At 46.4% G+C, this 230,686-nt stretch carries 236 protein-coding genes and 3 pseudogenes; 215 read left to right on the top strand and 24 right to left on the bottom strand.

Annotated elements, in window-relative coordinates; genetic code table 11:
* The first annotated feature begins 110 nt into the window (after positions 1-110).
* From speD to AB3351_RS10385, 6 genes are all read left to right on the top strand, one after another.
* Positions 111-512, top strand: a complete 402-nt coding sequence (gene speD / locus AB3351_RS10410) for an adenosylmethionine decarboxylase (protein WP_371147070.1) — start codon at positions 111-113, stop codon at positions 510-512.
* Positions 513-631: 119 nt separating this feature from the next.
* Entirely contained in the window at positions 632-886 is a 255-nt protein-coding gene (locus AB3351_RS10405) for a YlaH-like family protein (protein WP_371147069.1), read from the top strand.
* Between the two features lie 4 nt (positions 887-890).
* Positions 891-1,301 (top strand): hypothetical protein, encoded by a 411-nt coding sequence (locus tag AB3351_RS10400; RefSeq protein ID WP_371147068.1) that lies wholly within the window; start codon positions 891-893, stop codon positions 1,299-1,301.
* Positions 1,302-1,319: 18 nt separating this feature from the next.
* Positions 1,320-1,598, top strand: a complete 279-nt coding sequence (locus tag AB3351_RS10395; protein WP_371147067.1) for a hypothetical protein — start codon at positions 1,320-1,322, stop codon at positions 1,596-1,598.
* Positions 1,599-1,690: 92 nt separating this feature from the next.
* Positions 1,691-3,832, top strand: a complete 2,142-nt coding sequence (locus tag AB3351_RS10390) for a sigma 54-interacting transcriptional regulator (protein WP_371147066.1) — start codon at positions 1,691-1,693, stop codon at positions 3,830-3,832.
* Positions 3,833-4,273: 441 nt separating this feature from the next.
* Positions 4,274-4,729: a pyridoxamine 5'-phosphate oxidase family protein gene (locus tag AB3351_RS10385; RefSeq protein ID WP_371147065.1), complete on the top strand. Its 456-nt coding sequence runs from the start codon at positions 4,274-4,276 to the stop codon at positions 4,727-4,729.
* A 41-nt stretch (positions 4,730-4,770) separates the two neighbouring features.
* Here the strand turns inward: AB3351_RS10385 and AB3351_RS10380 are convergent, their stop codons facing one another.
* The gene (locus AB3351_RS10380) at positions 4,771-5,304 is read right to left on the bottom strand and encodes a YhcN/YlaJ family sporulation lipoprotein (protein ID WP_371147064.1); all 534 of its coding nucleotides are present in this window, start codon (positions 5,302-5,304) and stop codon (positions 4,771-4,773) included.
* Between the two features lie 267 nt (positions 5,305-5,571).
* On the opposite strand from AB3351_RS10380, the gene AB3351_RS10375 reads away from it, so the two are divergent.
* The 5 genes from AB3351_RS10375 (at position 5,572) to AB3351_RS10355 (ending at position 11,140) form a co-directional block, all read left to right on the top strand.
* Positions 5,572-6,906 carry a PhoH family protein gene (locus AB3351_RS10375; protein ID WP_371147063.1) on the top strand — a complete coding sequence of 445 codons (1,335 nt, stop codon included), beginning with the start codon at positions 5,572-5,574 and terminating at the stop codon, positions 6,904-6,906.
* A gap of 133 nt (positions 6,907-7,039) precedes the next feature.
* Positions 7,040-7,678, top strand: coding sequence for an MBL fold metallo-hydrolase (locus AB3351_RS10370; protein ID WP_371147062.1), 639 nt, complete (start codon positions 7,040-7,042; stop codon positions 7,676-7,678).
* Between the two features lie 140 nt (positions 7,679-7,818).
* A complete protein-coding gene (locus AB3351_RS10365) occupies positions 7,819-8,004 on the top strand; it encodes a cbb3-type cytochrome oxidase assembly protein (RefSeq protein WP_371147061.1) in 186 nt (61 codons plus the stop codon).
* Positions 8,005-8,113: 109 nt separating this feature from the next.
* Positions 8,114-9,640 (top strand): diguanylate cyclase, encoded by a 1,527-nt coding sequence (locus AB3351_RS10360; protein WP_371147060.1) that lies wholly within the window; start codon positions 8,114-8,116, stop codon positions 9,638-9,640.
* Between the two features lie 333 nt (positions 9,641-9,973).
* A complete protein-coding gene (locus tag AB3351_RS10355; RefSeq protein ID WP_371147059.1) occupies positions 9,974-11,140 on the top strand; it encodes a class I SAM-dependent methyltransferase in 1,167 nt (388 codons plus the stop codon).
* 44 nt (positions 11,141-11,184) lie between these two features.
* On the opposite strand, the gene AB3351_RS10350 is transcribed toward AB3351_RS10355, so the two are convergent.
* Together AB3351_RS10350 and AB3351_RS10345 are read right to left on the bottom strand one after the other, a co-directional pair.
* Positions 11,185-11,472, bottom strand: coding sequence for a DUF2626 family protein (locus AB3351_RS10350; protein WP_371147058.1), 288 nt, complete (start codon positions 11,470-11,472; stop codon positions 11,185-11,187).
* A 110-nt stretch (positions 11,473-11,582) separates the two neighbouring features.
* On the bottom strand, positions 11,583-12,287 hold the full coding sequence (locus AB3351_RS10345) for a helix-turn-helix transcriptional regulator (protein ID WP_371147057.1): 705 nt from the start codon (positions 12,285-12,287) through the stop codon (positions 11,583-11,585).
* Positions 12,288-12,513: 226 nt separating this feature from the next.
* On the opposite strand from AB3351_RS10345, the gene AB3351_RS10340 reads away from it, so the two are divergent.
* The 32 genes from AB3351_RS10340 to sigG all read left to right on the top strand — a co-directional run bounded on the left by AB3351_RS10340 (position 12,514) and on the right by sigG (position 46,449).
* A complete protein-coding gene (locus AB3351_RS10340) occupies positions 12,514-12,873 on the top strand; it encodes a Spx/MgsR family RNA polymerase-binding regulatory protein (protein WP_206246818.1) in 360 nt (119 codons plus the stop codon).
* 77 nt (positions 12,874-12,950) lie between these two features.
* A complete protein-coding gene (locus AB3351_RS10335; protein WP_371147056.1) occupies positions 12,951-13,838 on the top strand; it encodes a 5'-3' exonuclease in 888 nt (295 codons plus the stop codon).
* Between the two features lie 19 nt (positions 13,839-13,857).
* On the top strand, positions 13,858-14,619 hold the full coding sequence (locus tag AB3351_RS10330; protein ID WP_371147055.1) for an enoyl-CoA hydratase/isomerase family protein: 762 nt from the start codon (positions 13,858-13,860) through the stop codon (positions 14,617-14,619).
* A 138-nt stretch (positions 14,620-14,757) separates the two neighbouring features.
* Positions 14,758-15,429, top strand: a complete 672-nt coding sequence (locus AB3351_RS10325) for an RsfA family transcriptional regulator (protein ID WP_371147054.1) — start codon at positions 14,758-14,760, stop codon at positions 15,427-15,429.
* Between the two features lie 176 nt (positions 15,430-15,605).
* Entirely contained in the window at positions 15,606-16,952 is a 1,347-nt protein-coding gene (locus AB3351_RS10320; protein ID WP_371147166.1) for an acetyl-CoA carboxylase biotin carboxylase subunit, read from the top strand.
* Between the two features lie 13 nt (positions 16,953-16,965).
* Positions 16,966-17,181, top strand: coding sequence for an acetyl-CoA carboxylase biotin carboxyl carrier protein subunit (locus AB3351_RS10315; protein WP_371147053.1), 216 nt, complete (start codon positions 16,966-16,968; stop codon positions 17,179-17,181).
* Positions 17,182-17,194: 13 nt separating this feature from the next.
* The gene (locus AB3351_RS10310; RefSeq protein ID WP_371147052.1) at positions 17,195-18,133 is read left to right on the top strand and encodes a hydroxymethylglutaryl-CoA lyase; all 939 of its coding nucleotides are present in this window, start codon (positions 17,195-17,197) and stop codon (positions 18,131-18,133) included.
* Positions 18,108-19,664, top strand: coding sequence for an acyl-CoA carboxylase subunit beta (locus AB3351_RS10305; protein WP_371147051.1), 1,557 nt, complete (start codon positions 18,108-18,110; stop codon positions 19,662-19,664). The genes AB3351_RS10310 and AB3351_RS10305 overlap by 26 nt, the downstream gene beginning before the upstream one ends.
* A gap of 97 nt (positions 19,665-19,761) precedes the next feature.
* Positions 19,762-20,337, top strand: a complete 576-nt coding sequence (locus AB3351_RS10300; RefSeq protein ID WP_371147050.1) for a TetR/AcrR family transcriptional regulator — start codon at positions 19,762-19,764, stop codon at positions 20,335-20,337.
* Between the two features lie 162 nt (positions 20,338-20,499).
* On the top strand, positions 20,500-22,131 hold the full coding sequence (bshC, locus tag AB3351_RS10295) for a bacillithiol biosynthesis cysteine-adding enzyme BshC (RefSeq protein WP_371147049.1): 1,632 nt from the start codon (positions 20,500-20,502) through the stop codon (positions 22,129-22,131).
* A gap of 18 nt (positions 22,132-22,149) precedes the next feature.
* On the top strand, positions 22,150-23,412 hold the full coding sequence (locus tag AB3351_RS10290; protein ID WP_371147048.1) for an adenosylhomocysteinase: 1,263 nt from the start codon (positions 22,150-22,152) through the stop codon (positions 23,410-23,412).
* Between the two features lie 182 nt (positions 23,413-23,594).
* Positions 23,595-24,026 carry a division/cell wall cluster transcriptional repressor MraZ gene (mraZ, locus tag AB3351_RS10285; RefSeq protein WP_371147047.1) on the top strand — a complete coding sequence of 144 codons (432 nt, stop codon included), beginning with the start codon at positions 23,595-23,597 and terminating at the stop codon, positions 24,024-24,026.
* A 21-nt stretch (positions 24,027-24,047) separates the two neighbouring features.
* Positions 24,048-24,986, top strand: a complete 939-nt coding sequence (gene rsmH, locus AB3351_RS10280) for a 16S rRNA (cytosine(1402)-N(4))-methyltransferase RsmH (RefSeq protein WP_371147046.1) — start codon at positions 24,048-24,050, stop codon at positions 24,984-24,986.
* 13 nt (positions 24,987-24,999) lie between these two features.
* A complete protein-coding gene (gene ftsL / locus AB3351_RS10275) occupies positions 25,000-25,392 on the top strand; it encodes a cell division protein FtsL (protein WP_371147045.1) in 393 nt (130 codons plus the stop codon).
* Positions 25,393-25,403: 11 nt separating this feature from the next.
* Positions 25,404-27,587 (top strand): penicillin-binding transpeptidase domain-containing protein, encoded by a 2,184-nt coding sequence (locus tag AB3351_RS10270; protein WP_371147044.1) that lies wholly within the window; start codon positions 25,404-25,406, stop codon positions 27,585-27,587.
* Positions 27,588-27,726: 139 nt separating this feature from the next.
* Positions 27,727-29,640 (top strand): stage V sporulation protein D, encoded by a 1,914-nt coding sequence (locus AB3351_RS10265; protein ID WP_371147043.1) that lies wholly within the window; start codon positions 27,727-27,729, stop codon positions 29,638-29,640.
* Between the two features lie 87 nt (positions 29,641-29,727).
* Positions 29,728-31,209 carry a UDP-N-acetylmuramoyl-L-alanyl-D-glutamate--2,6-diaminopimelate ligase gene (locus AB3351_RS10260; protein ID WP_371147042.1) on the top strand — a complete coding sequence of 494 codons (1,482 nt, stop codon included), beginning with the start codon at positions 29,728-29,730 and terminating at the stop codon, positions 31,207-31,209.
* 31 nt (positions 31,210-31,240) lie between these two features.
* A complete protein-coding gene (gene mraY, locus AB3351_RS10255; protein ID WP_371147041.1) occupies positions 31,241-32,203 on the top strand; it encodes a phospho-N-acetylmuramoyl-pentapeptide-transferase in 963 nt (320 codons plus the stop codon).
* Complete coding sequence (gene murD, locus AB3351_RS10250; protein ID WP_371147040.1) at positions 32,203-33,624, top strand: UDP-N-acetylmuramoyl-L-alanine--D-glutamate ligase; 1,422 nt, start codon at positions 32,203-32,205, stop codon at positions 33,622-33,624. The genes mraY and murD overlap by 1 nt, the downstream gene beginning before the upstream one ends.
* Positions 33,625-33,712: 88 nt before the next feature.
* On the top strand, positions 33,713-34,804 hold the full coding sequence (gene spoVE, locus AB3351_RS10245; RefSeq protein ID WP_371147039.1) for a stage V sporulation protein E: 1,092 nt from the start codon (positions 33,713-33,715) through the stop codon (positions 34,802-34,804).
* 86 nt (positions 34,805-34,890) lie between these two features.
* A complete protein-coding gene (gene murG, locus AB3351_RS10240) occupies positions 34,891-35,991 on the top strand; it encodes an undecaprenyldiphospho-muramoylpentapeptide beta-N-acetylglucosaminyltransferase (protein ID WP_371147038.1) in 1,101 nt (366 codons plus the stop codon).
* Between the two features lie 97 nt (positions 35,992-36,088).
* Positions 36,089-36,997, top strand: a complete 909-nt coding sequence (murB, locus tag AB3351_RS10235) for a UDP-N-acetylmuramate dehydrogenase (RefSeq protein WP_371147037.1) — start codon at positions 36,089-36,091, stop codon at positions 36,995-36,997.
* Positions 36,998-37,011: 14 nt separating this feature from the next.
* Positions 37,012-38,265 carry a UDP-N-acetylglucosamine 1-carboxyvinyltransferase gene (murA, locus tag AB3351_RS10230; protein WP_371147036.1) on the top strand — a complete coding sequence of 418 codons (1,254 nt, stop codon included), beginning with the start codon at positions 37,012-37,014 and terminating at the stop codon, positions 38,263-38,265.
* Positions 38,266-38,368: 103 nt separating this feature from the next.
* Positions 38,369-39,142, top strand: a complete 774-nt coding sequence (locus AB3351_RS10225) for a cell division protein FtsQ/DivIB (RefSeq protein ID WP_371147035.1) — start codon at positions 38,369-38,371, stop codon at positions 39,140-39,142.
* Positions 39,126-39,881 carry a DUF881 domain-containing protein gene (locus tag AB3351_RS10220; RefSeq protein ID WP_371147034.1) on the top strand — a complete coding sequence of 252 codons (756 nt, stop codon included), beginning with the start codon at positions 39,126-39,128 and terminating at the stop codon, positions 39,879-39,881. The genes AB3351_RS10225 and AB3351_RS10220 overlap by 17 nt, the downstream gene beginning before the upstream one ends.
* A gap of 24 nt (positions 39,882-39,905) precedes the next feature.
* Positions 39,906-40,637 carry a DUF881 domain-containing protein gene (locus AB3351_RS10215; RefSeq protein ID WP_371147033.1) on the top strand — a complete coding sequence of 244 codons (732 nt, stop codon included), beginning with the start codon at positions 39,906-39,908 and terminating at the stop codon, positions 40,635-40,637.
* Positions 40,638-40,641: 4 nt separating this feature from the next.
* Positions 40,642-41,004: a small basic family protein gene (locus tag AB3351_RS10210; RefSeq protein ID WP_206246794.1), complete on the top strand. Its 363-nt coding sequence runs from the start codon at positions 40,642-40,644 to the stop codon at positions 41,002-41,004.
* Positions 41,005-41,125: 121 nt separating this feature from the next.
* Positions 41,126-42,406 carry a cell division protein FtsA gene (ftsA, locus tag AB3351_RS10205; protein WP_371147032.1) on the top strand — a complete coding sequence of 427 codons (1,281 nt, stop codon included), beginning with the start codon at positions 41,126-41,128 and terminating at the stop codon, positions 42,404-42,406.
* Positions 42,407-42,441: 35 nt separating this feature from the next.
* Positions 42,442-43,620 carry a cell division protein FtsZ gene (gene ftsZ / locus AB3351_RS10200; protein ID WP_371147031.1) on the top strand — a complete coding sequence of 393 codons (1,179 nt, stop codon included), beginning with the start codon at positions 42,442-42,444 and terminating at the stop codon, positions 43,618-43,620.
* Positions 43,621-43,885: 265 nt separating this feature from the next.
* Positions 43,886-44,812, top strand: a complete 927-nt coding sequence (gene spoIIGA, locus AB3351_RS10195) for a sigma-E processing peptidase SpoIIGA (protein ID WP_371147165.1) — start codon at positions 43,886-43,888, stop codon at positions 44,810-44,812.
* Positions 44,813-44,834: 22 nt separating this feature from the next.
* Positions 44,835-45,557, top strand: coding sequence for an RNA polymerase sporulation sigma factor SigE (sigE, locus tag AB3351_RS10190; protein WP_371147030.1), 723 nt, complete (start codon positions 44,835-44,837; stop codon positions 45,555-45,557).
* 115 nt (positions 45,558-45,672) lie between these two features.
* The gene (gene sigG, locus AB3351_RS10185) at positions 45,673-46,449 is read left to right on the top strand and encodes an RNA polymerase sporulation sigma factor SigG (RefSeq protein WP_371147029.1); all 777 of its coding nucleotides are present in this window, start codon (positions 45,673-45,675) and stop codon (positions 46,447-46,449) included.
* 54 nt (positions 46,450-46,503) lie between these two features.
* Here the strand turns inward: sigG and AB3351_RS10180 are convergent, their stop codons facing one another.
* Positions 46,504-47,277 carry a basic amino acid ABC transporter substrate-binding protein gene (locus AB3351_RS10180; protein WP_371147028.1) on the bottom strand — a complete coding sequence of 258 codons (774 nt, stop codon included), beginning with the start codon at positions 47,275-47,277 and terminating at the stop codon, positions 46,504-46,506.
* 179 nt (positions 47,278-47,456) lie between these two features.
* On the opposite strand from AB3351_RS10180, the gene AB3351_RS10175 reads away from it, so the two are divergent.
* The 20 genes from AB3351_RS10175 to AB3351_RS10080 all read left to right on the top strand — a co-directional run bounded on the left by AB3351_RS10175 (position 47,457) and on the right by AB3351_RS10080 (position 67,355).
* The gene (locus AB3351_RS10175; RefSeq protein WP_371147027.1) at positions 47,457-47,747 is read left to right on the top strand and encodes a YlmC/YmxH family sporulation protein; all 291 of its coding nucleotides are present in this window, start codon (positions 47,457-47,459) and stop codon (positions 47,745-47,747) included.
* Positions 47,748-47,812: 65 nt separating this feature from the next.
* Positions 47,813-48,640, top strand: coding sequence for a peptidoglycan editing factor PgeF (gene pgeF / locus AB3351_RS10170; RefSeq protein ID WP_371147026.1), 828 nt, complete (start codon positions 47,813-47,815; stop codon positions 48,638-48,640).
* Positions 48,641-48,649: 9 nt separating this feature from the next.
* Complete coding sequence (locus tag AB3351_RS10165) at positions 48,650-49,342, top strand: YggS family pyridoxal phosphate-dependent enzyme (protein ID WP_371147025.1); 693 nt, start codon at positions 48,650-48,652, stop codon at positions 49,340-49,342.
* A 28-nt stretch (positions 49,343-49,370) separates the two neighbouring features.
* Positions 49,371-49,811, top strand: a complete 441-nt coding sequence (locus tag AB3351_RS10160; protein WP_371147024.1) for a cell division protein SepF — start codon at positions 49,371-49,373, stop codon at positions 49,809-49,811.
* An 18-nt stretch (positions 49,812-49,829) separates the two neighbouring features.
* The gene (locus AB3351_RS10155) at positions 49,830-50,093 is read left to right on the top strand and encodes a YggT family protein (RefSeq protein WP_206246784.1); all 264 of its coding nucleotides are present in this window, start codon (positions 49,830-49,832) and stop codon (positions 50,091-50,093) included.
* A gap of 3 nt (positions 50,094-50,096) precedes the next feature.
* Positions 50,097-50,870, top strand: a complete 774-nt coding sequence (locus tag AB3351_RS10150) for a YlmH family RNA-binding protein (RefSeq protein ID WP_371147023.1) — start codon at positions 50,097-50,099, stop codon at positions 50,868-50,870.
* Positions 50,871-50,916: 46 nt separating this feature from the next.
* Positions 50,917-51,411, top strand: a complete 495-nt coding sequence (locus AB3351_RS10145; protein WP_371147022.1) for a DivIVA domain-containing protein — start codon at positions 50,917-50,919, stop codon at positions 51,409-51,411.
* A 171-nt stretch (positions 51,412-51,582) separates the two neighbouring features.
* Positions 51,583-54,354, top strand: a complete 2,772-nt coding sequence (ileS, locus tag AB3351_RS10140; RefSeq protein ID WP_371147021.1) for an isoleucine--tRNA ligase — start codon at positions 51,583-51,585, stop codon at positions 54,352-54,354.
* A gap of 30 nt (positions 54,355-54,384) precedes the next feature.
* A complete protein-coding gene (gene lspA / locus AB3351_RS10135) occupies positions 54,385-54,852 on the top strand; it encodes a signal peptidase II (protein WP_371147164.1) in 468 nt (155 codons plus the stop codon).
* Positions 54,845-55,774: an RluA family pseudouridine synthase gene (locus tag AB3351_RS10130; protein WP_371147020.1), complete on the top strand. Its 930-nt coding sequence runs from the start codon at positions 54,845-54,847 to the stop codon at positions 55,772-55,774. The genes lspA and AB3351_RS10130 overlap by 8 nt, the downstream gene beginning before the upstream one ends.
* Positions 55,775-56,040: 266 nt before the next feature.
* On the top strand, positions 56,041-56,592 hold the full coding sequence (gene pyrR, locus AB3351_RS10125; RefSeq protein WP_371147163.1) for a bifunctional pyr operon transcriptional regulator/uracil phosphoribosyltransferase PyrR: 552 nt from the start codon (positions 56,041-56,043) through the stop codon (positions 56,590-56,592).
* 62 nt (positions 56,593-56,654) lie between these two features.
* On the top strand, positions 56,655-58,028 hold the full coding sequence (locus AB3351_RS10120) for a uracil-xanthine permease family protein (protein ID WP_371147019.1): 1,374 nt from the start codon (positions 56,655-56,657) through the stop codon (positions 58,026-58,028).
* A gap of 222 nt (positions 58,029-58,250) precedes the next feature.
* Positions 58,251-59,549 (top strand): dihydroorotase, encoded by a 1,299-nt coding sequence (locus AB3351_RS10115; RefSeq protein WP_371147018.1) that lies wholly within the window; start codon positions 58,251-58,253, stop codon positions 59,547-59,549.
* On the top strand, positions 59,549-60,652 hold the full coding sequence (locus AB3351_RS10110) for a carbamoyl phosphate synthase small subunit (RefSeq protein WP_371147017.1): 1,104 nt from the start codon (positions 59,549-59,551) through the stop codon (positions 60,650-60,652). The genes AB3351_RS10115 and AB3351_RS10110 overlap by 1 nt, the downstream gene beginning before the upstream one ends.
* On the top strand, positions 60,636-63,863 hold the full coding sequence (gene carB, locus AB3351_RS10105) for a carbamoyl-phosphate synthase large subunit (RefSeq protein ID WP_371147016.1): 3,228 nt from the start codon (positions 60,636-60,638) through the stop codon (positions 63,861-63,863). Before AB3351_RS10110 ends, carB begins: the two co-directional genes overlap by 17 nt.
* Positions 63,856-64,653, top strand: coding sequence for a dihydroorotate dehydrogenase electron transfer subunit (locus AB3351_RS10100; protein ID WP_371147015.1), 798 nt, complete (start codon positions 63,856-63,858; stop codon positions 64,651-64,653). The genes carB and AB3351_RS10100 overlap by 8 nt, the downstream gene beginning before the upstream one ends.
* Complete coding sequence (locus AB3351_RS10095; protein WP_371147014.1) at positions 64,650-65,582, top strand: dihydroorotate dehydrogenase; 933 nt, start codon at positions 64,650-64,652, stop codon at positions 65,580-65,582. The genes AB3351_RS10100 and AB3351_RS10095 overlap by 4 nt, the downstream gene beginning before the upstream one ends.
* Positions 65,579-66,304, top strand: coding sequence for an orotidine-5'-phosphate decarboxylase (gene pyrF, locus AB3351_RS10090; RefSeq protein WP_371147013.1), 726 nt, complete (start codon positions 65,579-65,581; stop codon positions 66,302-66,304). Before AB3351_RS10095 ends, pyrF begins: the two co-directional genes overlap by 4 nt.
* Positions 66,294-66,935, top strand: coding sequence for an orotate phosphoribosyltransferase (gene pyrE / locus AB3351_RS10085; RefSeq protein WP_371147012.1), 642 nt, complete (start codon positions 66,294-66,296; stop codon positions 66,933-66,935). The genes pyrF and pyrE overlap by 11 nt, the downstream gene beginning before the upstream one ends.
* A gap of 243 nt (positions 66,936-67,178) precedes the next feature.
* Positions 67,179-67,355 (top strand): hypothetical protein, encoded by a 177-nt coding sequence (locus AB3351_RS10080; RefSeq protein WP_371147011.1) that lies wholly within the window; start codon positions 67,179-67,181, stop codon positions 67,353-67,355.
* Between the two features lie 37 nt (positions 67,356-67,392).
* Here the strand turns inward: AB3351_RS10080 and AB3351_RS10075 are convergent, their stop codons facing one another.
* From AB3351_RS10075 to AB3351_RS10065, 3 genes are all read right to left on the bottom strand, one after another.
* A complete protein-coding gene (locus AB3351_RS10075; RefSeq protein ID WP_371147010.1) occupies positions 67,393-69,396 on the bottom strand; it encodes an oligosaccharide flippase family protein in 2,004 nt (667 codons plus the stop codon).
* Positions 69,397-69,406: 10 nt separating this feature from the next.
* Complete coding sequence (locus AB3351_RS10070) at positions 69,407-71,134, bottom strand: Rqc2 family fibronectin-binding protein (RefSeq protein WP_371147009.1); 1,728 nt, start codon at positions 71,132-71,134, stop codon at positions 69,407-69,409.
* Between the two features lie 318 nt (positions 71,135-71,452).
* Positions 71,453-71,566, bottom strand: coding sequence for a putative holin-like toxin (locus tag AB3351_RS10065; RefSeq protein WP_371147008.1), 114 nt, complete (start codon positions 71,564-71,566; stop codon positions 71,453-71,455).
* Positions 71,567-71,895: 329 nt separating this feature from the next.
* On the opposite strand from AB3351_RS10065, the gene AB3351_RS10060 reads away from it, so the two are divergent.
* From AB3351_RS10060 to spoVM, 17 genes are all read left to right on the top strand, one after another.
* Positions 71,896-74,646, top strand: coding sequence for a cation-translocating P-type ATPase (locus AB3351_RS10060; RefSeq protein WP_371147007.1), 2,751 nt, complete (start codon positions 71,896-71,898; stop codon positions 74,644-74,646).
* Positions 74,643-75,479 carry a diaminopimelate epimerase gene (gene dapF, locus AB3351_RS10055; RefSeq protein ID WP_371147006.1) on the top strand — a complete coding sequence of 279 codons (837 nt, stop codon included), beginning with the start codon at positions 74,643-74,645 and terminating at the stop codon, positions 75,477-75,479. Before AB3351_RS10060 ends, dapF begins: the two co-directional genes overlap by 4 nt.
* Positions 75,480-75,498: 19 nt before the next feature.
* Positions 75,499-76,377 carry a YicC/YloC family endoribonuclease gene (locus AB3351_RS10050; RefSeq protein WP_371147005.1) on the top strand — a complete coding sequence of 293 codons (879 nt, stop codon included), beginning with the start codon at positions 75,499-75,501 and terminating at the stop codon, positions 76,375-76,377.
* Positions 76,378-76,436: 59 nt separating this feature from the next.
* Complete coding sequence (gene remA, locus AB3351_RS10045) at positions 76,437-76,697, top strand: extracellular matrix/biofilm regulator RemA (RefSeq protein ID WP_371147004.1); 261 nt, start codon at positions 76,437-76,439, stop codon at positions 76,695-76,697.
* Positions 76,698-76,713: 16 nt separating this feature from the next.
* Positions 76,714-77,331, top strand: coding sequence for a guanylate kinase (gene gmk, locus AB3351_RS10040; RefSeq protein ID WP_371147003.1), 618 nt, complete (start codon positions 76,714-76,716; stop codon positions 77,329-77,331).
* A 3-nt stretch (positions 77,332-77,334) separates the two neighbouring features.
* Complete coding sequence (gene rpoZ / locus AB3351_RS10035) at positions 77,335-77,529, top strand: DNA-directed RNA polymerase subunit omega (protein WP_371147002.1); 195 nt, start codon at positions 77,335-77,337, stop codon at positions 77,527-77,529.
* A gap of 114 nt (positions 77,530-77,643) precedes the next feature.
* Positions 77,644-78,852: a bifunctional phosphopantothenoylcysteine decarboxylase/phosphopantothenate--cysteine ligase CoaBC gene (gene coaBC, locus AB3351_RS10030; protein WP_371147001.1), complete on the top strand. Its 1,209-nt coding sequence runs from the start codon at positions 77,644-77,646 to the stop codon at positions 78,850-78,852.
* A 1-nt stretch (position 78,853) separates the two neighbouring features.
* Positions 78,854-81,283 carry a primosomal protein N' gene (gene priA / locus AB3351_RS10025; RefSeq protein ID WP_371147000.1) on the top strand — a complete coding sequence of 810 codons (2,430 nt, stop codon included), beginning with the start codon at positions 78,854-78,856 and terminating at the stop codon, positions 81,281-81,283.
* A gap of 59 nt (positions 81,284-81,342) precedes the next feature.
* Positions 81,343-81,801, top strand: coding sequence for a peptide deformylase (def, locus tag AB3351_RS10020; protein WP_371146999.1), 459 nt, complete (start codon positions 81,343-81,345; stop codon positions 81,799-81,801).
* Positions 81,802-81,849: 48 nt separating this feature from the next.
* The gene (fmt, locus tag AB3351_RS10015) at positions 81,850-82,794 is read left to right on the top strand and encodes a methionyl-tRNA formyltransferase (RefSeq protein ID WP_371147162.1); all 945 of its coding nucleotides are present in this window, start codon (positions 81,850-81,852) and stop codon (positions 82,792-82,794) included.
* Positions 82,787-84,178, top strand: a complete 1,392-nt coding sequence (gene rsmB, locus AB3351_RS10010) for a 16S rRNA (cytosine(967)-C(5))-methyltransferase RsmB (protein ID WP_371146998.1) — start codon at positions 82,787-82,789, stop codon at positions 84,176-84,178. Before fmt ends, rsmB begins: the two co-directional genes overlap by 8 nt.
* Before the next feature lie 94 nt (positions 84,179-84,272).
* On the top strand, positions 84,273-85,319 hold the full coding sequence (gene rlmN / locus AB3351_RS10005; RefSeq protein WP_371146997.1) for a 23S rRNA (adenine(2503)-C(2))-methyltransferase RlmN: 1,047 nt from the start codon (positions 84,273-84,275) through the stop codon (positions 85,317-85,319).
* Positions 85,231-86,070 (top strand): Stp1/IreP family PP2C-type Ser/Thr phosphatase, encoded by an 840-nt coding sequence (locus AB3351_RS10000; protein ID WP_371146996.1) that lies wholly within the window; start codon positions 85,231-85,233, stop codon positions 86,068-86,070. Before rlmN ends, AB3351_RS10000 begins: the two co-directional genes overlap by 89 nt.
* A gap of 16 nt (positions 86,071-86,086) precedes the next feature.
* The gene (gene pknB / locus AB3351_RS09995; RefSeq protein WP_371146995.1) at positions 86,087-88,081 is read left to right on the top strand and encodes a Stk1 family PASTA domain-containing Ser/Thr kinase; all 1,995 of its coding nucleotides are present in this window, start codon (positions 86,087-86,089) and stop codon (positions 88,079-88,081) included.
* Positions 88,082-88,096: 15 nt separating this feature from the next.
* Positions 88,097-88,972, top strand: coding sequence for a ribosome small subunit-dependent GTPase A (rsgA, locus tag AB3351_RS09990; RefSeq protein ID WP_371146994.1), 876 nt, complete (start codon positions 88,097-88,099; stop codon positions 88,970-88,972).
* 4 nt (positions 88,973-88,976) lie between these two features.
* On the top strand, positions 88,977-89,639 hold the full coding sequence (rpe, locus tag AB3351_RS09985) for a ribulose-phosphate 3-epimerase (RefSeq protein WP_371146993.1): 663 nt from the start codon (positions 88,977-88,979) through the stop codon (positions 89,637-89,639).
* Positions 89,640-89,798: 159 nt separating this feature from the next.
* Positions 89,799-89,876 carry a stage V sporulation protein SpoVM gene (gene spoVM, locus AB3351_RS09980; protein WP_139188865.1) on the top strand — a complete coding sequence of 26 codons (78 nt, stop codon included), beginning with the start codon at positions 89,799-89,801 and terminating at the stop codon, positions 89,874-89,876.
* Positions 89,877-89,986: 110 nt separating this feature from the next.
* On the opposite strand, the gene rpmB is transcribed toward spoVM, so the two are convergent.
* Positions 89,987-90,175 (bottom strand): 50S ribosomal protein L28, encoded by a 189-nt coding sequence (gene rpmB / locus AB3351_RS09975; protein WP_206246756.1) that lies wholly within the window; start codon positions 90,173-90,175, stop codon positions 89,987-89,989.
* A 214-nt stretch (positions 90,176-90,389) separates the two neighbouring features.
* Here rpmB and AB3351_RS09970 point away from each other — a divergent pair, with 214 nt between their 5' ends.
* The 4 genes from AB3351_RS09970 (at position 90,390) to recG (ending at position 95,535) form a co-directional block, all read left to right on the top strand.
* Positions 90,390-90,755 (top strand): Asp23/Gls24 family envelope stress response protein, encoded by a 366-nt coding sequence (locus AB3351_RS09970; RefSeq protein ID WP_371146992.1) that lies wholly within the window; start codon positions 90,390-90,392, stop codon positions 90,753-90,755.
* A 34-nt stretch (positions 90,756-90,789) separates the two neighbouring features.
* Positions 90,790-92,505 carry a DAK2 domain-containing protein gene (locus AB3351_RS09965; RefSeq protein ID WP_371147161.1) on the top strand — a complete coding sequence of 572 codons (1,716 nt, stop codon included), beginning with the start codon at positions 90,790-90,792 and terminating at the stop codon, positions 92,503-92,505.
* Positions 92,506-92,538: 33 nt separating this feature from the next.
* Positions 92,539-93,393: a DegV family protein gene (locus tag AB3351_RS09960; RefSeq protein WP_371146991.1), complete on the top strand. Its 855-nt coding sequence runs from the start codon at positions 92,539-92,541 to the stop codon at positions 93,391-93,393.
* A gap of 81 nt (positions 93,394-93,474) precedes the next feature.
* The gene (gene recG, locus AB3351_RS09955; protein WP_371146990.1) at positions 93,475-95,535 is read left to right on the top strand and encodes an ATP-dependent DNA helicase RecG; all 2,061 of its coding nucleotides are present in this window, start codon (positions 93,475-93,477) and stop codon (positions 95,533-95,535) included.
* Here the strand turns inward: recG and AB3351_RS09950 are convergent.
* Positions 95,532-96,059, bottom strand: coding sequence for an MgtC/SapB family protein (locus AB3351_RS09950; protein WP_371146989.1), 528 nt, complete (start codon positions 96,057-96,059; stop codon positions 95,532-95,534). The genes recG and AB3351_RS09950 overlap by 4 nt on opposite strands.
* A 103-nt stretch (positions 96,060-96,162) precedes the next feature.
* Here AB3351_RS09950 and AB3351_RS09945 point away from each other — a divergent pair, with 103 nt between their 5' ends.
* The 3 genes from AB3351_RS09945 (at position 96,163) to coaD (ending at position 97,472) form a co-directional block, all read left to right on the top strand.
* Positions 96,163-96,309, top strand: coding sequence for a hypothetical protein (locus AB3351_RS09945; protein WP_373270232.1), 147 nt, complete (start codon positions 96,163-96,165; stop codon positions 96,307-96,309).
* A 100-nt stretch (positions 96,310-96,409) separates the two neighbouring features.
* Positions 96,410-96,964 (top strand): 16S rRNA (guanine(966)-N(2))-methyltransferase RsmD, encoded by a 555-nt coding sequence (gene rsmD, locus AB3351_RS09940; RefSeq protein ID WP_371146988.1) that lies wholly within the window; start codon positions 96,410-96,412, stop codon positions 96,962-96,964.
* A gap of 19 nt (positions 96,965-96,983) precedes the next feature.
* The gene (gene coaD / locus AB3351_RS09935) at positions 96,984-97,472 is read left to right on the top strand and encodes a pantetheine-phosphate adenylyltransferase (protein WP_371146987.1); all 489 of its coding nucleotides are present in this window, start codon (positions 96,984-96,986) and stop codon (positions 97,470-97,472) included.
* 19 nt (positions 97,473-97,491) lie between these two features.
* Here the strand turns inward: coaD and ylbJ are convergent, their stop codons facing one another.
* On the bottom strand, positions 97,492-98,730 hold the full coding sequence (gene ylbJ, locus AB3351_RS09930; protein ID WP_371146986.1) for a sporulation integral membrane protein YlbJ: 1,239 nt from the start codon (positions 98,728-98,730) through the stop codon (positions 97,492-97,494).
* 137 nt (positions 98,731-98,867) lie between these two features.
* On the opposite strand from ylbJ, the gene AB3351_RS09925 reads away from it, so the two are divergent.
* Positions 98,868-99,647: a patatin-like phospholipase family protein gene (locus tag AB3351_RS09925; RefSeq protein WP_371146985.1), complete on the top strand. Its 780-nt coding sequence runs from the start codon at positions 98,868-98,870 to the stop codon at positions 99,645-99,647.
* Positions 99,629-100,744, top strand: a complete 1,116-nt coding sequence (locus tag AB3351_RS09920) for a SepM family pheromone-processing serine protease (RefSeq protein ID WP_371146984.1) — start codon at positions 99,629-99,631, stop codon at positions 100,742-100,744. Before AB3351_RS09925 ends, AB3351_RS09920 begins: the two co-directional genes overlap by 19 nt.
* 4 nt (positions 100,745-100,748) lie before the next feature.
* Here the strand turns inward: AB3351_RS09920 and AB3351_RS09915 are convergent, their stop codons facing one another.
* On the bottom strand, positions 100,749-101,993 hold the full coding sequence (locus AB3351_RS09915) for a nucleotidyltransferase (RefSeq protein ID WP_371146983.1): 1,245 nt from the start codon (positions 101,991-101,993) through the stop codon (positions 100,749-100,751).
* A 167-nt stretch (positions 101,994-102,160) separates the two neighbouring features.
* Here AB3351_RS09915 and AB3351_RS09910 point away from each other — a divergent pair, with 167 nt between their 5' ends.
* The 107 genes from AB3351_RS09910 (at position 102,161) to ppsA (ending at position 207,210) form a co-directional block, all read left to right on the top strand.
* Positions 102,161-102,679, top strand: a complete 519-nt coding sequence (locus tag AB3351_RS09910) for a YceD family protein (RefSeq protein ID WP_371146982.1) — start codon at positions 102,161-102,163, stop codon at positions 102,677-102,679.
* A gap of 110 nt (positions 102,680-102,789) precedes the next feature.
* Entirely contained in the window at positions 102,790-102,966 is a 177-nt protein-coding gene (rpmF, locus tag AB3351_RS09905) for a 50S ribosomal protein L32 (protein WP_206246745.1), read from the top strand.
* A 300-nt stretch (positions 102,967-103,266) separates the two neighbouring features.
* The gene (gene fapR, locus AB3351_RS09900; RefSeq protein WP_371146981.1) at positions 103,267-103,860 is read left to right on the top strand and encodes a transcription factor FapR; all 594 of its coding nucleotides are present in this window, start codon (positions 103,267-103,269) and stop codon (positions 103,858-103,860) included.
* Positions 103,857-104,861: a phosphate acyltransferase PlsX gene (gene plsX, locus AB3351_RS09895; protein ID WP_371146980.1), complete on the top strand. Its 1,005-nt coding sequence runs from the start codon at positions 103,857-103,859 to the stop codon at positions 104,859-104,861. Before fapR ends, plsX begins: the two co-directional genes overlap by 4 nt.
* Positions 104,854-105,873 carry a beta-ketoacyl-ACP synthase III gene (locus AB3351_RS09890; RefSeq protein ID WP_371146979.1) on the top strand — a complete coding sequence of 340 codons (1,020 nt, stop codon included), beginning with the start codon at positions 104,854-104,856 and terminating at the stop codon, positions 105,871-105,873. The genes plsX and AB3351_RS09890 overlap by 8 nt, the downstream gene beginning before the upstream one ends.
* Positions 105,873-106,820, top strand: a complete 948-nt coding sequence (gene fabD / locus AB3351_RS09885; RefSeq protein ID WP_371146978.1) for an ACP S-malonyltransferase — start codon at positions 105,873-105,875, stop codon at positions 106,818-106,820. Before AB3351_RS09890 ends, fabD begins: the two co-directional genes overlap by 1 nt.
* Before the next feature lie 12 nt (positions 106,821-106,832).
* Positions 106,833-107,573 carry a 3-oxoacyl-[acyl-carrier-protein] reductase gene (gene fabG, locus AB3351_RS09880; protein ID WP_371146977.1) on the top strand — a complete coding sequence of 247 codons (741 nt, stop codon included), beginning with the start codon at positions 106,833-106,835 and terminating at the stop codon, positions 107,571-107,573.
* A 49-nt stretch (positions 107,574-107,622) separates the two neighbouring features.
* Entirely contained in the window at positions 107,623-107,856 is a 234-nt protein-coding gene (locus tag AB3351_RS09875) for an acyl carrier protein (RefSeq protein WP_371146976.1), read from the top strand.
* A gap of 118 nt (positions 107,857-107,974) precedes the next feature.
* Positions 107,975-109,216, top strand: coding sequence for a beta-ketoacyl-ACP synthase II (gene fabF, locus AB3351_RS09870; RefSeq protein ID WP_371146975.1), 1,242 nt, complete (start codon positions 107,975-107,977; stop codon positions 109,214-109,216).
* Between the two features lie 25 nt (positions 109,217-109,241).
* Positions 109,242-109,937 (top strand): ribonuclease III, encoded by a 696-nt coding sequence (gene rnc / locus AB3351_RS09865; protein ID WP_371146974.1) that lies wholly within the window; start codon positions 109,242-109,244, stop codon positions 109,935-109,937.
* A gap of 10 nt (positions 109,938-109,947) precedes the next feature.
* A complete protein-coding gene (locus AB3351_RS09860; RefSeq protein ID WP_371146973.1) occupies positions 109,948-111,018 on the top strand; it encodes an elongator complex protein 3 in 1,071 nt (356 codons plus the stop codon).
* 265 nt (positions 111,019-111,283) lie between these two features.
* On the top strand, positions 111,284-114,844 hold the full coding sequence (gene smc / locus AB3351_RS09855) for a chromosome segregation protein SMC (RefSeq protein ID WP_371146972.1): 3,561 nt from the start codon (positions 111,284-111,286) through the stop codon (positions 114,842-114,844).
* A 25-nt stretch (positions 114,845-114,869) separates the two neighbouring features.
* Positions 114,870-115,877: a signal recognition particle-docking protein FtsY gene (gene ftsY / locus AB3351_RS09850; RefSeq protein WP_371146971.1), complete on the top strand. Its 1,008-nt coding sequence runs from the start codon at positions 114,870-114,872 to the stop codon at positions 115,875-115,877.
* A 98-nt stretch (positions 115,878-115,975) separates the two neighbouring features.
* Positions 115,976-116,320, top strand: a complete 345-nt coding sequence (ylxM, locus tag AB3351_RS09845) for a YlxM family DNA-binding protein (RefSeq protein WP_371146970.1) — start codon at positions 115,976-115,978, stop codon at positions 116,318-116,320.
* A 10-nt stretch (positions 116,321-116,330) separates the two neighbouring features.
* Positions 116,331-117,683 carry a signal recognition particle protein gene (gene ffh, locus AB3351_RS09840; RefSeq protein ID WP_371146969.1) on the top strand — a complete coding sequence of 451 codons (1,353 nt, stop codon included), beginning with the start codon at positions 116,331-116,333 and terminating at the stop codon, positions 117,681-117,683.
* Between the two features lie 102 nt (positions 117,684-117,785).
* A complete protein-coding gene (gene rpsP, locus AB3351_RS09835; RefSeq protein WP_371146968.1) occupies positions 117,786-118,061 on the top strand; it encodes a 30S ribosomal protein S16 in 276 nt (91 codons plus the stop codon).
* A 30-nt stretch (positions 118,062-118,091) separates the two neighbouring features.
* Positions 118,092-118,319, top strand: a complete 228-nt coding sequence (locus tag AB3351_RS09830; RefSeq protein ID WP_206246732.1) for a KH domain-containing protein — start codon at positions 118,092-118,094, stop codon at positions 118,317-118,319.
* A 79-nt stretch (positions 118,320-118,398) separates the two neighbouring features.
* Positions 118,399-118,809 carry a YlqD family protein gene (locus AB3351_RS09825; protein WP_371146967.1) on the top strand — a complete coding sequence of 137 codons (411 nt, stop codon included), beginning with the start codon at positions 118,399-118,401 and terminating at the stop codon, positions 118,807-118,809.
* 5 nt (positions 118,810-118,814) lie between these two features.
* Entirely contained in the window at positions 118,815-119,333 is a 519-nt protein-coding gene (gene rimM, locus AB3351_RS09820) for a ribosome maturation factor RimM (RefSeq protein WP_371146966.1), read from the top strand.
* A 17-nt stretch (positions 119,334-119,350) separates the two neighbouring features.
* Entirely contained in the window at positions 119,351-120,118 is a 768-nt protein-coding gene (trmD, locus tag AB3351_RS09815; protein ID WP_371146965.1) for a tRNA (guanosine(37)-N1)-methyltransferase TrmD, read from the top strand.
* 146 nt (positions 120,119-120,264) lie between these two features.
* Positions 120,265-120,612, top strand: a complete 348-nt coding sequence (rplS, locus tag AB3351_RS09810; RefSeq protein WP_206246728.1) for a 50S ribosomal protein L19 — start codon at positions 120,265-120,267, stop codon at positions 120,610-120,612.
* 79 nt (positions 120,613-120,691) lie between these two features.
* The gene (gene lepB / locus AB3351_RS09805) at positions 120,692-121,261 is read left to right on the top strand and encodes a signal peptidase I (RefSeq protein WP_371146964.1); all 570 of its coding nucleotides are present in this window, start codon (positions 120,692-120,694) and stop codon (positions 121,259-121,261) included.
* Between the two features lie 34 nt (positions 121,262-121,295).
* Entirely contained in the window at positions 121,296-122,195 is a 900-nt protein-coding gene (gene ylqF, locus AB3351_RS09800) for a ribosome biogenesis GTPase YlqF (protein WP_371146963.1), read from the top strand.
* 103 nt (positions 122,196-122,298) lie between these two features.
* Positions 122,299-123,072: a ribonuclease HII gene (locus tag AB3351_RS09795; protein ID WP_371146962.1), complete on the top strand. Its 774-nt coding sequence runs from the start codon at positions 122,299-122,301 to the stop codon at positions 123,070-123,072.
* Between the two features lie 84 nt (positions 123,073-123,156).
* Positions 123,157-124,668, top strand: coding sequence for a hypothetical protein (locus tag AB3351_RS09790; RefSeq protein WP_371146961.1), 1,512 nt, complete (start codon positions 123,157-123,159; stop codon positions 124,666-124,668).
* A complete protein-coding gene (locus tag AB3351_RS09785; protein ID WP_371146960.1) occupies positions 124,665-124,943 on the top strand; it encodes an EscU/YscU/HrcU family type III secretion system export apparatus switch protein in 279 nt (92 codons plus the stop codon). Before AB3351_RS09790 ends, AB3351_RS09785 begins: the two co-directional genes overlap by 4 nt.
* Positions 124,943-125,311 (top strand): YraN family protein, encoded by a 369-nt coding sequence (locus AB3351_RS09780; protein ID WP_371146959.1) that lies wholly within the window; start codon positions 124,943-124,945, stop codon positions 125,309-125,311. The genes AB3351_RS09785 and AB3351_RS09780 overlap by 1 nt, the downstream gene beginning before the upstream one ends.
* Before the next feature lie 220 nt (positions 125,312-125,531).
* Complete coding sequence (locus tag AB3351_RS09775; RefSeq protein ID WP_371146958.1) at positions 125,532-127,088, top strand: YifB family Mg chelatase-like AAA ATPase; 1,557 nt, start codon at positions 125,532-125,534, stop codon at positions 127,086-127,088.
* Positions 127,089-127,296: 208 nt separating this feature from the next.
* Positions 127,297-127,428, top strand: a complete 132-nt coding sequence (gene sda / locus AB3351_RS09770) for a sporulation histidine kinase inhibitor Sda (protein ID WP_371146957.1) — start codon at positions 127,297-127,299, stop codon at positions 127,426-127,428.
* Between the two features lie 182 nt (positions 127,429-127,610).
* Positions 127,611-128,771 (top strand): ADP-forming succinate--CoA ligase subunit beta, encoded by a 1,161-nt coding sequence (gene sucC / locus AB3351_RS09765; RefSeq protein ID WP_371146956.1) that lies wholly within the window; start codon positions 127,611-127,613, stop codon positions 128,769-128,771.
* A gap of 21 nt (positions 128,772-128,792) precedes the next feature.
* Positions 128,793-129,698: a succinate--CoA ligase subunit alpha gene (gene sucD / locus AB3351_RS09760; RefSeq protein WP_371146955.1), complete on the top strand. Its 906-nt coding sequence runs from the start codon at positions 128,793-128,795 to the stop codon at positions 129,696-129,698.
* A gap of 142 nt (positions 129,699-129,840) precedes the next feature.
* The gene (gene dprA / locus AB3351_RS09755; RefSeq protein ID WP_371146954.1) at positions 129,841-130,956 is read left to right on the top strand and encodes a DNA-processing protein DprA; all 1,116 of its coding nucleotides are present in this window, start codon (positions 129,841-129,843) and stop codon (positions 130,954-130,956) included.
* Positions 130,957-131,022: 66 nt separating this feature from the next.
* Positions 131,023-133,104 (top strand): type I DNA topoisomerase, encoded by a 2,082-nt coding sequence (gene topA, locus AB3351_RS09750; protein WP_371146953.1) that lies wholly within the window; start codon positions 131,023-131,025, stop codon positions 133,102-133,104.
* Between the two features lie 18 nt (positions 133,105-133,122).
* A complete protein-coding gene (gene trmFO, locus AB3351_RS09745) occupies positions 133,123-134,442 on the top strand; it encodes an FADH(2)-oxidizing methylenetetrahydrofolate--tRNA-(uracil(54)-C(5))-methyltransferase TrmFO (protein ID WP_371146952.1) in 1,320 nt (439 codons plus the stop codon).
* A 134-nt stretch (positions 134,443-134,576) separates the two neighbouring features.
* A complete protein-coding gene (xerC, locus tag AB3351_RS09740) occupies positions 134,577-135,479 on the top strand; it encodes a tyrosine recombinase XerC (RefSeq protein ID WP_371146951.1) in 903 nt (300 codons plus the stop codon).
* Between the two features lie 24 nt (positions 135,480-135,503).
* Positions 135,504-136,052: an ATP-dependent protease subunit HslV gene (gene hslV, locus AB3351_RS09735; protein WP_371146950.1), complete on the top strand. Its 549-nt coding sequence runs from the start codon at positions 135,504-135,506 to the stop codon at positions 136,050-136,052.
* A gap of 15 nt (positions 136,053-136,067) precedes the next feature.
* Positions 136,068-137,465, top strand: coding sequence for an ATP-dependent protease ATPase subunit HslU (gene hslU / locus AB3351_RS09730; RefSeq protein ID WP_371146949.1), 1,398 nt, complete (start codon positions 136,068-136,070; stop codon positions 137,463-137,465).
* A gap of 23 nt (positions 137,466-137,488) precedes the next feature.
* Positions 137,489-138,268: a GTP-sensing pleiotropic transcriptional regulator CodY gene (codY, locus tag AB3351_RS09725; protein WP_371146948.1), complete on the top strand. Its 780-nt coding sequence runs from the start codon at positions 137,489-137,491 to the stop codon at positions 138,266-138,268.
* A gap of 267 nt (positions 138,269-138,535) precedes the next feature.
* Positions 138,536-138,943 carry a flagellar basal body rod protein FlgB gene (gene flgB / locus AB3351_RS09720; RefSeq protein ID WP_371146947.1) on the top strand — a complete coding sequence of 136 codons (408 nt, stop codon included), beginning with the start codon at positions 138,536-138,538 and terminating at the stop codon, positions 138,941-138,943.
* A gap of 2 nt (positions 138,944-138,945) precedes the next feature.
* Entirely contained in the window at positions 138,946-139,407 is a 462-nt protein-coding gene (gene flgC, locus AB3351_RS09715) for a flagellar basal body rod protein FlgC (protein WP_371146946.1), read from the top strand.
* Positions 139,408-139,418: 11 nt separating this feature from the next.
* Complete coding sequence (gene fliE, locus AB3351_RS09710) at positions 139,419-139,724, top strand: flagellar hook-basal body complex protein FliE (protein ID WP_371146945.1); 306 nt, start codon at positions 139,419-139,421, stop codon at positions 139,722-139,724.
* A 29-nt stretch (positions 139,725-139,753) separates the two neighbouring features.
* Positions 139,754-141,340 carry a flagellar basal-body MS-ring/collar protein FliF gene (gene fliF, locus AB3351_RS09705; RefSeq protein WP_371146944.1) on the top strand — a complete coding sequence of 529 codons (1,587 nt, stop codon included), beginning with the start codon at positions 139,754-139,756 and terminating at the stop codon, positions 141,338-141,340.
* A 15-nt stretch (positions 141,341-141,355) separates the two neighbouring features.
* Entirely contained in the window at positions 141,356-142,369 is a 1,014-nt protein-coding gene (gene fliG / locus AB3351_RS09700) for a flagellar motor switch protein FliG (protein WP_371146943.1), read from the top strand.
* A complete protein-coding gene (locus AB3351_RS09695) occupies positions 142,362-143,180 on the top strand; it encodes a FliH/SctL family protein (protein WP_371146942.1) in 819 nt (272 codons plus the stop codon). The genes fliG and AB3351_RS09695 overlap by 8 nt, the downstream gene beginning before the upstream one ends.
* Before the next feature lie 5 nt (positions 143,181-143,185).
* Positions 143,186-144,496 carry a flagellar protein export ATPase FliI gene (gene fliI / locus AB3351_RS09690; RefSeq protein WP_371146941.1) on the top strand — a complete coding sequence of 437 codons (1,311 nt, stop codon included), beginning with the start codon at positions 143,186-143,188 and terminating at the stop codon, positions 144,494-144,496.
* A 13-nt stretch (positions 144,497-144,509) separates the two neighbouring features.
* Positions 144,510-144,959 carry a flagellar export protein FliJ gene (gene fliJ / locus AB3351_RS09685; RefSeq protein WP_371146940.1) on the top strand — a complete coding sequence of 150 codons (450 nt, stop codon included), beginning with the start codon at positions 144,510-144,512 and terminating at the stop codon, positions 144,957-144,959.
* Positions 144,960-144,969: 10 nt separating this feature from the next.
* Entirely contained in the window at positions 144,970-145,869 is a 900-nt protein-coding gene (locus AB3351_RS09680; protein ID WP_371146939.1) for a MotE family protein, read from the top strand.
* A gap of 65 nt (positions 145,870-145,934) precedes the next feature.
* Positions 145,935-147,221, top strand: coding sequence for a flagellar hook-length control protein FliK (locus AB3351_RS09675; protein WP_371146938.1), 1,287 nt, complete (start codon positions 145,935-145,937; stop codon positions 147,219-147,221).
* A gap of 39 nt (positions 147,222-147,260) precedes the next feature.
* Complete coding sequence (gene flgD, locus AB3351_RS09670) at positions 147,261-147,818, top strand: flagellar hook assembly protein FlgD (protein WP_371146937.1); 558 nt, start codon at positions 147,261-147,263, stop codon at positions 147,816-147,818.
* A complete protein-coding gene (locus tag AB3351_RS09665; protein ID WP_371146936.1) occupies positions 147,815-148,198 on the top strand; it encodes a TIGR02530 family flagellar biosynthesis protein in 384 nt (127 codons plus the stop codon). Before flgD ends, AB3351_RS09665 begins: the two co-directional genes overlap by 4 nt.
* Positions 148,199-148,282: 84 nt before the next feature.
* Positions 148,283-149,107: a flagellar hook-basal body complex protein gene (locus AB3351_RS09660; protein ID WP_371146935.1), complete on the top strand. Its 825-nt coding sequence runs from the start codon at positions 148,283-148,285 to the stop codon at positions 149,105-149,107.
* Positions 149,108-149,164: 57 nt separating this feature from the next.
* Positions 149,165-149,404, top strand: coding sequence for a flagellar FlbD family protein (locus AB3351_RS09655; RefSeq protein WP_371146934.1), 240 nt, complete (start codon positions 149,165-149,167; stop codon positions 149,402-149,404).
* Positions 149,397-149,852 carry a flagellar basal body-associated FliL family protein gene (locus AB3351_RS09650; protein WP_371146933.1) on the top strand — a complete coding sequence of 152 codons (456 nt, stop codon included), beginning with the start codon at positions 149,397-149,399 and terminating at the stop codon, positions 149,850-149,852. Before AB3351_RS09655 ends, AB3351_RS09650 begins: the two co-directional genes overlap by 8 nt.
* A 57-nt stretch (positions 149,853-149,909) precedes the next feature.
* On the top strand, positions 149,910-150,905 hold the full coding sequence (gene fliM, locus AB3351_RS09645) for a flagellar motor switch protein FliM (RefSeq protein WP_371146932.1): 996 nt from the start codon (positions 149,910-149,912) through the stop codon (positions 150,903-150,905).
* Positions 150,898-152,187 carry a flagellar motor switch phosphatase FliY gene (fliY, locus tag AB3351_RS09640; protein WP_371146931.1) on the top strand — a complete coding sequence of 430 codons (1,290 nt, stop codon included), beginning with the start codon at positions 150,898-150,900 and terminating at the stop codon, positions 152,185-152,187. The genes fliM and fliY overlap by 8 nt, the downstream gene beginning before the upstream one ends.
* A gap of 28 nt (positions 152,188-152,215) precedes the next feature.
* Positions 152,216-152,578 carry a response regulator gene (locus tag AB3351_RS09635; RefSeq protein ID WP_371146930.1) on the top strand — a complete coding sequence of 121 codons (363 nt, stop codon included), beginning with the start codon at positions 152,216-152,218 and terminating at the stop codon, positions 152,576-152,578.
* 38 nt (positions 152,579-152,616) lie between these two features.
* A complete protein-coding gene (locus tag AB3351_RS09630; protein WP_371146929.1) occupies positions 152,617-153,231 on the top strand; it encodes a FliO/MopB family protein in 615 nt (204 codons plus the stop codon).
* Positions 153,228-153,983: a flagellar type III secretion system pore protein FliP gene (fliP, locus tag AB3351_RS09625; RefSeq protein ID WP_371146928.1), complete on the top strand. Its 756-nt coding sequence runs from the start codon at positions 153,228-153,230 to the stop codon at positions 153,981-153,983. Before AB3351_RS09630 ends, fliP begins: the two co-directional genes overlap by 4 nt.
* An 11-nt stretch (positions 153,984-153,994) precedes the next feature.
* On the top strand, positions 153,995-154,264 hold the full coding sequence (gene fliQ / locus AB3351_RS09620) for a flagellar biosynthesis protein FliQ (protein ID WP_371146927.1): 270 nt from the start codon (positions 153,995-153,997) through the stop codon (positions 154,262-154,264).
* A 4-nt stretch (positions 154,265-154,268) separates the two neighbouring features.
* The gene (fliR, locus tag AB3351_RS09615) at positions 154,269-155,051 is read left to right on the top strand and encodes a flagellar biosynthetic protein FliR (RefSeq protein WP_371146926.1); all 783 of its coding nucleotides are present in this window, start codon (positions 154,269-154,271) and stop codon (positions 155,049-155,051) included.
* Positions 155,048-156,136, top strand: coding sequence for a flagellar biosynthesis protein FlhB (gene flhB, locus AB3351_RS09610; RefSeq protein WP_371146925.1), 1,089 nt, complete (start codon positions 155,048-155,050; stop codon positions 156,134-156,136). Before fliR ends, flhB begins: the two co-directional genes overlap by 4 nt.
* Before the next feature lie 26 nt (positions 156,137-156,162).
* Positions 156,163-158,196 (top strand): flagellar biosynthesis protein FlhA, encoded by a 2,034-nt coding sequence (flhA, locus tag AB3351_RS09605; RefSeq protein WP_371146924.1) that lies wholly within the window; start codon positions 156,163-156,165, stop codon positions 158,194-158,196.
* A complete protein-coding gene (gene flhF / locus AB3351_RS09600) occupies positions 158,196-159,461 on the top strand; it encodes a flagellar biosynthesis protein FlhF (RefSeq protein ID WP_371146923.1) in 1,266 nt (421 codons plus the stop codon). The genes flhA and flhF overlap by 1 nt, the downstream gene beginning before the upstream one ends.
* A complete protein-coding gene (locus AB3351_RS09595; RefSeq protein WP_371146922.1) occupies positions 159,458-160,345 on the top strand; it encodes a MinD/ParA family protein in 888 nt (295 codons plus the stop codon). The genes flhF and AB3351_RS09595 overlap by 4 nt, the downstream gene beginning before the upstream one ends.
* 19 nt (positions 160,346-160,364) lie before the next feature.
* Complete coding sequence (locus AB3351_RS09590; protein ID WP_371147160.1) at positions 160,365-161,504, top strand: protein-glutamate methylesterase/protein-glutamine glutaminase; 1,140 nt, start codon at positions 160,365-160,367, stop codon at positions 161,502-161,504.
* Between the two features lie 15 nt (positions 161,505-161,519).
* A complete protein-coding gene (locus tag AB3351_RS09585) occupies positions 161,520-163,601 on the top strand; it encodes a chemotaxis protein CheW (RefSeq protein WP_371146921.1) in 2,082 nt (693 codons plus the stop codon).
* Positions 163,602-163,615: 14 nt separating this feature from the next.
* Positions 163,616-164,092, top strand: a complete 477-nt coding sequence (locus AB3351_RS09580) for a chemotaxis protein CheW (RefSeq protein ID WP_371146920.1) — start codon at positions 163,616-163,618, stop codon at positions 164,090-164,092.
* Positions 164,092-164,712, top strand: a complete 621-nt coding sequence (locus tag AB3351_RS09575) for a chemotaxis protein CheC (protein ID WP_371146919.1) — start codon at positions 164,092-164,094, stop codon at positions 164,710-164,712. The genes AB3351_RS09580 and AB3351_RS09575 overlap by 1 nt, the downstream gene beginning before the upstream one ends.
* A complete protein-coding gene (locus AB3351_RS09570) occupies positions 164,709-165,191 on the top strand; it encodes a chemotaxis protein CheD (RefSeq protein ID WP_371146918.1) in 483 nt (160 codons plus the stop codon). Before AB3351_RS09575 ends, AB3351_RS09570 begins: the two co-directional genes overlap by 4 nt.
* Before the next feature lies 1 nt (position 165,192).
* Entirely contained in the window at positions 165,193-165,606 is a 414-nt protein-coding gene (locus AB3351_RS09565) for a hypothetical protein (protein WP_371146917.1), read from the top strand.
* 17 nt (positions 165,607-165,623) lie between these two features.
* The gene (locus AB3351_RS09560) at positions 165,624-166,412 is read left to right on the top strand and encodes a FliA/WhiG family RNA polymerase sigma factor (protein WP_371146916.1); all 789 of its coding nucleotides are present in this window, start codon (positions 165,624-165,626) and stop codon (positions 166,410-166,412) included.
* A 21-nt stretch (positions 166,413-166,433) separates the two neighbouring features.
* A complete protein-coding gene (locus tag AB3351_RS09555) occupies positions 166,434-167,864 on the top strand; it encodes a DUF342 domain-containing protein (RefSeq protein ID WP_371146915.1) in 1,431 nt (476 codons plus the stop codon).
* 29 nt (positions 167,865-167,893) lie between these two features.
* Positions 167,894-168,217 carry a hypothetical protein gene (locus AB3351_RS09550; RefSeq protein WP_371146914.1) on the top strand — a complete coding sequence of 108 codons (324 nt, stop codon included), beginning with the start codon at positions 167,894-167,896 and terminating at the stop codon, positions 168,215-168,217.
* A 32-nt stretch (positions 168,218-168,249) separates the two neighbouring features.
* Complete coding sequence (locus AB3351_RS09545; protein ID WP_371146913.1) at positions 168,250-168,756, top strand: DUF6115 domain-containing protein; 507 nt, start codon at positions 168,250-168,252, stop codon at positions 168,754-168,756.
* A gap of 177 nt (positions 168,757-168,933) precedes the next feature.
* Positions 168,934-169,644 carry a 30S ribosomal protein S2 gene (gene rpsB / locus AB3351_RS09540; RefSeq protein WP_371146912.1) on the top strand — a complete coding sequence of 237 codons (711 nt, stop codon included), beginning with the start codon at positions 168,934-168,936 and terminating at the stop codon, positions 169,642-169,644.
* A 118-nt stretch (positions 169,645-169,762) separates the two neighbouring features.
* Positions 169,763-170,650: a translation elongation factor Ts gene (gene tsf, locus AB3351_RS09535; RefSeq protein ID WP_371146911.1), complete on the top strand. Its 888-nt coding sequence runs from the start codon at positions 169,763-169,765 to the stop codon at positions 170,648-170,650.
* 117 nt (positions 170,651-170,767) lie between these two features.
* On the top strand, positions 170,768-171,490 hold the full coding sequence (gene pyrH, locus AB3351_RS09530) for a UMP kinase (protein ID WP_371146910.1): 723 nt from the start codon (positions 170,768-170,770) through the stop codon (positions 171,488-171,490).
* 5 nt (positions 171,491-171,495) lie between these two features.
* Positions 171,496-172,053, top strand: coding sequence for a ribosome recycling factor (gene frr, locus AB3351_RS09525; RefSeq protein ID WP_371146909.1), 558 nt, complete (start codon positions 171,496-171,498; stop codon positions 172,051-172,053).
* Positions 172,054-172,116: 63 nt separating this feature from the next.
* Positions 172,117-172,893, top strand: a complete 777-nt coding sequence (locus AB3351_RS09520; protein WP_371147159.1) for an isoprenyl transferase — start codon at positions 172,117-172,119, stop codon at positions 172,891-172,893.
* Between the two features lie 29 nt (positions 172,894-172,922).
* Entirely contained in the window at positions 172,923-173,699 is a 777-nt protein-coding gene (locus AB3351_RS09515; RefSeq protein ID WP_371146908.1) for a phosphatidate cytidylyltransferase, read from the top strand.
* Positions 173,700-173,743: 44 nt separating this feature from the next.
* Positions 173,744-174,892 (top strand): 1-deoxy-D-xylulose-5-phosphate reductoisomerase, encoded by a 1,149-nt coding sequence (locus AB3351_RS09510; RefSeq protein WP_371146907.1) that lies wholly within the window; start codon positions 173,744-173,746, stop codon positions 174,890-174,892.
* Between the two features lie 34 nt (positions 174,893-174,926).
* Positions 174,927-176,186 (top strand): RIP metalloprotease RseP, encoded by a 1,260-nt coding sequence (gene rseP / locus AB3351_RS09505; RefSeq protein ID WP_371146906.1) that lies wholly within the window; start codon positions 174,927-174,929, stop codon positions 176,184-176,186.
* Between the two features lie 235 nt (positions 176,187-176,421).
* Positions 176,422-178,131, top strand: coding sequence for a proline--tRNA ligase (locus AB3351_RS09500; RefSeq protein ID WP_371146905.1), 1,710 nt, complete (start codon positions 176,422-176,424; stop codon positions 178,129-178,131).
* A 204-nt stretch (positions 178,132-178,335) separates the two neighbouring features.
* A complete protein-coding gene (locus AB3351_RS09495; protein ID WP_371146904.1) occupies positions 178,336-182,643 on the top strand; it encodes a PolC-type DNA polymerase III in 4,308 nt (1,435 codons plus the stop codon).
* 187 nt (positions 182,644-182,830) lie between these two features.
* A complete protein-coding gene (gene rimP, locus AB3351_RS09490; protein ID WP_371146903.1) occupies positions 182,831-183,295 on the top strand; it encodes a ribosome maturation factor RimP in 465 nt (154 codons plus the stop codon).
* A gap of 27 nt (positions 183,296-183,322) precedes the next feature.
* Entirely contained in the window at positions 183,323-184,477 is a 1,155-nt protein-coding gene (gene nusA / locus AB3351_RS09485; RefSeq protein WP_371146902.1) for a transcription termination factor NusA, read from the top strand.
* Between the two features lie 6 nt (positions 184,478-184,483).
* Complete coding sequence (rnpM, locus tag AB3351_RS09480; protein ID WP_371146901.1) at positions 184,484-184,759, top strand: RNase P modulator RnpM; 276 nt, start codon at positions 184,484-184,486, stop codon at positions 184,757-184,759.
* Positions 184,756-185,055 carry a YlxQ family RNA-binding protein gene (locus AB3351_RS09475; protein WP_371146900.1) on the top strand — a complete coding sequence of 100 codons (300 nt, stop codon included), beginning with the start codon at positions 184,756-184,758 and terminating at the stop codon, positions 185,053-185,055. The genes rnpM and AB3351_RS09475 overlap by 4 nt, the downstream gene beginning before the upstream one ends.
* 17 nt (positions 185,056-185,072) lie before the next feature.
* Positions 185,073-187,544, top strand: a complete 2,472-nt coding sequence (gene infB, locus AB3351_RS09470) for a translation initiation factor IF-2 (protein ID WP_371146899.1) — start codon at positions 185,073-185,075, stop codon at positions 187,542-187,544.
* A gap of 41 nt (positions 187,545-187,585) precedes the next feature.
* Positions 187,586-187,948, top strand: coding sequence for a 30S ribosome-binding factor RbfA (rbfA, locus tag AB3351_RS09465; protein ID WP_371146898.1), 363 nt, complete (start codon positions 187,586-187,588; stop codon positions 187,946-187,948).
* Complete coding sequence (locus tag AB3351_RS09460; protein WP_371146897.1) at positions 187,945-188,943, top strand: DHH family phosphoesterase; 999 nt, start codon at positions 187,945-187,947, stop codon at positions 188,941-188,943. Before rbfA ends, AB3351_RS09460 begins: the two co-directional genes overlap by 4 nt.
* Entirely contained in the window at positions 188,940-189,875 is a 936-nt protein-coding gene (gene truB, locus AB3351_RS09455; RefSeq protein ID WP_371146896.1) for a tRNA pseudouridine(55) synthase TruB, read from the top strand. Before AB3351_RS09460 ends, truB begins: the two co-directional genes overlap by 4 nt.
* On the top strand, positions 189,876-190,820 hold the full coding sequence (locus AB3351_RS09450; protein WP_371146895.1) for a bifunctional riboflavin kinase/FAD synthetase: 945 nt from the start codon (positions 189,876-189,878) through the stop codon (positions 190,818-190,820).
* A gap of 129 nt (positions 190,821-190,949) precedes the next feature.
* Positions 190,950-191,219 (top strand): 30S ribosomal protein S15, encoded by a 270-nt coding sequence (rpsO, locus tag AB3351_RS09445; RefSeq protein WP_371146894.1) that lies wholly within the window; start codon positions 190,950-190,952, stop codon positions 191,217-191,219.
* Between the two features lie 140 nt (positions 191,220-191,359).
* Positions 191,360-193,486 (top strand): polyribonucleotide nucleotidyltransferase, encoded by a 2,127-nt coding sequence (gene pnp, locus AB3351_RS09440; protein ID WP_371146893.1) that lies wholly within the window; start codon positions 191,360-191,362, stop codon positions 193,484-193,486.
* Positions 193,487-193,602: 116 nt separating this feature from the next.
* Entirely contained in the window at positions 193,603-194,556 is a 954-nt protein-coding gene (locus AB3351_RS09435; RefSeq protein WP_371146892.1) for a polysaccharide deacetylase family protein, read from the top strand.
* A 75-nt stretch (positions 194,557-194,631) separates the two neighbouring features.
* Positions 194,632-195,894 (top strand): M16 family metallopeptidase, encoded by a 1,263-nt coding sequence (locus tag AB3351_RS09430; RefSeq protein ID WP_371146891.1) that lies wholly within the window; start codon positions 194,632-194,634, stop codon positions 195,892-195,894.
* Entirely contained in the window at positions 195,881-196,330 is a 450-nt protein-coding gene (gene dut, locus AB3351_RS09425) for a dUTP diphosphatase (RefSeq protein ID WP_371146890.1), read from the top strand. The genes AB3351_RS09430 and dut overlap by 14 nt, the downstream gene beginning before the upstream one ends.
* Positions 196,331-196,504: 174 nt before the next feature.
* The gene (locus AB3351_RS09420) at positions 196,505-196,756 is read left to right on the top strand and encodes a YlmC/YmxH family sporulation protein (protein ID WP_371146889.1); all 252 of its coding nucleotides are present in this window, start codon (positions 196,505-196,507) and stop codon (positions 196,754-196,756) included.
* Between the two features lie 158 nt (positions 196,757-196,914).
* Positions 196,915-197,826, top strand: a complete 912-nt coding sequence (gene dpsA, locus AB3351_RS09415; RefSeq protein ID WP_371146888.1) for a dipicolinate synthase subunit DpsA — start codon at positions 196,915-196,917, stop codon at positions 197,824-197,826.
* Complete coding sequence (locus AB3351_RS09410; RefSeq protein WP_371146887.1) at positions 197,810-198,409, top strand: dipicolinate synthase subunit B; 600 nt, start codon at positions 197,810-197,812, stop codon at positions 198,407-198,409. The genes dpsA and AB3351_RS09410 overlap by 17 nt, the downstream gene beginning before the upstream one ends.
* Before the next feature lie 76 nt (positions 198,410-198,485).
* Positions 198,486-199,541 carry an aspartate-semialdehyde dehydrogenase gene (locus tag AB3351_RS09405; protein ID WP_371146886.1) on the top strand — a complete coding sequence of 352 codons (1,056 nt, stop codon included), beginning with the start codon at positions 198,486-198,488 and terminating at the stop codon, positions 199,539-199,541.
* A gap of 22 nt (positions 199,542-199,563) precedes the next feature.
* Complete coding sequence (gene dapG / locus AB3351_RS09400; protein WP_371146885.1) at positions 199,564-200,790, top strand: aspartate kinase; 1,227 nt, start codon at positions 199,564-199,566, stop codon at positions 200,788-200,790.
* Positions 200,791-200,801: 11 nt separating this feature from the next.
* On the top strand, positions 200,802-201,671 hold the full coding sequence (dapA, locus tag AB3351_RS09395; RefSeq protein ID WP_371146884.1) for a 4-hydroxy-tetrahydrodipicolinate synthase: 870 nt from the start codon (positions 200,802-200,804) through the stop codon (positions 201,669-201,671).
* Positions 201,672-201,935: 264 nt separating this feature from the next.
* Positions 201,936-203,600, top strand: coding sequence for a ribonuclease J (locus tag AB3351_RS09390; RefSeq protein WP_371146883.1), 1,665 nt, complete (start codon positions 201,936-201,938; stop codon positions 203,598-203,600).
* Between the two features lie 270 nt (positions 203,601-203,870).
* Positions 203,871-204,245: a hypothetical protein gene (locus AB3351_RS09385; RefSeq protein ID WP_371146882.1), complete on the top strand. Its 375-nt coding sequence runs from the start codon at positions 203,871-203,873 to the stop codon at positions 204,243-204,245.
* 346 nt (positions 204,246-204,591) lie between these two features.
* Positions 204,592-207,210 carry a phosphoenolpyruvate synthase gene (gene ppsA, locus AB3351_RS09380; protein WP_371146881.1) on the top strand — a complete coding sequence of 873 codons (2,619 nt, stop codon included), beginning with the start codon at positions 204,592-204,594 and terminating at the stop codon, positions 207,208-207,210.
* A gap of 327 nt (positions 207,211-207,537) precedes the next feature.
* Here the strand turns inward: ppsA and AB3351_RS09375 are convergent, their stop codons facing one another.
* Positions 207,538-208,023, bottom strand: a complete 486-nt coding sequence (locus AB3351_RS09375; protein ID WP_371146880.1) for a DUF6022 family protein — start codon at positions 208,021-208,023, stop codon at positions 207,538-207,540.
* Positions 208,024-208,180: 157 nt separating this feature from the next.
* Between AB3351_RS09375 and AB3351_RS09370 the strand changes: the two genes are divergently transcribed.
* The 3 genes from AB3351_RS09370 to AB3351_RS09360 all read left to right on the top strand — a co-directional run bounded on the left by AB3351_RS09370 (position 208,181) and on the right by AB3351_RS09360 (position 210,638).
* Complete coding sequence (locus tag AB3351_RS09370) at positions 208,181-208,876, top strand: MerR family DNA-binding transcriptional regulator (RefSeq protein ID WP_371146879.1); 696 nt, start codon at positions 208,181-208,183, stop codon at positions 208,874-208,876.
* Positions 208,877-209,422: 546 nt separating this feature from the next.
* Complete coding sequence (locus AB3351_RS09365; protein ID WP_371147158.1) at positions 209,423-209,899, top strand: AraC family transcriptional regulator; 477 nt, start codon at positions 209,423-209,425, stop codon at positions 209,897-209,899.
* 94 nt (positions 209,900-209,993) lie between these two features.
* A complete protein-coding gene (locus AB3351_RS09360) occupies positions 209,994-210,638 on the top strand; it encodes a hypothetical protein (protein WP_371146878.1) in 645 nt (214 codons plus the stop codon).
* On the opposite strand, the gene AB3351_RS09355 is transcribed toward AB3351_RS09360, so the two are convergent.
* On the bottom strand, positions 210,624-211,448 hold the full coding sequence (locus AB3351_RS09355) for an MBL fold metallo-hydrolase (protein WP_371146877.1): 825 nt from the start codon (positions 211,446-211,448) through the stop codon (positions 210,624-210,626). The genes AB3351_RS09360 and AB3351_RS09355 overlap by 15 nt on opposite strands.
* A 457-nt stretch (positions 211,449-211,905) precedes the next feature.
* Positions 211,906-212,367: a macro domain-containing protein gene (locus tag AB3351_RS09350; RefSeq protein WP_371146876.1), complete on the bottom strand. Its 462-nt coding sequence runs from the start codon at positions 212,365-212,367 to the stop codon at positions 211,906-211,908.
* Positions 212,368-212,826: 459 nt separating this feature from the next.
* Here AB3351_RS09350 and AB3351_RS09345 point away from each other — a divergent pair, with 459 nt between their 5' ends.
* The 5 genes from AB3351_RS09345 (at position 212,827) to AB3351_RS09325 (ending at position 216,192) form a co-directional block, all read left to right on the top strand.
* Positions 212,827-213,378 (top strand): alpha/beta hydrolase, encoded by a 552-nt coding sequence (locus tag AB3351_RS09345; RefSeq protein WP_371146875.1) that lies wholly within the window; start codon positions 212,827-212,829, stop codon positions 213,376-213,378.
* Between the two features lie 182 nt (positions 213,379-213,560).
* A complete protein-coding gene (locus AB3351_RS09340) occupies positions 213,561-214,019 on the top strand; it encodes a GNAT family N-acetyltransferase (RefSeq protein WP_371146874.1) in 459 nt (152 codons plus the stop codon).
* A 138-nt stretch (positions 214,020-214,157) separates the two neighbouring features.
* Positions 214,158-214,529, top strand: coding sequence for a hypothetical protein (locus AB3351_RS09335; RefSeq protein ID WP_371146873.1), 372 nt, complete (start codon positions 214,158-214,160; stop codon positions 214,527-214,529).
* A gap of 168 nt (positions 214,530-214,697) precedes the next feature.
* The gene (locus AB3351_RS09330) at positions 214,698-215,297 is read left to right on the top strand and encodes a prolyl hydroxylase family protein (protein WP_371146872.1); all 600 of its coding nucleotides are present in this window, start codon (positions 214,698-214,700) and stop codon (positions 215,295-215,297) included.
* Between the two features lie 79 nt (positions 215,298-215,376).
* Positions 215,377-216,192, top strand: coding sequence for a collagen-like protein (locus AB3351_RS09325; RefSeq protein ID WP_371146871.1), 816 nt, complete (start codon positions 215,377-215,379; stop codon positions 216,190-216,192).
* Between the two features lie 237 nt (positions 216,193-216,429).
* Here the strand turns inward: AB3351_RS09325 and AB3351_RS09320 are convergent, their stop codons facing one another.
* Positions 216,430-216,720, bottom strand: coding sequence for a hypothetical protein (locus AB3351_RS09320; protein WP_371146870.1), 291 nt, complete (start codon positions 216,718-216,720; stop codon positions 216,430-216,432).
* A gap of 309 nt (positions 216,721-217,029) precedes the next feature.
* Positions 217,030-217,476: a hypothetical protein gene (locus tag AB3351_RS09315; protein ID WP_371146869.1), complete on the bottom strand. Its 447-nt coding sequence runs from the start codon at positions 217,474-217,476 to the stop codon at positions 217,030-217,032.
* A gap of 270 nt (positions 217,477-217,746) precedes the next feature.
* On the opposite strand from AB3351_RS09315, the gene AB3351_RS09310 reads away from it, so the two are divergent.
* Positions 217,747-218,145, top strand: a complete 399-nt coding sequence (locus AB3351_RS09310; RefSeq protein ID WP_371146868.1) for a DUF1259 domain-containing protein — start codon at positions 217,747-217,749, stop codon at positions 218,143-218,145.
* A 57-nt stretch (positions 218,146-218,202) separates the two neighbouring features.
* On the opposite strand, the gene AB3351_RS09305 is transcribed toward AB3351_RS09310, so the two are convergent.
* On the bottom strand, positions 218,203-218,550 hold the full coding sequence (locus tag AB3351_RS09305) for a zinc ribbon domain-containing protein (protein WP_371146867.1): 348 nt from the start codon (positions 218,548-218,550) through the stop codon (positions 218,203-218,205).
* A 311-nt stretch (positions 218,551-218,861) separates the two neighbouring features.
* Here AB3351_RS09305 and AB3351_RS09300 point away from each other — a divergent pair, with 311 nt between their 5' ends.
* Together AB3351_RS09300 and AB3351_RS09295 are read left to right on the top strand one after the other, a co-directional pair.
* On the top strand, positions 218,862-219,476 hold the full coding sequence (locus AB3351_RS09300; protein ID WP_371146866.1) for a hypothetical protein: 615 nt from the start codon (positions 218,862-218,864) through the stop codon (positions 219,474-219,476).
* A gap of 51 nt (positions 219,477-219,527) precedes the next feature.
* Positions 219,528-219,878 (top strand): annotated as a pseudogene (locus AB3351_RS09295) (DUF4241 domain-containing protein); the annotation flags it as partial.
* A gap of 138 nt (positions 219,879-220,016) precedes the next feature.
* On the opposite strand, the gene AB3351_RS09290 reads toward AB3351_RS09295, so the two are convergent.
* The 7 genes from AB3351_RS09290 to AB3351_RS09260 all read right to left on the bottom strand — a co-directional run bounded on the left by AB3351_RS09290 (position 220,017) and on the right by AB3351_RS09260 (position 224,831).
* Positions 220,017-220,235: a tautomerase family protein gene (locus tag AB3351_RS09290; protein WP_371146865.1), complete on the bottom strand. Its 219-nt coding sequence runs from the start codon at positions 220,233-220,235 to the stop codon at positions 220,017-220,019.
* Between the two features lie 133 nt (positions 220,236-220,368).
* A complete protein-coding gene (locus tag AB3351_RS09285; protein WP_371146864.1) occupies positions 220,369-220,500 on the bottom strand; it encodes a hypothetical protein in 132 nt (43 codons plus the stop codon).
* A gap of 176 nt (positions 220,501-220,676) precedes the next feature.
* The gene (locus tag AB3351_RS09280) at positions 220,677-221,480 is read right to left on the bottom strand and encodes a lipid II flippase Amj family protein (protein ID WP_371146863.1); all 804 of its coding nucleotides are present in this window, start codon (positions 221,478-221,480) and stop codon (positions 220,677-220,679) included.
* A 101-nt stretch (positions 221,481-221,581) separates the two neighbouring features.
* Positions 221,582-222,493 (bottom strand): LysR family transcriptional regulator, encoded by a 912-nt coding sequence (locus AB3351_RS09275; protein ID WP_371146862.1) that lies wholly within the window; start codon positions 222,491-222,493, stop codon positions 221,582-221,584.
* 295 nt (positions 222,494-222,788) lie between these two features.
* Positions 222,789-223,547, bottom strand: coding sequence for a 3-keto-5-aminohexanoate cleavage protein (locus AB3351_RS09270; protein ID WP_371146861.1), 759 nt, complete (start codon positions 223,545-223,547; stop codon positions 222,789-222,791).
* 341 nt (positions 223,548-223,888) lie between these two features.
* Positions 223,889-224,293, bottom strand: a complete 405-nt coding sequence (locus AB3351_RS09265) for a nuclear transport factor 2 family protein (protein WP_371147157.1) — start codon at positions 224,291-224,293, stop codon at positions 223,889-223,891.
* 73 nt (positions 224,294-224,366) lie between these two features.
* The gene (locus tag AB3351_RS09260; RefSeq protein WP_371146860.1) at positions 224,367-224,831 is read right to left on the bottom strand and encodes a DinB family protein; all 465 of its coding nucleotides are present in this window, start codon (positions 224,829-224,831) and stop codon (positions 224,367-224,369) included.
* A 764-nt stretch (positions 224,832-225,595) separates the two neighbouring features.
* On the opposite strand from AB3351_RS09260, the gene AB3351_RS09255 reads away from it, so the two are divergent.
* From AB3351_RS09255 to AB3351_RS09220, 8 genes and pseudogenes are all read left to right on the top strand, one after another.
* Positions 225,596-226,153: an NAD(P)H-dependent oxidoreductase gene (locus AB3351_RS09255; protein ID WP_371146859.1), complete on the top strand. Its 558-nt coding sequence runs from the start codon at positions 225,596-225,598 to the stop codon at positions 226,151-226,153.
* Positions 226,154-226,244: 91 nt separating this feature from the next.
* Positions 226,245-227,585: an MFS transporter gene (locus tag AB3351_RS09250; RefSeq protein WP_371146858.1), complete on the top strand. Its 1,341-nt coding sequence runs from the start codon at positions 226,245-226,247 to the stop codon at positions 227,583-227,585.
* A 188-nt stretch (positions 227,586-227,773) separates the two neighbouring features.
* Positions 227,774-228,172 (top strand): DoxX family protein, encoded by a 399-nt coding sequence (locus AB3351_RS09245; protein WP_371146857.1) that lies wholly within the window; start codon positions 227,774-227,776, stop codon positions 228,170-228,172.
* Positions 228,173-228,414: 242 nt separating this feature from the next.
* Positions 228,415-228,611, top strand: a pseudogene (locus AB3351_RS09240) (JAB domain-containing protein); the annotation flags it as partial.
* Positions 228,612-228,684: 73 nt separating this feature from the next.
* A pseudogene (locus AB3351_RS09235) lies at positions 228,685-228,995 on the top strand (IS1595 family transposase); the annotation flags it as partial.
* A gap of 71 nt (positions 228,996-229,066) precedes the next feature.
* Positions 229,067-229,261, top strand: a complete 195-nt coding sequence (locus tag AB3351_RS09230; RefSeq protein ID WP_371147156.1) for a glycosyl-4,4'-diaponeurosporenoate acyltransferase CrtO family protein — start codon at positions 229,067-229,069, stop codon at positions 229,259-229,261.
* A 395-nt stretch (positions 229,262-229,656) separates the two neighbouring features.
* On the top strand, positions 229,657-229,977 hold the full coding sequence (locus AB3351_RS09225; protein WP_371146856.1) for a PadR family transcriptional regulator: 321 nt from the start codon (positions 229,657-229,659) through the stop codon (positions 229,975-229,977).
* Between the two features lie 13 nt (positions 229,978-229,990).
* On the top strand, positions 229,991-230,686 hold a 696-nt coding region (locus AB3351_RS09220), incomplete at its 3' end, for a hypothetical protein (protein ID WP_371146855.1).

Here is a 230,686-nt window from a genome sequence, read left to right as displayed (position 1 = left end):
GGATTCACTTAAAGGGTTGGGATTGTATATCCCTCACTCGCCCCCGTGGTGAATGACGTAGGTCCTAGCGATGTTTACAATTACTCATCCTAGGAAGGGGGAGCTGGAAGATGGAATATTCAACTTTCGGCAGACATGTAGCGATTGACGTATGGGGAGTTGACTTTGATCGCCTGAATAGTGCGGAATTTCTGAAGAATCATATGGTAGAAGCGGCGGAAGCATGCGGAGCAACAGTGCTGTCAGTACAAGCGCAGCAATTCGAGCCGCAGGGTGCCACAGTTCTTGTGATGCTCTCAGAAAGCCATATCTCCATCCACACGTATCCAGAGCGCGGCTTTGCTGCCTTGGACTGCTACACATGCGGAGAAACGGTGGATCCACAGGTTGCCATTGACTATATGGTTTCAGTGCTTGCGCCGGAGAAGTATTATGTAAAGAAATTAATTCGCGGTGTCGGTGAGATGGAAGTTGTAACACCAGAAGTGAACCGCAATTATGTTCATGTGTGAACAATATGAAGAAGGAGAGGCCCTATGCCTCTCCTTTTGCTATTTCTGCGGTTGTTTTTTTCTGTCAATCTGTTTAATATGAGAGCATATATGAGTTTTACACAGGTAGGGGACAGGCAATGTATATAAAATTTTTTCTGATTTTTTTATTAACGGCTGTAACATATGAGTTGGGTTTTGCGCAACCGCTTCCGATTCTTAAGAAGGTTTTGGTATATGTTCTGCTGTTTATCGGTACATTTCCGTTAGCGATTCTTAATGCTATGGGATTGCCGATGATTCCGGCTTTGTGTGTAGCTGTTGTTGTGCTATTGTTCGCGCGTTTGCGACGCAAAGACGTCAAGTCGATGCGGGAGAAAGAACAAAGGGGATGAGCGCATGCTGTGGTTAACACCGGTACAGATGACCGAAGACGGTTGGATGCTGGGGAAGGCACGAGCAGCCTATGCAGAAGCGGATCTTCAGCCTATATCGTCTGTACTGCGTGAGATTCATCCGCGCCTGCTTCCTACAGTGAAAGCGGCCATTCTCCCGGATGAGCCGGAGGAGGAAGGGGCTGTAGCGTGCGGTACGGCAGCTGATTTTGATCTGTCTGTGCAAGGAGATATTGTATTTGATGGTAGGCTGTGGCAGTTGTCTCACTGCGGTGAGAGTTTTTTTCAGATGCTGCTGCCGCACGAGGAGGTCAAGGCGCTGTTCGCATCCGCTCCTAAGGTTAAAGTGGAAGCAATGGACCTGATAAGAAATTGGGTGGACAGTGGGTTGTATGCCGTCATCATAAAAGAATAAATGCGAGAGGTGGAAATATTGACGAAGCAATTTGAGAACGCACTGTTTGATTACCTGCAGATTAAGATTGTGTCTGATGCTCGACCGGAAGACAGTGCAGCAAAGAAAACAAGCGAATTTTTTTATTCCATTCTCGAAGAGGATTTTAAGTTAGAGGATGTAGAGTTTGTAAAAGACGAAACGATGTATCGTGTCAAATATACGGCGGATGGCAAGACGAAAACACAGTTCTATGATATCGACGCGCTCGAACAGCTGCTGTCCGCTATCGAAGCGGAGCCGCGCTACGGCCAGTAAGTGATATGGGGATAGGTAAGGTACGGAGGGCGCAGCTTCTCCGTACCTTTATTCTTATCGGCTTTAACTATGGACGAATAAGGAGCGTTTTGATGAAAGTACGGGACTACATGACTGCAAATCCGATTGTTCTATATAAAGAGGAGGCCATTAGCCGCGCTGCTTCCCTTCTATTAGACAATCGAATCGATGGATTGCCTGTCGTAGATGAAGCGTATAAGTTGATTGGCTTAGTAACGAAATCTCACGTATTCCGCGCGTTAAAAAACCATCTTCCAGAAGAGACGGCTGTAGGTACGCTAATGGAGACTCGGCTTGTGACATTGTACGATGATCAGCAGATCTACGAGGATTGGGATGAGGAGCTTGATGCGGGACGTCTTCCGGTTATCGACCGCTCGGGAACGCTTGTTGGAATTTTAACGCGGACAGATATTTTGCGTGCATTTGAGCATCAGACGCGAAAAACGATCTCGCAGTTGGATGCCATTCTGCAGTCCACCTACCATGGCATTGTAGCGATTGATCTGACTGGGCATGTCATGTCTATTAATCAGGCCGCAGAACGTCTTCTTGGCATTTCGCCAAACGATGTCATTCGCACCTCGATTGATGAACTTATCTCTGATCATGCCTTACTGGAACTTTTGCTTTCTTTGGAGAAGAAGCGGATGGTGCGGCTAGATTATGGCGGTCGTAAGCTATTGATTAACCATACTCCGATCGTAACGGATGAAGGCAAAAAAATCGGTATGGCAAGCGTCATGCAGGATATTACGGAACTTGAAGGGATTTCGCAGGAGTTAACCGCTGTCCAGAAGCTAAATCGAGAGCTTGATACGATCATTGAGTCTTCACATGATGGAATTGTTGTGGTGGATCGAAACGGAGTCATCCGGCATTTCAATCAAGCATTTAGCCGAATGACAGGTGTGCCGGCACAGGAGGCAATTGGTACGCTTGAAGAAGAGCTTGAGCGCAAGGGTGTTATCTCTCAGGCTGTCAGCAAGCTGGTATTAGAGAAGAAACAGCGTGTAAGCGTCATTCAGCATGTGGTGAATGGACGTGTACTGCTGTCGACGGGTACGCCGATTTTAGACGATGAAACAGGACAGATTCTTCATATTGTTATGAACTGCCGCGACTTAAGCCAGCTCAACCAGGTGAAAGGGGAGCTTGAAGAAGCGAAGCAGCTCTCTGAGCGTTATCACTCAGAATTAGAAGTGCTGCGTGCTCAACAGATGGAGATTGAAGGCGTCATTGCAGAAAGTGAAGAGATGCGCAATATCTTGCAAATGTGTATGCGTATTGCTCCGGTTGATACATCCATTCTGATTCTTGGGGAATCAGGGGTTGGAAAAGGAGTATTGGCCAAGCTGATTCATCAGCGAAGTGACCGGGCGCGGGGGCCGTTTATCTCCATTAACTGTGGAGCCATTCCGGGTAATTTGCTTGAATCCGAGCTGTTTGGTTATGCGCCGGGCGCTTTTACAGGAGCGCAGCAGAAAGGAAAACCGGGCTTGATCGAGCTTGCAGATGGGGGAACGTTATTTCTTGATGAGATAGGAGAACTCCCGCTTGACCTGCAGGTAAAGCTGCTAACGGTGCTCCAGGAGAAGCTTGTAACCCGCATCGGAGATATAAAGGAGCGGAGCGTTGATTTCCGCCTTGTCGCTGCGACAAATGCCAATCTCCTTGCCAGAGTGCAGGCAGGTACTTTCCGAGAAGACTTGTATTATCGCATTAATGTTGTACCGATTGAGGTGCCGCCGCTGCGCAGACGCAGGGAAGACTTATTTCCGATGATTCGCTATTTCCTTGAAAAGTTCAATGGAAAGCATCAGGTAGGCAAGCGTATTTCTTACGAAGCGTTGGAGCTGATGCAGACATATTCTTGGCCGGGAAATGTGCGTGAGCTAGAAAACATCATCGAGCGTTTGATTGTGACGACGGTAGATCCGGTTATTGATGTTCGTCATCTGCCGAGGACGATGCTGGGTGGACAGGTTCCATCGGTGGCTTTTCCGGCTGAAAACATGCAGCATCATGTAGGTAATGGCGTAGCTGCGATAGAAGAGAGGAAGTCTTCTGTGCCGCTTACACGAGCACAGGAAGAAGAACAGCTCCTTAGGCTGTATGAGCAGTATCAAAGCACCCGCAAAGTAGCACAAATCCTTGGGATTCACCAATCCACGGTTGTACGCCGGCTAAAAAAGTATGAGCAGAAAAAATAAACCGATGCATGTTTGATGCGTGATGCGTATATGATGCGTTTTAGATGCAAAAAGCGATGCGAATGCATCGCTTTTTTATATGATAAAGAGTAACGATCAGAATTTTCCTTGTTAAATAACTTGGCACGAAGCTTGCATTAGTAAATAAGCGGAGAGAATGAACTGATGAACTATCGCAAGCTTCCGGCGGGAGAGGCCGGATAAAGAGAAATCATACAACATAAAAAAAGATATATATAAGATAAATAAAGCAGGAAAAACCTGCACTAGAGTGGAGAGCAACCTAAATGAGCGGCTATTTTTTGTTCTTGCGATAGTTCATTCCCATTCCATCCGTTCCTTTGTTCTGCTGCATCTCCATGTTTTGCATATTGGTAGTTGAGGATATGCTTTTATTCGTTGTACAATAAGAATATCCTCAGATGTAAGGAGGTTTTGCTTATGGCAGAAGTTGTAGCACAATCTCTGAGCCAGGAGCTGCTGGCACTACTACAAGATGAGAGGTTTGCGATGCTGTCTTCGGTGAGCAAGGCATCAGGCGGGCCGTATGTCAGTGCGATCTCTTGGGTGTATGCACCGAATGTTTCTACTATCATGTTCGCTGTAAACAGCAAATCAGTTATTGTCGAGAACATCCAGCACAACAGCCATGTTGTGCTTAATGTGTTTGCGACGGGCTCTTTTTACTCCATTAGCGGACACGCGCACATCAAAGCCGAGCGGATGGAGCATGTACCATTGAAATTAACATTGATTGAAATGATGATTGAAGAAGTACGTGATGTGATGTTTTATGGCTCACGTATTGCAATTGAACCGCATTATGAGAAAACATACGATGCGCGTGCTGCGCAAAAGCTGGATAATCAAGTAATGCAAGCGCTTAAAAATGCCTAGTCGGATGACCAGGCATTTTTTTGTTTTTTGGAATGAAGTTTTTACTGGCCTTGCTTCGTAGGAGTCTGTGCAGGCGGTTGATTGCGTCTTGGTTCTGGATGTGGTGCTTGCGGAACCAGTCGGCCTGCGATGTCAGCTAATTCTTCTGCAAATCCAGAAACGGGTCGGCCGCGGCGAATGTCTTCATTCATTTCCCGAAGACGCTGTACAATATCAGGATCAGCGGTAACGAGAGCACGAGCTCCCTGCGGGTCTTCTCGCAGCGCTTCCGCAACAGAGTATTTAATCGTGCCGACGCGAGCGCGGTCAAGCTTGGCATCAACATTAATTCCTACGATGGCAACTTTCCCAAAGACAATAGCGGTAGCTCCTTGAACGCGAGGAATGTCTGAGGCAAGAGAAGCCAGTCGATCCGCCGTTGCTTTTGGGTTTTGTGGCTTGCCAGGTTCGGGTGCGGTTTGTTGTACTCGCTGGGTTTCGGTTTTATTAGTTGGCTGACCTGATTTGGCCGCATTGTTCTGCCCGCATCCGGAGACGATAAGAATAGCAAGCAGCAGTATAGAGCGCTTCTTCATTTTGTTCCATCCTTTCTGGCATTAACTGCAGTTCTTTATGCGTAGTGTGGCGCAAAAAGGAAGGAGGCATACATGATTTTTCCTTCTAGAATATTTTTTGTAACATACACTAACAACAAACCTCCATAAACCATAAAGTAAAGTAAAGCGAATATATTGCTGAACATTTCTTATCTGTTCTTTTATAAGCAGAAAGCTTTCGGCAATCGCATTCTGGCGTTTGCTAGTAGGATAAGCATCTATATATATTGCCCGGGAGGCGAGACATTGAAAAAAATCTATGTCTTAGATACGAATGTACTGCTACAGGATCCGCTGGCGATTTTTTCATTTCAAGATAATGATATAGTGCTGCCAGCTGTTGTGCTTGAAGAAGTGGATTCAAAAAAACGCTTAATGGATGAAATCGGCAGAAATGCCAGACATACGGCTCGCTTGCTTGATGGACTGCGGGCGAAAGGACATCTTCATAATGGGGTTGAACTTGAAAGTGGCGGGCATCTGCGGGTCGAATTGAATCATCGGTCATTTTCCCGCATGCACGAGCTATTCCATGATATGACCAACGATAACCGGATTCTTGCTGTCGCAATGAATCTTTATACAGAAGAGCAGCAGAAAGAATCGCCGCGCGCCGTGATTCTCGTATCGAAGGATGCGCTGTTGCGCGTGAAGGCGGATGCGCTCGGTCTTCCGGTGGAGGATTTTTTGTCTGACCGTGTGGTGCATGAGTTCTCCAGCCTCTACCAGGGTTATACAACCATACAGGTTCCAGTGAACGCGATTCAACAGTTTTATGGCACCGGATTTCTTGATTTGACGCATGTACTGCCTCACCATACATTTTTGCCGAATGAGTTTCTTATTCTAAAAGACGAGCTGGGCTCATCTTCATCTGCGATTGGGCGCATTAGTGGAGATGGAAAGCAACTCCTTCCACTCGTATTCGGCGATGAGATCATCTGGGGTGTAAAAGCGCGCAATGCGCAGCAAAAAATGGCGATGGAGCTTCTGTTGAACAAAGACATTCCTCTTGTTACGCTGACCGGTAAGGCAGGGACAGGGAAGACACTGCTCTCATTAGCGGCCGGGCTGATGCAGACAGAGGATGAGCGTGCTTATAAGAAGTTGCTGGTGGCGCGTCCGATTGTACCGCTTGGTAAAGACATTGGGTATCTGCCCGGTGAGAAGGAAGAGAAGCTGCGTCCGTGGATGCAGCCAATTTATGATAATCTGGAATATTTATTTAATACGAAGCAGTCTAAGGACTTGGATAAAATTCTGGCCGGGCTAGGAAGCATTCAAGTCGAAGCATTGACCTATATTCGCGGACGCAGCATTCCTGAGCAATTCATTATTATTGATGAGGCGCAGAACTTGACGAAACACGAGGTAAAGACGATCTTAACGCGGGTCGGTGAGAATAGTAAAATTATTCTAATGGGCGATCCGCAGCAAATCGACCATCCGTATCTTGATGAGGTAAACAACGGGTTAACCTATGTGGTCGAAATGTTCAAAAATGAAAAAATGTCAGGCCATATTACGCTTAAGAAGGGGGAACGTTCTTCACTTGCGCAGCTGGCCGCCGACTTATTATAAGGGAAGGTACATGAAGCTTCGCCTCGCTGTAGGTGAAGCTTTCGCTTTTCCTTTTTATAAAGAGTAGACTAGAATAGGAGATGGAAGAAAAAGAGGTTCCATATGAAATTTGATAAAAGATTTGGAGGGTTTATTGTTGCGTATTCATTCTTTTCCTTTGGGTCCATTACAGACGAATTGTTATATTGTAGCCAATGAGCAAACGAACGAAGCGATTATTATTGATGCAGGCATACAGCCAGGAGAGCTGCTGGATAAGGCGGCGGATTATCATATCCAAGGCATTCTCTTAACGCATGCGCATTTTGACCATATGGGTGGATTGGAGCAGGTTCGCAAAAAAACCGGAGCACCTGTATATATTCATGCGAGCGAGCAAGAGTGGCTGACCAATCCCGACCTGAATGGGTCTTCACGCTGGCCGATGATTGGCGGGGCGATGACGAGTGCGCAGGCAGAGCATGAAGTACAAGAGGGGGATGTGCTTTCGCTTGCCGGGCTGCGTATTGAAGTGCTTGAGACGCCAGGACATACGCCGGGTGGAGTGTCGTTTTTTATTGAAGGAGAATTATTCAGTGGCGATACGTTGTTTGCTCACTCAATCGGACGCACAGATCTGCCGGGTGGCAACTATGAACAGCTTATTACAAGTATCCGGAAGAAGCTGATGCCGCTGCCGGAAGAAACGCGTGTATATCCGGGGCATGGACCGGATACAACCATTGGTTTTGAGAAACTGCATAATCCGTTTATTGCAGAAACGCTGCGGTAATACTAAGGTTGTCACATATTTTTCACAGCCTGGCAATTTATAGGTCACACGCTGTGTTAAAACATTGCTAAACTAAGGGATAGAATGGAAGTCTAGTAGGGTATGGGGATTTTACTTTCAAGAAAAGGGATGATGAATCAATGCTATTTGGATTATCCATTGGAACATGGATGCTCATCACGATTATGATTTGTTTCTCCGGTTCAGCACTGCTTATCTGGTATGCAGCTAAAGAAAGCGGACAATTTGATGACGTAGAAGGTGTCAAATACCGTATGCTTGAAGAAGAGTCTGCGGTTGATGTGCCGATTGATGCCAAAAGATAAAAAGAAAGCATACTCGTCAGGAGTATGCTTTTTTTATCATTTCATATAGATGGATTCGGTGTACAATAGAATGAAAAAGACTGGATGAAGCTAGTATGAGGTGGTTATGGTGAGCAATAAGTTTTCCCGGAAACAGGCAGAACGGCATATTCGTCTGCTTCGTCTATTGAATGAGATGAATATTTATATAGCCGAGGCAACAGAACTTGAAGCCGCCCTTGCATTTGCTGGTCAGGTAATTGAACGCGCATGTGGTGCAGGCATCTGTGTTTCCCTTATAGAAGAGGAGGAGCAAAACCTGCAAGTATGGCTGGATACGGACCGGGAAGAAAGCAGATACTGCTATATACTTGCCCCCCATACGGCAGAGAAGCGAGCGCTAGAAGAGAGAGCGCTTCAGTTGCTGTATCCGAAAAGGGAGCAGACTCACTTCACCTTTCTTCCGCTGCAGAATTATGGAATGGTTTGTCTGCTGCCCATCTGCTATAAGGGAGAGCGACAGGGGATTTTACATGTATATCATCAAAAGGAAATCGAATTGGATTCTTACCTGCTTGAGTTTTTGGAAGGGGTAGCTATTCGCCTTGGAATAGCAGTGCGCAATTGGCAGCAACAGCAGGACTTACAATACCAGCGTCGTAAATTTCAGTTTCTGTTTGATATGATGGAGAGAGCAGTCGATGTAGACAGAGGACTTCATGACGTACTTGACCTTGTACAATACGAGATTGCAGGGACATTTGCTTGTTCGCGTGTCTTGATTGGTCTTGTGGATGAACAGGGGAAAAAGATTGTGCTTGCAAACATAAATGGAGAGAACGAAGCGGAGTGGGCGGCCTTCTTAACTCTTCCGCCGACTCCTGGCTGTGATCGCAGACATGAGGAGGCATTCCGAACGGGGATGCCGGTTGTAGTACAGAATGCAAGGCAGGATGAGCGTTGTGGGGATGCTGCACGTTTGCTTGCCTTATATAGCGGAGTCACGGTCCCTATTATGTATAAGGATAAACCTCTTGGTATCATTTATGCTGATAACAGTGATTATCGGCGCTTTACCGATATGCAGCTTCAATTTTTAATTGCAATTGCCCGGCAGTTAGGCACAATCATTACGAACGTGCAGCAGTATGAGCATATTAAGACGCTGGCGATAACTGACGGGTTAACCGGACTGCATACGAGGCAATATTTCGCAGAGCGGTATGCGGAAGAATATGCACGAGCAGTGCGTTACAACAGTCCATTATGTCTTATCATGATTGATATTGATGATTTTAAAAAAATCAATGATACATACGGGCATATTACCGGGGATCAAGTATTAGAAGCGGTGGCTTTAATGCTTCAGAACCAGGTTCGAGCATATGATATTGTGGCCCGTTATGGAGGAGAAGAGTTGATCCTGCTCCTGCCGCGTACGCGCTTAGAGGATGCGTTTCATATTGCCGAACGCATTCAGCGCTCCTTTCACTCTCTTGCCTTTCCATTCAAGATTACGGCAAGCATTGGGCTTGCTTCGTATCCTCAACATGCCAACGATAAGGAAGAACTTCTTATGCGGGTAGATGACGCGATGTACCGTGCTAAGCATCAAGGTAAGGATCAGATTAAGATTGCCCATGCTTTGACTGAGTAATCGAGCTAGTAGCTGCTGTACGTAAAAAATTTCTGTGGGCGGCTTCTTTGTTTGTGTGTAAATTAAATGCAGCCTCCTTTTCTGAATAGTAGTACCTTGTTAGCTATCAGAAAATAGTAAAACACCACCTTGGGGTAAAGGTGGTGTTTAGGGGGAGGATTAGAATTAGAGTTAAACTAATAGGGTGGGGCAATGCCCCTGGGTTTTACATATGGGATGTTACTTACATAATAAATCTATCTTTTAACTGTGTCAATGGTGTTAAAGAAAAAATTTTTCATTCAACAATCCATACTGGGATGCAGATGGAGAAAAAAGAGAGGAAGAAGCAATGTGGATGTCACTTACGCCATTCAACAGGCGATTCGGGAAGCGTCCCAAAAGAGAATTACATTTCATGATTATATGGCCTATGCACTGTATGCAAAAGAAGGCGGATATTACGAACAAAAAAAGCAGAAAATCGGCAAAGAGGGGGATTTTTACACAAACGCTTCCGTTGGATCGGTGTATGGAGAAGTAGTAGCTGACGTATTGTGTGAGATGCTGGGCAAACTATCTCACCACACTCCTATGCTTGTGGAGATGGGAGGCGGTACAGGGCAGTTAGGCGCTCAGATTCTGCACCGTTTACAGAAAAAAGGATGGCTGGAGGAGTTGGGTCTTCCCTGTACATACATCATGATTGAAGCTAGTGAGTACCATCGTAGCATACAGCAGGCGGTGCTTGCTTCGTTTCAAGATAGTGTCAAACTTGAATGGTATGAGAGCATTGACGAAGCGAAGAAGGCATATCCCGAGCTGTACGGTGTGCTGTTCTCTAATGAATTGCCAGACGCCTTTCCTGTACACCTGATTGAATATTGGGAGGGGAGATGGCAGGAGGTGTATGTAGCCGAGTCCGAGACTGACGGGGCGCATGCTTCGTTTGTGGAGCGCTTAGGTCCACTCTCTGATCCGGGATTATCTGAGTATATAAAAAAAGAGTCCATTCCACCGATTGAGGGATATCGGACCGAGGTGAATCTGAACAGTCTGAGGTGGTTGAGAGAGGCAGGGCAGTGGCTGAAGGAAGGATATGTACTAACCATCGACTATGGCTATGAACGCAATGCATTATATGCGCCTTCAAGGCAGCGAGGGACACTATTGTGCTATCGGAATCATCAGATGAGCGAGAATCCATATGAGGCTCCCGGTGAAACGGATATCACTTCCCATGTTAATTTTTCGGCGCTTATGGATTTAGGAGATCAGATCGATCTTACATTGCTCGGATTTTATACGCAGCAGGAGTTTTTGATGCAGGCAGGTATATTGGAGTATCTTGTGCCGCATGAAGGTGGAGACCCGTTCCGCAATGAGTCTGCAAAGCGGAATCGTGCCGTTCGTCAGCTCATCATGCCAGAAGGAATGGGACGGACATTTAAAGTATTGCTCCAAGGCAAGCAGGTAGATGCAGATCTGACATGCTGCAAGTCTTGGAAACCATCTATGTAAATAAAAGAAACGGAGCGGAAAATTCCGCTCCGTTTTGTTTGTAATTAGAGATATGAGGACACTGTGTTTACAACTGCGCTTGCATGATCGCCGTCTAGGTTCGTCGGATACTCGCCGAAGAATGCATAAAACATGAATCCAGTAAATGCCAACAGCAGATACGTCATAAAAATCATCATGTATGTTCTTTCCGAGAGATCGACAAAGCTTAAAGCGAGGAACATGCCCGTTTGAGCAAAGAATAATAATGCCATGCTTTGAAGTCCACCCCATAACCCCATTAGCGCAATAACCAGGCAAAAAAATGCCAATACGCGGTACATGCGTGCCATCTCTAATTCCCTCCTTTTACTGCTGTTATTAGATAAATGTGTCAATCATTCTTATTATAATAGAGCTGCCAAGTACTGTAAATGTCTAGGTTTGTCCAATATATGACACATCAAGATAAGCGCAAGAGCGTATAGTCGCATGACTTGCATCCTGCAAGCATGGAGTTCTCTTCAATTAAAGAGATGTCTTCGCCAAAATACGTTTCGAAGATACCAAGCAACAGTGCATGGTGCATCCGGCAGATACTTTCCGGATTTTTGACTGCTGATTCTTTGAATGTGCAGTTATATACACGGAAGCGAAGATTTTGCTCATCAAGAAGTTCGATTTCTGGATTCAGCCCTTGCGCAAGTACCAAGCGGTGGATCGAATTGATTTTTTCCTCCGGCTTCATCTCGGAGATGCCGGTACGTTCTCTTTCGATGGCCTGCCGTGCCGCTTCATGCCCGAATCTTCTTCCCATATCGTAAAGCGCTTTCTGTCCCATATCGCCTAAAGAAAGAAGCGTCTCAATAGCGATAGTAGCTAATAATTGATAATCCCGAGGCGGAAATTGAAGGCTGATAACCTGGTCGGATAATGAATACAAACGGCTGGGACGACCGCCTTTTCCTGTTTTCTCAGAGGTGGAATCTAGAAGATTCACATCTTCAAGTTTTGTCAGGTGAAGACGTGCGACATTTGGATGAATATCGAACTGTTCGGCCATTTCCTGCACGGTAACTGAGCTGTGTTTTGACACGATGTATTGGTAAATGGAAAAGCGGGTCGGGTCAGCGAGCACGCTCGTTAGTTTTAAAGTTTCATTTTCCACTGGTAGTCCCCCTCAAAATTCTTCTATCTGGAGTTAATTATAGTACAAATAAAGGAAAGGGTAAATGAAACTTTTGTAAACACTATTGACATAGAATAAAGCACAATAATATAATTAAGTTGATTTAGAAGATAGGGATTTTAAATTTATCTCACTTTAGTTTTTTTATAAGCTATATATTAGTTATTAATCTTAGCGGGATTAGTTGACAAGGAGATGACCGGGGATGAGTGATCACCATCTGACATTCTATACTTATCCAAGCTGCACCTCTTGCCGTAAAGCGAAAGCGTTCTTAAAAGAAAAAGGCATCGAGTATGATGAGCGCCATCTGTTCAAAAACCCTCCTTCATCTGAAGAATTGTTAGAAATTATAAAAATGACTAACAACGGAACGGACGACATCCTCTCAACACGCAGCCGTAAGTTTAAAGAGCTAGATAAGGATATTGAAGATATGAGCGTCTCTGAACTATTGGAGATGGTGAGCGAAGAGCCGAGATTACTTCGCCGTCCAATTATTTTTGACGGGGAGAATCTGATTATTGGCTATAATCGCAGTGCAATGCAAGATTTACTAGCATAATATTACATCAAACTACTGTGAGTAAAGGCCGACGGAATTTCCGTCGGCCTTTTATGCTACAATAAGAGCTGGAGGAGATGACGTTGCAACCACATAAAATTATGCTTGTAGACGGCATGAGTCTGCTGTTTCGCGGCTACTATGCACTGGTGAATCGTGGACCGATGTATGCGAAGAATGGTTATCCGACAAATGCGGTTTATGGATTCATGCAATATTTTTTTGATGCGATCGGCACTTTTGCCCCTACCCATATCATCTGCTGTTGGGATATGGGAGCGAAGACGTTTCGCAATGAGAAGTTCCCCGCATATAAAGCGAATCGGGGAGAGGCACCGGATGATTTACTGCCGCAGTTTGAATTAGTCAAGGACATGGTAGCATCTCTTGGTGTGCCGAATATAGGTGTTGCGGGCTATGAGGCGGATGATGTGATCGGTTCGCTAAGCCATGTCTTTGCTAAAGAAGCGCAGGTAATTATCCTTACAGGCGATCATGATGCACTGCAATTAATCGAAGAGAATGTCCATGTCGCCATCATGAAAAAAGGGCTCTCCAATTATAAAGTATATACCCTCGATGTTCTGCATGCGGAAAAGGGATTAAGCCCTATTCAAATGGTGGACGTCAAAGGACTGATGGGTGATGCATCCGACAATTATCCGGGTGTTAAAGGCATTGGGGAGAAGACGGCGATTAAGCTCATCAGCGAGTACGAGACGATTGAGAACTTACTAGTCAATATAGATAAGCTATCTCCAAGCTTGCGTAAGAAGATTACAGAAGGAATTGATATGCTTCATCTATCTCGTGAATTGGCCACCATAAAAAAAGAAGTGGAGTGCGGCATCCTGCTTGACGATTGCGTATGGTGTATCGATATGGAACGGGCGCAGAAGAAGTTTGCCGAGTATGAGATTCATCGCCTGCTCAACCGGCTGACTGAATATACGACAAATACATAAACGATAGAGGAGAGAGAGCATGAATACGATTTTGGTAGACAAACAGGATGGAATCGCTGTAATTACACTAAACCGCCCGGCTGTCCGGAATGCCATCAGTTTTGAAATGGTAGAAGAGTTGGATGAATGCCTTGATACGCTTGCAGCCGATGAAAGTGTAAAGGTTATTGTCTTTACAGGAGCAGGAGATAAAGCATTCGTATCCGGCGGAGACCTAGATCAGTTTCTGTCTGTACGTACGAAGGATAAGTCCTACCCGATGCTTATGCGCGTGGGTCGCCTGCTTAGCAAGATCGACCGCTACCCGAAGCCGACGATTGCAATGATTAACGGAGCTGCGATCGGAGGCGGATGTGAGTTTGCAGCCGCTTGTCGTTTTCGTATGGCGAGCGATCAAGCGAAGATGGGGTTTGTCCAGATTGGGATGCATATCATTACCGGCTGGGGAAGCGGCACGCGCTTGATGGAGAAGATTGGTACGAACAATGCGCTTACACTGCTGTTAACGGGCGATCTGTTCGATGCCGCATCAGGTAAGGAGATCGGTTTTATTGATCGTGTATATACTCATGATACGCTGCGCAGTGAAGTAATGGCATTTGCGGCTAAAATTGCAGATAAGCCGCTCGCTGGCATTGAAGCATATATGAAAGTGGCTAAAATGGTTGATTCCGGTCTTGCGCGAGAAGTCTGCATTGAAGAAGAAATCGATTTGTGCTCTTCGCTTTGGGGCTCTGATGCCCACTATGGCGTGGTTCAGAAGTTTTTGCAGAAAAAATAGACGACCCTCTAATTTCTCCGTTTAAATCTTTTAGCCGTTGGACATACTATTTTACTAGAAAATCATTCTATGAAATCTAGCAAGTGCATAAAAATAGTGGTAACAAGGCAATTGCGAAATAAACGGAGGGATTCGAATATGACGGCTACACGCCAAGATGCATGGTCGGCGGATGATGATCTGTTGCTGGCCGAAGTAACGCTGCGTCACATTCGCGAAGGCAGCACGCAATTATGCGCATTTGAAGAAGTGGGCGAGAAGCTTAGCAGAACAGCCGCAGCATGCGGTTTTCGTTGGAATAGTGCGGTGCGTAAGCGGTATGAGGATGCGATTCAGATTGCGAAGGCGCACCGCCAGGAGCGGAAAAAAGCGAAGCGAAAGCTAAAAAGTACGGCTCCTCTTACATTGGTGGAGGAGAGAAGTCTAGCAGACCAAGCTTCTGAGATTACAGAAGAGGTTATCGGTACATCGCGGGAGAGAGAATTGCAGGAAGAACTTTCGCTTGATACGGTTATCCGCTTTTTGCGCGGGCAGAAGGATACGTTTAAGCGTGTCAAGCAGCTAGAGAGAGAGGCGGAAGAAAGTCGTGCGGAGCTAGAGGTGCTGCGTGCGGAGAATGAGAGCCTCAGAGAAGAACTCTCTTTGATGAAATCGGACTATCAAATCGTCAATGACGATTATAAAGCGCTCATTCAAATTATGGACCGCGCGCGTAAGATGGCATTTCTCGGCAACGAAGAAGAAGTTGATATGAAGCATCGTTTCAAAATGGATGCGAATGGCAACCTTGAACGTGTAGATTTTAGATAAGACAATCGTACAAAGACAGAATAGAGGCGAATTGCGGATGCCATCTATTCTGTCTTTTTTTGTGCAGGTGAATTAAAAAAATTTCGAAAGTAAAAAGGGATTTGCAGACGTGTGTAGAAAACAACATACAGTGACTTATTTTTACATATTGCGCATGAGAGGGTGAACAAATGGAGATTAACACGGTTCTTATTGCGAATCGGGGGGAAATCGCCCGTCGAATCATACGAACATGCAAAGCGAAAGGAATCCGCACGATTGCCGTCCACTCGGAAGCGGATGCCTCCATGCCTTTTGTGCGGGAAGCGGATGTGGCACAACTTATTGGGCCGCCACCGGTTGCACAAAGCTATTTGAATATGGAAGCGATCCTTGCAGCTGCTAAAGAACATGGAGCTGATGCCATTCATCCGGGATACGGGCTGCTGTCTGAGAACGGTCGTTTTGCTAGACGCTGTGCGGAAGAGGGCATTGTTTTCATCGGTCCAAAACCAGAAGTGATGGAGGATATGGGAGATAAAATCCGCGCCCGCAGCAAGATGATAGCGGCAGGCGTGCCGGTGGTTCCTGGATATAATGGGAATATACCGGATGCGGATGAAGCGTGCCGCATTGCAGGTGAAATCGGCTATCCCGTTATGCTCAAAGCGAGCGCAGGTGGCGGCGGCATTGGTATGCAGGTATGCCAAAGTGATGAAGACGTAAGAAAAGCGTTTCAATCCGCTAAAGGACGTGCAAAAGCGTATTTTGGCAACGATGATATGTTTATTGAGAAATATATTGACAGTCCGCACCATATTGAAGTGCAGATTGCCGGAGATGAGCACGGGACGATTGTACATTTATTTGAGCGGGAATGCTCTGTACAGCGCCGCCATCAGAAGGTCATTGAGGAAAGCCCATCACCGTTTCTCGATCAGACTACACGGAAGAGAATTTGTGAGGCTGCGGTACAGGCGGCCCAAGCGGTGGCATATACAGGAGTAGGTACGGTCGAATTTATCATGGATGGAGAGAAGGAGTTTTTCTTCTTGGAGATGAATACGCGTCTGCAGGTAGAACACCCTGTCACTGAAGTGGTAACAGGCTTTGACCTTGTAGAGATGCAGCTCTCAATCGCTGAAGGGAAAGCGCTATCATTTGCCCAGGAGGATGTAGAACAGCGGGGGCATGCGATTGAACTTCGTATTTATGCGGAAGACCCGGTAACATTCATGCCGTCACCTGGTACGATTTCGCGCTATGAGCAGCCTGTGGGTACAGGTATTCGTGTCGATGATGCGGTTGAATCCGGCTTGGCAATTACTCCTTTTTATGATCCGATGATCGGCAAGCTCATCGTAAGCGGTGAGACGCGTGAAGCGGCAATGGACAGAGCGAAGGAAGCGGTTGCAGCCTATGTGATTGAAGGAATTAAGACGAACCTACCTATGCTTGATGAAGTATTGCATAATGAGGTGTTCCAATCCGGTATTTATACGACACAATTCATTCAGCAGATGAAGAGATTAACTAACAAATAGGAGGAACTTTAAGATGAAACAGATCGTAGCGAATATGGCAGGTACAGTAATCAACGTATTAGTGGGTCAAGGCGAAGAGGTACAGGCAGGTGCCGATGTAGTAATGTTAGAATCCATGAAGATGGAAGTGCCGGTTACAGCCGAAGCAGCAGGTAAAGTAGCGGCAGTAAAAGTAAATGTCGGCGATTTTGTGAATGAAGGAGACGTATTAATCGAGCTTGAAGGGTAAGGAGGGTGAGAGAATGGCCGATCAGGTTACCCTTTTTGAAGTTGGTCCGCGTGATGGACTCCAAAATGAAAAAGATATCATTGATACTTCCGTTAAAATCGAACTGATTGAGCGATTAGTCAGTTCGGGACTTCGCAAAATTGAAGCAACTTCTTTTGTGAACCCGAAGTGGATTCCGCAGCTTGCCGATGCGGCTGACGTATTGAATCGCATTCAGAGAGAACCTGGCGTAGTATACAGTGCGCTCGTGCCAAATATAAGAGGATTGGAACGGGCAAAAAAAGCAGAAATTCAAGAGATTGCAGTATTCATGTCTTCAAGCGAAGCGCACAATAAAAGCAACATCAACAAAACGATTGCGGAGACGTATCCCGTACTTCGCGAAGTTGTCGAAGCGGGTATGGCAGCGGGCATGCGGGTGCGCGGCTATGTTTCTACGGCATTCGGTTGCCCATATGAAGGTGATGTGTCCCTTGCATCGGTAGCTCGTGTTACGGAAGGGCTGCTGCATATGGGTGTGTATGAAGTTTCCATCGGTGATACCATCGGAGTAGGAACCCCAGGACAGGTGAAAGAGCGGTTTGTTTCTCTGATTGAGCAATTTGGAGCGGAACGTTTGGCCGGTCATTTTCATGACACGCGTGGTACCGGGCTTGCCAACGTATATGCAGCGTTTGAAGCGGGCATTCGAACGTTCGATAGCTCCATTGGCGGCTTGGGCGGATGTCCGTATGCTCCTGGAGCCTCCGGAAATATATCTACTGAAGATGTAGTATACATGCTGCACGGTATGGGAGTTGAGACCGGCGTTAACTTAGAGAAGCTGGTTGAGACCGGTGCTTTTATTGAACGAGTATTACAGCGCACGCTGCCTTCGCGGGTGCTTGCAGCGATGAAAAATACAGGCAAGGAAGGGGAATGCGGTAATGAGCAATACACAGCAGGCCAATAAAACACTTGAAGAGACGCTTCACGAACGGATTGAGCAGATTCACCGCGGCGGCGCGGATAAATATCATGCAAAGAATAAAGAACAAAACAAGCTGTTCGTGCGTGATCGACTTCAACTGCTGTTCGATGACGAATTCCAGCTTGAAGATGGATTGTTTGCTAATTTTATGGCAGGTGATCTGCCTGCAGATGGGGTCGTAACTGCCATCGGTAAAGTAAACGGCCAGACTGTATGCGTAATGGCCAATGATTCAACCGTAAAGGCGGGTTCTTGGGGAGCGCGTACTGTAGAGAAAATTATTCGGATTCAAGAAACGGCTGAAAAGCTGCGCGTACCGATGATTTATCTGGTAGATTCCGCAGGTGCGCGCATCACAGATCAAATAGAGATGTTTCCGGGCCGACGTGGTGCGGGACGTATTTTCTACAATCAAGTGAAAATGTCGGGTATGGTACCGCAGGTATGCGTGTTGTTCGGCCCATCCGCAGCCGGTGGGGCGTATATTCCGGCGTTTTGCGACATCGTCATTATGGTAGAGGGCAATGCGAGCATGTATCTGGGTTCTCCGCGCATGGCCGAGATGGTTATTGGGGAGAAGGTAACGCTTGAAGAAATGGGCGGCGCCCGCATGCACTGCTCTGTAAGCGGCTGCGGTGATGTGCTGGCTGCCTCAGAACAGGAAGCGATTGCATCAGCACGTCAGTATCTCTCGTATTTCCCAGCCAATTTCAGTGAGAAACCCCCGGTGCGTGAAGCAAAAGCACCAAAGGCAGAAGTGCGCAGCGTAGAAGAAATTGTTCCTACGAATCAGAATGCGCCATTTAATATGCATGAGCTTATTGATTCGATTGTAGATGAAGGCTCGTTTTTTGAGATGAAGAAACTGTTTGCAGCCGAGCTTGTAACCGGATTTGCCCGCATGGATGGGAAGCCGGTAGGGATTATCGCAAACCAACCGCGTGTTAAAGGCGGAGTGCTTTTCGTAGATTCGGCTGACAAATCGGCTCGCTTTATCACATTATGTGATGCCTACGGGATTCCTGTACTGTTCCTTGCCGATGTCCCAGGTTTTATGATTGGAACAAAAGTAGAGCGAGCTGGCATTATTCGACATGGCGCTAAAATGATCTCGGCAATGTCTGAAGCGACAGTACCTAAGATCTCCGTGATTGTACGTAAAGCATATGGTGCGGGTCTTTATGCAATGGCAGGCCCTGCGTTTGAGCCGGATTGCTGCTTGGCACTGCCTACCGCACAGATCGCTGTAATGGGACCGGAAGCAGCAGTTAATGCTGTATACAGCAACAAAATCAATGCGATTGAAGATCCAAAAGAACGTCAGGAATTCATTATGGAGAAGCGTAAAGAATATCAGGAGGACATTGATATCTATCGTCTGGCTTCTGAGCTTATTATTGATGGCATTGTAGAAGGGAATAATCTGCGTCAGGAGTTGATTGGCCGTCTGAAGGCATATGAGAGCAAACATCTGACCTTCTCGCATCGCAAGCATCCTGTCTATCCTGTATAGAATGTTACAGATGCAGCTTGCTCCTTGATTGGCGTTTCCGAATGAACGCGAATGTGCTATGATGAGACATAATTGATAGCGATTGAGGAGTAGGGATATGAGTCATTCCTTTCAGCAGCGCATTCTGGCAGCTGCGCACAAAATTTTTACGGATAAAGGATACCGCCAGGCGGATATGCGCTCCATTGCTAAGGAGGCCGGTATTGCCGTAGGTACGATTTATAATTATTATCCAAATAAGGCTGTGCTGTATCAGGCAATTCTAACCGGACAATGGGATGAACTAGAACAGCAGATCTTTCAAGTGACACAGGATGTGAAGCAGTCGATGGTTGAGAAGTTGTGTTTCATTACTGACCATCTTCTTGTCTTTGTAGCACATCATTCAAGCTTTTGGCTTGAGATTGTTGAAGATCCACAGCGGGATGTAGAAATGCGTGATGAAGGTCAGCGAGCACAGATGCGGGCGCATGAGCAGTTGAAGAAGCATCTGCGCAACGTATTCTCCGAATGTACAGCAGATACTGCTCGAGTTGAGCGTCATGTTCTTACGTATATGGCATCAGTGACGCATATCGGCATTTTCTTTCCGGATCAGCCGGAAGAGAACCGACAGTATGTGACGGAGCTGGTGGAGCATATGGTTATTTCATCGCCAGTCCGTAAAACATAGTTGTAAAGGAATGAAGATAGGATAGATGAGAAGCGTGCTTCTCATCTATTTTTTTCTCTTTTCACGTTTCTTTTCAATTTCGTGCCGCAAGTACGAAGATCGACTTATGCGTTATATCTTGTGCTATACTTATTTTAAATAAGAAAAGAAAGGATGAACCATGTGCAGCTAGAACAGCTACAATTGCCGTTCGACCAAACGATTGTACGTGATTACATACATAACTACGAGAAGGTGAGCGCGTTCTATCCGTATGCGCCATATAAGCAGGAAAGCTTTGAGAAACGACTTAGCTGGCTTTCAGCTCATCCGATTTCACATCGAGACAAGCTTGCGGACGGGTTGCATGCATTTAACAAAGAGGTAGGCAATCATACTTGTGCGCTGGATAATATCGAAAAGCTGCGTCAGCCCGATACGTATGTCGTCGTATCCGGACAGCAGGCCGGTGTGCTGACAGGCCCGTTGTATACGATTCATAAGGCCATTACCACGCTTCGTCTAGCCGCTGAACAGGAAGAAAAGCTGGGTAAAGCAGTGATCCCAGTTTTCTGGATTGCAGGAGAAGACCACGATTATGAAGAAGTGAATCATACGTATGTCCAGACACGAGACGCTGAAGTAAGAAAAGTAAAACTTGGGCAGGAGTCGGTAAATCGGACATCGATTTCACATCTTCAAATTACTCCTACAGCAATGCTTGAGCTGATTGATGCATATTTTTTAGAGCAAATTGAGACTGAATTTTCCGGGGCGATTAAAGAAAAGCTATATCGGTTCACAGAACAGGCGAAGACACTAACCGATTTTTTTGCCCGAACTATGGCCTGGCTGTTCGGTGAACACGGACTTGTTTTGATTGATGCGGCTCTGCCGTTCGTGCGTAAGCTAGAGGCGCCTGTATTTACATCTATAATTGAGAAGAACGAGCAATTAAGTCAGGCAGTTGCTATGCAGGGAGAAAAACTGGCATCCCTTGGCTATCACCGACAGGTGGAGACAGATATACAGAACGCGCAATTCTTTTTGTATCGCAACGGGGAGCGAACGGGTGTCACTCGGCTTTTAGACGGAAGGTTTGAAACGAAGGACGGAAGCGAAACCTATACGACGGAAGAACTGCTGCGTCTAATAGAAGACGACCCTGAACAATTCAGCGCCAATGTGGTGACACGACCGCTCATGCAGGAACATCTTCTACCTACCCTCGCTTTTGTTGGCGGGCCTGGGGAAGTTGCGTACTGGGGCATGTATGCGGAAGCGTTCCGGTGCATGGAATATGAGATGCCGCCGATCCTGCCTCGGCTATCGTTTAGTCTGTTGGAAGGTGCCGTGCAGAAAAATATGCGAAAGCATGAGTTAAGTGCAGCCGATGTATTGCTGCGTCTTGCAGAGAAGCGGGAGCAGTTCTTACATGCTCAGGATACACATAATTTTGAAGGCAAATTTGAGGCTGTCCGAAAACAGATGGAGAAGCTGTATGAACCGCTCATTCAAGAAGCTGGTGAAGTCGAACGCGGCCTGCAGAAATTAGGCGACAAAAACCTGGAGAAAATTCTTGAACAAGTCACGTATTATGAGCAAAAAACGCAGGCTGCATTCGTCAAACAGCACGAGGCGTCGCTTAGACAGTTCGATCGGATTGCAATATCGCTCTTTCCATTGGACAAACCGCAGGAACGAGTTTACAATATATTTGGCTATCTTAACAAATACGGCATGGATTGGTTCAGGGAATTCGTATCATATCCGTATGATATTGTGCCTGAGCACTATGCGGTATCCATCGATTAAAGACGGGGAGCTGAGATTTTGAATACAACGGAAAAAAGCATCGTGCGTGACATGAGTCTTGCGCCGAATGGACATCTCAAAATTGACTGGGTTAAAGAACATATGCCGGTGTTAAACCGCATTCGTGAACAATTTGAAAAGGAGCAGCCGTTTAAAGGCTTAAAAGTCGCTATTTCTCTTCACTTAGAAGCAAAAACAGCGTATCTTGCAAAGGTTGTAAAAGCTGGCGGCGCTGATGTAACCATTACAGGAAGCAACCCGCTTTCAACACAAGATGATGTAGCAGCGGCTCTTGTAGAAGACGGCATCACTGTATTTGCTAAGTACAATCCGGATCCGGTAGAGTACAAAGAGCATATGATCAAAACGCTTGAAACAAAACCAGACCTTATCATTGATGACGGTGGGGATCTTGTTACGATTCTACATTCAGAGCGCCCGGACCTGCTTTCTCAAGTGCGTGGCGGATGTGAAGAGACGACAACAGGAGTAATCCGCAACCGTGCGCTGGAGAAATCCGGCGAGCTGAAGTTCCCAATGATTGCTGTAAACGATGCATACTGCAAATATTTGTTTGACAATCGGTATGGTACCGGCCAATCCGTATGGGATGGCATTAACCGTACAACCAACCTTGTTGTAGCTGGTAAAACAGTTGTTGTTGTCGGCTATGGATGGTGCGGACGTGGTGTTGCGCTTCGTGCGAAGGGCTTGGGTGCTAAAGTAATTGTAACAGAAATCGATGGCATTAAAGCAATTGAAGCCTATATGGATGGATTTGAAGTTATGCCGATGGCTGAAGCGGCTAAGCATGGAGATTATTTCGTAACGGTAACAGGTAATCGCGATGTGATTCGCGGTGAACATATGGATTTGATGAAAGACGGCGCCATCCTCTCCAATGCTGGACACTTCGATATTGAAATCAACAAGCCAGAACTTGAGGAATTATCTACTTCGAAGCGAGTTGTGCGTAAAGACATCGAAGAGTATGTGCTTAAAAACGGCCGCAAGATTTATTTGCTGGCAGAAGGGCGTCTCGTTAATCTGGCTGCAGGTGATGGTCACCCGGCAGAAATTATGGATATGACATTTGCGTTGCAAGCCATCTCGCTCGCATATGTTAATGAAAAATATAACGAAATCGGACCGCGCGTTCTCAACGTACCGTATGAGCTTGATGAGCGTGTAGCACGTCTAAAACTTGAAGCTCTGGGTCTTGGACTGGACGTTTTGACCGAGGAACAGAAGTCTTACTTAGAGAGCTGGAAAGAAGAATAGGCTAAAAAGCATAATGTCGAATGGGTTTGTGCGCCCATTCGACATTTTTTTTATGCATTTAGCGCTATTTCCACAAAACTTCCTAATTTTTTATAGAAGGATTTCGTTTTATAAGCTAGAATACGTATGTGGTATAAAGTGGGGCAAAGTGGAGGAGATGGCAAATAGGTAGGTGAGATAGCGTGTTTATGGGCGAGTTCGAGCATACGCTCGATGATAAAGGAAGGTTAACCATTCCTTCAAAGTTTCGAGAAGAGCTCGGCGAACGCTTCGTCATAACGCGTGGTCTAGACCAATGCTTGTTTGTGTATCCAATGGAAGAATGGAGCGTGCTGACTGGCAAGTTGAAAGCTCTTCCCTTTACCAAGGCCGATGCTCGTGCATTTACCCGTCTGTTTTTCTCAGGTGCAACCGAATGCACTTTGGACAAGCAGGGCAGAGTAAATATACCGGCTGCCCTTCGCAAGCATGGACAGATTGAGAAAGAATGCGTCGTCATTGGCGTATCTAGCCGGATAGAGATCTGGAGTCAACCGCTCTGGGAGCAATACACGTCCGCGTCCGGTGATTACTTTAATGAGATTGCAGAACGAATTGTTGATTTTGATTTGTAGAGGATGCAAGGGGGAAAATGGATGTTCCATCACATCACGGTGCTGCACCAGGAAGCAGTGGACGGCTTGGCGATTAAGCCGGGCGGAATTTATGTGGATTGTACACTTGGAGGTGCCGGCCACAGCTCATTAATCGCATCCAGGCTGAGTGAAGGAGGGCGGCTGATCGCTATCGATCAAGATGATGTCGCGCTTGCCAATGCTAAAGAACGCCTGGCGCCGTATATGGAACATGTGACGCTTGTAAAAAGCAACTTCCGTCATGTAGGACAGGTGCTCGAAGAATTACATATTTCGCAAGTTGACGGAGTGCTGTTTGATTTAGGCGTATCATCACCTCAATTGGATGAGGCGGAGCGTGGATTTAGTTATAATGCGGATGCACCGCTTGATATGCGGATGGATCGTACACAGACGCTTACCGCACATGAAATTGTAAATGAATGGCCGGAGAGCGAACTTGCCGCGATTTTTTTTGAATATGGCGAAGAGAAATTTGCTCGTCGCATTGCCAAAGAAATTGTAGCAGAACGCAAGAAGCAATCGATCACTACAACAGGTGAACTGGTCGAACTTATTAAGCGGGGCATCCCGGCTGCCGCAAGGCGTACGGGTCCGCATCCGGCAAAACGCACATTTCAAGCCATTCGTATCGCGGTGAATGATGAATTGAACGCCTTCAAAGAAGCGCTAGAGTCAAGCATTGCAATGCTTGGCGTTGGCGGCAGGGTGAGCGTCATTACTTTTCATTCTCTAGAAGATAGAATTTGTAAGCAAACGTACCAAGAGTATAGCAAAGGGTGTATATGCCCGCCGGATTTCCCGCAGTGTGCCTGCGGCAATAAGCCGGTACTGAAAGTAATGACACGCAAGCCGATTGTGCCTGGTGAGACGGAATTGAATGAAAACCGCAGATCTCGTTCTGCGAAGCTACGAATTGCAGAGAAGCTAGAAACTTGATCAGAAGGAGGGGATGAACGTTTTGCGGCCATACAATCAGGGAAGCTTAGCTACACAAATTGAACGGAAGCCGGTACCAAAGCGAAAGGTACCACAGAAAAAACGCGTAACCGTCCGTTATGGCATTAGCGCAGGAGAGAAGATGCTCTATTTCTTCGTCGTCATCGCACTCGTCGTTGTAGCTACGTTTATCATTGCTCGTTATGCGAAAATCTCTGATTACAACTATCAGATTCTCGAAACGAAACAGGAAGTCAAACAAATCTCAGAGCAGAACGGGGAATTACACGCCAAAATTGATGAATTGAGCAAGCCGGAGCGGATTCGCAGCATTGCCGAACAAATGGGACTAACCAAGCTTGATGACACAGTTCGTGTATTTAAGGGCGGCACAGCCTCGAATTAGGGGGATGCGGGATGAGGAAAAAAATTAACCTGCGCACGTTACTTATGGGGGGGCTGTTTACGCTCTCCTTTTTTGCGCTTATTTTACGCGCATTTTGGATTCAATACGTAGATAGTGCTGAGATTATGGTTAAAGCCAAGGACACGTGGGAAAGAAGCAACGCGATCAATCCAAAGCGCGGCGATATTGTTGATCGCAACGGACAGCTGCTGGCTTATCATGGCAAAGCGTATACGGTCATTGCCAGATTGAAGCCGTACTCAAATGATACGAAAAATGAAAACTATGTAAAAAATCCGCAAGAGACAGCAGCCAAGTTGGCGCCTCTGCTCAACATGTCTCAAGAAAAGATTCTAGAGCGCTTAACTAAGGATACGAAGCAAGTAGAACTGCGTCCGGGCGGTTGGAAAATCCCGAAGGAAACCGCTGATAAAGTACAAGAGCTTAAACTTCCGGGAATCGGGTTGTATGAAGAATCACGTCGTTATTATCCCTACGGCGCATTTGCTTCCCACGCCATCGGCTACACGAATTTAGAAGGCGAGGCAAGGATGGGGATTGAACGCATGCTTGACGATCAGCTTAAAGGTGAGAAAGGAAGCTTTACATTTAAAGCGGATCGCCGAGGAAATCTACTGCCCGATGGAATTGAATCCTATAAGCCTGCTAAAGATGGCAATAAGGTGGTATTAACTATTGACCATCAAATTCAGAACTATATTGAAGATGCGCTCAATCAGGCGACAGCAAAGTATAAGATGGAGGGTGTCAGCGTTGTCGTAGCTGATCCGTACACAGGACAGATTCTTGGGATGGGCAACCGGCCGACATTTAATCCAAATGCGCCGACCGATATCAAAAACTTCTTTAATCCGGTGATCGGTGCGAACTTTGAACCGGGCTCTACATTTAAGATTGCCACGCTCGCTGCGGCCATTGAGGAGAAACAGTTTAATCCAAATGCCACGTACATGTCCGGTACATACAACAAGATCAAAGGCAGCAAGCCGATCCGCGACCATAACCAGGGGCGCGGCTGGGGTACTATCACATACAAAGAAGGTGTGAAGCGTTCGAGTAACGTAGCGTTCGTACACATGGGGTACGAGGGGCTTGGCAAAGAGAAGCTATTCAGCTACTTAACCAAGTTTGGTTTCGGACAGAAGACAGGCATTGACCTGCCCGGAGAAGCGCGCGGTTCGTTCAGCCCGAACCGCAAGTACTATCCCCGTGACGTAGCATCGATCACCTTTGGACAAGGTGTATCGGTGACGGCGATTCAGCAGGTGGCGGCTGTTGGTGCGGTGGCGAACGGCGGCAAGCTGATGAAGCCGTATATTGTAAAAGAGATTCGTGATGCAAAAACAGATCAGGTGCTTAAAGAGAACAAGCCAGAAATGGTTCGTCGTGTAATTTCAGAAGATACAGCGAAGCAGACGCGTGATCTTCTTGGAGCGGTCGTTAATGAAAAAAACGGAACTGGGCAGCCGTTTGCTCTGCCAGGTTATCAAGTAGCGGGCAAGACGGGTACCGCTCAAGTAGCAGAGAACGGCAGGTATGTGGCCGGACGCTATATTAATTCCTTCATCGGCTTTGCTCCAAAAGACAATCCGAAGCTGTTGATTTATGTTGTGGTGAACCAGCCGCACATTGATACTCCGTCTGCCGGCGGTAAAATTATTGCAGCCCCGATTTTCAAGTCGGTCATGGAACGCAGTCTGCATTACTTCAAGATGTCACCGGATAAAGTAGACGGCAAGACTGTAGAAGTCACGACAGATGAATCAACCGTCATGCCGGAGTTAGGTGGAGAGACGGTCGAAGCAGGTAAACAGATGCTCTCGCAGGCGGGTCTTAAAGTACAAGTGCTTGGCCATGGCAAAACGGTAGTCGGCCAATATCCGGCGGCGCAGGCTGAGATGACGAAAGGCTCGACCGTATATATGCTCACATCCAAAGACGGGATAAAAATGCCGGACTTAAGCGGAAAAACACTGCGTGAAGTGATGGAGTTAGCTTCATTGGTAGATATTCCGGCACCAACGGTAACTGGGGAAGGATATGTGCAAAAGCAGAGTATCCAGCCGGGTACTGTATTGAAAAAAGGCGATAAACTTGCGGTCACGCTTGCGCCAAAGTCAGAGGCGCCACCTGCCAATTCAAAGCAAGAAACAGAGCAGAAAAAAGAGAAATAAGCATGAAGCATTGGCAGTGAACGAAGCAAAGCCTGTTCTATCTTTTTCGTTCATCGAATAGGGTTATTTGTGAGAATATATTGCGTGCGGACGGAGATTCTGCGTCCCGCGTGCCTATTCGGTGAGGAGGAGAAGGGAATTGCGTGTATCCGGAGTTACCGTCCGACGACGTATCTTCATTGCGATGTTATTAGGATTTCTGTTGTTTCTACTGTTGATTACACGCCTTGGATATGTACAGTTGTGGAATGGACCGTGGCTTAGGGAACAGGCTGAGGACTTATGGACGCGCAACATACCATTTGAAGCAAAGCGCGGTCAAATTCTTGATCGAAACGGAGAAGTGCTGGCATATAATATCAGTGTCCCATCTGTGTTAGCCATTCCCGCCCAAATCAAAGATAAGCCAACTACAGCACGTACGCTTGCGCCGATTTTAAAAGTCGAGGAGCAGAAGATTCTTAAGGAGATCAGTAAGCGTGAGCTAATGGTACGCGTACCAGGAGGTCGCAGAGTTTCTCCAGAAATAGCTAAAAAAATACAATCGCTGCGCCTTCCAGGCGTTCAATTGGCTGAAGACAGCCAGCGCTATTACCCGAACGGCTCTCTCGTCTCACATATTCTTGGATTTACAGGAATAGATAATCAAGGTCTAACCGGAATTGAGAGAGTATACGATACGGAACTTAAAGGAAAGAAGGGCTATATTTCGTTTGGTGCCAACGCCGCCGGACAGAAAATGCCTGGAATTGCAGATCGGTTTATTGCACCGACAGATGGTAAGGACCTGCACCTGACGATTGATGCGAGCATTCAACGAATTATCGAGCGTGAACTTGATCAGGCGATGGCTGTATATCAGCCTGATGATGCCATTGCCATTGCCGTTTCTCCAAAGACAGGTGAAGTATTAGGTATGGCCAGCCGCCCGAATTTTGATCCCGGAAATTATAAAGACTATCCGGTAGAGACGTATAATCGAAATCTGCCAATTTGGAAGACATATGAACCGGGTTCAACATTTAAGATTATTACGCTTGCGGCTGCTCTTGAAGATAAAAAAGTAAATTTGAATAACGATACATTTAATGACCCAGGCTCCATCAAGGTAGCGGGTGCAACACTGCGCTGTTGGAAACGGGGCGGACATGGACATCAGACATTTCTTGAAGGCGTACAGAATTCATGCAACCCGGGGTTTGTTCTATTAGGACAGCGTTTAGGTAAAGAGCGCCTCTTTCATTACATTAATGAATTTGGTTTTGGCAAACGGACGGGCATTGACCTGTTAGGAGAAGAAAATGGTGTGTTATTTCGTCTCAACCGGGTAGGGCCTGTCGAGCTTGCCACCACTTCATTTGGCCAGGGGGTTTCTGTAACACCGATTCAGCAGATTCAGGCTGTTAGTGCAGCGATTAACGGCGGCACACTAATGAAGCCGTATCTTGCTAAATCATGGCATGATTCGAAAACAGGCCAACTTATTAAGGAAAATAAGCCGACAGCCGTTCGACGCGTCATTTCCCCGGAAACTTCTGCTGAAGTAAGGCGTGCTCTTGAGAGCGTTGTCGCAAACGGCACAGGACGCAACGCCTATATTGACGGTTACCGTGTAGGCGGCAAGACGGGGACGGCTCAGATTGTTGAGAATGGTGTGTATTCCAAAAGCAAGCATATTGTATCATTTATTGGCTTTGCGCCCGCAGATGATCCGCAGATTCTTGTATACACAGCAATCAATAATCCAAAGGGTATTCAGTTTGGTGGCCTGGTTGCAGCGCCAATCGTACGCAACATTATGGAATCTTCGCTGCATTATATGAAGGTACCTGTACGTACGCAGCAGATGGAGAAAAAGTATCAATATCCGGACAAAAAAATTGTGCAGGTTCCGAACCTTATCGGCATGGAACGCAAAGAGATTACAAGTGCATACTATGATTTTCCGCTTGATATTGCAGGAAGCGGCAGCAAAGTGTCATACCAATCCCCTACACCGGGTACAAGGGTGGAGGAAGGAGTGACAATTCGTGTCTACCTGGGTGACAAATAAAACAAAGAGCATTAAAATAAATGCGTTACGATTCATGCATAGTGATGAAGCGGACGAACCGCGTGAGAGAAAGAAGGAGAAAGATTTATGCAACTAGAAGAGTTAGTGGCTCCTCTTGCCTTGCAAAAAGTGGCGGGGGATAAGAAAACGGAAATTACGGGCATCGAGATTGATTCTCGACTTGTAAAACCGGGTGATTTATTTATTTGTTTACCTGGTTTTACAGTTGACGGACATAACTTTGTAGCAAAAGCCGTTTCACAGGGGGCGGTGGCTGTTTTGGCACAGCGCCCTGTGGAGACGGATGTTCCCGTTATATATGTCCCTGATACCAGACGGGCAATGGCTGTACTGGCTGACCGTTTCTTTGGGCAGCCTACACACCAGCTTCATGTAATTGGAGTGACAGGTACAAACGGTAAAACAACGACCACACATCTGATTGAACGCATCCTAGGAGAAGCAGGTCATCCGACAGGCATTATTGGCACGATCGAGATGCGGATGGGAAAAGATGTACGTGAAGTGAAGAATACTACACCAGAAGCGCTTGATTTGCATCGTTCTTTTCGGTGGATGAAAGATATGGGTGCAGAATACGCGGCGATTGAAGTATCATCCCACGCGCTTGATATGGGACGGGTCCGCGGCGTACGTTTTGTTACAGGCGTGTTTACCAATCTAACGCAGGATCATCTCGATTACCATGAAACGATGGAGAAATATCAACAGGCGAAAGGCCTCTTGTTTTCCCAGCTTGGCAATGAGTATGATAGGGAACGGATGAAATATGCTGTATTGAACGCAGATGATCCAGCAAGCGAAGCATTTGCCCGCATAACACCGGCACAGGTTATTACATATGGTATTCATCAGGAAGCGGATGTTCGCGCCAGAAACATTGCCATTACAGCTTTTGGAACGACGTTTACTCTTGAAACATTTGTTGGAAGTATAGACGTAACTCTGCGTATGATCGGGAATTTTAACGTATACAATGTCCTTGCAGCGGCTTCGGCCTGCCTTGTTGAAGGTATATCGCTTGAGCAGATGAAGCATACGCTAGAAAAAATCGAAGGCGTACGCGGTAGGTTTGAGCGTGTGGATGCCGGACAGGATTATACTGTCATTGTCGATTACGCGCATACACCAGATAGTTTAGAGAATGTGTTGAAGACAATTCGTGAATTTGCCGAAGCAAAGGTCTATTGTATTGTAGGCTGCGGGGGCGATCGAGACCGGACCAAGCGGCCGATCATGGCTTCGATTGCTGCACGGTATGCGGATGTGGCCGTCATTACATCAGATAATCCTCGTTCTGAGGAGCCTCAGGCAATTATTGATGAGATGATTGCAGGTCTTGTTGCAGACAATGTAGGCGAGGAGCGTTACACTGCCTATGTGGATCGACGGGAAGCAATTCGTGAAACCATTCACAGGGCGAATCCGAAGGATGTTGTACTCATTGCCGGAAAGGGTCATGAGACATATCAAATTTTAAAAGATAAAACGATTCACTTTGATGATAAAGAAGAGGCATATCAAGCCATACTAGAAAAGAAAAAATAGGATGAGGAGATCATAGAAAGGAGGGCGTACAATGCTTGTACGAGTTTTATTTTTTTCCATCGCCGCAGCTTTTTTAATCGCTGTGCTTCTTGCTCCGCTCTTCATTCCTATTCTGAGACGTTTGAAGTTTGGTCAGGCGATTCGTGAAGAAGGCCCGAAAGGACATCAGAAAAAAGCAGGAACACCGACAATGGGCGGAATTATTATCTTATTGGCATTAACTTTTACCGTCATTAAGTTTGCCAACCAGTCGGTTGAGATATTTCTGTTATTGTTTATTACGTTGGGCTATGGCTTAATTGGGTTTTTAGACGATTTCATTAAAATTGCCATGAAGCGCAATCTAGGCTTAACCGCCAAACAAAAATTATTCGGTCAGCTCGTAATCGGCGCTGTATTCTATTATGTACTAGTACGTAACGGATATGATACGACGGTCTCTATTCCCGGGACAGGAATGGGAGTAGATCTGGGATGGCTATATCTGCCGCTTGTTCTTATTATGACCATTGGAGCGTCTAATGCGGTGAATTTGACGGATGGATTAGACGGTCTTCTTGCAGGAACGAGTGCAATTGCATTCAGCGCGTATGCGGTTATTGCCTGGATGGCAAGCCAGATGAATATCGCTATTTTCTCTGCTGCTGTGGTAGGAGCCGTGTTAGGATTTCTTGTGTTTAATGCACATCCGGCCAAGGTGTTCATGGGAGATACAGGATCGCTTGCGCTGGGTGGAGCGATTGCAGGGATTGCGATTCTTACGAAGACGGAAATTCTACTTGTGTTGATTGGCGGCGTATTCGTTATGGAAGCTCTGTCTGTTATTATTCAAGTATTATCATACAAGACGCGTAAAAAGCGGGTATTCCGCATGAGCCCGCTGCACCATCATTATGAGTTGGGCGGCTGGTCTGAATGGCGTGTGGTTGTTACCTTCTGGTTTGCCGGATTGGTCTGTGCAAGCTTAGGCATATATATTGGGGTGTTAAACTGATGGCTATAGAAAAAGGGAAAAAACTATATGATGGAAAACAGGCGGTAGTAATCGGCCTGGCAAAGAGCGGCGCAGCTGTGGCCCGTGTGTTGAAAGCATGCGGTGCCACTGTTACGGTTAATGACCAAAAGCCGGAGAGTGAGTGTGAAGGTGCTGATGCTCTTCGTGCCGAAGGGATTGCAGTAATTTGCGGTGGACACCCGAAAGATATTATCCATCCAGGTATTCATATCGTAGTAAAGAATCCGGGAATTCCATATACAGCACCACCGATTCAAACAGCTCTGTCTCTAGGCATTCCGGTTATTACGGAAGTAGAGGTAGCCTATGAAGTGAGCGATGCACCGATTGTGGGCATTACCGGCTCAAACGGTAAGACGACAACAACTACGCTGATAGGACACATGCTTGAGGAAGGTGGACTAGCTCCCATCGTGGCGGGCAATATAGGAACACCGCTCTGTGAGCAGGCGCTTTGGGCGCGAGCGGATCAGGTATTGGTAGCTGAGCTGAGCAGTTTTCAATTAAAGGGGACAAAGAACTTTCGTCCGACGATTGCATGCCTGCTTAACGTATATGATGCCCATCTTGACTATCATAAGACAAAAGACGATTACATACATAGCAAAGCAAAGTTATTTGCCAATCAAGAAGAAGCGGATACAGCGATATTGAATTATGACAATGATATCTGCCGGAGCTTGGCTGAAGAGATTGCTTCCACCATTCTTTGGTTCAGCACAAAAGAAGAGGTAGAGCATGGCGCTTTCGTAAGGGAAGGCACTATTATATTTAAGCGTCCGATGGTAGGGAGACTGGCAGAAGCGTTGGCTACCGCACCGGAGGAGGAAGCTGTTATTCGTATAGATGAACTGGCTTTGCCAGGAGCGCATAATTTGGAGAATGTCTTAGCTGCCATCTGTGCTGCAAGAGCAGCGGGAGCAGATATGGAAGCGCTGGGCCACGTGCTGCGCTCGTTTGCTGGTGTGGAGCACCGCCTCGAATTCGTGGCAGAAATCGATGGGGTTAAGTACTACAATGATTCGAAGGCGACCAATCCCGAAGCTGCCAGCCGAGCGCTTACGTCATTTACGTCACCAGTTGTTTGGATTGGCGGCGGACTTGACCGCGGCATTGATTTCAAAGAGTTAGTCCCGCTGCTTGAACAGCATGTGAAAGCGGTCGTTGTATATGGACAAACAGCGGAAAAATTGTTGGACCGGGCGGCAGATGCGGGGATTATTCAAGCAAAGCGCGTCGATACTGTTATTGATGCGGTTGCTTGCGCTCACTCGGTCGCTCAAGAAGGTGATATTGTACTGCTCTCACCGGCGTGTGCTAGTTGGGACATGTACAAATCGTTCGAAGAGCGGGGGGTCTTGTTTAAGCAATCCGTGCATAAGCTTAAAACAAGCCCGTAACCGCTGTTTGAAGGTTTAATCAAAATCAGGTGATTGAACGGACAGGCAGCAAGGTGCGGCAAATTCTGCGCTGTAAGAGGTGTTCTGCGTGACAAAGGCCCGTTCAACTCCTGATTTTCTTATTATTGTCGTAACGTTCGTGCTGCTGGCTGTAGGTGTCGTGATGGTATACAGTTCAAGTGCTGTAGTCGCCGCTCAGAAAGGTGATCCGTTCTTCTTCACCAAACGTCAGCTAATTTTTGCTGTGTTAGGCATTGTGGCGATGTTTATGACCATGAACATCGATTATTGGGTATGGAAAAGGTGGGCGAAGCCTGGACTTATTTTTTGCTTTTTTCTGCTTGTGATTGTTCTCATCATAGGTAAAGAAGTCAATGGAGCAAAAAGCTGGCTTGGAATTGGCGCATTCGGAATTCAACCCGCAGAGTTTATGAAGCTTGGAATGTCTGCTTTTCTGGCTAGGTGGTTATCGGAAAATCAAAAAGATATTGGGTCATTTACCAAAGGGCTAATCCCCACACTTGGTATTGTGTGTCTGGCGTTTGGTTTGATCATGCTTCAGCCTGATCTAGGAACAGGTACCGTGCTGCTGGGTACTTCTGTGCTGATGATTTTCATTGCGGGAATGCGGCTTGCGCATCTGTTCGGTCTGGCTCTTTTGGGTGTGGCAGGCTTTGTTGGATTAATATTGGTTGCGCCTTATCGAATGGATCGGATCACGGCCTTTGTTGATCCGTGGTCAGATCCGCTGGGTACGGGATACCAGTTGATTCAATCGCTTTATGCGATCGGACCAGGTGGGTTAATGGGACTGGGTATTGGGATGAGTCGACAGAAATTCTTATACCTTCCTGAGCCGTATAATGACTTCATTTTTTCGATTTTAGCTGAGGAGCTTGGGTTTATTGGCGGCGTGACGGTTCTTCTTTTATTTTTGTTGCTTTTGTGGCGAGGCATGCGCGTTGCCATTACTGCCCCGGATCTATTCGGCAGTCTGCTTGCTACGGGAATTATTGGGATGCTGGCAATTCAGGTTGTTATTAATGTCGGCGTTGTAACTGGCATGTTTCCGGTTACGGGTATTACACTGCCATTCTTAAGCTACGGCGGCTCCTCGCTGACGCTTATGCTTACAGGAATTGGCGTTCTCTTAAACATTTCACGTTATTCGAGAGCATAGAAATTAGGAGAAGCAGGACGCATTGCGTTCTGCTCCCTTGCTGTGTTATATGTTAAACTTTATTTAGTATAAGGAGCCCGGTTTGTATGAATATCGTAATTAGCGGCGGCGGTACGGGTGGACACATCTATCCGGCGCTTGCTCTTATTAAAGAAATCAAACGACAAGAGCCTGACTCTCGCGTGCTATATATTGGTACAGAAAAGGGGCTAGAAGCCGATCTTGTACCAAAGGAAGGTATTGCGTTTGAATCGGTATATATTACCGGTTTTAAACGAAGCCTTTCTTTTGATAATGTGAAGACTATTGCTAGATTTCTAAAAGCGACCAGCCGGGCCAAGCGATTGATCCGAGATTTTCAGCCGGACGTTGTCGTAGGCACCGGCGGATACGTATGTGGTCCGGTTGTATATGCGGCAAGCTCGCTAGGTATTCCCACGCTTGTTCATGAGCAGAATGTGATTCCGGGTCTGACCAATAAGTTTTTATCCCGCTATACAAGTCGGGTGGCCGTCACATTTTCTGGTTCCGCCTCTTATTTCCCCAAAGAAAAAACCGTAGTAACAGGAAATCCGCGCGCGACAGAAGTTGCGTTAGCAGACGGTGTGGCAGGGCTTGCATCATTAAAGGTACCGGCAAATAAAAAATATGTGCTTATCGTAGGAGGCAGTCGAGGAGCACGAGCCATTAATGAAGCGGTTATTGAGATGGTTTCTGAACTCTCGAAGCATACAGCCTATCATTTTATTTATGTAACAGGAGAGGTGCACTACGATAAAACGATGGAAGCGATACGTGAAAAAGGCACCATGCCAGACAATCTCACGGTGCGACCGTTCATCTACAATATGCCGGAAGTGTTGGCTGGTATCGATCTTATCGTAAATCGCGCCGGTGCATCCTTTCTTGCCGAGATTACTGCGCTCGGCCTGCCGTCTATTTTAATTCCTTCTCCGTATGTGACCAACAATCATCAGGAGAAGAATGCAAGATGGCTTGAGGAGCAAGGGGCGGCTCGTGTGATTTTAGAGCCGCAGCTTACAGGGACATCGCTGCTTGGCGAGATTGATGCCGTATTGAGGGATGAGAAGCGAATTCAGACGATGCAGGATGCAGCAAAGAAGCTCGGACAGCCGGATGCGGCAACACGTGTCTATGAAGAATTAAAAACGATTACCCACGACTGACTGTAACACAGTAGGCGGGGCGAGCATACATTATCCTAGGCGCGTGACCATAGAAGCGACGCGTACTGGGCAGGGATTCATAGAGGAGGTTCTATATATGCAGAAGCTGATTGCAGAGCTAAAAGAAGCCAATATCGGAGCAGTGCTTGTTAATGAACCGCTGGCTAATCACACAACATGGAAGATTGGCGGGCCGGCAGACATTCTCATTGAACCGACTGATAAATTGGCGCTAGCTCACAGTATGAAGCTTGTTCATAAGCATGGGGTGCCCTGGCAGGTGCTGGGCAGAGGCTCGAACATGCTTGTGCGGGATGGAGGAATCCGCGGCGTTTTGTTTAAACTGGCTGATGGATTTGATCACCTTACCTTCAACGGGGAAGAGGTACAGGTGGGTGCTGGCTATTCGTTTATACGATTAGCGGTAATGGCCGGGAAAGAGGGATTGACCGGGCTTGAATTCGCAGGCGGTATTCCAGGTACAGTAGGTGGCGCAGTTTATATGAATGCAGGTGCGCACAGCTCTGATGTTTCACGCATTCTTACATCGGCTGAAGTGTTACTCGAAAACGGAGAGTTGGTACACCTATCTTCTGAAGACCTTAGATTTGGCTATCGTACGTCCATATTGCAGAAGGAGCAAAGAGGGATTGTAGTAAGTGCGGTATTTACGCTAAAACCTGGTGACCGCAAGGAGATTGCTCGCCATATGGCTGCGTATAAAGACCGGCGGCGTCAGACACAGCCATTGTCTATGCCGTGTGCAGGAAGCGTATTCCGCAACCCTCCAGGTGATCATGCAGGACGTCTTATCGAAAGCGCGGGACTTAAAGGGCTTACGGTGGGCGGTGCCCAAATCTCAGAGAAGCATGCCAATTTCATCGTGAATCGTGGGAATGCGACAGCTCAAGATGTCCTCGACCTTATGGAAAAAGTGATGAAGATCATTCATGAACAATACCATGTTCAGCTTGTTCCAGAAGTATTGGTGGTGGGCGAGGGGTAAACGGAGGTGAAATCTTGGAGTCATTCGTGATTGAGGGAGGAACCCCGCTTTCAGGTGAGCTGCGCATTCAAGGCGCAAAAAACGCGGCACTTCCCATTTTGGCGGCTACCGTGCTTACCGGGGGAGCCTATACCATCTACGATGTACCCCGTCTCTCTGATATTGATGTCATGCTCAAAATCCTCACGGAGCTTGGAGCCACATGTTCGCACGAGGGAACAACGGTACATGTGGATACAACGGCGCTGTCCGCTACAACGGTGCCGGAGGATTTAATGGGCCAGATGCGTTCTTCTATTTTTCTGATGGGACCGCTGCTTGCGCGCTTTGGTGAAGTGACGTTGACCCGTCCGGGCGGTTGTGCAATCGGAGAGAGGCGCATAAATCTGCATTTTAAAGGTTTGGAATCACTTGGTGCGACAATAACAATGCAAGATGGGGGCATTCGCTGTACAGCCAAGCAGCTTACTGGCGGCATGATTTTTTTGGATTACCCGAGTGTGGGAGCCACAGAGAATATCATGCTGGCGGCTGTATTAGCTGACGGAGAGACCATTCTGTCCAATGCGGCCCGTGAGCCGGAGATTGTTGATTTGCAGAATTTCCTTAACTGTTTGGGGGCCAAGGTACGCGGAGCTGGAACGGATCGAATTATTATACAGGGGGTTACGTCTCTTACCGCAGCGGAGTATCAAGTCATCCCTGATCGGATCGTTACGGGTACGATGATGCTAGCAGCAGCGATCACTCAGGGAAACGTTACACTGCGAAATGTCAATCCGATGCATATGGTTGCTTTATTAGATGTTGTTAAGCAATGTGGTGTTGAAATCGACCATGGGCGTGATATAATTACGATAAGGGCAGACGGCCCAATTCGTGCTATTGACCGCATTATGACGGCTCCCTATCCGGGATTTCCGACGGATATGCAGTCACAGATGATGGCTTTTCTTTCGCTTGCAGAAGGTTGTAGCATTATGAAAGAGACAGTATTTGACGGAAGATTCAGGCATGTGAACGAGTTATGCCGATTGGGCGCTGATGTGTATGTGGATTTAAACACCGCTTTTATTCGCGGGGTACCGCATCTGTCTGGCGCGGTAGTAGAAGCGACTGATTTACGAGCGGGTGCTGCATTAATTATTGCCGGCCTTGCTGCGGAAGGAGAGACGAGAGTGATGCAGGCGTGCCATATCGATCGGGGATATGACCGGATTGAAGAGCAGCTTGCAAGTTTGGGCGCACGTATTCGAAGAGTACAGTAGCGCACACTACTTTCCATTAAGCATAAGTTTGTGCAGGTGAAGCGGCATATGAGAGTATGCCGCTTTTGTAAGTTTATAGGTTGTATAAGCGGAGGAATGCGGAATGGCCAATATAGAGAAAATCCCGCGTTTACGGAAAGAGGACCGGAAGAAGAAGACGAATCGGCAACTGTTGTTGCTCATGCTGTTGTTTTTTATCATTTTGCTAGTGGTGCTATTCTTTCAATCATCCATTAGCAGAGTACAGGACATTTCTGTAACAGGGGCGAAGCTTGTGCCTGCTGAAGAGATTATTACACAATCCCGACTTACCTTTGATATGCAGTATTTGTTTGTCAATAAAGCGAAGGTAGAGGAGTCTATTATCACTGCTCTCCCAGCTATTGAGCGCGTGGACGTACGCAAGACATTTCCGGGTAAAGTCGAACTCGCAGTCAAGGAGCGCCCACGTGTGGCATTATGGATGAATAGTCAGGGTGCTCTTTATCCGGTTACGGACAAAGGCGGAATTCTAAAGCAGTATCCGTCTGGTGATGGTTCAGTGGACAAGCCGATTATCCGGCGCTGGGAGATTGATCAACTGCTGCCTAAATTCGCTGCGCAGTTGGATAAGGTAGATCCGGGCATTCGTCAGCAAATTTCTGAGATTAGGCATGAACCAGCCGCCAACAATCCTGAAAGACTTGTCTTGTTTATGAAAGATGGATTTGAAGTACATACAACCATCCAGAATTTTGCCGATAACATGGCATGGTATCCGTCATTTGTTCAGAGTTTGAAACAGGAAGGAAAGACAGAAGGGATCATCAACTTATCAGAGGTGAAATGGTTTGCGCCGTATAAGCAGCAGCCGGCAAACAATGAAAAACAATCTTAAGGTTCGAAAAATCCATGTGTATTTAACGCTTGTGTTGTTGGTATTTGGGTTTATTGTTGCTTATTCGATGCAGTTGACGATGGAAGGGTCAGGGAATATTCCTTCCGCCATAGATGACAGCGAATGGGAAAAGAAAGTAAAGCTAAATGATAAGCTGATCGATGAGAAGGAAACGAATGAGAAGCTGGAAAAACAGCTAGCAACATTGCGGATGGAAGTCAATAAAAAAGAAAAGGAATTGTCTGAGCGTCAAGCCGTGTCGAAGCAGGTAATCGGTGAATTAGAAGAGCTTCGGATGAAGGCAGGATTGATTCCTGTGGTTGGTACAGGCGTTACTGTGACGCTAGAGGATAGCAAGACCGCTCGTTCATTTGATGATGTGGCTGAAGGAATTGTGCATGATCAGAACATACGTGATGTAGTTAATGAACTGTTCGCTTCCGGAGCAGAGGGCGTCTCTGTTAATGGGCAGCGGCTTGTGGGAGGGTCAAGCGTTCGCTGTGTTGGTCCAACTGTTATTGTTAATGATACGAAGCTTGCGCCACCATTCGTTATTCAGGCGATTGGCGATAAAGAAACCCTTCTATCGGCCTTGCGTTTGCCTGGCGGTGTGATTGATATATTAAAACAGCGGACCCTAGAAATCTCTATTAAAGGTTCTGATCAGATTGAGTTGCCAGCGTATGTTGGGGAAACACAGACAAAGGTAGGCAGCAGCCTGCGGAAGATTTATGGATAGACGTAGTGAGGATGCGATACGAAGATGAAAAATAATCGGCAGGTCCCATTCATAATAACCGCCATAAGCATTATCATTGGGTTCATGTTGACGCTCCAATTTCGTTCCAATCAGCCAGCTGTTGCCACGGAACGGAAGGATATGTTTCAACTGCGGCAAAATGTGCAAAAAGAAATGGAGCGTCATCAGACATTGCTGAATGATATATCCAAGCACGAGAAATTATTAAGTGAATATGAGACATCGATCAATGAAGGTGGAGGGCCATCCGTCATTCAAGAAGAGCTAACACGTATCAAAAAGGAAAACGGATTTGCTGAAGTAACAGGTCCGGGGATTATTATCATGATCGAAGACGATCCGTCTGCACCCGGACAGGATAAACTGCAATCGCCTGTAATTGATCAGGATTTAACCGATCTGACGAGCCTTCTATTTGCCAATGGCGCCAAAGCCATCTCGATTAATGGCAACCGTTTGATTGTCAACAGCTCAATTCGCATTGTGGGTGAAGGCATTCAAGTAGATACAACCCCCATTGAGATGCCGTATATCGTAAAAGCAATTGGTGAGCCACAAAGTCTTGAAGCGGCTTTGCGGTTACCGGGTTCTGATCGAGAATCAATGGAGGATTGGTTCCATTTTTTGAATAAGAAATTTTCAATCCAGAAGTCGGAAGGCGTCACTGTGCCTGCTCATCAGGGGACAGGAAGAGTGAAGTATATGAAGCCTCTGGAGCAAAAAGGAGCGTCGTAAGCGGATGTGGCTACCTGTCATTGGGTTGATTATCGGTGTAATTCTTGGCTTTTCTTTTGAATTTCGTGTTCCTGAACAATACAGCAGCTATCTTTCCATTGCTGTACTGGCTGCCTTAGACACAATTTTTGGGGGCTTGCGGGCGCATTTAGAGAACCACTTTGACATTAAAGTGTTTATGTCAGGATTCTTCTTTAATACGCTGTTAGCTGCAGGACTTGCATTTCTTGGTGTTTATATGGGTGTCGATTTATATTTGGCGGCGATCTTCGCGTTTGGTGTTCGCCTATTTAACAACATCGCTGTCATGCGCCGTATCCTTATCGGACGTTGGTTCCCGGATAAAGAAGAAAAAACGCTGATGTAGCGCATATTTTTTATAAATTTTCTTGGTGAAAAAAAGGGAAATACCGCATGACGTGGAAGTTAATAAAGTAGATCATTTTTCGTGCTGTATTACAAAATAAAACAAAGAGGAGGTGCCAAACTTGAACAACAGTGAATATATAGTCAGCTTAGATATTGGTACATCCAAAGTCAGAGTGATCATTGGAGAGATTAACAGCGGAACCATCAACGTTATTGGGGTCGGTACAGCGGATTCGCAAGGAATTAAGAAGGGCGCTATCGTTGATATTGATGAAACAGTGCAATCGATTCGGCAAGCTGTAGAAAAAGCGGAGCGGATGGTTGACCTGCCAATTCGCCATGTGATAGTAGGGATTTCTGGTAATCACATCCAGCTTCAATCAAGCCATGGAGTTGTTGCTGTATCCAGCGAGAATCGGGAAATTGCAGATGAAGATATCGAGCGCGTTATGAAAGCCGCACAGGTCATTGCCATTCCCCCAGAGAGAGAGATTATCGACGTGGTTCCCGTTCAATATATTGTTGATGGCCTAGGAGAGATTAGCGATCCGAGAGGTATGATGGGCGTTCGTCTCGAAATGGAAGGTACAATCATTACAGGAGCCAAGACTGTCATACATAATTTAGCGCGCTGCATAGAACGGGCAGGTCTGTCTATTGTTGGGATGTATCTTATGCCGCTTGCATCCAGTGAAATTGCATTGACGAAGGATGAAAAAAACTTAGGTGTAGTGCTTGTTGATATTGGCGCCGGCTCCACCACGGTGTCTGTTTTTGAGATGGGCACGTTGAGCGCGTTTTCTGTGCTGCCGATTGGTGGCGATTATATTACGAATGATATCGCAATCGGACTTCGGACAACTACGGAAGAAGCAAAGCAGATTCAATTAAACAGCGGCTGTGCATTAGTTGAAGAAGCAAGTGAAGATGAGCATTTCTTGGTTAAGCGAATCGGAAGCGATGTGGAGAAGGAATTTACCCAGGTTGAATTAGCCAATATCATTGAGCCCCGTGCGGCAGAAATCTTTAATTTGATAGAAGATGAGCTTCACCTTCTCGGTTATGATACAGATATTCCGAACGGCTTTGTTCTAACTGGAGGCGTTGCTAATATCCCTGGTCTGCTGGAGTTAGGGCGTTTTGAATTGCAGGCGCCTGTGCGGATTGCCATACCTGATTATATCGGTGTGCGTGATCCGGCATATACGACAGGAGTCGGTTTAATTAAGTATGCTTCCAAGTATTATATGAACCAAATGCCGCAGCAGGCAGAAGCAAAACAACCTCAACCAAAGAGTAACCGAAAACCGAATAACTCTGCACCAAAGGCAGCTAAAGCGCCAAAGGAGCAGGGCGGCGTCATCAAAAAGGTCAAAGAATGGTTTAGCGAATTTATTTAGACTGTTTGCATGATAAGTGAGGGGGACTTAAATACATGTTGGAATTCGACTTGGAAATGGATACATTAGCGCAGATAAAGGTGATCGGTGTAGGTGGCGGCGGAAGTAACGCTGTAAACCGCATGATTGAGGGCGGGATTCAAGGTGTAGAATTTATCGCTGTCAACACGGACTATCAAGCGCTGAATTTGTCAAAAGCACAGCATAAGCTGCAGATTGGTGCGAAGCTGACACGCGGATTAGGTGCAGGTGCAAATCCTGACGTAGGTAAGAAGGCAGCGGAAGAGAGCCGTGAACATATTGAGCAGGCTCTTCGCGGTGCTGATCTTGTTTTTGTTACTGCCGGTATGGGTGGTGGAACGGGAACTGGTGCAGCCCCTGTTATTGCGGAAATTGCAAAGGAAATCGGAGCGTTAACAGTCGGCGTAGTAACCCGCCCATTCACATTTGAAGGACGTAAGCGTCAACTGCAGGCTGAGCAAGGAATCTGCGCTTTAAAGGAGAAAGTTGATACGCTCATCGTTATTCCAAACGATCGACTATTAGAAATCGTTGATAAGAATACTCCAATGCTTGAAGCGTTCCGTGAAGCAGATAATGTGCTTCGCCAAGGTGTGCAAGGTATCTCTGACCTCATTGCGGTACCTGGCCTTATCAACTTGGATTTTGCTGACGTGAAGACAATCATGACGGAGCGAGGCTCGGCATTGATGGGAATTGGGATTGCTACAGGTGAAAGCCGGGCAGCAGAAGCAGCCAAAAAAGCAATCTGCTCTCCATTGCTTGAGACGTCTATTGATGGTGCACGCGGTGTACTGATGAATATTACAGGCGGCACGAACCTAAGTCTCTATGAAGTAAACGAAGCCGCTGACATCGTGGCTTCTGCCTCAGATGAGGAAGTAAATATGATTTTCGGTGCTGTCATTAATGAGAATCTAAAGGATGAAATTGTCGTTACAGTAATCGCGACAGGATTCGAGGAATCACAACAACAAGCGGCGCGTCGTCCACAGATGGATGCGGGACGTGAGAAACAAGCAGGCTCTCCGAATGTTCGACCGATACGTCGTGCTCAAGTAGATGCAGAGCGGGAGATGGACGAGCCACAACTTCCGACATCCCGTCCAGAACCACGTCCAGCCTCTACAAATAATGGACTTGACAGCCTAGATATTCCGACATTCCTACGTAACCGCAGACGTAAAAAATAATGAATGATAAAGGTCCTGAGCTAATTGCTCAGGGCTTTTTTTATGCAAAACGCTCACTATTAATTATAGAACTTACGTTCGTGATAAGCAAGCGCTTTTCAAATCCCTGCTTATTTTCATTGCCTTCCTACTGTCATATCCTGTCTAAATTTCCTCTCATATTTTGTCTTAATTTTTCATACGATTTAAGGACACTCCCATCTTTTTCTATGTGATAATAAGAGCACGGAAAAATAGAGAAAGGAGATCGAGAGCGGATGTGACGATGTATGCCGATGTTGTGTTTCTCATAAATGCCGTCATTGATTATATGCTGTTGTTCTTAACAGGACACATATGCCGACAGCCGTTACGGAAACGAAGGCTCATCCTTGCTTCAGCAGTTGGGGCTACATATACTGTTTTTCTATTTTTTCCGTCCTTATCTTTCGCGTTTACTTTATTGGCGAAGCTATTATTCTCTTGTTTTATGATTGTACTTGCGTTTCCCTGGACAAGAATATGGAATCTTATTCGGCTCCTGGGGGTCTTTTATGCCGTGTCTTTTTTTATTGGGGGAGGCTTACTTGCTGCCCATACGCTGCTTGGGGATAGAAGTGAAGTTGTTAATGGCATCGTGGTTACCCACACAGGAGCGTCGGCTGCGAGTCCGACTCTTTTGTTTTTGCTTATTGCTTTTCCGCTGATTTGGTGGTGTACGAGGCAAGGCTACTACAGCCTTAGAGCCAATCGTCAGGTAGATGTGCAGTACGTTCGATTAGAAGTCGATATTTTTGGTCAGACGGTTGCTTGTCGAGGGTTTATAGATACGGGCAATCAACTATCTGATCCGATCACACGGATTCCCGTTACGATTATGGAAATTAGCGTATGGGAAGGAATACTTCCCGCAGTGTTGCTCAACGAAGTAAAAGAAGGCATGGTGAACGGTGTCTCTGCATTTGACTTTCCGGAGTGTGAGCATCAATGGCTTGAGAGAATGCGTTTTATCCCTTATCGGACGGTATCGACTCAGGCCGGGCTTCTTGTTGCCATTCGTCCGGATAAAGTACGGATTTATACAGAAGAGCACACGTATTCCCCGAAACGAATGTTGATCGGATTGCGTGCCGCAGAGCTTTCGGCTGATGGTAGCTATCAGGCGGTTGTACATCCGAAAGCGATGGAAGAAAAACACGGACTTGCTTCATAAAAACAGGAAGGGAGAGATATGAATGATTGCAAAGCTACGCTTGATTGCCCAGTTATGGTGGTACCGCATCCTGATTCGTATGGGAGCCAAGGCGGAGGAAGTGCATTATATCGGCGGTAGTGAAGCGCTCCCGTCTCCACTAAATCGCGAGGAAGAAGAGTATTTATTGAGCCGCCTTCATACGAACGATCCGGCTATTCGCTCCGTGCTTATTGAGCGCAATCTTCGCCTTGTTGTCTATATTGCCCGCAAATTTGAGAATACGGGAATTAACATTGAAGATTTGGTGAGCATTGGAACAATCGGACTGATCAAAGCCGTCAATACGTTTGATCCGGAGAAGAAGATTAAGCTTGCCACATATGCCTCGCGCTGTATCGAAAATGAAATTTTGATGTTTTTACGTCGAAACAGCAAGGTTAAATCAGAGGTATCGTTTGATGAACCGCTCAATATCGATTGGGATGGCAATGAGCTGCTGCTCTCGGATGTGCTGGGAACAGAGAATGATATTATTTACCGCGATCTTGAAGAGCAGGTTGACAAAAAGCTCTTATATAAAGCGCTCGATAAGCTCTCCGAACGGGAGCGCGTCATCATGGAAATGCGGTTTGGCTTAAATGGAGAGGAGGAGAAGACACAAAAGGATGTAGCCGATACGCTCGGCATTTCACAATCCTATATTTCTCGCTTAGAGAAGCGCATTATTAAGCGTCTGCAAAAAGAGTTCAATAAAATGCTGTAAATCGCTAGAATTGCGTGACGATTCAAAAGCGAATGTCTCATGGAAGTGCTGCATAATTTTTCCCTTCACGGAGATACTTATCAGTAACGCTGGCTCCTTCAGGAGGGAAAAATACGTGACACGCAACAAGGTAGAAATCTGCGGAGTAGATACTTCCAAACTACCCGTGCTGACCAATGTGCAGATGCGGGAATTGTTTGTCCGGCTGCAAAGCGGGGAATACGCAGCAAGAGAGCAATTAGTAAACGGAAATTTACGCCTGGTGCTAAGTGTGATCCAGCGCTTTAACAACCGTGGGGAATATGTGGATGACTTGTTTCAAGTAGGATGTATTGGTTTAATGAAAGCAATTGACAATTTTGACTTGAGCCAGAATGTTAAGTTTTCCACATATGCTGTTCCAATGATTATCGGAGAAATCCGCAGGTATCTAAGGGATAACAATCCCATTCGTGTCTCTCGTTCGCTGCGCGACATTGCATATAAGGCACTGCAAGTACGAGACACGCTGACGAATAAGAACTCACGCGAACCGACCATAGTAGAGATTTCAGAAGAACTAAACGTACCAAAAGAAGATGTTGTATTTGCTCTTGATGCCATTCAAGATCCGGTTTCGTTATTTGAGCCGATTTATCAGGATGGGGGCGACCCTATTTTTGTAATGGATCAGATCAGTGATGAGCGAAACCGAGATAGCCAGTGGACGGAAGAGATCGCGCTTAAAGAAGCGATGCACAGATTAACGGATAGAGAAAAATTAATTTTGTCTATGCGATTCTTTGAAGGCAAGACGCAGATGGAAGTAGCGGACGAAATCGGCATCTCCCAGGCCCAGGTATCTCGGCTTGAGAAAGCAGCCATTTCTCAGATGCATAAGCACGTACAATAAAATAATGATAAAAAAGAGGCCCAAAAAATTTTGGAGCCTCTTTTTTTACGAGAATTATTTTGCGAAATACTTGTTATAGATTTCGTCATATTTTCCGCTCTCTTTTACAGCGGTTAAGCCTTTATTGAGCTTATCAAGCAGCTCTTTGTTGCCTTTATTAACAGCGATGCCGTACTGCTCCTGCTCGGCAGCTTTATCTTCGATAATATTTACGTTATCCAATTTTAATTGCTCAGTAAACTTCTTCACAACTGCATTGTCGGCTACGACTGCGTCCACACGACCGTTTTTCATATCTTCAATGGCTCCGGCAACTTCTTCATAACCTTTAAGACCACCATATCCTTTACCCAGCTTTTCTTCTACGAGGAACTGGCCGGTTGTGCCAGATTGTACACCGATTTTCTTGCCTTTAAGATCAGCAACGGTGCTTACAGCAGGCGCATCTTTCTTCATTAAAATAACTTGTTTGGCTGTGAAGTATGGTGCGGTAAATTCCATAACTTTTTTTCTGTCATCGGTCATTGTGATACCTGCAATTGCCGCATCAACAGTGCCGTCTGCAAGACCTGCCATCATGGGGTCCCATCCGGTATGCTTCACTTCTACCTCTATATTTTGCGACTCACCGATGGCTTTAATTAAGTCAACATCGAAGCCAACCGGATCGCCCGTTGGTGACATGGACTCGAATGGTGGAAATGATGCGTCGGTCCCAATTACAATCTTGTCTTTTGCTCCAGCTGCACTCTCGTCTTTTGCTCCGCATCCTACGAGCGCAAAAGCGAATAGGCAAGCGACGAGCAGCAATGAAACTATCTTTTTCATGATGTGTATAGCCCCCTGTATGTACAATTCGATTTGTTTATTCATAAACTTACGTGAATAAGTATACATGCGGTGATGCTATCTGACAAGTGTTTGAGATAGAAGAAGTACTTTTAGGACATTTCCCAAAATTAAAACATATACTATTAAGAGCGGAATACATGTGAGGTGAACAGGGTATGGTTAAGATCTCTGAATTTCAGGAAAAAGATGTGGTAAATATAATGGATGGGAAGAACCTAGGCCAAGTGACAGATTTAGAAATTAATCTGCAGGCAGGGCAGGTGGAAGCCATTGTTGTTCCGGGAAAAGGAAACGGAAAGTTCTTCGGGCTGTTTGGAGGTGGTGAAGAGATCACAATTCCATGGCGCAACATTGTAAAGATTGGTAAGGATGTCATTCTAGTACGGCTTGAGGATGTTGTGCCGCTTGTCAAAACAGAGATGAGCGAGGGTGGATATCGCCAGTAATCTTAGCATTCCTTTCTTTTCTTATAAGAAAGAGAATGGTAAGATTCTTATGAGGAGGGAGATGAATGGAGCCATTTGTTATGCAGGAGCAGGAATGTATGCTGCGCCTTGCCGATTGGGAGCGTAGATGGCCGAATCTTGCCGCCGGGTTTTCTACACGAAAGGGCGGCGTGAGCCGGGATGTGTTTGATAGCTTTAACTGTGGTCTGCACGTAGGAGATTATGCAGATCATGTCATTGAGAATAGACGAAAGCTGGCAGAGGCAAACGGTTTTTCTTATACTTCGTTTACATGTGCGGATCAAGTACACGGCAATGGGATTTGCATCGTTGACGATAGCAAGATTGGTGCGGGACGTGCGGTGCATGAGGAAGCCATTGCGCAAACGGATGGTCTGCTTACAGATAAGGCGAACGTGTTTCTTGCCTCGTTTTATGCCGATTGTGTACCGCTCCTCTTCTATGCACCAAAGCAGAGCGTGGTAGGCGTCGCTCATGCGGGATGGCGTGGAACGGTTGCGTATATCGGACCGCGCATGGTGGATAGGATGAAAGAGAGATGGGATGTTGCACCTGAGGATATTCATGTCGCGATCGGGCCTTCGATTGGCGCGTGCTGCTATGAAGTGAATGATGTGGTAGCAGATAGAGTTCGTGAAGCCGTTCAGGAGCAGGCAGCCCGTGTACTTACCCCCGCTGATGAAGCCGGTAAATATATGTTGAATTTGCAAGAAACCAATCGAATTTTGCTTGAATTAGCAGGAATTTTGCCTGAGCATATCGAAGTGAGTCATTTATGTACAAGTTGTCGGACTGATCTGTTCTACTCCCATCGAAAAGAAAATGGAAAAACAGGCCGGATGACAGCCTTTATTGCATTGAAAGAGGGGTAAAGAAAGACGTTGGCATATATTGAAGAGAATTTGCAGCAAATACAAGCAACCATTCAAGCCAGCTGTGAACGTGCGGGACGCTCAGCAGCTGACGTACACATCGTAGCAGTAACCAAATATGTGTCTCTTGAAACGACGCGTGCCGCGCTCACTGCAGGTATTAGGCATATTGGAGAGAGTCGCACACAGGATGCACTGCCGAAGTGGGAAGCTATAGGGGCCGAAGTGGCTACCTGGCATTTTATCGGTCATCTACAAACTAATAAGGTTCGTGAGATGATTGGTCGATTTACGTATGTACATTCGTTGGATCGCCTGTCTCTGGCAAAAGAGCTGAATAAGCGTGGCGAACAAAACGGAATTACTACGCATTGTATGGTGCAGGTTAATATCTCTGGTGAAGAGACAAAGCATGGCCTTGCGCCTGAGGCAGTATCGGATTTTCTTGCCGCTGTCTGTGATATGCCGCATATAGATGTGTGCGGTTTTATGACAATGGCTCCCTATGTAGAAGATCCAGAAGAAACCCGAAGCGTATTCCGCGGACTGCGAGAACTGCGTGATCGCATGCGCAGCCAGTATCCGGACCTTCCACTTAAACATTTGAGTATGGGAATGTCAAACGATTACCATATCGCTGTCGAAGAAGGAGCTACGTTCATTCGTTTGGGATCAACGCTGGTCGGTGACGAAAGAAATTGAAATTATTTAGGTAAGGAGAGCGATGAGTATGGGCGTCGTGAACAAAATCAAGGAGTTTCTCGGGCTCAGTGGAGAGGCGGTAGTATACGAGGAGGAAATTATCGACGACCGGGCGGAATATGAGGAGGAAGAAGAGTATGCAAAGCCGCGTAAAAACCGTCAGGGCAATAACGTCGTCAGTCTGCATGCCGTCAAAGACCAATCGCCCCGGGTTGTTCTAGTGGAGCCCAAATCATACGAAGAAGTTCAGGACATCGCAGACCATCTCTGTGCAAGACGCGCCGTGGTCATTAATTTGCAGCGTGTCCCGACCGAACAGGCAAAGCGGATTATCGACTTTTTAGGCGGTACGGTGTACGCTATTAGCGGAACGATTCAACGGGTCGGTCATAATGCATTTTTATGCCTGCCTGAGAATATGGAAATGCAAGGTAATATTACGGAAATGCTGTACGATAATAGAGGGTAAAGTAGTTGAGGTGAGGAAATGGCAGAGCTTTTTAATATTATTGGATTTGCGTTTAATATCTACTATTACATGATTATCATCTATATTTTGATGTCATGGGTGCCGCAGGTGCGGGAAACTTCATTCGGAGAGATGCTGGGTAGGCTGGTAGAGCCATATCTACAGATTTTCCGCCGCTTTATTCCACCGCTTGGCATGATTGATATTTCACCGATTGTTGCGCTGTTTGCACTGCATTTTGCACGGATTGGACTTTTCAGCATTTTGTCTTCGTTGGTGTAGAGAATGAGCTTGTATCAGCACTTTCGGCGTGATGAGCACCCGTTCGTCGAACGGGTGCTGGAGTGGACAGGCCGGGTTCGAGAGCGATATGAGGTAATTCGTACGGACTTTCTTGACCCTCGTCAAGCATTTATTATTCGCACCCTTGCTAGGAGAGAAGCGGGCGTGTATTTTGCTTTGGATGGGGGATATGAGGGGGCTGAGCGGATGCGCGGCATATTGTATCCAGAATATATGGAGCCTGCAAAGGGCGAATTCGGCATCAGTCTCCTTGAAGTTACGGGAAGCAATACGTTCCTTACGCTTGAACACCGCGATTATTTAGGTTCTTTGCTTGGATTGGGTATAAAGCGAGAGAAGTTTGGAGATATACTTGTCCATAAGGAAGGCGCACAACTGATCGTTGCAGAAGAAATTGGTGAGTATATACGTTTACATATGACTCAAGTGCACAGGGTTCATGTGATTGTCGAAGCAAAGCCGCTTGCTGACATTGTTGTACCTGAGCAATCTTTTCGCCCGCTTTCGTTTACTGTTCAATCGCCCCGGCTTGATGCTGTAATAGGGGATGTCTACCGCCTTTCCCGCGCAAAAGTAATGGCACCGATTCAAAACGGTCGGGCTAAGGTCAATTGGCGTGAGGTGAATGATCCATCGTTTCTGCTTGAAGAAGGGGATGTTGTTTCATTCAAAGGGTTTGGCAGGTTTAAAGTAACGGAGATTGGCGGCGAAACGAAAAAAGGGCGAACGAAAATGGAAGTAGCTGTATTTGACTGATGGCAAGAGTCGCGTGGTTTGTAAGATTTATGGGAGGTGGGCCGGTGTGTCGTTAACACCATTGGATATCCATAATAAAGAGTTCAGTCGCGTATTCCGCGGATATGATGAGGACCAAGTAAATGAATTCCTCGATCAGATTATTAAAGAGTTTGATATTATGCTAAAAGAAAAGCGTCAGCTCGAGGAGCGCGTTGCGACATTAAACGAGAAGCTCTCCCAATTTGCTAATATTGAAGAGACGCTTAAAAAATCGCTGATCATGGCACAAGAGACTGCGGATGAACTGAAAGCCAATGCGCGCAAAGAAGCACAGCTTATTATTAAAGAAGCAGAGAAGAATGCAGACCGGCTTATTAATGAAGCACTAGCAAAATCGCGCAAGCTTGTGTCAGAGATTGATGAATTGAAGCGCCGAGCTTCTGTATACCGCATGCGTTTCCGCTCTATTCTTGAGGCCCAACTCGAAATGCTTGATAACGGAGATTGGGAGAATTTCGAGAAGATCGAAGAAGACCTCGCCAAAAATATGACGGAATAACGCTGTGCCCCCTGCGTTGGTTGACGTTAGGACAAGGGCTAGTCTATACTTTGTAAGATAACCAGATTTCTTCAAAAGGGATATGCAGTAGCCTTCTCGTCCCGTTTAGATGGGTTGGGGAGGCTATTTTGTGATTAATATACTTCATACTGTGTGGGAGATGAAACAAGGATGGATTACAGTAAAACGTTGAAGTTGCCGAAAACGGATTTCCCGATGCGCGGAAATTTGCCGAATCGTGAGCCTGATATGCAGGCCTGGTGGGAAGAAAATAATATTTATGAGAAGGTACAAGCCCGGACAAAAGGGCGTCCAACGTTCATTCTGCATGATGGCCCCCCGTATGCAAACGGCGATATTCATATCGGTCATGCGCTAAATAAAGTATTGAAGGATTTCATTGTGCGCTCCAAATCAATGTCCGGTTTCGATGCGCCGTATGTACCGGGTTGGGATACGCATGGCCTGCCGATCGAGCATGCTATTATCAAAAATGAAAAAATCGATCGCCACAAAGTAGGTATTGTCGAATTTCGTGAGCGTTGTGCCGAATATGCATACAAATATGTTGATAAGCAAAGGGAACAATTTAAGCGACTAGGAGTGCGCGGCGATTGGGATCATCCTTATATTACATTAAAGCCGGAATACGAAGCACGCCAGATCAAGATTTTTGGTGAAATGGCTAAAAAAGGGTACATCTATAAAGGTCTGAAGGCTGTATACTGGTCTCCATCTTCCGAAACGGCGCTTGCCGAAGCGGAGATCGAATACAAGGATAAGCGTTCTGCCTCCATCTATGTAGGATTTCCTGTTGTAGAGAGCAACGGCACGCTTGCAGAAGGCGATAAAGTTGTAATCTGGACAACAACGCCGTGGACGATTCCAGCAAACCTGGCGATCGCCATCCAACCAGAATTTGAATATTCTCTTGTTAAAGTTGGAGATGAGCGCTTTCTTGTGGCGTCTGGGCTGCTTGAGAATGTGGCGCAGACGATCGGATGGGAGAATTACGAGGTCGTCGCTACGTACAAGGGTGCGGAACTTGAAGGTGTCGTATGTCGTCATCCGTTCTATGACCGCACCTCGCCGCTGCTGCCTGGCGAACATGTAACGCTCGATGCCGGTACAGGCTGCGTTCATACTGCACCAGGCCATGGGGAAGATGACTTCTACCTTGGACAGAAGTATGGCCTTGACGTTCTGTGTCCTGTAGATGGCAAAGGTGTCATGACGAAGGAAGCGCCTGGTTTTGAAGGTGTGTTCTATGAAGATGCCAACAAAATGGTCACAGAAAAACTAAAAGAAGTGGGCGCTTTGCTGCATATGAATTTCATTACCCACTCCTACCCACACGATTGGCGCTCCAAACAGCCGATTATCTTCCGTGCGACAGAGCAATGGTTTGCATCCATTGACGGTTTCCGTGAAGATATGCTCAAAGCGATCAAAGATGTGAAATGGACGCCGCATTGGGGCGAACAGCGTCTGCATAACATGATTGCAGACCGTGGAGACTGGTGTATTTCCCGTCAGCGTGTATGGGGTGTGCCAATTCCGATTTTCTATTGCTTAGAATGCAATGAACCGCTCATCAATGATGAGACAATTAATCATATCTCTGAGCTGTTCCGTCAAGAAGGCTCTTCTGTCTGGTTTGCAAAGGATGCGGATGAGTTGGTGCCGGAAGGTGTGTCTTGCCCGCGTTGCGATGGGAAGCATTTCCGTAAAGAAACCGATATTATGGACGTATGGTTCGACTCTGGTTCAAGCCATGAAGCCGTCCTTCGTGAACGTGAAGATCTGGCGTGGCCGGCCGATTTGTATCTTGAAGGGTCCGATCAATATCGCGGCTGGTTCAACTCTTCGCTTTCGACTGCGGTAGCCGTATACGGTCAGGCACCGTATAAAGCCGTGCTCAGCCATGGCTTTACGCTTGACGGAGAAGGGCGCAAGATGTCCAAATCGCTTGGTAACGTTATTGTGCCGAAAAAAATTATGGACCAGCTCGGCGCTGATATTCTGCGCCTGTGGGTCGCTTCGGTTGATTACCAATCGGATGTGCGTATTTCCGATGCCATCCTGAAGCAAATTGCAGAAGCGTACCGCAAAATCCGCAATACGTTCCGCTTCCTTCTGGGGAATCTTGAAGGATTTGATCCGGCGTCTGACATGCTGCCATATGACCAGCTAGAAGAACTTGATCGCTACATGATGACAAAAAATCAGAATGTAATCGAAAAAGTACGCAAAGCATATGAAGAATACCAATTCCATACCGTATATAATACGATCCATAATTTCTGCTCTATTGAGCTGAGCTCATTCTACCTTGATATTTCAAAAGATCGTCTCTATGCGGATGCAGAAAAATCGCTGCGCCGCCGTTCAGCACAGACCGTTATGTATACTATTCTGCTTGATTTGGTTCGTCTTGTGGCGCCAATCATTCCACATACGGCAGACGAGGTATGGAAATACGTTCCGGGCGTAAGCGTGGAGAGCGCGCAGCTTACGGATATGCCGGATGCAGACGCGAAGCAAATGGACAAGGCGCTTGAGGTGAAGTGGGATCGTCTTGTTGAAATCCGTGATGAAATCCTTAAAGCTCTAGAAGAAGCGCGTCGTGATAAGGTAATTGGTCAATCGCTGGCAGCATCGGTTGCTATCTATCCGAGCGAAGCGGTAGAAGCATCGCTAAAAGAAGTGAAGGATCAGCTAAAGGAGTTATTAATCGTATCCCATGTTGAGCTGCACCCGGTTTCAACTCCAGTGCCGGATAAAGCTGTGCAACTAGAAGGCCTTGCTGTTGTTGTAACTCCGGCAGAGGGTGAAAAGTGTGAACGCTGCTGGATCATTACTCCGGACGTAGGACAGGACGCAGCGCATCCGACGCTGTGCACGCGTTGTGCAACCGTCGTTAAAGAGGAAGTAAACGCGTAACAGCGCGCAGAGGCAGGAGGAAGATTGTTGATTTATTATTATGTGATTGCGCTGTTTGTTTTTCTGGCCGATCGCGTATCAAAATGGCTGGTCGTCTCCAAGATGGAGCTCGGCCAGTCCATTCCCTTGTGGGAGGGTGTTTTTCATCTTACGTCTCATCGAAACAGGGGAGCGGCGTTCGGGATTTTACAGAATCAGCGTGCTTTTTTTATTGTAATCACTTTGGTAGTAATCGTCGGGATTATATGGTATTTAAGAAAGACCTATAAGGAGAGCAAGCTCGTTTCCTGGGCATTGGCACTTATTTTAGGTGGCGCGGTCGGGAATTTCTACGATCGGGTATTAACAGGAGAAGTGGTCGACTTCTTTGATTTCACACTGATCCACTTTCCTATTTTTAATATAGCGGATTCGGCGATTGTAATTGGTGTCGGTCTATTTGTAATTGACGGCGTAAGAGACTTACTGATGAACGGACGGGATCGAAACGATGAATAACGAAGAACGCTATGAGCGACATGATTGGACTGTGGAGCCTGAAGATGCGGGAGCGCGCGTGGATAAGTTTCTTGCTGGCGTGCAGGAAGATTGGTCGCGCAGCCAACTGCAGGGTTGGATCAAAGACGGATTGCTTACCGTGAACGGCAGGGTGGTCAAAGGAAATCAACGCCTGCAAGAAGATGACGAAGTAGCGCTGACGGTACCTCCGGCGCGTGAAGTGGATATCACACCGGAGAATATTCCGCTTGATGTCGTATATGAAGATAGCGATGTCATTGTCGTGAATAAGCCGCGTGGATTGGTTGTTCATCCTGCTCCGGGTCATTATTCGGGTACGCTTGTCAATGGTCTGCTGTACCATTGTCATGATCTTTCAGGGATTAACGGCCTGCTGCGCCCCGGCATTGTCCATCGGATCGATAAGGACACATCCGGGCTGTTGATGGTTGCCAAGAATGACAAAGCACATGAATCATTAGCTAATCAGCTTAAGGATCATACGGTGAATCGCCGCTATGTAGCTCTGGTGCATGGAGTGATTCCGCATGAGAAAGGAACCATTGATGCCCCCATCGGACGTGATCCGAAGAATCGGCAGCAGATGGCTGTCGTATTTGAGCACAGCAAGCCTGCTGTATCGCACTTTGTTGTGCTTGAGCGCTTCAAAAATTATACGTTGGTGGAGCTAAAGTTGGAGACGGGACGGACTCATCAGATCCGTGTGCATATGAAATACATTGATCATCCGCTGGTAGGGGATCCGAAATACGGACCGAAGAGTTCATTTGAGATTGAGGGGCAGGCGCTGCACGCCAAGACGCTTGGTTTTATTCACCCCAAAACAGGAGAGATGCTGGAGTTTCATGCGCCGCTCCCGGCCGATATGGAAGCGATTCTAACTCAGCTTCGTCTCGAATAAAAAAAACAGAGCAAAATTTAGTATAAAAATATTGACAGCGTCCATCTTTCATGCGATACTTCATTTAATTACAAAGTAACCTTTAATTCAGTCCTGTGAGGCTGGCAAGGAATCGGACGCGTTCGGTATATGTTATGGGATCACTGCTGATCTCTATGCTTTGCTGAACCTGAGAAGCTTTCTGCGCCTTGCAGAAAGCTTTTTTTATGCCTGTCTCTTTTGTTTACAGACAAAGAATAAATACGAGGGAGGAAAGCGTGACGACAATGAGCGAGTGGAAAGAAAAAAACGTGTTACTAGACGAAGCTGCCATGCGGCGGGCCTTAACCCGCATTGCTCATGAGATTATTGAGCGCAATAAAGGTGTGGAGAACTGCATTCTGGTTGGGATTCGCACACGCGGCATTTATCTTGCCCAACGTCTGGCGGAACGCATTCAACAGATTGAAGGACAAGAGATTCCGGTAGGGGAGCTTGACATTACATTATATCGTGATGACTTAACGCCAAAGCAGGAGCAGCCTACGGTTCAGAATGGCGAGATTGGACAGGAGATCACGAACAAAAAAGTCATCCTCATCGATGATGTGCTGTTTACGGGGCGGACGGTTCGCGCCGCGCTGGATGCGCTGATGGACATTGGTCGTCCGCAGATGATTCAACTGGGAGTACTGATTGACCGTGGCCATCGCGAGCTACCGATTCGGCCCGATTATGTCGGCAAGAACGTACCGACCTCTAAGGAAGAGATGATTGTAGTGGAACTTCTAGAAGTTGATCATCGTGAATGTGTAAGAATTCTTGAGAAAAACAAATAATAAAGCATACAAAATAACCTTTAACTCAGTTCTGCGAGGCTGAAAAGGAAGGAGAAACAATCATGATGAAGAAAGATTATATTGATGTACAGGAGACGCCAGCCATTCAAAAGCTGATTCCGCTGAGTCTGCAGCACTTGTTTGCCATGTTTGGAGCTACAGTGCTGGTACCGCTTTTGACGGGGCTTGATGTATCGGTAGCCTTGCTGACAAGCGGGATCGGAACACTCTTGTTCCTGCTGATTACAAAAGGCAAGCTGCCGAACTATCTCGGATCTTCCTTTGCCTTCATTGGTCCGATCATTACGGTAAGCGCAAGCCACGGTGTCGGAGCTGCCATGCTCGGCTGCTTCATATCCGGCCTGGTGTACCTATTGGTAGCGCTGATTGTTAAAGTGGCCGGGGTTAACTGGTTGAACCGCCTGCTCCCGCCTGTCGTTATCGCCTCCATCATTGTTGTCATCGGACTGAGCCTGTCAGGTGTCGCTGTCGGCTGGGCGCTCAATGATCCGCTGAGTGATGCGGCCAAGCCAGCCTACTCGCTCGGTGCGGTAGAAGTGGCATTCGTCACGCTGGCAATGACAGTGATTGCCAACATGTTCTTCCGCGGCTTCCTGTCCGTACTTCCGGTATTGACAGGTATGATTGTTGGATACATCTATACGTACATTCGCCATCCGGAATGGATTGACTTTGCAAGCATAGCAAAAGCACCGTGGTTCATTACCCCAAGCATGTGGATAAATGAGCACTTTATAACAGGACAAGTACTAGAGGCTTTCACATCTCCGGCTGCATGGATGGCCGCGTTAATTATCGCTCCGGTCGCATTTGTTACGCTGGCTGAGCATATCGGTCACCTGCTGGTTACATCCAATATTATGAATCGCGACCTGATGCGTGATCCAGGTCTGCACCGCTCCATAGCGGGAGACGGTGTGGCGGTACTCTTCGCTTCATTCCTGGGTGGACCGCCAAGCACAACCTACGGTGAGAACATGGGCGTGCTCGCGATGACAAAAGTCTACAGCCGTATGGTCATTGCAGGTGCAGCCTGCTTCGCCATCCTGTTCGCCTTTGTCGGTAAAATCGGCGCGTTTCTAATGACGATTCCAAAGCCGGTGCTAGGCGGCGTCACGATCGTGCTGTTCGGTATCATCGCTGTTCAGGGAATGCGGATGTATGTGGAGCACAATATCGACTTTTCTCATAAGCGAAATATGGTGGTTGCAGCCATTGTGCTGGTAACTGGGATCGGAGGATTCAAATTGGACTTCCACGAGGTAACATTCAGCAACTTCATCGCCAATCTAACCATCGACAACATTGCGATGGCCACCTTCTTAGGTATCCTGCTGCATGCGCTGCTGCCAAATAAGGATGTCGCTTTCGGACAGGTAAAAAAAACTGAACAACTGCATGAACAAGCATCATAATCATCCTTTAAAACAGTCCTGTGAGTCTGGTAAGGGTGCCGCGATGTATGTGATAGAGGAGAAAAGGTAGCCTTCGTCCGGATAGATGTCCAGACGAGCTTGCAAGAGAGGCTCCTTGTTTTCTGAGCATATATAGAAGGCTTCTTACCGGACTTACGAATGGTAAGAAGCCTTTTTTGATGCAAAGTAAACCAAGATATCATTTACATAGGAGGAGAAACAATGGGAACAATTTTGCGGAACGGAAACATACTGGTAGATGGAGAGTTGGTCAAAAGGGATATCCTGATTGAAGAAAATGTGATTCAAGCTATCGCTGAAGGCCTGAATTCGGAAGGTCATAAGGTGGTGGATGTGACAGGGAAGCTGATCACACCTGGATTCATCGATATGCATGTGCATCTTCGCGAGCCTGGATTCGAAGCAAAAGAAACCATTGCAACTGGCACGGCCTCTGCTGCGCGCGGCGGTTTTACCACGGTAGCCTGCATGCCGAATACGCGTCCGGTGATTGATACGCCTGATACGGTACAGCACATTCTGCGCAAGGCAGAAGAAGAAGGAAGTGCACGAGTACTGCCGATCGGAGCAATTACGGTGCGCGAACTCGGCCGTGAATTAACCGATATGGCCGCGCTCAAAGAGGCCGGTGTAATGGCAGTATCGGATGATGGAGTAGGCATTCAGACAAGCCAGATGATGAAAGACGCCATGAAGATGGCCACTGACCTCGGTCTGCCTGTTATCGCGCATTGTGAAGATGACAGCCTGGCGGAAGGCGGCTGCGTACATGAAGGTGTGTTTAGTGAGAAGCACGGGCTTAAAGGCATTCCATCGGAAGCTGAATCGATCCATGTAGGTCGGGATATTCTGCTCGCGGAAGCCACCGGAGCACACTATCATGTATGCCACATCAGCACAGTTGAATCGGTACGCCTGGTTCGAGAAGCAAAGCAGCGCGGGGCGTGTGTAACCGCAGAGGTGTGTCCACACCATCTGCTGTTGTGTGATGAAGACATTCCGGGATTGGATGCTAATTATAAAATGAATCCGCCACTTAGATCCCGCCGCGACCGTGATGCATTAATCGAAGGATTAAAAGACGGCACAATCGATATGATTGTAACGGATCATGCTCCACATACAGAGGAAGAAAAGCAGCGCAGCATGGAGCTTGCACCATTCGGTATCGTTGGACTTGAGACAGCTTTCCCGCTTTTGTATACAAAGCTGGTGCTGCCGGGCATCTTCACACTACAGGAGATCGTTGACCGGATGACGAAAACGCCGGCGGAGGTTTTCCACCTGCCGTGGGGAACGCTTGCTGAAGGAGCGGCGGCTGATATCGCGGTCATCGACATCGAAACAGAAAAAGAGGTAGACCCGACCGCATTTGCAAGCAAGGGACGCAATACGCCGTTTACTGGCTGGAAGTTAAAAGGCTGGCCGGTACTGACTATGCTAGAAGGCCGCATCGTATGGCAGAGTGAAGAGATGAACAGCGAAGGAGCGAAACAATAATGACAAAACAAGCGAGACTGATCCTCGAAGACGGAACGGTATTTATCGGAACTTCGTTCGGAGCCGAACAAGAATCACTGGGCGAAGTCGTTTTTAATACAGGGATTACAGGTTATCAGGAAGTGCTGTCTGATCCATCCTACTGCGGCCAGATTGTAACCATGACATATCCGATGATCGGCAACTACGGCATCAGCCGTGATGATTTTGAATCCATGCGGCCGTTCGTCCATGGCTTTGTCGTCCGTGAACACTGCGAAGTGCCGAGCAACTGGCGCAGCGAACAGACAATTGACGGCATGCTGAAGGAGTACGGCATTCCAGGCATCGCCGAAGTGGATACGCGCAAGCTTACTCGGATCATTCGGCAGCACGGTACGCTTAAAGGCGTGATTACAACATCTGACGAACCCGTACAAGCTTTGCTTGAGAAATTGAACGTACCGCTGATGGAAGATCAGGTTGCTCGTGTCTCTACAAAGAATCTATTTCCGGTGCCGGGACGCGGTCCGCGTATTGTTCTGGTGGACTTCGGTGCAAAATACGGCATACTGCGCGAGCTAACGAATCGCGGCTGCGATGTCATCGTCGCTCCATACAATGTCACGGCGGAAGAAATTCGCCGCATTCGCCCGGATGGCATTCTGCTCTCCAACGGACCAGGGGACCCGAAAAGCGTACCGGAGGCCATTCATATGATTCAGGACATTTTGGGTGAATATCCGCTGTTCGGCATCTGTTTAGGTCACCAATTGTTTGCTCTGGCGTGTGGAGCGGATACAGAAAAATTAAAATTCGGCCATCGAGGCGGAAACCATCCGGTAAAGGAGCTTGCTACCGGACGCACTCATATTACATCACAGAACCACGGTTACACGGTTAACACTGAATCGGTTAAGAATACCGAGCTTGAGATTAGCCATATTGCCCTTAATGACGGTACGGTAGAAGGTCTTGCCCATAAGAGTCATCCAGCATTTTCTGTACAATATCATCCGGAAGCCGCACCGGGACCATATGACTCGAATTACTTATTCGACCGCTTCTTAGATCAGGTAGCTACATTCGTAAAGGGGGAAAAGGCGCATGCCACGACTCGATAACATCAAGAAAATTCTAGTGATTGGATCAGGTCCGATCGTCATTGGACAAGCCGCAGAATTCGATTATGCAGGCACGCAAGCATGTCAGGCGTTAAAAGAAGAAGGATTTGAAGTCATCCTTGTCAACAGCAACCCAGCTACGATTATGACGGATACGAATATGGCGGATAAAGTCTATATCGAACCGCTAACCAAGGAATTCGTTGCCCGCATCATTCGTCAGGAGAAGCCGGACGGTCTGTTGGCAACGCTTGGCGGTCAAACTGGTCTGAATCTTGCCATTGAGCTTGACGAAGCAGGGATTCTTAAAGAAGAAAACGTAGTGCTGCTCGGTACGGATTTAGAAGCGATCAAAAAAGCGGAAGACAGGGAGCTGTTCCGCTCGCTGATGAATGAGATCGGTGAGCCGGTACCGGCAAGCGACATTATCCATACGATCGAGGAGGCGCTGGCGTTTGCCGAGCAGATCGGCTATCCGATTATCGTTCGCCCAGCCTACACATTGGGTGGAACCGGCGGTGGTATCGTCACGAACGAAGAGGAGCTGCGCGAGGTTGTCGCCAGCGGCTTAAAGTACAGTCCAATTACACAATGTCTTGTCGAAAAGAGTATTGCCGGCTACAAAGAGATTGAGTATGAAGTGATGCGGGATGCGGCTGACAATGCGATCGTAGTCTGCAACATGGAGAACATTGATCCGGTCGGCATTCATACGGGCGATAGTATCGTTGTCGCTCCAAGCCAGACAATGTCTGACCGTGAGTATCAGATGCTGCGCTCGGCTTCCCTTAAGATTATCCGTGCGCTTGATATCCAGGGCGGCTGCAACGTTCAGCTTGCTCTCGACCCGGACAGCTTCCAATACTACATCATTGAGGTAAATCCGCGCGTTAGCCGTTCATCTGCTCTGGCATCTAAGGCCACAGGCTATCCGATTGCAAAAATGGCGGCAAAAATTGCCGTGGGCTACACGCTCGATGAACTGAAAAATCCGGTAACGCAGCAGACATATGCCTGCTTTGAACCGACGCTTGATTATATCGTAACCAAGATTCCCCGCTGGCCATTTGACAAGTTCATCTCCGCTAACCGCAAGCTGGGTACACAGATGAAAGCAACCGGTGAAGTGATGGCAATTGGCCGTACATTGGAGGAGTCACTGCATAAAGCGGTTCGCTCGCTTGAAATTGGATTGCACAGCCTCGATCTGCCGGAAGCAAAGGAACTGAGCCAAGAGGAATTGGAGCGTCGGTTGGTAAAAGCTGATGATGAACGCCTCTTCCTGGTGATGGAGGCGCTGCGCCGCGGCATGACAGAGGAACGCATTCATGCATTGACCAAGATCGATTATTTCTTCTTAGCGAAGTTCATAAATATTGTCCGCTTTGAACAGGGATTAGCAGAAGCAGTCACTTCCCGCAAGCTGGATGCGAATATGCTGCGCCGTGCTAAACGGATGGGCTTTACAGACCGCCGCATCGCAGAGGTAACAGGCATTGATCAAGCGGCCATTGAGGAGCAGCGAAGAGAAGCAGGCCTTATCCCAGTGTATAAGATGGTTGACACATGCGCTGCTGAGTTCGAAGCTGCGACTCCATATTATTATTCAACATACGAAGATGAGGATGAGCGGGAAGAGACAGGAAAGCCGCGCGTCATTGTGCTTGGCTCAGGACCGATCCGCATTGGACAGGGTATCGAATTCGATTATTCCACGGTGCATGCGGTATGGGCATTGAAGGAAATGGGATACGAAGCGGTCATTATCAACAACAACCCGGAAACGGTATCAACTGATTTCAGCACATCGGACCGCCTATACTTTGAGCCGCTCTATATTGAAGACGTGCTTCATATCATCGAAAAAGAAAAGCCGGAAGGTGTAATCGTTCAGTTCGGTGGGCAAACGGCGATCAATCTGGCGGCTGATCTGGAGAAAGCCGGCGTAAAAATACTCGGTACAGATCTTGCCAACATTGATGCGGCGGAAGATAGAGAAAAATTCGAAAAGCTGCTGCGCACGCTCGATATCGCACAGCCGCCGGGCAAGACGGTCACATCGGTGGAAGCGGCGATTGAAGCGGCAAAGGAACTTGGTTATCCGGTGCTTGTCCGTCCATCATATGTACTGGGTGGACGCGCCATGGAGATCGTATACAACGAGCAGGAGCTTTTGACCTACATGCGTGAAGCGGTGAAGATTAATCCGGAACATCCGGTGCTTGTCGATACGTACTTAATGGGAGCTGAAGTGGAAGTAGACGGTATTAGCGACGGTACTAACGTTCTCATCCCAGGCATTATGGAGCATATTGAGCGGGCTGGGGTTCACTCCGGAGACTCGATTGCCGTATATCCGGCCCAGACGATTTCACAGGCGCTGAAGGATGAGTTGATCGACATGACCACACAAATCGCACGCGGTCTGAATATAAAAGGTTTGCTGAACATTCAGTTCGTCATTCATAAAAATAAACCATACGTGCTGGAAGTAAATCCGCGCTCTTCCCGTACGGTTCCGTTTTTAAGCAAGATTACGAGTCTGCCGATGGCCAATATCGCAACCAAAGTTATTCTCGGCCAGACCATTCCAGAGCTTGGCTACACACCGGGATACCATCCGGAGGTAGATCATGTATCGGTAAAAGTTCCGGTATTCTCCTTCGCTAAGCTGCGCCGCGTGGATACGACGCTCGGACCGGAAATGAAATCAACCGGCGAAGTAATGGGCCGGGACAAAAATTTAGCTAAAGCGCTCTTCAAAGGTCTGATTGCATCCGGCATGAGCATCCCGACGCACGGCTCACTTCTGGTGACCGTAGCGGATAAAGATAAGGAAGAATCGATCGACATCATTAAAGGATTCCACCAGCTTGGCTTTAAACTATTGGCGACAGAGGGAACGGCCCGCTATCTACAGGAGGCAGGCATGAGTGTGACCTGCGTACGCAAGGTGAATGAAGCCTCTCCGAATATGCTTGATCTGATCCGTAAGGGAGAAGCAAGCTTTGTGCTGAATACGCTGACCAAGGGCAAAACACCGGAGAGGGACGGCTTCCGTATCCGACGCGAATCGGCAGAGAATGGTGTTGTCTGCTTAACATCGCTGGATACGGCTCGCGCATTACTCGGCGTGCTTGAGGCAATTTCCTTTGGAGCAGAGTCAATGCCGCAGTTCCAAGCGCCAAAGGAGGCGTATGTGCATGGATAAAGGCATGCTGCGTGTCATATCCAATGAACAAATCGCTGAGAAGATTTTCCGTTTAGAAGTAGAAGGAGAACTGGTGGGCTGCATGACGCAGCCCGGCCAGTTCGTCCATGTCAAGTGCGGTACAGGCATCGATCCGCTGCTGCGTCGTCCGATCAGTATTTGCGATGTGGATGGTGTTCATAACCGCTTGACGATGATCTATCGGGCAGAAGGACATGGCACACGTGTACTAAGTGAGTATGTGCCGGGACAGCCGCTTGATATTCTCGGACCGCTTGGCGAAGGTTTTCCTATAGAAGAGCGAAGAGAAGGCGAGCATGCGCTGCTTGTTGGCGGCGGTATCGGTGTCCCTCCACTATATTATCTTGGCAAGGAATTGAAAAAACGAGGGGTACGAGTTACATTTGTGATCGGATTCGGCACGGCTTCACAAGTATTTCTTACGCAAGAGCTGGCCGAACTTGGTGACGTTCATGTTGTTACAATGGACGGAACACAGGGAGTAAAGGGATTGGTGACTGATGTGCTAACCGAAGCATACGGTCTGTCAGCAGCAGAGTGGGATGTGCTGTATTCCTGCGGCCCGTTGGCGATGCTTCGTGCGCTGCAGGATACATATCAGAAAGCCGGCAAAGAAGGTTATATCTCGCTTGAGCAGCGGATGGGCTGTGGGATTGGCGCCTGCCTTGCCTGTGTCTGCCCGGTACAAGAACCAGGTGAAGGAAAGAAATACCGGAAGATTTGTTCGGATGGGCCGGTATTCCGATTCGGGGAGGTGCAGCTCGTATGACAACATCCATCACAAATCGTCTCGCGGTCAACATCGCGGGCATCCAGATGAAAAATCCAATCATGCCGGCATCCGGCTGTTTCGGATTTGGACGCGAATATGCGCAGTTTTATGACTTGAATCAACTCGGTGCAGTTGCGGTAAAGGCCACCACAGTAGAAGAACGACAAGGGAATGCGACGCCTCGTGTTGCAGAAACACCAGGAGGTATGCTCAATGCGATTGGTTTGCAAAATCCCGGACTTGAGGATGTAATGACACACGAGCTTCCGTGGCTCGAGCGGTTCGCGGAACTGCCTGTCATCGTCAATGTAGCAGGCACGGTAACGGAAGACTATGTACAGGTCGCGAAGAGAGTGGGACAGGCCTCAAATGTAGCGGGCATTGAGCTTAATATTTCCTGCCCAAACGTGAAATGCGGCGGCATTACATTCGGTACCGACCCGGAGATTGCAGCACAGCTTACAGCAGAGATTAAGAAGGTTGCGACCGTTCCGGTGTTTGTGAAGCTTTCACCGAATGTAACCGATGTGGTCGCCATTGCTAAAGCGGTGGAGGCAGCAGGGGCAGACGGACTCAGTATGATTAATACGCTTCTTGGTATGCGGATTGATTTGAAAACGCGCCGTCCGGTGCTTGCTAATGGATCGGGTGGTCTATCCGGCCCGGCCATTAAACCGGTCGCCATTCGCATGATTTATGAGGTAAGCCAGCAGGTCAATATTCCGATTATCGGTATGGGCGGCATTCAATCAGCGGATGATGTAATCGAATTTTTCATGGCCGGTGCTTCAGCGGTAGCGGTCGGAACAGCCAATTTTGTTGATCCGCTTATATGTCCTTCTATTATTGAAGAATTGGAAGCGAAGCTTGACCAATACGGCGTTCATACCATTAGCGAATTGACAGGAGCGGGGTGGAGACGATGAGCAGAATGAATAAGAGAATCATGGTCGCCCTCGACTTTTCGAATACTGTAGAGGCAAATCAATGTATCGATCTATTGGAAGGAACGGGTGTATATGTCAAAATCGGCATGCAGCTTTACTATGCGACCGGTCCTGACTATGTACGTCAGATAAAAGAGAAGGGCTACTCGGTCTTTCTTGATATAAAAGTACATGATATTCCGAATACAGCCAAGGGTGCAATGCAAAGCGTAGCTGGACTCGGTGTGGATATGGTGAATGTCCATGCGGCGGGTGGCTTGAAGATGATGGAGGGGGCTCGTGAAGGATTAGAGAGCGGCACACCGGCAGGCGGGACGCGTCCGCTGCTCATCGGAGTCACACAGCTTACCAGCACGACCCAAGATATGCTGAACGCCGAGCTTGGAATTTCCGGCACTGTAGAGGAGTGTGTGGTTCGCTATGCACAGCTTGTACAGAAGGCTGGACTCGATGGTGTAGTTGCCTCGCCGAAGGAAGTACCGCTTATTAAAGAAGCGTGCGGCTCTGACTTTTTGACGGTAACGCCTGGCATCCGTCCGCTTAGCACGGACATGGGCGATCAGCATCGTGTAACTACACCAGAGGCGGCGTTTGGTTTGGGATCAGATTATATTGTAATCGGTCGGGCAATTACCCAGGCGCAGAATCCAAAACAGGCGCTGCAAGATATTTTGGAAGGAGTGAAGCAATATGCCAACTAATATAGATACCGCGCGACAAGTGGCGGAAAAATTGCTTGAAATTGATGCGGTGGCGCTGCGGCCAGACGAACCGTTTACATGGACATCAGGCATTAAAAGCCCTATTTATTGCGATAACCGGATGACCATGTCCTATCCGGAGGTGCGCCGTCTTATTTATCGCTCATTTGCAGCACTTATTCAAGAACAATACGGTGAGACTCAGGTCATTGCCGGTACGGCAACCGCAGGCATTCCCCATGCAGCTTGGGTAGCGGAAGAGTTGAATTTGCCAATGGCGTATGTGCGCTCTAAGCCAAAAGGACACGGCAAAGGAAATCAGATCGAAGGTCGATTGGATAAAGGCGCTAAGGTCATTGTGATTGAAGATTTAATATCGACCGGCGGAAGTTCCATCGAAGCGGCTCGTGCCGTACAGGAGGCGGGAGGGGAAGTGCTTGCAGTGCTTGCTATTTTCTCATACCAATTTCCTGCGGCCGAGGAGGCATTTGCAGAAGCAGGATTCCCGTTCGCCACACTGAGCAATTATACGACACTCCTAGAAGTTGCCCAAGCGAAAGGAACCATTCGTGCAGAGCAAATCGAGGCATTAAAGGCTTGGCGTAAGCAGCCTCAGGCATATCAAGGATAAATCTACAGATAGGATTAGCACTGAAGAAAAGTGGAGATACTATGCAAAAGCGTGGTATCTCCACTTTTCTTTTATCTATTTTGAGTCAGGTTTTAGAATAGCGAGAAGTGGTAAATAATACGTATAGAAAGTAGGTATGGGCGATTTCGAACAAGAAAGTAAGATGCAAGCTAGATAGATACTTTCTCATACCAGCCTGTCAAAAATACTGAAGTAACACAGCAGAGAGGGCGGATCTATGAGATGGATAAAAGAGAGTGGGATACTTTATATACATCACATCAGAACTGGAAAGAATTTGTCTGTGAACTTATAGAAAAGAAAGAAATTCAGGATGAGAGTACCATTCATCGCATCCAGAATGAGATACAGGAAATCGATCAACTTCTAGCAAAGTTAGAAGATGATTGGAAGCGTTAAGGTGAATACAGACAAATAAAAAAGTGGACCTCCAATGTTATGGAAGTCCACTTTTTTGTTGTTGGTTCATCGGATCGCTGTAGGCAGGAACGATGCGGTAGCGTGCCAGAAGATGATATGCCTTCTGAGCCACACGAGGAAAGTAGCGGATTTCCTGTACATCAATCCCTTTTAGCCAGAACAGAGCGATTCCGTATCCCGCGAGACTGCATGCGGCAATGATGGCCGACTCGATACCAAAGAAAAGAAAAGCTGGCATCGAGAAAAACGGCTGTACCTTAAAGCCGATCCATACGATTCCTAATCCAATGGCGCAGAGAAGAAGAGCGGAAAGCAGGAAGCCGCGCCATTTCTCACCAAGAATCACAGGCTGAGTATAGCGGTTAATCGCTCGCAGGTTCAGTGCCATAATGACGATGAAGCAAAGCGATGTTGCCGTAATAATACCATAGATACCGAACAGCGGTGCCAGCGCGTAGTTACCGCCCCATTTGACCAGAATTCCTATTGCCACATGGCGCATAGGAAGGTCGGTGCGTCCTAAGCCCTGCAGAATACCGGAAGAGGTCATCATCAGGATCTGAAAGATGGTTCCAAAGCACAGGAACGCAATAATCCAGGCTGCTTTGGTGTACGTATCTGCGGTATTGCTGAACAAGAAGCCATTGACCGGATAGGCTGCCACGGTCAGATACAGTGCGATCGGAACACCGGTAATTAAGGCAAGCCGCAGCGCCATCGAGCTCATGCGCTGGACTTCCTGTTCGTCACGGCGGGAATGAGCCGAAGAAACGACAGGAATAATCGAAGAGCTGAGCGCAATGGCAAGGATGATCGGCAGTCCAGCAAGCGATTGAGCGCTACCACCGAGAATACCGAGTGTATCCATCGCTTCCTTATACGTATGAAGCTGCTCCGTGAAAAAACGCAGCGGCACGCTTGGAATATTGGTTACGTTCCCTTCTTCGGTTTTAGCATATTCAAAAGGCCCGAACGATTTGTTGTCAAGCTTGACTTCTGTGCCAAGCGTAAGCGTAGCTTTCACCGTGCCACGCTCATAAAACACGCGCTTCTTATCTGCATCCCAGGTTAGCTTAGCCCCCATTGCAGCACTTACTGTCTCAAGCGGTACCATGGTTGTTTTATTGTTATGCAGGTACGGGGCGACAGGCAGGATTATTTCCTTATCGCCCACCGTCGCTTCCTTGTTATTTACTGCAAATGAAATTCGTTCATCCTGCGGTGTCAACAACCGCAGTGAAGTGGACGAATCGATAAAGTAGATCAGTGGTACGGCCAACGCCGACAGCGTAATTGGCAGGGAGAGCCGAATCATTTTGCTATAGATCTGCCGGTATGTTAGCTTCGCATAGTTCGTTTGGGAAGCAAGCAATCGTTTTTGTTCCCCGCGTCGTTTCTTATAGAAGTAGATCATCACTCCGCAGGCGGCGATGCTTCCTGTCACAGCACCGAACGAGGCGCCGGCCACGGCTACGTCCTTATTGTAGCCTAGGTATAACAGCAGCAATGGCAGCGCGACAGCCGTTGCTACACGCAGGATCTGCTCCATAATCTGCGACAGTCCCGTGGGTTGCATAAACTGTAGTCCTTGAAAATAACCGCGCATAATCGCAATCAGCGGAAAGAGAAGCATGGCGGGTGCAATCGCACGAATCGCCAATTCCGCTTGTGGCGCAAGCGCATATTCTGCATAGTACGGAGCAATCACGATCATAAAGACAAACATGATGAGTCCGGTAACCAGTGCAAAATTGCGTGCGGCTTTATATGTCTGATGAGCCTCATGATACTTGCCGATAGCGGTATACTCCGAGATTTGCTTACTTAATGCACTCGGTACGCCGAGTGTGGCGATGATGAGCAGCATGCTGTAAATATTGTACGAGATAGTATACAACGTCATCCCGTCGTTGCCCATAATATGCTGCAGCGGCACGCGCTGCCCAACGCCGAGCACACGTGAGATAACGGCGGCAAGCGTTAAGATGAGCGTGCCTTTCAAAAATGAGTTTTTTGACATCCTTCATTCCTCAAGACGTTGTGGTTTTAGTTTTTGCAAGCGCACGAACGGTTTCATCGTCCGGCGTGATGAATAGCGTTTTCTGCTGTTCATAAATAACAAAGCCGGGCTTTGCGCCTTTCGGCTTTTTAACATGGCGCACAAGCGTGTAGTCAACAGGCACCTGACTGGAGCCGCGGGCTTTGCTGTGGTAAGCAGCTAGTGTGGCCGCTTCACCAAGCGTAGCATCGCCGAAGCTTTCACCCCGGATGACGACATGCGATCCCGGGATGTCCTTTGTATGCAACCACGTATCATCTGCATGGGCCAGCCGATTCGTTAAGTAGTCGTTTTGTTTGTTGTTTTTGCCAACATAAATGGCGACACCTTCGCTTGACGTATAGCGTTCAAGCACAGGGTTCTTTGGTTTTCCTTTTTTCATTTTGCCTGCTCGTGCGCGGAGATAGCCTTGCTCAGTGAGTTCTTCGCGAATTTCCTCGATGTCTGCAAGTCCGGCTGCTTCAATCTGCTGCAGGATTCCATCAAGATAGCGCACTTCTTCTTCCGCAGCGGCAATTTGACTGTCTACAACAGCTAGACTGTTCTTAGCCTTCGTATATTTTTTGAAATACGCCTGCGCATTTTCAGCCGGTCCAAGTGCCGGATCGAGTGAAATCGTCATAAGAGGGGCCTCTTCCTCGTAGTAGTTTATCACGTTTGCTTCTGTTTGGCCTCTGGTAATTTGATAGATATTTGCCGTAATCAGTTCGCCATAGATTTGATATTGGCGTGCACCTTCTGCTTTTTGTTTTGTCTCGCGCAATTTCTCAATTTTTTTCTCGTTTTTATTGCGCTCGTTACTAACCAATCGCAAGAGATCGTGCATGCGTTGCTTTACAGCATCGCGCTCCGCTTTCCCGTGATAGAATGCCTCAAGACATTCACTTATCGTCGGGAATGTTTCTGTATCGACACTAGCTGTGTGAGTGAGAGGCACGGCAGAAAAATATTCTTTTGTTTCCGTGCGCACAATAGTAGGCGTGTAATCATGCGTTTGTACAGGCTGTATAACAGACGCAAATGCAGCCCATAGCGCATCGAGCGTCGGCAATCCGGCTCGATGTACAATCTCCTCAGCAATCAGCGGGCTTATTCCGGCGAACGAGGCGACAAGCTGTTTTGCGATTTTACCTTCATTTAAGCGAATACGCCGGACGAAGTCGTCTTTGGTTGCTGTTAGCGGATTAAGCTTATCCTGAGGCGGAGGAGCCAGATAAGGCCGTCCTGGCAGCACTGTCCGATAACGGCTGACTGCAGGCGTAACATGATGCAATCCATCATGTATCATGCCGCTTATAGGATCTATAAGAATCAGATTGCTGTGCCGTCCCATAATCTCAAGTACGATCCGCTTTGTTCGATCATCGCCGAGCTCATCTCTTCCTCGAATATCGATGTGGATGATCCGCTCCATATCTACTTGAGTGATGCGGTCAATGATGGCCCCTTCGCAATATTTGCGGAGCAGCATACAGAACATCGGTGCTGTTAGCGGATTCTGATAGCTTGCTTTCGTTATATGTATCCGCGGAAAACTTAAGCTTGCTGAAAGAAGCAGGCGCATATTGCCGTTCCGCGTCCGAATTTGCATCACAATATCGGTATCTGTTGGTTGGTGAATTTTCATAATGCGCCCGGTCGCAAGCAGCTTGTCTAGTTCATGCGTTACCGCGCGTGTCACGATTCCGTCGAATGCCATAAGCATCTCCTTTCCGCGTATCTGTATCGATAGCCAATGTATAGATTATACTATAAACTTTCTTGTTGTCTCCTTTGTGCGTGTTTGCCGCAGATAAAAACTTAATTTTTTTGGATTATAAATGGTGGTAGCGTAGGCCGCTTTTATTCATCGGTGTGTTTGTGATACAATGAGTGCAAGCAGCACGCAGTGAATATACTAAAAAGACCGCCCGGTGCTGGTAACACCAAGACGGTCATGCACAATAGACGCTCCGATCCGGGGCGGCTCAAGGTTCATAAATAGACCTCTCCTTATGCTTCCAGGCTCAAGGGAGGTCTATTTCCGTTTTGTGGCGATAGCGACAATAGCTATAATTACGCTCAGAAAACCTACGATGAAAAGTCCAAACGTAAGCATCTGCATGGTAGCTTCATGTGCTGTCAGAGGCATCACCCCCTTTCTATGTGGGAGTGAGCCGACCACCCTTGAGGAGCCGTATCTGCTTGTGCAATAAAAAAATTATATCATATCTGCCGTGCGCCCGACTGAGAAGGGCGTCTTTTTTTGTTTCTCCGCTTCCTTTTTTGGCTAAATAACATCTGTAGGGAGCGTATTCACTTTTCTTCTTTGCAGCCGATATCTTAATAAGAAGCAAAGACACGTACTACACTTTTTGCTCCGGGAACAAGTGCATAAAGAAAACAGATCGCTAGCATTTTTTATGGCTTGTCAGAATACATTTAAGGTGAAGATACGCTCGGAGCAAAGGAGGCACCTGTATGAATGGGCAGCATTATTGGTTTAGCTATTCGGAAGACGAGCTTGCACACATTTTAAAAACGGATACAAAACATGGATTAACTCAAGAAGAGGCAGCACAGCGGCTCGCAGCACTCGGGCCTAATATGCTGGCAGAAAAGCAGAAGATCTCGCCGCTCGCCTTGTTTTTAGGGCAGTTTAAAGATTTTATGGTGCTCGTTCTGCTTGCGGCGACGCTGATCTCGGGATTTCTCGGGGAGTATGTAGACGCCATTGCCATTATTACGATTGTGATTATTAATGGTATTCTTGGATTTCTACAGGAGTTTAGGGCAGAACGCTCACTAACGGCATTGAAAGAATTGACCGCACCGATGGCGTATTGCATCCGTGGTGGACAGCTTATGCACATTCCTGCCAAAGAGCTTGTTCCCGGCGATATTATTTATCTAGAAGGCGGCGACCGGATTCCGGCGGATGTCCGCTTTCTCTCCGCCAATGGAGTCCAGGTGGAAGAATCTACGCTGACAGGGGAGTCGGTGCCGGTTGAGAAGAACAGTACGGTGCTCGCCCACGGGCAGATTCCGCTTGGCGATCAGGTGAATATGGGGTTTATGGGCACGATGCTCACCGCAGGAACCGGGTATGCTGTTGTATTAACGACTGGAATGATGACGGAGATGGGCAAAATTGCCGATCTATTGCAGACGACGGAGACGCTGGCAACACCGCTGCAGAATAAGCTTGAACAATTAGGCAAGATTCTTATTGTTGTAGCGCTTGCCCTGACCGGCTTGGTGGTGGCGGCCGGGATTTTTCATGGGCAGGAAATGTACGAAATGTTTCTCGCAGGAGTAAGCCTTGCGGTTGCAGCGATTCCGGAGGGGCTGCCAGCCATTGTTACTGTAGCGCTGGCGCTTGGCGTACAGCGTATGATCAAGCGGCGGGCTATTGTTCGTAAGCTGCCGTCCGTGGAAACGCTAGGCAGTGCGAGTGTAATCTGTTCTGACAAAACAGGTACGCTGACACAAAATAAAATGGCTGTTACACATGTATGGCTTGATGATTCCATCGTTGAAATCAGCGGCATGGGATATGAGCCGGAAGGGGAGTTCATTGCGGCGAACCGCTCTATTCGCGCTCAGGCGCATGGGCCGTTGTATAAACTGCTGCAGCTTGGTGTACTGTGCAACAATGCGCACCTAGAGCAACAGCGTGGTGAGAAAAAGGGCATGTTCAAAAAAGCGGATGAACAATGGATAGTAAACGGAGATCCGACAGAAGGAGCGCTGCTTGTCGCCGGAGGCAAAGCTGGGATTACGCGTAACATTCTGGGCGAAACATGGACGAGGATTAAGGAATTTCCGTTTGATTCGACACGCAAGATGATGTCCATTGTTGCGCAGGATCGGTACGGGAAGCGAATGTTGGTGACCAAGGGCGCGCCGGATGTACTGCTCAGCCGCTGCACACATATTATGTGGAAGGGGCATGTGACACAGCTGACCCCGACGCTGCGCAGGCAAATTGTCTTTGCGAATGAATCGCTTGCTAAACAAGCATTGCGGGTGCTTGCCGTAGCATACCGCGAACTTCGTCCAGGCGAGCTGCCTGGCAGTGAACAGATGGCGGAAAAAGGACTTGTGCTTGTAGGGTTAGCCGGCATGATTGATCCGCCGCGCGCCGAAGCGAAGCAGGCAATTCGGCGCTGCCGGCAGGCAGGGATTAAGACGGTAATGATTACGGGTGATCACCAGACGACAGCGGAAGCTATCGCAGGCCAGCTGGGAATTGTTCCGGCAGGCGGGTTGACAGTAAATGGACAGGATTTATATAATATGTCCGATAGTGAGTTCGACTCCATCGTTGACGATGTATATGTATACGCAAGAGTATCGCCGGAGCATAAGCTCAGGATTGTGAAGGCTCTCCAGAAAAAAGGGCATGTTGTGGCGATGACAGGGGATGGTGTCAATGACGCACCTGCAATTAAAGCGGCTGATATTGGTATCGCTATGGGAATTGCAGGTACGGATGTAACAAAAGAAGCAGCATCCTTGGTGCTTGCTGACGATAATTTTGCCACGATTGAGGCGGCAATTGAGGAAGGACGAACGATTTACGATAATATTCGTAAGTTTATCCGGTATTTGCTGGCGTCCAATGTAGGCGAGATTATGGTTATGTTTTTTGCCATGCTGGCCGGATTGCCACTGCCGCTTATACCAATCCAGATTCTCTGGGTTAATCTGGTAACGGACGGATTGCCGGCTTTGGCGCTGGGAGTTGATCAACCGGAAGAAGCCACCATGAAACGTCCCCCGCGTTCACGTCATGAGAATGTGTTTGCAAGAGGGCTTGCATGGAAGATCGTTTCGCGAGGTTTGTTGATTGGTCTTGTAACACTTGCGGCCTTTTGGGTTACGTATCAAGCGAATCCGTCAGATTTGACCCGAGCGCAGACCGTGGCGTTCGTCACACTTGTCATGGCGCAATTAATTCATGTGTTTGACTGCCGCAGCGAGATTTCGATTTTTAGCCGGAATCCGATGCAGAATAAGTATTTGGTGCTTGCGGTATTGTCTTCGATACTGCTTGTGCTTCCGGTAATTTATTTGCCTGTGCTGCAGCCTATTTTTGGTACGGTGGCACTGAGTGCATATGAATGGACGTTTATCGTATTGTTGGCCGGTATTCCAACGTTTGCGACAGGAGTATTCTCATTGCTGTACGCAAAACCCGGCAAACACGGAAGGGTGAGAGAGAGTTGAATTTCACGAAGATGAATGGACTGGGCAACGATTTTATTATCGTTGCCCATTTTGAGAGTGTGCCGGATTATGCGTCTGAGATGGCGCGTGCCATGTGCGACCGGCATTTTGGCATTGGCGCGGACGGATTGGTATTTATCCTGCCGTCTTCATCTGCAGATGTGCGCATGCGAATTATAAATGCGGACGGCTCCGAAGCTGAACAATGCGGCAACGCTGTGCGCTGTGTGGCCAAGTATGCACATGACCACGGACTTGTGCAGGGTGAGGCATTGAGCATAGAGACGCTCGCTGGCATTCAGCATGTATGGCTTACCGTCGAATCAGGCAAAGCTGTGCAGGTAAAGGTAGATATGGGAGAACCGATTTTACGTGGCGAAACCATTCCGGTTGCGGTAGCAAAAGAGCAGGTCGTCGACTATCCGATTGAGACAGGTGGACAGAAGTTTGCATTTACCGGCGTCTCCATGGGAAATCCGCATGCGGTTATTTTTGTTAACGATGCACCGGGCTTTGATGTAGAGAAGTGGGGTCCGGCGCTTGAGACGCATGAGTTTTTCCCAAACAAAGCCAACATTGAATTCGTCTCGGTGGCTTCAGAGCAGGAAGTAGACATGCGCGTATGGGAGCGCGGCTGCGGACAGACCTTTGCTTGCGGAACGGGGGCCTGTGCTACTGTCGTCGCTGGTGCGCTGACCGGACGCACGGGACGTCAGGTGCTTGTTCATCTCAAAGGCGGCGATCTTATGATTGAATGGAATGAAACGGACAACCGTGTATATATGACAGGTCCCGCTGCGGAAGTATTTACGGGGCATTGGCATAAGGTATAGCGGCGGAGGTGAGGGTAACGTGGTATACAGTATGACCGGGTATGGGCATGCAGAGAACAAAGGTCAAGATGTCTCTTTTATGGTAGAGATGCGCTCTGTTAATCACCGTTTTAGCGAGGTGGCGATTCGTATGCCTCGTGAGTTGGCCGCATGTGAAGATGCGGTGCGTAAGAAGGTACTCTCTTACATACGCAGAGGACGTGTGGACGTATTTATTACGGTAGAGACAGACAAGCCTGCTTCTTCGCTTCGTATCAATTGGGAGTTGGCCCGTCAATATAAAGAGGCGATGGAAGAGGCTGGCGAGCGGTTTGGAGTGACGCAGTCCATATCAGCACGGGAGCTTTTATTGCTGCCGGATGTAGCCCGAACCGGAGAAGAGAAATCTGCTTCTGATGCCTATGAAACTCCACTGCTTGCGGCTGTCGAAGAGGCGGTTGTGATGCTTGTGTCTATGCGAAAGAAAGAGGGCGAAGCTCTGTGTGCGGACGTGTTAGGACGCATTGAGGAGATGCGCCGTCAGGTGGAGCAATTGGCTGCATTTGCTCCTAAAGTAACAGAGAACTATCGGGAGCGGATTTTTGCCCGCATGCAAGAGTATATACAAGGACGTGTGGAGATTGATGAATCGCGCCTGCTTCATGAAGTGGCGCTCTTCTCCGAACGGGCCGATATTTCAGAAGAGATTACGAGGCTTAGGAGCCATTTCATTCAATTCGAGCAGATAGCCTCCGGATCGGATGCGATGGGTCGCAAGCTTGATTTTCTTGTGCAGGAATGTCATCGCGAGATCAATACGATTGGAGCCAAAGCAAATCACCTTGAAATCAGTCAAAAGGTGGTCAATTTGAAAGCTGAGCTAGAAAAAGTGAAAGAACAGGTGCAAAATATAGAATAAAGAAGTAGAATAAGAGTTAACTTTATTTATCCCGCTCAAAAACAGGGAGGCATGCACGTATGGCCATTAAATTGATTAATATCGGCTTTGGCAATATTGTTTCAGCCAATCGTATCATTTCGATCGTGAGCCCTGAATCAGCTCCGATTAAACGGATCATCCAGGAAGCGCGGGACCGTGGAATGCTGATTGATGCCACGTATGGCAGGCGTACGCGGGCGGTTATTGTAGCCGACAGCGACCATGTGATTTTGTCGGCTGTGCAGCCAGAGACAGTGGCGCACAGACTGACAAGTAAAGATGATGACTCTGACGAATAAGTAAACGGGGGATTGTATGAAGCAAGACAGAGGGTTGTTGCTTGTTTTGTCGGGACCATCCGGCGTAGGCAAAGGAACAGTATGCGCAGCGCTTCGGCCGCGCATGAAGCAGGTTGTATATTCGGTATCAGCTACTACACGCGCGCCGCGTGAAGGAGAAATAGACGGGGTGAACTATTTCTTTAAGACAAAAGAAGAGTTCCAAGATATGATTGAGAATGATCAGCTGCTAGAATGGGCAGAATATGTTGGTAATTTCTACGGTACGCCGCGCCAGTTTGTAGAAGAGACATTAGCAAGCGGCCGCGATGTAATCCTAGAGATTGAAGTGCAGGGTGCACTGCAAGTGAAGGAGAAGTTTCCTGAGGGGATTTTCCTATTTCTTGCGCCGCCGGATCTTAAAGAGCTTCGTTCCCGTATTACGGGGCGCGGCACGGAGACGGAGGAGAGTATCCGTAACAGGATGATGGTAGCAAAAGCAGAAATCGAGCTGATGGACCATTATAATTATGTAGTTGTCAACGATGAAGTGGACAAGGCATGCGATCGTATTCAGGCCATTATTTTGGCTGAGCATTTGAAAAAAGAACGACAAATCGCCAAATACCGCGATTGGATTCAGGAGGTTTTTTGACAGATGATTTATCCTTCAGTTGATGAGTTGTTGCAGCAGGTAGATAGTAAGTATACATTGGTTAGTATCGCTTCTAAGCGTGCACGTCAGATGCGTGAACAAAACAAATACTTAATTGAGAAGCCAATTTCTCATAAATTTGTCGGCACAGCGTTAGAAGAAATGCATGCAGGCAAAATCGAGTTCGAACGTAAATAGGGATGTAAAGATGAATACAAGAAAGCGCATATCGGGCCAGCGCAGGCGGAAGCGATATGCGCTTTTTTTCCATGTTTCTTAATAACGTACACGTAATGGAGGGGAGAGGTTCCGATGAAAGGAAAAACGATTGTCATTGGAGTAACCGGCGGCATTGCGATATATAAAATAGCGGATCTATGCAGCAAACTGACCCAGCAGGGAGCCGATGTATGGGTGCTGATGACAGAATCTGCGACCCGATTTGTACAGCCGATTACATTTCAAGCACTTGTGCGCAATCCGGTATTGACCGATACGTTTCAAGAACCGAATCCTGCTGTTATTTCCCATATTGACGTGGCAGACCGGGCCGATCTATTCTTGGTTGCGCCAGCTACAGCCAATGTGATCGGCAAGATGGCGGGCGGCATTGCCGACGATATTGTAACAACTGCTTATTTAGCAACGAAAGCACCTGTCTGGATTGCCCCGGCCATGAATGTGAATATGTACGGCCATCCGGCTACACAGCGCAATATGCGTCAGTTAGCAGCGTATGGATATCGGTTTATTGAACCTTCTGAAGGGTATCTTGCCTGTGGATGGATCGGTAAGGGACGTCTTGCCGAACCGGTCGATATTCTTGCAGAAATTCAGAGCTTCTTTGCAAAAGGAGCCCAAAGGGATATGGAAGGTGTACGGATGCTTGTCACAGCAGGAGCAACGCGGGAAGCGGTAGACCCGGTGCGCTTTTTTACGAATCATTCATCAGGCAAGATGGGATATGCGATTGCGGAAGCGGCTGCAAAGCGTGGTGCTCATGTAACGCTGGTAAGCGGGATGACAAATCTTACGCCTCCAGCGGATGTGGAGTATGTTCAAGTAGTATCAGCAGAAGATATGTATCAGGCTGTCATAGCTAGGTATGACAAATGCGATATTGTCGTCAAGGCTGCAGCGGTTGCCGATTATCGGCCGAAAACGACGCACAATCACAAAATGAAGAAACAGCCTGGTGATCTTGTATTGGAGTTCGAACGTACACGCGATATTTTATCGGAGCTTGGAAAGCGCAAAAGCCACCAATTCCTTGTCGGTTTTGCGGCAGAGACAGAAAATGTGGATATGAATGCTCGCGGCAAGCTGGAACGTAAAAATGCAGATATGATCGTTGCCAACAATGTAGCGCAAAGCGGTGCCGGATTTGGCGTCGATACGAATATTGTAACGATCTATACGAAAGACGGGGGAAGCCGTGAACTTCCACAGATGAACAAAACGGAGATTGCCGATCATCTGCTCAATGCGGTGCTTGCGGCCCGCGTGAAACGGGGCGTATAAGATGTATGCTCGCGTTGTCGTCGATGTGCCGGTTGCTGATACGGACCGGCCGTTTGATTACAGAATTCCTTCTTCTCTTGCGCCGTTTGTCGCTGTCGGCAGTCGGGTGTCCGTACCATTTGGTCCGCGCAAGCTGCAGGGCTTCGTAGTTGAACTTTCGGAAGTATCGGAGGTAGAGAAGACACGAGACATTCTTGATGTGCTCGATGTAGAGCCGCCGCTAACCGAAGAGATGGTATGGCTTGCGGGTCGCATGAGCGAGCGATACATGTGCACGCATTATACGGCTCTTCAATCAATGATTCCGGCTGTCCTGCGTTCAAGCTATGACAAACAGATTACCCTGACACCGGAAGGCGAAGCGTTTGTTCCTGTGCTTTTGGAGGAGAGAGTTTTTTATCAAACGATTAAGAAACGTCAGCCGGTACTCTGGAATAAAATAATGAAAGAGTTCCCGGATGCGGGAGTTTGGCTCAATGAGGGAATCAAGGAGAACCGGATTCGTATTGAGCAGGTTGTTGGTGATCGTGTTACGAAAAAAACGGTGACGGTCCTCTCACCCGCTGTGTCTGTAGAAGAGCTAGAGGCCGCTTGTAGCACGCTTGCAAAAACGGCTGTGCGTCAGAAAGAGATTCTTTCACATTTTATTCATTTCCATGGGCCGATTTCGCAGCCTGAGCTGTTGTCACTGCTGGGCATTTCGCATCAAGCGGTAAAAAGCCTTGTAGATAAGAAGCTGCTCAGTAAAGAAGAGGTCGAAGGGTATCGTGATCCGTATGCGGGGCGTACATTTACACCTGTGGCCAAGCATGCGTTTACTCCACAGCAGCAGGTCGTAATAGATGGCATTACAAAAGGCATGGAACCTGCTGTATATTTCCCGTGCCTTTTGCACGGAGTAACCGGAAGCGGCAAGACGGAGGTATATCTTGAAATTATGGAGCGTACCATTGCTAAAGGACGGGAAGCGATTCTGCTTGTACCTGAAATTGCGCTCACACCACAGATGGTGAATCGGTTTAAAGGAAGATTCGGTGCGCAGGTGGCTGTTATGCACAGCCGCCTTTCACAAGGAGAGCGCTATGATGAATGGCGTAAAATTCGACGCGGCGAAGTGAAGATTGCGATTGGTGCGCGGTCTGCGGTATTTGCTCCGTTTCAGAATCTTGGACTCATCATTATGGATGAGGAGCATGAAGGGTCATATAAGCAGGAAGAGACGCCCCGCTATCATGCTCGGACGATTGCCCAGTATCGTGGTCTGCATCATCAAGCTATTGTCATATTAGGAAGTGCTACCCCGTCTATGGAATCCTACCATGAGGCACAGAAGGGGCGCATCCAATTTTTTGAGATGAAAGACAGGGTGGGAAATCGCCCGCTACCCGAGGTTACGGTCGTGGATATGAGGGAAGAATTAAGAGACGGAAACCGTACGATGTTTAGCAAGCCCTTGATGGACGCAATCAATTTGCGGCTTGAGCGCAACGAACAGATTGTTATGTTTTTGAATCGCCGTGGCTTCTCCACATTTATTATGTGCCGCTCCTGTGGGTATGTGGCCCAGTGTCCGCACTGCGATATTTCGCTGACGTATCATAGGAGCAATCGGACGCTGCGGTGTCATTACTGCGGCTATGCCGAACGAGAACCCAAGGTATGTCCTGAGTGCGGCAGTGAGCATATCCGCTTTTTTGGCACGGGAACTCAAAAAGTGGAGGAAGAGTTGGCCCGCTATTTTCCGGGGATTCGCGTCATACGGATGGATGTGGATACGACCGGGCGGAAGGGCGCGCATGAGAAGTTGTTAGAAGCCTTTCGGGAAGGTAAGGGCGATGTGCTGCTCGGGACGCAGATGATTGCCAAAGGGTTAGACTTTCCCAATGTGACGCTTGTTGGTGTGCTGGCCGCAGATAGCATGCTGAATTTGCCGGACTTTCGTGCCGCGGAGCGAACGTTTCAACTGGTGACACAAGTGGGTGGTCGGGCAGGAAGGCATGAGAAGAAGGGGGAAGTAATCCTTCAGACATACAATACGGAACACTACAGCATTCAATACGCAAGCCGCCATGATTACGAAGCCTTCTTCGTCGAAGAGATCAAGCAGCGCTATGAGAAGAACTATCCGCCATATCATCGGCTCGTGCTGTTTACGTTTGCGCATGAGAATGTTCCCCTGCTTGTTAAGACATCGGAGAGGTTCGCAGGAAGACTGCGTGAAATCATCCCGCCAGGTGCGTATTTATTGGGGCCTGTAGCGTCACCGATTGCCCGGATTAAAGATAGATATCGATTCCAATGCATGATAAAATATAAAAACGATCCACGCGTCTTACCGGCTGTTCACCGCATGGTACAGGCGTTTGACGAAGAACGAAAGAAGACGGGAATCACACTGACAGTGGATGTGGACCCGCAAATGATGATGTGATGAGAGATGCAGAAGCGAAAGTCGTATGGTCGCTTCGTTTATGTAGGAGGAAAAAGCAGATGAGTATTCGAATGATAGTCAAACATCCAAGCCCGGTTTTGCGGGAGCGATGCAAAGAGGTTACGAAGTTCAATCCGAATCTTCACAAGCTGCTCGACGATATGGCCGAGACGATGTATGATGCAGAAGGCGTTGGATTGGCTGCCCCGCAAGTAGGCATTACGAAGCGTGTCGTTGTCATTGATGTAGGTGATGGGATCATTGAGATGATCAATCCGGAAATCATTGAGAAAAAAGGTGAGCAGTATGGTCCTGAGGGCTGCTTAAGTATCCCGGGGTTGCTGGGCGATGTGCGCCGTTCCCACTGGGTGAAGGCCAAAGCGCAGGATCGCAATGGCAACGAGATTATCGTTGAAGGTGACGAACTGCTAGCACGTGCGATTCAGCATGAGATTGATCATCTGAATGGCGTCCTGTTCATTGACCTTGCAGAGAAGACGTATTCCGGAAAAGAATAATAGAAGCATAAGACGCAGAAGGAGTGGACGCTTGTGCGAATCGTATTTATGGGCACCCCGGATTTCGCGGTGCCTTGTTTGCGGAAGTTAGTAGAAGAGAAATACAATGTGGTAGCGGTTGTAACCCAACCGGACCGTCCGAAGGGACGCAAGAAACAGCTCGCTGCTCCTCCGGTGAAGGAGGCCGCGCTGCTGCTTGGTCTGCCTGTACTGCAGCCAGAGAAGCTAAAGGTAGACGGTGTGCAGGACATTCTGGATTACAAACCGGACCTTATCGTTACGGCAGCGTTTGGTCAGATTCTTCCTAAGGAATTGATTGAATACCCAGCGTACGGCTGCATTAATGTGCATGCTTCCCTGCTGCCACAATACCGTGGCGGAGCACCGATTCATAAATCAATTATTGATGGGCAGAAAGAGACCGGAGTTACCATTATGTATATGGTTGAAAAATTAGATGCAGGCGATATGCTAAGTCAGGTCCGTGTCCCGATTGAGGATACGGATAATGTAGGGACGATGCATGACAAGTTGAGTCGTGCTGGAGCCAAGCTTTTGCTTGAGACGATTCCGAAGCTGCTTGATGGGAAAATTCAGCCCGTACCACAGGATGAAGCTGAGGTTACGTATGCATGGAATATTAAGCGGGAAGATGAGCGTCTTGATTGGACAAGATCAGCTCGTGAGCTGTTTAACCATGTACGCGGCTTATATCCATGGCCGGTTGCCTATACGGTAGTCGAAGGTGATAATCTGACTGTAAAAGTATGGGAAGCTTCTGTGCTGACCGAAGATGCAACGAATCATCAAGAGCCAGGTACAATTCTATCGGTTGCACCGGAGGGGATTGATGTGCAGACCGGTCAAGGTGTGCTGCGTCTTACGCACATTCAACCCGCTGGCAAGAAAGCCATGGCAGTGGCGGATTATGTGCGCGGAAGTTCCGCGTTTGCTCCGGGCATGCGCTTTGTGAAGGAGTCGACTCATGAGTAAACGAACACAAGTGTTGCCGACGCCAAAAACCGCCCGTGAACTTGCGGTACGGACTTTAACAGAGATCGAAGACAAGCAGGCGTACAGCAACTTAGAGCTCAAATCCTCGCTTGCGCAGGCAAAGCTTGCACGGCGGGACGCGGCTCTCGCGACAGAGCTAGTATATGGAACGATCGGGCGGCTGAATACGCTTGATTGGATGCTTGAACAATTTCTTTCCCGTCCGCTCCACAAGCTCGAAGGATGGGTGCGCAATTTGCTGCGGATTAGCTTTTACCAGCTCTCCTACCTAGATCGAATTCCTGATCGGGCGGTTGTGCATGAAGCGGTGGAGATTGCAAAAGCATGGGGGCATAAGGGCATATCGGGTATGGTTAACGGCGTGCTGCGGAGTCGAATCCGACAGCCGGAAAAGGTTGTTATTCCTGAAGGATTATCCCCGATTATGCGTATCGCTCTTACTCATTCTCATCCCGAATGGATGGTTGAGGAGTGGATTCGCTTATACGGTGAAGCGGAGACTGAGGCGATGTGTGCGGCGAATAATGCAGCCCCCGCATTGAGCCTGCGTGCTAATGCGCTGCGCGCGACTCGCGATGAGCTGATTGAGCAGATCAGAAAGCAGGTGACGGATGCGGAAGCTGAGCCGTCTGTGCTTGCTCCAGAAGGCGTCGTGGCAAGCGATATCGGAAGCATTGCGGAATTGCCTGCATACACAAGCGGCTCCTGCACGGTACAGGATGAGAGCTCAATGCTTGTAGCGCGTGCGCTTGCTCCTCAAGCTGGCACAAAGGTGCTCGATATGTGTGCCGCACCAGGTGGCAAGACGACCCATATTGCCGAGCTGATGAAGAATAAAGGTGAAATTATTGCGCTTGATGTGCATGCGCATAAGATTAAGTTAATTGAAGAAAATGCATTCCGCCTTGGTATTTCGATTATCGAAAGCCGTCAAGGAGACGCCCGCTCTGTGGACAACGTACTCTTAGGCACCACTTTTGATCGAATTTTGGTTGATGCGCCTTGTACCGGTCTCGGTGTGATTCGCCGTAAACCAGATATTAAATGGCATAAGTGGCAGGAGGATGCGGCCGCTATTAGTGCGATTCAGTATGAGATTTTATGTTCAGCAGCACGACTTGCGTCTTCTGACACCAAAATTGTCTATAGTACATGTACGGTACAGCCGGAGGAGAACCAGGAGGTAGTCCAACGTTTTCTTGCCGCTCATCCCAAGTGGGAGCTTGACGGATCGCTTGCTGCGGATATGCCCGATGTGCTTTTGGACAAGTATCCAACATTATCTGAAGGGTATATGCAGATTCTCCCGCACCACTTTGGTACAGACGGCTTTTTTATTTCCCGCCTACAAATGAAACAATAGCAGGAAGCGTGTTTTATGCTTCCTTTTTTCTTTTTAGAAAAGTTTTGTGATACAATATGATGTGAACTTTTGAGAAGAAATGGTGATTGAATATATGAAGTCTTTTATTTATACCCTCACACTGCCGGAATTGAAGCAGTGGATGGAAGAGAACGGTGAGAAATCGTTTCGCGCCGGTCAGGTGTTTGATTGGTTGTACGTCAAGCGAGTTGAATCGTTCCAAGATATGAGTAACTTGTCCAAGCCGCTGCGTGAGAAGCTCGCTGCAGCTTTCCGTATGGATGCGCTAAAAGAGATCACTCGTCAAGAATCACAGGATGGGACCATTAAGTTCTTGTTCTCGCTGCATGATGGTCATGCCATTGAAACGGTAATCATGCGCCATAAGTACGGTAACAGTATTTGTGTTACCACGCAGGTTGGCTGCCGTATTGGCTGTACATTCTGTGCCTCTACACTAGGCGGTCTTAAGCGCAACCTGGAGGCTGGTGAGATCGTAATGCAGGTATTGGCCGCACAGAAAGCGCTCGATGCACAAAACGAGCGGGCAAGTCATGTCGTTGTGATGGGAATTGGAGAGCCGTTTGAAAACTACGATGCACTTCTTTCCTTCCTGCGCATTATTAATGAAGATAAAGGGCTTAACATTGGTCAGCGGCACATTACCGTATCGACAAGCGGTATTATCCCAAATATTTACCGGTTTGCCGATGAGAAGATGCAGATCAATCTGGCCATTTCTCTTCATGCGCCGAATACAGCGATTCGCAGTCGCCTCATGCCGGTAAATCGTCGTTATCCGCTTGAGGAATTGATGGAAGCATGTCAATACTATATCAAGACAACAGGCCGCCGCCTAACGTTTGAATACGGGTTGTTCGGCTCGGTAAATGATCGGCCTGAGCATGCGGAAGAGCTGGCTGAGCTCCTTGCGGGTATGCTGTGCTATGTGAATCTGATTCCGGTGAACTATGTTCCGGAACGCGATTATGTACGTACATCACGCAATGATATTTTTGCATTTCAACGTATTTTGCAAGAGAAAGGAATCAATGCCACGATTCGGCGTGAACATGGCAGCGATATCGCTGCGGCCTGTGGACAACTACGGGCTCAGCATGCTAAACAGACGCAGGGGTGAGAAGAGAATGGAGTCAGCCATACAGACGCATATCGGTTGCGTAAGACAGACGAATGAGGATTCAGGACGGATTCAGCGATATAAGAATGGCTGGATTCTCGCGGTTGTCGCCGATGGTATGGGCGGACATCAGGCGGGAGACGTCGCGAGTCAGATGGCGGTCGATATTATTTGCGACTCGCTGAAGGAATTGACGGAGAATAGTACGCCAAATGAGCTGCAGCAGAGACTCAACGAAGCGATTCAATTGGCAAACGAGCAGATTCTAACGTATGCGCAGGAGCATGAAGAATGCCGCGGCATGGGAACGACCGTGGTGATCGCATTGATGAACAGCCAGCTTGGCGTGCTGGCTCATATTGGTGATAGCCGAATTTACCGCTACAGTGAAGGGATACTGCAGCAAATTACAAGTGACCATACCCTGGTAAATGAGCTGCTGCGCAGCCATCAGATTACAAAGGATGAAGCGGCCAATCATCCGCGCCGCAACATTCTAACGCGAGCGCTTGGTACCGATAAGAAGGTTAAGGCTGATTTTAGTGTCCTGCATTGGGAGAACGGTGACATGTTGATGCTTTGCTCTGATGGGCTCTCAGGTAAGATTGGTGGAGAAACAATGGAGACAGTGCTTGCGAACGGTTCCCTAAAAGAAATGGCGGACAATCTGATTGAACAAGCGTTAAAAGCAGGCGGAGAAGATAATATTACCGTCGTCCTGCTGCGTAATCATTCAGAGGTCGCAGAATGAAAGGGGGAGCCTGTATATGAAAGGAAAACGAATCGGCGGCCGCTATGATATCGAACAACCGATTGGGGAAGGCGGTATGGCCATCGTCTACAGTGCGAGAGATACACTGCTCAATCGTACGGTAGCTTTGAAAGTTTTGCGCTCCCAATTCGGCAATGATGATGATTTCGTAGCCCGCTTTCATAGAGAAGCACAGGCGGCGGCAAGCTTATCCCATCCGCATGTGGTCAACATTTACGATATTGGCCAGGAAGACGATATATATTATATTGTCATGGAATATGTGGAAGGGATGACGCTTAAGAAATATATTAACGAGCATGCCCCGCTTGATGTTGCAGAAGCGGTTGATATTGCAATTCAAATCTGTGATGCGCTTGATCATGCGCATCAAAATGAGTTGATTCACCGTGATATTAAGCCGCACAATATCTTAATTAATAAATTCGGCCGTATTAAGGTGACCGATTTTGGTATCGCTCGGGCTGTGTCGTCCGTTACGATTACACATACCGGCTCTGTGCTTGGTTCTGTACATTATTTTTCACCGGAACAGGCCAAAGGCATTGCGGCAGGGGCCAAGTCGGATTTGTATTCGCTCGGTGTCGTGCTGTATGAGATGCTAACCGGTGAGCTGCCGTTTTCCGGAGATTCACCGATTAGCGTTGCGCTAAAGCATCTGCAGGAATCATACGTAGCTCCGCGAAAAATCCGGCCGGACATCCCGCAGAGTGTAGAGAATGTCATCATTCGTGCAATGGCAAAAGAGCCAATGTATCGCTATGAATCAGCGCGCGAGATGCTAGAAGATTTACAGACGTGTCTTGCGCCAGAGCGCAAGAATGAGGCGGTCTATCTGCTGCCGGAGAGATACGGGAATGAAGAGGAAGACCCGGAAATTACGCGTGTCATTCCGGCCATTAAACCGGAGATGATGCGTAAGCGCACCTGGGATGAGGAAGAGGAACCTCCTGTCAAAACAAAGGAGCCGGCCGTAGCACAGGAGCATGCAGTCCGGAAGAAGGATGAGGCTCTCCCCGATGAGAAAGACGGGAAGCCGCTGCCATGGAAGAAGGCGGTAGGCTGGTCCGCAGGGATATTATTCTTCCTCATGTTGGTTGGTGCTACTGTCTTCTACAGCTTCTCTTTTCTGCGTGTACCTGATGTGACGGTACCGTCCGTACAGAATATGCCGCTTGAAGAGGCGCGTAAACAGTTAGAAGCATTGAAGCTGAAGCCAGCGATTCAGGAGCAGCATAATGATAAGGTAGCAGCCGGTCGGGTTATTAGGCAGGACCCGTCACCGAATATGCAAGTAAAAGAGAATTCGGAAGTCCAATTGATTGTCAGTCAGGGAAAACCGAAAATGACCATGCCGAATTTTGTTGGTCAAAATATTGATGATGTAGAAAGTCAAGTAAACGGAAAATATAAAGACTACAAGATTGATAAAGTCACAAGTGAAGACCAGCCGCCGGGTACGGTCCTTCAGCAGACACCACCAGCAGGCGAAGAAATTACCGCAGCAGATACTACGGTAACCCTTGTTGTAAGTGAAGGGCAGGAGAAGGTGACAGTGCCGAATCTCATAGGTTTGACAGAGGATGAGATGAAGGCGAAGATCGAAAGTCTGGGCTTGCGCTTGCAGCCTGAGAAGAAGTCGAGCTATGAACCGGAAGGCACGGTCATTGAGCAGTCATACAAGCCGGGCAACCAGCTTGAGAAAGGTACATGGATTCGTGTGACAGTCAGTACCGGACTTCCTCAGGAAGCACGACGGGTAATAGAGCCGGTCGAGGTCTATTTGAACTCGGGCGAGAAGGCTCATATCGAGATTAAAGTAACAGATGCCGCTGTGGAGAACAAAACAGTAGAGAATTATAGCATTACACAAAGTATGCAGTTTAAAGTTCCGGTTGTTCTGTCGCCTTCCAAAGACGCGTTGATTCAAGTATACCGTGATGGGCAGCTGGATCAGGAAAAGCAGGTTAAATACAGTGATTTTCAATAAAATTGGAGGGGTCTCATGCCGCAGGGCCGTATTGTAAAAGCATTGGCCGGCTACTATTATGTACAGGACGCAGATGTGCTCTGGCAGTGCCGGGCTCGGGGCGTATTTCGTAAAAGAGGGATTACGCCGCTGGTTGGAGATGAAGTGATATATGAAACGAACGGATCAGAAGGAACGGTAATGGAGGTGCTGCCACGGACGAGTGAACTCATTCGTCCGTCCATCGCCAATATTGATCAGGCCATTCTGGTCTTTTCACTTGCCGAGCCTGCTTTTAATCCGCAGCTGCTAGACAAGTTCCTCGTCCATACGGAGGCGGCCGGTGTCGATGCGGTCATTTGCTTGACTAAGGCCGATCTGCTTTCTGATAAGGAAGAGGTGGAGCGCATTCGAACGCGCTGTGAAGCCATCGGGTATCCGGTGATTATTACAAGTTCAAAAGGAAGAAGCGGTATTGAGGACATTCGGGCGCACCTTAGCGGACACTTATCCGTGTTTGCCGGCCAATCAGGTGTAGGCAAGTCATCGCTGCTCAATGCCTTATTTAGTGAACTGAATCTGGAAACTGCGCCAATTAGCCAGAAGCTCGGACGTGGGCGGCATACGACCAGGCATGTGGAGTTGATCCATCTTCCGGAAGGCGGTTGGGTAGCGGATACGCCGGGCTTTAGTTCGCTTGATTTTCAATCGATTGAAACGGATGAACTTGGGCTTTATTTCAAGGAGATGCGTGCTCTGCTTGGTCAATGCAAATTTCGTGGCTGTCAGCATGGTAATGAACCGGGCTGCGCGGTCCGTACAGCAGTCGAGACAAATGATATTTCACCGGGGCGTTATCAACATTATTTAGAGTTTTTGCAGGAGATTAAAGATAGAAAGCCGAGGTACTAAACGTATGGTTAAAATTGCACCTTCGATCCTTTCCGCCGATTTTTCCCGTCTAGGAGAAGAGATTAAAGAAGTGGAACAGGGCGGCGCAGATTGGATTCATGTGGACGTAATGGACGGGCATTTTGTGCCTAACTTAACGATCGGACCGCTGGTTGTCAATGCGATCCGTCCGCATACCAAACTTACGCTTGATGTTCACTTGATGATTGAGAATGCTGATCTGTATATTCCTGAATTCATAAAAAGCGGTGCTGATATAATTACGGTGCATCAGGAAGCTTGCGTGCATCTGCACCGCACGATTTATCATATTAAAGATCTGGGCGCAAAGGCGGCTGTATCGCTTAATCCGGCAACTCCGGTCACGACGCTAGCGCATGTGTTAGACGATATTGATATGGTTCTATTAATGTCGGTGAATCCAGGGTTTGGCGGCCAAAAATTCATCCCTGAGGTCGTGCGCAAAGTTCAGCAGCTTAGAGAAATGCTTGCTGAACGCGGACTTGTAGACAAAGTGGACATTCAGATTGATGGCGGTATTAATACGGAGACGGCGCCGCTTGTGGCAAAGGCTGGAGCTACATGTTTAGTGGCTGGTAACGCTGTATTTGGACAAGCGGATCGTGCTCGTGCGATCGATAATATTAAGCAGGCTTGTTTCGTATAGTCTGCATGTTACTTATCCCATGGTTTATGACCATGGGTTTTTTATTGCGCTTATTTCATATTTCAGGAAGGCCCGGCATATGTTAAAGCGAGCGAGAAGAAGTACGAAGCCGGTACACCTGCATATACTGAACTGTACCTGGATAAGGGAGGGGTCACGATGCGGTTTTATACTATTAAGCTGCCAAAATTTTTGGGAGGATTGATTCGCGCGATTCTCGGCGGGGGGAAGCGATGAGGAGGCGCAAAACGTAAAAAGCACCACAAAGCGGGTGCTTTTTTACGTATGGAAGCTGTATCTTTGCACAAAAAAGCGAAGCGGGATTTCCGCTTCGCTTTTTTGTTTTATTATGCGCGAGTAACCAAACCGGATTTGAGTGCTTTTGTGCTTACATATACGCGCTTCGGCTTTCCATCCACAAGGATACGTACTTTTTGTACGTTTACGCCCCAAGAACGTTTGTTTGCGCGGTTGGAGTGGCTGCGCTTATTGCCGGTTTTCGCCCGTTTGCCAGTTACATAACATACACGTGCCATTATATTCCACCTCCCTGAGATGCAGTCAAACAAAGTGACTCTCTTTACATACTCAAGTATGATATCATACGCTTATGGCAAAAGCAAGAGGTCTGTCAAGAATTTACCCTTTACATTGCGGAGAGATATCTTTCAAAACGAAATCCTTTATAGTAAAATGATGAAGAGTTTAGGCATCTACGGTTCGCAGCAAGGAAAAAGAGGAGGCAGGGAAATGAGCGTTCAAATTAGCACAGAACTCGGAAAGATCGAGATCGATACACAAGTTATCGCAACACTTGCCGGAGCGATTGCAATGGAATGCTACGGACTGGTGGGTATGTCCTCGCGCCGTACGATGAAAGACGGTATTGCAGACATTCTGCGCCGGGATAATTTGTCGCGCGGCGTAGAAGTGCGAGATGACAGCGGTCGAACCGTAATCGATCTGTATATTATTGTGAGTTACGGAACGAAAATCTCCGAGGTGGCGCATAGCGTGCAGGAACGCGTAAAATATGCCCTACATACAACGTTGGGGATGGCTGTTGATGAAGTTAATATATATGTGCAAGGTGTTCGTGGAGAAATGAGCTCCTAGAGGGTAAGGGAGGAAATCATACGTGAGAAAGAACATGTTGACAGGGTACGTCCTTCGTCAAATGTATAAAGCGGGCGCCGAGCGCCTGACGCAGCATGTGAAAAAGGTAGATGCGCTTAATGTATTCCCGGTGCCAGACGGCGATACCGGAACGAATATGAATTTAACATTTACATCCGGTGCAGCCGAACTTGAGAAAATGTCTGAACAAACGGTTGAGAAAGTATCTTCCGTATTTTCGCGTGGACTTCTAATGGGAGCACGCGGTAATTCCGGCGTTATTCTCTCTCAATTGTTCCGCGGCTTTGCTAAAGGCATGTCGGGCGCAGAGGAAGTAGACAGCCACCAGCTTGCCGAAGCATTTCAGCAAGGGGTGGAGATGGCATACAAGGCCGTAATGAAGCCGGTAGAAGGTACGATACTTACGGTAGCGCGTGAGGCAGCGGCTGCGGCACGGAAGGCGGCGCGCTCCGGTTCCATTGAGGATGTAATTGAGACATTAACAGCAGCAGCCCAGAGGGCGCTTGATAATACGCCAAATCAATTGCCTGTTCTTAAAGAAGTCGGCGTGGTTGATTCCGGGGGTCAGGGCCTCGTATATATTTATGAAGGATTTTTAACCGTTGTAAAAGACGGAGTCCTGTTCGCGGAACCCGAAGAGACTGAATCTTCCGCTGTTGTAGCAGGTGGGATGTCCATGTTCGGTGAAGAGCATGGGGATATACATCACATAATTAATCCTGCCGACATCCAATACGGATATTGTACCGAATTCATGGTTCATATCAAGCCTGATACAGCATTTACTGAAAATGCATTCAAAGAGCAGATCAGCGAATACGGTGATTCACTGCTCGTTGTCTCAGACGATGATTTGGTAAAGGTGCACATTCATGCTGAACATCCAGGAGATGTACTCTCGCTCGCTCAGCAATATGGTCTGCTTGATCGGATTAAGATCGAAAATATGCGTCTGCAGCATGAAGAAGTACTGCGCCGCCAAGAGGTAAGACAGGCGGCACAAGATCCGATCGCTCCTGTATCTACACCAAATGATACGCCGGTGGAAGCGGAAGCTGCACAGCCAAAGCGGAAGCCATATGCGATCATTGCGGTAGCTAGTGGAAGCGGTATCGTCGAGATTTTTAAAAGTCTTGGTGTTGATACGGTGATTGAGGGCGGCCAGACGATGAATCCAAGTACGGAGCAGTTCGTTCACGCCATCAATGAAGTACATGCGGAACGAGTGATTATTCTGCCGAACAATAAGAACATTATTATGGCTGCGCAGCAGGCCTGCGAGCTAGCAGAGATTCCGGCCGCTGTTGTCCCATCGAAGAGCGTGCCGCAAGGGATGTCTTCGATGTTAGCATTCTCGGCGGACGAGTCGCTAGAGCAGAATACCGAGCGAATGAGTGAAGCGCTTGCGTATGTGAAGACGGGTCTTGTTACGTATGCGATACGGGCTACAACCATAAATGAGCTTACGATTAAAGAAGGGGATTTCATCGGCATTTTTGATGGAACGATTGTTACTTCCGGGCAGGACCCATATGAGACGGCTACACAGCTTATTGCAGAGATGGCTGATGATGAGGATGGACTGATCACGCTGATTTATGGTGCGGATGTAGAGGAAGCGGCCATGGATGAGCTGGAGAAGCAACTGCAGTCCTCGTATAAAGATTTTGAAATAGAAATACATGATGGAGGGCAGCCGCTCTATTCATTTATCGTCGCAGTCGAATAAACCATAGATACGGGAAGGGGACGCGTCTTCGTTATGAAACTATACATCGTAACTGACAGTACCGCTGACATTCCAAAAGAGCTGGCATCTGAGCTGGATATTCATGTTGTTCCATTAAAAGTGCATATTGAAGATCACACCTACTTAGATGGTGTAACACTGACGGCAGGAGAGTTCTATGAAAAGCTTGAGCGTGCAGACAAGCTGCCGCGTACGTCTCAGCCGGCGCCTGCCGACTTTGTTGAGATGTATGAATCACTGGCCGCATCCGAAGAAGAGGTGCAGATTATTTCGATTCATCTATCGAGCGCACTGAGCGGCACCTATCAGACGGCCAATCTGGCAAAAGACATGGTGCAGGAAAAAGTCAATGTGCATGTAATTGACAGCCGAACGGCATCGTATGCGTTGGGTGCGATTGTTGTAGCTGTTGCGCGTGCCATACGTGAAGGCAAGAGCCTGCAGCAGTGTTTGGACTTAGCGCAGCGAATGATTGCCAATCATAAAGTGTTTTTTGTTATGGATACGCTCATGTATTTACAGAAAGGCGGGCGTATTGGTAAAGCATCTGCGGTGCTAGGTTCGCTGCTTAATGTCAAACCGATCCTTACGTTTGATGAAAGCGGAGAGGTAGCATCGGTAGAGAAGATACGTGGCAAGAAAAAAGCTGTCGGACGCATTCTTGAACTGGCCAAGGAATTTGCTGCAGGCTCTTCGGTTATTGCCGCATCTGTCTATACGACCAGTCTTGAAGAGGCGGAAGCGCTGAAGCTTAGAATCACTGAAGAGTTCAATGTCACAGAAGAAGTGATGATTGCTCAGTTAGGCCCGGTAATTGGTACGTATGGCGGGCCGGGACTTCTGGCTATAACACTATATAAAGTGTGATTGTGATACAATAAATCCGAAGCTGCATTCCTATTTCGATTAAGAGATAGGAATGTTTTATTTAGTAAGGAGACGAGAGCAGTGAACAACCCATTGAACCAACCTATAACTGCGATCAAAGGAATTGGAGATGAGCGAGCGCAAGATCTGGCAACGCTTGATCTTTACACCGTACAGGATTTGCTTGAACATTTTCCCTATCGTTATGAGGATTATCGAGTAAGAGACATAAGCGAAGCGGAGGATGGTGAGAAGATCACCATCACCGGAACGATATACGGAGAGCCACTTGTGCGTTTTTACGGGAAAAGTAAATCCCGTATTACCGTTAAAGTTGTTGTGGATCGGGTCGTGGTTACCGCAATCTGGTTTAACCGCCATTTTTTAAAGCAGCAGCTGCGAACCGGCCGCGAGATTATGCTATCAGGAAAATTTGAACAGGCACGTCTGCAAATTACGGTTAGTGAGCATCATTTTCTTGATACGGGAAAGAAGACTCCGCAAGAGGGCTCCATTCAGCCTGTATATTCGACAAATGCTAACATTCAGCTCAAACAGATGCGCCGCTGGATTACCGAAGCGCTCCGAGAATATGGCGATGCGATTGAAGAGATTCTGCCGCCGGACCTTATGCAAAAATACAAGCTTGCACCCCGGGCGGAAGCCATACGCAACATTCACTTTCCTGAGAGTATTCAAGCAGGTAAGCATGGCCGTCGCCGTCTGGCCTTTGAAGAGCTATTTTTATTTCAACTGAAAATGACCGCGTACCATGCAATGAATCGCCGGGCAAGTGATGGAATGGCACAGCCGATCCTGCTTGATGATGTGCGTACTTTTATCAGGGGTCTGCCTTTTCCGCTAACCGGTGCACAAAAACGTGTTGTTGCAGAGATTCTTGATGATATGCAGGCCAGATACCGGATGAACCGTCTATTGCAGGGAGACGTAGGATCAGGTAAAACCGTTGTAGCTGCCATTGCATTGTATGCAACGATTACGGCGGGGTATCAAGGGGCGCTCATGGTTCCCACAGAAATTCTGGCTGAGCAGCACTTTGAGACTCTTCAGGAGTTACTTGCTCCACATAGGATTGAGGTTGCACTGCTGTCAGGGAGCGCTACAATACGTAAGCGCCGCGATATTTTGGCGGGTCTTCAATCGGGTATGATTCATGTTGTGGTAGGAACGCATGCCCTTATTCAGGACGATGTATATTTTCGTGATCTGGGCTTGGTTATTACCGATGAGCAGCATCGATTCGGGGTGGAGCAGCGCCGTGTGCTGCGTGAGAAGGGGCTGCATCCTGATGTATTATTCATGACGGCAACACCGATTCCGCGCACGCTGTCGATTACAGCCTTCGGTGATATGGACGTATCAACAATCGATGAGCTGCCTGCCGGACGCAAGCCGGTGGAGACATATTGGGTCAAGCATGACATGATGGAGCGCATTCTCGCGTTCATGCACAAGGAGATCAGCAAGGGAAGACAAGTCTATGTCATCTCGCCGCTGATTGAGGAATCAGAGAAGCTTGATTTGCAGAATGCAATGGACGTACACGCCCAGCTAAGTCACCATTTTGCAGGGAAGTATAAGGTAGGACTGATGCACGGCCGCCTGCCGGCGAAAGAAAAAGAGGATGTCATGCAGCGGTTTAGCAAAGGCGAGATTCATGTGCTTGTATCTACGACAGTTGTAGAGGTCGGTGTGAACGTGCCAAATGCCTCGTTAATGGTTATCTATGATGCGGAACGTTTCGGGCTTGCCCAGCTTCACCAGCTGCGTGGACGTGTGGGCCGTGGTGCGGAGCAGTCGTATTGTATTCTGATTGCAGATCCAAAGTCAGAGATTGGCAAAGAGCGGATGCGGATTATGACGGAGACAAATGATGGCTTTGAAGTGGCGCAACGAGATTTGGAGCTGCGTGGTCCGGGCGATTTCTTCGGTACAAAGCAGAGCGGTCTGCCTGAATTTAGAGTGGCTGATATCGTGCAGGATTATCGGATGCTTGAAGTAGCACGCCAAGAGGCGGCCGATCTTGTCGGCCGTCCGGCGTTTTGGGTCAGCCCGGAATACAGTCCGCTTCGCCGCTTTTTAAAGCGGGATGAATATTTTCTAGACAGAATCAAGGACTAGGGTTCATCATGGACAGACTCTCTATCTTCTTCGGGGTCGTCGGTATGGTGAGACCAGCGCGGTGAATGCTCAAGGCGATGGCCGATACGAAGTACGGCGTACATTAAAAACATGGCAAAGGCAGTCATACCGTAATAGCCTGCACCAATCGCAATACCGATTCCTCCCGAGAAGAATACCATGGCTGCTGAAGTAAGACCTTTTACGGAACGCCCGCGCTGAATGATGAGTCCAGCTCCGAGAAAGCCAAGGCCTGAGACGACCTGAGCGGCTAAGCGCATCGGATCCATCATGGTGTGGCCCACGACAGAATATCTCTCCACCGTATGGATGGAAACGAGGGTTAAAAGCGTGGATGCTACAGTGACGAACGTATATGTTTTAATGCCTGCGGGCTTAGAGCGGCTGGTCCGTTCAAGCCCGATGAAAAAGCCGAAAACGGCACTTAACGTAAGACGCAAGTACATTTCCCAATGCTCGAATACAAGCACGGCGCGAAGAATAGGCTCGATGAAATCCTTCAATGCTCTCCCACCTCTTTCTTTATCTGTAGTGTTTTTTATCTTATCACTATATTCTATGAGCAGAAAAGATAAAAAAAACCGCCCGGCAACGGGCCGGACGGGCATGCCAGACGTTTTGCGCCTGACCTGCATAATGGGAGAGGAGAAACCGGAGGAAGAGCTTATGGGGAAACGTAAGTCTTCTCCGCGGTTGTCGGCAACACGGATCATCCGTGCTGCTACTATTATTTTGGTCGTGCACCGTCCATAATATACATGCGGATGTAAGAAAGCGTTCTAATTATTTACCAGAATATTTGTTTATGTTATACTAACGACGTTTAAAAATGGAACACACTGGAGTGGAAGCAATGCGAGTGGTAGCTGGTACAAAAAAAGGGCATCCTTTGCAGGCAGTTCCCGGCAAGGGAACAAGACCGACAGTAGATAAAGTAAAGGAGTCCATTTTTAATGTGATCGGCCCGTACTTTGATGGTGGGATCATTCTAGATTTGTATGCAGGCACAGGCGGCCTTGGTATTGAAGCGTTAAGCCGCGGTGCAGAGAAATGCATCTTTGTCGATGCGAATCGCAAGGCGGTTAGTATCGTATCAGCCAATCTGGATACAACGGGATTGCGTGCGCAGGCCGAGGTATATCGTAATGATGCGAATCGAGCGCTGAATGCGCTGAAAAAGCGGGAGATGACATTCGATATCGTATTCCTAGACCCTCCGTATGCGGAGCAAAAAATTGAAAGTCAGATCGCTATTATGGTAGATCACGGCTTGCTTGCGCCCGATGCGATGATCGTGGCAGAACATGATGAGAAAGACGAGCTGCGGGAGCGTATCGAAAGCGTAGTGAAAATAAGGGAGATTACGTACGGTCAAACGACAATCACTGTATATAAAAATGAGAGGTAGATAAGAAGGAGGAGAGTCATTGAGTATTGCAGTTTGCCCGGGCAGCTTTGACCCGGTTACATACGGACATCTTGATATTATCCAGCGCGGAGCTAAAGTGTTCGATAAAGTCATCGTAGCGGTGCTGATCAACCGGAACAAAACAAATCCTGTCTTCTCTGTTGAAGAGCGTTTGGCGCTTTTGCGAGAAGTGACCAAGGATATGCCAAATGTTGAGGTGGATACATTTAATGGCCTGCTTGTAAATTACATGCATGAGAAAGGCGCAAAAGCCCTCATTAAAGGTCTGCGCGCCATATCGGACTTCGAATATGAGATGCAGATGGCATCCATCAACCGACTATTGGATAACAGGATCGAAACATTTTTTATGATGACAAATAACCAGTACTCCTTCTTAAGTTCAAGCATCGTAAAAGAGATTGGTAAATATGGTGCTGATGTCAGCAGCCTGGTGCCGCCTGTGGTAGAAAAAGCGCTGCGTGAGAAGTTTCAAGAACCCCGATAGGTCGGGGTTTTTTCGATGGTTATTTTTTTGTAAGCCAGGAGCCGATCCGCACCGATATCATAGTGAATAGGAGCAGGGTGAGGCATACTAGAAGTGATTGTGTTTGAAAGGAAGAAGGCGAAAGAGTCCAAAGTGAATCTCTGGCCGGGTCAAAAGAGGGGAGCCAGACGGGCATTGCTCCCTGGGCGCTCTGCTGCAATCGACCGTATATGTACATGCCGACCGTGTATGTAAACAGAAAGGAAAGCGCAGCATGGCAAAGACGGGCGATGAGAAACGGACGATACCGTATGTCCGTTTCCGCAAGCATACTTGCTACCTGTGCATGTACAGACAATCCCCCCCAGGCAAGTATGGCACTTGCAATTGCCATAACGAATGCCGGTGACAGGGAGGCAAAAATCTCGCTTGTCTGCTTGGCGCCAAGCGTTACCTCGAATAATCCATAGATCAGTGCCTGAGCAGCCTCAAGAGGATAGCCAAACAAAGCAAGAACATGACCCAATAATACAGACAGAAGCGCGATGATTTTAAGTTTAGCGAACAAATCTAATAATACGGAAAAGAAAAGGATAAAGCCGCCAAGAAGCAGTTGTGTTTGCAGCGAGGTTGATACCGCATCACCCATAAGCTTGCCGAAAGCCCGCCCGTCCCGCAGGCGTGCTCGATGCATTGCCGTTAATGCCCGAAGCAATACCGGTTTTGATGTATCTGGCTTATAAGGGGTGCGTGCTCCTCTTCGATCATGCCGCGCCATAATCAATCCTACAAGCACAGCGGTCACATAGTGGGCAATAAGAAGAACGAGCCCAACCTTTGCGCTATGAAAGAATCCGATCGCAACAGCGCCGGTAATAAAGACAGGGTCCGCCGTCGTAGTATAAGATACAAGACGTTCTCCTTCGGCGCGTGAGATGAGATTTTGTTCACGCAGCCGAACAGTGAGTTTGGCTGCGATTGGATAGCCGGAGGAGAATCCCATTGTCCAAACAAAGGAACCGTGTCCCGGAACATTAAAAACCGGACGCATAAACGGTTCAAGCAGCACTCCCATAAAATGGGCTAACCCTAAGCCGAGTAGAATTTCTGATGTAATAAAAAACGGAAGTAGTGCGGGAAATACGACGTCCCACCAGATTTTTAACCCGCGCAGAGCAGCTAGAAAGGATGTTTCAGGAAACGCAAGCAGGCTTGCTGCTAAAATGAATGAGCATATACCAAAGAGAGCGGTCGTAACATATGGTTTTAGGGAACGCATGGACATTTCTCCTTATTCTCGTATGAAGGGCTGCTGATCGTGCAGGACAGACCTATTGTTATATGTACGGAACACGAAAGAAAAATAGACCATGCGATACAGGTCTTGTGCAAGTAAGAAAAATTGGAGGGAGCAATATGCCAGCCATAGGTTTGGCTTTAGGGGCGGGCGGCGCGCGCGGCTTCGCACATATTGGTGTACTTGAAGTTCTTGAGGAACATGGGATTGTTCCGGTGTATTTATCAGGCAGCAGCATGGGCAGTCTCGTAGCATCGTTATATGCTTCCGGATTTACCCCGCAGATGATGGAGAAGCTTGCGGTTCATCTAAAGCGCAAGCATTGGCTGGATTTTTGTGTGCCGGGTATGGGGTTTGTTACAGGCGAGAAGTTACGTCATCTGGTCAAATTACTGACCCGAGGGAAGAACATTGAAGAATTGGAACGCCCGCTGTCGATCGTTGCAACAGATCTTGTATCGGGCGAGAGAGTTATATTCACAGAAGGACCTGTATACGAAGCTGTGCGGGCAAGTGTATCCATTCCAGGGATTTTTGTACCGCATAAATTGGGTACTAGATTACTTGTAGACGGTGGTGTAGTGGATCGCGTACCGATAGAGATGGTGCGTACGATGGGATCTGAATTAACGATCGGGGTTGATGTATCCCTTGCTCCTTCAAATAGCCCTGTCCGGACATTTTTTGATGTTATTTTTCAAACGATTGATGTAATGGAGCGGGAGATTTTTCTTCACCGGACGGTGCATGCAGATATTATGGTTCGGCCCGATGTCGGGCGGTTTAGTTCAACATCATTTACAAACATTGATGAAATTATTGAAGAAGGAAGAAAAGCGGCCCGAGTGATGGTGCCGTATATCCAAGAGAAGATTGAAGAATGGAGGAACCGCGCATGAGTCTGCGCCAGCGTTTTTTGAGAGGGCGTTTTGCCCCGTTTATTTTTGCTGTATTGGCGGCGGCTGTTGTACTCGCTGTAGCTTTTTATCCTACAAGTTATTATATTATACGGCCGGGCTCGGCCATTGAACTTGCGCCGATGGTGACGGTAGAAGGCGGACAGAAGGATGAACAGGGCGTTTTGATGCTGACTACCGTGCGAATGGCGAAGGCTAATGTACTGGGATATTTGTACGCAAAAGCCGATCCGTATTCCGAATTGATGGAAGAAGCCAAGGTTCACAGCCCTCACGAAACGGACGAGCAGTATAACCTGCGTGAGCTGCAGGAGATGAAGAATTCGCAGGAAAATGCAATGATCGCCGCTTTTCGCCAGGCGGGATTGCCTGTGAAAGTGACCGAGAAAGGGGCGAACGTCATTTTCTTCGTGCCGAATATGCCGGCAGAGAAGCACGTAAAGATTGGTGATGTTATTACAAAAGTGGATGATAAGCCAATCAAAAATGCACCGGAGCTGTTAGCAGCGCTAAAGGGACGTAAAGCCGGTGAGACAGTCAAGCTTACATTCACCCGAGATGGACAGAGCAAGAGTGCGGTAATAAAGCTACAGGCATTTCCAAAAGCACCGGGTGAGAAGGAGGCGCGCGCAGGGATTGGCATTGCTTATCCGAATCCGGACGGACCGGTTACACAACGGGAGGTGGAGTTGCCAAGAAAAGTGGAGATCAAATCCGAGAAGATTGGTGGGCCATCTGCTGGCCTGATGTTTACTTTAGAAATCCTAAATCAGATCACACCTGGTGATTTGACGAAAGGGTACCGTATTGCAGGCACGGGAACGATCAATGCGTCAGGCAAGGTAGGACCGATTGGCGGTGTGGAGCATAAAGTGCGCGCTGCGGACAAGGCGGGAGCGGATATATTCTTCGCCCCCGATAATCCGATTCCACAAGGAAGCAAACAGCGCTCTAACTATGCGGCCGCAAAAGCCGAGGCAGAGAAGCTTAATGCCAAGGTGAAGATTGTACCGGTGCGCACCCTTGACGATGCAATGAAATACTTAGCAAGTCTTCCGCCAAAAGGCGGGAAACAGTGAGCAATTAATCAGGTTCAACACGCAGCGGGGCTTGCCAGTACTCCCGCTGCATTTCTTTTTGCCGGATAACCGTATCCATTCCCATCGCATATAGTGTGCTTGCCTGGACATCAAGCGCAAGCATCGCATGCTTTTCTTTGCCGATACGGGTAATAACCGGCAGCGTGCTTGTCTTCTTCATGCGTTTGAGCAGCGTTTGTCCGGCAGAGGTAAAGCCGAGTACACGAAGATAAGCAGGGCCTTGCTTGGGTGCGGCCGCCTCCATCTTACCGCGTGTCAGATTGAGCATACTATATAGAAGCAGTCGTTGAAGTCGTGTCCAGGTATACCGCTTTGTTTTTACAGATTCCATTAGCTCCCGAAAGGAAGCGGCATATGGAAGCGACTGAAGGATGCGATGCTCTACCCCTTCGTTCATCTCGTGGATATGTGTCAACTCTTCTGGCCAATGTGTGAGAAGCTGATGTTGAAGATACGGATAAAAACAGTCCCAATCAATAGGAAAGCGGCCCGCTGTTTTCTCTGTATGCAGAACATCAAGCGTACTTTGCGGCACATAGGCCTCAATGGAAGAGAAATGCACACTGCTTTGTTCACGAATGATTTTGCGCAGAGCGGTAGCGCTGGCAATATGCTGGTCTGTAACATGTTCTTGGTGATAGCCGGCTTTTTGGCGCTTGATGGTAGCCGGCTTCATGGGACTTTGCAGGCGATGAAGTGCAAGACAGTAATGTAAGCCAAGAATGTTATTGGGTTGCTGAGTCTGATCGAACGGCGTATCCGTTGCTATTTCGGGTAATAGGGAGGTAAGAGCGCGTCCATAGGCGGACGGGTAGCTAAGACCCTGAGCCAGTCCGCTCTGCAGCACTTCTTTAAAGGAGACGGGCTCTTTGACAAGCAGCGCGGCCAATTTATCCAACCAGGTAATGTCTCCGCTTTCGGAGCCGAAGCACACCTCATCCACTACGCCGGTGGCATGCAGCGTAGCAATCGCTCCAAAGGCAAATTGCTCTGCATTTTGTGTCGCATAGACGAAAGGCAGCTCAAGCACAAGATCGACGCCTGCACGCAGTGCCATCTCGGTACGCGCCCACTTAGTCACGATGGCCGGTTCGCCTCGCTGCAAGAAGTTACCGCTCATTATTGCGATAACGGTATCTGCGCCTGTTTTGTTTTTGGACTCCGCTATATGATACGCGTGTCCGTTATGTAGAGGGTTATATTCCACAACAATGCCGGTTGTTTTCATTGTTTTCTTCCTTTGATCATGTTTTTTCCATGATACCATGCAGGGAACGGAGGAAGGAAGCGGATGACACATCGTCAGACTGAATAAGGTGTCAAGATTCTTCCCTTGACATATTGCTTTAGGAAACGTATAATAATTTTTGTTGCTTGAAATGAGGTGGCATCATTATGAAATTGAAAAAAAACCAGCTGCTTCAACTACGGGGCGGCAAGTTCCCAATTGATGAAGCTGTAGAATTGAACCTTAAGCGGAAGCATCAGCAAATCGCTGAAGTGAAGCCGGCTCATTTTATTGGAGAGGCCTATGCGACATCTGGTCTATTCATTGTCGAAGGTCGTGTTACCGGTGAATTGACGATGGAATGTGCTCGCTGTCTGGTAAAGTTTCCGTATCATTATAATGTGGCAATCAAGGAAACGTTTATGGATGAGAATCAGATCGAGTTCGAAGTGGACGAAGAGATGGAAATTCATCCGCTTGAAGATGATGAGATTGATGTGATACCGTACCTAGAAGCGGCTGTATTGCTGTCAATTCCGCATACGGTTGTATGCAGTGAAGAGTGTAAGGGGCTATGTCCGGAATGCGGAACGAATCGCAATGAGAAAAACTGCGGTTGTGTTGTAGAACGCATTGATCCAAGACTGGCCGTGCTAGGTGAACTTTTTGGAAAGCAAGACAAATAAAAGCTTTTCATTTGTTTGAAAATCAGGTATGATGATTGTTGTGTTTTGATGGATAACTTGTCCCATCAAATAGATGCTTTGATTGTAATCTTGTGAAGGGGGTGGGATAGATGGCAGTACCTCAAAGACGGACGTCGAAAACTCGTAAAAATAAGCGTCGTACTCACTTCAAACTGGAAGTGCCGGGCATGGTAAAATGCCCTGAGTGTGGCGAAATGAAGCTGGCTCACCGCGTATGCAAAAGCTGCGGCTCATACAAAGGAAACCAGGTTGTAAATAACGCGTAATCTCAAGCACCAGGAGACGGAATGGCGATATCCATTCCGTCTCTTTTTGCGTTTTAAAAAAGAAAAATACCTGTATATTTACACAGTGTATGTGCTAAGGGAAAGCGCTTTTTCTGTCTAATCTAATCGAATGTTGACTAGTTTTCTGCGTGAGCAGGAGTTTATTTTTCTTAGGCGAAAATAAATGACAAAAATAAAGAAAAGAACGTTGTTATTTTGATTTTTTTTTTATATACTGCTATTAGTAGCTGGTAATAAGAACGGCTGAGTATGCGGAGAGACTATAGGTGGTGAAGGAGGATGGCCCGCCTCGCGAAAAAAGATCGCCAGGAAGCATTGCATAGCTTGCTTGTGGTAAGCCCGTTCTATACGGACGAAGAGATTGCCGCACATTTTGGGGTCAGCATCCAGACCATTCGCCTTGACCGGATGGAACTCGGAATTCCGGAGGTCCGCGAGCGAATCAAGAATATGGCGAAGAAGTCATTGGATGAAGTGAAATCCCTTCCGCTCGAAGAGATGGTTGGGGAATTGCTTGATATCGAATTAGACTATTCGGGAATTTCTTTACTTGAGATTACCGAGGAACACATTTTTTCCCGAACGCAGATTGCCCGCGGGCATCATATATTCGCCCAGGCCAATTCGCTGGCTGTTGCAGTCATTGACGCGGATGTCGTGCTGACGGCCGCGGCGCGAATCCGGTATGTACGCCCTGTTCGCCTCGGCGAGAAGCTGGTAGCGAAAGCAGCCGTACGTGAGACAGAAGGTGATCAGAGCAAAGTACGAGTGGAGACCCGCGTGAAGGATGAGCTTGTATTCAGCGGCACATTCAGGGTATTCCGCATGAGAGACTTTGACGCGCAGACCGGCCGCAAACAGGAGGAAGTATGATTATTGCAATAGATGCGATGGGGGGAGATTTTGCTCCCGCCTCGAATGTAGAAGGAGCCATAGAAGCAGCACGTGCGATGCCGGATATTCGCCTTGTGCTTGTTGGTGACGAAGCGAAGCTGACACCGTTGCTTGCACAGGCTCCGAATAATATTGAGATTAGACATGCAGCAGAGAAGATCGAAGCCGATGAAGAACCGGTGAGAGCGGTGCGCCGTAAGCGGGACTCTTCGATGGTAGTAGGCGTAACGATGGTGCAGAATAAAGAAGCCGATGCGATTATTTCTGCCGGGAACACAGGCGCCTTTATGACATCGGCGCTGTTGATTACCGGCCGCATTAAAGGCATCGATCGTCCGGCGCTTAGCCCGACTGTACCGACAATTGATTCCTCCGGCGTGATGATTCTTGATGCCGGAGCGAATATGGATGCGCACCCGAAGCATTTGCTGCAATATGCGATTATGGGCAGCATCTATGCGGAGAAGGTAATGGGGGTTGAGAAGCCTCGCATCGGTTTGTTGAATGTTGGTACAGAAGCGAGAAAAGGAAACGATTTAACGAAAGAAGCCTACGGACTCTTAAAAGAGAGCTCACTGAACTTTGTTGGCAACGTAGAGGCGCGGGATATTATGGAACACATCTGCGATATTGTAGTGTGTGACGGGTTTTCCGGCAACATTCTATTGAAGACAATGGAAGGCATGGCTAAGACGTTAATGTCAGTAATGAAGGAAGAGTTTACGCGCACGATCACAGGCCAATTGGGAGCCATGATGCTGCGTCCTGGTCTTAAAAGAGTTAAAATGCAGATGGATTATGCGGAATATGGCGGTGCGTTACTGATGGGCGTGCAAGGAACATGTATCAAAGCGCATGGTTCTTCTAATCCCCGTGCGATTTACACTGCCATTAAACAAGCAAGAAAGTTTGTCGAACACGACGTAAACAGCCTTATTGCAAGAGAAATTCAAGGGGAAAGCGGGGATTACCATGTTTAAGATGGACCGGGCTGTTGGCATTCTAGCGACTGGACGCTATTTGCCTGAAAAGGTGCTTACGAACGCCGATTTAGAGAAGATAGTCGAGACGACGGACGAATGGATTGTTACACGTACGGGCATCAAAGAACGAAGAATCGCAAGAGACAATGAAACCTCTTCCGATATGGCAACAGCCGCTGCACAGCAGGCGCTTGATAAAGCCGGTATTTCAGCCGAACAGGTGGATTTGATTATCGTTGCTACGGTAACACCGGATATGTTTTTCCCATCTACCGCCTGTCTTGTCCAGGAGAAGCTAGGGGCAAAACGTGCAGCTGCTTTTGATTTATCGGCTGCTTGCTCTGGTTTTTTATATGGAACATCGGTGGCTGCGCAGTTTGTTGCAAGCGGCATGTATCGGTATGTAGTGGTGGTTGGAGTCGAGTCACTCTCTAAGATCGTAGATTGGTCTGACCGCAGTACATGCGTATTGTTCGGTGACGGGGCGGGAGCTGCGGTCATTGGCCCGGTAGAAGATGGGATGGGCTTTCTCTCCTTTGAGCTTGGTGCGGATGGTGGCGGTGCAGAATTGCTTAAACTTGAAGCGGGCGGCTCTAGAATTCCTGTACCGAAGATTGAACCGGGACGTAAGGAGAATTACATACACATGGCGGGTGGCGAGGTGTTTAAATTCGCGGTACGCGCGATGAATACAGCTTCGGACCAGGCACTAGAACAAGCGGGGATTACAAAAGAAGATGTAGACTTTCTTGTTCCCCATCAAGCGAATCTGCGCATTATTGATTCAGCCGTAAAACGCCTTGGATTGGCGTACGATAAAGTGGTAGTGAATTTAAACCGTTATGGCAATATGTCATCGGCGTCCATTCCCGTTGCACTTGATGAGGCTGTCAGCGAAGGTCGAATTAAAGAAGGCGATACTCTTGTACTTGTCGGATTCGGCGGCGGTCTAACGTGGGGCGCATCGGTAATTAAATGGTCGACCAAGGAGAAAAAGGAGGGGAAATAATGGGCAAGGTTGCGTTCATTTTTCCCGGACAGGGATCACAATATGTCGGCATGGGGGCCGACTTGTATGAAAAAGAAGCGGCGGCAAAAGCCGTGTTCGATCAAGCGGATCAGGCACTTGGATTTTCACTCTCTGCCTTATGTTTCAAGGGGCCGGAGGACGATCTTCGCTTAACAGCCAACACACAACCGGCGATTCTGACAGCGAGTACAGCCGTGCTTGCTGTGGTAAAAGAAAAGCTAAATGTGACGCCAGACTACGTGGCAGGCCACAGTCTAGGTGAATATTCAGCACTGGTAGCTGCTGAAGCCCTTTCATTTGCAGACGCGGTACAAATTGTGCGTGCGCGCGGTGAGTATATGGAAGAGGCGGTACCGGCAGGACAGGGTGCAATGTCGGCTGTTATGGGGATGGATCGGGAAGCGCTTGCTGAGGTATGTCGCAAGGTTACAGAGGCAGGAAACCCGGTACAGCTTGCCAACTTGAATAGTCCTGGTCAAATCGTTATCTCTGGCAGTGCACAAGGCGTTGCACAGGCGGGAGATGAGGCGAAGGCCGGCGGTGCAAAACGGGTCATTCCACTCAATGTAAGCGGTCCGTTCCATTCAATGTTGATGGAGCCAGCAGCGAAGAAGCTGTCTAATACGCTTGCCAGCTATGAAATTCAGGATGCTCAGATAGCGGTTGTAGCGAACGTATCGGCACACACTGTCCAAGCCAAGGAAGATATGAAAGAAGCATTAATTCAACAAGTCGCATCGCCTGTTCTTTGGGAGGACAGCGTTCGCTTCATGCTAGAAGCCGGTGTAGACCTGTTTATTGAAATCGGCCCGGGAACGGTTTTATCTGGTCTGGTAAAAAAGCTTGATCGAAAAGTTAAAACGATTGCCATTCAAGATATACCGACGCTTGAAAAAGCAATGGAGCAGCTTGCGGAGCAGGAATAAGGGGGAGAGGGTATGCTAGAAGGAAAAGTAGCACTTGTCACAGGTGCGTCCCGTGGAATTGGTCGCGCGATTGCGCTTGAGCTGGCCAGCCAGGGAGCGGATGTGGCGGTTAATTATGCCGGAAGTGAGGCTGCTGCACGAGAAGTAGCAGACGAAATTGTAAAGCTTGGCCGCCGTGCCATCGTTGTACAGGCAAATGTGGCAAATGCGGGTGAAGCGGAAGCTATGGTCAAACAAACCATTGATGAGCTGGGTAAGCTTGATATCCTCGTCAATAATGCCGGTATTACCCGCGATAACCTGTTGATGCGCATGAAGGAAGAAGAGTTTGATGATGTAATCGCAATCAACCTGAAGGGCGTATTTAACTGTACAAAAGCAGTAACACGCCCGATGATGAAAGCACGCGGTGGGCGCATTATCAATATTTCTTCTGTAGTAGGTGTAATGGGAAATCCAGGTCAGGCGAATTACGTAGCCGCAAAAGCAGGAGTTATCGGGATGACCAAGTCGGTGGCTCGCGAGTTAGCGAGCCGCGGTATTACCATAAATGCGGTAGCTCCAGGATTCATTGAAACGGATATGACATCTATTCTTGGAGATGATACGAAGGAATCCCTGCTCTCTCAAATACCGCTTGGACGCCTCGGAAAACCGCAGGATATTGCTGATATCGTCTCGTTTGTCGCTTCAGAAAAAGCGAGTTATATTACGGGTCAAGTTTTTCATGTTGACGGTGGCATGTATATGTAAGACAAAGTATAATAGACAGATGATTACCGCTTGAGAGGAGGTGAAGGCAGTGGCAGAGACATTCGACCGTGTAAAGAAAATTATCGTGGATCGCCTCGGCGTTGACGAATCTGAGATCAAAGAAGAAGCTTCTTTCAAAGACGATCTTGGCGCAGACTCTCTTGATGTCGTAGAATTGGTGATGGAGCTCGAAGATGAGTTCGATCTTGAAATTTCTGACGAAGATGCAGAGAAAATCACGACTGTGGGTGATGTAATCAAATACATAGAAGCCCACAAGTAATAAACATGCGCAGCTTCAGGAAAAGTCCCGTATATGTATGCGGGACTTTCTCCTCATTGTGGGTTGTTGTACTGTTTCGCATCACATAAGAACCGTTATTCTATCTCGAGGTGAAACGATGAAAAATCGCGTAGTTGTAACAGGTGTGGGAGCGATCACACCGCTTGGCAATGATGCAAAGCTTTTCTGGGATGGTCTGCTTACAGGCAAGTCCGGTGTTGATTATATTACAGCATTTGATACGGAAGCGTATCCAACGAAGATTGCAGCGGAAGTAAAAGGCTTCAACCCAGAGGATTACATGGAGAAGAAAGAAATTAAGCGTACGGATCGTTTTGTGCAGTTTGCGATTGCGGCGGCAAAAATGGCTGTAGAGAATGCCAAGCTAGAGATTACACCGGAGAATGCGGAAGCTACAGGTGTATACATCGGTTCAGGCATTGGCGGCCTGGGTACATGGGAGGAACAGCATACCCTTTTGATGGAAAAGGGACCTCGTCGTGTGAGTCCGTTCTTTGTACCGATGATGATCGCTAACATGGCATCGGGTCAGGTATCCATTACCCTGGGTGCCAAAGGTCCAAACAGTGCCGCTATTACAGCGTGTGCGAGTGCGACTCACTCTATCGGAGATGCCTTCAAGATTATCGAACGCGGTATTGCCGATGTGATGATCACAGGCGGAACAGAAGCATCTGTTCGTCCGATGGCTGTTGCGGGTTTTTCCAATGCGAAGGCGCTGTCTTCACGCAATGATGAACCGCAAAAAGCAAGCCGTCCATTTGATAAGGATCGTGACGGATTTGTTATGGGGGAAGGCGCGGGCGTAATTGTCCTTGAGTCTCTTGAGCATGCTAAGAAGCGTGGTGCAACCATTCTCGCTGAAATCGTCGGATATGGCATGAGTGCAGACGCCTACCATTTGACCCAGCCAGCTCCGGGTGGTGAAGGGGCGGCGCGTGCAATGGGCGCAGCATTGAAGGACGCCGAGCTTAAGCCAGAAGATGTAAGCTATATTAATGCGCATGGAACGTCCACGCCATACAATGACAGCTTTGAAACAATGGCCATTAAAAAAGCCTTTGGCGAGCATGCATACAAAGTAGCCATTAGCTCAACCAAGTCGATGACGGGTCACTTGCTCGGTGCCGCTGGGGGAATTGAGGCGGTTGCTTGTGTACTAGCGTTGCGCGATCAGATCGTACCGCCAACAACGAACTATGAGACGCCGGACCCAGAATGTGATCTTGACTATGTGCCGAATGAAGCAAGAAAAATGGACGTTAACGTAGCGATGTCTAATTCCCTTGGCTTTGGTGGACATAATGCAACCATTATCTTTAAAAAGTATGTAGATTGATATATTTGTGGTGGTGAATAAGGCAGTGGATTTCGCAGGATTCCAAAAAGAAGTTGGGATTCGCTTCAAAAATGAAAAACTTCTCCGTCAGGCATTTACACATTCTTCTTATGTAAATGAGCACCGCGGTAAGCTGTTCCAGGACAATGAGCGCCTGGAATTTCTCGGCGACGCGGTGCTGGAGTTAACAGTCTCCCAATTTTTATATACTCATTTTCCGAAAATGTCTGAAGGAGAGCTGACTAAGCTGCGAGCTGCAATTGTGTGCGAACCTTCGCTTGTGATGTTTGCTAATCAGCTCAAATTCGGACAATTTATCCTTCTGGGCAAAGGGGAAGAATTGACTGGAGGCAGGCTTCGTCCGGCCCTGCTTGCAGACGTATTTGAAGCATTTATTGGTGCATTGTATCTTGATCAAGGCTTGGAGCCTGTATTCCGCTTTCTTGAGCGGTATGTATATCCGCGGATTAACAATGGTGAGTTTACACGGGTTACGGATTACAAAAGCCAACTACAGGAATTTGTACAACGTGATGGTTTAGGAGAAATTCAATATCGGATTGTACAGGAGAGAGGTCCTGCTCATAGCCGTGAATTTGTCTCAGAAGTCCTGTTAAACGGTAATGTGCTTGGCCAGGGAACAGGCCGATCGAAAAAAGAGGCTGAACAGCATGCGGCCGCCATGGCGATGAAGCAGCTTGTAGTAAAACAGCGAGGGTGATGGAAACGTTATGAAACGGCATGTGAATATCGCGCTGTTCGTTCCGCATCAAGGCTGCCCGAAAGACTGTGTGTTCTGCAATCAGTCGCGCATTACAGGTCAAAAGCGGGAAGAGCGGCTGACAGAAGCTGCGGTGCGCCAATCAATTGATGATCAATTGTCCACCGTCCATCCAGAACAGGAAGCGGAAATTTCTTTTTTTGGAGGCAGCTTTACCGGTTTGCCGCGCGGGTATCAGACCATGCTTTTATCGGTGGCACAAGAATATGTTCAAGCAGGACTGGTACAGGGCATTCGCTTATCAACACGTCCTGACTACATCGCTCCTCATATTATGGAGTATTTGCTATCGTATGGCGTAACAACGGTAGAACTAGGCTGTCAATCGCTTGATGATGAGGTGTTGGCCATGTCCAAACGCGGACATACAGCCGCAGATGTTCATCAGGCGGTAGAGACTATCCGTCAATATCCATCCGTCCGGCTAGGGCTGCAGGTTCTTCCTGGGCTGCCTTTTGATACGCTTGAGAAAAGCGTGCGCACAGCAAAAGAAATTGTACGTCTTTCTCCTGATTTTACCAGGATTTATCCGGCGCTCGTTATTGCTGGAACGGAACTTGAGTGGTTGTATGCAACACATCAGTACAAACCTCTTTCAATCAATGAGGCGGTTGCATGGACAGCTGCGATGTGGCTTCCGCTTTTGAAGGCGGGAATTCCTGTGATACGCATGGGACTGCACGCTTCAGACGATTTGCGCGGCGAAGGCACGGTGCTTGCCGGCCCGTTCCATCCTTCGTTTCGTCAATTGGTAGAAGAAGAGTTGTTTCGCCGTTTGCTGAAGCGAATGATGGAATGGATGGAATCTAAGACATCCGATCGGCTAGAAGTTGCGATTCATCCGGCAGATGAAACCGCTCTGCGCGGCCGTAAGGGAGAGAGCTGGAGACAGGTTGTTTCCTCGTGCGCGGAACGAGGAACGCATGTTTCACTTGCGTTGGATAGAGCGCTTCCGCGTCAACAGATGTGTTTTCGTATAGGGGGGGAGCTGGCTCATTCCATCGCTTTTGCTGATTTATAAGCACGCCATATGGCATCTGGTCATGCGGCCGATCTGAAACGGGGAAAAACGAGGCAGTCTGGACCCCGGCTTGGGATGGACATCCTCGCCGGTTTCGCCAGCGCCTCGTTTTTTGTCGTTTTATTTATGCAGCACGCCTGTCGATGCAGGGAGTCGGTTGGATAGTGACATCCCACTAAGACAGTGATACATTCTTATATGAGAAAGCCGTACGGTGGATCGCTGTTGACCCAGACGGCAGTAAGGGAGGATGGGGAGCGAGTCTATGTATTTAAAGCGCCTCGAAATTACAGGATTTAAATCATTCGCTGACCGCACGGAACTTTCATTTGTTCCTGGCGTAACGGCTGTTGTCGGTCCGAATGGCAGCGGAAAAAGCAATATTTCAGATGCGATCCGTTGGGTGCTTGGCGAGCAAAGCGCCAAATCTCTGCGTGGATCGAAGATGGAAGATATCATCTTCTCAGGCAGTGACTCACGCAAGCCAGTAAACTTTTGTGAAGTATCACTAACACTTGATAATACGGATCAGAAAATCAAAATGGATTTTTCGGAAATTACCGTTACCCGTCGTGTATACCGCTCGGGTGATAGTGAATATTACATCAATCGGCAGAGCTGCCGTCTACGCGATATTGTTGAATTGTTCATGGATACAGGGGTTGGAAAAGAAGCATATTCCGTTATCGGTCAGGGCAGAATCGAAGAAATTCTCAGCACGCGTTCAGAGGATCGCCGCGCGCTGTTTGAAGAAGCCGCAGGTATTGTCAAATACAAGGCAAGAAAAAAAGAAGCGGTTAAAAAACTTGATGAGACGGAACAAAATCTAGTACGTGTACTGGATATAATGAGTGAGATGGAAGAGCAAATTCATCCCCTTGCCGAACAGGCGGAGAAGGCACGCACATACTTATCGTTGAAAGAGACGCTTGCCGAACACGAAATTGGCCTATATGTCAAACAATTTGACTTGCTGCACGCGGAATGGGAGCAGATGAAAGAACGCGTGGAGCAGCGCAGGAGTGAGCAGGTTGAACGCGCTACTGCAATTAACCGATTGGATGCAAAAACAGCGGATCTACGTGCATTCGCGAGCGAACAGGATCAAGTAGTAGAAGATCTGCAACAGCGCTTGCTGGATGTAACCGAAGAGGCAGAAAAGAAGGAAGGCGTACGCGAGGTATTGCGTGAGCGTCTCCGAAATTACAGCAAAAACAAACAAGACGCCCACGGTCAGGCTGTAGCGATGAGTGAGAAGCAGGATGCGCTGCGCAAGCAGACGAAAGAAGCGGAGACACAAGTGGAAACAGCCCGCATAGAAACAGCCGCTCTTGAGAAGGAATTGCACCTTGAGCAAAAGCGTTATATGAATCTGGCCAAGTTTACAGATAGCGATATCGAACGGCTGAAGGCCGATTACTTTGACATTCTTAACCAGATGGCTTCTATGCGCAATGAAATTCGCCATTACCAACAGTTGATCGAGACAAATGGACAGCGTCGTGAACGCCTTGCACTGAGCAATCAGCAGTTGATCGAGCAAAAAGAACATGCAACAAATCGCAGAAAAGAATTGGAGCATGAGCTGCATCAAGTATCGGCACAACTGGCGGAAAGCATTGAAGAATTCAAACGCCAGGTGGCGGCGCAAAAAGAACAGGGCGAGCAGAAAACGCGCTGGCTCGAAGCGCTGCGTGAAGGCGAGCATAAATTAAATGGACTGCTCTCGCGGCGTGATGTGATTAAGGAGATGCAGGCAGATTTCTCAGGCTTTATGCAGGGAGTAAAAGAAATTTTACGGGCGCGCGAACAAGGGTTTTCCGGTGTGGAAGGCGCCGTAGCGGAGCTGATCTCGGTAGAGAAGAAGTATGAGACAGCCATTGAGATCGCTTTAGGCGGTGCCTTACAGCATGTGGTCGTTGCCAATGAATCGGTCGGACGTCAGGCGATTGGACTTTTGAAACAGCGTCGTGCCGGACGTGCTACCTTTCTGCCTATGGATGTGATTAAACCCCGGCAGCTAGCTGCGGGAGATCGTACACGAATCATAGAAATGACCGGTGTAGTTGGGATAGCGGCAGAGCTTGTTACGTACGAGGAGCAATATCGCTCCATTATGTACAATTTATTAGGCAGTGTGATTGTTACAGAAACGCTAGAGCAGGCTAATGCTGTTGCCCGCGTACTGAACTATCGCTACCGGATTGTAACAATTGAAGGTGATGTTGTAAATCCCGGCGGCTCAATGAGCGGTGGATCGGTGCAGCAGAAGTCCAATCAATTGTTGGGACGGGGCAGACAGCTTGAGCAGCTTGAAGAAGAAATCGCGCGTCAAAAACAAATAAATGAAGAGGTGTATACACGGCTTGAGACGTTGGCGCATGCGCAGGAGGATTGGGAACGCAGGCAGGAAGAGATGCGCTCAGCCGGCGAAGCGCTTCGTCTGCGAGAACAAGAGGTAAAGGGGTTGCTGCGTGAGCTTGACCACTCGGAGAGAACCATTGCCGAGCGTTGGGAATTCTTCGAACAGGATCAGGCTGTGCTTGATAAAGAGCGTGAGCAAGCTAAGCATCGCATCGATGTACTTGAGGAAGAACTAGAAGAACTTGCGATTGCAGAGCAGGAGAAGCAGCAGGAGATTGACACTGCTGAACAGAGCAAAAAAGAGAAGGAAACAAGCAAAGAAGCGCTCAACGCTCGAATCACCGAGTTGAAGGTGCAGCTTGCTACCCGCAAAGAGCAATATGAAGCCCGACAATCCGAATATAATCGTCTTACAAAGGAATTGGCAGAGCTGAGCGCAGAGCTTGAGAAAATGACAAAAGCTTTATTGTTGCTTGATTCCGATCGGGCGGGAAGCGATGAGGAAGAAGAGAAGCTTGACGAGGAAATTCGGACACTGCGCGCAAAGAAAGAGCAATACAGCGTTCATATTCAGGAGCAGCGTAAGAAACGCCAAGAGATCCAGGCCCTGCTGGCACAGCAGGAGGCGGAAGTGAAGGAATTACGCCGCCAGCTCAAAGAGATTGAAGATCATCTGCATAAATATGAAGTTAGAATAGAGCGGATGGATGTGGAACTTGATAACCTGCTGCATAAGCTGCGTGAAGAGTACGAGTTAAGCTATGAGATGGCGAAAGCCACCTACTCGCTGCCAGATGATGTCGAAGAGGCATCTTCGATCGTCAAAGGAATCAAACAGCAGATCGCTGCGCTTGGCACAGTGAATACCGGTTCTATTCAGGAATATGAGCGATTGCATGAACGTCAGCAGTTTTTGCTTTCACAACATCGTGATTTGAGTGAAGCCAAAGCGACACTTTATCAGGTGATTGGTGATATTGAAGCGGAGATGTCGCGCCGCTTCAAGGAAGTGTTTGAGGCGATTCGTGAGCAATTCCAAGTTGTTTTCACACAGCTCTTCGGCGGCGGACGTGCAGACCTGCAATTGTCCAATCCCGATAACATGCTTGAGACAGGTATTGAGATCGTGGCGCAGCCCCCAGGGAAGAAGCTCCAGTATTTAGCGCTTCTATCCGGTGGTGAAAAGGCCCTTACAGCCATTGCGCTGCTGTTCTCCATCCTTCGTGTTAAGCCTGTACCGTTTTGTGTGCTTGATGAGGTAGAGGCGGCGCTTGATGAGGCAAATGTCAGCCGTTTCTCCCAATATTTGCGGGAGTTTTGTGCAAATACGCAGTTCATTGTCGTTACGCACCGGCGCGGTACAATGGAAGGGGCTGATGTTCTGTATGGGGTGACCATGCAGGAGTCCGGCGTCTCCAAGCTTGTCTCGGTTCGTTTAGAGGACGAGATCATGGTGTCATAAATCTCAGGAGGAAGGGAAGCAAGAGATGAGTTTCTTTAAAAAGCTAAAAGAGAAAATATCAGGCCAGACTGAAACAATCACAACTAAGTTTAAAGAGGGTCTCACAAAAACGCGCGGTGCATTTGAACGTGTGGAAGACTTGGTTCGCCGCTACAAGCGTATTGATGAAGACTTTTATGAAGAGCTAGAAGATATTCTGATTTCTGCCGATGTGGGAGTAAATACCGTAATGGAGTTAGTGGACGAGCTCCGCAGCGAAGCCCGTAAGCAAAAAATTGAGAATGCGCTTGAGTTGCAGCCCATTCTTTCAGAAAAACTGGTTGGTTTGCTGCAGGAGAAGGACGAGGATACGTCGCTGAATATAGAGGACGGTCGCCTGAATGTCATTCTTTTTGTCGGTGTTAATGGCGTCGGAAAAACAACAACCATCGGCAAGATGGCCCATATGTTTAAAGGCCAGGGCAAAAAGGTGCTTCTAGCAGCAGGTGATACGTTTCGGGCAGGTGCTATCGACCAGCTTGAAGTATGGGGGGAGCGCGTGGGTGTAGAAGTCGTCAGGCAGCAGCAGGGATCAGATCCGGCGGCAGTCATCTATGACGGCATCCATACCGCAAAAGCAAGAAAAGCGGATGTGTTATTATGTGATACGGCCGGTCGTCTGCAGAACAAAGTAAACCTTATGGAAGAGCTTGCTAAGATCAGACGGGTCATCTCTCGTGAAATTCCGGACGGACCGCATGAGACATTGCTTGTGCTTGATGCCACTACCGGACAGAATGCGCTTAGTCAGGCGAAGGCATTCAGTCAATCGGCCGAGTTGTCGGGCCTTGTGCTGACCAAACTGGACGGCACAGCCAAAGGCGGGATCGTTATTGCGATTCGCAATGAACTGCAGGTGCCGGTAAAGTATGTGGGTCTTGGTGAGAAGATGGATGATTTACAGCCGTTTAATGCGGAACAATTCGTGCATGCGCTGTTTGCTACTTCCATTGAAAAGGAAATGGAAGAGGACAAAGAAAAAGAAGACGAGTAAAGAGAAAATACTTGACACTGCTTGTGTGCTTCGGTATGATTAAATCCTGTAAAGGGTTTAGGCTTTACACGAATTTCCGTACACGGGGGATAGAACCCATGCTGGAGGAAACTACACGTCTGCATTTATTGTATGACTTTTATGGCAAGCTGTTAAAGGATCGACAGCGCAAATATTTTGAGATGTATTATCGTGATGATCTGTCGCTTGGCGAAATTGCCGAGATTGAGAGCATCAGCCGTCAGGCGGTGTTCGAACAGGTAAAGCGGATTGCCAGAACGCTAGAAGATTACGAACAGAAGCTACATCTTCTAACACGCTACGAGAAGCGGTACGCTCTGCTTGAAGAACTACAGCAGGCATTGTCTAAGGAAGTGCCGCAGGATTCGCGGTCATATACGATGGTACGCGAACTTCTTGCGCTAGAATTGGAGATAGATTAGGAGGCGGACCATGGCGTTTGAAAGCTTAGCCAGCCGACTGCAATCCACATTTGACAAGCTTCGAGGCAAAGGAAAAGTTACGGAAGAAGACGTGACCAAGGCAATGCGCGAAGTGCGCTTGGCCTTGCTCGAAGCGGACGTTAACTTTAAGGTTGTTAAAGAATTTGTCAGCCGTGTAAAAGAGCGGGCCATTGGCCAGGATGTGCTAAAAAGCCTGACTCCAGGCCAGCAGGTCATCAAAGTTGTAAACGATGAGTTGACTGAGCTGATGGGTGGGGGACAAAGCAAACTGGCTGTTGCCAATCGTCCGCCTACGGTCGTCATGATGGTAGGTTTGCAGGGCGCGGGGAAAACAACAACGACCGGAAAGCTCGCCAACTACTTGCGTGGCAAACAGAATCGTAAGCCGCTGCTTGTGGCCTGTGACGTGTATCGTCCTGCCGCAATCAAACAGCTTGAAGTCGTTGGAAAACAGCTCAATATCCCTGTATTCTCTATGGGAGATCAGATCAGTCCGGTTGAGATTGCCAAAGCAGCCATTGCGCATGCAAAAGAAGAACATCTTGATTACGTGCTAATCGATACGGCCGGTCGTTTGCATATTGACGAGAAACTGATGGGTGAGCTGCAGGAGATCAAAGAAGTTACCAAACCGAACGAAATTCTGCTTGTCGTTGATGCAATGACCGGTCAAGACGCAGTGAATGTCGCCGAAAGCTTTAACGCACAGCTTGAGCTGACAGGTGTTGTCATGACCAAGCTGGACGGGGATACGAAGGGCGGTGCCGCTCTCTCGGTTAAGTCGGTTACAGGTACACCGATTAAGTTTGTCGGTATGGGCGAGAAGCTTGATGCGCTAGAGCCGTTCCATCCCGACCGGATGGCGAGCCGGATTCTTGGCATGGGTGATGTGCTGACGCTGATTGAGAAAGCCCAGGTCGATGTGGATGAGGCGAAAGCAAAAGAGCTTGAGCGCAAGATGCGTACAGCCGAGTTTACATTTGAAGATTTTCTTGAGCAGATGGCACAGGTTCGCAAGATGGGACCGCTCGATGAGCTGCTCAATATGATGCCGGGCATGAACAAGGTAAAGGGCTTAAAGGACATGAAGGTGGATGAAGGCGCGTTGAATCGCGTGGAGGCCATCGTCCGCTCCATGACAACGGAAGAGAAGCTTCATCCAGAAGTGATCAATTCCAGCCGCCGCAAGCGCATTGCTAAAGGCAGCGGTACATCTGTTCAGGAAGTGAACCGGTTGATTAAGCAGTTTGACGATATGCGCAAGATGATGAAGCAATTCACAAAGATGACGGACAAGGCAAAGAAAAAGGGCGGCGGTTTTAAGTTCCCGTTTTTGAGCTAGATGTCCGGGCATTACAAGTTTAAAACTAAGTCTTTTCAATTATGGATGACTTTGTTAAAATAATTAATTAGTGTGTAAAACACAACATGGAGGGAATAACAAATGGCAGTAAAAATTCGTTTAAAACGTATGGGACAAAAGAAAGCCCCTTTCTATCGTGTAGTAGTAGCAGATTCTCGCGCGCCGCGTGACGGCCGCTTCATCGAAGAAATCGGAACATACAATCCGGTAGCTCAACCAGCCGTGATTGAAATCAACGAAGAAAAAGCAATGAAATGGCTTACTACCGGTGCGCAGCCGACAGATACAGTTCGCAACTTGTTCCGCAAGCAAGGTCTGATGCAAAAATTCCACGAAGCAAAAAACAGCAAGAAGTAATCAATCTTATCCAGGCGGGAGGACTAGCGGGTGAAATCATTACTTGAAGTGATTGCCAAAGCTCTTGTTGACCATCCGGATGCCGTATCCATCGAAGAGGTGGTTCAGGAGCGGAATACCGTATACCGATTGTCCGTTCATCCGGACGATATGGGAAAGGTGATTGGAAAGCAGGGCCGGATTGCTAAGTCTCTTCGCACCGTGATGGGCGCGATGGCTACAAAAGAGAACCAGCGCGTGACGATTGAAATTGTATAGCAAGGATAAAGAAAGCTGGGAGGAATATATCCCAGCTTTTCTTAACATTATAGAAAACTTCCGAAACGGGGGTCGCTGGATGCTGACAGTAAAACGTAAGGTGAAGGTAATGATGGTACTGACTGAGGCTTCACGCAAGCAGATGGAAGAAGAATTCACTTCGATGCATAAACGCTATGAATTGGAGCTAGAACAGTTGAATTTTCAAGCCAAAAAGCTTGTACAGGAAGCACAGCGTAAAGGACCGGAAGCGCTTGATGTTGTCCAGCGCCGCCTTGCGCAAGAACGCCAAGCGCGCGAGGAGAAGTTATCCCAGCTTTCTTTTCAATTAGAGCAGGTGCTGGCACTTCCGCTCGGAAGTGAAGTGCATTATACGACCGTTGAGAGCGATGCCGTAATAAAAGTAGGCTCTGATTGGGGAAAAATAATGTCAGGAACGGAAGTCGTGCTTGAAGACGGGATTGTTAAAGAGATTCGTGAAAGGGGATAGACAGCGTGAACGGAGATTTTTTTACCGTGGGCAGACTGGTAAATACGCATGGCATCAGCGGTGAAGTCCGTGTTATTTCCGAGACTGATTTTCCTGAAGAACGCTATAAAGAAGGAAATATGCTTTATCTTTTTCATCCGGAAATGAAACATCCGGTCAAGTTGACGATTGCATCGGTGCGAGAACACAAAAATTTCTACCTGTTAACATTTATGGGTCATCCATACATGCAGGATGTTGAAAAATATAAAGGTGGCGTGCTTAAAATACGGGCAGAAGATCGCAGCGAACTGCCTGAAGGGGAATTTTACTTTCAGGATATTATCGGATGCGATGTATTTACGGAGGAAGGAGAGCGCCTAGGTGTAATCAAAGAAATTCTGCAGCCGGGTGCCAACGATGTATGGGTGGTAAAGCCGGAGAAGGGGAAGGATATACTTCTTCCTTATATTGCCCCCGTCGTCAAACAAATTGACATTTCCGCCAAAAGGATTACCGTACATTTGCTTGAAGGCTTGGTGTAGGAGGTGTACGTGCGAGCATGAGGATTGATATATTGACGCTGTTTCCCGAGATGTTTGAAGGTGTGCTTGGGGCAAGCATTATAGGCAAGGCCGCTGCTAAGGGACTTGTTTCTTTTCGTGTGGTAAATTTTCGCGAGTTCTCCGGAAACAAGCATGGCCAGGTTGATGATATGCCATATGGCGGCGGCGGCGGCATGGTGCTGAAGCCTGACCCGATTTTTCGTGCGGTAGAATCACTGACCGACACGCCTCTATCAGCAGAAGAGGCGCCGCAGGAAGAGAAGAGCGCCTCGCCACGCGTCGTTCTGCTCTGCCCACAGGGAAAACGATATGATCAGAAGCTGGCCGAAGAGCTGGCACAGGAGGAGCATCTTATCTTTATCTGCGGTCATTATGAAGGATATGATGAACGCATCCGTGAGCATTTGGTTACTGATGAGATATCAATTGGTGATTATGTGTTAACAGGCGGTGAACTGCCGGCTATGGTCATTATCGACAGCGTCGTGCGTCTGCAGGAAGGAGCGCTTGGCAATGCGCAATCGGCGGTAACGGATTCATACAGCACAGGGCTGCTGGAGCATCCTCATTATACGCGCCCGGCTGAATTCCGCGGTCTTAAGGTACCCGATGTACTGCTATCGGGCCATCATGAGAACATTGAGAAATGGCGGTTAAAAGAGTCGCTGCGCCGCACATTGGAGCGTCGTCCGGATCTGCTGGAGGGAATGGAAGCGACGCCGGAGATAAAAAAAGTACTAAAAGAGTTGAAACAGGAGTTGTAACTGGAATTTGGTTGTGATATGATATCTCTCGTGAGCCTACTCGGTTCGGATTAAGATGGTCCTCTTCCTATTAGCGAGGTTGCAGCGCGATTGGCCTTGTTTACTTTGCATACGGAATGAACATCTGCTGGAAGGAGGATAACCTTATGAAAAATGTTATTCGTGAAATTACACAAGCGAACATTAAGCAAGACATCCCAAGCTTCCGCCCTGGTGACACAGTACGTGTACACTTGAAAGTAGTTGAGGGCCAGCGCGAACGTATTCAGGTGTTCGAAGGGGTTGTAATCAAGCGTCGCGGAGGCGGTATCAGCGAGACTTTTACTGTTCGTAAAATCTCTTATGGTGTTGGCGTTGAGCGTACACTACCGCTCCACTCTCCGAAAATCGACAAAATTGAAGTAGTTCGCTACGGTAAAGTTCGTCGTGCGAAGCTCTACTATCTGCGCGATCGTGTGGGTAAAGCAGCACGTATTAAAGAAATTCGCCGCTAATGCGAGAAGAAGGAGCTTGGTAACAAGCTCCTTTTTTTGCAGAAAAAAATAGACACCTAATCTTGAAGGAGGAAAATAAATGGTTGATGAAACCTCCTCTGAAACAGGCAAAAGAAAAAAGGGAAAAAATGAAGCGTGGGAGTGGATTAAAGCGCTTGGCATTGCCATTGTGCTCGCTCTTGTTATCCGCACCTTTTTGTTTGCGCCATTTCTCGTGGATGGAGCATCCATGATGCCGACGCTTGAGAATGAAGAACGTCTGATTGTAAATAAGCTGATCTACTATATTCAAGAGCCGAAGCCGGGTGATATTATTGTTTTCCATGCTACAAAGGAAAAGGATTATATCAAGCGTGTTATTGCTACTGAAGGGCAGACCGTAGAGATGAAGGACGATCAGTTGTACATAGACGGAAAGCCGGTAGATGAGCCGTACTTAGAAGAGTATAAGAAACAGGCAAAGGCGGAAAACTACGTGCTGACAGAGGACTTTGGTCCGGAGAAAGTAGGCAAGGGGGAAATCTTCGTAATGGGAGATAATCGCCGTAACAGTACGGATAGCCGTGTAATCGGACCGGTACCTGTTGAGAATGTGGTAGGGCGTTCAGAGTTAATTATCTGGCCGCTGGATAAGATTCGCTTAAACTAGCTTTAAATTTATTATAGAAATGCAGGTGAGGCATATGACGATCCAATGGTTTCCCGGTCATATGGCCAAAGCGCGCCGTCAAGTGACGGAAAAGCTGAAGCTGATTGATGTGGTCATTGAACTGCTGGATGCGCGTCTTCCGCTATCAAGCCGCAATCCGATGATCGATGAGATTGTATCCGGCAAGCCGCGCTTAATCCTTTTGAATAAATCGGATTTAGCTGATGAAGCAGTAACGAAGGCTTGGATGCAGCACTTTGCTGACAATGGTATTAAAGCAATGCCGATTGATGCGCTGTCCGGGCGTGGGGTAAATAAGCTTCCCCTTGAGTGCCAGACATTAGTTGAGGATATGATGGAGAAACGTCGTGCCAAAGGCATGCAGGATCGGGCTGTTCGTGCGATGATTATCGGTATTCCAAATGTCGGTAAGTCGTCGCTGATGAATCGTCTGGCGGGACGTAAGGTAGCGCAGACGGGCGATCGACCAGCTGTAACGAAGGCGCAGCAGTGGGTAAAGGTAGGCAAGGTACTTGAGCTTTTGGATACGCCAGGAATTTTATGGCCAAAGTTTGAAGACCCGCTCGTAGGCCTGCGCCTTGCTGCAAGCGGAGCGATTAAAGATGAGTTAATTGATTTTCAGGAAGTAGCGCTGTTTGTTGTCGCATATCTGCGCATGCATTATAGCCGTGCGCTTATGGAACGCTACCAGCTAGACGAACTTGATGAGAGCAAGTTGGCTATTCTAGATGAGATTGGGCGCAGGAGGGGCTGCATTGTCAGCGGTGGACATATTGATTATGACAAAGTGTCTGAATTGATTCTGCGCGAATTGCGCTCAGGCAAGTTAGGCCGGATATCATTGGAGCGTCCGGGTGATGCGTTTACCATTGAGATGGCCCGTGTAAGTATGGATGAGATTACACCGTACTAAAACAATGATCATGGCTATCTTTACTAGCAAAAGTGGACGTGCAGTGAAAACTGCACGTTTTTGTTATGTAAGGAGAATTTTTATAGAGAAGAGGAAGGTCTCATTGAATCCGAATGAAATGACGATAAAAGAAGTAAAAGATTTTTTGCTTACGTGTGATGCATTAACGCAGGATGTTCAGGAACTGTTTGCGGCCGATCCGCGCAGTGGAGTACAGACAGCATACAGGCAGTGGCTTCGCCGCATAGAGAAGGCCAGTCGGCTGCATACAAAATGGCTCGAGATGAGTGCGAACGAGCAAGAATTGTGGAAAAAAGGATACATGTACATCGCTGGTATTGACGAGGTGGGGCGCGGACCGCTAGCAGGTCCTGTGGTTACTGCAGCGGTTATACTACCGCCGGATTTCTATTTGCCCGGCTTAGATGACTCAAAGAAGCTGTCAGGTGCTCAGCGAGAGGCGATGTATGAACGGATTAAGGAAGAAGCGGTAGCGGTATCAGTCACACAGAGTGATGCGCCCCTTATTGACGAAATTAACATTTTTCAAGCAACATTACGTGCGATGCAAGCGGCCGTTCAATCGCTTTCTGTTACGCCGCATATAACGCTCAACGACGCAGTAACGATCCCGGGGTTATCTATGGAACAGCGGCCGATCGTTGGCGGAGATGGGAAAAGCATCTCAATTGCCGCCGCTTCTGTGGTAGCGAAGGTAGAGAGGGATCGAATGATGAAGAAGTATGATCTAGAATATCCCGGCTATGGATTTGCGTCCAATATGGGTTATGGAACAGCGGCGCACCTGGCTGCTTTGCGTGTGCACGGACCGAGTCCGATTCATCGGCGCAGTTTTGGCGGGGTGCTTACACTATAACCGGGAGCCTAAAGATACGGAGAATCAGTTGATCGCTTCCGTATGGATAGGGCGGATTTGTGATGGTGATAGGAGTGAGGGATCATGATTCAAGGGTTTATGACAGGTCAGATTTTCCAACAATTGAATACGATGCAGCGCTCGTTGGTAGAGCTGGTACCGGGGCAAGTATTCCAGGGTAAGGTGTTAAAGCTGTTTCCAGACAACCTAGCAACGGTGCAGCTAGGAGGGTTAACGGTAACAGCCAGACTTGAGACGCCGCTTGAACTGGGCCAGAAGACGTGGCTACAGGTACAGCCTGGCGGACAGCCTGTAACCTTAAAAGTGATCAGTCAGCCGGGAAAGCCTAATCAAGCATCGGAAGACAGTATGGAAGGCTTGGCCAAGGCATTGGGCGCTTCGGTAACGAAAGAATCACTTTCGCTCTTGCAAAAAGCGGTAGAGGCAGGAATTCCGCTGCGTGCCGATTCTGTGCGTTCCTTTCAACAAGTTAGTAGTGAAATAGGAAACGAGCCGGAAGTTGAACAAGCGATACTGCTTGCCGCTAAGAAAGGACTTCCGCTTACCAAGGAAACGGTGCTCTCACTGCGTGCATTTGCCGGCAATGCCAATCTGGAGGGAGAGATGGGGAAATTGCTTCGGCTCATCCAGCAAGCGTTAGAGAAGCCAGGAATGCTCCCTAATGATATGAAAGAGTCGCTGCAGGGACTTATAACAAAAGCAGAGGGAGTTCGTGATGCGTTAGCACAGGCGAAGCAGATGCTTGTTCCTATACAGCCGAATCTGCAGGGCAGCGCATTAACACAAACAGAATCCCCTTCTATTCCTGCCTCCTCTTCTCAGCATAATGGGCAGCTCTCTTCGCTAAGTGCAAACATTGGTCAGCCGAATGCAGGGGTTGGAGAGGAAATGCATCAAGCTGCTGCTTCAAATGGGTCTGTCCAAGGAATAAAACAAGCTCTTACAGAGCTGTTTGAGAAACTAGGACTTTCTCATGAGAAAAGTATCGCCCAGCTATCTTCAGATCAACCGGCAGTGGAGACGGCTAAATCCTCCCTGCTACAACTGCTTCAGCATGCCAAGGCAGACCTGCTTCCCGCCCAGCTTCGAGAGCATATGCAGCAGATTGTACACCAATTGACGGGCCAACAGTTGATGATGAGTGGAGATACAGGGAGCGGTGCTTTTGTGCAGGTAGCGCTGCAACTGCCTATGCCAGGTCAGGAGGATGGAGAGAATGCGCTGATTCAGATTGAATCGCGCAAACAGGGGGATGGGGAGGTTGATCCCGAGAACTGCCGCTTATTTTTTTACTTGTCCATGCAGCACATGGGCGAGACGATGCTTGATGTAGCGATCGTAAATAGAATTCTGTCTGTCACCTTGTACAATGAGAAGGAGGGAGTGGAGGAGTTGGTGCGAGCACTGCGCCCTTCGCTTGAGGAGAACTTGGCTGAACAGGGCTATCGTCTGTCAGGTCTGCGTGTGCTTGATGTGACTGAGAATCGAAAAGAAACAGCAGCAAAGCCGATGTCGTCCCTTCAGCCGCCCTCTTCAAGCTTGGTTCATTACAAAGGAGTTGATTTCCGCGTATGAAACAGCCATATGAGCGTAAGAGTGCAGTTGCGCTGCGCTACACGCCTGGAGAGGCGGAAGCGCCACGCGTCGTTGCAAAGGGCAAAGGGTTTACGGCTGATAAAATACTTGAACAAGCCAAAGAACACGGTGTAGCAGTTCAGCAAGATCCTTCGCTTGTGCAAGTGCTCTCCAATCTGGAACTGAATGAACAAATACCGGTTGAACTATACCAGGTTGTAGCCGAAGTTTTAGCTTTTGTATATCAAGCCGATCAGCGAAGCGGGCGCAAATAATGCGCAGGACAAACAAGCAGCGGGGAGCAGAGGGTGAGGCATTGGCACGGAAGTACTTAGAGGATAAAGGATATGAATGGCAATGCTCTAATTTTCGTGTGCGCACAGGCGAAATCGATCTGATCATGAAGGATGGAGAATGGCTGGTATTTATTGAAGTGAAAACACGTGCCAGCACCAAATACGGTCATGGAAGCGAAGCAATTACACCTCTGAAGCAGCGGACAATTCGTCATACGGCACTTGAATATATAAGAGGAAGACAGGCTGAGTGTTCTTCACTTTCCTTTCGTTTTGATGTCGTTGTGCTTACGTATAGTTGTTATAATACAGTACCAGAGGTTTGGCATCTTCCGCATGCTTTTTAGCAGCAATCTATAAAATTAGGCGCCTAAAAATTGCTGATCCCATGACACCTGTCCACATACAATGGTATGCATATGCATATAGTGATAGTGTACTCGACGTGTAACACCTCCTTTTCTTGCACCTGCAGTAATGCAGGTGCTTTTTTTATTGGTGACAAAAATCCTTCTATCTTTTGTTGAAAATATATGGTAATTTTTAACAAAAAAGGAGTTGGTTTTGATGTTTGCCAAAGTCTACAGTGCGACGGTATTAGGGATTCAAGGCATGCCGGTTGAGGTGGAGATTGATATAGCAAATGGGCTTCCGTATTTTGAGATTAGCGGTCTTGCGGCTTCATCTGTACGTGAAGCACGCAATCGTGTGAAATCAGCAGTAAAAAATAGCGGCTACTCCTTTCCTCTGCAACGACTAATGGTTAATCTTGCTCCAGCATATGTGCGCAAAGCAGGCTCGATGCTTGATGTGGCGATTGCAATGGGCATTTTGCTTGCAAGCAATCAGTTGCGTATCGATAGTCGTCTGGTAGACTGGATTTTTTTGGGTGAACTTTCTCTTGAAGGGAAGCTTCGTCCATTGCACGGCCTATTCCCGATGATTCTTGCTGCCAAGCAGGCCGGATTCTCAGGTGCGGTTATACCTGCATCTTGCACGGAAGATGTGGAGCGTACAAAGCTTCCGATTCTTCGTGTTCATACGCTGCAAGAATGTGCGGTGCTCTGCTCATCTCCGGATGAAGAACGTCTTGCAAACGCTTATACTCTAGCAGAAAATCCGATTTTTATTGGAGCAGAAAGCACTAGGGGAGGTCTGGGTTGTTTTAGTGATGTAAAAGGACAGCGCCATGTAAAACAAGCGATGGAAGTAGCGGCGGCGGGCGCCCATCATTTAAGCATGATAGGACCGCCCGGAACAGGCAAGACCATGCTGGCCCGGCGTTTTCCTACGATTCTACCTCCGCTAGATGAAGAGAGGGCGCTGATTGTTGATACCATATATAGCGCCTGTGGGCTGCTGTCCGAGCGGTGGAAGCAGGCTCCCTATCCTCCGTTTCGTGCTCCGCACACCTCCATTACAGGAGTTGGAATGATAGGCGGCGGAGTATCGCTAAAGCCTGGTGAAATTAGTCTGGCGCATCATGGTGTTTTGTTTTTAGATGAGTGGGCGGAATTTTCCCGGCATGTGCTAGAAGCGCTGCGTCAGCCACTAGAAGATGGCCAGGTGACTTTAGTTCGGCAGGATGCGAAGCTTTCTTTTCCTAGCCGGGTACTGCTGTTAACCGCGTATAATCCATGTGCCTGCGGTTTCTATCGCTTTGAGACGGACAAGCAGTCCTGTACATGTTCACTACAAGAGATTAAACGGTATTGGAAGAAACTCTCCGGCCCTATGCTAGATCGAATTGATCTTCAGGTAGAGGTTCCGCGTGTTCGTCTCGATGAAATAAATGAAACAAGCATGATAACATCAGCGGTTATGCGGAGCCGTGTACAGGCAGCGAGAGAGAAGCAAGCATATCGTTATCGTAGGACATCTTTTACATATAATTCTGAGGTTGAAGGTCGGTTTCTTGAGCAGTATATTCCGCTCTCATCTTCCGTTCGCTCATGGCTGTCTGCGTTGTATGAGAACAGCGGAATTAGCAATCGGTCATACGATAAGATCATTAAATTAGCCCGCACGATTGCAGATCTAGAAGGAAGTGAACATGTGGCGGAAGAGCATGTGGCCGAAGCGTTTCAATATCGAATGCTTGAGCAAAAACATTGGAAAGAGTAATAAATTGGATAAACGATAAAAATTTTTCGACAAGAATCGTTGTGGATAACGATATCTACAGAAAAAGTGCAGAATTTGCAGTAGGTTTGAGTTTTTTTACACAGGTTATTCACAGCGCCCTGTGGATAATGGTGTGCTTGTTCCAATAGTACCCTGATGTTACAATATGGAAAAAAGAGAGAAATAGATAAAAAAGGGAGGGGCGTCGATGCATTTACTCACGGATGAAGCACTGCTTGATGCCTATGTAAAAGCTATGCACTTACAATTGGAACAAGATTTTATTGTACTTTTAATCGAAGAAATAAATAAACGGGAGCTACATATCCCGCCGCACTGATAAAGCAGATATTCAGCGTCTGCTTTATTTTTTTGGCTAAATAAAAATCAGAAAAATTAGGAAAGCATGCAGGTATTTGCCGAATTGTGCCGAATAAGCTATACTGTATTGCGCAGACGAGCTTGCCAGGGGAGAAGCTTGATGCGTTTATTTTATGCAAATTGTGGTTAGGAGGATGGAGAATGAATATCCACGAGTATCAAGGTAAAGAGATACTTAAGCAGTACGGCGTTGTTGTGCCGAACGGGAAAGTGGCATTCACGGTCAACGAAGCAGTAGAAGCAGCGAAAGAATTGGATACGAACGTTTATGTCGTGAAAGCGCAAATCCATGCCGGCGGACGCGGAAAAGCAGGCGGGGTTAAAATTGCGAAAAATCTCGATGAGGTTCGTACATATGCGCAGGAGATTCTGGGCAAGGTGCTTGTAACACACCAGACAGGCCCGGAAGGCAAAGAAGTAAAGCGCTTGCTTATTGAAGAGGGCTGCGACATCCAAAAAGAATACTATGTTGGCGTTGTTGTAGATCGCAATACGGACCGTGTTGTCATGATGGCATCTGAAGAGGGCGGTACGGAAATCGAAGAAGTAGCAGAAAAAACACCGGAAAAAATCTTCAAAGAAGTAATTGATCCGGCTGTAGGTCTGCTGCCATTCCAGGCACGCAAGCTTGCGTTCTCCATTAATATTCCAAACAACCTGGTAAACAAAGCCGTGAAATTCATGATGGCTCTGTATCAGGCGTTTGCTGATAAAGACTGCTCAATTGCAGAAATTAACCCGCTTGTTGTAACAGGCGACGGTAACGTTATGGCACTGGATGCGAAGTTGAACTTTGATTCCAATGCGCTGTATCGTCACCAAGACATTATGAGACTGCGTGACCTTGATGAGGAAGATCCAAAAGAGATCGAAGCATCCAACTATGATTTAAACTATATCGCACTTGATGGCAACATTGGCTGCATGGTTAATGGTGCGGGTCTTGCAATGGCTACGATGGACATTATCAAGTTCTACGGTGGCGACCCAGCTAACTTCCTCGATGTTGGGGGCGGTGCTACGGCTGAGAAGGTTACGGCTGCATTCAAATTGATTTTATCTGACGAGAATGTAAAAGGAATCTTTATTAATATCTTTGGCGGTATCATGAAGTGTGACGTTATTGCAGAAGGCGTAGTAGAGGCAGCGAAGCAAGTAAGCCTTGATCGTCCGCTTGTGGTGCGTCTTGAAGGTACGAATGTAGACCTTGGCAAGAAAATTCTTAACGAATCCGGCCTTGATATCGTGGCAGCAGAATCCATGGCAGATGGCGCGGAAAAAATCGTTTCCTTGGTGAAATAAGAAAGGTGGGACTGGAGAGTTATGAGTATTCTTATCAATAAAGATACAAAAGTAATCACTCAGGGTATTACTGGTGCTACTGGTTTATTCCATGCGAAAGGCTGCCGCGATTACGGTACGCAAATGGTTGGCGGTACTTCACCTGGAAAAGGCGGCACAGAGGTAGAAGGATTCCAGGTTTTTGATACCGTTTCAGAGGCTGTAAAAGAAACAGGAGCGAACGCATCTGTTATTTATGTAGCGGCTCCTTTTGCAGCAGATGCCATCATGGAAGCGGTAGACGCTGAACTGGATCTTGTTATTTGTATTACAGAAGGTATTCCGGTGCTTGACATGGTCAAAGTAAACCGTTATATGAGCGGCAGCAAGACACGTCTCATCGGACCGAACTGCCCGGGCGTTATCACACCGGGTGAGTGCAAAATCGGTATCATGCCTGGCTATATTCATGCTCCAGGTAAAGTGGGCATCGTATCCCGCTCTGGTACCCTGACGTATGAAGCTGTTCACCAGTTGACAACGAATGGAATCGGCCAGTCCACTGCAGTCGGTATCGGTGGCGACCCGGTTAATGGCACGAACTTCATTGACTGCCTTGAGCTGTTCAATAATGATCCGGATACAGAAGCTGTCATCATGATCGGCGAGATCGGTGGTACAGCGGAAGAAGAAGCAGCTGAGTGGGTAAAAGCGAATATGAAGAAGCCGGTTGTTGGCTTCATTGGCGGACAGACAGCGCCTCCAGGAAAGCGTATGGGACATGCTGGCGCTATCATCTCTGGTGGTAAAGGTACGGCTGCTGAGAAGATTAAAACAATGGAAGCTTGCGGTATTCGTGTAGCCAATACGCCGGCTGTTATGGGTCAGACAATGATTGAAGCATTAAAAGATCATGGTCTGCTTGAGATTTGCAAAACCATTAAATAAGTAAAGAATAAGTAAGAAGAAAAGGGAGCGCCGAAGGGCGTTCCCTTTTTTATGAATGTGGTATGGTTTAATTTTTTAACAGGAAGGATTTTCCATATATTTCCTCGAAAGTAAAATCAAATAGAAAAGAGGGTGAGGAAAAATGGAAAAACAGGAATATATGCTTGTAGCGTTAGCGCACAGCAGCGGTGTAGGGAGAAGTGTACTTCGATCTGCACGAAATCTAGGAGAAGCGGTGGATTTTTCACGCTATTCCTCCATACAGATACAGGAGATGCTGCGGGTGACGCCGAAGATAGCAGAACGAATTCGTTCCGAGTTCTGCTTGGAGAAAGCGATGGAGCGAGTACACAAGTGGAATCGGAGTGGAATTGAAGTTCTGACCCAGTATCATCACGCATATCCTGCGCTGCTGCTTGAAATTCCTGATGCCCCTGAGATTTTATACATAATAGGAGAGTTGGAATTTCTCCATCGGCCGTGTATTTCACTTGTAGGGAGCAGAAAGCCTACTACATACGGAAAGAATATCGCAAGACAGTTGGCTCGAGAGCTGTCAGAACGGAACATAACCGTCGTGTCAGGCATGGCGCGTGGCATTGACAGCGAAGCGCATCGAGGCGCGCTTGCTGCAGACGGCGCTACTGTCGCTGTGCTAGGGTGTGGCGTTGACATCATTTATCCGGCAGAAAATCGCGCATTGGCTTTTGAAATTCGTAAAAAAGGAGTTATTCTATCAGAGTATCCACCAGGAACAGCGCCACTGCGAGGCTTTTTTCCAGAGCGAAATCGGATTATCAGCGGACTTGCCCGCGGTGTGCTGGTCATAGAAGCCGCTTCGCGCAGCGGCTCCCTGATTACGGCGGATCTTGCTTTGGATCAAGGGCGCGATGTATTTGCCACCCCAGGCTCCATTTACTCCCCACAAAGCGCAGGCTGTCACTGGCTGATTCAACAGGGAAGTAAACTTGTGCAGAATATTCACGATATACTAAGTGAATATCCGGAACTTATTTCGGATACAAATGAAAATACAAACGAAAAAACGCGCTCCGCCCCGTCAATTCTTACAGAAGAAGAAGCCGCAGTGCTTGATATTATAGGAGGGGAAGCGGTGTCATATGATAAGATTTTATGTCGAACCGCTTTTTCTACTAGCTATTTGCATTATCTTTTGTTATCTTTGCAAGTAAAACAATGCATTATGCAACTACCCGGACCGTCATTCGTCCGGATAAAGAATAAGGAAGATGTTTGACAAACGCAACTTTTGTAATTAATAATAGGAGGAATTCTTTTCTTTCAGAAAAAGGGGGAAGCATGCTTGGCAGATTCACTGGTAATAGTGGAGTCTCCCGCAAAGGCGAAGACAATCGGGAAATATCTCGGGAAAAAATATATTGTAAAAGCATCCATGGGTCATGTGCGAGACTTACCAAAAAGTCAAATGGGAGTCGATGCTGCGGACGGGTTCCAACCAAAATATATCACAATCCGGGGCAAAGGCGACGTGCTAAAAGAATTACGCGACGCATCGAAAAAAGTTAAAAACATCTATCTAGCGGCTGACCCGGATCGTGAGGGCGAGGCGATTGCTTGGCATCTCGCCCACAGCTTAAACATTAATGAAGAACAGCCTTGTCGTGTTGTATTTAATGAGATTACGAAGCAGGCGGTTAAGGAAGCGTTTAAGCATCCGCGCAAGATCAATATGGACTTGGTCAATGCCCAGCAGACGCGCCGGATTCTCGACCGCCTGGTTGGCTATAATATCTCACCGCTGCTATGGAAAAAGGTCAAAAAAGGATTGAGTGCAGGCCGCGTACAATCGGTGGCCGCCAAGCTTGTCATCGACCGTGAGAAGGAGATTAACGCGTTTGTGCCGGAGGAGTATTGGTCGGTTACCGCGTATCTGAAAGCAGGCAAAGAAACATTTGAGGCCAAGTTTTACGGCTATGGCAAGGAGAAGGTGGAGCTGACGTCCGAGGCAGAAGTACAGGAACTTCTGCGCAAGATTGAAGGCGAATCCTACATTATCTCTGACATCAAAAAGCGGGAGCGAAGAAGAAACCCTGCCGCTCCGTTCACTACCAGCTCGCTGCAGCAGGAAGCAGCCCGTAAGCTAAACTTCCGTGCGGCTAAGACGATGATGGTAGCCCAACAGCTGTATGAGGGTATTGATATCGGAAAAGAAGGGACAGTGGGTCTGATTACGTACATGCGTACAGACTCGACCCGAATTTCCCCGACAGCGCAGGAGGAAGCCAAAAAACATATCACACAAACATATGGTGAAGCCTATGCGCTTAGCGAGCCGCGCCAGTTTGGCAAGAAGGAAGGAGCGCAGGATGCGCATGAAGCCATTCGTCCTACATTAATTGCGCAAGATCCTGCTACGCTCAAAGAGTACTTATCGCGTGATCAGCTAAAGCTATATCGACTCATATGGGAACGATTTATTGCTAGCCAGATGGCTTCCGCTGTATTAGATACAGTCACAGCTGACATTACCGTAGGCGATGCTGCATTTCGTGCAAACGGCTCCCAAGTGAAATTCCCAGGATTCATGAAAGTGTATGTAGAAGGTACAGACGATGTCCAGAAGGAAGAGGACAAAATGCTGCCGCCGCTTGAAGAGCAGCAAGAGGTAGCGCTTGCGGAAATGGAGCCGAAGCAGCACTTTACACAGCCGCCGCCGCGCTATTCGGAGGCGCGCCTTGTCAAGACGCTAGAAGAGTTGGGCATCGGTCGACCGAGTACCTATGCGCCTACGCTGGATACCATTCAAAAGCGCGGCTATGTGGCGATGCAGGACCGCCGCTTTGTTCCGACTGAATTAGGGGAGATCGTGCTCGGTTTAATGGAGGAATTCTTCCCAGAAATCCTGGATACGAAGTTCACGGCCAAGATGGAGGGCGACCTCGATTATATTGAAGAAGGTAAAGCCCAGTGGGTAGAAGTGCTTGATGATTTCTATCAAGACTTTGCTAAGCGCCTTGAAGTGGCTGAGAAGCATATGCAGGAAGTTGAGATTAAAGATGAGGTCTCAGACGTCGTATGCGAGAAGTGCGGCAGCCAAATGGTATATAAGATGGGCCGCTACGGCAAGTTCCTCGCTTGCTCCGCGTTTCCGGACTGCCGTAATACGATGCCGATTGTAAAAGAAATCGGTGTGAAATGTCCAAAGTGTGAAACCGGAGAGATCGTTGAACGTAAGAGTAAAAAGAATCGGTTATTTTATGGGTGTAATAATTATCCGGAATGTGACTTCGTATCATGGGATAAGCCGCTTCCGCGCACATGTCCGAAGTGCGGCAAAATGCTGGTGGAGAAGAAGGGCAAAGGGAAGAATAAAGGGCCAACCGTCCACTGCTCGGAATGTGACTATCAAGAAGAAACATCGTAAGAAGGGATTTTAGAAACTATGGAAAAAGTAAAAGTCATCGGTGCTGGTCTAGCGGGCAGCGAAGCGGCCTGGCAGATTGTAGAGCAAGGGGTAGACGTCATATTATATGAGATGCGCCCTGTGCGCAGTACCCCGGCTCACCATACGGATAAATTCGCGGAGCTTGTATGCAGTAATTCGCTGCGTGCTAATGCGCTGACGAATGCGGTAGGTATTCTTAAGGAAGAGATGAGGCAGTTATCCTCTGTAATTATACAGGCGGCAGACAATTGCGCGGTACCTGCAGGTGGTGCGCTCGCGGTAGACCGGCATGAGTTCGCAGGAGCCGTAACCGAGCGTATCCGCAATCATCCGCGCATCGAGGTGCGCAATGAAGAAATTACAGAGATTCCCGATGGGATTGTCGTTATTGCAACCGGACCGCTAACGTCGCCTGACTTATCAAAGCGGCTGCAGGAGCTTACCGGTGAAGGCTACTTATACTTCTATGACGCTGCGGCTCCAATCCTTGAGAAAGAGTCGATCGACATGGAGAAGGTGTTTCTTGCTTCACGCTATGATAAAGGGGAAGCGGCATACTTAAATTGTCCGATGAATGAAGAAGAGTTCAACGCCTTCTATGATGCGCTGATTACAGCAGAAGAGGTGCCGCTCAAGGAGTTTGAAAAGCAGGTATTTTTTGAGGGCTGCATGCCGATTGAGGTAATGGCTAAGCGAGGAAAGCAGACGATGCTGTTTGGCCCAATGAAACCTGTAGGGCTTACCGACCCCCGTACGGGCAAGCAGCCGTTCGCCGTTGTGCAGCTGCGTCAGGATAATAGCGCAGGAACGCTTTATAATATCGTAGGTTTCCAAACTCATTTGAAGTGGCCGGAGCAAAAACGAGTATTTGGCATGATTCCGGGACTTGAGAACGCCGAAATCGTACGCTACGGTGTCATCCACCGCAACACGTTCATCAATTCGCCGCGCCTTCTTCAACCGACATATCAATACAAGGATCGGAATACGTTGTTTTTTGCCGGTCAAATGACTGGAGTAGAGGGCTATGTAGAATCAGCCGCTTCTGGGCTTACAGCTGGTGTTAATGCAGGCAGGCTCGCTCGCGGACTCGAACCGGTTGTATTTCCTGGAGAGACAGCAATGGGAAGTATGGCACATTATATTACTACAGCTAACCCGGATAATTTCCAACCAATGAACGCGAATTTTGGTCTTTTTCCGCCGCTTGAGAAGAAAGTACGGAATAAAAAAGAGCGCTATGAACAGTACGCCCAGCGTGCACTGGATAAAATTCAGAATTTTTCCCGAAACCTTCACAATTTAAGTTGCAGCTAATATGGGGTTATGATATACTAACGACGGTTAAAAGCTAGGTTTTCCCTGCGGGGTATTTTTACGGGAAGAATTGTAAACGGGATGCGGCAGTGCCGCGTCCCGTATGCGTTGGTACTCGGTGAGGAGGTACATACATGGAAGGCGTGGAGCCTGACGAACTGCTTCTGTTGTTCAAACAATACCTGCAGATTGAGAAGAATGCTTCTCCTCTAACGGTAACGAACTACGAGAAAGACATCCTGGCTTTTACGGCATTCATGAAGCAGCATGGTGTAGCGGAGTATGCTGCTGTTTCGTATGTCCATGTCCGCAGCTATCTCACAGACCTTCATACGCATGGGTATGCGAGACGTTCCATTGCCCGTAAGCTATCAAGTCTTAGAAGCTTCTACCGATTTATGGTGCGTGAGGAGATGGTAGAGCACAATCCGTTTACAATGGCGGCAACGCCGAAATTGGCAAAGAAGCTTCCGAATTTCTTGTTTCCAAAAGAAATCGAGGCCCTTCTTGCATTGCCGGATACAAGTCGCCCAGTTGGACTCCGGGACCGCGCGATTCTAGAAGTGTTATATGCAAGCGGAATCCGGGTATCAGAACTTACAGGGCTTACGCTTCGCTCGGTGGATGTGCGGGCAGGTACTGCATTAGTATTTGGAAAAGGCGCAAAGGAGAGATATGTGCCGCTTGGAGAGCATGCCTTACGGGCATACGAACAATACATACAGCAAGGGCGTCCGCACCTTGGAAAGCAGCAAAAAACAGACGCGTTGTTTGTCAATGTCCGGGGAGAGAAGCTTACGGACCGCAGCGTGCGCCGCATCGTCAATAAATATGTAGAGCAGGCAAGTGAATTATTGAAAGTAAGTCCACATACGTTTCGTCATACGTTCGCTACCCATTTGTTAGAAAACGGGGCTGATCTACGGAGCGTACAAGAAATGCTTGGGCATGCCAGCATTTCATCGACGCAAGTTTATACGCACGTGACGAGAGAGAGAATGCGAATGGTATACAACCAAGCTCATCCACGGGCGTAAAATAATATAAATGGAGGGAACTCGATGGAGATGACCTTTCACGCCACTACAATTTTTGCTGTGCGCCACGAAGGAAGCGGAGCAATGGCCGGCGACGGTCAAGTTACATTAGGCAATACCGTAGTTATGAAGCAGACAGCAAAAAAAGTACGCCGCCTCTATCATGGTGAAGTTGTAGCTGGTTTTGCCGGATCTGTTGCGGATGCGATTACGCTATTTGAGAAGTTTGAAGCAAAGCTTGAAGAATACCATGGGAACCTGCAGCGCGCCGCCGTTGAGCTGGCAAAAGACTGGCGCTTAGATAAAGTGCTTCGCAAGCTAGAGGCCCTGATGATTGTTATGAACAAAGAACATATGCTACTCATATCAGGCACTGGTGAGATTATTGAGCCAGATGACGGCATTCTAGCGATCGGTTCTGGAGGCAATTATGCGCTTGCGGCGGGCCGAGCACTTAAGCAGCATGCTCCTACCCTAACGGCGCGTGAGATTGCTACGGCTGCTCTTACAGCCGCCGCAGATATTTGTGTCTATACCAATCACAACCTGGTTGTTGAAGAAATCAATGAATGACGAGGAGGCAATGCCTTGAAAAATCCTGAAAGTTTAACACCCAAACAAATTGTTGAACAATTGGATTACTTTATCGTCGGACAAAAGCAGGCGAAGCGCTCAGTAGCCGTTGCTTTGCGCAATCGTTACCGCCGCAGCAAGCTTGCAGATGAGATTCGTGACGAAGTTGTGCCAAAGAACATCCTCATGATTGGACCGACAGGTGTAGGAAAGACTGAGCTTGCAAGACGTCTGGCAAAGCTGACAGGTGCACCGTTTATCAAAGTGGAAGCAACAAAGTTCACTGAAGTCGGATATGTCGGCCGGGACGTTGAATCAATGGTACGTGATTTGGTAGAGACAGCAATACGCATCGTCAAAGCGGAGAAGACCGAAGACGTGCAGGATCGAGCAGAAGCGATGGCCAACGAACGCATTGTCCATATCCTCGTTCCAGGCAAACGTGATAACAAGTCGTATAAAAACCCCCTAGAGATGCTGTTTGGCAACCAGAACGGATACCAGTCTCAGACAAGCGACCCAGAAGACCTTTCTCTCTCGCAGCAGCGCCGCCAGGTAGCGCATCAATTAGCCATGGGGCAGCTTGAAGATACTGTGATCGAGATTGAAGTAGAAGATGCTGCGCCGCCGATGTTTGACATGTTTTCCGGTTCAGGCATGGATCAAATGGGTATTAATATGCAAGAGATGCTTGGTAATCTTTTGCCTAAAAAAATGAAGAAACGCAAACTTCCTATTCGTGAAGCCCGCAAGGCTTTGACAATGCAGGAAGCGCAGAAGCTTATTGACATGGATGAAGTGATTCAGGAGTCTGTTGAGCGTGCGGAACAAAGCGGTATTATTTTTATTGATGAGATTGATAAGATCGCTGGTAAAGAGTCCAGTTCCGCGCAAGTATCGCGTGAAGGTGTGCAGCGCGATATTTTGCCGATCGTTGAAGGTTCTACAGTAATGACTAAATATGGTCCGGTAAAAACCGATTACGTTCTGTTTGTTGCTGCTGGAGCATTTCATATGGCAAAGCCGTCCGACTTAATCCCGGAGTTGCAAGGCCGCTTTCCAATCCGTGTGGAACTTGATAGTTTGAAGGTGGAAGACTTCATTCAGATCTTAACCGAACCAAAAAATGCTTTAACCAAACAATATGTCGCCTTATTGGAGACTGAAGGAATAAAAGTTGAATTTTCTGACGATGCTATTAAAGAGATTGCTAAACTTGCAGCCGAGGTGAACCAGAATACGGACAATATCGGTGCCAGGCGATTACATACCATTCTTGAGAAGCTTCTTGAAGATTTATCATTTGAAGCATCCGATATTACACTTGAGAAGATTACCATCACCCCGGAATATGTGAGAGAGAAACTAAACAACATTGTAGAAGACAGAGATTTGAGTCGTTATATTTTGTAAAAATTGAAGGAGGAATTACAACAATGGATTTACTAACAAAAATTAGACGTATTAACCGCCTGCTGCAGAAGACAGCTGGACATCCGGTGAATTTCATGGAAATGGCAGAAGTGATGAGTGAGATCATTGAAGCGAATATTTTCGTTTTAAGCCGCAAAGGAAAGATTCTTGGCTATGCTATTGCACAAGAAGTAGACAATGAGCGTATTCGTAAAATGCTTGATGAACGCCGTTTTCCTGGCGATTACAGCACGCAGCTGCTTCGCTTAGATGAAACATCCGCCAACTTGGATATCGAGAGCCCGTATACGGCGTTCCCGGTAGAGATGAAAGATTTATTCAAGAAAGGCTTAACAACAATTGTGCCGGTTATCGGTGGAGGCGACCGTCTGGGTACGCTTGTATTAGCACGTGTTAATGAGACGTTTACAGATGATGATCTTGTTCTCGCTGAAGTAGGCGCGACAGTGGTTGGAATGGAAATTCTTCGTGAGCGTGCAGAGGAGATTGAGCAGGAAGCGCGCAGTAAGGCAGTTGTACAAATGGCAATCGGCTCCCTATCCTACAGTGAGCTTGAAGCAGTCGAACATATTTTTGAAGAGTTGGATGCAAAAGAAGGACTGCTTGTTGCAAGTAAGATTGCCGACCGTGTAGGCATTACCCGTTCTGTCATCGTAAATGCATTGCGCAAACTCGAGAGTGCAGGGGTTATTGAATCCCGTTCTTTGGGCATGAAAGGAACCTACATTAAGATCTTAAATGAAAAACTTCTTCCAGAACTTGAAAAATTAAAGACCTCGTAATGGAAAATTCGTGAGTTTGTAACAAAAAGCGATAAACTCGTAGCAACTAATGAATTTGTGTCCGGTGATAAAGCCCTATCTTTAAGATAGGGCTTTGTTCATTTATCGCAATCTGCTAATATAAAAATTGTCATGTTAGATGCACATATTTTGTCGAATTGGAAGGATTACGCTTTTCCGATCTGGAATAATATAGTGTTGGAGATTTTATTTGGAATCAAGTAGAATGTAATAAGTTTACAAATGCACCGAAAGGAGGAGAAAACGATGTTTTCGACACCTACCTTGTCCATGTTTGAAAAAGCGCTTGATGCTTCGACGATGAGGCAGAGAGCGATCAGCAACAATATTGCTAATGTAGATACACCGTATTACAAATCGCAATCTGTGTCATTCGAAGATGAACTGCAAAGAGCCGTTGAAAGAAATTCGACAAGTTTCGCTGCTCATAGAACGAATGCAAAACATATAGCTTTTGGAGCACCTTCGCTGTCTACGCTTCAGCCGAAGCTGCAGGTGGATCAAGCCGCAGGGCCTATGCAAAATGCGGCAAATAATGTCGACCTTGATTTTGAGATGTCCAATCTGGCCAGAAACCAGATGTGGTACAACGCACTTGTCCAACAGACGGGAGGCCAGTTTACGAAGCTTCGGACGATTATAGGAGGGAAATAAGCATGGCATTGTTTGGTAGTTTTGATATTAGTGCGTCTGCGCTTACGGCTAATCGATTACGCATGGATGTCATTTCAAGCAATATTTCCAACGCGAACACCACGCGTGGAGAATACGTAAATGGGCAATGGCAGCCTTATAAAAGGAAGATGGCGGTAGTTGAACCGAAGATGGGTGCTGCAAGCTTTGATAACTTCCTACAATCTGCTGTAAGCAAAACGGGGGGCTCGTCTGCAAATGGGGTGCGTGTAACGCAAATTATTGAAGATAAGACACCGCCGAAGATGGTATATGACCCGTCCCATCCAGACGCAAACGCGCGTGGATATGTGGCAATGCCAAATGTAGATATGTTGAAAGAAATGATAGATTTAATGTCAACCACACGAGCATATGAATCGAATGTAACCGCCGTAAATGCTTCAAAGGCGATGGCGATGAAAGCATTAGAGATTGGTAAATAAGGAGCGAGAGCATGATTGAGAAAATTGGGGCAGGTATGCTGCCGCAGGTCTCCTTAGGAGAGGATAAGCAAGCATCCCCGACACCAAATGAGGTTACCACCGCTTTTTCAACGTATTTAAAAAATGCGGTACAGGATGTAAATGCTTTGCAGAAAGCAGGCGAAGCGATGAACCAGGGATTGGCCACAGGCCAAGTTCAGGACTTGCATCAGGTTATGATTGCTTCCCAAAAAGCAGGCGTGGCGCTCGATATGACGATGCAGATTCGCAATAAGGCTGTAGAAGCATATCAAGAGATTATGAGAATGCAAATCTAGCAATTTAAAGGCAATTGGCGGGGTGGAGGATGAACGAAAGATTGCAGCAGTGGCGGGCGAAGCTTACAGAGTTTTCGAATCGCTTCTCAAAAAAGCAAAAAATGATGATTGGTGCGATCGCAGCTTTTCTTATAATATCTGCGACGCTAGCAATTTATATAGCCTCCAGACCGAACTATGTTCCACTGTTTAGCGGGAATTTGACCGAAGTGGATGTAGCCCAGATCAAGACAGAACTGGATGGAATGGGGTATACAGCATATAAGCTTGAGGGCAGTAACATACTTGTTCCGGAGAAGGATAAGTACAACCTTGCCGCTGATTTAACAGCGAAGGGCGTCCCAAAAGGGGAAGGTGTCCGACTTGATATCTTCAGCCAAAATATTGGGATGGGAATGACGGATCGCCAATTTGATGTTGTAGAGCGCGATGCAATGCAAACACAGCTCTCTGACCTGCTTAAAACAGTGGATGGAGTTCGCAATGCGAAAGTCATTTTGACGATGCCTGAAGAAAGTGTATTTGTACAAGAAAATGCACAGAAAGCGACCGCTTCAATTGTAGTGGATGTGGACCCAGGAAAACAGTTAGCACAGCCGCAGATCAACGCGCTGTATAATTTGGTTTCCAAGAGTGTTCCGAATCTACCAAAAGAAAATGTCGTCATTATGAATCAGTATAGCGAGATGCTTGATCCTACTGAAGATGAAGGCAATGCATATGCGCTGAATCAATATGAAGAGCAGCGTAAAATAAAGAAGGATATCGAAAATGATATTCAGAAAAACCTGCAGAATATGCTCGGTACAATTCTCGGTCGAGATAAAGTATTTGTCTATCCGTACGTCAAGCTAAACTTTGACAAAACCCAGCGTGAATCACAGCTTGTTGAGCCGGTGGATAAAGAAAATAATGAAGGTATCATTATTAGTGCTGAAAAAATTCAGCAGACATATACAGGCAAGGGAGCGCCTGCTGGAGGCACAGCAGGAACGGGTGAGACCCAAATTCCAGGTTACCCTGGTGCGGCAAGCGGTAGTGATAGTGAATATGAGAAGATTGAGGATCGGGTAAATCGGGAAGTCAATCGGATCAAAGAGAACATTGTCGGACAACCGTATAAGATTGAAGATATTACCATCAACGTCGGTGTAGAACCGCCGACAGCAAATAATCCAGCAAGTCTCACAGAGGAAGTTCAAAATGATATTAAACAGGTTATCGGAAATGTAGTGCGGGCATCGCTTTCTTCACAGGGAACGGAATTTACGCAGGAGCAGATTGATCAGCGTGTGAAGGTATTTGCTCAAGCGTTTAACGGTAAGCAAGAAGTGGTAAAAGAAGGAACAAATTGGACCCTGATTATTGTCTCAAGCGTTATCGGCCTTCTGCTTATTGCTGCGATCGTTACATTTATTATCGTTCGCAAACGAAGACAGGAGCAAGCACAGGTTGCTGCTCAAGAGTCAGCACAATCTGTACCGTTTGAAATTCCTGAGCTGAAGTATGCAGAAGAAGGAGAAGAGGCGATTGTGCGCAAGCAGCTAGAAAAGCTGGCAGGTGAGAAGCCGGAGGAGTTTGTCAATCTGCTGCGTACATGGCTAGCAGACGAATAGGGGTGAGGGAAAGATATGGCGCGTTCAGTAAAAGAGTTGAGCGGCAGGCAAAAAGCGGCGATATTATTGATCTCGCTCGGGCCGGAAGTTTCTGCTCAAGTTTTTAAGCATCTGCGTGAGGAAGAGATCGAGCAGCTTACGCTTGAAATAGCTAATGTGCGCAAAGTGGATACGGAAGATAAAGAGTCGATATTAGGAGAATTTCATCAAATTTGCGTAGCTCAGGAGTATATTTCGCAAGGCGGGATTAACTATGCAAAGGAAATTCTGGAGAAAGCACTTGGTCAGCAAAAAGCTTTCGATATTATTCATCGATTAACCGCACATCTCCAGGTTCGTCCCTTCGATTTTGCACGAAAGGCAGACCCGGGTCAGATTTTAAACTTTATTCAAAATGAACATCCGCAGACGATTGCGCTTGTTCTCTCTTATCTTGAACCTGAGCAGTCCGCTATTATCTTATCGGCACTTCCTCAGGAAAGACAGGCAGAGGTGGCACGCCGTATTGCATTGATGGAAAGCACCTCACCGGATGTAATCAGTCAGGTAGAAAGCGTGCTGGAGCAGAAGTTGTCTTCAACAGTGGTGCAGGATTATACACAAGCCGGCGGTATCGAATCTGTGGTTAATATGCTTAACAATGTTGATCGCAGCACAGAGAGAGTGATTCTTGATACGCTTGAGATTCAAGATCCTGAGCTGGCAGAAGAAATTAAGAAGAGGATGTTTGTATTCGAAGATATTGTGGTGCTTGATGACCGTTCCATTCAGCGTGTTATTCGTGATGTGGAGAATGCGGACCTTATGCTTGCACTGAAAGTGGCTAATGAAGAAGTACGCAGCGTTGTATTCCGTAACATGTCCAAACGGATGGCGGATACATTCAGAGAAGAGATGGAATACATGGGACCTGTCCGACTGCGTGATGTGGAAGAAGCTCAGACCCGCATAGTGGGTATTATTCGACGCCTAGAAGAAGCGGGCGAGATTATCATTGCCCGGGGCGGAGGAGATGAAATCATTGTCTAGAGTCATTAAATCTTCTTTTTACTCGACAATGGATAGCAAGAAAGTGATTGAATTTTCGCAGCAAAAGGATCATTCGAACTCAGAAGAAGCAGAGCAGCGGGAAGCTGATGATGCATTCATTGTGCAGGATGAGCCATCCAAAGCTCAAGCTGATGAGCTTGTAAAAAATGCGGAAAGAGAAGCCGAAGAGATTGTTGCAGAGGCGAGGCGGCAGGCAGAGCAGATTCTTGCAGAAGCCGAACAAGAAATCAATGCGTGGTGGGCACAGAGACGCCAAGAAGATGAAGAAGTGCGAACCATGATTCAGCAGGAGGGGTATGAGCAGGGCATCGAGCAGGGAAGAGAAGAAGGACGCCGCCTCGTATATGAAGAATATTCGACAGCGCTTAAGCAGTCCGCTGCAATCTTAGATGAAGCCCCCGTTATCAAGCGTCGAATGATCGAAGAAGCAGAACCGTTTGTACTCGATCTAACGATAGAGATTGCTAGAAAGGTCATTGGAGAGCACTTATCAGTAGATAAAGAAAATGTGATCGCACTTATTCGTAAGGCATTGTCACGGACACAAGAGTATAGGGCCATTACCGTGGCGGTCAGTCCGGATGTTTATCCGTATGTGCAGGAGAACCGGGCGAAGCTGCTTGAGGTATTGGACAGCCAGATCGAGATGACGATTATTCCTGATGAATCCATTGTAGATGGCGGAAGTGTTATCCGCACGACTATGGGGAGCGTCGATGCCAGAGTCGATACGCAACTTGAAGAAATCAAAAAGGCGCTTCAGGCTGTCTTGGCCGATGAAGGTGAGTGATCATAATGCAGCTTGAAAAATATGTATCGGCATTGCAAAAAGTTGATCCAATTCGTGTAAACGGCAAAGTATCCCAAGTAATCGGTCTAACGGTCGAATCGATGGGGCCGAATGTAAAAATCGGAGAGGTATGCCATATCTATCCTGTATCTTCCTCACATCCGGTGCCGGCTGAGGTAGTCGGTTTTAAAGATAATAAGGCATTATTAATGCCGCTTGGAGAGTTGGGTGCGATCGGCCCGGGATGCGATGTTGTAGCAACCGGCAAGCCCCTCAGTGTTCGTGTGGGAATGGAGTTGTTAGGTCAGGTGCTTGATGGTACAGGACGACGTATGGATGGCGGCACGCTATCAAATGCCATGACGGAATATCCTGTCGATAATCAACCACCTAATCCGCTACAGCGGCCGCGTATCCGTGAGCCTCTTTCAGTGGGGGTTCGTGCGATTGATGGATTGCTGACGGTAGGCAAGGGACAACGCATTGGGATTTTTGCTGGGAGTGGTGTTGGAAAAAGCACATTGCTCAGCATGATTGCTCGTAATACGGAAGCTGACGTTAATGTCATCGGTCTTATTGGAGAGCGTGGAAGAGAAGTTGCTGACTTTATTGAGAGAGATCTGGGTGAGGAAGGACTGAAGCGCTCTGTTGTTATCGTCGCCACCTCAGATCAACCGGCGTTAATTCGTATTAAAGGCGCTCTATTAACAACAGCCATCGCTGAGTATTTTCGTGATCAAGGGCTCAATGTGATGATGATGATGGATTCAGTTACCCGTTTTGCCATGGCACAGCGGGAGGTGGGATTGGCAATTGGTGAGCCACCGGCGACGAGAGGATATACGCCTTCTGTATTTGCTCTGCTGCCAAGGCTTTTGGAGCGTGCGGGTACGTCGGCTGCTGGATCAATTACTGCTTTTTATACTGTTTTAGTGGAAGGCGACGATATGAATGATCCTATTGCTGACTCGGTGCGAGGGATTCTAGACGGACATATTGTTCTCAGTCGAAAGATTGCACATACCGGTCACTATCCAGCCATCGATATTCTAGCAAGTGTGAGCAGGGTCATGAAGGAGATTGTAACGCCGGAGCATTATACGGCGGCGGGTGAGTTGAAGAGGTTAATGGCGATTTATCGGGATGCTGAAGACTTGATTAACATCGGTGCATATAAAAGCGGAGCCAATCGTGATATTGATCAGGCGATTCGATATCGAGACACAATTATGCGCTATACAGGCCAAAGCACAGATGACCACTCACATCTTGAAGATTCAATCGGCGCGCTCATCAGCACCTTTACTCCAAATTAGGCGGTGAATTACGATGTCGTTTGTTTATTCTTTGCAGAAGGTCCTTGATATGAAGGAGAAGGAGAAGGAGCAGGCGGAGATTAGCTACAGTAAATCAATGCAGGCACTTAAGCAGGAAGAGGAACGCCTCCACCACCTAGAACAGAATAAAAAGCAGATGGAGCAGCAGATGCTTCAAAAGGAAAAAAGCATTTCGCTTGCCGAGTTAAAAACAAACTATGAATATATTGGACATCTACAGCGTCTTATTGTACAGGCGAATGAATCGAAAATACGTGCTGAAAAAGAAGTAGAGACGAAGCAGTTTATCCTATCTGAACGGACGATGGATCAGAAAATATGGGAGAAACTAAAAGAAAACTCCTTTGAAAAATATAAGGACAATATGCGTCTAATAGAACAGAAGGAATTAGACGAGATAGCGGTTGGTCGCTATTATAGACAACAGGCGAATCCGCGCTAGGGGTGTGGTCATGGAAGAAATCGAAGAAATGGAAGAAGAGCGGTCTTATAGTAAACTGGAATGGTTTTTTTACATTATTTTCATTCCGCTTCTTTTTACGCTTGCACTTTCTGCCATTATTGCTCAGATGTTTGGTTATAACGTAGTTGGCGTGCTGGCAAAAGAGCTGAACAAAATTCCGTACGTTGAAAAAATAATTCCTGATGCTGCGGTTGCCCCAGCCAAAGAATCAGCGGATGAAAAGCCGATAACTACAAAAGAGGGTGCAAAAGTCAGCGATTTAGAAGCACAGTTGGCAACAAAAGAGAGGGAAGTTGCCGAATTAAAAAAGAAAGCCGAGCTTGATCAGCAGAAGATGAAGCAGATGGAGCAGAAGACACAAGCAAATCAGGGGCCCGCTGCTGAGAATAAGCAGAAAGCGGACGAAGAGAAGCAGAAACAAATTAAAAACTTGGCTAAAATATATACTTCCATGTCTGCGGGAAAAGCGGCTCCGATTTTAGAAAAGATGGCACCGGAAGAAGCGGCTCAACTTTTGCTTGTAATGAAAGCCGAAGAACGTTCGGGAATTATGGCCAAGATGGATCCAAAGAAGGCGGCGGATTTATCGTTGCTTTTAAAGGAGACGTCTCTTGGTGATGATGCTGATCCAACGGTTCTGCAACAGCGTTTGCTTGAATTAAAGTATAATGCCTCTGTTCGTGAACTCGCATCTTCTATTTCTAGCATGCAGCCAGCAGATGCGGCAGCTCTGATAGAAAAGTTATTTAAAGCCGATGAGAAAAAAACCATATATGTGCTTCAGCAAATGGAGGCTGCACAGCGAGGACAAATATTATCTGAGTTAGCGAAAGATAAAACACGAGCTACGCTTGCAGCAAAAATTAGTCAAAAGTTGTTAACTTATTAAAGCATAAAAGTTATTGTAATTTCTTTTTCATTTTCATATATTATTCCTGGAAGGAGGTGAAAAAAATGACAACGGTACAAATCACTGGCAGCTCTGCATCTGTAAAAGCGATGAATTCTTCTTCAGGAATAAAGGGTGATAGTTCATCTGTTTCTTCCTTTGCAAGCGAGATGCAGGCTGCGATCCAGCAAACACAGACAAAAGATGAAGCGATGGCCGATCAAGGGGCTTTGTCTGGTGGACAGCAATCAGCAGACATCTTTGAGCAGATGACTGAACTGCTGGATATGCTTACGTCCTTAGCGGACCAGCCAACTGCCGATGCAGATGAATGGATGGAAGAAGTGTATGCTGCGCTGCAGCAGCTCTATCAATTAGTACAACAAGTAAATGAAAACAATGAGTCATCCCTATCGTCGGCTTCTACAGACAATATGATGGATCTTTTGCGCAATTCAACACCTCTGTTCATAGGACTAACAGGAGAGGGAAAAGTTGACAAGCAAATGATTCTTGATTGGAAGCAGAAAATAGAAGCGATGATGAATGTACTGACGCAAAGGAACTCGGAGGCATTGCCAAAAGAGTTGGAAACAAAAATATATACTGCACTTACATTGCTAGAAAATGCAAGTAAAACAGCACAGGTAAAAAATGAAGTGAATCAGGCATCCGAATTTGCATCTTCATTTATACCAAGGGTAAATAATGCCGATACTAAATCATCGCCAACAATTGCAAATCCAACTGTACAGATGGAGGAGCAATCGGCTTTTGTCTTGGAAGAGGGCACGACAACACAGGCGATGCATCATCAATTACAGGGTACAGGTACAATTGAAGAAGCCTTGCTTGGCAGAGCCAGCATTCCTTCTAATTCAGTTGCTCGAAATGCAGACATTCCTTTGGTTCCCGCACGCTTCTTTGCAAATGAGATGGAAGTATATATTGTTAAACAAGTAAAGATGAATCAAGGAACCGGTGCAATGGAAACGACTCTTCGCCTTTTTCCGGAGAATCTTGGCCGCGTGGATATTCGAATTACTGCTTTAAATGGTACGATTACTGCGCATTTTATGGCAAGTCAAGCAGCTGGTAAGGAAGCGATTGAGCAGCAGATGAATCATCTTCGGCATGCATTGATGCAGCAGGGATTACATGTGGAGAAAATCGAGGTGTCCTACGTCACTACCACGCCGAGCGAACAATCAAACAATAATTTGCTGCAGCAAGAGAAAGAAAATGCTAGAGAAGAACAAGGCCAGGACGAAGAGCAGTCTTCTGAGGAAGCCGCTGAATTTAACTTAGAAGAATTGATAGGCAATACAGAGGATGAAGCTGTACGCCATTAACGAAGAAGTACGTGATAATGAAAGGAGGGAATGAGGACAATGCCAGTTATTGATCCAACACAATATAAAAACTCATTTCAATCCCAGTCGCAAACAAAAACGTTTGAGCAGCAATCATCACTGGGCAAGGAAGCTTTTCTAAAGCTGCTGGTGACCCAGTTGCAGAATCAAGATCCTACACAGCCGCTTCAGGATCGAGAATTTATCGCCCAAATGACACAATTCAGTACATTGGAACAGATGACCAACCTGAACGATATGTTTACCAAATTTGTTGAGGCACAAAATATTGGTGGCCTATCCAACATGATCGGTAAGAAAGTAACATGGACAGATTATGTTGCTGAACTGGATGAGGCAGGCAAAGAAAAATGGACAGAAGTGCCGAAGGAAGGGATGGTCACTGCTGTTAGTATGAAAGGTGGAAAAGCACAACTCGTGCTGCAGGATGGCACAAAGGTTGATGTAAATCGCATCGAGACAGTAACGAATCCAGCAGCAACGCCAAATCCACCTGCCGAACCACCTGCTGAAGATACACAGAATGACAAGGAAGAAAATAAAACCAATCCTTCAGATGAAGGTGGTACAGCATGACTCATATAAAAGCCGGACATATTTTTTATCCACAGCAGCTGCCGCATGTATCACCCAAAAAGAAGGAACAGCATAACGGCCCGGCATTTGATACAGTGTTTCAGCAACAGCTTGAGAGCGTGCGAGACGGGGTTGATTTTTCTCAGCATGCGATCAAGAGATTAGAGGAACGCGGCATCACAATTGGCAGTCAGGAAATGGCTCGTTTGACGGGAGCCGTAGAGAAAGCACAGGCTAAGGGAGCGAAGGAATCGCTCGTATTAATGGATAACGTCGCCTATATTGTGAGTGTCACAAACAGAAAAGTGATTACTGCAGTTGATGGTTCTTCGATGAAGGAGAACGTGTTCACGAATATTGATAGTGCAATTATTGTGTAAAAAGTAAGGAGAGCCGGACCTAGAAGAGGAGGCTCTGCGCCGCTGACCGATTGACGCGGTGCACATAATGAGGAGGAAAAAATAATGTTACGTTCAATGTATTCAGGTATCGGTGGTATGCGTGGTTTTCAAAATAAGTTAGATGTGATCGGTAATAACATTGCAAATGTAAATACAGCAGGATTCAAAAAGAGCCGGGTTATGTTTTCAGATATTCTAAGTCAGACCATGGCTGGAGGAAATGCACCAGGGAATATAGGTGGAACAAATCCAAAACAAATCGGTTTAGGTTCAACTATTTCGGCAATTGATGTGGTTCATACACAAGGTGGTAATATGACTACTGGAATAGAGACGGATCTAGCTATTCAAGGAAATGGATTCTTCGTAGTATCTGGAAATAGTACAGCCCCAGGGGATGAATTTTATTTAACTCGTGCAGGTAATTTTAAAATAGATGCTGCAGGGAATTTAGTAACGCCTGAAGGGAAGTTTGTTCTTGATAGTTCAGGAGTAGCGATTAACATACCGGATTATGATAAGGTAAAAAGCATAAGCATTGCTCCGACGGGAGAGATTACCATTACAACCGACACAGGAGTAACTGCTGGACAGACAATAGGGATTGCTAAGGTTAATAACCCTAGTGGTTTAGAAAAGGCAGGGAGTAACCTTTATAAAGTAGTTGGATCTGCTAACGGAGCTGTTTTGGGATTAACTGATATTACAAAAGCTGCAGCAGTAGACGGACGGGGATTAATTGCTGCAGGTACTTTAGAAATGTCTAACACTGATCTCTCGGAAGAATTCACGGAAATGATCGTTGCTCAGCGTGGCTTCCAGGCTAACTCTCGGATTATTACAACATCCGATTCCATTCTAGAAGAACTAGTTAACCTGAAACGATAGAGTCAATAGGCAGCAGGGGAGGAATTGCTCCTCCCCTGTTTTAATGGAGGAATATAGATGATTCGTCTCACTCGCTTAAACGGAAAAGAATATGTAGTAAATGCTCTGCTTATTGAAAGTCTTGAAGAAACACCAGATACGCTGGTCACGCTAGTTAACGGGAAGAAATTCGTTATTAAAGAATCGATTGAAGAAGTACTTTTCTCCCTTACGGAGTTTTACAAAGAAATCAACGCGATAAAAACCATCGCGATGCAAGATAGAGAGATAAAAAACGGAGGGGTGGAGGATGTTTAAGAATCGACTTGTCAATATTGCACTTATTATTCTCATCGCCATAACACTAGTAGGTGTCGTCGTCTTTGTCTTATGGCAAACGTATTTTAAGCCTGAACCGGCTCCGGTAGCAGGGCAGCAGATTGAAAAGAAAATCAGTGCGGAAGAATTTCAGAAGGTGACGTTAGAGACAGAAGAAATCCGCACCAATCTACTAACCGGCGATTTAATTCTCGCTAAGTTTGCCATTCAAGCAGAAAATGAAAAGGTGAAGCATGAGCTAGAATTGCGTAAAGCGCAGGTCGTTCATACGATTATCAAGTCACTTTCTGCAATGAAGCCAGAAGAAATCCAGGGACCAAAAGGCATGGAAAAAGTAGAAGAGGCTATAAAAAAAGAATTGGATAAATTGCTTGAAGAAGGAAAAGTGGTTAATGTCATCACAACACATAAAATTGTTGATGCATAATATATAGCACATAGCAGAGAAAAATACACTGCAATCTAGGATAAGGGGGTGACACTTATGACAGAGGTATTATCACAGGCGGAAATCGATGCGTTGCTTGCCGCAATTTCCTCTGGAGAAATGAACGCGGAAGAGCTGAAAAAAGAAGAGATGGAGAAAAAAGTAAAAGCATATGACTTCAAGCGTGCGCTGCGCTTTTCCAAAGATCAAATCCGCACACTGACACGCATTCATGAAAACTTTGCTCGACTTTTAACGACATACTTCTCGGCTCAGTTGCGTACATTCGTGCAAATAAGTGTTGCATCTGTTGACCAGCTTCCCTATGAAGAGTTTATCCGATCCATTCCCAAAATGACGATTCTTAATATTTTCGAAGCCGAGCCGCTTGAAGGCAGAATGGTTATGGAGATCAATCCGAATATTGCATATGCGATGCTTGAACGTCTGCTGGGCGGACAAGGGGGAACAGCGAATACGATCGGCACCCTCACTGAAATCGAGACAACGATCATGGAGAGGATTTTTAGCCGTGCTTTATCTAGCTTTGCCGAAGCATGGAAGACGGTCATTGAGATTGAGCCAGAGTTAGAGTTTCTTGAAGTCAATCCGCAATTTATGCAGATTGTCTCTCCGAATGAAACCGTTGCGGTTATTTCCTTCAGCACCAAAATTGGCGAAACAACGGGTATGATCAATCTTTGTCTTCCGCATGTTGTGCTTGAGCCTTTAATGATAAGGCTATCCGCTCATTATTTGCTGTCTACGCAGAAAAAGGCGCGCAACGAACAAGAAGTACAAATCCTCGAAGAACGGGTGCGTAAGGCAAAAATTCCGTTGATTGCTGAGCTGGGTACTTCCGTTATTTCCGCCGGTGAGTTTTTAAATCTGACTGTTGGAGATGTCATCCAGCTTGATCAGCGAACGGATGATAAAGTCACTGTGCGAATTGGACAGCGGGCAAAGTATTTGGCACGGCCTGGTACATCGAAGGGCCGAGCGGCGATTTTGATTGAAAATGTGTTGGAGGAAGAGGTGGAAGAAGATGAGTAGGGAAATGCTCTCGCAGGAAGAGATTGATGCATTGCTTAGGCAGAATGATTTGCAAGATGATGCCGATGAGAACGAAGAGGGACAGATAATAAACAATATTGATGATTATCTCTCTCCGCTAGAGCAAGATGCGCTTGGAGAAATCGGAAATATTACATTCGGTAGTGCTGCGACGGCGTTGTCTAGTTTACTTGGACAAATGACCGATATTACTACACCGAAAGTTGGGGTTATTCGTCAAGAAGAAGTACAGGATCAGTTTCCACACCCGTATGTGGCCATCCACGTTGAATATACGGAGGGATTCCAAGGGGTTAATCTGCTGGTGATCCGCAAGGAAGACGCGCAGATTATTGCGGATTTGATGATGGGTGGAGATGGGACCACACCGCCCGCTGAGCTTTCGGAGATTCATCTAAGTGCGGTGCAGGAAGCGATGAATCAGATGATGGGATCTGCAGCCACATCCATGTCTACTATTTTCAACAAACTTGTAAATATTTCGCCGCCAGGCATCGATATGATGGATTTGAAAGAAGGGCGCGGCATTGAGAATATTCCAGATGATGAAATTTTAGTGAAGGTTTCCTTCCGATTAAAAGTAGGAAACTTGATTGATTCGAATATTATGCAGCTTATTCCTGTGCCATTTGCACGTTCGCTAGTAGCGACGCTTCTTGGCGGCATGGGGGAAGAAGCTACGCCTGAACCTGCACCACAGCCAAGTCCACCACCAAGCGCGGCTCCAGAGCCTGTTCATGCGATGGGAAATACGGAGATGCCGTTTGGACAGCAGGGAGCGGAGCCATCCTATCCACAGCAGCCGATGTATCAACAGCCGCCACAGGGATATCCAGCTGCAGCAGGCATGCCGCCATATCAACAGCAACCGATGTATGCACCACCGCCTATGTATCAGCAACCACCACAAGCGGCTCCTACAGGATATCAGCCGCCGCCTGCTAATGTGCAGCCAGTACAGTTTTCATCATTTGATCCACAGGTGGCTCCACAGGGTAATCCGCAAAATTTAGGGATGCTCTTAGATATTCCGCTCAAAGTGACAGTAGAGCTTGGAAGAACGAAAAAACAGATTAAAGACATTCTTGATTTATCACCGGGTTCTGTTATCGAACTAGATAAGCTTGCTGGTGAGCCGGTAGATATTTTGGTTAACAATAAGCTGATTGCAAAAGGTGAAGTTGTTGTAATTGATGAGAACTTCGGTGTGCGTGTTACAGATATCGTAAGCACATGGGATCGGATGCAAAAACTTCAATAAAAGGGTCATAAGCTAAGGAGGAAATCATATGAGCAACAGAGTACTAATCGTAGATGACGCAGCTTTCATGAGAATGATGATTAAAGAAATCCTTACGAAAAACGGCTATAACGTAGTGGGAGAGGCGAGCGACGGAGCTCAGGCCGTCGAGAAGTATAAAGAACTGAACCCAGATCTTGTAACAATGGATATTACGATGCCAGAGATGGATGGAATTACTGCATTAAAGGAAATTAAAAAAATAAATGCGGCAGCAAAGGTTATTATGTGTTCAGCGATGGGACAGCAGGCGATGGTAATTGATGCGATTCAAGCAGGTGCAAAGGACTTTATCGTAAAGCCGTTTCAAGCTGACCGCGTGATTGAAGCAATCAAAAAAACACTGGCATAATGATACGAGAATTTGTTCGGATAGAAGGAGTTTTTTGAATGAGGAAAAAAATCATCCGAACGACGGGTGTTTTCGCTTCGTTCGTTTTTTTCATCCAGCAAACGAATGAAGCGATAGCCAGCACGGCTATTCCGACAAAGACGCCCATGAATGAGCCGGAGACACTTGCGCAAGAGACTACGTCTATGCCGATGCTGCTGCTGCAAACCGGCATTGTTTTATTAGTTATTGTAGGCATTATCTATTTTTTATTGCGTTTTGTGGGCAGGCGTTCACAGGTGCTTTTCGGTAAGGCGGGTATGCGTACGCTTGGAGGCTGCTCGCTTGGTCCGCAGAAGTCGCTCCAGGTTGTCCAGGTCGGGTCTGCGTTGTATGTCGTTGGTGTTGGAGAAAATGTGACATTATTGCGCTGTATTGAGAATCCTGAAGAAGTGCAAGACATGCTAGAGAAGCTTGAATCACGCACAGGTTCGCCTGAGTTAGGTGGCGCCTCCTTTGCTGAATGGCTTACGCGTTTTACTAAGAAAGATACACCGGACAAAGAGGAAGAGCTGACTGCGATTTTTCAACAAAAGGTCGGTGAAGCGCGCAAGCGGCGGCGGAATATGGAAGAAGAATGGTTTACGGACAAAGAGAAGGAAGACGATCGATGAAACGGCTGTATATCATACTGAGTCTAGCTGTCAGCTTGCTGCTCTTAGTTCCTGAAGTAAGCTTTGCAGCGCAGGTTCCAATCCCAGGGATCGATATTAATATTGGAGCAACGGACAAGCCTGAAGATGTTTCTCTTACACTGCAGATTCTTTTGCTGTTTACAATTTTATCGATAGCGCCATCCATCTTAATTATGATGACATGCTTTACACGCATTGTCATTGTACTTTCATTTACGAGGACGGCATTGTCAACGCAGCAGGCACCACCCACCCAGGTATTAATTGGATTGGCTTTGTTTTTGACGTTTTTTATTATGGCTCCGACCTTTTCGCAAGTAAATGATCAGGCGCTGCAGCCGTATTTCAAAAAACAGATCACACAGGAACAAGCGGTCGAAAAAGCTGTGCTGCCATTTAAAAATTTTATGGTGAAGCACACACGGGGAAAAGATTTAAATTTATTCCTTGAATATACGAAAGCACCCAAACCTAAAACGGTGAAGGATATTCCTCTCACTGCATTAGTACCGGCCTATGCAATCAGCGAGTTGAAAACAGCTTTGCAAATCGGATTTATGATTTTCATTCCGTTTCTTGTGATTGATATGGTGGTTGCTAGCGTATTGATGGCGATGGGGATGATGATGCTACCTCCTGTAATGATCTCGCTGCCGTTTAAGATTTTGCTATTTATTTTAGTCGATGGTTGGTATTTGGTCGTTAAGTCGCTGTTAATAAGCTTTCAGTGAGGTGAGAAGCCGTGTCACAAGAATTCATAATTTCACTTGCACAGCAGGCTGTATTTGTCGTGCTGCTGACGAGTGCACCGTTGGTAGGCATCGCGCTAATTGCCGGACTTATCGTAAGTATCTTCCAAGCTACAACGTCGATTCAAGAGGCAACGCTTGCATTCGTGCCAAAAATTGTGGCTACCCTGCTTGCGCTAGTACTTTTTGGTCCGTGGATGCTGAGCCATATGCTTGAGTTTACATCCAACATTCTTGGCAATCTATATAAGTTCATAGGATAGTTATATGATTCAATTACTTGAGATGTTGCCCGCATTTTTGCTTGTATTTGTCCGGCTTACTGCATTTTTTGTGGCCGCGCCGATTTTTTCGATGCGAAGCATTCCGGCTCCTTTTAAGATCGGACTATCATTTTTCCTTGCTTTGGTTGCTTTTCCGCTGTTAAAAGCAGATAGCGTGATTGCACTAGATTTTGCGTATGTATATCTAGCCTTAAAGGAAGTGTTAATTGGTCTGTTGCTGGGGTTTCTTGCGACGTTATTTTTGGCGGCAATTCAGGTTGCCGGATCGTTTATTGATATGATTATGGGCCTTGCAATGGCCACCATTTTTGACCCGATGACAGGAGCGCAAACTCCGCTAATGGGGAACTTTAAGCATATGCTTACGATGCTGTTTATCTTATCGACAAACGGTCATCATCTGTTAATTAAGGGAATACTGACAAGCTATCAGATTGTCCCGCTTGATCGTTGGATAAATGGTATAGGCGACGGATCAATCAGTGCGTTTCTCGTAGAGAAGTTTTCTTATATGTTTATGTCCGGCATGCTGCTTGCAGCTCCGTTAATTAGTTCTCTGTTCGTAATTGATATCGCTCTTGGAATTGTGGCTAAAACGGTGCCGCAGATGAATATTTTTGTGGTCGGAATGCCGGCCAAGCTGCTGGCTGGATTCATTATCTTAATCATTGTTTTTCCAGGTTATTTTTTTGTGATGAGTCGTCTGCTTGAAGTGTTGTTTGCTTCAATGGAACGAATGATGGAAATAGTGGGGGCCGTATCATGAACCGCCTGCGCTTTCAGGTTGACCTTCAGTTCTTTGCGGGAGAAAAAACAGAAAAAGCGACACCGCGCAAGAAGCAGAAAGCAAGGGAAGATGGGCAGGTAGCAAAAAGCCAAGAGGTAGCAACGGCGCTTGTTCTGTTGGCCGTTTTTTTATTTTTTCTCTTTATGGGCAGAGGGATGGGAGATCGTCTCTATCAATTTTTTCATGCGTTCTTTAACAACTATTTGCTAATGGAGCTTACGGAAGAAACAACAGAAAAATTGATGCTTGAAGTGCTATATCAATCCGCCATGCTGGTCTGGCCGATCTTTTTAATTGCTGTAGTGATTAGTTTTTTCTCGAATTATATTCAATTTGGCCTCTTGTTTACAACCAAGCCGCTTATGTTTAAATTAAACCGGTTGGATCCGATTAAAGGGGCAAAGAAAATCTTTTCTTTGCAGGCCATTGTCAACTTGATTAAATCGATTCTCAAAGTTGTGTTTATCGGAGTGGCCGTATGGTTCATTTTGTGGAATGGAAAAGACGACCTGCTAACGCTTGCTACTAAGTCGGTCGGAGATATGCTGTCCGTTGTTGGGAAGCTAACGCTGCAAATGGGATTTACGGTAGCGATTCTTCTTGTCATTATTGCCGTCTTGGATTATATGTACCAGCGTTTTCAACATGAGAAGCAGCTTCGTATGTCCAAGCAGGATATAAAGGATGAGTATAAAACGATGGAAGGCGATCCGCAGATCAAAGGAAAGATCAAGCAGAAGCAGCGGGAGATGGCGATGCGTCGTATGATGCAGGAAGTTCCGAATGCCGATGTCGTCATCACGAACCCGACTCACTTCGCAATCGCGGTTAAATATGATGGCGCTACAATGCAGGCTCCTACCGTAATTGCCAAGGGACAAGACTTTGTGGCGCTGCGTATCAAAGAAATCGCCAAGGATCATGAGATTATTACTGTTGAAAATAAACCGCTCGCACGAATGCTGTTTGCGCAGGTGGAAATTAATCAGCCTATCCCGGAGGACTTGTTTCAGGCCGTGGCTGAAGTGCTGGCGTATGTGTATAAATTAAAAGGAAAAATATAATTCATTTTTCAGAAGGGGGGAAACAAATGAATCGCAGAGATCTTGCTGTTATGGGATTTGTTATATGCATCGTTATTATGCTTGTTATTCCCTTACCGAATCCCCTTCTTGACATTCTTTTTATTATTAATATTTCGCTCTCGCTTACCATTTTGCTTGTAGCGATGAATACGAATGATCCATCGCAGTTTTCGGTTTTTCCGTCGCTGCTTTTGATTACGACGATGTTCCGCTTAGCTCTTAACGTATCATCGACACGTAACATTTTATCGCATGGGGAAGCGGGAAAAGTAATTGAAGCGTTTGGTTCATTTGTTATCGGTGGGAATGCGATTGTCGGTTTTGTTGTCTTCCTAATCCTTACGCTGATTAACTTTATGGTTATTACGAAAGGATCCGAGCGTGTAGCTGAGGTGGCGGCTCGTTTTGCACTCGATGCCATGCCAGGGAAGCAGATGGCGATTGATGCTGACTTGAATGCTGGGGCCATTTCCGATGCGGAAGCCCAGCAACGTCGTAAGAAAATCAGTCAGGAATCAGAGTTCTTTGGCGCGATGGATGGTGCAACCAAGTTCGTAAAAGGGGACGCGATTGCAGGTATTATTATTTTTATCGTAAACATTATTGGCGGCCTCATTATCGGGATGGTTGTGCATAATATGGGATTTGGAGAAGCGGCGACAACGTTCACGCTTCTGTCTGTCGGTGACGGGCTGGTCAGCCAGGTTCCGGCGCTCTTATTGTCTACAGCGACCGGCCTTATCGTAACACGCGCAGCTTCTGAAGATAACATCGGTGATGACTTAATGAAGCAAATGCTCGCCTATCCACGCTTGTTGTATGTGGTAGCGGGAACAGTTATCATGATGGGGATATTCACACCGATTGGCTTGCTGCCAACGTTTCCGGTAGCCGGTGTGCTTGCCTTTAGCGGTTTTCGCCTACAGCAAGGGATCAAGAAGGCGGAGGTCGATCTTGAGACATCACCGGAAGAAGCCGAGATGGAAGAGGTTCGCAGTCCAGAAAGTGTAGTGAGTCTATTGCACATTGATCCGATTGAGTTCGAGTTCGGATATGGATTAATTCCGCTTGCAGATGCGAATCAAGGCGGTGACTTGCTTGATCGGGTCATCATGATCCGGCGCCAGTGCGCCATTGAGCTTGGCGTTGTTGTACCGGTCATTCGGATTCGGGATAATATTCAGCTTCGCCCGAATGAATACGTAATTAAGATTAAAGGCAATCAGGTAGCTCGCGGCGAGATTATGCTTGATCATTATCTGGCGATGAGTCCGGGAATTGATGATGAATCGGTTACCGGTATTGATACGGTAGAGCCTGCTTTTGGCCTTCCGGCTCTCTGGGTAACGGAAGAGGTGAAGGAACGGGCCGAGATGGCTGGCTATACGGTAGTAGATCCGCCATCTGTTGTAGCTACGCATCTGACGGAGATCATCAAGCGATATGCGCATGAATTGCTGAACCGTCAAGAAACGAAGGCGCTCATAGACAACGTGCGGGAAACAACACCTGCGCTAGTGGAAGAACTGGTTCCGAATGTACTAAGCGTAGGCGATGTGCAAAAAGTACTGCAGAAGCTGCTGCGGGAGAAAATATCTGTTCGCAACCTGCCGGTAATATTGGAGACGCTGGCCGATTACGGCCCGTATACTAAGGATACCGATCTGCTGGCTGAATATGTAAGACAATCGCTGTCACGGCAAATTACGCTGCAGTTTGTAGCGCCGGGAGAACCGCTGCAGGTCATCACCGCTGGGCCGAGCTTAGAAAAAGCAATTTCAGATTCCATACAGCAAACCGAGCAGGGTAACTATATGGCGATTGATCCGGATACGTCGCAGCGGATTTTTGCTGCGTTATCCGAACAGGTCAACCGTATGCTGCAGATGGGACAACAGCCTATCATTTTAACCTCACCGGCTATTCGTATGTACATGCGGCAGTTGGTAGAGAGAATGATGCCGGAGATTCCCGTGCTTTCGTATAATGAGTTAGAGCCTGAGATTGAAATTCAAAGCGTAGGGGTGGTGAGCATCTGATGCGTGTAAAAAAATATGTGGTTGATTCCATGTCGGATGCCTTGCAGCAAATCCGAGCGGATCTAGGAAAAAACGCGATTATTCTTAATACAAAACCCATCAAGACTGGTGGGTTTTTAGGTATGTTCCGAAAAAAACAAATTGAAGTGATTGCGGCGATTGACCCGACTGCAAACAATGAGAAAGAGCGGGAGCAAGCAAAAAAAGCGCCAATGCCGTCCTTTTCGGCTCCTCCTTCCCCTTCTCCTGCCTTGACTTTATCAGAGAAACAAGCGGAGGGGGCGGAGAAATCTTTTGCTACTGTTTTGCAATCAGCCGCACTGCAGAAAGAACAGGTGATAGATGAGCGGATTTCTAAGCCGGTCATACAGAAGGAAGAGGCTGCTTCCCACACTGTATCAAAAGAATTAGAAGAAATGAGAGGCATGCTGTGGAAGCTTGTTATCGCAGATGAGAAGAATACTACGCTTCCGGATGCTTTTCACCCCCTTCGCCGCATTCTGCAAGTGCAGGAAGTGGACGAGATGCTGATCGGAAAGATTTTTGAGAGAGCGATAAAAGAGCTTCCTGCCGAAGAACTGCAAAATGAAACAGAAGTAAAGCGTGTCGTCAAACAAGCCATCATTGATTTGATGGATGCTGCTTCAAAAGAACATGGTCCATTGCGTGATCGTACAGTGCTGGTAAACTTTATTGGACCAACCGGCGTGGGTAAGACGACAACGCTGGCTAAACTGGCTGCTGAATGCACGCTCTCTAAAGAAAAACAGGTTGGTATGGTAACATCTGATACGTATCGAATTGCTGCGGTAGAACAGTTGAAAACATACGCTAATATTTTAAATGTACCGCTTAAGGTTGTTTATTCAGCGGAAGAACTTGCGCCTACGATTGAGCGATTGCGCGATTGCGATATGATTTTCATGGATACGGCAGGGCGAAACTATCGAAATCCAGAGTATGTTACAGAGATTACCAAGCTGCTTCATTCTCCACTGCCAAATGAAACGATTCTTGTATTAAGCGCTACAGCGAAGCAGGGAGATTTAGAGGCAATCATTCAAAGCTTTGCAGACGTGCAGATTGATAAAGTCATTTTCACCAAAATAGATGAAACCAGTACGTATGGCTCGCTTCTTAATGTCATCGTGAAGTACCGGCTTTCTCTCTCCTATGTTACTACTGGGCAAAATGTGCCTGATGATATTGAAACAGCTACACCGGATAAAATTGCAGCGCTTATTTTAGGAGAGATGAACGAATGAGTGATCAAGCTCAGCGCTTGCGCGAAAGATTAGGGGATCTTCGGCTTCGGAGCAAACCCCATTCAAATGGCGGAAACGCAAAAAGAACAAAGGTCATTGCAGTGACAAGCGGAAAGGGTGGAGTTGGGAAATCGAACTTTTCTCTAAATTTTGCGCTAGGGCTAAGAGAGCGGGGACACCGAGTCGTATTGTTCGATCTGGATCTCGGTTTTGCAAATATTGATGTGCTAATGGGTATGTCTGCAAAAAAAAATATCATTGATCTCATAGACAAGAGGCTTTCAATCTGGGATATTATTGAAAGAGGGCCTAACGACCTAGAATTTGTAGCTGGAGGGTCCGGTCTGTCACAGATTTTTGAACTCGATGAAATAAAATTACATTATTTTTTCGAACAACTGGCCCAATTACAAGGATATGCTGATACAATTATTTTAGACACAGGAGCCGGTATGTCTAAAGACATGCTGCGTTTTCTGCTATCCGCCGACGAAATTATGCTAGTGACTACACCTGAACCGACTTCGGTAACGGATGCTTATGCGCTGGTCAAAATGGCGCACTACCAGAAGCCTGATATTCGGTTTAATGTAGTAGTAAATCGTGCCGTTAGTGAAAAGGAAGGAAGCAGTACAGGTGAAAAACTACTGCTTGTCGCCCGTCAGTTTCTGAAATTGGAGATGAACATGCTAGGGTTCGTTTATGATGATGCCCATGTATCCAAGGCGGTAAAAAGACAGCGTCCTCTTTGCCTTGCTTATCCCGCAAGCAAGGCAGCCCAGAGCTTTAAAAATTTGGTCAATGTATATCTTTCGCATGAACGCATTGAAGATGGTGGTGGAGTCAGAGGCTTTCTGCTCCGATTGCGAAAGCTTTGGAAATAATGCGGGAGGGGAGAGAGTGATGAAGCCTATCCGAGTAGTAATTATTGATGATTCGGCATTTATGAGGAAAGTAATAGGTGATTTGCTTGAGGAAGATCCCGAAATCCAGGTTGTAGCTAAAGGCAGGAATGGTTCGGAAGCGTTTGATTTAATTAAACGCTGGACGCCTGATGTCGTTACACTGGATGTCGAAATGCCGATCATGAACGGACTAGAAGCGCTCGAAAAAATTATGAAAGAGATGCCGCTTCCGGTCGTGATGCTTAGTAGTGTCACACAGCAGGGAACACATGAAACCATCCATGCATTAGAGATGGGGGCTGTAGATTTTATTTCTAAGCCCTCGGGAGCAATCTCGCTTGATCTCCATACGATTAAGGATGAGATTACGGCAAAGGTAAAAGCTGCCGCCCACGTAAAATTGTCACGGATACTTACAATGAAAGAAGCGATACCATCCTTAAAACATAGGTCGGTTGACACAGAGAAAAAACGCTCACCATACACTTTAGTACAAGAAAAGCCGAATAATAAGGTATGGAGGAAAATCACGCCGATGCAAGGGATGGGAAATGGGAGAGTGGACAATGTAATAGCGGTCGGTACATCAACAGGAGGACCGAAAGCATTACAGGTCGTTCTTAGAGAGCTGCCGCAAAACTTTAAAGGTAGCCTTATTATTGTGCAGCATATGCCACCCGGTTTTACGAAGTCATTGGCGCAACGCTTAAACTCGTTATGTGAAATCGAAGTGTGCGAGGCTGAGCACAATCAGCCGCTGCAGAACGGGCATGCATACATTGCACCTGGAAACTATCATATGGAAGTCAAGCAGCGAACAGACGGTACACTTTACCTTTCTTTGGACCAAGAGCCGCCCAGAGGCGGTCACAGACCTTCTGTTGATACGCTGTTTGAATCTCTCGCCAGCATTCACCATCCAGCAAAGCATGCGGTAATTATGACGGGAATGGGAAGCGATGGAACACAAGGATTAAAAATATTAAAAGAGACCGGGATTTGTACCGTAATTGCGGAAGATGAATCCACATGTGTCGTATTCGGCATGCCAAGAGCTGCCATTCAAGCTGGAACGGTGGACATCGTAGCACCGCTTCATGAAATCTCCGCCCAGCTTATGCGTTGTTTACACTGCTAGGGAGGTGGATGAAAGATGGAAATGAATCAATATTTGGATATGTTTATCGAAGAATCCAAAGAGCATATCCAAGCTGTAAACGATAATTTACTTGTGCTAGAGAACGATCCGGAGAATGTGGATCTAATTAATGAAATTTTCCGTTCCGCTCATACCTTAAAAGGGATGGCGGCTACAATGGGATTTGAAGATATGGCGGCGCTGACGCATGAGATGGAGAATGTGCTTGATCAAGCGCGCAATCATAAGCTTGTCATCAATACAGATATTATGGATGTTATCTTCAAGTGCGTAGACTTGCTTGAGAATATGCTGTATTCCATTGCCGGCGGCGGCGACGGAAAAGAAGACGTAAGTCATGTTGTCGCGGCACTGAAAGCCATTCTAAAGGGAGAGCTGCCTGTTTCTGTACCGCAGACAAATGCTAGCGCTGGAGAAGAGACGGCTGCGGCTGTTGCAGCGGTGGAAGTATCTCCTCCTAGGGCAAGTCAATATCAGCTCGATGAATATGAACTGACAGTGATTGAGCAATCCATTGAGTCCGGTTATCATGCGTATTGGATTAAGACTTCAATAAAGGATGACTGCGTATTAAAGGCTGCGCGTGCCTATATGGTGTATGACAACCTTGAATCGCTTGGCGAGATCATAAAAACAACACCATCGGTAGAAGAACTAGAGGAAGAAAAGTTTGAAAAGTCATTTGAGATCGTCTTGATTAGCAAAGAATCCAGTGAAAAAGTAGAGCATACTGTTTTGAATGTTTCAGAAATCGAAGCGGTAGAAATTCAAGAAATTAAACCGGCTTCTCATCGCCAAGCGGTGGCCCAGGAAGCGGACAAACTGGTAGCTTCACAGACAAAAGCTCAAGAAAAGCCAGCGGAAATCAAGGCTGTCAAAGAAGAGAAAAGTGCGCCGCAGGCACAGGTGGCCAAGAAAAACACCGCAGGGAAAACCATTCGGGTTGATATTGAGCGCCTTGATGTCCTGATGAATCTATTTAGTGAACTTGTCATCGATCGTGGTCGCTTGGAGCAGTTGGCGCGTGAATCCGGTCAGAGTGCTCTAATGGAAACAGTAGAGCATATGAGTCGTATTAGCGGTGATTTGCAAAATATCATCTTAACGATGCGCATGGTACCAGTGGAGCAGGTGTTTAATCGCTTTCCGCGCATGGTACGTGACCTGGCAAAAGATTTAAACAAGAAAATTAACTTAGAGATCATCGGAGCGGAGACGGAATTAGACCGGACTGTTATTGATGAGATTGGCGACCCGCTTGTTCACTTGCTGCGCAACTCGCTTGACCATGGTGTAGAATCGGCCGAAGAGCGCTTAGCGGCTGGAAAGCCAGAAGAAGGGCTTGTACAGTTGAAAGCATACCACAGCGGAAATCATGTATTTATTGAAGTTCGTGATGACGGTAAAGGTATTAACCGTGAAAAGGTGCTCAAAAAAGCGTTAGAACGAGGTATTCTGACAGAGCAGGGAGCAAGTGCGCTTTCGAATAAACAGATTGACGAGCTGCTTTTTGCCTCCGGCTTGAGCACTGCTGATAAGATTTCCGATGTGTCAGGCCGTGGCGTTGGCCTTGATGTTGTAAAAACTAAGATTGAATCACTAGGCGGTGCTTGCGGTGTCGATTCGACCCCGGGTGCTGGCACAACGTTCTTGATCCAATTGCCGCTTACACTATCCATTATCTCAGCTATGCTTGTTCAGGTGGAAGGTGAGAAATTTGCTGTTCCGCTCAGCTCAATTATTGAGACTGCTGTCTTCTCGCCAGAAGATATTATGCACGCACATCAGCAGGACGTAATCGATTTTCGCGGCCGTATCGTTCCGCTGGTTTCACTGAAATCCATTTTTGGCATTCCAGATGATGGTGTGAAAAAAGATGAGGAAATCTCAGTCGTGATTGTGCGCAAGGGCGATAAAATGGCAGGGCTTGTGGTGGATTCCTTTATAGGCCAGCAGGAAATTGTCTTAAAGTCGCTGGGCAAATATCTTGCAAACGTATTTGCGATTTCTGGAGCTACAATTCTTGGTGATGGTCAAGTTGCGCTGATTATTGATTGCAATGCGCTAATTAAGTAAAGGGGGAAGCAACCGTGTTGGATCATAAAGATATTGTAGATGAGATTAAAGTCATCGTGTTTCGCCTAAAAGATGAAGAGTATGGAGTAGATGTGAACCAAGTAAAGTCGATCGAGCGGCTTGAGCCTATTACCCGCGTACCGCGTACGCCACACTTCATCAAAGGTGTCATCAATATGCGGGGCATTGTCACGCCCATTGTAGATTTGCGTCATCGTTTTGGTATCGAGGAAGCGGCATATAACGAAGCCACCCGGGTGATTATCGTTGCTGTGGATGAGATTGAAGTTGGTTTGATCGTGGATTCGGCCAACGATGTCATCGATATTCCGATTAATGCTATTGAACCGCCCCCTGAAGTGGTAGGAGGAATTGAAGCGGTCTACCTGCGTGGTGTGGCAAAATTAGATCGCCGACTATTGATTTTGCTTAATCTTGATAAAGTGTTAAATACAGATGAGATTAAACAATTAGAAAACATTGAGGCATAATGATGAAGTTTGAACAATTCGGTGATTTTCAGCTCGATGTCCTGCGGGAGATCGGAAATATTGGAGCGGGGAATGCGGCGACCGCTCTTTCTAGGTTAATTTCAAAAGAAATTGATATGACGGTTCCTCAAGTCAAAATCATTCCATTTGATGAAATTGCAGATGTCGTAGGTGGGGTGGAGTCTCTTGTTGTATGTGTGTTTCTTAGAATGATGGGAGACATTCCGGGAAATATGTTTTTTATCATTTCCGTAGATTCGGCAAAGAATTTACTGCAAGAGCTGATGGGGATTACCATGCAGGATGAAACAGCATTTAACGAAATGGAACTGTCCGCTCTCAATGAAATCGGGAACATCTTGACAGGTTCATATCTGTCTTCGCTGGCTGACTTTACAAAATTAAATATGCAGCCATCAGTGCCAGCGGTTGCGATTGATATGGCAGGTGCTATTTTGTCATATGGATTGTTAGAGTTTGGTCATAATGGAGATTTTGCCTTAACCATCGATACAGCGTTTTTTCAGGGAAATGAGAAGATTTCCGGTCACTTCTTCCTTCTTCCTGATCCCGAAGCACTTCCCCAGCTGTTTCATGCATTAGGGGTTCCACTAGAATGAACATTGTGAAAGTAGGTATGGCAGATCTCAATATTGCAAAATCTCCTGACCGAATTCGTACAACAGGCTTAGGCTCTTGCGTAGGCGTTGTATTGTTTGACAATTATAATAAAATAGGTGGAATGGCACACGTTATGCTGCCTGATTCTTCACTAAGTAAAGGGGTATTAAATATTGCAAAGTATGCAAATACAGCCATCCCTAAGCTGATTGAAGAGATGGAGAAGGCAGGCGCGAACCGCAGAAAGCTGGTTGCTAAATTGGCAGGTGGTGCGCAAATGTTCGCTTTTTCTTCCACGAGTGATGCGATGCGGATCGGACCTCGAAACGTTGAGGCGTGTAAACAAATGCTGCACGCAGCACATATTCCAATTCTTGCCGAGGATACAGGAGGAAATTGCGGCCGCACTATCGAATTAGATAGTGGTACGGGCATTTTAAATATTCGAACGGTAAACCAAGGGGTAAAGGAATTGTAATATGTGGATAGGCTCAATCAAATGGAATATTAGTATCGCAAGCATCGTTGGCATTCTCACATTTTTGTTTTCTGTTATGAATAATTTGTTATTAGAGAGCCTTTTGCGCTCTCTACTTGCATTTTTTCTGTTCTTTATGCTTACGTTTATTTTTCGTTTTTTAGCAGGCAAGATTATTGGCAAACAGCATCGTGATTTATTTGTTTCTGAAGAGAGAGGCCAACACATTGATCTGGTAACGCCGGAAGAGTCCGCACATCAGCAGAGTGAAGGAAAAAAGGGAGGAAGCGAATCGGATTCTGGAGGATTTGCGCAATTTACCTCTACTGACTTTCCGCATATTGCGCGCACGGATAAAGAGAAGGTAGATCCGGAAGAAGTCGCGCGAGCTCTGCGTGTATTCTCTAATGAATAGAAGGGAGTGGGCGCACGGTGGCGCGAAAACCGAAAAAACAACTTGACATAGAGAAGTGGAAACGCTGGCGGGAGAATGGAGATCGGCAGGCTGAAATTGAGCTGATTGAACAGTATCTTCCGCTGGTTAACTATGTAGCCGGTCGCTTAGCGATTGGACTGCCGGATATGGTAGCGAAGGATGACCTGATCAGTTTTGGAAGATTTGGTCTGTTGGATGCTTTGAAAAAGTTTGATTACAATCGTGGTCTTCAGTTTGAAACGTATGGAATGTGGAGGATTCGCGGCGCAATTATCGATGGATTGCGCGAAAACGATGTACTTCCTCGTTCCATTCGTGACAAAGCAAAAAAAATTGAAGAAGCATACACACAGCTTGAACAGCAGAACTTACGCGCAGCTACAGATGAAGAGGTAAGCAGGCATTTAGGCATCTCTGTTCAGGAATTAAATCAGACTATGCAGGATGTGTCTTTCGCTTCCGTCTACTCTCTTGACGAACCAATACAAGATGAAGATGATCAAAAGCACTCGCGTCAATCAATTATTATGGATGAGCATGCGGAAAAGCCGGAAACTGCCTTGCATAAAGATCAACAAAGACATATTTTAGCTGAGGCTATTGAACGCTTACCGCCAAAAGAGCGAACGATTGTATCCCTGTTTTATTATGAAGAATGTTCACTGACCGAAATTGCTGAAATTATGGAACTATCTGCTTCCCGTATTTCTCAACTGCACTCCAAAGCCATTTTTCGAATGCGCGGAGCGCTTACAAGGTCGAAAGATTATTTATTAAACGAGTAAAAGGGGAAAGAAGGGTAGACAATGGAGGAATCAGAAAGAAAGACAGAGCAGGCTTCTCCTTTGAAAACGTTAGCCGATATAGTAAAAATCCGAATTACTCGAGATAAAATGCAGGCGACAATGGAGCTGCTTTTTGAAGAGGAAATAAAAGTCACATTAGAAGAGCTAACGGATATCATAAACAAAAATGGCGTAATATTTGGAATTAATGAGGAACTGCTTCGCCAAGTTGTGATGAATCCATTTATGTTTGCAAAAGAATCGCTGCTTATTGCCGAGGGAACGCCACCGGTGACCGGTCAGGCTGGATACATTGAGTATGTGGTACGACCTTCTGAGAAGAAGGGGCCAAAGGAGCGAGAGGATGGTAGTGTTGACTACTATAATGTTCTTCAGCTTCTAAATGTAACAAAAGGCCAATTGCTTGCCAAGAAGATCTCTCCGACCAAAGGTCAGCCTGGGAAAAATGTAAGCGGAGATGTGGTAGCAGCCAAAGACGGAAAAGAAGCGCGCTTCAAAATCGGAAAAAATGTATTGTTAGACCAAGAGAAAAATAATGTGTATGCTGCAATTGATGGTCAAGTCTCCATTACTGAAAAGGGGAAAATCAACGTACTTTCTGTTTTTGAAGTGAAGGAAGATGTGGATTTTTCAGTGGGGAACATTGATTTTATCGGTAATGTCGTAATACATGGAAATGTGCATCCTGGTTTTTCGATTAAAGCAGGAGGCGATATTCGCATTGCCGGTAGCGTGGAAAGCGCTACACTAGAAGCAAAAGGCACGATTGAGATTAGAGGCGGAATCATCGGCCAGCATAAAGGAAGTGTGCAGGCCGGTGTGGACGTGAAGACAGGTTTTGTTCAAAATGCTGTGGTAAAAGCTGAAAATGATATCATTGTATCGCAAGTGATTATGCACAGCCAGGTTAGCGCAGGTCGGGATATTATTTGTAAGGCGACAAAAGGACTCATTGTAGGTGGGACGGCACAGGCCGGTGAAAAAGTGGTGGCCAAAATCATTGGTAATATGACGAATACGCCAACAACGATTGAGGTAGGCGCTAATCCAAAGCTGCGCGATGAATGGAGCAAGTTAAAAGCGGAGCTAAAAGAACATGTGGATTCAATTGAAAAGTCGGATCAGGGCCTGCGTTTTATAGACCAGCTTGCCATGCAGGGAAAGATAACGGCTGATAAAAGAGCGATGCAGATCAAATTTACGAACACAAAGCTATTGGCAGAAAAAAAGCATGCACAGGCCAAAGAGAGAATACAGGAAATTGAACAAAAGATAAATGCGATGGAAAAAGCCCGTGTCGAATGCTGGAGCGTGATGTATAGCGGCACCAAGCTGGTATTTGGCAATGCGATTCGTTTTATTAAGGAAAATCATAGCAAGGCAGCCTTCGTCCTTGGCGAAGATGGTCATATAACCTCCACATTACTGTAAGGTAAAAAGGAAGGAAAGAGGTGGCCTAGATGACATTGCGTGCGTTGGAGCTTCAGATTGCCATTCCCCGTATGCAGGATATAGGAAAAATACAAGAGCAGTTACAGCAGCGTCCACAGCAAGAGCAGGCTGGGCTTGCGCTTGATCAAGAACAAAAAGATGAAGTGAACCGCACACGTATAGCCAGATCGGAAGAAGCAAGCGAAACGAATATCAATCAAGATGCAAACGGCCAAAACAAGGGCCAAGAACAAGGTGGAAAGCATCGGCAAAAGAAAACCTCGTTACTTTTAGATGCAGAGAAAGAAAATCTCCATCCATATAAAGGGCATAGCTTGGATATTACGCTATAATTATAATTTTTATCAACAGTTGGTGAACATGCATGACAGAAATCTGGCTTTCAGCCCTTACCATTGTTGTTTTATTGCTTGTATTACGTGCAGTCAATAAAAATGACAACAGACATTCTTCCCAAGAGAAGAAGATGGAAGAGACGCTCCATGAACTAATGGCAGACTTTGAGCAGGAAAATAAGGAACTTACGCGTACTACAGCACAAATTAAACGCATGGTTGACCTTGAATTGACCGGTATGAAGGAAGAGTTGGCCGCTCTTCGAAAGCAAACAGAAGAGTTGGCACATAAGCAGGAAGAAGTGATGAAGCGGATGACGGAACGTGAACATGCCCAGGGAGAAACGCCTCGTGGGAAAGCTCCTTCTGTACCTCCGCTTCCTTCCTTTCTTAAAGATGAGTATAAAGAGATCCCAGAATTGTACGCACAGGGAATGCCTGTCTCTGATATCGCGCGTAAATTAGGTATCGGAAACGGAGAAGTCGAGATGGTCATTCAACTGTTAAAAAAACAGGGCATGCCATCTGTAAAATAAAATTCGTTCTTGTTTGTTGCATTTTTTTTACACCTATGGTATATTTACAAACGGTGTGAAAATACACACGTTCTTCAATTCGGATGAAGGTGCTTATGCTATATGTACAAGTCTCATTCGAAGATGCGAAGGACGGAGGCTTTACAAAAAACCATTTTAGAGGAGGTGTCGTTGGAGATGGCAGTAATTTCTATGAAACAATTGCTGGAAGCAGGTGTGCACTTTGGTCACCAGACTCGTCGCTGGAACCCGAAGATGTCCCGCTATATCTTCACCGAACGTAACGGAATTTATATTATTGATTTGCAAAAAACAGTGAAAAAAGTTGAGGAAGCTTATAACTTCGTTCGCGAAGTAGCGGCTTCTGGCGGTAAAATCCTGTTTGTAGGTACGAAAAAACAAGCGCAAGAGTCTGTAGCTGAAGAAGCTCAGCGTTGCGGCATGTACTATATCAACCAACGTTGGTTGGGTGGTACGCTGACTAACTTTTCTACCATCCAAAAACGTGTAGCACGTCTTCATCAATTGAATCAAATGGAGAATGACGGTACATTTGAACTTCTTCCTAAGAAAGAAGTTATCTTGCTTCGCAAAGAAAAAGAACGTCTGGAGAAATTCTTGGGCGGTATCAGCACAATGAAGGGTCTGCCGGATGCGATTTTCGTAATCGATCCTCGCAAAGAGCGTATCGCTGTTGCGGAAGCTCGCAAACTTGGTATCCCACTCGTAGGTATCGTTGATACAAACTGCGATCCGGACGAAATCGATTATGTAATTCCGGGTAATGATGATGCGATCCGTGCTGTGAAACTTCTGACAGCAAAAATGGCGGATGCGGTTCTTGAAGGAAACCAAGGTTCCGGAGAAGAAGTCGCAGCGACTGTATAAGTTCCGCAAGTACTGTAAGGGTGGGCGAAGGGGGTAACCTTTCGCCCTTTTGTTACAGAAAATAACGATACAAATCCTTATTAATTTACACATAATAAACATGTAGGAGGATTTTCTCATGGCAATTAGTGCAAGCATGGTAAAAGAGCTGCGTGACAAAACAGGTGCAGGTATGATGGATTGTAAAAAAGCGCTGCAAGAATCCAATGGAGATATGGAAAAAGCGGTTGACATTCTTCGTGAAAAAGGTATCGCAAAAGCTGCGAAAAAATCAGACCGTATTGCTGCTGAAGGTCTGACAGCTGTTTCAACTGAAGGAAACATGGGTGTAATCGTAGAAGTGAACTCCGAAACAGATTTCGTAGCGAAAAACGAAAACTTCCAAAACTTCGTGCAAGAAATTACTGAGCATCTGCTAAGCCAGCGTCCGGCAAATGTAGATGAAGCGCTTGGACAAGCGTTCAAAGGCGAAGGTGCAGCGCTGCAAGAAGTGCTTAATGAGAAAATCTCAACAATCGGTGAGAACATGAACATCCGCCGCTTTGAAATCCTTGAGAAGCCGGATGGCAACCTGTTCGGTCATTACCTGCATATGGGCGGCCGTATCGGTGTTTTAATTGAGCTTGCCAATACTACAAATGAAGATCTGGCAAGAGATTTGGCTATGCAGATCGCTGCTGCTAAACCGACATATGTAAAACGTGATGAAGTAGATGCAAGCGAGCTAGATAGAGAGCGCGAAGTATTGACTGCTCAAGCATTAAATGAAGGCAAGCCAGAAAACATCGTACAAAAGATGGTAGAAGGCCGCTTGAACAAATATTACGAAGAAGTTTGCCTAGTTGAACAAACTTTCGTAAAAGATTCCGATAAAAAAGTAAAAGATTTACTAAAAGCAAACAACACAGATGTTGTACGTTTTGTTCGCTATGAAGTAGGCGAAGGTATTGAGAAAAAAGTCGACAACTTCGCTGAAGAAGTAATGGCGCAAACGAAAAAACAATAATACCCAGAAGTAAAATAGGGAACACGACGTGTTCCCTATTTTATAAACTGCATAGATAAAGCAGGAACTCTTCAGCAACTGGCGAAGAATTACATTGAGGATTGGAGTTGTTTTTTCATGCCACTTCCCGCGTATAAGCGTGTTGTATTGAAACTAAGTGGAGAGGCGCTTGCCGGTAACGTCGGATACGGCATCGACTCCGATGTCATTGCGTCGATCTCTCACCAAATTAAAGAGATTGTTGAGTTAGGTGTACAGGTAGCTATCGTCGTAGGCGGTGGAAACATTTGGCGGGGGTTGGCCGGAAGTGCAAAAGGAATCGACCGCACAACAGCTGATTACATGGGAATGTTAGCTACTGTTATGAACAGCCTGGCTCTACAGGACGGCCTAGAGCGTGTAGGCGTGCCAACACGCGTGCAAACATCGATTGAAATGCGGCAAGTTGCCGAACCTTACATACGAAGAAAAGCAGTACGTCATCTAGAGAAAAATCGTGTCGTGATTTTTGCTGCAGGAACAGGAAATCCGTACTTCTCTACGGATACAACAGCAGCGCTTCGCGCAGCGGAAATCGAAGCAGAAGTGATTCTAATGGCAAAAAATAAAGTGGACGGCGTATATTCAGCTGATCCAGCGATCGACCCGAATGCTGAAAAGTATGAAAACCTTACGTATCTAGAAGTGCTGAACAAAGGGTTGGGTGTAATGGACTCGACTGCATCTAGCTTATGTATGGATAACCATCTTCCGCTTCTTGTCTTCTCTATCATGGAAGAAGGTAATATTAAACGAGCCGTTATGGGCGAAAAAATTGGTACGATTGTGAAAGGAGAATAAGAACGATGCCAAAGCAAGTGTTAAAAGAAGCCGAAGAGAGAATGGATAAAGCCATTGCTTCCTTAAAACGGGAACTTACTACGCTTCGTGTAGGCCGAGCCACTCCTTCTTTACTGGATCGGGTAACGGTTGAGTACTATGGCTCTCCGGTTCCGGTAAACCAAGTAGCGAATGTAAGTACGCCAGAACCTCGCCTGCTTGTGATTCAGCCATGGGAGAAGACGATGCTTGGTCCAATCGAAAAGTCGATTCTGAAGTCTGACCTTGGCTTAACACCGACAAATGACGGCAATGTCATTCGCATCTCGATCCCTGCGTTAACAGAGCAGCGCCGCATGGAGCTCGTTAAGCTGGCGAAAAAAGAGGGCGAAGAAGCAAAGGTAGCCGTTCGTAACATTCGCCGTGATGCAAATGACTCCATCAAAAAGCTGGAGAAAAATGGCGACATTACGGAAGATGATATGAAGCATAATCAAGATTTGGTACAAAAGGCGACAGATAAGCATGTTGCTATTATTGATCAAGTCATTGCTGATAAAGAAAAAGAAATCATGGAAGTGTAACAATTAACCCCCTCGTAGGTGAGGGGGTTTATGATATATTTGAATGTACGGGGGAACGTACGTATGCTTGATAAACTAACCAGGTGGATGCAAAAAAACGAAGACAATTCGCTGCTTGGCGAGTATGATCTAGATCCGCACAATGTGCCAAAACATGTGGCTATTATCATGGATGGAAACGGAAGATGGGCCAAAAAGCGTGCACTGCCGCGTGTGGCCGGACACCGTGCCGGTATGAAGACGGTCAAGGAGATTACGAAAGCAGCAGATGAATTGGGCGTAGAAGTATTAACGCTGTATGCTTTTTCAACAGAAAATTGGAAACGGCCTGCCCAAGAGGTTGAGTATTTGATGCGCCTGCCCCAAGAATATTTGGCGACAGAGTTGGAAGAGTTAATCGAGCGCAATGTACAAGTGCGCATGGTCGGCTATGAAGAAGATCTGCCGGATTATACGCTCAAAGCTGTCACACAAGCAAGAGAGAGAACGCGTGAGAATACTGGTCTAATCCTTAACTTTGCGCTTAATTACGGAAGTCGCGCAGAGATGGTGACAGCGATTCAGCAAATCGCACAGGAGGTCAAGGCCGGCACACTGAATGTGGAGCAAATCGATGAAGCGCTATTTAGTTCGCACCTGACTACATGCGGTCTGCCAGATCCGGACCTTCTCATTCGCACAAGCGGAGAGCTTCGACTGAGCAACTTTATGCTTTGGCAGCTCGCTTACAGTGAACTTTGGTTTAGCGATGTCTACTGGCCTGACTTTTCCCGCAAACATTTTTATGAAGCAATGAAAGCATATCAACAGCGGAACAGACGATATGGTGCACTAACATAACAGGTAGCGCCAGGTAAGAGGTGGAATGCTTGAAAACACGGGTAATAACAGGGATTTTGGGGGGAGCTGGCTTTCTTCTTGTTGTTTATCAAGGAGGCGTCTGGTTTACTGCCCTTGTTTTTTTTCTTGCTACGCTCGCTTATTATGAATTAATTCGGATGAATCATATTCGATTGATGGATTGGCATGGTATTGCCGGCCTGGCCTTTCTCTGGCTGCTGCTCTTCCCCGATCTGGTATGGAGCGGAAATATGCTGCGGGGCGATATCGTATTTTTATTTGTTCTGCTGTTTCTATTTATTACTGTAGCTTCAAAGAATCGGGTAGAATATCAGCATGTAGCCTATCTTTTATTTAGTGCGTTTTATCTTGGAATCGGCTTTCATTTTATGAACGAAACGAGAATAACGAATGGTCTTATGGTTATGCTCGCAATTCTGTTTAGCACATGGGCAACCGATACGGGTGCGTTGTTTATCGGAAAAGCGCGAGGCAAAACAAAGTTGTGGCCGTCTATTAGTCCTAATAAGACCATTGAAGGCGCACTGGGAGGCATTGCGCTGGCCATGGCAACCATGCTTGTGTTTTCGTTGCTGACAGAGTCGTTGACAATTCCGCGTGCACTTTTGATCGGGCTTGTGATCTCGGTGAGCGGACAGATTGGAGATTTGATGGAATCGGCAATTAAGCGCACACTTAATGTTAAGGATTCAGGAGCAATACTTCCTGGGCATGGTGGAATGCTTGATAGATTTGATAGCTTAATTATTGTATTTCCTGTTCTGCATTTGCTGCACTTGTTATAAAATGAGAAGAAGAGGCATAGGTTGACCATCCGTTAGGAGGAAATATGAAGAAAATAGCCATCCTGGGCTCTACCGGATCGATTGGGACACAGGCACTTGACGTGGTGCGCCAGCATCCCGAGCAGTTCTCTGTTGTTGCGCTTGCATCCGGAAGAAATATTAATCTTTTGGCCGAGCAGGCCAGAGAATTTCAGCCGTCGCTTGTATCGGTTCAGACTAAGGAATTGGCTGAAAAAGCAAAGCTTGTGCTGCCTTCCAATGTGAAGGTAGTATGGGGGGAGGAAGGCGCACTTGCGGTTGCGACTCACCCCGATGCGAACTTTATCATCTCTGCTATGGTAGGCAGCGCCGGGCTCTCACCGACGTTAGCTGCGATCGAAGCAGGAAAAACAATTGGTTTAGCCAACAAAGAAACGCTTGTAACGGCGGGCCATATTGTAATGCGAAAAGCGAAAGAACGTGACGTTTCTGTCATACCGATAGATAGTGAGCATTCTGCTATTTTTCAATGCTTACAAGGGGAAGACCGCTCGTCCATCCGCCGTCTTGTTCTTACAGCGTCCGGAGGTTCCTTCCGAGACCTGACAAGAGAGCAGTTGGCAGATGTAACCGTCGAAGAGGCTTTATCCCATCCAAATTGGAGTATGGGGGCTAAAATTACCATTGATTCGGCTACAATGATGAATAAAGGGTTAGAGATTATCGAAGCGCATTGGCTATTTGATCTGCCATACTCCAAAATCGATACGATTCTTCATAAGGAAAGTATTATACATTCCATGGTAGAATTTACAGATCGAGCCGTCATGGCCCAGTTAGGAACACCTGACATGCGGATTCCGATCCAATATGCACTCACATATCCTGCCCGTGTGCCACTTGAAACGGAACCGCTTGATCTAATCCGTATCGCTACGCTTCATTTTGCAGCACCGGACTTTGCGCGCTATCCATGCCTGGCCTTTGCATATGAAGCGGGTGAGAAGGGTGGAACGATGCCAACGGTATTGAATGGGGCCAATGAAGTGGCTGTGGCTCGTTTCCTGCGTGGAGAGATTCCGTTTATCGCGATTGAGGATACGATTGCCCATGTAATGGCAAAGCATCAAGTAGTAAAAGACCCGGCGTTAGAGGATATTTTCGAAGCGGACCGGTGGGCGCGTCAGATGGCAGATCAATACCAACCGGCCTAAGAGGGGCCAAACAATCAGGAAAGGTGGAACCCCGTTGTTAAAGGTTTTAGCCATTGTTCTTGTGTTTGGATTGTTAGTCTTCATTCATGAATTAGGGCATCTTCTATTGGCCAAGCGTGCCGGTATTTTATGCCGTGAATTCGCAATCGGAATGGGACCGAAGTTGTTCTCTTTCATAAAAGGTGAAACTCGTTACACGCTGCGCCTTCTGCCGATTGGCGGTTTTGTACGCATGGCCGGGGAAGATCCAGAAGTTGTAGAGATTCAACGTGGACAGGATGTAGGCTTGCTTTTCGATAAAGAGGGCAATGTTGTTCGTATGATTCTGACCAATATCCGCAATTATCCAGAGGCAGCCGTAATTACGGCTGAAGAGACGGATTTTGAGCATCGTCTGTTTATTCGCGGTATTGAGGACGGAGAAGATGTCCAATACACTGTGCATCCACAGGCGATGATTGTACAGCATAATCAAGAGACGCAGATTGCACCATATGATCGTCAGTTTAATAGCAAAACGGTAGGACAGCGTGCAGCCGCTATTTTTGCGGGACCACTTGCCAATTTTCTGTTAGCGTTTGTTCTATTGACAGCAATGGGTGCGGCATATGGTGTGCCGGTTGATAAGCCTGTTGTAGGGCAGATTATTTCGGATCAAGCAGCCGCTCGTGCGGGTTTGCAGGAAGGAGATAAGGTTCTCTCTATTGATGGCAAGCAAATGGGTAGTTGGAGAGATATCGTACAAGTGGTCAGCACATCACCTGGTAAAGAGTTGACATTTATTATTGAGCGAGGCGCAGAACAGTTCTCTCTGCCGGTGACACCGGCAAAAGAGGTCCAGAAGCAGGGCGATAAAGAAGTACAAGTAGGTAAAATTGGCGTGTACTCACCAACCTCTAAGTCGTTCATTGGAGCGATCAAGTACGGAGCGGTGACTACGTATGAATTTTCGAAGCTGATTTATGAAATGCTTGGCAAGCTGTTTACCGGTCAGGTTCCGATGCAGGAGCTGTCCGGACCAGTAGGCATTTTCAATTATACGTACAAAGCTGCTGAGAATGGGCTGGTTGTGCTCATTCAATGGGCTGCTGCGCTTAGTGTAAACCTTGGTATCATGAATTTGCTTCCTCTTCCTGCATTGGATGGCGGAAGGCTCGTATTTATCGGACTGGAAGCTTTGCGAGGAAGACCGATTGATCCGCAGAAAGAAGGCGTCGTGCATTTCTTGGGCTTCGCGTTCTTGATGGTGCTGATTTTGGTAGTCACATGGAATGACATTCAACGATTCTTTTAGAATAAACTGCTGGTTTTTTCACGTATAACCATATATGCTGAGAGGTAGCAGGTTTTAACATCAATATGGTTGGATACAAGAGGAAGAGGCAACGAGCGAGAAGCGAGAGTCGAAGTGCGGCCATACTTTTTATAAAAGAAAAGGAATGGGGATGCATGTCGGTAATCGTAGTGTGATGCCGCTCATCCTCTTCCTCTTTTCTTTTTTATGTTCACATTTTAGGAGGTAGAGTGTCGTGAAACAATCTAAATTATTTCTGCCGACGCTTAGGGAGGTTCCGGCAGAAGCGGAGATTGTAAGCCATAAGCTAATGGTTCGGGCAGGACTCATGCGTCAATTAGTGTCTGGTGTTTATACATATTTACCGCTCGGACATCGTACACTGCGGAAAGTACAGCAGATTGTGCGGGAAGAGATGGATCGTGCCGGAGCGCAGGAGATTGCCATGCCCGCGATTCAGCCGGCTGAAATCTGGCAGGAGACTGGACGATGGGATGCATATGGGCCTGAATTGATGCGTCTAAAAGATCGTCACAACCGTGATTTCGTATTAGGACCAACACATGAAGAAGTAGTAACAGGTCTGGTGCGCGATAACCTGAACACATATAAAAAGCTGCCGATCAATCTATATCAGATTCAGACCAAATACCGCGATGAAGTACGTCCACGCTTCGGGGTCATTCGTTCTCGCGAGTTCATTATGAAAGACGCCTACAGCTTTGATACGACGCGCGAAGGCCTCGATGCAAGCTACAGCAGCATGTATGATGCCTATATGCGTATCTTTACACGTGCAGGACTCACATTCCGAGCGGTGGAAGCGGATGCGGGTGCAATCGGCGGGAAAGGTACACATGAATTCATGGCGCTATCTGATATCGGTGAGGATACGATTGCATACTGCACATCTTGTGATTATGCGGCCAACCTTGAGAAGGCGGAAGTTGTGTACAAGTCTGCCGGTGAGCATGAAGCAGCACAGCATGAACTTGAAAAAGTAGAAACGCCTGATGTGAAGACCATTGAGCAGTTAATGAATCACTTTAATATGGAAGCACGCCAATTCATTAAGGCGCTTGTATTTAAAGCGGATGAACGTTTTGTTGTTGCGCTTGTACGCGGTGATCATGAACTGAATGATATTAAGTTAAAAAATATCGTGGACGCCAATGTACTAACGATGGCAACTGAAGAAGAGTTGAGCGCGCTTGGCATTCCGCTTGGCTTTGTTGGACCATTCAACCTTCCTACAGACATTGAGGTATATGCGGACGCTGTGGTAGAGCATATGGTGCACACCGTAGCTGGCGCCAATGAAAAAGACTTCCACTATAAAAATGTTGTACCAGGCCGCGATTTCCAAGTAAAGGCATATGCGGACTTGCGCAACGTAGTCGAAGGCGATGAATGCCCGCGCTGCGGCAGTTCTATCACATTTGCGCGCGGGATTGAAGTCGGACATGTATTCAAGCTGGGGACCCGCTACAGTGAAAAGATGGGCGCGAAGTTCCTTGATGTGAATGGAAAAGAGCAGCCGATGATTATGGGCTGCTACGGCATTGGTATTTCCCGTGCAGTCGCTGCTTGCGTAGAGCAGAACAATGATGAAAACGGAATTATCTGGCCGTGGTCACTGGCTCCATACCACATTCATGTCATTCCGGTAAACGTGAAGAACGAAGAGCAGAGGCAATTGGCTGAATCGCTCTATGAAAAGCTGCTGCATGAAGGCTATGAAGTACTGCTTGATGACCGTCCAGAGCGTGCAGGTGTTAAGTTCAAGGATGCTGACCTGATTGGCCTGCCGATCCGCATCACTGTTGGAGGCAAAGCCGCAGAGGGTCTTGTTGAATGCAAGGTTCGCAAAACAGGTGAGAGCAAAGACATTCATGTAGATGAGCTGCTTGCCTATGTAAAAGAGTTAGCAGCCTCTCTTCAATAAAGAATAAAAATCAAAAAGTCAATCTGTCACAATGATAGATCGTTTGATAAACTGAATATGCCAAGCTAATAACGAGGTGGGAAGGGAAGGGTGAAAAGCAAGAGTTGGACATTGAACTCCTTGCTTATATCATCTTGCAGCTTCCCACCTCTCTTGTGTTTTTTTGTATGGTTTATTATTTCCAGGAGGAAGGTGCTTTTTTTTATGGAGAACGACAAGGTAAAAGAGGAACGCTTCGGCCTCCTGCTTCAGCAATTGGCTATTCCACCTGAATTTGTTGAAAAATATTTCTCTGGCGGCCGCATTGAGAAAGTGGAAGTATATCGCCAGGAGAAGCGCTGGCACTTTATGCTGCAGCTTCCCGAGTTGCTTCCGCTTAATGTGTACCAGGCATTTCATGTCAAGCTTGTTCAAGCATTTCAAAACATTGCCGCCGTGGATTGTGACATGAGATACATCACGCCCGTGCCAATGCCTGGCTTTGTTAAAGAATATTGGCCGCTTGTAATAGAAAGGGTGACCCCGCACATCAATTCCACCGCCGCGTATTTAAAGAACGCGACCTGTGAAGTAGCGGATAACAAGCTGAAGCTTGGCGTACTTGATACGTTTGCCATTGATAAAATGAAGCAGCGTCAGGTGGATGAATGGATTGGCCGTACGATGAAACGCTTATGCGGAGTATCGCTGCCTGTTACGTACCATGTTGCACAAAATCAAGAAGAGACATATCAGCAGTTCGTTGAGCAGCGGGAAGAAGAAGATCGCAGTCGTGCGATGGAAGCGTTATTGGAGAAACAGAAAGAGAAGGAGAAAGCCGAAGCCAGCAAGGAAGCCGTTCTGGGTGAAGTACTACAGATGGGCTATGATATTAAAGACGAGGCGATCTCAATCTGCGATATTCAAGAAGAGATGGGTCGTACATGCATCGAAGGATTGGTCTTTGGTGCGGAATTGCGTGAACTTCGCAGCGGTCGTACGCTTTGTACCTTCAATATTACGGATTATACCGATTCTCTTCAGGTAAAAATATTCGCCCGTGATAAAGATGATGTACCGAAGCTTGCAGCAATCAAAAACGGTATTTGGCTGCGCGTGCGCGGAACGATTCAAGAAGATACGTTTGCCCGTGAACTTGTGATGATGGCAAAAGATTTAATAGAGATTAAGCCGTCCTCTTCTCGTACGGACAATGCTGAGGAGAAGCGCGTTGAATTTCACTGTCATACAAACATGAGTGCAATGGATGGAATCGCTTCGGCCGAGCGCTTGATTAAGCAGGCGGCGGCATGGGGTCATAAGGCCATTGCTATCACCGATCATGCAGGAGCACAGGCTTTCCCCGAAGCATTCTCGGCTGGAAAAAAGCATGGAGTCAAAATTTTATACGGCATGGAAGCTAACGTCGTATCCGATTCAGCCGTCATTGTTCATCAGCCGCAGGATCGTATGTTGGCAGATGATACATATGTTGTCTTTGACGTAGAGACAACGGGCTTGTCTGTTGTTAATAATACGATTATCGAGCTGGCCGGAGTGAAGATGAAGAATGGAGAGATCATTGGACGGTATGAGTCCTTTGTGAATCCCCATGTACCAATCCCGCTCAATATTCAACAGTTAACGAGCATTACGGATGATATGGTCAAAAATGCGCCTGAACTTGATCAGGTTATAGGCGAGTTCATCGACTTTATCGGCGATGCGGTATTGGTGGCACATAACGCAAAATTCGATATGGGCTTTTTGCATGCAAGCTGCAAGCAGACTGGGCGTGAGCCAGTGGCGAATCCGTTTCTTGATACACTTGAACTTGCCCGCTTCCTCTACCCGGGAATGCGTAATCACCGCTTAAATACGCTGGCAAGCAAGTTTAATGTAAGCCTTGAGAATCATCACCGGGCTGTTGATGACTCGGAAGCGACCGGCTATGTCTTCTTTTTCATGTTGAAGGAAGTGTTGGAGCGCGAGATTGTGAATTTGAATGATTTAAACAATCATGTTGGATTGGACTTGCAGAATTCACGTCCGTTCCACTGTAACATCTATGCATTGAACGATATAGGCAAGAAGAATTTATACAAAATCATCTCACTCTCTCATACGGAGTATTTGTACAAGACACCGCGCATTCCGAAGGCTCAAATCCAGAAGTACCGGGAAGGACTTCTCATCTCATCGGGCTGCGAGAAAGGTGAATTCTTTGAGACCATATTGAACAAAAGTCCAGAAGAGGCGGAAGAAGTAGCTCGTTTCTATGATGTGCTGGAAATTCAGCCGATCGAAATCAACCGCCATTTGATTGAAAAACAGCTCGTTGCGAATGAGGCAACCCTCATGGAGACGAACCGTAAGATCGTCGAACTTGGGGAAAAGCTTAACATTCCAGTTATCGCCACCGGAAATGTACACTATGTCCACCCGTTGGAGAAAGATTATCGGACCATTCTTATTCACGGGATTACGGGCTTTAGTCCGCTTAAGGATCAATATAAGCCGGATGCGCATTTCCGTACAACGGATGAAATGCTAGAAGAGTTTAAGTATCTAGGAGAAGAGAAGGCAAAAGAAGTTGTGGTAGTGAACCCGAACTTGCTTGCCGACCGGTTCGAAGAGCTAGAAATCATTCCGAAAGACTTGTATACGCCAAAAATTGAAGGTGCCGATGAAGAAATCCGCTCGATGAGCTATAACAAAGCGAAAGAATTGTACGGTGATGAGCTGCCGGAGGTCGTGGAGAAACGCCTTGAAAAAGAATTGAACAGCATCATTACCCATGGATTTGCGGTTATTTATTTGATCTCACATAAGCTGGTGAAAAAATCGATCGATGACGGCTATCTCGTAGGAAGTCGGGGTTCTGTCGGTTCCTCGTTCGTCGCAACAATGACAGAGATTACGGAGGTAAATCCACTTCCGCCGCACTATCGTTGTCCGGAGTGCAAGCACAGCGAATGGTTTATGAAGGGTGAGTACGGGTCAGGCTTTGATTTGCCGCCCAAGAATTGCCCGAGCTGCGACGTTCCGATGACCGGAGACGGACACGATATTCCGTTTGAAACGTTCCTTGGCTTTAAGGGAGATAAGGTTCCCGATATTGATTTGAACTTTTCTGGGGAGTATCAGCCTCATGCGCACAATTATACAAAAGTATTGTTCGGTGAAGAGTATGTATATCGTGCGGGTACAATTGGTACGGTAGCTGAGAAAACCGCATATGGATTTGTGCGAAAGTATGCGGAAGAAAAGGGCAAGAGCTGGCGTAATGCCGAGATGAGCCGACTTGCCACCGGATGTTCAGGCGTAAAACGTACGACTGGCCAGCATCCAGGCGGTATTATTGTTGTACCGGACTATATGGAAATCTATGATTTTTGTCCGATTCAATATCCGGCAGATGACAAAGAGGCAGAGTGGCGCACGACTCATTATGACTTCCATTCGATTCATGACAATTTATTGAAGCTTGATATTCTCGGTCACGATGATCCGACGGTAATTCGGATGCTACAGGATCTGACAGGGCTTGATCCGAAAAAAATTCCGGTCGGCGACCCGGAAGTAATGAAGATTTTCAGCGGAACGGACGTGCTTGGCGTCACGCCGGAGCAGATTGACAGCAACGTTGGAACGCTCGGCGTACCGGAATTCGGTACGAAGTTCGTGCGGCAGATGCTCGAAGATACGCGCCCGTCGACATTTGCTGAGCTGGTGCAGATTTCAGGACTCTCACACGGAACGGATGTATGGCTGAATAATGCCCAGGATCTTGTACGTAATGGAACATGTGAGCTAAAGGATGTAATCGGCTGCCGAGACGATATTATGGTATATCTCATGCACAAGGGGCTTGAACCGTCCTTTGCGTTTAAGATTATGGAATCGGTACGTAAAGGAAAAGGCCTCACACCGGAAATGGAAGAGGAAATGAAGAAAAATAACGTGCCTGATTGGTATATCTGGTCATGTAAGCAGATCAAGTATATGTTCCCGAAGGCGCACGCTACCGCCTATGTATTGATGGCTGTGCGTATCGCTTATTTTAAGGTTCATTATCCAATCTATTTTTATGCCACATACTTTACGGTACGGGCAGATGACTTCGACGTTGAGCTTGCTGTACAAGGTTCTGCGGCCATCCGGGCGCGCATCAAGGAAATTGTCGATAAAGGTAATGATGCACAGCCAAAAGAGAAGACGCTGCTGACCGTTCTTGAGATGTGCTTGGAGATGTGTGAGCGTGGGTTTACATTTCAGAACGTTGATCTCTACCGCTCTCATGCGACGCAGTTCATTATTGATGGCAACAGCCTGATCCCTCCGTTCAATTCGATGGCTGGAGTCGGAACGAATGCCGCCCTTAATATCGTGAAGGCACGTGAAGCAGGTGAATTCCTTTCAGTTGAAGATTTACAGCAGCGTGCGCGCTGCTCTAGGTCCGTTATTGAACTTCTTCAACAACAGGGCTGCTTAACCAGTTTGCCGGAGACCAATCAACTCTCCTTGTTCTAGGAGGCGCTCATCCTGCTCCTCCGCTGGGGAGAGTTGCCTGAGGTTCATGATTATGCTATAATACTTTTTGGTAATACTAAGTATACGTATTGTAATGACGCAAAGAGTGGGGAAACCCACTCTTTCCTTTTAGCCGGGGAAGCGGGCTAGATGTTCTGCATTCTACTGAGCTTGTTCTAGGGGGTTTATGTTCTTGAGTCAACATGTAATCGCCGTGACTGAAGAGTTGGTCACACCGATTCTAGAAGAGGAAAATTTGGAGCTTGTCGAAATCGAATACAAAAAAGAGGGCAGCAACTGGTTCCTTCGTGTCTATATCGATAAAGAGGACGGTGTCGACATCGAAGACTGCGGGCGTGTCAGTGAGAAGTTGAGCAAGAAGCTCGATGACGTCGATCCGATTCCCGGTGCATATTTTCTAGAAGTATCTTCGCCCGGTGCCGAACGCCCATTGAAAAAAGAACGCGATTTCGAACGTGCGGTAGGGAAGCACGTACACGTAACTACGTTAGAGCCGATTAACGGAGCCAGCTTATTTGAAGGCGAACTCGTTTCCTATGATGGAAGTCAATTGGAGATTAAGGAAGCGAAAACGAATGCGCTTATCCCGCGAGATAAAGTGTCTAGTGCTCGCCTAGCGATTGTTTTTTAGGATTTGAAAGGAGGATAAGGGATAACAATGAATGCTGAGTTTATTGAAGCATTAAATGAGATAGAGAGAGAAAAAGGGATTGGCAAGGAGGTACTAATCGAAGCAATCGAAGCGGCACTTGTCTCTGGCTATAAACGTAACTTTAATTCTGCACAAAATGTACGTGTTGATATTAACCGTGAACTTGGCAATGTGCGTGTATTTGCTCGCAAAACCGTCGTAGAAGAAGTAACAGACCCCCGCTCGCAAATCTCCTTAGATGAAGCGCAGGAAATTGATCCAAACTATTTGGTCGATGACATTATTGATATGGAAGTTACGCCGCGTGATTTTGGCCGGATTGCAGCACAGACGGCCAAACAGGTAGTAACCCAGCGTATTCGTGAAGCGGAGCGAGGCATTATTTACAGCGAATTTATCGACCGTGAACAAGACATCGTAACCGGCATCGTGCAGCGTCAAGACAGCCGGTTCTATTATATTGATCTTGGTAAAGTCGAAGCATTGATGCCGCTAAATGAGAAAATGCCTAACGAAACATTTAAGCAGGGCGATCGTGTAAAAGCATATATCACGAAGGTAGAGAAGACGACAAAAGGACCTCAAGTTTTTGTCTCTCGGACACATCCGGGACTGTTGAAACGTCTCTTTGAACTTGAGGTTCCGGAGATTTTTGATGGGGTTGTTGAGATTAAATCTGTAGCGCGTGAGGCAGGGGATCGTTCCAAGCTTGCCGTATATTCGGCTGATCCGAATGTTGACCCGGTCGGTGCCTGCGTAGGTCCGAAGGGAATGCGTGTACAGACGATCGTACAGGAGCTGCGCGGTGAAAAAATCGACATTATGAAATGGTCCGAAGAGCCAGCTGAATATGTCGCTAATGCTTTGAGCCCTTCAAAGGTTGTGCATGTAACCGTATATGAAGGCGAAAAGGTAACATGCGTCGTTGTGCCTGATTACCAACTGTCATTAGCAATTGGAAAGCGCGGTCAGAATGCGCGTCTTGCTGCGAAGCTGACAGGTTGGAAGATTGACATTAAAAGTGAAACACAAGCAGCAGAAGAAGGCTTTGAATACAGCGAACCCATTTCTATCATTCCAGCTGGTGCAGCAAAAGGTGAAGGAATGCAGGATGAAGCGGAAGGATCCGTTTTAGCGGATGCTGCGGAGGAAAGGGAGTAGGTCTTCGTGAAAGCGAGAAAAACTCCGCAACGCAAATGCATCGCAACGCAGGAGATGTTTGACAAGCGCGATATGCTGCGCATCGTGCGTACGCCGGAAGGGGAAGTAAAGATCGACCCAACTGGCAAAGCAGCGGGACGAGGCGCATATGTGTCACGTTCACGCGAAGCTTTTGACATTGTAAAGAAGAAGAAACTTCTAAACCGTGCTCTAAAAGCAGAAATCACGGATGCAATGTATGAAGAGTTGGAACAGTCATTTGCGAGGAGTGTACGCAAATGAATAAAGTGGAGCAGTTGCTCGGCCTAGCGCAGAGGGCCCGCAAGCTCATTACGGGAGAAGAACTTGTCATCAAAGCCGTACGGCAAAATCAGGTTCATCTGGTTATATTGTCGGACGATGCATCCCCGAATACCCGCAAAAAAGTAACAGATAAGTGCGGCAGCTACAAAACTCCCTGCGTAACCTATGGCACTCGTCAAACGCTTGGCGCCGCGCTTGGAAAGGAGCAACGTGTTGTCATTGGCGTGACAGATGCAGGCTTCGCAGCACGATTGATGCAGCTGATGAACCAATAACTGTCGGGGGTGGATTAATGAGTAAATTGAGAGTATATGAATATGCCAAAGAGCAGGGCATCAGCAGTAAGCAGATGATCAACCTATTGCATAAACTCAATTTATCGGTAAATAACCACATGAGTACACTAGAAGACAGCATGATTCAAAAGGTAGAACAGCATTTGAAGCAGGTAAAACAACGCGCAAATGGTCAGGAACAACAAAAGAGCGATACGGAAAAGAGTGGGACGATGGAAAAAAACCAAGAACAAAATAAGCAAAACACTAGAAACGAAAATCGAAATAATGCAGGTCAGGGAAACAGAAACAGCAGTCAAGGTGGCAGACCGCAGGGACAAGGTCAAGGCGGAAGACCACAAGGCCAGGGTGGCAGACCGCAGGGACAGGGTCAAGGCGGAAGACCACAAGGCCAGGGTGGCAGACCGCAGGGGCAAGGTCAAGGCGGAAGACCACAAGGCCAGGGTGGCAGACCGCAGGGGCAAGGTCAAGGCGGAAGACCGCAAGGCCAGGGTGGCAGACCACAGGGACAGGGTCAAGGCGGAAGACCGCAAGGCCAGAGCAGCCAAGGTGGCAAGCCGTCTCGTGATGATCGCCAAAATCGTGGAAGATCGGCACAAAAGCCTAATACTGGACGCTCTAAACGTTTTGATGACAATAAAAAGTCCTCTGAGCAAAACAAGGGCATTAAACGTCCAGGTGGAAACCGTCCACAGCAGCCGCCAAAGCCTGAAGTTAAAGTGGATAAGATTACAATATCTGGTCCGCTGACGGTAGCTGAGCTCGGTAAAAAAATGAAAAAACAGCCGTCTGAAATTATTAAGAAGCTGTTTGGGCTTGGCGTTATGGCGACGATCAATCAGGAGCTTGAACTGGATACGATTCATCTGATTGCAACTGATTATGAGATTGAAGTAGAAGAAAAAATCGAGCTTGATTACAGCGACTTCGAGAATATCGAAGAAGTGGATGATCCGGATACGTTGCAAGAACGTCCACCTGTTGTAACGATTATGGGACACGTTGACCATGGTAAAACGACGCTGTTGGACGCCATCCGTGAAACGAATGTTACTTCAACCGAGGCTGGCGGTATTACACAGCATATCGGTGCATACCAGGTAGTTAAACACGAAAAGAAAATCACTTTCCTTGATACGCCGGGCCACGCAGCGTTTACGACCATGCGTGCACGCGGTGCTCAGGTAACCGACATTGCGATTATTGTCGTTGCAGCGGATGATGGTGTCATGCCGCAGACAGTTGAAGCTATCAGCCATGCGAAAGCTGCGAATGTACCGATTATCGTTGCTGTTAATAAAATGGATAAACCGTCTGCAAATCCGGATCGTGTGAAGCAGGAATTAACTGAGCACGGACTTGTACCGGAGGATTGGGGCGGAGATACAATCTTTGTTCATGTATCGGCATTAAAGCGTGAAGGCTTAGACGATATTCTAGAGATGATTCTGCTCGTAGCAGAAGTACAGGAGCTGAAAGCCAATCCGAATAAGCGTGCGCGCGGTACTGTAATCGAAGCCGAGCTAGATAGAGGACGCGGTCCGGTTGCGACGATTTTGGTGCAGCAGGGAACGCTGAAGATCGGCGATCCGATCGTAGTAGGTACGACATTTGGCCGCATCCGTGCAATGGTCAATGATAAAGGCCGTCGTATTAAGGAAGCACCGCCATCCACACCGATTGAGATTACCGGGCTAAATGATGTACCGCAAGCCGGCGATCAATTCATGGTGTTTGAAGACGAAAAGATGTCACGTCAGATAGGAGAACGCCGTTCATCCAATCGCCGTGAGAAGGAACTGCGTGCTTCAGCCCGCGTCTCGCTAGATGATTTGTTCAATCAGATCAAAGAAGGCGAAATGAAGGACATCAACGTCATTATCAAAGGGGACGTACAAGGCTCTGTTGAAGCGCTGCGCGGCTCGCTTGAAAAAATTGATGTAGAAGGCGTACGTGTAAAAATCATTCACACAGGCGTTGGTGCTATTACGGAATCGGATGTTATCTTGGCATCAGCATCCAATGCGATTATTATCGGTTTTAACGTTCGTCCTGAGCCGAATGCTCGTACGACAGCGGAAGCGGAGAAGGTAGACATTCGCCTGCACCGTATCATTTATAAAGTAATGGAAGAAATTGAAGCGGCAATGAAAGGCATGCTGGAGCCGGTATATGAAGAAAAAATTATCGGCCAGGCTGAAGTGCGCCAGACATTCAAAGTATCCCGAGTAGGGACGATTGCAGGCTGCTACGTAACAGACGGCAAGGTTCAGCGTGATGCCGGCATTCGTGTCATCCGTGAGGGTATTGTTGTATATGAAGGCAAGATCGATGCGCTCAAACGCTTTAAAGATGACGCGAAAGAAGTAGCACAAGGATATGAATGTGGTATTACCGTTGAGAAATATAACGATATTAAAGAGGGCGACATTCTTGAAGCATTCATCATGGAAGAGGTCGCTCAGTAATCCCGAACATAATCGTTCAGTTAGAATGAGGTGAAGACGATATGGGCAATATTCGCACCAATCGTGTAGGCGAACAGATTAAAAAAGAGCTCAGTCAAATCATCCAGCGTGAAATCAAAGATCCGCGCATCGGTTTTGTTACGGTAACAGGTGTAGAAGTGTCTGGCGACTTGTCTCAGGCTAAAGTATTCATCAGTGTACTAGGCGGAGATGAGCAGCGGAGCGATACGCTTAAAGCGCTTGAGAAAGCGAAGGGTTTTATGCGTGGCGAAATCGGACGCCGCGTGCGTTTGCGTCATACACCGGACTTGTTATTTAAGTTCGATGAGTCGGTTGAATACGGCAGTCGAATTGAATCGCTGCTGCATGAGATTAAAGAAGAAAAAGGGGAAGAAAGAGAATGAGTTCATACAAGGCATCCTTGGAAGCTGCGGCACGTTTCCTGCACGAACATGAGCATTTTCTTGTAGTGAATCACGTCAATCCTGACGGGGATGCCACTGGCTCCCTTTTGGCAATGAAGTGGCTGCTTGACGGACTTGGCAAGCAGACTACTCTTGTCAATGAAGGGGAAACCCCAGCCAAATTCATGTTTCTGCCGGGCGCGGATGAGATTGTTTCTGCCTCCGCCCAGGCGGAACACCATACATATGATGTAGTTATTACATGCGATTGTGCAGATTTCGCCCGTGTAGGAGAAGTAGCGCAGTGGTTTACACCTGGGCGTATGCTGTTGAATATTGATCATCATCCGACGAATGATCTATTTGGTACGACTAACCTTGTTCGAGTAGATGCGGCAGCAACAGCGGAAGTGATTTTCGATCTTATAAAGCATATGGAATTATCTATGAATAAAGAGCTGGCAACGTGTCTGTATACCGGATTGTTGACAGACACGGGTGGCTTCCGCTATTCCAATACGTCTCCCCATGTAATGGAAGCAGCCTCTGATCTGCTTGTCCATGGAGTTGAATCCGGGGCAATCGCAGAGCGTATGCTTGAGTCCATTACGAAAGCACATGTGAAGCTTTTACAGCGTGCCTTACAGACCCTGCAGTTGAGTGACGATGATCAGGCTGCGTATTTGACAGTTACGCTTTCTGATATTGACGAGACGGGAGCAAGCAATGAGGATACGGAAGGTCTTGTGAATTACGGACGCAATATTGAAGGTGTAGAAGTTGGTGTTCTATTCAAGGAGGTAGCGGACGGCAAGGTGAAGGTAAGCTTTCGCTCACGCAGTCAAGTGGACGTTGCGGCAATCGCCCAATCACTCGGCGGCGGCGGTCATGTACGTGCGGCAGGCTGCACAGTAGCCGGCGCGCTTGCGGATATACAGGCGGCGGTGGCGCAAAAAGTGAGCGCAGCGCTGCGGGAGTGTGGCGATCAAGCATGAGTCAGCTATCCGGCATTGTTCCATTGTATAAACCTGCAGGAATGACCTCGCATGATTGTGTAATGAAGATACGAAGAATTGCACGAACCAAAAAAGTAGGGCATACCGGTACGCTTGATCCGGATGTGACGGGGGTGCTTCCCATCTGTATTGGTCCGGCAACCAAGGTAGCTGACTATTTGCATGAAGCACCGAAGATGTATCGAGCGATCATGACGCTTGGCATAGCGACTGACACACAGGATGCTAGTGGAGAGGTTATCGATGAGAAGGCAATTGAACCTCGTCTTACAGAAGCGCAAGTGAAAGAAATGACGGCGCGCTTCATTGGAGAGATTGAGCAGCTGCCGCCAATGTATTCAGCCGTCAAAGTGGGGGGCAAGCGTTTGCACGAATTGGCACGTGAAGGCAAGACCGTTGAACGTACGTCTCGTCGCGTTACGATTTATAATATTCAGATTGAAGAGATGAATCTAGAGCAAGAGCGACCAACGTTAACCTTTACCGTTACCTGCTCTAAAGGGACGTATGTGCGTACGTTATGTGTCGATATGGGAGCAGCACTCGGCTATCCTTCCCATATGTCGTATTTGCAGCGTATCAAAAGCGGCCCTTTTATACTTGATCAGTGTGTAACCTTTGCACAATTAGAGGAAGCCGCTGAACAAGAGCAGCTGCAAGCACTTTTGCACCCGCTTGATCTTGGACTCTCTCAGTATCCTGCCGTAACGGTTCCGCCAGGAAGAGTTGCAGCGATACGTAATGGCCTCAGTCAGCGTCATCGCAAACCAGGGGACTGGCAGCTAGGAGATAAGCTTCGTTTATATAGCCCAGAAGGTGCTTTTCTTGCTCTGCATGAAGTGATATATATAGATAAAGAGAATGGTGTCGAATCCAAACCTGTAAGAGTGTTTCCGGAGGGGGAGGCATAAATGGAAATTCAACGTTTGCACTATCCGCTACCACCTGATTTTAGAGGCGAACCATGCGTACTGGCTTTAGGCTATTTTGACGGCGTCCATATGGGGCATCGCCGCGTCATTCAAAAAGCGATTGATATAGCGAATTCTTTAGGCGTGAAGGCGGCTGTGATGACCTTTGATCCGCACCCGCGTGAGGTCCTTGGTCAGAGTGGCTATACCCAATATTTGACGCCTGTGGATGAAAAGCTTGCGCAGTTGGACAAGATGGGGGTGGATATCGTATACGTTGTTCATTTTGACATTTCGTTTGCCTCCATCTATCCGGAAGATTTCATAGATGAATTCCTTATGCAGCTGTCGCCAAATCATGTCGTCGTCGGTTTTGATTACACGTTTGGACACAGGGGCAAGGGTACGCTCTTCACACTGCAAAACCACGCGAGTGGACGGTACGGGGTCGATGTTGTCGGACCGGTCAATCAATTTGGTGAGAAGATTAGCAGCACGCTCGTCCGAGAATATTTGTACAGCGGTAAGTTAAAAGAAGCGACCCAATTTCTTGGCCGCCCGTACCGTGTATGCGGGACGGTGATCCACGGTGAAAAGCGTGGTCGCACCATTGGTTTTCCAACTGCAAACATTCAGTTGGATGCTCCGTACCTTGTACCGAGAAACGGAGTATACGGTGTGCGCGTTAATCTAGAAGACAGAACCTACTATGGTGTGATGAATGTCGGCATTAAACCGACATTTGAGAATGAGCGCAAAGAGAAATCGCTTGAAGCTCATTTGTTTGATTTTACAGGTGATATTTATGGGAAATCACTTGAAGTGGAATTTTTGTTCTTTATTCGTGAGGAACAGAAATTTGCTGGGGTGGAAGCCTTAATTGCCCAGATTCAGGCCGATGTCTTAGCTGCAAAAGAGCAGTTTGCCAAACTGTCGGTTGTATAGAGACGGCGCTTTACTCTGTCGTTTTTATATGATATAGTATATTTTGTTAGTCAAACAACCATGGCTTGGAAGTTCGAATCACCAACGGATTTCTAGGGCATTGGGGATTTTATTGAGGAGGTGAATAGGATGGCATTAACACAAGAGCGCAAGCAACAGTTGATTGAAGAGTACCGTACACACGAGTCCGACACTGGATCTCCAGAGGTACAGATCGCTATCCTTACTGAAAAAATTAACTATCTGAACGGTCATCTGCGTACGCACAAGAAAGACCACCACTCCCGTCGTGGGCTGCTGAAAATGGTTGGTCAACGCCGCAACCTGCTGGCTTACTTGAAAGACAAAGATGTTACTCGTTACCGTGAGTTAATTACTAAACTAGGCTTACGTCGATAAGAGAAAGCGGGGATTCCCCGCTTTTTTCATGCCTATAGTTAGATATTCTCATTATCTTTTTTATTTCCTTGGATTGCAGGAAATACTAGAACAATGACGAAATTATTTTTGTTGAGCAAGAGAGGAGGCATCATTTTTTTATGGATGTAGATGTAAAAGTATATGAGTTTGACTTCGCTGGCCGGAAAATGTCGATTGAGTACGGCAGACTGGCGAAGCAGGCCAATGCGGCAGTGCTTGTACGCTATGGCGATTCCGCGGTATTGAGTGCCGTAACGGCATCAAAAAAGCCGTCGCACCTTGATTTCTTCCCACTTACAGTAAATTATGAAGAAAAACTGTATGCAGTTGGTAAAATTCCAGGCGGATTCATCAAACGTGAAGGACGCCCAAGCGAGAAGGCGACACTAACCAGCCGTCTGATTGACCGTCCGATCCGTCCACTATTCCCGGAAGGATTCCGTAATGAAGTGCAAATCGTCAATACGGTTATGTCTGTGGATCAGGATTGTTCTACGGAAGTAGCGGCTATTATCGGTACGTCTGCTGCCCTGAGCATTTCTGATATACCGTTTAATGGGCCGATCGCAGGTGTTATCATCGGACGTGTTGACGGTGAGTTCGTAATCAATCCAACAGTAGAACAGATGGAGAAAAGCGATGTCAATCTGACGGTAGCAGGTACATATGATGCGATTAACATGGTAGAAGCAGGCGCTGATGAAGTATCAGAGGAAGTCATGCTTGAGGCCATTATGCGCGGTCATGATGAAATCCGTAAGATTGTAGAGCAAATCCGGACAATTGCTGAAGAGGTCGGCAAGGAGAAGATGGAAGTCGAACTGTTGACCTTTGATGCGGAGATCGAAGCCGCTGTCAAAGATTACGCAGAAACTCGCTTGATCGAAGCCGTGCGCATTGAAGAAAAGCAAGCTCGTTATGATGCGATCGATGTCATCAATGATGAGACGCTGGCGCATTTTGCGGAAACCTATCCAGAAGAAGAGAAGCAGATCAATGAAATTCTGCACGATATTGTCAAGAAAGAAGTGCGTCGTCTCATTACGCATGACAAAGTACGCCCGGATGGCCGTGGATTGGATGAGATCCGTCCAATTGCCTGCGATGTAGAACTTCTGCCGCGTACGCACGGTTCAGGGTTATTTACACGTGGACAAACACAGGTGCTTAGCGTATGTACGCTTGGAGCGCTTGGGGATGTTCAAATTCTTGATGGTTTAGGTCTTGAAGAATCGAAGCGATTCATGCATCATTATAACTTCCCGCCATACAGCGTAGGGGAAGCCCGTCCACTGCGCGCACCAGGACGACGTGAAATCGGACATGGTGCCTTGGGTGAACGTGCACTTGAGCCGGTCATTCCGGGCGAGGATGTATTCCCATATACAATCCGTCTTGTATCGGAAGTATTGGAATCGAACGGTTCAAGCTCACAAGCAAGTATTTGCGCGAGCACGCTTGCGATGATGCAGGCGGGTGTACCGATCAAAGCGCCGGTGGCAGGTATTGCAATGGGCCTTGTTAAAGATGGAGAGCACGTTACCGTTCTCACGGACATTCAAGGCATGGAAGATCATCTTGGCGATATGGACTTCAAGGTAGCAGGTACACGTAACGGTGTTACTGCGCTTCAAATGGATATTAAGATTGAAGGAATTGATCGTCAAATCTTGGAGCAGGCACTTAATCAAGCGCGCGAAGGCCGCATGTTTATCCTTGGCAAGATGGAAGAAGCCATCCAAGAGCCGCGCCAAGAGTTGTCTAAATTTGCGCCGAAGATCACGATTATGCGCATCAATCCAGATAAAATCCGCGATGTAATTGGGCCAAGTGGTCGGGTGATTAACAAGATCATCGAGGAAACGGGCGTAAAAATCGATATCGAACAAGATGGCCGCGTGTATATCGCTTCTCCGGATGCGGATGCAAACAACCGGGCGAAGAAGATTATCGAAGATATCGTGCGCGAAGTCGAAGTTGGACAAGTTTACAACGGTACAGTTAAGCGAGTGGAGAAGTTTGGTGCCTTTGTTGAACTGTTCGCTGGCAAGGAAGGACTTGTTCATATTTCACAACTGGCTGAAGAGCGCGTAGGTAAAGTTGAAGATGTTGTATCCGTTGGAGATAAGCTGATGGTGAAAGTAACGGAAATCGACAACCAGGGGCGTGTGAACCTCTCACACAAAGTCCTGTTAAAAGAGCAGAAGCAAAAAGAAAAAGCGGCGGAAGAAGCCGATAAGCAGTAAGCAGGAAAATAGCGACCGTAGACATTATGTCTGTCGCTATTTTTTTTTATGTATGCTTGCCCCATTCCCGGCATAGGATTGTACAAACCTATATGTATGCGGGAGTGTGGTGAAGAATGATGAATCGATTATTGGCCTCACTATGTTTTCTTTTTCTTTTATATAGTGTCATGACCTCAGAGTCAGTGAACTTGTATATCGCTTCGAAAAAGACGGATCGTGTGACAATCGCAACGCAAACAGCCGGGTGGGAGCGGCAGCTCAAAGAGGTAGCGCGTACAAAGAATATAGCTCCGATAGATGCGCGCATTGATCCGGTATGGAAAAGGGTACCGGGATATAACGGACTGCGTGTAGATGAGCAAGCGACACTTACCCGCATGCAACAGGTAGGGAAATGGGACGAGTCACTGTTTGTTTATCAGGAAGTTAAGCCGTCGGTGCATATCGACCAGCTAGCACCTGCTCCCATCTACCGTGGTAATCCAGAGAAGCCGATGGTCTCTGTGATGATTAACGTAGCTTGGGGCAATGAATACTTACCGGCAATTCTCAAAACATTGGAGAAGGAAAAAGTAAAAGCCACCTTCTTTCTTGATGGAAGCTGGACCAAAAAATATCCGGACGAAGTAAAGAAAATTGTCGCAGCCGGACATGAAGTTGGCAGTCATGCATACTCACATCCGAATATGAGCACACTCTCTCTCTCCCGTATGGAACAAGAGATTACAAAAACGAATGCGGTAATTAAAGAAGCAACCGGTATAACTCCGACGCTGTTTGCACCACCATCAGGTGATTTTGATCAGCGGGTCGTGGAGATGGCCGCGCGTTATCAACTCAAGACCATTATGTGGACAGCGGATACGATTGATTGGCGCAAGCCCTCTCCTGAGCAGTGGTTCCGCAGGGTGGCACCAAAGGTCAATAACGGTGTTCTTATCCTCATGCACCCGACAGCACCGACTGCAGAAGCGCTGCCGCGCCTGATTGCACATATTAAAGAGAAGAAATTAGCGCTTGGAACGGTAAGTGACACGCTGTCTACCAGCCGCGTCCCCTCCTATTGAGTGAAGATGGCAAGTTTGCTATAGTAGAGAAATATGTGACAAGCGACAGCTCGTCAACTGGAGGAGGAAGGCGTAGTGATAGAAAAATATACGCTAGACAATGGCGTGCGCATCATTATTGAAAAAATCCCAACCGTTCGTTCCGTTGCGCTCGGCATCTGGATCGGCACGGGCTCAAAATATGAAAACCTTGAAGTAAATGGGATTTCCCATTTCATTGAGCACATGCTGTTCAAAGGAACGGCTACGCGCTCAGCTAAGCAGATCGCCGAATCATTCGATCACATCGGCGGCCATGTTAACGCATTCACATCTAAAGAATATACGTGCTATTATGCCCGGGTGCTTGATGAGCACGCTCCGGTTGCCCTTGATATTCTTGCGGATATGTACTTTAATTCCGTATTTGATGAGCAGGAGCTGCAAAAGGAAAAGAATGTAGTCATTGAAGAAATCCGTATGTATGAAGATACACCGGATGATCTCGTCCATGATCTGGTAGCGAAGGCTTCCTATGAAAAGCATCCGCTTGGCTACAGCATTCTTGGTACGGAAGAAGTTCTTGGTGGAATTGGACGGGAGGATATCCATCGTTATCTCGATGCGCGTTATACGCCGGAGGAGACCGTGATCACGGTAGCAGGCAATGTCTCAGACAAGCTTCTTGCCGAGATTACCCGCTATTTCTCTGGCTATACACGCACGACACAGGAACTGACACCCGATGTTGTGCCGGACTTCACTGCCGGGTCCGTATGGAAGAAAAAAGAGACCGAACAGGCACATCTTTGCTTATCATTTCCAGGATACGATGTAGGGCATAAGGATATTTATCCCCTTATTCTTATGAACAATATACTGGGCGGCAGCATGAGCTCACGTCTATTTCAGGAAGTACGTGAAGAGCGCGGTTTAGCCTACTCGGTCTATTCCTATCATTCTTCCTTTAAAAATACGGGTACGTTTACGTTGTACACAGGTACAGCTACGAAGCAGCTCGAAGAGGTCTATCACATTATGATTAAGACGGTCGCCGAGCTGCGCGATAAGGGAATCAGCGCAGAAGAATTGAAGAAAGGCAAGGAGCAGTTAAAAGGCAGCCTCATGCTCAGCTTAGAGAGTACAAGCAGCCGCATGAGTCGTCTGGGTAAAAATGAACTGCTGCTCAAGCGTCACTTAGATCTCGATGAGATTATTCAACGTGTAGAAGCCATTACCGTGGAAAGTGTGAAGAAAGTGGCGGAAGAGATATTTAGCAATAAGGTGGCAACGGCCCTTGTCAGCCCCCTTGATACGATACCAGATTATATGAGGAGCGATATTCTTGTACGACGCTAATGTAAAGGTTACTGTATTGCCTGGAAACGAAGACATTGGAGTTCCACTGAAGATGACGAATGCTGCCAGCGGCTTTGACTTAAAAGCTGCAGTATCGGAGTCTGTTACTCTTCAACCAGGTGAAAGAGCACTGATTCCAACCGGTTTTGCAGTCGCAATGCCGGAAAACCTAGAAGCACAGGTGCGCCCACGCAGTGGATTGGCATATAAAAAAGGGGTAACCACGCTGAATGCACCTGGCACAATTGATGCCGATTATCGCGGTGAAATCGGTGTAATCTTAATTAACCATGGGACAGAATCATTCATTATAGAACGCGGTGATCGAATTGCCCAACTTGTATTCCAATGGGTGCCGCGCGTACAGCTTACACAGGTACAATCACTTGATGACACCGAGCGGGGCAGCGGTGGTTTTGGTCATACAGGAGTATAAAAATAAAAGAGGAAAAACATATCCGTTAAAATAAAGGGGATACAGTTTTTCCTCTTTTATTTTTGCCGCCTTATACATGTCGTAACTTTCGCTTATGAAAACAGATAAGCACGCGTATACATGTAGGTAGAAGTGTATATATCAAAACGAATATGCCACATGGGAGGCGTTAGAATGCGGTATAGCGAACTTGGCGGCAAAGAGATTATTGATCTGGATAACGGTGAGAGAATGGGGGTAGTCGGGCAATCCGATATGGTGATTGACCCGGCATCAGGTAAGATTGAATCGATCATTCTCCCCACAGGAAGTCTCCTTGGGCTTGGACGCAAAAAAGAAGAGGTTATGATTCCGTGGAAAGCAATTCGTAAGGTGGGCAGTGAAATGATTATTGTGGAGATGAAAGAGAAGACAATGTCAGAATAAGAAAAAATGAACAGGCGGGCGTTTGTCACCATACTGGTCCGCACAGAATACGATGAGGGTAGAAATGCAACGAATTCCGGGAAACCATGGCTGCAGCGGCTGTTTTTGCTTTATCTTAGCGCATGTTTGCAGTAAAATGGTTTGAAAGGGGTTATCTTATGCTAACAGGAATTCATGCTGCCTTCATCGGCGGGGACGCTCGCCAGCTTGAAGTCATCAAGAAATTCATTGAATTGGATGCCGCGGTAACCCTCATCGGCTTTGATAATTGGGAGAGTAACTTCACCGGTGCGGTGAAGCGGCCGCTTTCCGCTGATGTCTTGCGCGATGTGGATGCTTTGATTCTGCCGATTGTAGGCTCGGATGATAAAGGATATGTTGAGAGTATCTTCTGCTCCAAGCCGCTGCAACTAACAGAAGAGCTCCTCGCCGCGCTGCCTTCTCGCTGCTGTGTTTATACGGGGATTGCCCGCCGTTTTTTGACGGATGTAGCCGCCAAGCATAGTCTTGGCTTAACGGAGTTGATGGATCGCGACGATGTGGCGATTTATAATTCCATCCCGACAGTGGAAGGCGCGCTGATGATGGCTATCCAGAATACTGACTTTACCATTCATAATTCAAACAGTCTGGTCTTAGGACTGGGCCGGGTTGGTTTATCCATGGCTCGTGCTCTGCATGCGCTTGGCGCGCAAGTACGTGTGGGCGCCCGTAAGTCGTCGGATCTGGCCCGGATTTTTGAAATGGGACTGACTCCGTTCCATATTGACGAACTGACCCAGCATGTTGACGACGCTGATTTTATATTTAATACAATTCCCCAGGTTATTATTACAGCAAAGGTGATTGCGAATATGCAGCCTCATGCCTTAATTATTGACCTTGCCTCCAAGCCGGGAGGCACGGATTTCCGGTATGCGGAGAAGCGGGGAATTAAAGCCATTCTTGCTCCAGGTTTACCCGGAATCGTTGCACCGAAAACGGCAGGACAGATTATCGCAGGTACGCTGTCGCGGCTCGTTTTTGATCAAACGGGGAACAGGAGGAATCAAGATGGATCTCAAGGGTAAGACAATCGGCTTTGGTCTGACGGGATCACACTGCACATTTGCTGAAGTAATGCCGGAGATTCAGCGGCTTGTTGATGCAGGTGCGGAAGTTGTACCGGTTATCAGCCACACCGTTGCTACAACCGATACAAGGTTCGGCAATTCGCGTGATTGGCAGGCACAGTTATACGCGATTACCGGCAATGATATTATCTCTACGATTGTGGATGCGGAGCCGCTTGGACCAAGCAAACGCTTTGATGTGATGGTGATTGCACCGTGCACAGGCACATCGCTGAGCAAGCTTGCCAACGCGGTCACTGACAGTGCGGTCATGATGGCGACAAAGGCAACGCTGCGTAATCTGCACCCGGTTGTGCTGGCTATCTCGACCAATGATGGACTGGGATTGAATGCGGCCAACATCGCCAAATTAACAGCAACAAAGAATATTTACCTGGTTCCGTATGGTCAAGATGCCCCGACGAAGAAGCCGAACTCGCTGGTTGCACGTATGGAATTGATTAAAGAAACGTGCGAGGCGGCGCTTGAAGGCATACAGCTTCAACCGGTGCTCGTAGAGAAGTTCCGCTATATGCAATAGCAATTTTTGCTATTTTCATAATACAAAATATAGTCGCACCGAAGAAGAAATCGGTGAGCGAAAAGGAGTGGGAAAGATGGGGAAGAACACAGGATATCATGTAGCAGTTGTTGGTGCTACCGGCGCAGTAGGGGAGCAAATGTTGAAGATGCTAAGCGAGAGACAGTTCCCACTTGCTTCTTTGAAAGTATTAGCGTCCGCCCGTTCGGCGGGTAAGACGGTACAATTCAATGGTCAGGATATTGTCATCGAGGAAGCGACACCGGAAGCATTTGAAGGCGTACAGATTGCCTTATTCAGCGCAGGAGGCAGTGTCAGTAAAGCACTCGCACCTGAAGCAGCAAAGCGGGGTGCAATCTGCATTGATAATACAAGTGCATTCCGCATGGACCCAGAAGTTCCGCTGGTTGTGCCGGAAGTAAATCCAGAAGCGCTGGCTGAGCATAACGGCATCATTGCCAATCCGAACTGCTCTACAATCCAGATGGTTGCCGCATTAAAGCCGCTGCTTGATCAGTATGGCCTCGAGCGTATCATCGTATCAACCTATCAAGCGGTATCAGGAGCTGGTGCAAAAGCCATTCAAGAGCTGACGGATCAGACCGAAGCACTCGTTAGCGGTAAAGAAGTGAAGAAGGAAGTACTACCGGTAGGATCGCTTCCGAAAAAACATCAAATCGCGTTCAATGCCATTCCGCAAATTGATGTATTCTTAGATAATGGCTTTACGAACGAAGAGATGAAAATGATACGTGAGACGAAGAAAATTTTCTCCGATGAGACGATTGCTGTCGCTGCGACATGCGTACGCATTCCAGTTGTCAAAGGTCACTCGGAGTCGGTATATGTGGAGTTTAAAAACGACTATGATCTGGCGGAAGTACGCACGCTGCTAGAGAACGCACCAGGCATTATCGTGCAGGACAATCCAGAGGAACAAGAGTATCCGATGGCGATTGATGCTGCTGACAAAATTGAGACCTTCGTCGGACGCCTGCGTCGCGATCTTGACAACCCTCGGGGCTTGCACATGTGGATTGTATCCGATAACCTGTTAAAGGGTGCGGCAGGAAACGCAGTTCAAATCGCAGAAGAAGTTGTAAAACGCGGTTTAATTACAGAGTCTGAATAAGGTAAGGAGCTACGAGAGCAGCATGAGAATACTTGTGCAAAAATTTGGGGGTTCGTCTTTGACGAACGCCGAAAAGAGAGAGCGTGCGGCTCAGCATATTATAAATGCGCTTGAGGAAGGATACAGCGTCTGTGTTGTTGTATCCGCCATGGGACGCAAGGGCGATCCGTACGCCACTGATACGTTGCTTGATTTGATCAAAGAGAATGGAAGTGCGCTAGGCAAGCGGGAGACTGATATGCTGATGTCATGCGGGGAAGTCATCTCCGCTACCACAATGGCCAGCATGCTGAACGCAAAAGGACTGACAACATCCGTGCTGACAGGTGGGCAGGCCGGCATTTTAACGAACGATGATTATACGAACGCCCAGATTGCAACAATTAATCCGCAGCGCATTGTACGCGAGCTAGAGCAGGGCAAAGTTGTAATTGTGACTGGATTCCAAGGCCGGACGACAGAATGGGATACGACCACGCTTGGACGCGGAGGAAGCGATACGTCAGCGACCGCGCTTGGTGTTGCACTGAAAGCGGAGATGGTCGATATTTTTACCGACGTAAACGGCATCATGACAGCCGATCCACGTATTGTGGAAGAAGCGCGTCCGCTGTCTACGATTACGTATACGGAAATCTGCAATATGGCATATCAGGGAGCGAAAGTGCTTCACCCGCGTGCCGTAGAGATTGCGATGCAGACCAACACGCCGATCCGTGTGCGGTCGACGTTCTCAGATGAAGAGGGAACGCTGGTTACAAGCATAGCGGAAGCAAGTCGGGTTGCCGGAGAAGTAAATGACCGGCTGATTACAGGTATTGCACATGTGCCTAATCTGACGCAGATTAAAGTCATGGCCAAAGAGGGAGAATATGATCTGCAGATGCAGGTATTCAAAGCGATGGCCGAAAATGATATCAGTGTAGATTTTATCAATGTAAACCCGATCGGGGTCGCGTATACGGTGCGGGATGAGGTGCTAGATAAGGCGGTCGATATTCTGCATGGCATGGGATATGAACCGCTATTAACCCGCCACTGCGCCAAAGTGTCCATCATCGGTGCTGGTATGGCTGGCGTTCCTGGCGTTATGGCGCGTATTGTCGAGGCGCTGACCAAAGGGGACATCCAGATTCTACAGTCGGCAGACTCCCATACCACCATCTGGGTGCTGGTGAAGGAAACCGATATGGCTCGGGCGGTCCGTGCCCTTCATAAAACGTTTGACCTTGACAAGGTACAGTTCTAAGGAGGAGTACCGTGATTGACTTTGGACGATTATTGACAGCGATGGTCACTCCATTCGATGCGCAATTGAATGTGGATAAACAAAAGACGGAGACCCTGGTAGAGCACCTGATTGCCACGGGAACAACGGCGCTTGTCGTTGCAGGTACTACAGGTGAATCACCCACGCTGTCTGGATGGGAAAAGGTGGAGCTGTACCGGTACGTATCACAAATTGTGGACGGACGGATTCCGGTTATCGCCGGTACAGGAAGCAACAATACAGCGGCATCGATCGAAATGACGCAAAAGGCTGCAGAAGCCGGTGTCGATGGAATTATGCTGGTCGTGCCTTATTATAATAAGCCGTCGCAGGAAGGGCTGTACCAGCACTTTAAGACGATTGCCCAAAGCACGAAGCTTCCGGTTATGCTGTATAATATTCCCGGGCGCTCTGTGATTAATATGAAAGCGGAGACGACGATTCGTCTGGCAAACGATGTGGCGAACATTACGGCAATTAAGGAAGCGAGCAGTGACACAGGCCAGATGTCTAAGATCATCGAGCAGACAGGCGCCGACTTCGTTCTTTATACGGGGGATGACAGCATGACGCTGCCATGCATGTCTATCGGCGGCAAAGGCGTCGTCAGCGTGGCCAGCCATGTCATCGGCCGCGAAATGACGGAGATGATTGAAGCGTTTGTAGAAGGCCATGTTACAAAGGCCAGCGCTCTGCACCGCCGACTGCTCCCGATTTTTGAGGGATTATTTATTACGGCGAATCCGACGCCGGTTAAAGCGGCGCTTGCATTAAAAGGGATCGATGTAGGCGGGGTACGCCTTCCGCTTGTTGCTTTAACGGAACAAGAACAAGAATATGTACAACGTTTATTTACCTAAGCAAATGAGGTAAGAGAAGGACAGGGAAGCAATTTCCTGTCCTTTTTTTGCGTCGTTTTATGCCTTCTTATCATACCGTGTCCATCCTGTTATCCGCGTGATTACATAGGAAACGAACTTTCTGGGCACAGTAAGCTGTGATAGCACTTGTTTTTCGTTTGAAAAATCATGTATAATATTAACAAGTGACTGGTTCGGTTTATTAAAAAATAAATACGTTGTTTGATCAAATGTAACTACAACTGAATATTAGGAGGAATAAATTTGTCGAAACTTAACCAGAAAGCTTTGTCGATCTTCGCTTTGGGCGGCGTGGGCGAGATTGGCAAAAACATGTACGTAATTCAGTATGCAGATGACATCGTGGTAGTCGATGCAGGTTTGAAATTCCCCGAGGAAGAAATGCTTGGCATCGATATTGTCATTCCTGATATTACGTATTTGCAGGAGAACAAAGACAAGGTTCGCGGCATTATCATTACGCATGGACACGAAGACCACATTGGAGCGCTCTCCTACGTGCTGCGTCACCTCAATGTTCCTGTATACGCAACCAAGCTGACGATCGGTTTAATCGAGGTCAAGCTTAAGGAAGCGGGTCTGCTTGGTGATGCGAAGCTTAACCTAATCGACAACAAGTCAGAGGTTGAACTGGGCTGCTTTACTGCGTCATTCTTTAAGACCAACCACAGCATTCCGGATTCTGTCGGTGTGTGCCTTGATACACCGGAAGGCTACGTTGTGCATACTGGCGACTTCAAATTCGACCAGACGCCAGTAAACAATCAGATGGCCGACCTCGGGAAGATGGCAAAAATCGGTGAACGTGGCGTACTTGCGCTGCTCTCTGACAGTACGAATGCAGAGCGTCCAGGCTTTACCGGATCCGAGCGTGAAGTTGGCGAGGCGATTAAGGAGCAGTTCAATAAGTGCAAGGGACGTATCGTTGTTGCTACATTCGCTTCCAACATTCACCGTATTCAACAGGTCATCGACGCAGCCGCACTGTATGATCGCAAGGTGACTGTAATTGGTCGCTCGATGGTAAATGTCGTCAATATCGCCACAGAGCTTGGCTATTTGAACATTCCAGAGGGCATGCTGATTGAGCCGGAAGAGATCAATAAGCTTCCAGCCGAGCGTGTGGTAATCCTGTCTACAGGAAGTCAGGGTGAACCGATGTCGGCGCTGACGCGCATGGCGCGTTCTGCACACCGTAAAGCCGATATTCTGCCAGGTGACACCGTACTGATCGCAGCGACTCCAATTCCAGGTAACGAGAAGTATGTGGCACGCACAGTAGACCAGTTGTTCCGTATTGGGGCAGACGTAGTCTATGGCAGTGATATCCACGTATCTGGACACGGAAGTGCGGAAGAATTAAAGTTAATGCTGAATTTAATGAAACCGAAGTACTTTATTCCCATCCACGGGGAATTTAGAATGCTTCGTCAACACGCCCTATTAGCTGAACAATGTGGTGTTCAGCCTGAGAATATTTTTTTAATTGACAATGGAGATACTGTTGAGATCAACGGTGGCAAAGCGCGTTACGGTCCGAAAGTTCAGTCTGGTATTGTACTTATTGACGGACTTGGCGTAGGCGATGTAGGAAACATCGTACTGCGTGACAGAAAGCTGCTTTCACAGGATGGTATTTTAGTTGTTGTAGTTACATTGAGCAAACAAAACGGAACCATTCTATCGGGTCCGGATATTATTTCACGCGGTTTTGTGTATGTCCGCGAATCGGAAGCACTGCTTGAAGAAGCAAACCGTATTGTAAGCCAGACACTGAATAAATGCATGGAAGATAACGTGAATGAATGGTCATCCTTAAAGACGAATGTACGTGATGCGCTTGGACGTTTCTTGTACGAGCAGACACGCCGTCGTCCGATGATCCTTCCGATTATTATGGAAGTATAATTGAATAACTGAAAGCAGAAGCCGAAAACCCTGTTATATCAAGGGTTCTCGGCTTTTTTTAATTCTGAAAATCCCCGAAATAACAATATAGATTACTCGAGTGAGAAAATTGTGCTACAACAAGGACAGCAAATTAGTGGGGGACCCCATTTATTTTTTAAAATAATACACTCTTATCATGACAGTAGGACAGCCGATGAAAACCGCTATAGAAAAAGGGTGTAAAGAGCTTTACAATGTAATCTATTACAGGTTATCGTGGAGGTTATCATGAAATACTTTGAGGAAGCTAAAGATATTTGGCTAAACCATGTTCCAAAGAGTGGTCAAGCAGATACTGTTGAAGGTGAACTAATAAGGGCAATTGAAAAACTTCGATACGAAGCACAGAATAATGGAAATGGTAATTGGGATGAAGGATTTGAACGATTTTGTCACTATCTATGGGAGATTCTAAATGATAATAAAACTTTTAGCACTAATATTTTGAAGGAAATAAGAACAGATATTGATACATTGCTTACTTATGAAGAACCTTATCTAGAAGATGATTTATATGACAGAATTACTGACCATATCATTGAATGGACCTTTGCTCATAAAGGTCCAACTAAAAGAGAAAAGGATCCAAAACAATATAGATAATCTTGTTAAAACGAAAAAAGCCCAATTTCTTAATAGCAATACTAAGAGATTGGGCTTTTTACTATTGTATTTTCTTCCTATGCATTTGCACCCATTATGGTCGTGCAAATGCATTGATAAAAGTGAAAAGCTGTGGTACATTTATATAGATACACAATAATTTAAATTTTAGTTTATTTTATCCCTAACTTAATCATACACCATAGAGTTGTTTTAAGTCAATCCCTATTTTTATTTTTTTAAAGGAGTGTTTGATATGAACATGAAACTTCGCTAGGAGCAAAAACGAGTGGACAGCGTAATTGGGATTCGTCTTGGTATTGAGTGATAAATGGGAGGGAACGAAATGAAACCGTATGTACTGGAGCTTCGGGAGATCGACAAAACAAAACAAATGTTGGTCGGTGGCAAAGGGATGAAGCTGGGGGAACTATCGAAGATTCATGGAATCCAAGTGCCAGAAGGGTTTTGTGTTACTACTGAGGCATATAAAAGAGCCCTTGGGAAAAATGAGGAACTTCATCAATTACTAGATCAACTTACATTGTTCAAAGCAGAGGATCGAGACAAAATTGGTGAAATCAGCAGAAAGATTCGGAAGATCATTATGGAAATAGAAATTCCCTCCGATATTGTAAAAGCTGTTGCTCACTATCTCTCCCAGTTTGGCGATGAACATGCTTATGCCGTGCGTTCTAGTGCAACGGCTGAGGATTTACCACATGCCTCGTTTGCCGGTCAGCAGGACACCTACTTAAATATCATCGGAAAAGAAGCCATTTTGCGGCACATCAGCAAATGTTGGGCGTCCCTATTTACAGATCGTGCCGTGATTTATCGTATGCAAAACGGGTTTGACCACAGCCAAGTGTATTTATCTGTTATCATTCAACGGATGGTGTTCCCACAGGCTTCAGGAATTTTATTTACTGCTGATCCGATTACTTCCAATCGAAAGCTGCTATCTATTGATGCCAGCTTTGGACTAGGAGAGGCTCTTGTCTCTGGCTTGGTATCTGCGGATTGCTATAAGGTGCAAAAAGATAAAATCGTCGATAAGAGGATAGCAGACAAAAAATTGGCTATCTATGGACGAAAGGAAGGCGGAACAGAGACACAGCAGATCGCTTCTGATCAGCAAAAGACGCAAACACTTACGGAGCAACAAATTTTACAGCTCGCACGCACAGGAAGACAGATCGAAACTTATTTTGGCTGCCCACAAGATATCGAATGGTGTTTGGCCCGCGATACCTTTTATATTGTTCAGAGTCGGCCAATCACTACGTTATTCCCCATCCCTGAAGCGAATGATCAAGAAAATCACGTGTACGTATCTGTCGGTCATCAACAAATGATGACTGATCCCATGAAACCACTCGGATTATCTTTTTACCTGTTAACGACTCCTGCACCTATGCATAAAGCTGGAGGGAGATTGTTTGTTGATATTACACATATGCTGGCTTCGCCTGTCAGCAGAAAAATGATAATAGATGGCTTGGGACAATCCGATCCGCTCATAAAAGATGCACTCATGACCATTGTAGCGCGAGAAGATTTTATAAAAATGTCACCAGATGGTAAAAGAGAGGGGAGTCCCAGTAAAAGCAATAGTGAGATATCGTCTGCAGGTTCTCAATCACAAGTCGAAAACGATCCGACCATTGTTTCTGATTTGATTACGCGTAATCAAACATCGATAGAGGAGTTAAAACAAAACATTCAAACGAAATCAGGATCGGATTTATTTGATTTTATACTAGAAGATATCCAGCAATTAAAGAAGAGTTTATTTGATCCACAAAGTTTGGGTGTGATTATGGCTGCGATGGATGCTTCAACATGGATCAATGAAAAAATGAATACGTGGTTAGGTGAAAAAAACGCAGCCGACACGCTTTCTCAATCTGTACCCAACAATATTACCTCGGAAATGGGTCTAGCGTTATTGGATGTCGCAGACGTGATTCGTCCTTATCCGGAAGTCATCAATTATTTACAACAACATGTAGAAGATGATAACTTTTTGGATGAATTAATTAGGTTGGATGGTGGGCGGGAAATCCAAGCCGCAATAATCGCTTATCTCACCAAATACGGAATGCGATGTGTTGGAGAAATCGATATGACCAGAACGCGTTGGAGCGAAAAACCAACTACACTTATCCCCATGATTCTCAGTAACATCAAAAATTCTGAGCCAAATGCTAGCAAGCGGAAATTTGAGCAAGGACGACAGGAAGCTTTGGCAAAAGAACAAGAGTTATTAGACCGATTGAAGCAATTACCGGATGGAGAGAAAAAAGCCAAAGAAACAAAACAAAGGATCGACCTCATCCGGAATTTCAGCGGGTATAGGGAATATCCAAAATACGGCATGGTTAATCGCTACTTCATTTATAAGCAGGCTTTACTGAAAGAAGCTGAGCGACTCGTACAAGCGGGCGTTATTCAAGAGAAAGAAGATATATACGATCTCACTTTTGAAGAACTTCACGAAGTCGTACGTACAAATAAACTCGATTACCAGATCATCAGCAAACGAAAAGACGAGTACAAATTATATGAAAAATTAACTCCGCCACGTGTTATCACGTCCGATGGTGAAATCATTGCAGGTGCGTACAAACGAGAAAATCTCCCAGCCGAAGCGATTGTAGGTCAACCTGTTTCTTCCGGAGTTATAGAGGGCAGAGCACGTGTTATTCTAAAGATGGAAGATGCGAATCTAGAAGCTGGAGATATATTGGTTACAGCCTTTACTGACCCTAGCTGGACACCGTTGTTTGTATCTATTAAAGGTTTGGTTACGGAAGTAGGTGGTTTGATGACGCATGGTTCTGTCATTGCCCGAGAATATGGTCTTCCAGCCGTTGTAGGTGTGGAGAATGCTACGAAGCTGATCAAGGATGGCCAAAGAATCAGAGTGAATGGAAGAGAAGGTTATATCGAAATCCTATAGTTGAATGAACCGTACTTTTTCGTTTTGTCTCTGAAAAGCTGGGGGCCAAGGTGGATTAAAAGATTACATCTTAAGAGCTGAGGTTGCAGCGATTGTGCAACGACTCTTACAGAAGTCTGAGTTAATGTAACAGAAGAGAAGAAAGAGAAGGGTTGTCCTAAAAGCTATCGTTTGAGTAGCCGAAGGATGCCCTTTTTCTTTCCGCGATATCAATCCTTCTTACGGACTTCCCCTTTTCTGTTTTGAAAGCAAGTCCGTAAGCAAGGAAGCATTTAGATTCTTAAAAAACATGCTTTGATAATAGGGTTCACCCTAAAAATAAAGACGCTATTCTTCTTTTAATTGACGAATCTTTTCAACAATTGCATTGTGTTCAATACCTTCGCAAACAAAGAATGTAGGAGCTGCAGGAATGTCAAATGCCACATGTGAATGAGATAATTCAAAAAGCAGCGTACCAATCCTTTCATTTCTTTCATTTTCAATAACAATCCAAAATACTCGGATTTCATGTTCTGGCGTACCCCATTTTGCCTTTTCAAGGGAATTTCTGAAATGTAAACAATCGGCTATAACAAAATCGCCTTCTTTTGTCGCTTCGGCTGTTGTAAAACCATTACGCTGAAATTCCTCCCACATAGGTGGTAAAAGCTTATCTAAATACATACCGTACGTTGCATCTTCATATTCAGGGAAGAGCGTAATCAGCTCATCTCTATGTTGAGCGAGAACCGGTCTCCATTTTTTTTGAATATAATCAGATGCGACATTCCCTAATTCATGAATGTTCATTTCCGGGTTTACTGCCTTCATTTACATCCCTCCATAATGTTTTTTGATAGTACAGAAACTATGTTACAACAGTAAAGCTAATTCTAAAGTTTTCAACAAAATACATTGCTATAGCTGTAAAAATGAGGATAAAGTTTGTAGTAGGGTTAAAATAAATGTAGAGACAGGGGGAAAGAAAATGAGAAAGGTAAGACCAATTGATATTGCAAGAAAACTCAATATCAGTACCAGTTCTTTGCGCGGATATGAAGAGAGGGGACTCATTCCTCCTACCGATAGAACGGAGAATGGTTATCGGATCTATACAGAAGAGCATGTGGCTTATTTTGAATGTATTGTTGGCATGGCTCCGGCCTTCGGGATGGATAGTACAAGTCGTATTCTGTTGGATATTCAAAATAAAGATGTACATGCTGCTCTTTGGAGGATTAACAAAGTACAAGTGGAGAATCATCATGCTAAAACAACGTTACATCAAATCATTTGTCTAGTAAAAGAACTTGAGGTTCAACCGGCAATCGAAAGGACGTTTATGATTGGGGAAATAGCTGAGAAAATAGGAGTAGCGCATTCCACATTACGCTACTGGGAAAAGGAAGGGTTTATTTCCTCAGCTAGGGGAGAAGAGAACAACTATAGATATTTTGATGTATTCCAATATATAAAGATTCTGCTTATGAAAGCCACTCAAAATACGGTGTATTCAAATGAAACAGTTAAGATAAAGAATGCAGTAAAAAAGCTAAGGGAGAAGGATCTACTGGCTGTAAAGGAAATTATCGTAGACATCGAACGATACCTAAATAATAATAACCGATTACAGCTGCAGGGACTTTCCTTGCTTCATCAATTATGTGCAAAGCTTGGACTTTAGTAGGCTGATTTGAAGTGGTGTGAATTTATTCCGCTACCGATTATAGCTAGCAACGGAAGAAAAAGAAAAGTATAGGCATTGAAATACCGTTATTTAATACTTAATCCCATCTGTCAATCCTGATAAGCCTTGTAGCGTTATTTGAAGTGACTTTTACAATCAAGTCCCATTCGCTATCCTTCGCCGCACGCTGCTGCTGTATCAACGCTTTCAATGGGCGTATGTGTGGTATATGCCTCTAGGGTCTTTCTAATCTCACGAAGTTCTGGTGTAAGCATCTCATCAAAGAATTCCCTCGCTCCCCTTCAGGAAAATTATTGCATTTTTTTGTCATTTTTATTATAAATTAGCATAAATCGGGATATAAAGCCTCTGTTAATTTACATGTATGTACAAGCGAAGCGTCGTCCTTTTTCTTTATTAAACTCTCATTGTATTCGTTATGCCAAAGCTTACAGCCTTACTATGATAAGGTTTTCTACCTCTATCTCTACATAGGAGGATATAGATCCTAATGTGGAGAATAAGTGGGTGGAGGGGATGATCGTGGCTGTTTTCATTAAGGAACTTCCTGAATATGAGGTAGCATTTATTAGGCGTATTGGTAGTTATTTTGAACCGAATGATTCATGGGAGAAAATAATGGAGTGGGCGATGGAAAATAAACTGTTTCCACCGGAACACTATTTCATCGGAATCTCTTTAGATAATCCCAAAATGGTAGAACAACACGCTTGTCGCTATGATGCTTGTGTCACCATACCAGAGGGGTTTGCAAAAGAAAGTCATAGCAATGTTCAATTTAAAAAGTTATCCGGAGGCCTGTATGCTTTATATCCGTTCTACGATATGGGTTATAAATTAGCTGAGGCTTATCAAAATATTTTTCAGCAGTGGCTGCCGAATAGTGAATATGATGCAGACGACAGAGATTGCCTTGAGTTTTGTATGAATAACCCAGCGGAGGACCCGGAAGGAAAATGTAAGGTGGATTTGTATATACCGATTAGGAAAAAAATATAAAGAAAAAGTTGTTTTGTTGTCTGTATGGATAGCGAAACATGACAGAAAGGTGCTAGAGCAAATCCAGGGTCTGAAAATAGAAAGGATGGAATAAATGAAGAAATGGGAAGGCCCAATGCTTGAGCCTGAGGATGTACAACGGCGGATGCTTGTTTTAGCCGGGTTAGATTTGATTTTATGTCCGGAAGAGTGGCTGCGTGTACACCACTATGAACCGCGCTGGCTTGATGGTGTTTCATTAGGCATAATTGATAACGGTGCAGGAGATGACCTGTATGTTATCTTTGCTCCTGAAGGCGTTCTTATTAAGGGGTTCGATCACGAGTCTCCGTTAAGTCCCCATGCCGACGAAGAGTACGGGGTATGGCCGGGCATGTATGATGATGTACCGGCCAGTCTTGTCTCTTATTTGGATACGGATACGTTTGAGAAGGAGGACGTAACCTTCTGCCTGTGGCGGGAAAAGCATGATTCTGAATGGAGAACTGGGGAAGTTGAACATCCGGAGGATTTAGATAATGGTGCTGATTTTTTGCTTAGCAGTCTGACATATACGGCTGAAGAGTATACAGAATGGGCGGAAGATTACTATGACAAGCCGATTGAGCTGGAAGTGGTTAGCCAGGTGTACAGCGGTGCCGCCATTAGTGAAACGATCATTACCACCCTGAATCCAGAACGAGATGCAGCGGCAGCGCTGGCAGAAGTAAAGAAGAAGCTTCTTTTACGCCATAAGTAATTCTTTCCCTGTTGGAAAAGGATGCAATTTATCTTTCAAAACAGTACGGAGGATGTTGTATCCTTTTATGCCGGTACAATGGCACGAATACATAGAACGGATGGGCATTTCATTTAATCTAGTACCCATAGAAATGATCTCTTCCTTTGTTTTTCCGAGTGTATTAATAATGGGAATACCAATTAAATGAAACCCGCCTATTATGGCATCAATTTTTTTACCAGGGAATGTATCGAGTGCGATGTTTGCCATATGGATAATCCCATGATGGCTACAGCCGCTAAACAGGACGAGGCCATCTTTATTTTCGATCACCAACATCATTTCATGGTTAAAGTCATCCAGCTCTTTTGGGCTTCCTTTATAAAGGTTCTTTGTATATTCATTGGTAGGATGCAAAGTAATAATATGAATTCCCTTTGCTATTTCTGTATTATTGGTTACAAAATGAAGGCGATCCATGTACGTATCCTGGATGGTATTCTTTGCCCCTATCTTATGAAAGTAGCCGCCTACTCTAAGCCAATGAGGCTCTAACGCATGCTGTGATAAATAAATTTTTGCATGTGTATTTACTTCATTAAGATAACGCAGCCCGCCAATATGGTCAGAATGCCCGTGGGAAATGACCACAGCATGCGCTTTGTTTAAATCAATTCCCATCTTCTTTGCATTTTTTATGTATGAATGATCGGGTCCTGTATCAAAAATAATGTTCATTTGCTCGGTTTCAATATATAGAGATAACCCATGTTTTGCCGTTAATTTATGATCCTGTGTAGTGTTCTCGAGGATCGCTGTAATTTTCATATAAGAATACCTGCTTTCGTTATCATAGCATGCGTAAAGCAACCTCATTTTATAGAACAATCAAAACCTATGTATACGTTCATAATGAATAATCGGTTTCATTAACTGGTAATATTACCCCCCCTTTTCATGGCTTACATATTGGATTTACTTGCAACTTTTCTCCAAAGTTTTATTCCGAACCATAGAAATACTGTCCATAAAGCACTTTCACAGGCACTGATTCCAAGTACAAATAAGAGTCTTCCGAAATCTTCGAGTTCATTGAAGCCGTAAAGCGGGAGTTCCCAATTGTAAAAAACGTTAGTATAGCCGACTAAAATAAGTATGATAGGAAAGGTAAACCAATAGAATGTATGGATACTTTTAGGCAAATGTAATTCCAACGCATTGACCTTCTTTCATAGAGTGTTAAGGCTAGAGGCTCACACGTTTTGGAACAATTATGTGAGTGAATTTATTTCAATTGATACAGATACACATCATACCCATCAAACACACGTGCAATCATTTTCTCTACAATCGACCAATCTCCTCCTGCGAGTCCACACCCCATACCGAATGGGAATCCGATCTTAACCTGCATCTCCGAACGTTCTTGTTTAATGATTTCAATTTGCTGCTGCATCAACGTTAATGCAGACGCTAGCGCTTCATAATCCGTTTGCTTTTTATCTGTTCCATAGTGAAACTGGCCGTAGAGATTAAAGAAGTAGCCGTTTGGAATCTCGGCAAACGACATCTTACCGAGGCGTTCCTTCGGCTCAAGGGGAAATTCTTGATCAGCTTTGTAAACCTGTGGAAACATGGCCTTGATTTGTTTAGCAATGCCTGCACCCATTGTTGAAAAGCAATTGCACTGATGACCGATTACTGTGCAGTCGCTTGTTAATAGATTACCTTTAACAACATGTAGCATGTAGACTTCTCCTCACTTTCTTTTAAAATCATTTGGAATTTCATTTGCAGACGGAAGGCCAAAAGTATAAAAAGTAGCCTGCTGAATCTTACGTGCAATGGGGTTTATTCCGTACAGATCAACAAGTAGAAAACCGACTGAAAAAAGTACAGTCGGTTTTCTACTGCTATGGTTTGTCCGTTTTCTTCATTAAATTCATTCCTTTTTTAGGATTCAATAACATTGTATCAAATTTATGCTTCTTTATCCGATGATTTTGGTTTATTGAATAAACGGATGGTTATGTTGAATAGAAGGATGAGTTTTTGAGCAATCGAGAAGAAGTCCTTCGCTATCATAGGTGATAAACTTTAATAAAATACTACATGTTATCTAGGATTTCATTAAATCGTGACAGAGAAAGAAGTAACTTTGAGATGGCTTCTTTCTGATTGTAGCTAGTAGAAGGGAGTAAACAAGATGAAAAAGCAAGTGTTGTTCATTCATAGTGCAGGAGCCCAAGGTCTTCACCAAGGAAGCAGCGACCTAGTAGCATATGTAAAAGACGCACTGGGTGATGAATACAATTTGTTATATCCCAAGATGCCTAATTCTGAAGATCCTGAGTATACGCTTTGGAAGCTTCAGCTTGACAAAGAATTTGCTTCGTTAGACGGTGAGGTGCTTCTTATCGGTCATTCTTTAGGAGGCTCAGTTTTACTGAAATATCTTTCCGAGAAAACGACGAATCGATCCATTTCTGGATTGTTTATGATTGCAGCACCATACTGGGGAAAGGACGATGATTGGCAGGTTGAGGAGTACACTCTGCCAGAAAATTCCGCCTCAAAACTTCCTCAGATAGCGCAGATTTTCCTTTATCACAGCCGTAACGATGAATTCGTGCCGTCTGCACACCTTGAACACTATAAGAAAAGGCTTCCACAGGCAAATACTCGAATACTCGATGGAGCTGAACATGCTTTTAGTGATGGATTGCCTGAACTGATCAACGATATCAAGGGATTGTAAATCATTATTTTGTACAGTTGTTCTTCTTTTTTATTGAAAGGTGGGAGGGAAAAGTTACATGCAAGCTGGAGAGTATAAGATTATGATTGTAAAAGCAGATAAAAATTTTTGCAGAAGGATTTACACAATGGCTTGGCTATTTTTCCAAAGATAAAAACACCATTGCAAAGTCCTTCGCGCACATGTTTATTTTACATCAATTTTATGTTGCTATAGTAAATGGTAACGTTGTTGGAATGACGGCATGTACGGACGGGAGATCGCTATCGGTAAAATTAAATAAACAAGAGCTGAGAAAGCACTTAGGCTTTTTCAAGGGACGCGTTGCAGGAATCTTATTAAAGAAGGAATTTGAAGCCCTTCCTGCAGATTTTCCTCCTCATACAGGCTCGATTGAATTTGTCGGAACAGCTTACGAATTCAAAGGACAAGGTGTAGCTTCTCAAATCATTCAGCATATTTTTGAAAATACACCATATAACGATTACGTCATTGAAGAGGTTGCCGATACGAATATTCCTGCGATGAAATTATATAAAAAGTTAGGTTTTGAAGAATACAAAAGAAAGCCTCTTTCGGAAAAGATGGCCAAGAAAACTGGGATCAATAATCTTGTGTCTTTGAAATATATGAAAAAGTAAGGATACATTTCTGCTGGATGATACGAAGACTAAAATGGAGGAAGCTTTCTTGTTAAGAACTAAAATTTATTCGGTTGCAATAAAACTATCCGCAACCCTTTGCAAAATAATTCAGAAAGGAAGAAAGGACAGTATGAAATGGAAAACATATCAAATGTAGATAAATTGGAATCAATAAAATCTTTACAATCGACAATCAGTAAACTCGAAAATGCATTGTCCCAGATGACTCAAAAAGGAGCAAATACCACCGTAGTAAAGAAACGACTCAAAGCTGTTTGCATTGGCTTAGCAATGCTAGAAAACGTTTGGAATCAAAGACACCATCACTACATCCAAGAAGATGTAGCAGAAGCTCGCAATGTTCTTATTGATTTATTTCCATCAATTGAGAACCTTTATGTTAAGTCAAAGGCTGGTAGTCCCCAAAGAACGCTTTTAGAAAGAAGGATTAAAGCGTTGAAGCTAGCTATTCAAGCGATTGACGATCTTTCTAATAAAATGGGGTAGCATTTCTGTAAGTTAATGTTGAGGTAAACCGGGATGTACCGATTTTCCCCCACCTTTGCTCCCTTAACCAACAGCATATGGAAAGATGCCTTCCTCTTTTTATCTAACACTTGCCTTCCTCTTTTTGCGTAGTATGGGAGTAATCTATACACAAAAGGGGAGATGGGCATGCCGGAGCTTTCGGTTATTTATCATGACGATCCGTTCATCGCGTACTATGAACAGGTGGCCACACCGATAGAGTGCCGTCGATTGATTCAATTGGCTAAAAGTAAATTGCGTCCTGCTACTGTGATTAAGGAATCTGGACTAGAGGTTTCAGAGGCCCGGCTATCGGAGCATACGTGGTTTCCGCATCATTCATGGTTAGTGCGTGAGATAGCAGAACGCATGGCTTCTCTTGTTAAAAAACCGCTTACTCATGCTGAACAGCTTCAAATAGCACGGTATCAAGTTGGGGGGAAATTCGAGGCTCACTTTGATTGTTATGATCTTTCTACGAAACCGGGGAGAATGTATTTTGAACAAGGTGGACAGCGGCTGTGTACGGCTATTCTTTACTTAAATACAGTTGGCGCAGGAGGAGAAACTTGTTTCCCTGGACTTGATCTCCAGATTACGCCAAAGGAGGGAGACCTTTTGCTTTTTGAAAACTGTAAAAAGGGGACGAATGAAGCCCATCCTTTATCATTACATGAAGGACGCGCAGTAAATGAGGGGGAAAAGTGGATTGCAACGTTATGGTTTCGTGAAAAAAACCAGTATTAATTTATAATAATTTATATCAAACGCCCAAGCACTCTTTCATGTATTGCATACATTGAAGATAAAAGGAGTGATAGGCATTATGGCAGATTTTCATGGCAGTTTTCATTCTGGCTTTCGGTGCTGTCCACCGGGGCCACGGAAGAACCCTGGGCGAATCGTAATTGGGGAGATTCAACCGATACCTCCTGTTCCACCTTGTCCTCCCTGCCCGCCGGGCCCCCCCGGACCAGTGGGGCCACCTGGACCGCCCGGACCATCTGTAGAAGTATGTTGTCCATGCACCAATCTGCTTTTGAACGGAGGGTTTGACTTATCGGTAGTAGGCGCACCACCGATCGATTGGCTTTCAGATCGAGCCACCGTTTTTGCCTTTCCAGATGCTCACAGTGGACGTTTTACTACAAGTCTGACAACACCTGTGATCCAATCTGTCGGTATTTTGGGCCTTGACCCCAATCCTTCAGCAGGTACAACGGCTACTCCAGGATTTATCAACCAAGTCGTTGAGGTTTCTGAAGGTTGCTGCTATACCCTTTCTTTTGCTGCAGATGTGAGAGATGGCGGTATTCTTGTTGCCTCGGTTTCTTTTCCAGATGCGACAACGCCACAACCTTGCACACCGCTGATTACTAATACGGGAAATGGAACGCCTACACCAACGACGACGAATCCTATTGTTACAAATAATATTCCACATATTGTACCTGCATCCAATCAGCCTCAAAGTTTGTTTCAACACTATACTCTCGTTGTATGTACTCCTCCAGGAGCAACGGTTGCATGTATCACGTTTCAAAACATTGGTAATCCTGCTCCAGGTGGAACTGCTTTTGTTGATAATGTGGTATTTGAAAATACAGGTGGACCTTGCCCTACCTGTTTTCAGAACTTTTAATACGCCAAGCATGAAAAATTGAGGGTGCACCAATAAGCAATTCTACAACAGGGTGTGTATAATGGCTAAAAGCTACAGCAGAGAATTCAAATACCAGGCTGATTAACTTGGTTTAGAAGGGGACAGACGGCACAAATCGCAAAAGAGCTAGGACTATATAATTGTACGCTGTATCGCTGGATCAATAAGGGTAACACTCGGTTTCTTTTGGCTTAAGGAAACCGAGTGTCTTGCTTGTTAGGTTCCAGGAACGTTATCTACATTTATACGGATATCATCTACATTATCAACAGCCGAGGCAACAAGCTGGCTATTCCTATAAAACCTGAACTCTACAGCCTCCGATCCAATGGTTCCTTCCCAGCCAATGCATGCGTTGACTTCTACAAATTGAGTGCCTATAGGAACAAAATGCCCCCATTCCAATAGTAAGGTTACAGTAGTATTGGTAAGATGAATACTGATTGATTCTGTAAAATTGGTCGCATTTGCCCGTGTATAGTTAAGCGCCGTTTGAATAATTGGCATATTATTTCTCCTTTCTACAGGCTAAAGAAAACAAGCATATCCTGCTTTTCTTATAAATGGGATATACAGGAAGATCTGGACGTGGTGTAGACGGATATCCTATATCATGTCTACAGGCTAAAGAAAACAAGCATATCCTGCTTTTCTTATAAATGGGATATACAGGAAGATCTGGACGTGGTGTAGACGGATATCCTATATCATGTAAGACGATTCAATTGCCTTATTCTATGGATACTTACTAGCATATGAAATAAGCAGCGCCCCTACTTTTTGAAAAATAGGGGCGCTGTGTTCTTTGATCTACGGTTATGCTTCCGGTCCAATCGCTTTGACTGAAATCGTTACGGGTCCTTCGATATTGACAATGCTTTGTCCTGGTTCTAAGTTTTGCGCAAATAATCTATAGACGTGATGGCCGGTGGCTACATTAGTCAGCACGCCCTGAAAGGTTGTGGTAATGAAGAGATCTAGGTCGCCGCCGCCTGCATCATCCGGTGACTCTTCACGTGTCGAAGCAACCACGATATCGTCCTGCGTAATGAAGAAGAGCATATTGGATTGATTAGCTTCTACTGCACCTGGGTCGGAAGACCAACCGATGGTCGCAATGAGCTCGATAAAGTTGACTGCTTGCGGAACAAACAAACCGAGCTCAGCTAACAATACGGGTGTGCTTGTATTAACAGGAATTGTGGCAGAGTCTGATATGTTGTTTGCACTTCGATTGTAATTTAACAGCGTGTTAATCGCCATCCTGCATTCCTCTCCTTTCTGTTGAAAGAATAAGAGAATAAAGAAATTATCTTGCTATAGCATATGACCTGCACATTTGATTGGTATAGATGGTTGTCCTCTAACGAAAAAATGTGCGTTTGCTTGTTTTTTGGCTGCTGGTTTCATAGATTGGAAGGGGGATAACGATGTGAATTCGACCATTTTTTATATAATTGAATCATATGTCTATGGCAAAAAAGTCTCCTCTGCATAGCCTGTACTATAAGGTTAGAAAGGAGGGGATCGTCCATGGCTCAACCAAGCCTGCTTTGCCGACGTTTTGCTCGCATCCTTGGAGGACAAGCAGCTGTTGTGAACGGTGTCTGCACAGTGACCCGTCTTCGCAATCTCAATGTAACCATACAGGGGCGCCGAAGCCGTTCACCTTTGACTCTTGCAGCGTTATTCTCTTTTGAATCCGTAGATAGCAGCGGCCGTGCGCTTAATCTCGGAGAAACCGTGATTCTGCAACAGGAAATCCAGCCGTTTATTACAGAGCTTCGCAAGCGCGGCATTGAAGTAACAGCCCTGCACAACCACTGGTTGTTCGATAACCCGCGTATTATGTACATTCACTTTAAATCAGTAGAGAATCCTATCGTTTTTGCTAGAAAGGTTGCAGCAGCATTTCAGGTGCTGCGGGGATAATGAAAAGCTGCTCTTCGGAGCGGCTTTTTATTTTATCATTAAACCCATATGCCTGCCCTATGTATCAGTTTGAAGAGAAGCACCGCAATGTGAACAAAAATTCGCGACATGTTTGTTTGCAGCAGTACATTTTGGGCATGTTCTTGACTCTTCTAATCCACTCCGTAAACCTTCTCCCATGAGTTTCATGGAATCACGAATCATATCACTATTTCGTTGTAAATAACTCCGTTGAATATGCGGACCGAGTATAATAAATCCAATGAACATGAGGGGTGTACCTACAAAGAAAAGCCAAAAAAGCTTTGGTGTTTCCCACATATCTAAGGTGAAAAATTCAAAGAATGCGACGATTACGCAAATGATACCTAGTCCTACCATACCTGCTCCAAGACTTCTGCCCATAGGAACCTCCTGAAGAATTTTATTTTTAGCAATGAAGCTCCTTTTTTCATAGAGCTAATTGAATTACTATTTTATTCTAGATTTGGTTACTCATTCCTTTTTTGTGTTGATTGAATCTTTTTGTATGATTACTATTGAATAAGAAGGGAGCGAGGATACCGATAGAACGCCATAATGCGATGTACAATAGCAAGCTCAAGCTGCTGACATGGCGCTGCGTCACCGGCGTCCCGATTGGGCGAAGGCTCTGCGTACGGGATGGGCATGATGCTTTATGTAATATATAGATGCTAAAAGGGAGAAGAAGCAGTATGCAATCTGAAGTGGTTCAGCTCATTGATAAATGTATAAAAGAAACCTGGCTGTATGATATTTCGCGTGACTATCATAATTTTTTTCTGCTAAAAGAAGATACACTCAAAAATGCGTTCTACTATCATCTTCGCCGCAGGTTAGGTGATGGATTTTTTGAACAAAATCATTTGCGTATATTTACCGAGTATCAATACGGCAGTGAACGGATTGATTTAGTGATTGCGCAACTGAACGAGAAAAGCGAAGAAGGCGGGCATCTTCAAAATAAAGTAAACAACTTGGTAGCAGCGATTGAAATGAAATATAAGGGCAGTACGAGTGATATACCGTTCTTACAAGACGTCCAAAAGGTGCTTCGTTTTATTAAAGAAGACCCGGCAGGTAGTTGTCAGGTCTACCTTGCATTTATTCAAGAGGTTGAGTTCTACGATTGGACAGTGGAACATTCATGGCTGTCGATACGGGAACAAAAACAAACGAGGGGACGGTTAACGGAGCTTACACATTTCTGGGGGTCGGAAATAGATAAACCCCGTTGGAATGTGCGTTCGTATAATGGCCTGAATTCGGCTTTAAATACAGCTCCATCTCTTATGGCGATCGTAAAATAGCATGGTATTGACTGCTGAATGGCCTGCTATAATGATCAAGCGCATTATTACATAGCAGTTGAATTGAAGCTGTCTGATGCGAAGCCGGTTCGGTGGGAGATGGCCACGAGGCCGGGACAGCATGTGGATGAACTGCAGGAAGGACATATCTTCGGATATCCGGTGGATACAGGACTCGGCTGTTTTGCAGATGCGAAAGCAGTGAATAAGGTAGGTGAACTGGAGGAACGATTGATACGGGAGCTTGGCGAAGACTTTATCAGCCTGTACGACAACTTGATAGAGGATATTTTATTTGAACATGAAGATAACTGGGGCAATGCGATCGTTTGTGAAGATTCAGGGCTGAATATGATTGTATTCCGTTCCGGCTATGGCGACGGCTTCTATGCCTCTTATTGAGGAATCGACGCACAAGGACAGGTTGCTTCGCTTGTCACTGACTTTATTGTTTTATAAAAAATAATGGCAGATACATCATCCAAGATCTGAGCAAGCTCGATTGTTTTTGCTTGTTCTGTAGAGAGGGGAGGAGTTATTCTAGGTTGCTCCCGTTTTCCCGAACCCTTCACCAAATTTAAGAGAGTGAAGCGTTCCACCGGTAGCCCAGTTTTCTCTTTCGTATTCATCGAACACAATAGTTACCCACTCTTCTTCAACGTGAAGGGTTCTGGCTGCTTCTCGTGTAATCGCTTCAACAAACGCTTGTTTTTGTTCAATGGTTCGTCCTTTTGCGAGTTTGATATTGATATAAGGCATAAGTGACCTCCTACATTGGGGGATTATAGAATTTCATAGAACACTTTACAAATTGTTTGTAAAGTTATAAAAAGATGAGGGATTCTATGGCTTGATGATATATCTGCTGAGCATCCCTCATCTGTTATTTTTCCTAGGTTATTTCTTTTTTTTGCAAAGCTTTTAACCGTTCTTGCGCCACTTTATTGCCCTGTTTTGCTGCTTTCATGTACCATTGAAATGCTTTTTTGTGATTAGCATCCCCGTCTACCCAAAGTTTTTTCATAATACAATCCCCTCTCCCCTCTACTATAATTGTTCCTTTCTTAAATGAAATTATCCATTTTAACCCATTTTTCTCCTGGCTTTTTTTGTTAACTATATAGAGTCGCCTCCACTCTTATAAAGAGGACAAGCCTTTTCGTATGTAAAAGGGCTTCTTGTCGTCTTATGGATCAGGGACTAGGCGAAGAACCTGCTGATCCATGCTATGTAATAAGCGGCAGGAATGAAAAGAAGCTGTGCGAGCAGCGTTCCGATAAACCGTGAAAAGATAAGCACGCCGATTACTTTGTTAATATTGAGCTGGCGTTCCTCTCCTCGCATCACTCGATCTGTGAGAATAGCAACCTGCGGATCAACAAAAATCGTAAGCAGAATCGCGGCAAATCCATTCACCAGACCGGATGACATCAGCGCAATCGAGCTGTACTGCGGTGCAAGCAGAGAGGCGTACAGGCACGATAATATGCTTGATGTATAGATCATGGTAGCCAGTACATTGAGTAGAAATAAGCGTTTTGGAACGCCGCCGATTCGCAGGCGGGAAATCATGCTCCAGCGCGGGGCGCGGATGTGTTTTCTGGCATATTGCAGGTGATGAATCGTAAGCGTGTTTTTTAGCATAGATGGAATGGAACCCGCAGTTTCCAGATGGATAATCGCTCGGGAAAAAACGGCGATAAACGTAGGAACAAGCAGAGCCGCAAGCAACGTTCCCAGCGAGGCAGAGCCCAGAATGACGCGAAATTGGCTTTCAATCAGAGATAGATCGCCCGTTTCCTTTGCCCTGTCAACGAGGCTTGCAGTAAGCGGCGCCTGGAGCATATTGGCTGTCCGCGAGACGATGACAATAATATTAAACAGGGACAGTGCGACAGCTAATTTGGCAACACGAATACCGGCCAGTCTCACAGAGTAGGAGAGTGTCTCGATCGTATGAATAATCAAGGTAAATAGGCAGATGAACAGAAGTTTTTCAAGCAACGAAAGCACTCCTACATTATGGAATAGATACAGATATATTGTATCTTGCTTCGTTTATTTTATCATGTGCTTGATTCATTCTCTGTTCCGTTCACTTACGTTTATCCTAACGAGCGATTGGTATGATTTGTGACATTCTGAAGGAAAGACTGCAATTCTTTAATAAATAACTTCGCTGCTTGCCCCATAAATTTGTCCGTACGGTATAAGACACAAATGTCTTGACTAGGTGTAGGATCAAGCAGTTTTATGGCAACGATATGCTCATGGTCCATATAATCTATCAACATCCGGGGAAGAATAGAAGCTCCTATTCCTTGACCGACCAAAGACAAGAGTGTGGATAAGGTTGAGGTTATTATTGAATTGTCAATCACCATTGCTTTTTTATGACAGTACGATTGGATGATCTTTGTAATCTGATGTCCAGAATCGAACATAATCATCTTTAGATGTTGAAGCTCATCGAACGGAATAGCCTTTGATTTCGCTAGGGGATGATCTGCTCGGATGGCCAAGGCAAACTCCTCGTGAAACAAGGGGATAATCGAAATACGGTTATCAGGCTTGGGAGGTACCGTAGTAACTCCGAGATCTCTTGTTCCGTTAAGGACCTGTTCGTACACATCCGTGGTCTCCGTAACGCTTATCGATAGCTTAGGATAAGACTTATGGAAATCGATAAGTAAAGCATCAAACAGCAAATCTCCATCTCCCGGTAAAATGCCGATATCCAGCCTGCCGCCTTCCATTCTCTTAAGGTCCAATATTGCCCTTTTCGCGTAGTCAACGCGTTCAAAGATGTGGTGGCTTTGCTCGAGCAGGATTTTGCCTGCATCGGTTAACGCAATCCGCTTGCCAACACGATCGAATAGCGGGAGTCCAAGCTCGTTCTCCAAAAACTTAATCTGCTGACTCAAATTCGACTGAGTGGTACAAAGGTTTTCAGCCGCCCTAGAGAAATGCATCTCCTTACAAATGGCAGCAAAGTATTCAAGCTGTCGAAGTTCCAATGTTCAATGCCCCCTTCCATAATCTTTTAATATAAGACTAACCATATCTCACGAGTACATGCCAAAATAGTTTTAGCTCCTGAAGGACCTCTTTCATTAGCGCTCCATATTTCGGACGCTCCTTATCTGTTGTACCCTCAAGTTGACATGCTCCCCCAAAAATCCATTGGATTTTTTATAATGGTGGATTTTCAATCCCAAATCTAAATAGTAATTTTTGAATATTTATAAAATAATAATCTTTCATACCAAGGAAGTTATGAGTATAAATAAAAAAGTAGGTCTCTGTGTAATCTCAAAGGTTTAATTCCTGTATTGCTAAAGAAACTAACTCCCTGTTGTTGGAAACGATATTGCCTTTGGGTCCTACTAATGTATCTTCTAACCCAATCCGAATGCCGTGTCCTCTTTGTCGCGCATCCTTAATAACAGCCCATGTGTCTATTCCTTCTCCATGATGAATTTGAGGGAGATTTACATCTTCTTCATGAAGAAAATGACTTATTTCTCTTGATTGTTTTATAGCCTGATCGCTGCTTTCCTCAAAAACTTCTACTAAAACTCTTAGACAATGACTAACAAGTCCACTTTCTAAAAACTGATGTGCATCATGGACTGTCCATAATCCCATCTCAATCCCTATTCCTTTTTCTGTTAACAATCTACAAAGTTCTATGCTCTTTGGTTCATTAAAATTCACTGATACAAAATCAGGGATAACATTCCACTGGCGAACTAAATAAAGTCGTTTATCTGGATCCGGTTCAGCTGTTAAAGATGTCGTTAAACCGAGTGGAATATTCCCACAAGTTTTTCTAATGACTCTGATTACTTCTGCACATTTTTGAGCAGCTAATGTTTCAGATTCATCAATCTCTCTAGCATGAACATGAATGGCTTGAGCACCCAAAGCAAGACATTCATAGGCATCCATCGCTAATTGTTGAGGTGTAATGGGGACTGAATTGTGCATTTCGGTCGTGATATTACCATTTAAACAAACTTTAAAATAAATGTCCCTATTATTTAAGAATTTATATTTTTTTTCAGGCATTAAAACACTCCCTAAGTAACCTGTTATGCTTGTTGAAGAAAACGAATTTTAAACATTTTTGTATAAATGAAGCGTTCTTTTGTATGTGGCATATTACTGAGTGCCATGACTCTGTCTTTCATTCCAGCCACCCCTATAAGATAGTAATCTTATAATAAAAATAAACTGACCAGGTTACAAAAAAGAAAGCCATGTTTTCTTTAATAAGTGGCTTCCTTTAATTTCGTTTATTTTCTAAAGCAGCGCCCCCTGATTCCAGACAGGAGCGCTGCTTTAGTTTATATTCTTTAAAATTAATTGATTTCCTTTAATTTAATAGACTCCTTGTTGTTATTGTTCATCTAGGGGGTCTCGTAGTTTTTTAACGGCATGCCTACATATTCGCGGAAGGAACGGATTCGATCCGCCTCAAACTCAAAGACAATTGTAAGCTCATTGCGATAAGACAGACCATTCAAAGATCCCTCTGCGCTAAATACTACCATTCCATAGTTCTCATTCTCAAGCTCAATGAGCGGAGTCAGCTGCACCTCCAATAATGAACGCTCGAATCTAATCAATTCTTCGAACCGCTCTTTGCCTCGTTGCTCATGATTCCAGTCCTCCAAAGGGAGAGGAACGAAGAAATGAAAATCATCCGTAACCGTAGTAAGAAAGTCTACTGTATGCCCTGTTTCCAAAGCCCGCTTAAAAGCATCAAATGCTTTATGGTTTTTCGATCGTACTGAGCCCGTGGATTCTTCTATGTTACCGGTATTAGCTATCGATTTTGTCACAATAAAACGCCTCCTCATTTGGATTTGTGTTGTGTGGTTCGCTTTATTTGACGAGTTTAAGCTGGCTTGATATAACGCCAAAGTGAATCGCCTCATGCATCAAAGCGAAATTAAACAATTCGCCGGCTGTAACGAATTGGAACGGTCCCATTTCAAACGGTGATTGCAGCTTCTGCTCAAGCATTTCGGGTGTCAGTTCGGAAAGACGCGAAAGCTGTGCCGCTAACATCTGGATCAGTTCATCCTTCGACGGAGGTGTGACCGTCCAATCCGAAGGTTTCGTTCCGGAGTTGAACAGTACCTCGTATTGAGCCGGAATGGCGGATGGGGAGCCAAAGCTTAGCGAAGCGTATTTATCCAACCAATAAACCATATGACCGATATTCCAACGAATCGTATTAGGGAAGCCCTCTGGCTGGATGTCCATCTGTGACTCAGATACCTCCTGAAACTGACCGATGATGATCTGACGAAGCACTTTCCCCGTATTGATAATCGATTGTGCCATTCTTGAATCCTCCTCATATTCGATTCTTCTTTTCACATCTAAAGCTTACCTTGATGCACTATATCGCAACAATCACGAAATTCCGATGCAATTGATCGGTTTCAGTAATGATTAATTAGGGATTTCTGGAATGGAGAATTCTCTAATATAATCACCGAGGAAGATCGATAATCGAGATGAACATTAACTTTGGAACTTTGACAATTGAAGATGTGGAATTTTCAGGCACCTCATTAAATAATGTGGATCTAAGTCCATGTCAACTTACAGATTTATATGCAGCCGATTAGCTAAAACGTTCTAAAAAATGTACTTTTCCGAACGGATCGATCCTAGCAAAACTCTTTTTTTGTTCGTAAACCTATAAAAATAATTAATGAACGTTCTATCGATTTAGATACTTTTCAGAAAAGGAACATGTTTAACATATAGAGGGAATGATTTGGAAAAATATGTTGACATTATAGGATACAGGGGTATAGTATATAAAAATAAAAAGATTGTTATGATAATCACGAGGAGGCGACATACCATGGGTACGAATGAGAGTAACACGCAGGTTACAGGCATGACGTATGCAGCCTGTTCTCGCATTTGAAGAGCGTGCCGAGAGCACGTGTCAATCTAGCGTTAGAAACGGCGCCGGTGAAGTCGTTTCCTTCCGAGGCTTTATACAGGATTGTATAAAGAATGTGGAGCAGATTGGGTACGGTGTCTCTTTAAAATTTGAACAAACATCCTTATCAAAGAAAAGAGGAATGAAAATGAAAACATTGGTGATTGTAGCACATCCTCATTTACAAAAATCAAAAGTAAATGCTCGTTGGGTAAAGGCAGTAAAAGAAAATATAGATATTACGGTTCATGATTTATATGAAGAATACCCCCAGGAGGTAATAGATATACATAAAGAGCAGCAACAGTTGACGCAGCATGAGCGCATAGTCTTCCAGTTTCCATTTTATTGGTATTCTTCCCCCCCGCTCTTAAAAAAGTGGATTGATACAGTTTTTACAGCCGGTTGGGCATATGGATCAGGAGGAAATAAGCTGCATGGCAAAGAACTTGTATTGGCGATTTCTACAGGGAGCCCAGAAGAAAAATACCAGGCTGGCGGACTAAATCAGTACACGGTAAGTGAACTGACTCGTCCGTTTCAAGCCACTAGTAGTTTAGTGGGGATGACGTTTTTACCGATGTTTATTTTTCATAATGCATTTTCTGCCACAGATACTGATATTGAGGAAAGTGCAAAGAATTATGTTCGTCACATCCTTAATCCAGAACTGAATCCAAAGCTAAAGTTTATAGCAAAAGGATAACATTCTCTTTGCTAGAGATAGGATTGAGAAATGATGAAATGAAGGGAGCAGCGAAAAGTTTGTTAAAACGAAACGAAAAGGAGTTGAAAGAATGAACACACAAGCTTCAACAACAGTACTGCAACAAAAAGGATTGCCTCAAGGTCTAACCATCTTCACTTTTCTGCTTGGTATCTTTATGGGGGCACTGGATCATGGAATTGTAGGGCCAGCACTAAGCTCTATTTTTGCTACCTTTCATGTAGATTCATCATGGGGGGTATGGAGTTTCACCATTTATACACTGGTTTTTGCAGTAAGCATTCCGGTGTTAGGGAAGTTATCGGATCGGTTTGGAAGAAAGCAAACCTTCATGTTTGGTATTGCTTCCTTTGCTATCGGTTCCCTGATTGCTACAATGTCTTCAAATTTCTGGGTTTTCTTATTTGGTAGGGCGGTTCAAGCAATCGGGTCTGGAGGTATCTTCCCAATCACAGCAGCTCAGATCGCTGCTACTTATCCGCCAGAAAAGCGTGGGAAAGCAATGGGATGGATTGGTGTTGCTTTTGGGTTAGGAACCATACTTGGACCTCTTGTAGGAAGCGTGATTATTGCCAGGTTTGCTTGGCAGTGGATTTTCCTCATCAACCTCCCGATTTCTTTGGTGATTTTGATGTCCATTGCAGGATATAAATCTGATCAACACTTGGTTAAAAAACCGATCGATATAACCGGAATTATCGTGTTAAGCGCGATCGTTCTATCTATGATGATTGGAATCAGCAATCACCATGCGCTGTATGTCGTTGCAGGTCTCATGCTTATTCCATTTCTTGTCTGGATTGAAAAAAAGCAAGCTGATCCGATCATGAATGTAAGTTACTTGACAAAAAGAAAGACCCTGACGTTCCTTTTAGCTTCCTTGTTTTCTGGGTTTGTTATGGCAACAGCCACAAACTTTATTCCATTGTATAGCGAAACGATTCTTGAAATGGGAAAAGGAGAGGCTGGATTTAGTGTAACTCCATTAGCTATTTCTTCGATAATTGCTTCGTTTGTAGGCGGAATGCTCGTTGACAAATGGGGAGCGAGAAAAGCCCTGTTGCTAGGCTTTGGTCTTTCCTTAATAGGAGCTGTATCGTTAGGATTCCTGGTTCAGTCAGTATACTTTTTCTTTCCTACCATTCTCATCATGGGTTTTGGCATCGGCATTATTATCGGGGCGCCGCTAAATATCCTAATTCTGCAGGCTGTGGATCCGAAAGAAACGGGCGCTGCTGTTGGTTATATAAGTCTGTTCCGTTCTTTGGGTTCTACTCTTGGGCCATCCATTTCTGGACTGTTCCTAAGCACTTTTAAGGATGGATTTGGCTATGTATACCTAATAAGCGCGTTGGCCTCGCTACTAAGTTTGCTCCTTCTTACGCTGCTTGTTCGGAACAAAAAGGCATAAAATTTCCATTATCATTTATATACCCTACATATGTATGGTAAATTCCTAAGAATAGGATAACACCGTATGGAAAAGTAATGTAAGACCCATGTTCAACCTAAGGATACTCAAGTCTTATATACATGCTTTACCATGATAAAAAATAAGTAACAAGTATTTACCCATTATAAAAGTAAAGGAGAATAAAAATGAATAGTTTTTTCGTGTGGGGACGAGTTGTAGCTGGTTTAGTATTTGCTTATATGGGCTTGTTTAAAATTATAAGATGGACAGCTACGGCTGACTGGATGGCAATGAAAGGCTTCCCTCCTTCCTTTATCCCCATCTTGCTTGTTGGAGCCATTGCTGTAGAGTTAGGCGGAGGATTGGCGCTTGCTTTTGGTTACAAAACACGCTGGGTTGCTATTGGGATTGCTCTGTTTTTAATTCCAACCAATTTGATGATGCACAACTTCTGGACAATGCCTCCTCAACAAGCGGCAGCCGAGCAATTAAGCTTTTTGCAAAATGTCATTATCATAGGCGGCCTCTTAGCTCTATCGGCTGGATCACAACAAGAAAAGAAACAAATGATACATGTAGTTTAAAAGTTTTGAATTTACTTGTATCATGAGTTGAAAAATAAGAAGAGAAGGGTGTTATCATATGACAGAAACAAGACAAAAGGAGACTTGCTGCTCCAGCAAACCAGGAAAGGTAGAACCAGGTTCTTCCTGATGCAGCATCGTTTCTATAAATATGAACTAGAACGGCTGCTAGAAACAGGTGTAAAAATACGTGAGGAAATGAGGTGGTCTTGGGAACACCTCGTTTACAGATCTCCGTGATCGTCGTTCATCGCTGCCAAGCGGGAGGGCTCAACGTCAGTCTGGTTGTACCGCGCGAAGTGTTTAAATCAGCGATCCTTCCCATGAAGATATGGAAGTAACGAAACGTATGGTAGAATGCGACCGGATTCTTGGCATCGAGGTAATCGATCATGTGATCGTCAACGCTTCCGGCGGCTATGTCAGTTTCAAGGAAAAAACTATCTGTAGCATAAAAGGAGGGGGCTATCGTCTCCTCTTATCTTTATTATTTCTTACCATAGCACAGGTAACCTCGTAAACGTGGTGATAAATCCAAACATAGAGGAATAAGCCACGAACAGGTCTGTGTTCTCGTCGCAAGAGACCGAACAAAAGTAACTGTCTCTAAAGTTGCTTGTATGGAGCGTATTATAAAATCAAAAATTGATACATTAATTGGTTCTAAACTTTCCAATGAAAACGTGCTGGGAGAGCTTACAAAACCTATGCGAAAGAAAAAGGTTTAGAGTATTATCAGATAAAATCAGATGATGGAAAACACATTATTAAGGGCTTGTATCACATCCAAAATGTCAATGGTCTCCATTCTCGTTTAAAACAATAGATAGACCGTTTTAATGGATACTTCTTAAAAGAACTGTCAATAGAAGGAATAATTGAATTTGAAAATAAATCAAAAAAAGTGAAAGAAGTCACGTCATTATAGCGATAATAATCTTATTTTATCAGTTTAGGATTATTATTTTTTTGGAAGGAATTTTAGATGTTTTATTTCTTTTATTTTTTACTGTATTGAATGTCATAACAAATATATATCCAATTTTTCTACAAAGATATAATCGAATTAGAATTAAGAGAGTCCTTTAAAAAATGAAATCGATAGAAAAATAGTGATAATTGCAAAATGATAGAGTTAGTTGCAAAAACTAGGGAAATCCTGATATATGGATTTCCCTTAATTATATCCTATATCAACATTCGAATTTAACAGAGGCTACTATAAAAAAGAAGGCAGACTGAATCTGCCTGACTTCGGAACGGCGAGAAAGGCTCTTTTGAGAGTGCTCTTGAGGCAAGTGCCCTTGAATGGACTCAATTTCAAGCCTTTGAGTTCATGGCAAATGCATGAAAATGGGCAAATTCTATACGCTCCGAGGGGCTGATTTTCTCAAAAAATACAATTGAAATTACCTTGCTATTTTAAGTAATTGAACTTATAACAACAATGTACTTAATAATGTTAAGTAGTTAGTTGGGAGTGTATGATGTTGAACAAAGAGTTGCTAAAGGGAAATATCGATCTTCTCATTCTTTCTGTAGTAAAAGAAAAAGAGAGTTATGGCTATGAAATTTCAAAAACAATAAAGGAAAAAACAGAAGGAGAATTTGAAATTCAAGAAGCTACGCTATATCTATCACTAAAAAGATTAGAAAAGCAGGGGGCAGTATCAGCTTCATGGGGAAATGAGAGTCATGGAGGACGGCGCAAATACTATGCTACTACAGATGAAGGTGTTCAATTATTGGATAGTATTATAAAAGATTGGAAAAAGGTCACTGAAATGGTTAAACGATTTATATAAAGGAGAACAAATAATGAGTCAACATATAGGAAAAATATTTAGTCTCGGAGATATAAGATACAGCTGGATATTATTACTTTCATCAGTTCTTTTTGGACTATCAAATTATATGGATCGAATTTATTCAAATGATCCGAGTTGGGTACATGTTAGTTATTGGATTTCGTTTGCGATTTCGGTACTATGGGGCGCAATAAATTATATCAGCCATATTCGCATGAACAACATGTATAAAAAACAAAATGACATACAGGAGTATGTAAATCTATTAGCCATGAGCGAAGAGGATAAACTGGAATTACAAACTTATTTAGAAGATTATGTCCAAGATTTAATCGAGCAAGGTCAAACGAAGGCAGATGCTACAAGGGAAGCGATCAATCAATTTAAGGTAAAAGAATTTTTATCATTATCAAAAAATACAATGTTCTTTAATTTACATGCTCATTATTATTTAATTGGTTGGACAATAGTGACAATTATTGCTTTTATTTTAGTTTGGTTAGTGGGGATAATTTCCTTTTCTGATTTATTGCTACCTTTAATTATTGAAGTTACTTTGGTTGCATATGGTCTGGGACTTTTTGGGATGTTTTTCTTGTATAAGTTAATCGATGCTATGATTTATCGGAAGTTTAAAGAGTTATTCTCAGAGGTGTTGATTATCCAGTTTCAGACAAACCCCTCCCGTACAACTGTTTGTAGCTTT

It is taken from the genome of Aneurinibacillus sp. REN35, from assembly GCF_041379945.2.
Taxonomy (GTDB): domain Bacteria; phylum Bacillota; class Bacilli; order Aneurinibacillales; family Aneurinibacillaceae; genus Aneurinibacillus.
This window is presented reverse-complemented; position numbering and strand designations above follow the sequence as displayed.

Bases quoted from the DNA above. Each gene is read 5' to 3' on its own strand.
- speD (WP_371147070.1), top strand. From the start codon at position 111: ATGGAATATTCAACTTTCGGCAGACATGTAGCGATTGACGTATGGGGA.
- AB3351_RS10405 (WP_371147069.1), top strand. From the start codon at position 632: ATGTATATAAAATTTTTTCTGATTTTTTTATTAACGGCTGTAACATAT.
- AB3351_RS10400 (WP_371147068.1), top strand. From the start codon at position 891: ATGCTGTGGTTAACACCGGTACAGATGACCGAAGACGGTTGGATGCTG.
- AB3351_RS10390 (WP_371147066.1), top strand. From the start codon at position 1,691: ATGAAAGTACGGGACTACATGACTGCAAATCCGATTGTTCTATATAAA.
- AB3351_RS10385 (WP_371147065.1), top strand. From the start codon at position 4,274: ATGGCAGAAGTTGTAGCACAATCTCTGAGCCAGGAGCTGCTGGCACTA.
- AB3351_RS10380 (WP_371147064.1), bottom strand. From the start codon at position 5,304: ATGAAGAAGCGCTCTATACTGCTGCTTGCTATTCTTATCGTCTCCGGA.
- AB3351_RS10365 (WP_371147061.1), top strand. From the start codon at position 7,819: ATGCTATTTGGATTATCCATTGGAACATGGATGCTCATCACGATTATG.
- AB3351_RS10350 (WP_371147058.1), bottom strand. From the start codon at position 11,472: ATGGCACGCATGTACCGCGTATTGGCATTTTTTTGCCTGGTTATTGCG.
- AB3351_RS10340 (WP_206246818.1), top strand. From the start codon at position 12,514: ATGAGTGATCACCATCTGACATTCTATACTTATCCAAGCTGCACCTCT.
- AB3351_RS10335 (WP_371147056.1), top strand. From the start codon at position 12,951: ATGACGTTGCAACCACATAAAATTATGCTTGTAGACGGCATGAGTCTG.
- AB3351_RS10330 (WP_371147055.1), top strand. From the start codon at position 13,858: ATGAATACGATTTTGGTAGACAAACAGGATGGAATCGCTGTAATTACA.
- AB3351_RS10325 (WP_371147054.1), top strand. From the start codon at position 14,758: ATGACGGCTACACGCCAAGATGCATGGTCGGCGGATGATGATCTGTTG.
- AB3351_RS10315 (WP_371147053.1), top strand. From the start codon at position 16,966: ATGAAACAGATCGTAGCGAATATGGCAGGTACAGTAATCAACGTATTA.
- AB3351_RS10310 (WP_371147052.1), top strand. From the start codon at position 17,195: ATGGCCGATCAGGTTACCCTTTTTGAAGTTGGTCCGCGTGATGGACTC.
- AB3351_RS10305 (WP_371147051.1), top strand. From the start codon at position 18,108: ATGAGCAATACACAGCAGGCCAATAAAACACTTGAAGAGACGCTTCAC.
- AB3351_RS10300 (WP_371147050.1), top strand. From the start codon at position 19,762: ATGAGTCATTCCTTTCAGCAGCGCATTCTGGCAGCTGCGCACAAAATT.
- rsmH (WP_371147046.1), top strand. From the start codon at position 24,048: ATGTTCCATCACATCACGGTGCTGCACCAGGAAGCAGTGGACGGCTTG.
- ftsL (WP_371147045.1), top strand. From the start codon at position 25,000: ATGAACGTTTTGCGGCCATACAATCAGGGAAGCTTAGCTACACAAATT.
- AB3351_RS10270 (WP_371147044.1), top strand. From the start codon at position 25,404: ATGAGGAAAAAAATTAACCTGCGCACGTTACTTATGGGGGGGCTGTTT.
- AB3351_RS10260 (WP_371147042.1), top strand. From the start codon at position 29,728: ATGCAACTAGAAGAGTTAGTGGCTCCTCTTGCCTTGCAAAAAGTGGCG.
- mraY (WP_371147041.1), top strand. From the start codon at position 31,241: ATGCTTGTACGAGTTTTATTTTTTTCCATCGCCGCAGCTTTTTTAATC.
- murD (WP_371147040.1), top strand. From the start codon at position 32,203: ATGGCTATAGAAAAAGGGAAAAAACTATATGATGGAAAACAGGCGGTA.
- murG (WP_371147038.1), top strand. From the start codon at position 34,891: ATGAATATCGTAATTAGCGGCGGCGGTACGGGTGGACACATCTATCCG.
- murB (WP_371147037.1), top strand. From the start codon at position 36,089: ATGCAGAAGCTGATTGCAGAGCTAAAAGAAGCCAATATCGGAGCAGTG.
- AB3351_RS10225 (WP_371147035.1), top strand. From the start codon at position 38,369: ATGGCCAATATAGAGAAAATCCCGCGTTTACGGAAAGAGGACCGGAAG.
- AB3351_RS10220 (WP_371147034.1), top strand. From the start codon at position 39,126: ATGAAAAACAATCTTAAGGTTCGAAAAATCCATGTGTATTTAACGCTT.
- AB3351_RS10215 (WP_371147033.1), top strand. From the start codon at position 39,906: ATGAAAAATAATCGGCAGGTCCCATTCATAATAACCGCCATAAGCATT.
- AB3351_RS10210 (WP_206246794.1), top strand. From the start codon at position 40,642: ATGTGGCTACCTGTCATTGGGTTGATTATCGGTGTAATTCTTGGCTTT.
- ftsZ (WP_371147031.1), top strand. From the start codon at position 42,442: ATGTTGGAATTCGACTTGGAAATGGATACATTAGCGCAGATAAAGGTG.
- spoIIGA (WP_371147165.1), top strand. From the start codon at position 43,886: ATGTATGCCGATGTTGTGTTTCTCATAAATGCCGTCATTGATTATATG.
- sigE (WP_371147030.1), top strand. From the start codon at position 44,835: ATGATTGCAAAGCTACGCTTGATTGCCCAGTTATGGTGGTACCGCATC.
- AB3351_RS10180 (WP_371147028.1), bottom strand. From the start codon at position 47,277: ATGAAAAAGATAGTTTCATTGCTGCTCGTCGCTTGCCTATTCGCTTTT.
- AB3351_RS10175 (WP_371147027.1), top strand. From the start codon at position 47,457: ATGGTTAAGATCTCTGAATTTCAGGAAAAAGATGTGGTAAATATAATG.
- pgeF (WP_371147026.1), top strand. From the start codon at position 47,813: ATGGAGCCATTTGTTATGCAGGAGCAGGAATGTATGCTGCGCCTTGCC.
- AB3351_RS10160 (WP_371147024.1), top strand. From the start codon at position 49,371: ATGGGCGTCGTGAACAAAATCAAGGAGTTTCTCGGGCTCAGTGGAGAG.
- AB3351_RS10155 (WP_206246784.1), top strand. From the start codon at position 49,830: ATGGCAGAGCTTTTTAATATTATTGGATTTGCGTTTAATATCTACTAT.
- AB3351_RS10150 (WP_371147023.1), top strand. From the start codon at position 50,097: ATGAGCTTGTATCAGCACTTTCGGCGTGATGAGCACCCGTTCGTCGAA.
- ileS (WP_371147021.1), top strand. From the start codon at position 51,583: ATGGATTACAGTAAAACGTTGAAGTTGCCGAAAACGGATTTCCCGATG.
- AB3351_RS10130 (WP_371147020.1), top strand. From the start codon at position 54,845: ATGAATAACGAAGAACGCTATGAGCGACATGATTGGACTGTGGAGCCT.
- pyrR (WP_371147163.1), top strand. From the start codon at position 56,041: ATGAGCGAGTGGAAAGAAAAAAACGTGTTACTAGACGAAGCTGCCATG.
- AB3351_RS10120 (WP_371147019.1), top strand. From the start codon at position 56,655: ATGATGAAGAAAGATTATATTGATGTACAGGAGACGCCAGCCATTCAA.
- AB3351_RS10115 (WP_371147018.1), top strand. From the start codon at position 58,251: ATGGGAACAATTTTGCGGAACGGAAACATACTGGTAGATGGAGAGTTG.
- AB3351_RS10110 (WP_371147017.1), top strand. From the start codon at position 59,549: ATGACAAAACAAGCGAGACTGATCCTCGAAGACGGAACGGTATTTATC.
- carB (WP_371147016.1), top strand. From the start codon at position 60,636: ATGCCACGACTCGATAACATCAAGAAAATTCTAGTGATTGGATCAGGT.
- AB3351_RS10100 (WP_371147015.1), top strand. From the start codon at position 63,856: ATGGATAAAGGCATGCTGCGTGTCATATCCAATGAACAAATCGCTGAG.
- AB3351_RS10095 (WP_371147014.1), top strand. From the start codon at position 64,650: ATGACAACATCCATCACAAATCGTCTCGCGGTCAACATCGCGGGCATC.
- pyrF (WP_371147013.1), top strand. From the start codon at position 65,579: ATGAGCAGAATGAATAAGAGAATCATGGTCGCCCTCGACTTTTCGAAT.
- pyrE (WP_371147012.1), top strand. From the start codon at position 66,294: ATGCCAACTAATATAGATACCGCGCGACAAGTGGCGGAAAAATTGCTT.
- AB3351_RS10080 (WP_371147011.1), top strand. From the start codon at position 67,179: ATGGATAAAAGAGAGTGGGATACTTTATATACATCACATCAGAACTGG.
- AB3351_RS10075 (WP_371147010.1), bottom strand. From the start codon at position 69,396: ATGTCAAAAAACTCATTTTTGAAAGGCACGCTCATCTTAACGCTTGCC.
- AB3351_RS10070 (WP_371147009.1), bottom strand. From the start codon at position 71,134: ATGGCATTCGACGGAATCGTGACACGCGCGGTAACGCATGAACTAGAC.
- AB3351_RS10065 (WP_371147008.1), bottom strand. From the start codon at position 71,566: ATGCCTCTGACAGCACATGAAGCTACCATGCAGATGCTTACGTTTGGA.
- AB3351_RS10060 (WP_371147007.1), top strand. From the start codon at position 71,896: ATGAATGGGCAGCATTATTGGTTTAGCTATTCGGAAGACGAGCTTGCA.
- remA (WP_371147004.1), top strand. From the start codon at position 76,437: ATGGCCATTAAATTGATTAATATCGGCTTTGGCAATATTGTTTCAGCC.
- gmk (WP_371147003.1), top strand. From the start codon at position 76,714: ATGAAGCAAGACAGAGGGTTGTTGCTTGTTTTGTCGGGACCATCCGGC.
- rpoZ (WP_371147002.1), top strand. From the start codon at position 77,335: ATGATTTATCCTTCAGTTGATGAGTTGTTGCAGCAGGTAGATAGTAAG.
- coaBC (WP_371147001.1), top strand. From the start codon at position 77,644: ATGAAAGGAAAAACGATTGTCATTGGAGTAACCGGCGGCATTGCGATA.
- priA (WP_371147000.1), top strand. From the start codon at position 78,854: ATGTATGCTCGCGTTGTCGTCGATGTGCCGGTTGCTGATACGGACCGG.
- def (WP_371146999.1), top strand. From the start codon at position 81,343: ATGAGTATTCGAATGATAGTCAAACATCCAAGCCCGGTTTTGCGGGAG.
- fmt (WP_371147162.1), top strand. From the start codon at position 81,850: ATGGGCACCCCGGATTTCGCGGTGCCTTGTTTGCGGAAGTTAGTAGAA.
- rsmB (WP_371146998.1), top strand. From the start codon at position 82,787: ATGAGTAAACGAACACAAGTGTTGCCGACGCCAAAAACCGCCCGTGAA.
- rlmN (WP_371146997.1), top strand. From the start codon at position 84,273: ATGAAGTCTTTTATTTATACCCTCACACTGCCGGAATTGAAGCAGTGG.
- AB3351_RS10000 (WP_371146996.1), top strand. From the start codon at position 85,231: ATGCCACGATTCGGCGTGAACATGGCAGCGATATCGCTGCGGCCTGTG.
- pknB (WP_371146995.1), top strand. From the start codon at position 86,087: ATGAAAGGAAAACGAATCGGCGGCCGCTATGATATCGAACAACCGATT.
- rsgA (WP_371146994.1), top strand. From the start codon at position 88,097: ATGCCGCAGGGCCGTATTGTAAAAGCATTGGCCGGCTACTATTATGTA.
- rpe (WP_371146993.1), top strand. From the start codon at position 88,977: ATGGTTAAAATTGCACCTTCGATCCTTTCCGCCGATTTTTCCCGTCTA.
- spoVM (WP_139188865.1), top strand. From the start codon at position 89,799: ATGCGGTTTTATACTATTAAGCTGCCAAAATTTTTGGGAGGATTGATT.
- rpmB (WP_206246756.1), bottom strand. From the start codon at position 90,175: ATGGCACGTGTATGTTATGTAACTGGCAAACGGGCGAAAACCGGCAAT.
- AB3351_RS09970 (WP_371146992.1), top strand. From the start codon at position 90,390: ATGAGCGTTCAAATTAGCACAGAACTCGGAAAGATCGAGATCGATACA.
- AB3351_RS09965 (WP_371147161.1), top strand. From the start codon at position 90,790: ATGTTGACAGGGTACGTCCTTCGTCAAATGTATAAAGCGGGCGCCGAG.
- AB3351_RS09960 (WP_371146991.1), top strand. From the start codon at position 92,539: ATGAAACTATACATCGTAACTGACAGTACCGCTGACATTCCAAAAGAG.
- AB3351_RS09945 (WP_373270232.1), top strand. From the start codon at position 96,163: ATGCCAGACGTTTTGCGCCTGACCTGCATAATGGGAGAGGAGAAACCG.
- rsmD (WP_371146988.1), top strand. From the start codon at position 96,410: ATGCGAGTGGTAGCTGGTACAAAAAAAGGGCATCCTTTGCAGGCAGTT.
- ylbJ (WP_371146986.1), bottom strand. From the start codon at position 98,730: ATGCGTTCCCTAAAACCATATGTTACGACCGCTCTCTTTGGTATATGC.
- AB3351_RS09925 (WP_371146985.1), top strand. From the start codon at position 98,868: ATGCCAGCCATAGGTTTGGCTTTAGGGGCGGGCGGCGCGCGCGGCTTC.
- AB3351_RS09920 (WP_371146984.1), top strand. From the start codon at position 99,629: ATGGAGGAACCGCGCATGAGTCTGCGCCAGCGTTTTTTGAGAGGGCGT.
- AB3351_RS09915 (WP_371146983.1), bottom strand. From the start codon at position 101,993: ATGAAAACAACCGGCATTGTTGTGGAATATAACCCTCTACATAACGGA.
- AB3351_RS09910 (WP_371146982.1), top strand. From the start codon at position 102,161: ATGAAATTGAAAAAAAACCAGCTGCTTCAACTACGGGGCGGCAAGTTC.
- rpmF (WP_206246745.1), top strand. From the start codon at position 102,790: ATGGCAGTACCTCAAAGACGGACGTCGAAAACTCGTAAAAATAAGCGT.
- fapR (WP_371146981.1), top strand. From the start codon at position 103,267: ATGGCCCGCCTCGCGAAAAAAGATCGCCAGGAAGCATTGCATAGCTTG.
- plsX (WP_371146980.1), top strand. From the start codon at position 103,857: ATGATTATTGCAATAGATGCGATGGGGGGAGATTTTGCTCCCGCCTCG.
- AB3351_RS09890 (WP_371146979.1), top strand. From the start codon at position 104,854: ATGTTTAAGATGGACCGGGCTGTTGGCATTCTAGCGACTGGACGCTAT.
- fabD (WP_371146978.1), top strand. From the start codon at position 105,873: ATGGGCAAGGTTGCGTTCATTTTTCCCGGACAGGGATCACAATATGTC.
- fabG (WP_371146977.1), top strand. From the start codon at position 106,833: ATGCTAGAAGGAAAAGTAGCACTTGTCACAGGTGCGTCCCGTGGAATT.
- fabF (WP_371146975.1), top strand. From the start codon at position 107,975: ATGAAAAATCGCGTAGTTGTAACAGGTGTGGGAGCGATCACACCGCTT.
- AB3351_RS09860 (WP_371146973.1), top strand. From the start codon at position 109,948: ATGAAACGGCATGTGAATATCGCGCTGTTCGTTCCGCATCAAGGCTGC.
- smc (WP_371146972.1), top strand. From the start codon at position 111,284: ATGTATTTAAAGCGCCTCGAAATTACAGGATTTAAATCATTCGCTGAC.
- ftsY (WP_371146971.1), top strand. From the start codon at position 114,870: ATGAGTTTCTTTAAAAAGCTAAAAGAGAAAATATCAGGCCAGACTGAA.
- ylxM (WP_371146970.1), top strand. From the start codon at position 115,976: ATGCTGGAGGAAACTACACGTCTGCATTTATTGTATGACTTTTATGGC.
- ffh (WP_371146969.1), top strand. From the start codon at position 116,331: ATGGCGTTTGAAAGCTTAGCCAGCCGACTGCAATCCACATTTGACAAG.
- rpsP (WP_371146968.1), top strand. From the start codon at position 117,786: ATGGCAGTAAAAATTCGTTTAAAACGTATGGGACAAAAGAAAGCCCCT.
- AB3351_RS09825 (WP_371146967.1), top strand. From the start codon at position 118,399: ATGCTGACAGTAAAACGTAAGGTGAAGGTAATGATGGTACTGACTGAG.
- trmD (WP_371146965.1), top strand. From the start codon at position 119,351: ATGAGGATTGATATATTGACGCTGTTTCCCGAGATGTTTGAAGGTGTG.
- rplS (WP_206246728.1), top strand. From the start codon at position 120,265: ATGAAAAATGTTATTCGTGAAATTACACAAGCGAACATTAAGCAAGAC.
- lepB (WP_371146964.1), top strand. From the start codon at position 120,692: ATGGTTGATGAAACCTCCTCTGAAACAGGCAAAAGAAAAAAGGGAAAA.
- ylqF (WP_371146963.1), top strand. From the start codon at position 121,296: ATGACGATCCAATGGTTTCCCGGTCATATGGCCAAAGCGCGCCGTCAA.
- AB3351_RS09790 (WP_371146961.1), top strand. From the start codon at position 123,157: ATGATTCAAGGGTTTATGACAGGTCAGATTTTCCAACAATTGAATACG.
- AB3351_RS09785 (WP_371146960.1), top strand. From the start codon at position 124,665: ATGAAACAGCCATATGAGCGTAAGAGTGCAGTTGCGCTGCGCTACACG.
- AB3351_RS09780 (WP_371146959.1), top strand. From the start codon at position 124,943: ATGCGCAGGACAAACAAGCAGCGGGGAGCAGAGGGTGAGGCATTGGCA.
- AB3351_RS09775 (WP_371146958.1), top strand. From the start codon at position 125,532: ATGTTTGCCAAAGTCTACAGTGCGACGGTATTAGGGATTCAAGGCATG.
- sda (WP_371146957.1), top strand. From the start codon at position 127,297: ATGCATTTACTCACGGATGAAGCACTGCTTGATGCCTATGTAAAAGCT.
- sucC (WP_371146956.1), top strand. From the start codon at position 127,611: ATGAATATCCACGAGTATCAAGGTAAAGAGATACTTAAGCAGTACGGC.
- sucD (WP_371146955.1), top strand. From the start codon at position 128,793: ATGAGTATTCTTATCAATAAAGATACAAAAGTAATCACTCAGGGTATT.
- dprA (WP_371146954.1), top strand. From the start codon at position 129,841: ATGGAAAAACAGGAATATATGCTTGTAGCGTTAGCGCACAGCAGCGGT.
- trmFO (WP_371146952.1), top strand. From the start codon at position 133,123: ATGGAAAAAGTAAAAGTCATCGGTGCTGGTCTAGCGGGCAGCGAAGCG.
- xerC (WP_371146951.1), top strand. From the start codon at position 134,577: ATGGAAGGCGTGGAGCCTGACGAACTGCTTCTGTTGTTCAAACAATAC.
- hslV (WP_371146950.1), top strand. From the start codon at position 135,504: ATGGAGATGACCTTTCACGCCACTACAATTTTTGCTGTGCGCCACGAA.
- codY (WP_371146948.1), top strand. From the start codon at position 137,489: ATGGATTTACTAACAAAAATTAGACGTATTAACCGCCTGCTGCAGAAG.
- flgB (WP_371146947.1), top strand. From the start codon at position 138,536: ATGTTTTCGACACCTACCTTGTCCATGTTTGAAAAAGCGCTTGATGCT.
- flgC (WP_371146946.1), top strand. From the start codon at position 138,946: ATGGCATTGTTTGGTAGTTTTGATATTAGTGCGTCTGCGCTTACGGCT.
- fliE (WP_371146945.1), top strand. From the start codon at position 139,419: ATGATTGAGAAAATTGGGGCAGGTATGCTGCCGCAGGTCTCCTTAGGA.
- fliF (WP_371146944.1), top strand. From the start codon at position 139,754: ATGAACGAAAGATTGCAGCAGTGGCGGGCGAAGCTTACAGAGTTTTCG.
- fliG (WP_371146943.1), top strand. From the start codon at position 141,356: ATGGCGCGTTCAGTAAAAGAGTTGAGCGGCAGGCAAAAAGCGGCGATA.
- fliI (WP_371146941.1), top strand. From the start codon at position 143,186: ATGCAGCTTGAAAAATATGTATCGGCATTGCAAAAAGTTGATCCAATT.
- fliJ (WP_371146940.1), top strand. From the start codon at position 144,510: ATGTCGTTTGTTTATTCTTTGCAGAAGGTCCTTGATATGAAGGAGAAG.
- AB3351_RS09680 (WP_371146939.1), top strand. From the start codon at position 144,970: ATGGAAGAAATCGAAGAAATGGAAGAAGAGCGGTCTTATAGTAAACTG.
- AB3351_RS09675 (WP_371146938.1), top strand. From the start codon at position 145,935: ATGACAACGGTACAAATCACTGGCAGCTCTGCATCTGTAAAAGCGATG.
- flgD (WP_371146937.1), top strand. From the start codon at position 147,261: ATGCCAGTTATTGATCCAACACAATATAAAAACTCATTTCAATCCCAG.
- AB3351_RS09665 (WP_371146936.1), top strand. From the start codon at position 147,815: ATGACTCATATAAAAGCCGGACATATTTTTTATCCACAGCAGCTGCCG.
- AB3351_RS09660 (WP_371146935.1), top strand. From the start codon at position 148,283: ATGTTACGTTCAATGTATTCAGGTATCGGTGGTATGCGTGGTTTTCAA.
- AB3351_RS09655 (WP_371146934.1), top strand. From the start codon at position 149,165: ATGATTCGTCTCACTCGCTTAAACGGAAAAGAATATGTAGTAAATGCT.
- AB3351_RS09650 (WP_371146933.1), top strand. From the start codon at position 149,397: ATGTTTAAGAATCGACTTGTCAATATTGCACTTATTATTCTCATCGCC.
- fliM (WP_371146932.1), top strand. From the start codon at position 149,910: ATGACAGAGGTATTATCACAGGCGGAAATCGATGCGTTGCTTGCCGCA.
- fliY (WP_371146931.1), top strand. From the start codon at position 150,898: ATGAGTAGGGAAATGCTCTCGCAGGAAGAGATTGATGCATTGCTTAGG.
- AB3351_RS09635 (WP_371146930.1), top strand. From the start codon at position 152,216: ATGAGCAACAGAGTACTAATCGTAGATGACGCAGCTTTCATGAGAATG.
- AB3351_RS09630 (WP_371146929.1), top strand. From the start codon at position 152,617: ATGAGGAAAAAAATCATCCGAACGACGGGTGTTTTCGCTTCGTTCGTT.
- fliP (WP_371146928.1), top strand. From the start codon at position 153,228: ATGAAACGGCTGTATATCATACTGAGTCTAGCTGTCAGCTTGCTGCTC.
- fliR (WP_371146926.1), top strand. From the start codon at position 154,269: ATGATTCAATTACTTGAGATGTTGCCCGCATTTTTGCTTGTATTTGTC.
- flhB (WP_371146925.1), top strand. From the start codon at position 155,048: ATGAACCGCCTGCGCTTTCAGGTTGACCTTCAGTTCTTTGCGGGAGAA.
- flhA (WP_371146924.1), top strand. From the start codon at position 156,163: ATGAATCGCAGAGATCTTGCTGTTATGGGATTTGTTATATGCATCGTT.
- flhF (WP_371146923.1), top strand. From the start codon at position 158,196: ATGCGTGTAAAAAAATATGTGGTTGATTCCATGTCGGATGCCTTGCAG.
- AB3351_RS09595 (WP_371146922.1), top strand. From the start codon at position 159,458: ATGAGTGATCAAGCTCAGCGCTTGCGCGAAAGATTAGGGGATCTTCGG.
- AB3351_RS09590 (WP_371147160.1), top strand. From the start codon at position 160,365: ATGAAGCCTATCCGAGTAGTAATTATTGATGATTCGGCATTTATGAGG.
- AB3351_RS09585 (WP_371146921.1), top strand. From the start codon at position 161,520: ATGGAAATGAATCAATATTTGGATATGTTTATCGAAGAATCCAAAGAG.
- AB3351_RS09575 (WP_371146919.1), top strand. From the start codon at position 164,092: ATGATGAAGTTTGAACAATTCGGTGATTTTCAGCTCGATGTCCTGCGG.
- AB3351_RS09570 (WP_371146918.1), top strand. From the start codon at position 164,709: ATGAACATTGTGAAAGTAGGTATGGCAGATCTCAATATTGCAAAATCT.
- AB3351_RS09565 (WP_371146917.1), top strand. From the start codon at position 165,193: ATGTGGATAGGCTCAATCAAATGGAATATTAGTATCGCAAGCATCGTT.
- AB3351_RS09555 (WP_371146915.1), top strand. From the start codon at position 166,434: ATGGAGGAATCAGAAAGAAAGACAGAGCAGGCTTCTCCTTTGAAAACG.
- AB3351_RS09550 (WP_371146914.1), top strand. From the start codon at position 167,894: ATGACATTGCGTGCGTTGGAGCTTCAGATTGCCATTCCCCGTATGCAG.
- AB3351_RS09545 (WP_371146913.1), top strand. From the start codon at position 168,250: ATGACAGAAATCTGGCTTTCAGCCCTTACCATTGTTGTTTTATTGCTT.
- rpsB (WP_371146912.1), top strand. From the start codon at position 168,934: ATGGCAGTAATTTCTATGAAACAATTGCTGGAAGCAGGTGTGCACTTT.
- tsf (WP_371146911.1), top strand. From the start codon at position 169,763: ATGGCAATTAGTGCAAGCATGGTAAAAGAGCTGCGTGACAAAACAGGT.
- pyrH (WP_371146910.1), top strand. From the start codon at position 170,768: ATGCCACTTCCCGCGTATAAGCGTGTTGTATTGAAACTAAGTGGAGAG.
- frr (WP_371146909.1), top strand. From the start codon at position 171,496: ATGCCAAAGCAAGTGTTAAAAGAAGCCGAAGAGAGAATGGATAAAGCC.
- AB3351_RS09520 (WP_371147159.1), top strand. From the start codon at position 172,117: ATGCTTGATAAACTAACCAGGTGGATGCAAAAAAACGAAGACAATTCG.
- AB3351_RS09510 (WP_371146907.1), top strand. From the start codon at position 173,744: ATGAAGAAAATAGCCATCCTGGGCTCTACCGGATCGATTGGGACACAG.
- AB3351_RS09495 (WP_371146904.1), top strand. From the start codon at position 178,336: ATGGAGAACGACAAGGTAAAAGAGGAACGCTTCGGCCTCCTGCTTCAG.
- rimP (WP_371146903.1), top strand. From the start codon at position 182,831: ATGTTCTTGAGTCAACATGTAATCGCCGTGACTGAAGAGTTGGTCACA.
- nusA (WP_371146902.1), top strand. From the start codon at position 183,323: ATGAATGCTGAGTTTATTGAAGCATTAAATGAGATAGAGAGAGAAAAA.
- AB3351_RS09475 (WP_371146900.1), top strand. From the start codon at position 184,756: ATGAATAAAGTGGAGCAGTTGCTCGGCCTAGCGCAGAGGGCCCGCAAG.
- infB (WP_371146899.1), top strand. From the start codon at position 185,073: ATGAGTAAATTGAGAGTATATGAATATGCCAAAGAGCAGGGCATCAGC.
- rbfA (WP_371146898.1), top strand. From the start codon at position 187,586: ATGGGCAATATTCGCACCAATCGTGTAGGCGAACAGATTAAAAAAGAG.
- AB3351_RS09460 (WP_371146897.1), top strand. From the start codon at position 187,945: ATGAGTTCATACAAGGCATCCTTGGAAGCTGCGGCACGTTTCCTGCAC.
- truB (WP_371146896.1), top strand. From the start codon at position 188,940: ATGAGTCAGCTATCCGGCATTGTTCCATTGTATAAACCTGCAGGAATG.
- AB3351_RS09450 (WP_371146895.1), top strand. From the start codon at position 189,876: ATGGAAATTCAACGTTTGCACTATCCGCTACCACCTGATTTTAGAGGC.
- rpsO (WP_371146894.1), top strand. From the start codon at position 190,950: ATGGCATTAACACAAGAGCGCAAGCAACAGTTGATTGAAGAGTACCGT.
- pnp (WP_371146893.1), top strand. From the start codon at position 191,360: ATGGATGTAGATGTAAAAGTATATGAGTTTGACTTCGCTGGCCGGAAA.
- AB3351_RS09435 (WP_371146892.1), top strand. From the start codon at position 193,603: ATGATGAATCGATTATTGGCCTCACTATGTTTTCTTTTTCTTTTATAT.
- AB3351_RS09420 (WP_371146889.1), top strand. From the start codon at position 196,505: ATGCGGTATAGCGAACTTGGCGGCAAAGAGATTATTGATCTGGATAAC.
- dpsA (WP_371146888.1), top strand. From the start codon at position 196,915: ATGCTAACAGGAATTCATGCTGCCTTCATCGGCGGGGACGCTCGCCAG.
- AB3351_RS09410 (WP_371146887.1), top strand. From the start codon at position 197,810: ATGGATCTCAAGGGTAAGACAATCGGCTTTGGTCTGACGGGATCACAC.
- AB3351_RS09405 (WP_371146886.1), top strand. From the start codon at position 198,486: ATGGGGAAGAACACAGGATATCATGTAGCAGTTGTTGGTGCTACCGGC.
- dapG (WP_371146885.1), top strand. From the start codon at position 199,564: ATGAGAATACTTGTGCAAAAATTTGGGGGTTCGTCTTTGACGAACGCC.
- AB3351_RS09385 (WP_371146882.1), top strand. From the start codon at position 203,871: ATGAAATACTTTGAGGAAGCTAAAGATATTTGGCTAAACCATGTTCCA.
- ppsA (WP_371146881.1), top strand. From the start codon at position 204,592: ATGAAACCGTATGTACTGGAGCTTCGGGAGATCGACAAAACAAAACAA.
- AB3351_RS09375 (WP_371146880.1), bottom strand. From the start codon at position 208,023: ATGAAGGCAGTAAACCCGGAAATGAACATTCATGAATTAGGGAATGTC.
- AB3351_RS09370 (WP_371146879.1), top strand. From the start codon at position 208,181: ATGAGAAAGGTAAGACCAATTGATATTGCAAGAAAACTCAATATCAGT.
- AB3351_RS09360 (WP_371146878.1), top strand. From the start codon at position 209,994: ATGAAGAAATGGGAAGGCCCAATGCTTGAGCCTGAGGATGTACAACGG.
- AB3351_RS09355 (WP_371146877.1), bottom strand. From the start codon at position 211,448: ATGAAAATTACAGCGATCCTCGAGAACACTACACAGGATCATAAATTA.
- AB3351_RS09350 (WP_371146876.1), bottom strand. From the start codon at position 212,367: ATGCTACATGTTGTTAAAGGTAATCTATTAACAAGCGACTGCACAGTA.
- AB3351_RS09345 (WP_371146875.1), top strand. From the start codon at position 212,827: ATGAAAAAGCAAGTGTTGTTCATTCATAGTGCAGGAGCCCAAGGTCTT.
- AB3351_RS09340 (WP_371146874.1), top strand. From the start codon at position 213,561: ATGTTTATTTTACATCAATTTTATGTTGCTATAGTAAATGGTAACGTT.
- AB3351_RS09335 (WP_371146873.1), top strand. From the start codon at position 214,158: ATGGAAAACATATCAAATGTAGATAAATTGGAATCAATAAAATCTTTA.
- AB3351_RS09330 (WP_371146872.1), top strand. From the start codon at position 214,698: ATGCCGGAGCTTTCGGTTATTTATCATGACGATCCGTTCATCGCGTAC.
- AB3351_RS09325 (WP_371146871.1), top strand. From the start codon at position 215,377: ATGGCAGATTTTCATGGCAGTTTTCATTCTGGCTTTCGGTGCTGTCCA.
- AB3351_RS09320 (WP_371146870.1), bottom strand. From the start codon at position 216,720: ATGCCAATTATTCAAACGGCGCTTAACTATACACGGGCAAATGCGACC.
- AB3351_RS09315 (WP_371146869.1), bottom strand. From the start codon at position 217,476: ATGGCGATTAACACGCTGTTAAATTACAATCGAAGTGCAAACAACATA.
- AB3351_RS09310 (WP_371146868.1), top strand. From the start codon at position 217,747: ATGGCTCAACCAAGCCTGCTTTGCCGACGTTTTGCTCGCATCCTTGGA.
- AB3351_RS09305 (WP_371146867.1), bottom strand. From the start codon at position 218,550: ATGGGCAGAAGTCTTGGAGCAGGTATGGTAGGACTAGGTATCATTTGC.
- AB3351_RS09300 (WP_371146866.1), top strand. From the start codon at position 218,862: ATGCAATCTGAAGTGGTTCAGCTCATTGATAAATGTATAAAAGAAACC.
- AB3351_RS09290 (WP_371146865.1), bottom strand. From the start codon at position 220,235: ATGCCTTATATCAATATCAAACTCGCAAAAGGACGAACCATTGAACAA.
- AB3351_RS09285 (WP_371146864.1), bottom strand. From the start codon at position 220,500: ATGAAAAAACTTTGGGTAGACGGGGATGCTAATCACAAAAAAGCATTT.
- AB3351_RS09270 (WP_371146861.1), bottom strand. From the start codon at position 223,547: ATGCCTGAAAAAAAATATAAATTCTTAAATAATAGGGACATTTATTTT.
- AB3351_RS09260 (WP_371146860.1), bottom strand. From the start codon at position 224,831: ATGGCACAATCGATTATCAATACGGGGAAAGTGCTTCGTCAGATCATC.
- AB3351_RS09255 (WP_371146859.1), top strand. From the start codon at position 225,596: ATGAAAACATTGGTGATTGTAGCACATCCTCATTTACAAAAATCAAAA.
- AB3351_RS09250 (WP_371146858.1), top strand. From the start codon at position 226,245: ATGAACACACAAGCTTCAACAACAGTACTGCAACAAAAAGGATTGCCT.
- AB3351_RS09245 (WP_371146857.1), top strand. From the start codon at position 227,774: ATGAATAGTTTTTTCGTGTGGGGACGAGTTGTAGCTGGTTTAGTATTT.
- AB3351_RS09225 (WP_371146856.1), top strand. From the start codon at position 229,657: ATGATGTTGAACAAAGAGTTGCTAAAGGGAAATATCGATCTTCTCATT.